The 226,394-nt window shown below is 67.7% G+C and carries 216 protein-coding genes, 1 pseudogene and 1 riboswitch (2 of these 218 only partly in view); of the genes and pseudogenes, 111 read left to right on the top strand and 106 right to left on the bottom strand.

Annotated features, from left to right (window positions below):
• Positions 1-1,445, bottom strand: partial view of a GMC oxidoreductase gene (locus ACWF99_RS02730; protein ID WP_452534243.1) — the 5' portion only. It extends 211 nt beyond the left edge of the window; only the first 1,445 of its 1,656 coding nucleotides appear in the window; the start codon lies at positions 1,443-1,445; the stop codon falls past the left edge of the window.
• 193 nt (positions 1,446-1,638) lie between these two features.
• On the opposite strand from ACWF99_RS02730, the gene ACWF99_RS02725 reads away from it, so the two are divergent.
• The 7 genes from ACWF99_RS02725 to ACWF99_RS02695 all read left to right on the top strand — a co-directional run bounded on the left by ACWF99_RS02725 (position 1,639) and on the right by ACWF99_RS02695 (position 7,443).
• A complete protein-coding gene (locus ACWF99_RS02725) occupies positions 1,639-2,352 on the top strand; it encodes an SDR family oxidoreductase (RefSeq protein ID WP_379227101.1) in 714 nt (237 codons plus the stop codon).
• A gap of 32 nt (positions 2,353-2,384) precedes the next feature.
• Positions 2,385-3,080, top strand: a complete 696-nt coding sequence (locus ACWF99_RS02720; protein WP_452534241.1) for an enoyl-CoA hydratase/isomerase family protein — start codon at positions 2,385-2,387, stop codon at positions 3,078-3,080.
• A gap of 53 nt (positions 3,081-3,133) precedes the next feature.
• Positions 3,134-3,367, top strand: coding sequence for a hypothetical protein (locus ACWF99_RS02715; RefSeq protein WP_452534239.1), 234 nt, complete (start codon positions 3,134-3,136; stop codon positions 3,365-3,367).
• Positions 3,367-4,266, top strand: a complete 900-nt coding sequence (locus ACWF99_RS02710; RefSeq protein ID WP_452534237.1) for an alpha/beta hydrolase — start codon at positions 3,367-3,369, stop codon at positions 4,264-4,266. The genes ACWF99_RS02715 and ACWF99_RS02710 overlap by 1 nt, the downstream gene beginning before the upstream one ends.
• Before the next feature lie 3 nt (positions 4,267-4,269).
• Positions 4,270-5,724 carry a class I adenylate-forming enzyme family protein gene (locus tag ACWF99_RS02705; RefSeq protein WP_452534235.1) on the top strand — a complete coding sequence of 485 codons (1,455 nt, stop codon included), beginning with the start codon at positions 4,270-4,272 and terminating at the stop codon, positions 5,722-5,724.
• A gap of 35 nt (positions 5,725-5,759) precedes the next feature.
• Complete coding sequence (locus tag ACWF99_RS02700; protein WP_452534234.1) at positions 5,760-6,518, top strand: alpha/beta fold hydrolase; 759 nt, start codon at positions 5,760-5,762, stop codon at positions 6,516-6,518.
• Between the two features lie 61 nt (positions 6,519-6,579).
• Positions 6,580-7,443, top strand: a complete 864-nt coding sequence (locus ACWF99_RS02695; protein WP_452534232.1) for an alpha/beta fold hydrolase — start codon at positions 6,580-6,582, stop codon at positions 7,441-7,443.
• Between the two features lie 313 nt (positions 7,444-7,756).
• Here the strand turns inward: ACWF99_RS02695 and ACWF99_RS02690 are convergent, their stop codons facing one another.
• The 7 genes from ACWF99_RS02690 to ACWF99_RS02660 form a co-directional block, all read right to left on the bottom strand.
• Positions 7,757-7,915 (bottom strand): hypothetical protein, encoded by a 159-nt coding sequence (locus ACWF99_RS02690; RefSeq protein WP_452534230.1) that lies wholly within the window; start codon positions 7,913-7,915, stop codon positions 7,757-7,759.
• Between the two features lie 407 nt (positions 7,916-8,322).
• Positions 8,323-9,261, bottom strand: coding sequence for a PDR/VanB family oxidoreductase (locus ACWF99_RS02685; protein ID WP_452534229.1), 939 nt, complete (start codon positions 9,259-9,261; stop codon positions 8,323-8,325).
• A 12-nt stretch (positions 9,262-9,273) separates the two neighbouring features.
• Entirely contained in the window at positions 9,274-10,566 is a 1,293-nt protein-coding gene (locus tag ACWF99_RS02680) for a Rieske 2Fe-2S domain-containing protein (protein ID WP_452534227.1), read from the bottom strand.
• Between the two features lie 40 nt (positions 10,567-10,606).
• Positions 10,607-11,494, bottom strand: a complete 888-nt coding sequence (locus tag ACWF99_RS02675) for a TIGR03621 family F420-dependent LLM class oxidoreductase (protein ID WP_452534225.1) — start codon at positions 11,492-11,494, stop codon at positions 10,607-10,609.
• A 16-nt stretch (positions 11,495-11,510) separates the two neighbouring features.
• Positions 11,511-11,936 carry a MarR family winged helix-turn-helix transcriptional regulator gene (locus tag ACWF99_RS02670; RefSeq protein WP_452534223.1) on the bottom strand — a complete coding sequence of 142 codons (426 nt, stop codon included), beginning with the start codon at positions 11,934-11,936 and terminating at the stop codon, positions 11,511-11,513.
• Between the two features lie 29 nt (positions 11,937-11,965).
• A complete protein-coding gene (locus tag ACWF99_RS02665) occupies positions 11,966-12,457 on the bottom strand; it encodes a nuclear transport factor 2 family protein (protein WP_452534221.1) in 492 nt (163 codons plus the stop codon).
• 405 nt (positions 12,458-12,862) lie between these two features.
• Positions 12,863-13,345: a nuclear transport factor 2 family protein gene (locus ACWF99_RS02660; protein WP_301907190.1), complete on the bottom strand. Its 483-nt coding sequence runs from the start codon at positions 13,343-13,345 to the stop codon at positions 12,863-12,865.
• 244 nt (positions 13,346-13,589) lie between these two features.
• Between ACWF99_RS02660 and ACWF99_RS02655 the strand changes: the two genes are divergently transcribed.
• From ACWF99_RS02655 to ACWF99_RS02640, 4 genes are all read left to right on the top strand, one after another.
• Positions 13,590-15,206, top strand: coding sequence for an ABC transporter substrate-binding protein (locus ACWF99_RS02655; protein ID WP_452534219.1), 1,617 nt, complete (start codon positions 13,590-13,592; stop codon positions 15,204-15,206).
• A gap of 6 nt (positions 15,207-15,212) precedes the next feature.
• Positions 15,213-16,166: an ABC transporter permease gene (locus ACWF99_RS02650; RefSeq protein WP_378629452.1), complete on the top strand. Its 954-nt coding sequence runs from the start codon at positions 15,213-15,215 to the stop codon at positions 16,164-16,166.
• A gap of 89 nt (positions 16,167-16,255) precedes the next feature.
• Complete coding sequence (locus ACWF99_RS02645) at positions 16,256-17,071, top strand: ABC transporter permease (RefSeq protein WP_378630023.1); 816 nt, start codon at positions 16,256-16,258, stop codon at positions 17,069-17,071.
• The gene (locus ACWF99_RS02640) at positions 17,068-18,693 is read left to right on the top strand and encodes a dipeptide ABC transporter ATP-binding protein (RefSeq protein WP_452534217.1); all 1,626 of its coding nucleotides are present in this window, start codon (positions 17,068-17,070) and stop codon (positions 18,691-18,693) included. Before ACWF99_RS02645 ends, ACWF99_RS02640 begins: the two co-directional genes overlap by 4 nt.
• Here ACWF99_RS02640 and ACWF99_RS02635 read toward each other — a convergent pair.
• Together ACWF99_RS02635 and ACWF99_RS02630 are read right to left on the bottom strand one after the other, a co-directional pair.
• Positions 18,682-19,524: an LLM class flavin-dependent oxidoreductase gene (locus ACWF99_RS02635; RefSeq protein WP_452534215.1), complete on the bottom strand. Its 843-nt coding sequence runs from the start codon at positions 19,522-19,524 to the stop codon at positions 18,682-18,684. The genes ACWF99_RS02640 and ACWF99_RS02635 overlap by 12 nt on opposite strands.
• Positions 19,521-20,177, bottom strand: coding sequence for a TetR/AcrR family transcriptional regulator (locus ACWF99_RS02630; RefSeq protein WP_378629448.1), 657 nt, complete (start codon positions 20,175-20,177; stop codon positions 19,521-19,523). The genes ACWF99_RS02635 and ACWF99_RS02630 overlap by 4 nt, the downstream gene beginning before the upstream one ends.
• A gap of 134 nt (positions 20,178-20,311) precedes the next feature.
• Between ACWF99_RS02630 and ACWF99_RS02625 the strand changes: the two genes are divergently transcribed.
• Together ACWF99_RS02625 and ACWF99_RS02620 are read left to right on the top strand one after the other, a co-directional pair.
• Positions 20,312-20,848, top strand: a complete 537-nt coding sequence (locus ACWF99_RS02625) for a helix-turn-helix domain-containing protein (protein ID WP_452534213.1) — start codon at positions 20,312-20,314, stop codon at positions 20,846-20,848.
• Positions 20,848-22,290 (top strand): MFS transporter, encoded by a 1,443-nt coding sequence (locus ACWF99_RS02620; RefSeq protein WP_378629445.1) that lies wholly within the window; start codon positions 20,848-20,850, stop codon positions 22,288-22,290. Before ACWF99_RS02625 ends, ACWF99_RS02620 begins: the two co-directional genes overlap by 1 nt.
• Before the next feature lie 22 nt (positions 22,291-22,312).
• On the opposite strand, the gene ACWF99_RS02615 is transcribed toward ACWF99_RS02620, so the two are convergent.
• Positions 22,313-23,281 carry a LysR family transcriptional regulator gene (locus ACWF99_RS02615; protein ID WP_378629444.1) on the bottom strand — a complete coding sequence of 323 codons (969 nt, stop codon included), beginning with the start codon at positions 23,279-23,281 and terminating at the stop codon, positions 22,313-22,315.
• Positions 23,282-23,380: 99 nt separating this feature from the next.
• Between ACWF99_RS02615 and ACWF99_RS02610 the strand changes: the two genes are divergently transcribed.
• The 4 genes from ACWF99_RS02610 (at position 23,381) to ACWF99_RS02595 (ending at position 27,869) form a co-directional block, all read left to right on the top strand.
• Complete coding sequence (locus tag ACWF99_RS02610; RefSeq protein ID WP_378629443.1) at positions 23,381-24,754, top strand: MFS transporter; 1,374 nt, start codon at positions 23,381-23,383, stop codon at positions 24,752-24,754.
• Positions 24,751-25,497 (top strand): 3-hydroxybutyrate dehydrogenase, encoded by a 747-nt coding sequence (locus ACWF99_RS02605; protein ID WP_452534210.1) that lies wholly within the window; start codon positions 24,751-24,753, stop codon positions 25,495-25,497. Before ACWF99_RS02610 ends, ACWF99_RS02605 begins: the two co-directional genes overlap by 4 nt.
• Positions 25,494-27,437 (top strand): acetoacetate--CoA ligase, encoded by a 1,944-nt coding sequence (locus ACWF99_RS02600; RefSeq protein WP_452534208.1) that lies wholly within the window; start codon positions 25,494-25,496, stop codon positions 27,435-27,437. The genes ACWF99_RS02605 and ACWF99_RS02600 overlap by 4 nt, the downstream gene beginning before the upstream one ends.
• A gap of 195 nt (positions 27,438-27,632) precedes the next feature.
• Entirely contained in the window at positions 27,633-27,869 is a 237-nt protein-coding gene (locus tag ACWF99_RS02595) for a hypothetical protein (RefSeq protein WP_378629440.1), read from the top strand.
• 71 nt (positions 27,870-27,940) lie between these two features.
• Here the strand turns inward: ACWF99_RS02595 and ACWF99_RS02590 are convergent, their stop codons facing one another.
• A complete protein-coding gene (locus tag ACWF99_RS02590) occupies positions 27,941-29,071 on the bottom strand; it encodes a GDSL-type esterase/lipase family protein (protein ID WP_452534207.1) in 1,131 nt (376 codons plus the stop codon).
• Between the two features lie 106 nt (positions 29,072-29,177).
• On the opposite strand from ACWF99_RS02590, the gene ACWF99_RS02585 reads away from it, so the two are divergent.
• Positions 29,178-29,657, top strand: coding sequence for a MarR family winged helix-turn-helix transcriptional regulator (locus tag ACWF99_RS02585; protein ID WP_452534205.1), 480 nt, complete (start codon positions 29,178-29,180; stop codon positions 29,655-29,657).
• 52 nt (positions 29,658-29,709) lie between these two features.
• Here ACWF99_RS02585 and ACWF99_RS02580 read toward each other — a convergent pair whose 3' ends face one another.
• Together ACWF99_RS02580 and ACWF99_RS02575 are read right to left on the bottom strand one after the other, a co-directional pair.
• The gene (locus ACWF99_RS02580) at positions 29,710-30,477 is read right to left on the bottom strand and encodes a helix-turn-helix domain-containing protein (RefSeq protein WP_452534203.1); all 768 of its coding nucleotides are present in this window, start codon (positions 30,475-30,477) and stop codon (positions 29,710-29,712) included.
• A 265-nt stretch (positions 30,478-30,742) separates the two neighbouring features.
• Entirely contained in the window at positions 30,743-30,967 is a 225-nt protein-coding gene (locus ACWF99_RS02575; RefSeq protein ID WP_378629430.1) for a hypothetical protein, read from the bottom strand.
• Positions 30,968-31,158: 191 nt separating this feature from the next.
• Positions 31,159-31,350: riboswitch (cobalamin riboswitch) on the top strand.
• Positions 31,351-31,379: 29 nt separating this feature from the next.
• Between ACWF99_RS02575 and ACWF99_RS02570 the strand changes: the two genes are divergently transcribed.
• The 8 genes from ACWF99_RS02570 to ACWF99_RS02535 all read left to right on the top strand — a co-directional run bounded on the left by ACWF99_RS02570 (position 31,380) and on the right by ACWF99_RS02535 (position 39,948).
• A complete protein-coding gene (locus ACWF99_RS02570) occupies positions 31,380-32,417 on the top strand; it encodes an ABC transporter substrate-binding protein (RefSeq protein WP_452534201.1) in 1,038 nt (345 codons plus the stop codon).
• Positions 32,414-33,412: a FecCD family ABC transporter permease gene (locus ACWF99_RS02565; RefSeq protein WP_452534199.1), complete on the top strand. Its 999-nt coding sequence runs from the start codon at positions 32,414-32,416 to the stop codon at positions 33,410-33,412. Before ACWF99_RS02570 ends, ACWF99_RS02565 begins: the two co-directional genes overlap by 4 nt.
• On the top strand, positions 33,409-34,476 hold the full coding sequence (locus tag ACWF99_RS02560) for a FecCD family ABC transporter permease (protein WP_452534197.1): 1,068 nt from the start codon (positions 33,409-33,411) through the stop codon (positions 34,474-34,476). The genes ACWF99_RS02565 and ACWF99_RS02560 overlap by 4 nt, the downstream gene beginning before the upstream one ends.
• Positions 34,473-35,261, top strand: a complete 789-nt coding sequence (locus ACWF99_RS02555) for an ABC transporter ATP-binding protein (protein WP_452534195.1) — start codon at positions 34,473-34,475, stop codon at positions 35,259-35,261. The genes ACWF99_RS02560 and ACWF99_RS02555 overlap by 4 nt, the downstream gene beginning before the upstream one ends.
• Complete coding sequence (locus ACWF99_RS02550; RefSeq protein ID WP_452534194.1) at positions 35,258-35,893, top strand: (2Fe-2S) ferredoxin domain-containing protein; 636 nt, start codon at positions 35,258-35,260, stop codon at positions 35,891-35,893. Before ACWF99_RS02555 ends, ACWF99_RS02550 begins: the two co-directional genes overlap by 4 nt.
• A gap of 58 nt (positions 35,894-35,951) precedes the next feature.
• A complete protein-coding gene (locus tag ACWF99_RS02545; RefSeq protein WP_378629419.1) occupies positions 35,952-36,545 on the top strand; it encodes a hypothetical protein in 594 nt (197 codons plus the stop codon).
• 223 nt (positions 36,546-36,768) lie between these two features.
• Positions 36,769-37,989 (top strand): serine hydrolase domain-containing protein, encoded by a 1,221-nt coding sequence (locus ACWF99_RS02540; protein ID WP_452534193.1) that lies wholly within the window; start codon positions 36,769-36,771, stop codon positions 37,987-37,989.
• A 150-nt stretch (positions 37,990-38,139) separates the two neighbouring features.
• Positions 38,140-39,948, top strand: a complete 1,809-nt coding sequence (locus ACWF99_RS02535) for an exonuclease domain-containing protein (protein WP_452534191.1) — start codon at positions 38,140-38,142, stop codon at positions 39,946-39,948.
• A 116-nt stretch (positions 39,949-40,064) separates the two neighbouring features.
• On the opposite strand, the gene ACWF99_RS02530 is transcribed toward ACWF99_RS02535, so the two are convergent.
• Genes ACWF99_RS02530 through cysD form a run of 5 tightly spaced genes read right to left on the bottom strand, consistent with a single transcriptional unit; the run spans position 40,065 to position 45,987 of the window.
• Complete coding sequence (locus ACWF99_RS02530) at positions 40,065-41,198, bottom strand: sulfotransferase family protein (protein WP_452534189.1); 1,134 nt, start codon at positions 41,196-41,198, stop codon at positions 40,065-40,067.
• Positions 41,199-41,211: 13 nt separating this feature from the next.
• Positions 41,212-41,997: an SDR family oxidoreductase gene (locus ACWF99_RS02525; RefSeq protein WP_378629410.1), complete on the bottom strand. Its 786-nt coding sequence runs from the start codon at positions 41,995-41,997 to the stop codon at positions 41,212-41,214.
• A complete protein-coding gene (locus ACWF99_RS02520; protein ID WP_452534187.1) occupies positions 41,994-43,211 on the bottom strand; it encodes a hypothetical protein in 1,218 nt (405 codons plus the stop codon). The genes ACWF99_RS02525 and ACWF99_RS02520 overlap by 4 nt, the downstream gene beginning before the upstream one ends.
• On the bottom strand, positions 43,208-45,082 hold the full coding sequence (gene cysC / locus ACWF99_RS02515; RefSeq protein WP_452534185.1) for an adenylyl-sulfate kinase: 1,875 nt from the start codon (positions 45,080-45,082) through the stop codon (positions 43,208-43,210). Before cysC ends, ACWF99_RS02520 begins: the two co-directional genes overlap by 4 nt.
• Positions 45,082-45,987: a sulfate adenylyltransferase subunit CysD gene (cysD, locus tag ACWF99_RS02510; protein ID WP_378629403.1), complete on the bottom strand. Its 906-nt coding sequence runs from the start codon at positions 45,985-45,987 to the stop codon at positions 45,082-45,084. Before cysD ends, cysC begins: the two co-directional genes overlap by 1 nt.
• Before the next feature lie 87 nt (positions 45,988-46,074).
• On the opposite strand from cysD, the gene ACWF99_RS02505 reads away from it, so the two are divergent.
• From ACWF99_RS02505 to ACWF99_RS02480, 6 genes are all read left to right on the top strand, one after another.
• A complete protein-coding gene (locus tag ACWF99_RS02505; RefSeq protein WP_452534183.1) occupies positions 46,075-47,004 on the top strand; it encodes an IclR family transcriptional regulator in 930 nt (309 codons plus the stop codon).
• Between the two features lie 153 nt (positions 47,005-47,157).
• The gene (locus ACWF99_RS02500) at positions 47,158-48,516 is read left to right on the top strand and encodes a hypothetical protein (protein ID WP_452534182.1); all 1,359 of its coding nucleotides are present in this window, start codon (positions 47,158-47,160) and stop codon (positions 48,514-48,516) included.
• 43 nt (positions 48,517-48,559) lie between these two features.
• Complete coding sequence (locus ACWF99_RS02495) at positions 48,560-49,225, top strand: GntR family transcriptional regulator (protein WP_378663731.1); 666 nt, start codon at positions 48,560-48,562, stop codon at positions 49,223-49,225.
• Between the two features lie 57 nt (positions 49,226-49,282).
• On the top strand, positions 49,283-50,668 hold the full coding sequence (locus ACWF99_RS02490; protein WP_452534180.1) for an allophanate hydrolase: 1,386 nt from the start codon (positions 49,283-49,285) through the stop codon (positions 50,666-50,668).
• Complete coding sequence (locus ACWF99_RS02485) at positions 50,665-51,348, top strand: cysteine hydrolase family protein (RefSeq protein ID WP_452534178.1); 684 nt, start codon at positions 50,665-50,667, stop codon at positions 51,346-51,348. The genes ACWF99_RS02490 and ACWF99_RS02485 overlap by 4 nt, the downstream gene beginning before the upstream one ends.
• 15 nt (positions 51,349-51,363) lie before the next feature.
• Positions 51,364-52,938 (top strand): regulator, encoded by a 1,575-nt coding sequence (locus ACWF99_RS02480; RefSeq protein ID WP_378629390.1) that lies wholly within the window; start codon positions 51,364-51,366, stop codon positions 52,936-52,938.
• 25 nt (positions 52,939-52,963) lie between these two features.
• Here the strand turns inward: ACWF99_RS02480 and ACWF99_RS02475 are convergent, their stop codons facing one another.
• Entirely contained in the window at positions 52,964-53,812 is an 849-nt protein-coding gene (locus ACWF99_RS02475; protein WP_452534175.1) for an SDR family oxidoreductase, read from the bottom strand.
• Between the two features lie 108 nt (positions 53,813-53,920).
• Here ACWF99_RS02475 and ACWF99_RS02470 point away from each other — a divergent pair, with 108 nt between their 5' ends.
• A complete protein-coding gene (locus ACWF99_RS02470; protein WP_452534173.1) occupies positions 53,921-54,802 on the top strand; it encodes a DUF5995 family protein in 882 nt (293 codons plus the stop codon).
• A gap of 78 nt (positions 54,803-54,880) precedes the next feature.
• Here the strand turns inward: ACWF99_RS02470 and ACWF99_RS02465 are convergent, their stop codons facing one another.
• Positions 54,881-56,608, bottom strand: a complete 1,728-nt coding sequence (locus ACWF99_RS02465; RefSeq protein ID WP_452534171.1) for a GMC oxidoreductase — start codon at positions 56,606-56,608, stop codon at positions 54,881-54,883.
• Between the two features lie 78 nt (positions 56,609-56,686).
• Between ACWF99_RS02465 and ACWF99_RS02460 the strand changes: the two genes are divergently transcribed.
• The 4 genes from ACWF99_RS02460 (at position 56,687) to ACWF99_RS02445 (ending at position 59,967) form a co-directional block, all read left to right on the top strand.
• Positions 56,687-57,421, top strand: a complete 735-nt coding sequence (locus ACWF99_RS02460) for a MerR family transcriptional regulator (protein WP_378629381.1) — start codon at positions 56,687-56,689, stop codon at positions 57,419-57,421.
• A gap of 7 nt (positions 57,422-57,428) precedes the next feature.
• Positions 57,429-58,169: a TetR/AcrR family transcriptional regulator gene (locus tag ACWF99_RS02455; RefSeq protein WP_452534169.1), complete on the top strand. Its 741-nt coding sequence runs from the start codon at positions 57,429-57,431 to the stop codon at positions 58,167-58,169.
• Between the two features lie 84 nt (positions 58,170-58,253).
• Positions 58,254-58,847: a hypothetical protein gene (locus tag ACWF99_RS02450; protein WP_378629376.1), complete on the top strand. Its 594-nt coding sequence runs from the start codon at positions 58,254-58,256 to the stop codon at positions 58,845-58,847.
• A gap of 121 nt (positions 58,848-58,968) precedes the next feature.
• Positions 58,969-59,967: an AurF N-oxygenase family protein gene (locus tag ACWF99_RS02445; RefSeq protein ID WP_378629374.1), complete on the top strand. Its 999-nt coding sequence runs from the start codon at positions 58,969-58,971 to the stop codon at positions 59,965-59,967.
• Positions 59,968-59,985: 18 nt separating this feature from the next.
• Here ACWF99_RS02445 and ACWF99_RS02440 read toward each other — a convergent pair whose 3' ends face one another.
• The 3 genes from ACWF99_RS02440 to ACWF99_RS02430 all read right to left on the bottom strand — a co-directional run bounded on the left by ACWF99_RS02440 (position 59,986) and on the right by ACWF99_RS02430 (position 62,851).
• A complete protein-coding gene (locus tag ACWF99_RS02440; RefSeq protein ID WP_378652493.1) occupies positions 59,986-60,708 on the bottom strand; it encodes a TetR/AcrR family transcriptional regulator in 723 nt (240 codons plus the stop codon).
• Positions 60,709-60,746: 38 nt separating this feature from the next.
• Positions 60,747-62,069: a family 1 glycosylhydrolase gene (locus ACWF99_RS02435; protein ID WP_452534166.1), complete on the bottom strand. Its 1,323-nt coding sequence runs from the start codon at positions 62,067-62,069 to the stop codon at positions 60,747-60,749.
• A gap of 236 nt (positions 62,070-62,305) precedes the next feature.
• Entirely contained in the window at positions 62,306-62,851 is a 546-nt protein-coding gene (locus ACWF99_RS02430; RefSeq protein ID WP_452534165.1) for a nitroreductase/quinone reductase family protein, read from the bottom strand.
• Between the two features lie 110 nt (positions 62,852-62,961).
• Here ACWF99_RS02430 and ACWF99_RS02425 point away from each other — a divergent pair, with 110 nt between their 5' ends.
• Positions 62,962-63,444 carry a nitroreductase family deazaflavin-dependent oxidoreductase gene (locus ACWF99_RS02425; protein WP_378629363.1) on the top strand — a complete coding sequence of 161 codons (483 nt, stop codon included), beginning with the start codon at positions 62,962-62,964 and terminating at the stop codon, positions 63,442-63,444.
• A gap of 69 nt (positions 63,445-63,513) precedes the next feature.
• Here ACWF99_RS02425 and ACWF99_RS02420 read toward each other — a convergent pair whose 3' ends face one another.
• Positions 63,514-64,716 carry a site-specific integrase gene (locus tag ACWF99_RS02420; protein ID WP_378629360.1) on the bottom strand — a complete coding sequence of 401 codons (1,203 nt, stop codon included), beginning with the start codon at positions 64,714-64,716 and terminating at the stop codon, positions 63,514-63,516.
• Between the two features lie 76 nt (positions 64,717-64,792).
• Positions 64,793-65,032 carry a hypothetical protein gene (locus tag ACWF99_RS02415; protein ID WP_378629358.1) on the bottom strand — a complete coding sequence of 80 codons (240 nt, stop codon included), beginning with the start codon at positions 65,030-65,032 and terminating at the stop codon, positions 64,793-64,795.
• Positions 65,033-65,161: 129 nt separating this feature from the next.
• Here ACWF99_RS02415 and ACWF99_RS02410 point away from each other — a divergent pair, with 129 nt between their 5' ends.
• Positions 65,162-65,713 carry a hypothetical protein gene (locus ACWF99_RS02410; protein ID WP_452534162.1) on the top strand — a complete coding sequence of 184 codons (552 nt, stop codon included), beginning with the start codon at positions 65,162-65,164 and terminating at the stop codon, positions 65,711-65,713.
• 18 nt (positions 65,714-65,731) lie between these two features.
• On the opposite strand, the gene ACWF99_RS02405 is transcribed toward ACWF99_RS02410, so the two are convergent.
• Positions 65,732-66,430 (bottom strand): winged helix-turn-helix transcriptional regulator, encoded by a 699-nt coding sequence (locus ACWF99_RS02405; protein ID WP_378629354.1) that lies wholly within the window; start codon positions 66,428-66,430, stop codon positions 65,732-65,734.
• A 117-nt stretch (positions 66,431-66,547) separates the two neighbouring features.
• Between ACWF99_RS02405 and ACWF99_RS02400 the strand changes: the two genes are divergently transcribed.
• Positions 66,548-67,669 (top strand): acyl-CoA dehydrogenase family protein, encoded by a 1,122-nt coding sequence (locus ACWF99_RS02400; RefSeq protein WP_378652515.1) that lies wholly within the window; start codon positions 66,548-66,550, stop codon positions 67,667-67,669.
• A gap of 36 nt (positions 67,670-67,705) precedes the next feature.
• On the opposite strand, the gene ACWF99_RS02395 is transcribed toward ACWF99_RS02400, so the two are convergent.
• Complete coding sequence (locus ACWF99_RS02395) at positions 67,706-68,146, bottom strand: hypothetical protein (RefSeq protein WP_378652518.1); 441 nt, start codon at positions 68,144-68,146, stop codon at positions 67,706-67,708.
• A 230-nt stretch (positions 68,147-68,376) separates the two neighbouring features.
• Between ACWF99_RS02395 and ACWF99_RS02390 the strand changes: the two genes are divergently transcribed.
• On the top strand, positions 68,377-69,090 hold the full coding sequence (locus ACWF99_RS02390; protein WP_452534159.1) for a hypothetical protein: 714 nt from the start codon (positions 68,377-68,379) through the stop codon (positions 69,088-69,090).
• 27 nt (positions 69,091-69,117) lie between these two features.
• Here the strand turns inward: ACWF99_RS02390 and ACWF99_RS02385 are convergent, their stop codons facing one another.
• Positions 69,118-69,708 (bottom strand): TetR/AcrR family transcriptional regulator, encoded by a 591-nt coding sequence (locus ACWF99_RS02385; RefSeq protein WP_452534157.1) that lies wholly within the window; start codon positions 69,706-69,708, stop codon positions 69,118-69,120.
• 57 nt (positions 69,709-69,765) lie between these two features.
• On the opposite strand from ACWF99_RS02385, the gene ACWF99_RS02380 reads away from it, so the two are divergent.
• Entirely contained in the window at positions 69,766-71,487 is a 1,722-nt protein-coding gene (locus tag ACWF99_RS02380; RefSeq protein ID WP_452534155.1) for an N-acyl-D-amino-acid deacylase family protein, read from the top strand.
• Positions 71,488-71,576: 89 nt separating this feature from the next.
• Here ACWF99_RS02380 and ACWF99_RS02375 read toward each other — a convergent pair whose 3' ends face one another.
• On the bottom strand, positions 71,577-72,056 hold the full coding sequence (locus ACWF99_RS02375) for a MarR family winged helix-turn-helix transcriptional regulator (RefSeq protein ID WP_452534153.1): 480 nt from the start codon (positions 72,054-72,056) through the stop codon (positions 71,577-71,579).
• Positions 72,057-72,158: 102 nt separating this feature from the next.
• Here ACWF99_RS02375 and ACWF99_RS02370 point away from each other — a divergent pair, with 102 nt between their 5' ends.
• Entirely contained in the window at positions 72,159-73,241 is a 1,083-nt protein-coding gene (locus ACWF99_RS02370; RefSeq protein ID WP_452534151.1) for an epoxide hydrolase family protein, read from the top strand.
• 6 nt (positions 73,242-73,247) lie between these two features.
• Here the strand turns inward: ACWF99_RS02370 and ACWF99_RS02365 are convergent, their stop codons facing one another.
• From ACWF99_RS02365 to ACWF99_RS02355, 3 genes are all read right to left on the bottom strand, one after another.
• On the bottom strand, positions 73,248-73,757 hold the full coding sequence (locus ACWF99_RS02365) for a DoxX family protein (RefSeq protein WP_452534149.1): 510 nt from the start codon (positions 73,755-73,757) through the stop codon (positions 73,248-73,250).
• Positions 73,754-74,650 carry a sterol desaturase family protein gene (locus ACWF99_RS02360; protein WP_452534147.1) on the bottom strand — a complete coding sequence of 299 codons (897 nt, stop codon included), beginning with the start codon at positions 74,648-74,650 and terminating at the stop codon, positions 73,754-73,756. The genes ACWF99_RS02365 and ACWF99_RS02360 overlap by 4 nt, the downstream gene beginning before the upstream one ends.
• A gap of 94 nt (positions 74,651-74,744) precedes the next feature.
• On the bottom strand, positions 74,745-75,401 hold the full coding sequence (locus ACWF99_RS02355) for an MBL fold metallo-hydrolase (protein WP_452534145.1): 657 nt from the start codon (positions 75,399-75,401) through the stop codon (positions 74,745-74,747).
• A 257-nt stretch (positions 75,402-75,658) separates the two neighbouring features.
• Here ACWF99_RS02355 and ACWF99_RS02350 point away from each other — a divergent pair, with 257 nt between their 5' ends.
• On the top strand, positions 75,659-76,177 hold the full coding sequence (locus ACWF99_RS02350; protein ID WP_378629329.1) for a pyridoxamine 5'-phosphate oxidase family protein: 519 nt from the start codon (positions 75,659-75,661) through the stop codon (positions 76,175-76,177).
• A gap of 116 nt (positions 76,178-76,293) precedes the next feature.
• Entirely contained in the window at positions 76,294-76,938 is a 645-nt protein-coding gene (locus ACWF99_RS02345; RefSeq protein WP_452534142.1) for a DUF4097 family beta strand repeat-containing protein, read from the top strand.
• 91 nt (positions 76,939-77,029) lie between these two features.
• Here the strand turns inward: ACWF99_RS02345 and ACWF99_RS02340 are convergent, their stop codons facing one another.
• The gene (locus ACWF99_RS02340) at positions 77,030-77,650 is read right to left on the bottom strand and encodes a TetR/AcrR family transcriptional regulator (RefSeq protein ID WP_452534140.1); all 621 of its coding nucleotides are present in this window, start codon (positions 77,648-77,650) and stop codon (positions 77,030-77,032) included.
• 181 nt (positions 77,651-77,831) lie between these two features.
• Between ACWF99_RS02340 and ACWF99_RS02335 the strand changes: the two genes are divergently transcribed.
• From ACWF99_RS02335 to ACWF99_RS02325, 3 genes are read left to right on the top strand one after another with little or no spacing between them, the layout of a single operon-like run.
• Complete coding sequence (locus ACWF99_RS02335; protein WP_452535294.1) at positions 77,832-78,440, top strand: CatB-related O-acetyltransferase; 609 nt, start codon at positions 77,832-77,834, stop codon at positions 78,438-78,440.
• A 5-nt stretch (positions 78,441-78,445) separates the two neighbouring features.
• Positions 78,446-78,847, top strand: a complete 402-nt coding sequence (locus ACWF99_RS02330; protein ID WP_452535327.1) for a hypothetical protein — start codon at positions 78,446-78,448, stop codon at positions 78,845-78,847.
• Positions 78,739-79,080 (top strand): nucleotide disphospho-sugar-binding domain-containing protein, encoded by a 342-nt coding sequence (locus tag ACWF99_RS02325; RefSeq protein WP_452534138.1) that lies wholly within the window; start codon positions 78,739-78,741, stop codon positions 79,078-79,080. Before ACWF99_RS02330 ends, ACWF99_RS02325 begins: the two co-directional genes overlap by 109 nt.
• A gap of 1 nt (position 79,081) precedes the next feature.
• Here the strand turns inward: ACWF99_RS02325 and ACWF99_RS02320 are convergent, their stop codons facing one another.
• Together ACWF99_RS02320 and ACWF99_RS02315 are read right to left on the bottom strand one after the other, a co-directional pair.
• Positions 79,082-79,750 carry a ferritin-like domain-containing protein gene (locus tag ACWF99_RS02320; protein ID WP_452534137.1) on the bottom strand — a complete coding sequence of 223 codons (669 nt, stop codon included), beginning with the start codon at positions 79,748-79,750 and terminating at the stop codon, positions 79,082-79,084.
• A gap of 253 nt (positions 79,751-80,003) precedes the next feature.
• Positions 80,004-80,285: a hypothetical protein gene (locus ACWF99_RS02315; RefSeq protein WP_378629317.1), complete on the bottom strand. Its 282-nt coding sequence runs from the start codon at positions 80,283-80,285 to the stop codon at positions 80,004-80,006.
• A 375-nt stretch (positions 80,286-80,660) separates the two neighbouring features.
• On the opposite strand from ACWF99_RS02315, the gene ACWF99_RS02310 reads away from it, so the two are divergent.
• Complete coding sequence (locus tag ACWF99_RS02310) at positions 80,661-82,112, top strand: amidase (RefSeq protein ID WP_452534135.1); 1,452 nt, start codon at positions 80,661-80,663, stop codon at positions 82,110-82,112.
• Between the two features lie 121 nt (positions 82,113-82,233).
• A complete protein-coding gene (locus ACWF99_RS02305) occupies positions 82,234-82,578 on the top strand; it encodes a DUF1330 domain-containing protein (RefSeq protein WP_378629313.1) in 345 nt (114 codons plus the stop codon).
• A 70-nt stretch (positions 82,579-82,648) separates the two neighbouring features.
• Here ACWF99_RS02305 and ACWF99_RS02300 read toward each other — a convergent pair whose 3' ends face one another.
• Positions 82,649-83,167: a MarR family winged helix-turn-helix transcriptional regulator gene (locus tag ACWF99_RS02300; protein ID WP_452534133.1), complete on the bottom strand. Its 519-nt coding sequence runs from the start codon at positions 83,165-83,167 to the stop codon at positions 82,649-82,651.
• Positions 83,168-83,240: 73 nt separating this feature from the next.
• Between ACWF99_RS02300 and ACWF99_RS02295 the strand changes: the two genes are divergently transcribed.
• Positions 83,241-84,710, top strand: a complete 1,470-nt coding sequence (locus tag ACWF99_RS02295; protein ID WP_452534131.1) for an FUSC family protein — start codon at positions 83,241-83,243, stop codon at positions 84,708-84,710.
• Positions 84,711-84,861: 151 nt separating this feature from the next.
• On the opposite strand, the gene ACWF99_RS02290 is transcribed toward ACWF99_RS02295, so the two are convergent.
• Positions 84,862-85,089, bottom strand: coding sequence for a hypothetical protein (locus ACWF99_RS02290; protein ID WP_452534129.1), 228 nt, complete (start codon positions 85,087-85,089; stop codon positions 84,862-84,864).
• Positions 85,090-85,800: 711 nt separating this feature from the next.
• Between ACWF99_RS02290 and ACWF99_RS02285 the strand changes: the two genes are divergently transcribed.
• On the top strand, positions 85,801-86,733 hold the full coding sequence (locus tag ACWF99_RS02285; protein WP_452534128.1) for a hypothetical protein: 933 nt from the start codon (positions 85,801-85,803) through the stop codon (positions 86,731-86,733).
• Positions 86,734-86,782: 49 nt separating this feature from the next.
• Positions 86,783-86,968 carry a hypothetical protein gene (locus ACWF99_RS02280; RefSeq protein ID WP_378629239.1) on the top strand — a complete coding sequence of 62 codons (186 nt, stop codon included), beginning with the start codon at positions 86,783-86,785 and terminating at the stop codon, positions 86,966-86,968.
• Between the two features lie 4 nt (positions 86,969-86,972).
• On the opposite strand, the gene ACWF99_RS02275 is transcribed toward ACWF99_RS02280, so the two are convergent.
• Positions 86,973-87,539 (bottom strand): LGFP repeat-containing protein, encoded by a 567-nt coding sequence (locus tag ACWF99_RS02275; RefSeq protein WP_452535292.1) that lies wholly within the window; start codon positions 87,537-87,539, stop codon positions 86,973-86,975.
• Between the two features lie 492 nt (positions 87,540-88,031).
• Positions 88,032-88,685, bottom strand: a pseudogene (locus tag ACWF99_RS02270) (DUF1906 domain-containing protein); the annotation flags it as partial.
• 232 nt (positions 88,686-88,917) lie between these two features.
• On the opposite strand from ACWF99_RS02270, the gene ACWF99_RS02265 reads away from it, so the two are divergent.
• From ACWF99_RS02265 to ACWF99_RS02190, 16 genes are all read left to right on the top strand, one after another.
• The gene (locus ACWF99_RS02265; protein WP_378629236.1) at positions 88,918-89,673 is read left to right on the top strand and encodes a prolipoprotein diacylglyceryl transferase; all 756 of its coding nucleotides are present in this window, start codon (positions 88,918-88,920) and stop codon (positions 89,671-89,673) included.
• Positions 89,670-90,068, top strand: a complete 399-nt coding sequence (locus ACWF99_RS02260) for a hypothetical protein (protein WP_378629234.1) — start codon at positions 89,670-89,672, stop codon at positions 90,066-90,068. The genes ACWF99_RS02265 and ACWF99_RS02260 overlap by 4 nt, the downstream gene beginning before the upstream one ends.
• A 5-nt stretch (positions 90,069-90,073) precedes the next feature.
• Entirely contained in the window at positions 90,074-91,624 is a 1,551-nt protein-coding gene (locus ACWF99_RS02255) for a radical SAM protein (protein WP_452534126.1), read from the top strand.
• Positions 91,621-91,893: a hypothetical protein gene (locus ACWF99_RS02250; RefSeq protein WP_452534124.1), complete on the top strand. Its 273-nt coding sequence runs from the start codon at positions 91,621-91,623 to the stop codon at positions 91,891-91,893. The genes ACWF99_RS02255 and ACWF99_RS02250 overlap by 4 nt, the downstream gene beginning before the upstream one ends.
• Before the next feature lie 69 nt (positions 91,894-91,962).
• Positions 91,963-93,411, top strand: a complete 1,449-nt coding sequence (locus tag ACWF99_RS02245; RefSeq protein WP_452534122.1) for a S8 family serine peptidase — start codon at positions 91,963-91,965, stop codon at positions 93,409-93,411.
• Positions 93,412-93,419: 8 nt separating this feature from the next.
• Positions 93,420-94,031 (top strand): maltokinase N-terminal cap-like domain-containing protein, encoded by a 612-nt coding sequence (locus ACWF99_RS02240; protein WP_378629224.1) that lies wholly within the window; start codon positions 93,420-93,422, stop codon positions 94,029-94,031.
• A gap of 51 nt (positions 94,032-94,082) precedes the next feature.
• On the top strand, positions 94,083-95,324 hold the full coding sequence (locus ACWF99_RS02235; RefSeq protein WP_452534119.1) for a GNAT family N-acetyltransferase: 1,242 nt from the start codon (positions 94,083-94,085) through the stop codon (positions 95,322-95,324).
• Positions 95,325-95,463: 139 nt separating this feature from the next.
• Complete coding sequence (locus ACWF99_RS02230; protein WP_452535290.1) at positions 95,464-97,773, top strand: ATP-binding cassette domain-containing protein; 2,310 nt, start codon at positions 95,464-95,466, stop codon at positions 97,771-97,773.
• Positions 97,770-98,357 (top strand): DUF308 domain-containing protein, encoded by a 588-nt coding sequence (locus tag ACWF99_RS02225; RefSeq protein WP_452534117.1) that lies wholly within the window; start codon positions 97,770-97,772, stop codon positions 98,355-98,357. The genes ACWF99_RS02230 and ACWF99_RS02225 overlap by 4 nt, the downstream gene beginning before the upstream one ends.
• 222 nt (positions 98,358-98,579) lie before the next feature.
• The gene (locus ACWF99_RS02220) at positions 98,580-100,001 is read left to right on the top strand and encodes a three-helix bundle dimerization domain-containing protein (protein WP_452534115.1); all 1,422 of its coding nucleotides are present in this window, start codon (positions 98,580-98,582) and stop codon (positions 99,999-100,001) included.
• A 223-nt stretch (positions 100,002-100,224) separates the two neighbouring features.
• Positions 100,225-100,425, top strand: a complete 201-nt coding sequence (locus ACWF99_RS02215) for a hypothetical protein (protein ID WP_378629218.1) — start codon at positions 100,225-100,227, stop codon at positions 100,423-100,425.
• Positions 100,426-100,515: 90 nt separating this feature from the next.
• On the top strand, positions 100,516-100,851 hold the full coding sequence (locus ACWF99_RS02210; protein WP_452534113.1) for a hypothetical protein: 336 nt from the start codon (positions 100,516-100,518) through the stop codon (positions 100,849-100,851).
• 308 nt (positions 100,852-101,159) lie between these two features.
• Positions 101,160-102,524, top strand: a complete 1,365-nt coding sequence (locus ACWF99_RS02205) for an MFS transporter (RefSeq protein WP_452534111.1) — start codon at positions 101,160-101,162, stop codon at positions 102,522-102,524.
• Positions 102,525-102,631: 107 nt separating this feature from the next.
• On the top strand, positions 102,632-103,459 hold the full coding sequence (locus ACWF99_RS02200; protein WP_452534109.1) for an alpha/beta fold hydrolase: 828 nt from the start codon (positions 102,632-102,634) through the stop codon (positions 103,457-103,459).
• A gap of 46 nt (positions 103,460-103,505) precedes the next feature.
• Complete coding sequence (locus ACWF99_RS02195) at positions 103,506-103,934, top strand: nitroreductase/quinone reductase family protein (protein ID WP_378629210.1); 429 nt, start codon at positions 103,506-103,508, stop codon at positions 103,932-103,934.
• Between the two features lie 116 nt (positions 103,935-104,050).
• Entirely contained in the window at positions 104,051-105,166 is a 1,116-nt protein-coding gene (locus ACWF99_RS02190; protein WP_452534107.1) for a serine hydrolase domain-containing protein, read from the top strand.
• Positions 105,167-105,213: 47 nt separating this feature from the next.
• On the opposite strand, the gene ACWF99_RS02185 is transcribed toward ACWF99_RS02190, so the two are convergent.
• A complete protein-coding gene (locus ACWF99_RS02185; RefSeq protein WP_452534105.1) occupies positions 105,214-106,206 on the bottom strand; it encodes a helix-turn-helix transcriptional regulator in 993 nt (330 codons plus the stop codon).
• Between the two features lie 62 nt (positions 106,207-106,268).
• On the opposite strand from ACWF99_RS02185, the gene ACWF99_RS02180 reads away from it, so the two are divergent.
• Positions 106,269-107,405 carry an epoxide hydrolase family protein gene (locus tag ACWF99_RS02180; RefSeq protein ID WP_452534103.1) on the top strand — a complete coding sequence of 379 codons (1,137 nt, stop codon included), beginning with the start codon at positions 106,269-106,271 and terminating at the stop codon, positions 107,403-107,405.
• 18 nt (positions 107,406-107,423) lie between these two features.
• Here ACWF99_RS02180 and ACWF99_RS02175 read toward each other — a convergent pair whose 3' ends face one another.
• A complete protein-coding gene (locus ACWF99_RS02175; protein ID WP_452534101.1) occupies positions 107,424-108,434 on the bottom strand; it encodes a saccharopine dehydrogenase in 1,011 nt (336 codons plus the stop codon).
• A 78-nt stretch (positions 108,435-108,512) separates the two neighbouring features.
• Here ACWF99_RS02175 and ACWF99_RS02170 point away from each other — a divergent pair, with 78 nt between their 5' ends.
• Positions 108,513-109,103 (top strand): TetR/AcrR family transcriptional regulator, encoded by a 591-nt coding sequence (locus tag ACWF99_RS02170; protein WP_378629196.1) that lies wholly within the window; start codon positions 108,513-108,515, stop codon positions 109,101-109,103.
• Between the two features lie 192 nt (positions 109,104-109,295).
• On the opposite strand, the gene ACWF99_RS02165 is transcribed toward ACWF99_RS02170, so the two are convergent.
• Complete coding sequence (locus tag ACWF99_RS02165) at positions 109,296-109,688, bottom strand: VOC family protein (RefSeq protein ID WP_452534099.1); 393 nt, start codon at positions 109,686-109,688, stop codon at positions 109,296-109,298.
• A 69-nt stretch (positions 109,689-109,757) separates the two neighbouring features.
• Here ACWF99_RS02165 and ACWF99_RS02160 point away from each other — a divergent pair, with 69 nt between their 5' ends.
• A complete protein-coding gene (locus ACWF99_RS02160; protein WP_452534098.1) occupies positions 109,758-110,312 on the top strand; it encodes a GNAT family N-acetyltransferase in 555 nt (184 codons plus the stop codon).
• Between the two features lie 44 nt (positions 110,313-110,356).
• On the opposite strand, the gene ACWF99_RS02155 is transcribed toward ACWF99_RS02160, so the two are convergent.
• From ACWF99_RS02155 to ACWF99_RS02065, 19 genes are all read right to left on the bottom strand, one after another.
• Positions 110,357-111,244, bottom strand: a complete 888-nt coding sequence (locus ACWF99_RS02155; RefSeq protein ID WP_378652619.1) for an NAD(P)-dependent oxidoreductase — start codon at positions 111,242-111,244, stop codon at positions 110,357-110,359.
• A gap of 60 nt (positions 111,245-111,304) precedes the next feature.
• Entirely contained in the window at positions 111,305-111,943 is a 639-nt protein-coding gene (locus tag ACWF99_RS02150) for a class I SAM-dependent methyltransferase (RefSeq protein ID WP_378629184.1), read from the bottom strand.
• Positions 111,943-113,565: an NADH-quinone oxidoreductase subunit NuoN gene (gene nuoN, locus ACWF99_RS02145; protein ID WP_378629181.1), complete on the bottom strand. Its 1,623-nt coding sequence runs from the start codon at positions 113,563-113,565 to the stop codon at positions 111,943-111,945. Before nuoN ends, ACWF99_RS02150 begins: the two co-directional genes overlap by 1 nt.
• Complete coding sequence (locus ACWF99_RS02140) at positions 113,562-115,184, bottom strand: NADH-quinone oxidoreductase subunit M (RefSeq protein WP_378629179.1); 1,623 nt, start codon at positions 115,182-115,184, stop codon at positions 113,562-113,564. The genes nuoN and ACWF99_RS02140 overlap by 4 nt, the downstream gene beginning before the upstream one ends.
• On the bottom strand, positions 115,181-117,067 hold the full coding sequence (gene nuoL, locus ACWF99_RS02135) for an NADH-quinone oxidoreductase subunit L (protein WP_378652627.1): 1,887 nt from the start codon (positions 117,065-117,067) through the stop codon (positions 115,181-115,183). Before nuoL ends, ACWF99_RS02140 begins: the two co-directional genes overlap by 4 nt.
• Before the next feature lies 1 nt (position 117,068).
• A complete protein-coding gene (gene nuoK / locus ACWF99_RS02130; protein ID WP_452534094.1) occupies positions 117,069-117,368 on the bottom strand; it encodes an NADH-quinone oxidoreductase subunit NuoK in 300 nt (99 codons plus the stop codon).
• Complete coding sequence (locus tag ACWF99_RS02125) at positions 117,365-118,186, bottom strand: NADH-quinone oxidoreductase subunit J (RefSeq protein WP_378629175.1); 822 nt, start codon at positions 118,184-118,186, stop codon at positions 117,365-117,367. Before ACWF99_RS02125 ends, nuoK begins: the two co-directional genes overlap by 4 nt.
• Positions 118,183-119,973 carry an NADH-quinone oxidoreductase subunit NuoH gene (gene nuoH / locus ACWF99_RS02120; protein ID WP_378652633.1) on the bottom strand — a complete coding sequence of 597 codons (1,791 nt, stop codon included), beginning with the start codon at positions 119,971-119,973 and terminating at the stop codon, positions 118,183-118,185. Before nuoH ends, ACWF99_RS02125 begins: the two co-directional genes overlap by 4 nt.
• Complete coding sequence (locus ACWF99_RS02115; RefSeq protein ID WP_452534092.1) at positions 119,966-122,425, bottom strand: NADH-quinone oxidoreductase subunit G; 2,460 nt, start codon at positions 122,423-122,425, stop codon at positions 119,966-119,968. The genes nuoH and ACWF99_RS02115 overlap by 8 nt, the downstream gene beginning before the upstream one ends.
• Positions 122,422-123,741, bottom strand: coding sequence for an NADH-quinone oxidoreductase subunit NuoF (gene nuoF, locus ACWF99_RS02110; RefSeq protein WP_378630006.1), 1,320 nt, complete (start codon positions 123,739-123,741; stop codon positions 122,422-122,424). Before nuoF ends, ACWF99_RS02115 begins: the two co-directional genes overlap by 4 nt.
• Positions 123,741-124,457 carry an NADH-quinone oxidoreductase subunit NuoE gene (gene nuoE / locus ACWF99_RS02105; RefSeq protein WP_452534091.1) on the bottom strand — a complete coding sequence of 239 codons (717 nt, stop codon included), beginning with the start codon at positions 124,455-124,457 and terminating at the stop codon, positions 123,741-123,743. The genes nuoF and nuoE overlap by 1 nt, the downstream gene beginning before the upstream one ends.
• A complete protein-coding gene (gene nuoD, locus ACWF99_RS02100) occupies positions 124,454-125,767 on the bottom strand; it encodes an NADH dehydrogenase (quinone) subunit D (protein ID WP_378629165.1) in 1,314 nt (437 codons plus the stop codon). Before nuoD ends, nuoE begins: the two co-directional genes overlap by 4 nt.
• Positions 125,767-126,519, bottom strand: coding sequence for an NADH-quinone oxidoreductase subunit C (locus ACWF99_RS02095; RefSeq protein WP_378629163.1), 753 nt, complete (start codon positions 126,517-126,519; stop codon positions 125,767-125,769). The genes nuoD and ACWF99_RS02095 overlap by 1 nt, the downstream gene beginning before the upstream one ends.
• Positions 126,516-127,070, bottom strand: a complete 555-nt coding sequence (locus tag ACWF99_RS02090) for a NuoB/complex I 20 kDa subunit family protein (RefSeq protein ID WP_019047013.1) — start codon at positions 127,068-127,070, stop codon at positions 126,516-126,518. Before ACWF99_RS02090 ends, ACWF99_RS02095 begins: the two co-directional genes overlap by 4 nt.
• A 10-nt stretch (positions 127,071-127,080) precedes the next feature.
• Positions 127,081-127,461: an NADH-quinone oxidoreductase subunit A gene (locus tag ACWF99_RS02085; RefSeq protein WP_056819816.1), complete on the bottom strand. Its 381-nt coding sequence runs from the start codon at positions 127,459-127,461 to the stop codon at positions 127,081-127,083.
• Positions 127,462-127,833: 372 nt separating this feature from the next.
• Complete coding sequence (locus ACWF99_RS02080) at positions 127,834-128,235, bottom strand: Rv3143 family two-component system response regulator (protein ID WP_378629161.1); 402 nt, start codon at positions 128,233-128,235, stop codon at positions 127,834-127,836.
• A gap of 102 nt (positions 128,236-128,337) precedes the next feature.
• Entirely contained in the window at positions 128,338-129,549 is a 1,212-nt protein-coding gene (locus ACWF99_RS02075) for a hypothetical protein (protein WP_452534089.1), read from the bottom strand.
• Positions 129,550-129,565: 16 nt separating this feature from the next.
• A complete protein-coding gene (locus ACWF99_RS02070) occupies positions 129,566-129,901 on the bottom strand; it encodes a thioredoxin family protein (RefSeq protein ID WP_378629157.1) in 336 nt (111 codons plus the stop codon).
• The gene (locus tag ACWF99_RS02065) at positions 129,898-130,383 is read right to left on the bottom strand and encodes a MerR family transcriptional regulator (protein WP_452534087.1); all 486 of its coding nucleotides are present in this window, start codon (positions 130,381-130,383) and stop codon (positions 129,898-129,900) included. Before ACWF99_RS02065 ends, ACWF99_RS02070 begins: the two co-directional genes overlap by 4 nt.
• 126 nt (positions 130,384-130,509) lie before the next feature.
• Here ACWF99_RS02065 and ACWF99_RS02060 point away from each other — a divergent pair, with 126 nt between their 5' ends.
• On the top strand, positions 130,510-131,589 hold the full coding sequence (locus ACWF99_RS02060; RefSeq protein WP_452534085.1) for a class 1 fructose-bisphosphatase: 1,080 nt from the start codon (positions 130,510-130,512) through the stop codon (positions 131,587-131,589).
• 31 nt (positions 131,590-131,620) lie between these two features.
• Here the strand turns inward: ACWF99_RS02060 and ACWF99_RS02055 are convergent, their stop codons facing one another.
• From ACWF99_RS02055 to rox, 5 genes are all read right to left on the bottom strand, one after another.
• Positions 131,621-131,974 carry a PLD nuclease N-terminal domain-containing protein gene (locus ACWF99_RS02055; protein ID WP_452534083.1) on the bottom strand — a complete coding sequence of 118 codons (354 nt, stop codon included), beginning with the start codon at positions 131,972-131,974 and terminating at the stop codon, positions 131,621-131,623.
• A gap of 71 nt (positions 131,975-132,045) precedes the next feature.
• Entirely contained in the window at positions 132,046-133,281 is a 1,236-nt protein-coding gene (dinB, locus tag ACWF99_RS02050) for a DNA polymerase IV (RefSeq protein WP_452534081.1), read from the bottom strand.
• 33 nt (positions 133,282-133,314) lie between these two features.
• Positions 133,315-133,788 (bottom strand): flavodoxin family protein, encoded by a 474-nt coding sequence (locus tag ACWF99_RS02045; RefSeq protein WP_452534079.1) that lies wholly within the window; start codon positions 133,786-133,788, stop codon positions 133,315-133,317.
• Positions 133,789-133,879: 91 nt separating this feature from the next.
• On the bottom strand, positions 133,880-134,770 hold the full coding sequence (locus ACWF99_RS02040; protein ID WP_452534078.1) for an RNA polymerase sigma-70 factor: 891 nt from the start codon (positions 134,768-134,770) through the stop codon (positions 133,880-133,882).
• 105 nt (positions 134,771-134,875) lie between these two features.
• Positions 134,876-136,315: a rifampin monooxygenase gene (rox, locus tag ACWF99_RS02035; protein WP_452534077.1), complete on the bottom strand. Its 1,440-nt coding sequence runs from the start codon at positions 136,313-136,315 to the stop codon at positions 134,876-134,878.
• Positions 136,316-136,530: 215 nt separating this feature from the next.
• Between rox and ACWF99_RS02030 the strand changes: the two genes are divergently transcribed.
• The 6 genes from ACWF99_RS02030 (at position 136,531) to ACWF99_RS02005 (ending at position 140,689) form a co-directional block, all read left to right on the top strand.
• A complete protein-coding gene (locus ACWF99_RS02030) occupies positions 136,531-136,908 on the top strand; it encodes a BlaI/MecI/CopY family transcriptional regulator (protein WP_255284061.1) in 378 nt (125 codons plus the stop codon).
• 66 nt (positions 136,909-136,974) lie between these two features.
• Positions 136,975-138,087, top strand: coding sequence for a winged helix DNA-binding domain-containing protein (locus ACWF99_RS02025; RefSeq protein ID WP_378629150.1), 1,113 nt, complete (start codon positions 136,975-136,977; stop codon positions 138,085-138,087).
• 49 nt (positions 138,088-138,136) lie between these two features.
• Positions 138,137-139,216: an NAD(P)H-dependent amine dehydrogenase family protein gene (locus tag ACWF99_RS02020; RefSeq protein WP_378629148.1), complete on the top strand. Its 1,080-nt coding sequence runs from the start codon at positions 138,137-138,139 to the stop codon at positions 139,214-139,216.
• Positions 139,213-139,692 carry a carboxymuconolactone decarboxylase family protein gene (locus tag ACWF99_RS02015; RefSeq protein WP_378629147.1) on the top strand — a complete coding sequence of 160 codons (480 nt, stop codon included), beginning with the start codon at positions 139,213-139,215 and terminating at the stop codon, positions 139,690-139,692. The genes ACWF99_RS02020 and ACWF99_RS02015 overlap by 4 nt, the downstream gene beginning before the upstream one ends.
• 98 nt (positions 139,693-139,790) lie before the next feature.
• Positions 139,791-140,201, top strand: a complete 411-nt coding sequence (locus tag ACWF99_RS02010) for an NUDIX hydrolase (RefSeq protein WP_378630003.1) — start codon at positions 139,791-139,793, stop codon at positions 140,199-140,201.
• Positions 140,198-140,689, top strand: coding sequence for a hypothetical protein (locus ACWF99_RS02005; protein ID WP_378629146.1), 492 nt, complete (start codon positions 140,198-140,200; stop codon positions 140,687-140,689). Before ACWF99_RS02010 ends, ACWF99_RS02005 begins: the two co-directional genes overlap by 4 nt.
• A gap of 9 nt (positions 140,690-140,698) precedes the next feature.
• On the opposite strand, the gene ACWF99_RS02000 is transcribed toward ACWF99_RS02005, so the two are convergent.
• The 3 genes from ACWF99_RS02000 to ACWF99_RS01990 all read right to left on the bottom strand — a co-directional run bounded on the left by ACWF99_RS02000 (position 140,699) and on the right by ACWF99_RS01990 (position 159,303).
• Positions 140,699-141,478: a MerR family transcriptional regulator gene (locus ACWF99_RS02000; RefSeq protein ID WP_452534074.1), complete on the bottom strand. Its 780-nt coding sequence runs from the start codon at positions 141,476-141,478 to the stop codon at positions 140,699-140,701.
• A 111-nt stretch (positions 141,479-141,589) separates the two neighbouring features.
• Entirely contained in the window at positions 141,590-142,711 is a 1,122-nt protein-coding gene (locus tag ACWF99_RS01995; protein WP_452534072.1) for a serine hydrolase domain-containing protein, read from the bottom strand.
• Positions 142,712-142,824: 113 nt separating this feature from the next.
• Positions 142,825-159,303, bottom strand: a complete 16,479-nt coding sequence (locus ACWF99_RS01990; protein WP_452534071.1) for an amino acid adenylation domain-containing protein — start codon at positions 159,301-159,303, stop codon at positions 142,825-142,827.
• 263 nt (positions 159,304-159,566) lie between these two features.
• On the opposite strand from ACWF99_RS01990, the gene ACWF99_RS01985 reads away from it, so the two are divergent.
• From ACWF99_RS01985 to ACWF99_RS01960, 6 genes are all read left to right on the top strand, one after another.
• Positions 159,567-160,793, top strand: a complete 1,227-nt coding sequence (locus tag ACWF99_RS01985; RefSeq protein ID WP_378629139.1) for a PucR family transcriptional regulator — start codon at positions 159,567-159,569, stop codon at positions 160,791-160,793.
• A gap of 13 nt (positions 160,794-160,806) precedes the next feature.
• On the top strand, positions 160,807-161,226 hold the full coding sequence (locus ACWF99_RS01980; RefSeq protein WP_452534070.1) for a beta-sandwich lipoprotein: 420 nt from the start codon (positions 160,807-160,809) through the stop codon (positions 161,224-161,226).
• A 167-nt stretch (positions 161,227-161,393) separates the two neighbouring features.
• A complete protein-coding gene (locus ACWF99_RS01975; protein ID WP_378629135.1) occupies positions 161,394-161,888 on the top strand; it encodes a nuclear transport factor 2 family protein in 495 nt (164 codons plus the stop codon).
• 8 nt (positions 161,889-161,896) lie between these two features.
• The gene (locus tag ACWF99_RS01970; RefSeq protein ID WP_452534068.1) at positions 161,897-162,727 is read left to right on the top strand and encodes an SDR family NAD(P)-dependent oxidoreductase; all 831 of its coding nucleotides are present in this window, start codon (positions 161,897-161,899) and stop codon (positions 162,725-162,727) included.
• A gap of 73 nt (positions 162,728-162,800) precedes the next feature.
• Positions 162,801-163,574, top strand: a complete 774-nt coding sequence (locus ACWF99_RS01965; RefSeq protein WP_452534066.1) for an SDR family NAD(P)-dependent oxidoreductase — start codon at positions 162,801-162,803, stop codon at positions 163,572-163,574.
• A 151-nt stretch (positions 163,575-163,725) separates the two neighbouring features.
• The gene (locus tag ACWF99_RS01960; protein ID WP_452534064.1) at positions 163,726-163,866 is read left to right on the top strand and encodes a hypothetical protein; all 141 of its coding nucleotides are present in this window, start codon (positions 163,726-163,728) and stop codon (positions 163,864-163,866) included.
• Between the two features lie 20 nt (positions 163,867-163,886).
• Here the strand turns inward: ACWF99_RS01960 and ACWF99_RS01955 are convergent, their stop codons facing one another.
• The 3 genes from ACWF99_RS01955 to ACWF99_RS01945 form a co-directional block, all read right to left on the bottom strand.
• Positions 163,887-165,542, bottom strand: coding sequence for an AMP-binding protein (locus tag ACWF99_RS01955; protein ID WP_452534063.1), 1,656 nt, complete (start codon positions 165,540-165,542; stop codon positions 163,887-163,889).
• Positions 165,543-165,673: 131 nt separating this feature from the next.
• Positions 165,674-167,158, bottom strand: a complete 1,485-nt coding sequence (locus tag ACWF99_RS01950) for an FAD-dependent oxidoreductase (protein ID WP_452534061.1) — start codon at positions 167,156-167,158, stop codon at positions 165,674-165,676.
• Between the two features lie 91 nt (positions 167,159-167,249).
• Entirely contained in the window at positions 167,250-167,825 is a 576-nt protein-coding gene (locus tag ACWF99_RS01945) for a CGNR zinc finger domain-containing protein (protein ID WP_452534059.1), read from the bottom strand.
• A gap of 81 nt (positions 167,826-167,906) precedes the next feature.
• Here ACWF99_RS01945 and ACWF99_RS01940 point away from each other — a divergent pair, with 81 nt between their 5' ends.
• Positions 167,907-169,088 (top strand): epoxide hydrolase family protein, encoded by a 1,182-nt coding sequence (locus ACWF99_RS01940; protein ID WP_452534057.1) that lies wholly within the window; start codon positions 167,907-167,909, stop codon positions 169,086-169,088.
• 421 nt (positions 169,089-169,509) lie between these two features.
• Here ACWF99_RS01940 and ACWF99_RS01935 read toward each other — a convergent pair whose 3' ends face one another.
• The 3 genes from ACWF99_RS01935 to ACWF99_RS01925 all read right to left on the bottom strand — a co-directional run bounded on the left by ACWF99_RS01935 (position 169,510) and on the right by ACWF99_RS01925 (position 173,937).
• Positions 169,510-170,667 (bottom strand): fatty acid desaturase family protein, encoded by a 1,158-nt coding sequence (locus ACWF99_RS01935; RefSeq protein WP_452534055.1) that lies wholly within the window; start codon positions 170,665-170,667, stop codon positions 169,510-169,512.
• Positions 170,668-170,800: 133 nt separating this feature from the next.
• Positions 170,801-172,612 carry an AMP-dependent synthetase/ligase gene (locus ACWF99_RS01930; RefSeq protein WP_452534053.1) on the bottom strand — a complete coding sequence of 604 codons (1,812 nt, stop codon included), beginning with the start codon at positions 172,610-172,612 and terminating at the stop codon, positions 170,801-170,803.
• A gap of 29 nt (positions 172,613-172,641) precedes the next feature.
• Complete coding sequence (locus tag ACWF99_RS01925; RefSeq protein WP_452534051.1) at positions 172,642-173,937, bottom strand: DUF3533 domain-containing protein; 1,296 nt, start codon at positions 173,935-173,937, stop codon at positions 172,642-172,644.
• Between the two features lie 78 nt (positions 173,938-174,015).
• Here ACWF99_RS01925 and ACWF99_RS01920 point away from each other — a divergent pair, with 78 nt between their 5' ends.
• Complete coding sequence (locus tag ACWF99_RS01920; RefSeq protein WP_378629114.1) at positions 174,016-174,615, top strand: TetR/AcrR family transcriptional regulator; 600 nt, start codon at positions 174,016-174,018, stop codon at positions 174,613-174,615.
• Positions 174,616-174,647: 32 nt separating this feature from the next.
• Here ACWF99_RS01920 and ACWF99_RS01915 read toward each other — a convergent pair whose 3' ends face one another.
• Positions 174,648-175,448 (bottom strand): carbonic anhydrase, encoded by an 801-nt coding sequence (locus ACWF99_RS01915; RefSeq protein WP_452534049.1) that lies wholly within the window; start codon positions 175,446-175,448, stop codon positions 174,648-174,650.
• Positions 175,449-175,711: 263 nt separating this feature from the next.
• Between ACWF99_RS01915 and ACWF99_RS01910 the strand changes: the two genes are divergently transcribed.
• Positions 175,712-176,614 carry an aminoglycoside phosphotransferase family protein gene (locus ACWF99_RS01910; RefSeq protein ID WP_452534047.1) on the top strand — a complete coding sequence of 301 codons (903 nt, stop codon included), beginning with the start codon at positions 175,712-175,714 and terminating at the stop codon, positions 176,612-176,614.
• Between the two features lie 13 nt (positions 176,615-176,627).
• On the opposite strand, the gene ACWF99_RS01905 is transcribed toward ACWF99_RS01910, so the two are convergent.
• The 8 genes from ACWF99_RS01905 to ACWF99_RS01870 all read right to left on the bottom strand — a co-directional run bounded on the left by ACWF99_RS01905 (position 176,628) and on the right by ACWF99_RS01870 (position 182,890).
• Positions 176,628-177,044, bottom strand: coding sequence for a GNAT family N-acetyltransferase (locus ACWF99_RS01905; RefSeq protein ID WP_378629107.1), 417 nt, complete (start codon positions 177,042-177,044; stop codon positions 176,628-176,630).
• A 157-nt stretch (positions 177,045-177,201) separates the two neighbouring features.
• Positions 177,202-179,583 carry an ATP-binding cassette domain-containing protein gene (locus ACWF99_RS01900; protein WP_452534045.1) on the bottom strand — a complete coding sequence of 794 codons (2,382 nt, stop codon included), beginning with the start codon at positions 179,581-179,583 and terminating at the stop codon, positions 177,202-177,204.
• Between the two features lie 55 nt (positions 179,584-179,638).
• Positions 179,639-180,049 carry a VOC family protein gene (locus ACWF99_RS01895; RefSeq protein WP_378629104.1) on the bottom strand — a complete coding sequence of 137 codons (411 nt, stop codon included), beginning with the start codon at positions 180,047-180,049 and terminating at the stop codon, positions 179,639-179,641.
• Between the two features lie 10 nt (positions 180,050-180,059).
• Positions 180,060-180,503 (bottom strand): helix-turn-helix transcriptional regulator, encoded by a 444-nt coding sequence (locus ACWF99_RS01890; protein ID WP_378629103.1) that lies wholly within the window; start codon positions 180,501-180,503, stop codon positions 180,060-180,062.
• Positions 180,500-180,952, bottom strand: coding sequence for a MerR family transcriptional regulator (locus ACWF99_RS01885; RefSeq protein ID WP_378629101.1), 453 nt, complete (start codon positions 180,950-180,952; stop codon positions 180,500-180,502). The genes ACWF99_RS01890 and ACWF99_RS01885 overlap by 4 nt, the downstream gene beginning before the upstream one ends.
• Before the next feature lie 9 nt (positions 180,953-180,961).
• Positions 180,962-181,507 carry a class I SAM-dependent methyltransferase gene (locus tag ACWF99_RS01880; RefSeq protein ID WP_452534044.1) on the bottom strand — a complete coding sequence of 182 codons (546 nt, stop codon included), beginning with the start codon at positions 181,505-181,507 and terminating at the stop codon, positions 180,962-180,964.
• Between the two features lie 17 nt (positions 181,508-181,524).
• Positions 181,525-182,082 carry an isochorismatase family protein gene (locus ACWF99_RS01875; RefSeq protein WP_378652715.1) on the bottom strand — a complete coding sequence of 186 codons (558 nt, stop codon included), beginning with the start codon at positions 182,080-182,082 and terminating at the stop codon, positions 181,525-181,527.
• A gap of 19 nt (positions 182,083-182,101) precedes the next feature.
• Positions 182,102-182,890 (bottom strand): DUF1460 domain-containing protein, encoded by a 789-nt coding sequence (locus tag ACWF99_RS01870; protein WP_452534043.1) that lies wholly within the window; start codon positions 182,888-182,890, stop codon positions 182,102-182,104.
• 329 nt (positions 182,891-183,219) lie between these two features.
• Between ACWF99_RS01870 and ACWF99_RS01865 the strand changes: the two genes are divergently transcribed.
• Positions 183,220-184,245, top strand: coding sequence for a glucose 1-dehydrogenase (locus tag ACWF99_RS01865; RefSeq protein ID WP_452534041.1), 1,026 nt, complete (start codon positions 183,220-183,222; stop codon positions 184,243-184,245).
• A gap of 26 nt (positions 184,246-184,271) precedes the next feature.
• On the opposite strand, the gene ACWF99_RS01860 is transcribed toward ACWF99_RS01865, so the two are convergent.
• The gene (locus ACWF99_RS01860) at positions 184,272-185,003 is read right to left on the bottom strand and encodes a DsbA family oxidoreductase (protein ID WP_378629096.1); all 732 of its coding nucleotides are present in this window, start codon (positions 185,001-185,003) and stop codon (positions 184,272-184,274) included.
• A gap of 182 nt (positions 185,004-185,185) precedes the next feature.
• Here ACWF99_RS01860 and ACWF99_RS01855 point away from each other — a divergent pair, with 182 nt between their 5' ends.
• Together ACWF99_RS01855 and ACWF99_RS01850 are read left to right on the top strand one after the other, a co-directional pair.
• A complete protein-coding gene (locus ACWF99_RS01855; protein WP_452534039.1) occupies positions 185,186-185,908 on the top strand; it encodes a histidine phosphatase family protein in 723 nt (240 codons plus the stop codon).
• 116 nt (positions 185,909-186,024) lie between these two features.
• Positions 186,025-187,884 (top strand): Na+/H+ antiporter, encoded by a 1,860-nt coding sequence (locus ACWF99_RS01850; protein ID WP_452534037.1) that lies wholly within the window; start codon positions 186,025-186,027, stop codon positions 187,882-187,884.
• Positions 187,885-187,914: 30 nt separating this feature from the next.
• Here ACWF99_RS01850 and ACWF99_RS01845 read toward each other — a convergent pair whose 3' ends face one another.
• Positions 187,915-188,460: a TetR/AcrR family transcriptional regulator gene (locus ACWF99_RS01845; RefSeq protein ID WP_378629092.1), complete on the bottom strand. Its 546-nt coding sequence runs from the start codon at positions 188,458-188,460 to the stop codon at positions 187,915-187,917.
• A gap of 213 nt (positions 188,461-188,673) precedes the next feature.
• Here ACWF99_RS01845 and ACWF99_RS01840 point away from each other — a divergent pair, with 213 nt between their 5' ends.
• Positions 188,674-189,282 carry a TetR family transcriptional regulator gene (locus ACWF99_RS01840; protein ID WP_378629091.1) on the top strand — a complete coding sequence of 203 codons (609 nt, stop codon included), beginning with the start codon at positions 188,674-188,676 and terminating at the stop codon, positions 189,280-189,282.
• A gap of 15 nt (positions 189,283-189,297) precedes the next feature.
• A complete protein-coding gene (locus tag ACWF99_RS01835) occupies positions 189,298-189,954 on the top strand; it encodes an enoyl-CoA hydratase-related protein (RefSeq protein WP_378629090.1) in 657 nt (218 codons plus the stop codon).
• A 5-nt stretch (positions 189,955-189,959) separates the two neighbouring features.
• Here the strand turns inward: ACWF99_RS01835 and ACWF99_RS01830 are convergent, their stop codons facing one another.
• From ACWF99_RS01830 to mshC, 5 genes are all read right to left on the bottom strand, one after another.
• On the bottom strand, positions 189,960-190,787 hold the full coding sequence (locus ACWF99_RS01830) for an Abi-alpha family protein (protein ID WP_378629089.1): 828 nt from the start codon (positions 190,785-190,787) through the stop codon (positions 189,960-189,962).
• A 3-nt stretch (positions 190,788-190,790) separates the two neighbouring features.
• Entirely contained in the window at positions 190,791-192,209 is a 1,419-nt protein-coding gene (locus ACWF99_RS01825) for a hypothetical protein (RefSeq protein ID WP_378629088.1), read from the bottom strand.
• Positions 192,210-192,444: 235 nt separating this feature from the next.
• Positions 192,445-193,230: a universal stress protein gene (locus ACWF99_RS01820; protein ID WP_378629087.1), complete on the bottom strand. Its 786-nt coding sequence runs from the start codon at positions 193,228-193,230 to the stop codon at positions 192,445-192,447.
• Positions 193,231-193,338: 108 nt separating this feature from the next.
• On the bottom strand, positions 193,339-195,792 hold the full coding sequence (locus ACWF99_RS01815) for a heavy metal translocating P-type ATPase (protein WP_452534035.1): 2,454 nt from the start codon (positions 195,790-195,792) through the stop codon (positions 193,339-193,341).
• Between the two features lie 153 nt (positions 195,793-195,945).
• Positions 195,946-197,184, bottom strand: coding sequence for a cysteine--1-D-myo-inosityl 2-amino-2-deoxy-alpha-D-glucopyranoside ligase (mshC, locus tag ACWF99_RS01810; RefSeq protein WP_452534034.1), 1,239 nt, complete (start codon positions 197,182-197,184; stop codon positions 195,946-195,948).
• A 295-nt stretch (positions 197,185-197,479) separates the two neighbouring features.
• On the opposite strand from mshC, the gene ACWF99_RS01805 reads away from it, so the two are divergent.
• Both ACWF99_RS01805 and ACWF99_RS01800 read left to right on the top strand, forming a co-directional pair.
• The gene (locus ACWF99_RS01805) at positions 197,480-197,902 is read left to right on the top strand and encodes a helix-turn-helix domain-containing protein (RefSeq protein ID WP_452534032.1); all 423 of its coding nucleotides are present in this window, start codon (positions 197,480-197,482) and stop codon (positions 197,900-197,902) included.
• Complete coding sequence (locus ACWF99_RS01800) at positions 197,899-198,738, top strand: alpha/beta fold hydrolase (protein WP_452534030.1); 840 nt, start codon at positions 197,899-197,901, stop codon at positions 198,736-198,738. Before ACWF99_RS01805 ends, ACWF99_RS01800 begins: the two co-directional genes overlap by 4 nt.
• Positions 198,739-198,789: 51 nt before the next feature.
• On the opposite strand, the gene ACWF99_RS01795 is transcribed toward ACWF99_RS01800, so the two are convergent.
• From ACWF99_RS01795 to ACWF99_RS01765, 7 genes are all read right to left on the bottom strand, one after another.
• A complete protein-coding gene (locus ACWF99_RS01795; RefSeq protein ID WP_194828263.1) occupies positions 198,790-199,047 on the bottom strand; it encodes a hypothetical protein in 258 nt (85 codons plus the stop codon).
• A gap of 122 nt (positions 199,048-199,169) precedes the next feature.
• Positions 199,170-199,721: a dihydrofolate reductase family protein gene (locus ACWF99_RS01790; protein WP_452534028.1), complete on the bottom strand. Its 552-nt coding sequence runs from the start codon at positions 199,719-199,721 to the stop codon at positions 199,170-199,172.
• A 119-nt stretch (positions 199,722-199,840) separates the two neighbouring features.
• Entirely contained in the window at positions 199,841-201,025 is a 1,185-nt protein-coding gene (locus tag ACWF99_RS01785) for an alanine--tRNA ligase-related protein (protein ID WP_452534027.1), read from the bottom strand.
• Positions 201,026-201,266: 241 nt separating this feature from the next.
• Positions 201,267-202,064: an SCO1664 family protein gene (locus tag ACWF99_RS01780; RefSeq protein WP_378629078.1), complete on the bottom strand. Its 798-nt coding sequence runs from the start codon at positions 202,062-202,064 to the stop codon at positions 201,267-201,269.
• 6 nt (positions 202,065-202,070) lie between these two features.
• Complete coding sequence (locus ACWF99_RS01775; protein ID WP_056820470.1) at positions 202,071-202,658, bottom strand: DUF3090 domain-containing protein; 588 nt, start codon at positions 202,656-202,658, stop codon at positions 202,071-202,073.
• Between the two features lie 49 nt (positions 202,659-202,707).
• Positions 202,708-203,424, bottom strand: a complete 717-nt coding sequence (locus ACWF99_RS01770; protein WP_452534025.1) for a histidine phosphatase family protein — start codon at positions 203,422-203,424, stop codon at positions 202,708-202,710.
• A 32-nt stretch (positions 203,425-203,456) separates the two neighbouring features.
• Positions 203,457-204,398 (bottom strand): undecaprenyl-diphosphate phosphatase, encoded by a 942-nt coding sequence (locus ACWF99_RS01765; RefSeq protein WP_378629074.1) that lies wholly within the window; start codon positions 204,396-204,398, stop codon positions 203,457-203,459.
• 228 nt (positions 204,399-204,626) lie between these two features.
• Between ACWF99_RS01765 and ACWF99_RS01760 the strand changes: the two genes are divergently transcribed.
• From ACWF99_RS01760 to ACWF99_RS01725, 8 genes are all read left to right on the top strand, one after another.
• On the top strand, positions 204,627-205,604 hold the full coding sequence (locus ACWF99_RS01760; protein ID WP_378629072.1) for an aldo/keto reductase: 978 nt from the start codon (positions 204,627-204,629) through the stop codon (positions 205,602-205,604).
• A 17-nt stretch (positions 205,605-205,621) separates the two neighbouring features.
• A complete protein-coding gene (locus ACWF99_RS01755; protein WP_378629071.1) occupies positions 205,622-206,635 on the top strand; it encodes a heme/hemin ABC transporter substrate-binding protein in 1,014 nt (337 codons plus the stop codon).
• 31 nt (positions 206,636-206,666) lie between these two features.
• Positions 206,667-207,788 carry a FecCD family ABC transporter permease gene (locus ACWF99_RS01750; protein ID WP_452534022.1) on the top strand — a complete coding sequence of 374 codons (1,122 nt, stop codon included), beginning with the start codon at positions 206,667-206,669 and terminating at the stop codon, positions 207,786-207,788.
• Positions 207,785-208,648: a heme ABC transporter ATP-binding protein gene (locus ACWF99_RS01745; RefSeq protein WP_452534020.1), complete on the top strand. Its 864-nt coding sequence runs from the start codon at positions 207,785-207,787 to the stop codon at positions 208,646-208,648. Before ACWF99_RS01750 ends, ACWF99_RS01745 begins: the two co-directional genes overlap by 4 nt.
• A 200-nt stretch (positions 208,649-208,848) precedes the next feature.
• Entirely contained in the window at positions 208,849-209,181 is a 333-nt protein-coding gene (locus tag ACWF99_RS01740) for a VOC family protein (protein ID WP_378629065.1), read from the top strand.
• Positions 209,182-209,262: 81 nt separating this feature from the next.
• On the top strand, positions 209,263-209,838 hold the full coding sequence (locus ACWF99_RS01735) for a TetR/AcrR family transcriptional regulator (RefSeq protein ID WP_452534019.1): 576 nt from the start codon (positions 209,263-209,265) through the stop codon (positions 209,836-209,838).
• 68 nt (positions 209,839-209,906) lie between these two features.
• Positions 209,907-210,695, top strand: coding sequence for an SDR family oxidoreductase (locus ACWF99_RS01730; protein ID WP_452534017.1), 789 nt, complete (start codon positions 209,907-209,909; stop codon positions 210,693-210,695).
• Positions 210,696-210,782: 87 nt separating this feature from the next.
• Positions 210,783-211,877, top strand: coding sequence for an asparaginase (locus tag ACWF99_RS01725; protein WP_452534015.1), 1,095 nt, complete (start codon positions 210,783-210,785; stop codon positions 211,875-211,877).
• Between the two features lie 5 nt (positions 211,878-211,882).
• Here ACWF99_RS01725 and ACWF99_RS01720 read toward each other — a convergent pair whose 3' ends face one another.
• The 3 genes from ACWF99_RS01720 to ACWF99_RS01710 are packed head-to-tail and all read right to left on the bottom strand — an operon-like array spanning position 211,883 to position 214,877.
• Positions 211,883-213,961: an MMPL family transporter gene (locus tag ACWF99_RS01720; protein WP_378629057.1), complete on the bottom strand. Its 2,079-nt coding sequence runs from the start codon at positions 213,959-213,961 to the stop codon at positions 211,883-211,885.
• Between the two features lie 19 nt (positions 213,962-213,980).
• Positions 213,981-214,514: a hypothetical protein gene (locus ACWF99_RS01715; protein WP_378629055.1), complete on the bottom strand. Its 534-nt coding sequence runs from the start codon at positions 214,512-214,514 to the stop codon at positions 213,981-213,983.
• Between the two features lie 6 nt (positions 214,515-214,520).
• On the bottom strand, positions 214,521-214,877 hold the full coding sequence (locus tag ACWF99_RS01710) for a hypothetical protein (protein ID WP_452534014.1): 357 nt from the start codon (positions 214,875-214,877) through the stop codon (positions 214,521-214,523).
• 168 nt (positions 214,878-215,045) lie between these two features.
• On the opposite strand from ACWF99_RS01710, the gene ACWF99_RS01705 reads away from it, so the two are divergent.
• From ACWF99_RS01705 to ACWF99_RS01695, 3 genes are read left to right on the top strand one after another with little or no spacing between them, the layout of a single operon-like run.
• Positions 215,046-216,053, top strand: a complete 1,008-nt coding sequence (locus ACWF99_RS01705) for a YncE family protein (protein WP_378629051.1) — start codon at positions 215,046-215,048, stop codon at positions 216,051-216,053.
• Positions 216,053-216,304, top strand: coding sequence for a DUF5703 family protein (locus ACWF99_RS01700; protein ID WP_378652767.1), 252 nt, complete (start codon positions 216,053-216,055; stop codon positions 216,302-216,304). Before ACWF99_RS01705 ends, ACWF99_RS01700 begins: the two co-directional genes overlap by 1 nt.
• Before the next feature lie 7 nt (positions 216,305-216,311).
• Positions 216,312-217,391 (top strand): quinone-dependent dihydroorotate dehydrogenase, encoded by a 1,080-nt coding sequence (locus ACWF99_RS01695; RefSeq protein WP_378652769.1) that lies wholly within the window; start codon positions 216,312-216,314, stop codon positions 217,389-217,391.
• A 4-nt stretch (positions 217,392-217,395) separates the two neighbouring features.
• Here the strand turns inward: ACWF99_RS01695 and ACWF99_RS01690 are convergent, their stop codons facing one another.
• Entirely contained in the window at positions 217,396-217,791 is a 396-nt protein-coding gene (locus tag ACWF99_RS01690) for a hypothetical protein (protein WP_452534012.1), read from the bottom strand.
• 227 nt (positions 217,792-218,018) lie between these two features.
• Here ACWF99_RS01690 and ACWF99_RS01685 point away from each other — a divergent pair, with 227 nt between their 5' ends.
• The 3 genes from ACWF99_RS01685 to ACWF99_RS01675 all read left to right on the top strand — a co-directional run bounded on the left by ACWF99_RS01685 (position 218,019) and on the right by ACWF99_RS01675 (position 222,219).
• Positions 218,019-219,497 carry a PfkB family carbohydrate kinase gene (locus ACWF99_RS01685; protein WP_452534011.1) on the top strand — a complete coding sequence of 493 codons (1,479 nt, stop codon included), beginning with the start codon at positions 218,019-218,021 and terminating at the stop codon, positions 219,495-219,497.
• 80 nt (positions 219,498-219,577) lie between these two features.
• The gene (ribA, locus tag ACWF99_RS01680) at positions 219,578-220,264 is read left to right on the top strand and encodes a GTP cyclohydrolase II RibA (protein WP_452534009.1); all 687 of its coding nucleotides are present in this window, start codon (positions 219,578-219,580) and stop codon (positions 220,262-220,264) included.
• A gap of 131 nt (positions 220,265-220,395) precedes the next feature.
• The gene (locus ACWF99_RS01675; RefSeq protein ID WP_378652778.1) at positions 220,396-222,219 is read left to right on the top strand and encodes an AMP-dependent synthetase/ligase; all 1,824 of its coding nucleotides are present in this window, start codon (positions 220,396-220,398) and stop codon (positions 222,217-222,219) included.
• A gap of 54 nt (positions 222,220-222,273) precedes the next feature.
• On the opposite strand, the gene ACWF99_RS01670 is transcribed toward ACWF99_RS01675, so the two are convergent.
• Complete coding sequence (locus ACWF99_RS01670; protein WP_378629035.1) at positions 222,274-222,801, bottom strand: YbhB/YbcL family Raf kinase inhibitor-like protein; 528 nt, start codon at positions 222,799-222,801, stop codon at positions 222,274-222,276.
• Positions 222,802-222,822: 21 nt separating this feature from the next.
• Positions 222,823-224,184, bottom strand: coding sequence for a M20/M25/M40 family metallo-hydrolase (locus ACWF99_RS01665; RefSeq protein WP_378629033.1), 1,362 nt, complete (start codon positions 224,182-224,184; stop codon positions 222,823-222,825).
• A 141-nt stretch (positions 224,185-224,325) separates the two neighbouring features.
• On the opposite strand from ACWF99_RS01665, the gene ACWF99_RS01660 reads away from it, so the two are divergent.
• Entirely contained in the window at positions 224,326-225,282 is a 957-nt protein-coding gene (locus ACWF99_RS01660; protein WP_378629030.1) for an endonuclease/exonuclease/phosphatase family protein, read from the top strand.
• Between the two features lie 88 nt (positions 225,283-225,370).
• Here ACWF99_RS01660 and ACWF99_RS01655 read toward each other — a convergent pair whose 3' ends face one another.
• Positions 225,371-226,096 carry a GbsR/MarR family transcriptional regulator gene (locus ACWF99_RS01655; protein ID WP_378629027.1) on the bottom strand — a complete coding sequence of 242 codons (726 nt, stop codon included), beginning with the start codon at positions 226,094-226,096 and terminating at the stop codon, positions 225,371-225,373.
• Positions 226,097-226,350: 254 nt separating this feature from the next.
• Between ACWF99_RS01655 and ACWF99_RS01650 the strand changes: the two genes are divergently transcribed.
• A protein-coding gene (locus ACWF99_RS01650; protein ID WP_452534007.1) for an alpha/beta fold hydrolase crosses the window boundary here: on the top strand, positions 226,351-226,394 show its 5' portion. Its footprint extends 775 nt past the window's final position; 44 of the gene's 819 nt are visible here — the first part of the coding sequence; its start codon is at positions 226,351-226,353; its stop codon lies beyond the right edge, outside the window.

Here is a 226,394-nt window from a genome sequence, read left to right as displayed (position 1 = left end):
ACGTGGGCGGTCATGGGGCGGTTGCCGAGAACCTCGAAAACACTGGCTTGCGCGATACCACCGGTCTGTTCGGCGAGCCAGGCCGCCACCTGGTGGCCGATAGCGAGATGGGTTGGCGCGGGCCGCTTCGCGTCGATCCGCGTGGTGAGCCGGTAGCCGCGACCGAAGCGGCGTCTGACCGGGGTGAACGCGATCGCATTGTCGCGTGCCTGCATGACGAGCATCATGAGCGTGCGTCGGCTCCACCCGCGACGCAGTGTCGCTGCCCATCGTCTCGGGTGGCTCAGCACTTCTCCGGCCCACTCGATGATTCGGCGGCGGCCGTCGCCGTGCCCGCTCAGTACGGTGAAGAGCAGTCGCATGAAGTCACCATTGGGCCCGTAGGTGAGCAACTCGATCTGGGTGTCCCCGTCGATGAGGACCCGACTACTGGCAGTGACATCGCGCCAGGTCTGCGTGTCTTCGGGCAGCAGAACAGTCAGGACGGCTTCGCTGTTGGTGCGCACCAACTCGCCGAGTCGGTCGCTGATCCGTGGTAGCGAACCGCGGTGTTTACAGTCCGCCAGCAGCTCGTTGGTCCCGACTGCCCCTGCCGCGAAAACGACGCCGCGGGCGGTGAGTGTGCGTTGATCGCGACGCGGCCCGATTCCTGGTCGCCGGGTCGTGATTCGGTATCCGTCGCGACCGTCGCTACTGCTGGCAGGCCCGAGCGGGGCGACGTCGACGACGTTTCGCTCGGCGAGGATCTGCGCGCCGCGTTTTTCCGCGAACCACAAGTAGTTCTTCGTCAGTCGATTGGCGGCACCTACGCGACACCCGATCATGCACTCGCCGCATCGCGTGCACCCGGTGCGCGCAGGCCCTTCGCCGCCGAAGTACGGGTCGGGCACAGTCTTGCCGGGCTCGCCGAAAAACACCCCGACAGGGGCGGGGGCGAAGTCGTCCGGGCTCGCGAAGCGCGCTGCCACCGCACGGGTCAGGTCCATCGTCACCGACTCCCAGGGGGTCTGCTGCACGCCGAGCATGCGCTCGGCAGTCTCGTAGTGAGGTGCGAGCGCGCGATCCCAGTCTCCGAGGTCTCGCCATTGCGGGTCCGCGAAGAACCCGGGCTGGGCACGAAACAGCACACCCCCATACACCAGGCTGCCGCCGCCCACGCCGGTCTGGCTCGAGCTGAACACGTGTGGCAGAAGGATGTTGCGCATGATGCCGCGCAATCCGATGGCCGGTGCCCACAGGAACCGCCGCCAGTCGGAGGCTGACGTCGGCAGATCGGCGTCGGCGTACCGACGGCCGCGCTCGATGACCGCGACGCGGTATCCCTTCTCGGTTAGGCGTAGCGCTGCCACGCTGCCACCGAAGCCGGAACCGACCACCACCCAGTCGAAATCGAACTCCTGCCCTCGGCGTTCGGTATCGCTCTCGACCGGTGCCGACGTATCCATGGACTGCCTCCTGTGAGTGCTTGCGCCTCCACAATAACTTCGTTATTGTCGAGTGGCAAGCCATCCGTATGCGCCAAGACGCAGGACGCGGAAGGCGGTCCACAGTGCGGAGTCGAACGCATGTGCTCGGCCATCCGAGCCCATGTACGCGACCGACGCACTTCACGACTCGATAGATGGAGCGCGCACAACCATGACCTCACTCAAAGGCGCCGTTGTCCTCGTCACCGGTGCGAACGGCGGCATCGGTACCCACTTCGTCCGCGAATCCCTTGCTCGCGGTGCTGCGAAGGTGTACGCCACGGCGCGAACTCCGCGCGACTGGGACGACGATCGCATCGTCGCGTTGGCGCTGGACATCACCGATCAGAAATCCATCGATGCGGCGGTCCAGGCAGCACCGGATGTGACCATCCTGATCAACAACGCGGGCGCATCGGTATCCACGCCGGGGATCCTCACCCACACCGGAGAGGAGATCCGGCGCAACGTCGAGACCAACTTTCTCGGCCCGCTGTTCCTCGCTCGCGGATTCGCGCCGATTCTCTCCGCCCACGGCGGCAACACGGCGATCATCAACATTCACTCGGTGCTGTCGTGGTGGGCAGTCGCCGGTATCTACTCCGCCACCAAGGCGGCCCTGTGGTCATCGACTAATTCCCTGCGCTTGGAGTTGCAACCGGCCGGGGTCCAGGTCGTCGGAGTCCACGTCGGCTATGTCGATACGCCCATGGCCGCGCACGCCACCGGCCCCAAACTCGACCCCGCGGACCTGGTGAACCAGGTCTTCGACGCCACCGAAGCCGGCGAGTACGAGGTGCTGGCAGACGAAGGCTCCCGGCAGCTCAAACAAGGCCTCAGCGCCCCGCTCGAGGTCGTCTACCCCCAGCTCGCCGGCCAGCAGTGAAGTCGGCACGCCAAGGAAGCAGGGATGGTGCGATGACAGAAGAAGTACGAGGACGCCTCGACATCGAGCACCGTGGTTCGGCGCTGCTGGTACACGTCGATGGCGGACCACTGGGACTGTTCGGCAACGACATCGCCGATCAACTCGATCAACTCGTCGACCGCGCTGACGCGGACCCCGACATCAACGCGGTTGTATTCACGGGCACCCATCCCGGTCGCTTCGTCAGCCACGCCGAAGTTCGGTGGCTACAGGAGGGCGGCGCCGCGGTGCCACCCGTGGGGTTGCGTGGCGCCGCGACATTGGCACGTGCGGCCAGGGGAGTGAACAACGTCGGCGGGATGCGGGCAGTGCTCGGCAAGAGTCCGCTGTGGCCGGCCGTCCAGCTCGAACGAGTTCATCAGACATTCTTGAAGATGAACCGCAGCGGGGTGATCTTCATCGCCGCACTCAATGGTTCCGCACTGGGGCTCGGCGCAGAGTTCTGTTGGGCCAACGACCTACGCATCATGGCGGACGGCGACTACTTCATCGGGCAGCCGGAGATCCTGCTCGGCATCATGCCCGGGGGCGGTGGCAGCCAGCGCCTGCCCCGGCTGGTCGGCAACCACCGGGCACTCACGGCGATCCTGTCCGGCAAACCCTTCACCCCCACAGAGGCGTTGGAGATCGGCGCCGTTGACGATGTCACGCCCCTGAGAAACTGCTCGATCGAGCATTCGAGCTAGCCGGATACTTCGGGGCACGGCCCAAGTCGTCACGCGCGGCGATCAAACGCGCGGTGTATTTCGGCGGTTCGTCGAATCTCGAAGACGGGCTGCACATCGAACGGGTGGAATTCCTCGCGACCGCGCTGTCGAAAATCGGCCAAGAACTGATGCTCGACTACATCGCCAACACCGACGCCAGCGGCGAACTCCCGCTATACCAGCCCGGCGTCTACGAACAGGTGCTCGAGCACGGCAACACCCGCGGTGCCGGCGCACCCACCACAACCACCACGCGGGAGCAGTAATGACGTCCCATACCGTCACCCGCCACGACATCACCTTCGGGTCGGGCGGCGACACCTGCGCGGCCTGGCTGTTTCTGCCTGACGGTGTAGAGAACCCGCCCGTCGTCATTCTCGGCCACGGTCTCGGCGCTACCCGGGAAATGCGCCTCGACGCCTTTGCCGAACGATTCGCTCAGGCGGGCATTGCCGCACTGGCATTCACCTACCGGCATTTCGGGGACTCCACCGGCCGACCTCGTCAGCTGTTGTCGATCAAACGCCAGCTCGCAGACTGGGACGCCGCGATCGCCCACGTCAAGACCCGCCCCGACGTCGACAACACCCGAGTTGCCGTGTGGGGCAGTTCGTTCGGTGGAGGTCACGCCGTCATCGTCGCCGCCCGCCATCCCGAGCTGCTCGCCGCGATCGCCCAGTGCCCCTTCACCGACGGCCTCGCATCAGCACGCGCGCTCGGCCCGAAGGGCACGATGCGGGTGCTTCCCGCCGTCGCGGCCGACCTTGTCTCCCATGTCAGAGGCAAGGCTCCGGTCCTGCTCACCCTCGCCGGTGCGCCAGGGGAGAAGGCGCTGATGAACGCGCCCGATGCGCTGCCCGGCTACCTCGCACTCGTGCCTGAGGGCGGCACGTTCGTCAACGAGGTCGCGGCTCGGGTCGCGCCGACCATCACCTGGCACCGCCCGGGTAAGGCGGCAAAAGATGTCCAGATGCCGATCTTGTTCTGCATCTGCGACCACGACTCGGTCACACCGCCCGACGAGACGATCGCCTACGCCCGCACCGCACCCAAGAACGAGATCAAGCGCTACGACGCCGGCCACTTCGACATCTACCTCGGCGAGCCGTTCGAGGCTGTGGTCGCAGACCAGACCGAATTCCTCACCCGACACCTGAAGGCCTGAACAATGACGTTCTCCACCTTGCCCGATCAGCGCAGCACCTCCGCGCCCGGAGCCCTCGCGGTCACCGATTCCAGGCAGTCGTTGACCAACGCTGAACTGCACCGCCGCGTGAAATCGGTCGCCATCCAACTCACCGAACACGGCGTCGCTAGCGGTGACGTCGTCGCCCTGCGCCTGATCAACCGTGTCGAGTTCATCGTCCTGCTGTTCGCGGCATGGCGCATAGGCGCCACGATTACACCGGTCAACCCGGCGCTGACGACGGTAGAGGTCGATCGGCAGCTCAGCGATTGCAGTGCCCGAATCCTGGTCACGGAGGACGGCGCCGACACCGTTCCCGGGTTCCGGTCACTGGCCGTGTCCGATTTGCGCTACGACCTCCTCGTGGAGCACGAGCCCGTCGACGATCCGGATGCCCTCGCTCTCCTGATCTACACCTCGGGCACCACCGGGGTCCCCAAGGGCGTCATGCTCGATCACGCCAACCTCGATGCGATGACCGGAATGGGTCGCGGCGCACTGCAACTCGGCTCCACCGACCGGTGCCTTCTGCTCCTGCCACTGTTCCACGTCAATGCAATCATCGTCAGTGTCCTCTGCCCGCTCCTGGTCGGAGCGAGTGTCACCATCGCCGACCGATTCGATCCACGGACCTTCTTCGAAGCCGTCGAGCAGGTGCGACCCACCTACTTCTCCGCAGTGCCCACGATCTACAGCATGCTCGCAGCCCTGTCCGAGGAACTGAGCCAAGACACTTCATCGATCAGATTCGCCGTCTGTGGTGCGGCTCCCGCCCCGGCCGAATTGCTCACCAGGTTCGAGCGCCGGTACGGATTCCCGATCATCGAGGCATATGGGCTGTCCGAGGGCACCTGCGGCTCGACCATCAACCCCATCGACGGTCCGCGGAAGGCAGGGACCGTCGGCGTCCCGTTCCCGGGCCAGGAGCTCCGTGTCATCGGCACTGATGATCAACCCTTGCCGCAGGGAGCCGACGGGGAAATCGTCGTCCGCGGGCCGAACGTGATGCGCGGCTACCTCGGTCGTCCCGCAGAGACCGCCGCCACCATCGTCGACGGTTGGCTACACACCGGGGACATAGGCCACCTCGACGCCGATGGCTACCTCACGATCGTCGGTCGTAGCAAAGAGATGATTATCCGCGGAGGCGAGAACATCTACCCGAAAGAGATCGAAGACGTTCTCACATCAGCACCGAATGTGCTCGAAGCCGCCGTCGTCGGGGTCCCCGACGCGAAGTGGGGTGAGATCGTGATCGCCTACGTCCAACCTCGCCCCGGCCAAACTGTCGACCTCGAAGCGCTCACTGCCCACTGCAAGGACAATCTCAGCAGTTACAAACGGCCGAAGACCATTCGCTCGATGGAGACGCTGCCCAAAAACGCGGTAGGCAAGCTCGACAAGGCCGCACTCCGGACCAACGCCTCGACGCCATGAATCCCGAACCACAGGCCAGCGCGGAAAGGCCCACAATGCACACCTGGAAAGACACGCCGACCAAGACGATCGATGTCGACTCGGTGCCGTTCGCGTACCGAGAACTCGGTGCCGGGTCCGACGTGCCTGTCGTGTTCCTGCACCACCTCACCGCTGTGCTCGACGACTGGGATCCCAGGGTGATCGACAGTATCGCGGCACACCACCGTGTGATCACATTCGACAACCGCGGTGTCGGAGCGTCCGGATCGGCCGTCCCGGGCACGATCGAGCGGATGGCCGACGACGCGATCGCGTTCATCCGCGCGCTCGGGTTGGAGAAGGTGGACCTTGTCGGATTCTCCCTCGGCGGCGGCGTCGCCCAGTTGATTGCGCTCAAAGCGCCGGATCTGGTCCGGCGAATGATCCTGGCCGGTACCGGACCACGCGGTGGCGGCGGTATCGCCAAGATGCGCACCACCGAAGGCAAGCACGCCGCAACCAACTACCTCGCCCGACTTCAGGAGCGAGACTTCGATCGCGACAAGAAGATCTCGACGCAGGCCCGGCTGGCCCAGCTCGAGGCGATCGTCAACGGCGGCAAGTCTGCACCCGGCGATCTGTCACAGATCACAGTGCCGGTTCTAGTCGCCAACGGCGAGGACGACCTTATGGTGGCGACCAGCCTATCGGCGGACATGGCGCGCCGACTGCCCAACGCGGAACTGAAGATCTACCCTCGCTCCGGACACGGCGGGATATTTCAGCATCACTCGAGCTTCGTTCCCGACGCACTTCGGTTCTTCGCCGACTGAGCCACTGCCCGGCGGTATCGAATCTGTTCCCCCACAACCGCTTCGAAGAAACGAGGACCTAATGAGTACTAACGGCGGCGACCCCATCATCACGTCCTACGCCGACGCGCCCACTCGCACCGTGACCGCCGACGGCACCACCTACGCCTACCGTGAGCTGGGCCCCACAGGCGGCATCCCAGTGGTGTTCTTCGTGCATCTCGCGGCGACCCTGGACAATTGGGATCCGCGAATCATCGACCCGATCGCCATGACCCGCCACGTGATCGCCTTCGACAACAAGGGGGTCGGAGCGTCCACCGGCAAGGTGCCCGCCACCATCGAGGAGGCCGCCGATGATGCCTACACGTTCATCACAGCGTTGGGGTTCGGCAAGATCGATGTGTTCTCGTTCTCGATGGGCGCCATGATCGCCCAGGATCTGGTGCTCCAGCATCCCGCGCTGGTGCGCAAGCTCGTCCTGACCGGGACCGGACCGCGTGGCGGCAAGGACATGGACAAGGTCGCCGGCGTCACTTACTGGGACATGTTGCGGGCCACGGTGACCCGTTCGGACCCCAAGGAGTTCCTGTTCTTCAACCGTGACGCAGTGGGTAAGCGTGCCGGGAAGGAGTTCGTGCGCCGCCTCGAAGAACGCACCACCGACCGTGACAAGGACATCAAGATCAGTGCCTTCCGATCCCAACTCGCGGCGATCAAGGCTTTCGGTCGGTCCACGCCATCGGATCTGTCGAAGATCACCCAACCCACGCTGATCGCCAACGGCGATGACGACCGCATGGTGCCCTCTGTACTGTCCCAAGACTTACATCGGCGCATCGCGGGATCGGAACTGATCATCTACCCCAACTCCGGCCACGGCGGAATCTTCCAGTACCACGAGCAGTTCGCGCCGATCGCCGCAGAATTCCTCGCGGAGAGCTAGGCAACTGGTGCGCTGTTTGACCTGAGCATTTCACCTCACGCGCCGCCTCGGCGGCGTAGACGGCATCCAACATTGGAGGTCACACCCGTTCTTGCCACCATCAAAGCCGCAGGCCGCGTGACCGCGGAGCTTCCCACTCGGTACACAGCACCACCCGCCTGTCTGCGACGAGACTGGACCTAAGCCTGGATGCCGACGCCGAAGTCGTCGGCCGGGACATCGCGTCACGGGAATCGAGCTGCTGCTTGTTCTTCACCTTCGACTTCGACACCACAGGCACAGGCATTCTGATGGAGGTCGGTGTCCCGGCGGTCTACATCGAGGTACTCGACGCGTTCGCCGCCCGGGTCGACGGGGCATCGACACCCTGGAAGATAAGATAGACCTCCGGGTCTCCCACCGACTCGATGTGCACGAATCGAGCGCCTGCGGTCACGTAGAACGCGGACCACTCGTCGGTGATGGCGTCCACCCGAACAAATATGCGCTGCAGTGACATTGGCTTCCCTTCGCTAGAGGTCGCGAGCGTCGGTGATCGCGTCGATGCCGCGCTGCGGTAGTCGGCCGCCGGGAAGACGACCGTGTTGCCCTCGAAGAACGCGGTGATGCGGCGTCGGCGAGCAGCTCGCGGCCCGATTGTCCTTGCATGTCGGAGAACCGCGCTGTTGGGTGAAGCCGAACCCACAGCTCGACAGCCGCCGGGTGCAAGTCAGCGTGTCGATCATGTGCGCGGACAGCTGTCCACCCACTTCGACACCTGCTCGATCAACGGAATCGCGACGCGGCCGTTGCCCGCTCACCACACAGGCGACCTTGCCCTCGGGAACCGTTTGCCGCCAATCATTTTCGAGCTTCGTGCCCAGACTCGGCTGACTGCACTCAGAGATCCACCTCGAGGACAGGGGAGTGCGATCGAGACGAGCACGTGGTGAACAAGCCCCCGGCGCGTTCGGCGTCGGTGAGGACGTCGTCGCGATGGTCGGGTTCGCCGGCGAGTACCCGGACCACGCATTCCCCGCAGATGCCCTGCTGGCACGAGAAGGGCGCGTCGACACCGTGGTCCAAGAGGGCATCGAGCACGCTCTGGTCGTCGGCGACACCGTATTCGGCGCCGGTGGAGGCCACGCGGACGACGAATCCGGCCGGGGCAGGCCCGGTCGGTGCGGGGCGGTCGGTGCCGAATCGTTCGGTGTGCAGGGCTTGGCGCGGCCAGCCGAGCGCCTCGGCCTTGCCCAGGACGTAGTCCATGAACCCGTCCGGCCCGCAGACGTAGACCGCCGTTTCCGGCCGCGGATCGCCCAGATCGCGGGCCACATCGAGCCCGATGTGCTGGTCGTCGAAGTGGAAGCTGACGCGGAAGTTGGCCGTCAGCTCGTCCAGGAAGGCAGCGTGCGAGCGGCTCCGGGCGCTGTAGTGCAGCGTGTACTCGGCGCCCGCCCGGTCGAGCTCGGTCAGCATGGCGAGCAAGGGCGTTATCCCGATCCCGCCCGCGATCAGTACATGACGGTGCGCCGTGACCAGCGGGAAGTGGTTGCGCGGGGCGGAGATCCGCACCCGATCGCCCACGGTGAGCGCGTGCATCGCCCGGGATCCGCCGCGCGAGTTCGTCACGTTCAGCACGGCCAGCCGATACCGGCCCGGCCCGGGCGTTCCGCACAGCGAGTACTGGCGGACCATCCCGGAACCGAGCTGGATGTCGATATGGGACCCTGCTGTGTAGGGCGGGAATTCGGTGCCGTCGACCGGGGCGAGGTCGAGAACCACGATGTCGGCGGTCGCGAGGGTGCGGGCACGGACTTCCGCGTCGATCCAGGTCATGGTCTGCCCCGGTCAGCCACCGGCTACCGGCAGCGCCGCCGCGGTCTCGTCCGCCGTGGCCCCGGCGAGGGTGAACAGACCGGCCTGGGTACGCCGCACCGGTTCCTCGTCCAGACTCACCCCCTGCGGATCGCGGCCCGCTTCCACGTCGTCGATCATCGTCCGCAGCAACCGGCGCAGCAGCACCACGCCCCGATCCGTCGTCGCCAGGGTCTCCTCGGAATGCAGCGCGACCGGACCCTGCGAAGTCATCACCTCGCCGTCACCGGGGAAGCGCTGACGTTCCTGGTCGGTCAGCTCCCACGCGTTCTTGCCGTCCTGGGTGATGCCGAACAGGAACCGTTGCACGCGTGCGGGATCGCTCGCCCGGATGGAGAAGAACGCGCGATGGCGGGTGTCGTCCATCGGGACAGCCCAGATCACCATGTCGGCCTTGGTATCCGGGGTGAGCTCGACCCAGTCCGGCAGCACCGTGGCATTGGGCAGGTGCAGCTCGGCTCCCCAGACCCGCTCGGTCCGCTCCCCGTCGCGCTCCTTGTCCAGGAACCGGACGCCGTACTTCGCCCCGTAGTCGGTGCGGTCGTAGCTGACCCGTCCCGGCAGGGTGTAGGGATCGAAGAAGTCCTCGGGGAAGCCGGTGGTGCCGGTGCCGAGGAATTGGTAGCCGCTGTGCTGGGAGTGCAGCCAGTTGATGTGCACCGGGTCGATCGTGTTCTCGTAGATCAGCAGCCAGTGGAAATCCTGCTCGGCGCCGGTCACCGACAGTCCGGGGAACGGCCATTCGGCGAAGTACTGCTCGCCCTCGGCGAGGTCCTCGAGCACGTCGTAGCGCGGCAGCACGGGCTTGCGGTCGGGCGGGCCCATGTAGACGAACACCAGCCCGTAGCGTTCCTCCACCGGGTACCACGGCTGGCGCGCGGCGTCGCGGCGTTTGCCACGATCGGGCTCGCAGGCCTGCTCGAGGCATCGTCCCTGCACGTCGTATTTCCAGCCGTGATAGCCACAGCGTAGCCCGTCGTCCTCGATCCGGCCGAAGAACAGACTGGCGCCGCGGTGCGCGCAACGCTCGAAAACCACTCCCGCGCGGCCGTTTCCGTCCCGGAAGACGACCAGGTCCTCGCCGAGGACGCGGGTGCGATGCGGTGCTTCGGCGGTGAGGGTGGCCGAGGTAGCGATCGGGTGCCAGTATCGCCGCAGCGCCTCGCCCATCGGTGTGCCGGGTCCCACCTCGGTCAGGCGTGCGTCGTAGGACGGGGCCTTGCGGCCGTATCCGGTACCGGTGTCCACCGTGGTTCGTTCGGTCATGTCGGTCTCCTCCGCGTGCGAAAGATGTTGTGCTGCCCTGTTATCGGAGCGCCTGGATGATCGGGGCGAAGGCCTCCATCTCGGGTTCGAGCACGGTGTAGTAGGTCAGGCCGAGGGTCTTGCGCCGTTCGCGCAGGGTGTCGGCGTTCTCCTCGGGTGTGCCGAACAGCAGTGACGGCAGTTCGGCGAGTTCGTCGGGCGTGAGGTCGAGCCGGTTCTGCCAGACATCGGTCACGCCGTCGGTCGCGCCCTTGGGCAGCACCTTGTGGATGGGAATGTTGAACTCCACCTTGTCGATCCGGTCGCCGAGCAGTCCACGTACGTAGTCGATCCGGTCGGTGACCTCGGTGATTCCACCCAGCTTCAGCCCGTCGCCGTCGCGCACCTCGGTGGTGCCGGTGAAGGCGATGATGTCGGCGTGGGCGGCAGCCAGCCGCAGGACCCGTGCGCCGCGACCGGCAATCAGGATCGGCGGGCCGCCGGGCTGTTCGAACCGGGCGTACTGGTCGAGCTCGGACTTCGGCTTGCGGAACTCCGCGACGGTGCGCTCCAGCTGGGAAACCCGTTCGCCCGCAGTGGGAAACGGGATTCCGGCCGCGTCGAACTGCGCGCGGTCGTAGCCGGCGCCGAGCCCGAGTTCCACCCGGCCGCCGGAGTAGCGGTCGACGGTGGCGAGGTCGCGGGCCAGCACCGTCGGGTGGTAGAAGGCCGTGTTGAACACGAGCGTGCCGATCCGGATGCGCTCGGTCGCCTCGGCGGCCAGCAGCAGGGTCGGGATCGGTGCCGGCATGCCGAGGTGGTCCGACACCGAGATGACGTCGTAGCCCAGTTCCTCGGCCCTGCGTACCTTGGCGATCCATTCCGCCCTGGTGGACGGGGTGAACAGGCAGAGGCCGAAGCGGAACGGCCGGTCGTACAGGGAAGTCATGACGCTCCTCGCGAGCTCATTCGGTGGCGATGTTGTCGGCGATCTTGGCCAGCACCGCGTTCGCGGCGAGGAATTCCTCCTCGGTGATGCCACGCAGCGATTCGTCGGCGTGGGCGTTCACCAGAGCTTCGGCGCGCTCGTGCGCCGCCTCGCCCGCGGCGGTGAGCCGCAGCGCCGCGCCGGAAACCTCGACCCAGCCGCGGCCGACGAAGTCGTCGACGATCGGCTGATAGGTCCGCGCGCCGTCGGCGACCAGGAACGGCGCGAACGCCGCGTCGAGTTCGGCGACGCTGCCCAGACCGATCTGCAGGGCGTGCAGGATCTGCCAGTCCCGGCGGGTGAGCTTCTGCTCGTGCAGCAGCGCGCCGGTGGCGACGTCGAACTGCTGGTGCAGGTGCAGCAGCCAGTACCCGATGCGCTTGGTCGTGTTCTTCTGGAGCATGACGAGCCTCTCTGTGGTCGAAGGGCCGGCTACTGCTGCCAGCCGCGCGAGTACGGGATGACCCAGTACAGGTCGAGGGCGATTCGCGCGAACCGCCACCGGCCGCCCTCGCGGACGTACTCGTCGGTGAACTTGCCTGCCACGAACGAGCTTTCGGTGTCGAAGACGACCTTCTCCTCGAAGAACGACACTCCGGTGGCTCGATCGCCGAGGATCTCCACGTCGTGCCCGTGCAGGAACTGCTTGACCAGCACCTGCCCCGCCGGGCTGTTGTCTTCGATGAGCTGTGGCAGCCCGGCGAAGTACGCCTGGATGGCAGCCCGCCCCTCGGCCTGGCCCAGATGGCGGTAGTCGAGATAGGCGTCGGCACTGAACAGTTCGCCGACCTGGTCCCACCTGCCCTCGTTGATGCAGCGGGGTAGGTCGTGGCGCAAGGTGTTCAGCGCGCGGACGGCCTCGAGCGTCTCGAGTCGTTCGGTGAGCTGCTCGACCTGCCCGACCAGGTCCAGGACTTCTGACATCGCTGTGACACCTCTCGTTCCGTACACGTACCGGAGCGGACTCCGGGAAAACCGCGGCCACCGTGTTTCTCCGGCCGGGCTGCAATCACCTTTGCACGCGATATTCAGAGGTCACAAGATCGCGTGGGAAACCCTGCGGTTCGACCGTAGGTTTCGACTGTCACGCCCGCAGGGTTCGAATATCGCCTGGACGGTCGCGTAAGTGTTGCCGGAACATCGGTGACAGTTCGATCATGGCGTCGGAAATCGACGGAGTGAATTGTTTCCCAAGTCACCGGAACACATTGTCACCGATGTCTCCGAACAATTTGTCGAACCATTGCTAGGGATGTCCTGTGTACGCAAGATCGGGCCGGACTCGGCGACGAGTCCGGCCCGATCGCCGGCGGTGGTGAACCGTGATGTTCAGCCCGGACCGTGGCCGGCGGCGACCCGGCCCGCGACATGTCGCACATCCCGGTGCGAGATGAGCCACTCACCCTCGTACTGCTCGAACTCGTCCTGAACCAGCCCGATGACCACCCAGTCGGCCGGTCGTCCCACGTCGGTGGCCGCGGTGCTGGAGAACCAGTGCCACACCGTCGCATAGGCTGTGAGCAGGGGTTTATCGCCATTCCACTCGATGGTGGCCTGCCCGATGACATGGGCGACCAGGGAGCGTTGCGACTTGGGCACCCGGCTCATGTGATCGGTGAACTCGTCACGGCCGTGGAACAGCACCGGCGGGCCGGGCATGATCCGGTACTCGATCAGCGCGTCGGGGGTGAAGCACTCGCTGAACCGCTCGCTCTCCTGGGTGTCGGCGATCCGGAAGAATTTGTAGAACGTTCGGAAGATCGCCCGCTCCGCTTCGATCGTCGCGAGCAGGTTGTCATGTACAGCGGTCACGTCGGTCCTTTCTCCTGCCGGACGACAACACATCGCTCGGCGCGTCGTTCGATTATCGACACGGTGCGAAGCTAGCACGATGCCGGGCACCGCCCGATGGCGTACCGCACTATTCGGTGCGACGATGTATTCCGAGCGAGGTGATCCGAATTGTTGACCGGGTATTTCGAGATGTGAAATGTTTCGTCGTGTCGCCCGCCGTGAGTCCCACGTGAATCCGGGCAGTAGACAGAGGAATTCTGGCGTGAGCAGTGTTGTGCGTTCGAAGTCGATTCGCTGTGCCGTGGTGTCGGCGGCGGCGGTCACCCTGTTCACCGGTGCCTGTGGCGCCGGTGGCGAGCAGGGCGGCGATGCCGGTCCACCGAGATCCGGCGGCACGCTGCGGTTCTCGGTCGCCTCCGACGCGGGCTGCGTCGATCCCCAGCAGGTCGGTAGTAGCGACACCCTGTATTCGCTGCGCGAGACGGTCGACTCGCTGACCGACCAGGATCCCACCACCGGTCAGCCGGTGCCGTGGCTGGCACAGAGCTGGGAGGTGAGTCCCGACGCCAGGTCGTTCACGTTCCGGCTGCGGTCCGATGTGACCTTCAGTGACGGCACCCCGCTGAACGCGCAAGTGGTGAAGGCGAACTTCGACGCGATCCCCAAGCTGGGCGCTCTCGCCATCCTGTCCAAGGGCTATGTCACCGGGTACGTCGGCACCGAGGTGGTCGACGAGCACACCGCCAAGATCACCTTCGAACAGCCCAATGCACAGTTCCTGCAGGCGACCTCGACCGCCGCACTCGGCCTGATCTCGACGGCCGACGCGGCCAAGACGCCCCAGCAACGCTGCAGCGACGGTGTGACCGGCTCCGGTCCCTTCGTCCTTTCGAAATACGTTCCCAACCAATCGATCACGATCACCAAGCGGGTCGGCTACGGGTGGGGCTCGCCGTTGTGGACCAAGCAGGGTGAGGCCTACCTCGACTCCATCGAGTTCACCGTCATCCCCGAATCCGGGGTGCGTGCGGGCAGTGTGCAGTCCGGGCAGCTCGATGTCGCCACCGGTCTCGGCCGAGCCGACGAAGCCGGGCTGAAGGCGTCGGGGATCTCCCTGCTCACCCGATCGCACCCGGGGGCGGTGTTCAACCTCGGCCTCAACAACTCCCGGCCTATCCTGCGAGATGTTCAGGTGCGCAAGGCGATTCAGGCCGCAGTGGACCGTCGTCAGATCGTGGAGGCGGTCTTCGCCAGCGGCACCGTGCCCGCCACCGGCATTCTCTCGCACACGACCCCCGGCTACACCGATCTGTCGGCGGATCTTGCTCTGGACACCGCTCGGTCCACATCGCTGCTGGACGCGGCGGGCTGGCAGGTGGGCGGCGACGGCATCCGGCGCAAGGACGGCACCCGGCTGAGCCTGAACGTCGTGTGGTTCAACAACTCCCAGAACACCCGGGCGGCACTGGAACTGGTCCAGCAGCAGCTCAAGGTGGTCGGGGTGGAGTTGCAGCTCCAGGAGCTCCAGGTGACCCAGTTCCCGCAGCTGATCGGGTCCGGTGACTTCGACGGTCTGTGGGGCGGCGACCTGAGCCGCGCCGACCCCGACTGCCTGCGCACGCTGTACTCGACCCAGCAGGTCAATGCCTACCGGCTGCCGCCGAGCGAGCTCGACGGACTGCTCACCGCCCAGGCGGCCGAGGCCGATCCGGCCAAGCGCCGCCCGCTCGTGGAGCAGGCCCAGCAGTTGGTGGTGCGCAATGCGTACGTGATCCCGGTGGTGGAACTCGAGACGGTGCTCGCGGCGGCGCCGACCGTGCACGGCCTGAACTTCGAGTCGTCGAGCCGGACCCGGCTGCACGACACCTGGCGGAGCTGAACCGGCATGGGCCGGTACGTGTTACGCCGCCTCGCACAGGCGGTAGGGGTGCTGTGGGCGGCGTACACGGTGTCGTTCTTCGTGCTGGAATTCTTGCCGGGCGACCCGGTGTCGGCGATGGCGGGCGGCGGACTGACCTCCTCGCCGGTGGACCCCGCCGAGCTCGCCGCACTGCGAGCGCAGTACGGCTTCGACAAGCCGATCGTGGTGCAGTATCTGGACTATCTGGGCCGGGCGCTGGTCGGCGACTTCGGGGATTCGGTGGCTACGGGCCGGTCGGTGACCGGCACGATCGCCGCGGCGCTGCCGCCGACCCTGCAGCTCACGGCGGCGGCGCTGGTGCTCGCGGTGCTGTTCGGCGGCGGGCTCGCCGTGGCGGCCACCTACACCTCGCGGCGCTGGCTGCGGCAGGTACTGCTGGCGCTGCCGCCGCTGGCGATCTCGATCCCGTCCTTCTGGGCGGGCCTGATGCTGGTGCAGCTGCTGTCGTTTCGGATCCGGCTGTTTCCCGCGTTCGGCAACGCCGGGCTGGCCGGGTTGGTGCTGCCCGCGGTGACGCTGGCCATCCCGACCGGCGCGCTGATCGCACAGGTGCTGGCGAAGAGTCTGCTGTCCACCCTGGACGCGCCGTTCGTACACACTGCGCGGGCCAAGGGCGCCAGCCGGATCCGGGTCCACCTGCGGCACGCGCTGCGCAGTGCGTCGCTGCCCGCGCTCACCATCGTCGGCCTGCTCGTCGGGCAGTTGGTGGCCAGCGCGGTGGTGATCGAGACGGTGTTCTCGCGCAACGGACTCGGACGGGTCATGGCGAGCGCGGTGAGCGTGCAGGACATTCCGCTCGTGCAAGGAGTTGTGGTGTTCGGCGCGTTCGTCTTCGTCGTGGTGAACCTCATCGTCGACCTGATCTACCCGGTGCTCGACCCACGGATCGTGGTCGCGCCCCCGAGGAGCTACGCGTGACCGATATCGTGCTGACCGAGGCGGCCGTCACCCGAACCGTCATCGACGAGTTCGACGACGAACACCGCACGGGTTTCGACTGGCGTCGGCTGCCAGGGTTCCTGCTGTACCGACCCGGCCTGGTCCTGTCGGTGGTCACGCTCGTGCTCGTCGTCCTGGCGGCGTTGTGGCCGACGCTGTTCACCTCCCGGGATCCGCTGTTCGGCGTCCCGTCGGAGATCTTCGCGCCGCCCAGCGGGCAGCACTGGTTCGGCACCGACGAACTCGGCCGCGACCTGTTCACCCGCGTCGTGCACGGCACTGCACTGTCGTTGCAGGCCACGGTGATCGCGGTGGCTGTCGCGTTCGTCGTCGGGGGCGCGATGGGCTTGATCGCGGGGTTCGTCGGTCGCTGGGTCGACGACGTGTTGATGCGCTTCGCCGATGTGCTGCTGTCGATTCCGTCGCTGTTCCTGTCCTTGGCCCTGGTGACCGCGCTGGGCTACGGCACCGTGAAGGTCGCGATCGCGGTGGGTGTGGCCAGCGTGGCCGGCTTCGCCCGGGTGATGCGTGCCGAGGTGCTGCGGTTACGGCAAGCGGTGTTCGTCGAGGCCGCGTGGTCGTCGGGGGCACGCTGGTACACGGTGCTCGGCCGGCACGTCCTGCCGAACGCGATCGGCCCCGTGGTCGTGCTGGCCACCTTGGACCTCGGCACCGCCGTGCTGGCGGTGTCGTCGCTGAGCTTCCTCGGCTACGGCGCGGTGCCCCCGGCGCCGGAGTGGGGCTCACTCATCTCGAGTGGGCGTAACTATCTCGCCAACGCGTGGTGGATCTCGACGATGTCGGGCCTCATGGTGGCGTTCGTCGTGCTCGCGACCAACCGGATCGCACGAGCACTCGATGGAGAGTGGGCGAATCGGCGATGACCGCGAATCTGCTGGAAGTGCGTGGCCTGTCGATCTCCTACCGCACCAGCACCGGCCGGGTGCGTGCGGTGGGCGCGCTCGATCTGGACATCGCGCCGGGTGAGATCGTGGCTCTGGTCGGCGAATCCGGCTCGGGCAAGAGCTCGACCGCGCACGCCGTCACCGGGTTGCTGCCTGCCGCAGGGCACATCGACGCGGGCCGGATCCAGTTCGCGGGCCGGGACCTGGCGAGGGCGGGAGACCGGGAGTTGCGCGCGATTCGTGGGGCGCAGATCGGATTGATTCCCCAAGACCCCGGTGTCTCGCTGAATCCGGTGCAGCGCATCGGCACCCAGGTTGCCGAGGTCTTGCTCATCCACGGCCTGGCGACCCGGCGATCGGCGCCCGAGGCAGTGGTGGACCTGCTCGAGCGGGCCGGGATGCCCGACCCGAAAACCCGGGCCGACCAGTATCCGCACGAACTGTCCGGTGGCATGCGCCAGCGGGCACTGATCGCGATCGCCATCGCCGCGAACCCGGCGCTGATCATCGCCGACGAGCCGACCAGCGCGCTGGATGTCACCGTGCAGCGCCGCATCCTCGACCACATCACGAGTTTGACCGAAACCCTCGGCACAGCGGTACTTCTCGTCACCCATGACCTCGGAGTCGCCGCCGATCGTGCGCAGCGGATCGCGGTGATGACGCGAGGCCGGATCGTGGAGAGCGGGCCGACCCGCGAGATACTCGACGACCCGCGCGATCCGTACACCCAGCAGCTGTTGCGCAGCGTGCCCGGACGTACCGGTGTGCGGGCCCGGTCGCGTCGGGTCGGCACCGAGCCGTTGCTCACGGTCGAGAACCTGGTGAAGGAGTTCCCGCTGCCGCGCGCGAACGGCCGAGCGAAGACGGTGCGCGCCGTCGACGGCGTGAGCTTCTCGCTGCACCGAGGGGAGACGCTGGCACTGGTAGGGGAGTCCGGGTCGGGCAAATCCACCACGGCCAGAATGATTCTGCGCCTGGCCCCGCCGACCTCCGGGCGCATCGTGTTCGACGACGACGATGTGACGGCCATCAAGGGCGCGCGGTTGCGGGCACTGCGTCGCCGCGCCCAGGTGATCTACCAGAATCCATACGAGTCGCTGGATCCGCGGTTCTCGATCCAGGACGTGATCAGCGAACCACTGCGGGTTTTCGGCATCGGTGACCGCGCGTCACGCGCGGTGCGGGCGCGCGAACTGCTCGACCGGGTCGCCCTACCCGCGTCGACGCTGGGGCGCAGGCCCGCGGAGCTCTCCGGTGGACAGCGTCAGCGGGTCGCGATCGCCAGGGCGCTGGCCCTGTCGCCGGAGCTGGTGGTCTGTGACGAACCGGTCTCGGCGCTGGACGTCTCCGTGCAGGCGCAGATCCTCGACCTGTTCGCCGAACTGCAGGCCGAGACCGGCGTGGCGTACCTGTTCATCTCGCACGACCTGGCGGTGGTGCGTCAGATCGCCCATCGGGTCGCGGTCATGCGGCAGGGCCGCATCGTCGAGATCGGCACCACCGAAGAGCTTTTCGAGGAGCCGACCCACGAGTACACCCGTCAGCTGCTGGCCGCCATCCCCGGTGCCGACCTGGTCGACGGCGGCTCAGGTGCCTGAGAGCAGACTCACCACGGGCGCGAGTTCGCGTGCCGCGTCGTCGTCGAGAACGATGTAGGAGATCCCGAACTCGTCGCGGAGCCGGCGCAGCTGATCGGCTGCCTGCGCGGGCGATCCGGTGAGCAGTGTCGGGGCACCATCGGGCATCGGCGGACCGATGGTGCTCGTCGGGGTGCTGAAGCGCAGCGCCCGTTCGATGCCGGAAAGCCGTGGGCCCGCGGCACTGTCGAGCCATTCGACCTGGCGGGTCAGCTGGTGACGGGAGAAGGTGCTGAACGCGATGGTGTCGGCTTCGGCCGCGGCGAGTTCGGTGGCTCGTCGTCCGCCCGCGGCGAGCAGTAGCGGCACCTTGCGTGGCGGGGTGGGCACCAGTGTGGTTCCGGTGTTCGCGTAGTGGGCCCCGGTGGCCTCGACCCGCTCACCGCGCAACAGTGCGTTGATGATGCCCACCGACTCGGCGAGGCGCTCGAACCGAACCCGGTCGGAGTCGGCGGCGATCCCGAGTTCGCCGTAGCCGATGGCGGTCTGACCGGCGCCGAGGCCGAGCTGGAAGCGGCCGCCGGAGACCAGGTCCAGGGTGGCGGCTTCCCGCGCGAGAACGAACGGATTGCGGAAGTCGTTGGCCAGCACCCATGTTCCGACCTGGAGCGTGGTTGTCGTCGCGGCGGCGTAGCTCAACGCTGTCAGTGGCGCGGGCACCGGTGCGGGCAGGTCGGGCAGCAGCAACGTGGAGATCCCGGCGTCTTCGGCCCATCGTGCGGTCGATATCCACGACTTCGGGTCGGCGGGCGAAACGGTAACGAGTCCGAAGCGAAAAGGGTGGTGGCTCAAGGGTTCTCCGGTGTCCCGTAGGCGCGTAGGAAGGTGTCGACGGCGGCGGTGGCGACCGCGTGCATCTCGGCGGTGGAGACCTTGCGGGTGCCCAGCCGGGTGCGGCCTTCCATCGGGCCGGTGATCAGGACGAGGAACTGCTCGGCGGCGATCGCCGGATCGCTCGCGCGCAGGTGGCCCGACAGCGACAAGCGTGCCAGCCGATCCGCGAGCGCGTCGCCGAGCTGATCAGAGGTCCGGCTCACCACGACATCCATCAGGTCGGGGAACTGCGCGACCTGACCGTAGGTGAGCCAGCGCAGCGACCGGGACTGCTCGGTACAGCAGGACCGGATCAGTCGGTAGGCCACGTCTTCCAGGGTGGCGCGCAGATCCTCACCGGGATTGCGCAACCGCTCGACCACCGCCAGGTTCTCGGCGAGCACCGCGTCGCTCACGGCGGCCAGCGTGTGCCGGAACAGCGTTTCCTTGTCGTTGAGATGGTTGTAGATGGTCGGTTTGGCGACACCGGCGACCTCGGCGATCTCCTGCACGCCCGCCTGCGCGTACCCGCGGCGAGCGAAGACGACGAACGCCGCGTCCAGGATCGCCTGCCGCTTGTCGATCCGTCCACGCGAGGCCGACTGTCCGGTCGGCGGTGTTGCTACAGCCATCCATGAACCATAGCGCAATCGGACCCCAAGTTGCCTCGCGGGTTCATTCTTATATACCGAGTTGCGAGGTGTATGCGAGGACATTAAAGTGAACCAGCAAGTTCAATTGCACTGTTCCACGTCGGGAGATATCTATGATGCAACCCCCAGGAGACAGGCTCGATCCGCTTGCCCGCCAGCATGTTCGGCGCGGCGGCACCCGCCCGCCGAACGAACGCGGCGCGGTGATCGGTCTCGGGGCCGAGCCGTGGCTGGAGATCCTGCAGGCACCCGACCGCAACGGGTTGACGGTGACCGAGGTGTGCCGGCGATACAACATCTCGCGCAAGAGCTACTACAGCTATCTCGCGCGTTACCGGGAACACGGCGTGGCGGGATTGGCGCCGCGGTCGCGCCGCCCGAAGAGTTTCCCCGCTCGCACGTCGGCCGACATCGAGGCCGTTGTGGTGCGGGTCCGGCTGGACCGTCCGCAGTGGGGCGCACGCAGAATCCGCGCGCACCTCCAGCGAGCCGGGTCGACTCGTGTCCCGGCTGTGTCGACAGTGCACGCGATTCTGCGCCGCCACGGTCTGGTCGGTACCCGGTCGGACCACGGGGCGCCGAGCGCCGCGATGCCGGAGCAATCGACGACCACACACCGGACACTTAGCTACGCAGGGAGCTACATCTGATGAGCACATCGACTTCCACCCGAGACGACACGGCCGAAGCGCTGTACCCGCGGCGCTGGGCCGCGATGGTCGTGCTCGTCCTGGGATTCACCCTGGACCTGCTCAACGTCACCATCGTCAACGTCGGCCTCCCGGCGATCCAGGCCGACCTCGGGGGAACTCCGTCCCAGGTCGGCTGGATCGCGACGGCCTATCTGCTGGCATTCGCGGCAGCGCTGATCACCGCGGCCCGGTTGGGCGACCTGTGGGGCCGCAAACGAGTGTTCCTCGTCGGTTTGGCGCTGTTCGCTCTCTCCGGAGCCTGGTCGGCACTCGCGAACAGCCCGACCGAACTGATCGCCAGTCGCGCCGCCCAAGGAGCGGCCGCGGCGATCCTGGCGCCGCAAGTTCTGTCCAGCCTGTTCGTCCTGTTCCGTGGACCCGAACGTGCCACTGTCCTGGGCATATTCGGTGTGGTCGCCGGACTCGCGCAGGCCGGCGGGCTGCTGCTGGGTGGCGTACTCGTCACCGCGGACGTCGCCGGTCTCGGTTGGCGCGCGATCTTCTGGATCAGTGTCCCGGCGGCCGTCATCCTGCTCGGCCTCGGCGCCTGGCTGGTCCCGGAGAACCGTGCCGAAGGTGCGCTGCGGCCACGATGGCTCGCCGCGGTCGGCCTGACCGTCGGATTGGTCGCCATCGTGTTCCCGCTGTTGGAAGGCCGTACCTACGACTGGGCGCCGTGGATCTGGCTGTTGCTGGTGGCGGGCATCGCCGCGGTGGCACTTGTCGCCATCGTCGAGAATCGCGATGCCGTCGGTCGGGCCGGCGCGCTCCTGCCGCTGGAGCTGCTCCGCGCGCGGATCAGCAGTGTCGCCCTGGTCGTCCAGTTGGTCGCCTTCGCCGCCTTCAGCGGATTCCTGCTCGTCTTCGTTCTCTGGCTGCAAGAGGGCCAGGGCTACACCGCGCTGCGCGCAGGCGTCGTGACCGTCGCGTTCTCCGTCGGCGGACTGGCGGTCGCCCCGCTGGTGGGACGGCTCACCATGCAGTTCGGCCGCTACGCCGTCGTCGCCGGTACCCTGTTCGGCGCTGTGGGCACCTTGGCGGTGCTGGGCGCGGCGCTGACCGCGACCACGGATGTGAACCCGTGGCTGCTCGCGCCTGGGCTGTTCGTCGTCGGTGTCGGCATCAACCTGGTCCAGCCGCCGTTGACGACCTTGTTCCTGTCGACGGTGCCGACGCGATACGCGGGGTCGGCGTCGGGGATCTGGACCACCGGCCAACAGTTCGGTGGCGCGGTGGGTGTCGCGTCCCTGAGCGCGATCTTCTTCGGGGTCGCCGCCAGTGACGGCTACCGCAGCGCTCTGACGGCGTGCGCCCTGACGATCATCGCGGCGCTGGTGGTGAGTGCGGCGCTGTGCTTCGCGTTGCCTTCGCCGGAGCCCGCACCAGAAGCAGCCGGCTGAGACCTGCGGAACGGCAACCTGTCTACTCGGCGCCGTGGTCGCCGAGTAGCTCCGCACGGCGTTCGCGGACCGTAGCCCGCAGTGCCTCGACGACCGCCGCGACTTCGGGGCGCCGCAGGGTTTCGGGCCGGGCGACGAGCCAGTAGGTGAGCTGGACGCGGACCTCGTCGGGCAGGACCCGGACGAGGTCGGCGTGGCGGTCGGCCATGAAGCAGGGGAGTAGCCCGATCCCCGCGGCGGCCCTGGTGGCTTCCACGTGGACGAAGACATTGGTCGAGGAGACGGATCGGCGCAGGGTGGGGGCGAAAGCGAGAGCCAGGTCGAGGTCGTCGACCTGGAGGATGGATTCGATGAAGTAGACCAGTGGGTGGCGGGTGAGTGCGGCGACGGTGGTCGGGACGCCGTGTTCGGCGAGGTAGTCGCGGGAGGCGTAGAGGCGAAGGCAGTAGTCGCCGAGTTCGATCGCTTCGGCGCGGTGAACCTGCGGTTTGCCGACCACCACTTCGATATCGAGGCCGGTTCGCTGAGTGGACGCTCGCCGGGTCGCGGCGATGATGTCGACGGCGACGCCCGGATGTCTGCGCTGCACGCGTACCGCGGACGGTGGCGCGAGGTAGGCGCTGAAACCGTCGGTGGCCGAAATCCGCACCACGCCTTCGAGTGTGCGTTCGCCCGCGCTCGAGCCGAGCGATCGGACGGCGGCCTCGACGGCTTCGGCCGCCGTCAGTGCCTCGCGGCCCAGGTCGGTGAGCTCCCAGCCGCCGGTGACCCGGGTCAGCACCCGTCCGCCCATGGCATGTTCGAGGGCGGCGATGCGACGCGAGATCGTCGTGTGGTTGATGCCGAGCTCTTCCGCGGCGGTGATATAGCGCCCCGACCGGCCGACCGCGAGGAGCACCAGCAAATCATCAGCGCTCGGCCTGCGTCCCGACGTCGACGAAGAATGACTCACATGTGCAGTTTCGCAGATTGCTGCTGCGAAACTGGCCATTGTCACCGAGATGGATCTGCACGAATACTCTCCTCACGGCTTGTGGGCCGCATCACATCGACAGCGTGATGTGACCTGGAACATCGAAGGAGTAGTGCGATGAGCGTGCGGAACGCGATACGACCGACCGGCGACGACCCGGACGAAGCCCCCAGCGGACTGCGGCGGGTCGTGGCCGCCTCGATGGCCGGCACCGTCGTCGAATGGTACGAATTCTTCCTCTACGGAACCGCCGCGACCCTGGTGTTCAGCAAGGTGTTCTTCTCCAAGGACACCAGCGACCTCGACGCGATCCTGGCCGCTTTCGTCACCTACGCCGTCGGTTTCGCGGCGCGCCCGCTCGGCGGCATCGTCTTCGGCTACTTCGGTGACCGATACGGCCGCAAGCAGTTGTTGCAGGTGAGTTTGGTGCTCGTCGGTGCGGCGACCTTCCTGATGGGCTGTCTGCCGACCTTCGCCCAGATCGGCTATTGGGCACCGGCGATGCTGGTGATCCTGCGCTTCGTCCAGGGCTTCGCGATCGGCGGCGAATGGGGCGGCGCGGTGCTGCTGGTGGCCGAGCACAGCCCGAGTCGCAGTCGCGGCTTCTGGTCCAGCTGGCCGCAGGCCGGCGTGCCCGCCGGCAATCTGCTCGCCACGATCGTGCTGCTGGTGCTGACCTCGACCCTGTCGGACGCGGCGTTTTTGAGCTGGGGCTGGCGCGTGGCGTTCTGGCTGTCGGCGGTGGTCGTGCTGGTCGGCTACTACGTGCGGACCAAGGTGACCGACGCCCCGATCTTCGTGGCCGCGCAGCAGTCGATGGACCAGGCCAAGGCCGCCTCGTTCAGCCCGTTCGAGGTGCTGCGCAAGTACCCGCGTGGTGTGTTCACCGCGATGGGTCTGCGCTTCGGCGAGAACATCATGTACTACCTGGTCGTCACGTTCTCGATCACCTATCTCAAGGTTCACGTGCATGCCGACACCACGACGATTCTGTGGTGGCTGCTCATCGCCCACGCCGTGCACATGGTGGTGATTCCGGTGGCGGGTCGACTCGGTGACCGTGTCGGGCGCCGCCCGGTCTACCTGGCCGGCGCGGTCGCCGCGGCCACCTGGGGCTTCTTCGCCTTCCCGATGATGGACAGCGGCAACAGCGTGATCATCCTGTCCGCCATCATCATCGGACTGGTGTTCCATGGATTCATGTACGCCGGTCAGCCGGCGATCATGGCCGAGATGTTCCCGACCCGGATGCGCTACTCCGGTGTGTCGCTGGGCTACCAGGTCACCTCGATCGTGGCGGGCTCGCTGGCGCCGATCATCGCGGTCAAGCTGCTCGACGAGTTCGGTTCGTCGGTCCCGATCGCCTGGTACCTGGCGTTCGCGGCGGCGGTCACCGTGATCGCGGTGGTGTGCGCGAAGGAGACCCGCGGCATCGACCTCGAATCTGTCGATCTCGCCGACGCCTCCGCCGCGAAAGGTGTTGCCGCATGATCGAGCTCACCGGACGTAGGGCACTGGTCACCGGTGGGGCGAGCGGTATCGGCGCCGCGTGTGCGCGGGAGCTGGCCGCGCGCGGCGCCGAGGTCACCGTCGCCGACATCGACGGAGTCGCCGCGAAGGCGGTGGCGCACGAAATCGGCGGGCACGCTTGGAGCGTCGATCTGCTCGAAGTCGAGGCGCTGGCCGACTTGCGGCTCGAGACCGACATTCTCGTCAACAACGCGGGCGTGCAAAGCGTGAGCCCCATCGAGGATTTCGCGCCCCACCGGTTCCGCGCCATGCAGACCCTGATGGTCGAAGCGCCGTTCCTGCTCATCCGCGCTGCCCTCCCACACATGTACGCGCGAGGTTTCGGCCGGATCGTGAACATCTCCTCGGTGCACGGGATCCGCGCCTCCCAGTTCAAGGTCGCGTATGTGACGGCCAAACACGGGCTGGAGGGGTTGTCGAAGGTGACCGCGCTCGAAGGCGGCCCGCACGGGGTCACCAGCAACTGCGTCAACCCCGGATATGTGCGAACACCCCTGGTGGACAAGCAGATCACCGAGCAGGCGGCCGCGCACGGGATCCCGGAGCAGGAGGTGCTCGAGCGGGTGCTGCTCACCGAGAGCGCGATCAAACGGCTGATCGAGCCGCAGGAGGTCGCGGCGCTGGTCGGTTGGCTCGCCTCCGACACCGCGGGCATGGTCACCGGCTCGTCCTACGTCATGGACGGAGGGTGGAGCGCCCGATGACCGCAGTGGCAGCGGCACCGCAGTGGGTGCCGGACGACAACGACATCGCCAGTGCCCGGATCACCGACTTCGCGCGCTTCGTCGCCGAGCGGCACACCGTCGCGGTGCCCGACTACCCCGCGTTGTGGCAGTGGTCGGTCGACGATCTGGACGGATTCTGGGGTTCGGTGTGGGACTACTTCGAACTCGGCGAGCGCCCCGGTGCGGTGCTGGCCTCCGCGGAAATGCCAGGGGCGCGATGGTTTCCCGAGGTTCGGCTGAACTATGTCGACCAGGTGATCCGGCAGGCCCGCACCGATCGTCCCGCGATCGTGTCGGTGACGGAGGACGGGTCGGTCAGTGAGTTGTCGTGGCAGGACCTGCTGAACCAGGTGGCGGCGTTCGCACAGACGCTGCGCGGCTTCGGTGTTCGGTCAGGAGATCGGGTCGCGGGTTACCTGCCGAACATCCCCGAGGCGGTGATCGCCTTCCTGGCGACCGCGAGCATCGGCGCGGTGTGGAGTGCGTGCGGACAGGACTACTCGGCGAAGGCGGCGCTGGACCGGCTCGGGCAGCTCGAGCCGGTGGTGCTGGTGACGTGCGCGGGTTACCGCTACGCGGGCAAGCAACACCGGCGATTCGACGAGATCACCGAACTGCGCGCCGGTCTGCCGACGGTGGTGGCGACGATCGTGGTGTCGCCGGAGCACCTTTCGGGCACGCTGAACTGGTCGGATGTCACCGCTGGAGGTGATCGATCCACGCTCTCGACGGCCGAGGTGGGTTTCGATCATCCGCTGTGGGTGCTGTACTCGTCGGGTACGACAGGTCTGCCCAAAGGTATCGTCCACGGTCACGGCGGGGTGCTCCTCGAGCACCTGAAAGCGATGGCGCTGCAGTCGGACCTCGGTGCCGACGACACGTTCCTCTGGTACACCAGCCCGAGCTGGATGATGTGGAACTTCCAGGTCGCCGGTCTCCTGGTCGGCGCGAGCATCGTCTGCTACGCCGGTAGTCCGAGCTATCCGGCCCCGGACGCGTTGTGGGACATCGCTGCTCGGGTGGGCGCGACAGTTCTCGGCACCAGTCCCGGCTACGTGCTGGCCTGCGCGAAGGCAGGTGTGGTGCCGCGGCGCGAACACGACCTGACGGCCCTGCGTCTGATCGGTGTCACCGGGGCCGCGCTTCCCCCGTCGTCGTCGATCTGGTTGCGCGACAACATCGGCGCGCACATCCCGGTCGCGTCGATCAGCGGCGGCACCGACGTGGTCTCCGCCTTCGCGGGCGGCGCGCGAACCGTCCCGGTCCGGCCCGGCGAGCTGTCCGCGCCCTACCTGGGTGTGGCCCTCGAAGCCTGGGACGAACAGGGCAACCCGGTGCACGGCGAAGTCGGCGAACTCGTCATCACCGAGCCGATGCCCTCCATGCCCGTCGGCTTCTGGAACGACCCGGACGGAACTCGGTACCACGCAGCCTATTTCGACACCTTTCCCGGCGTGTGGCGCCACGGCGACTGGATCACCCGTACCGAGCACGGCAGCGTCATCGTCCATGGCCGCTCCGATTCCACCCTCAACCGCCACGGCATCCGCATGGGCAGCGCCGACATCTATCAAGCAGTGGAACAGCTCCCGGAAATCGCCGACTCACTGGTCATCGGCGCGGAGCAACACGACGGCGGCTACTGGATGCCCCTGTTCGTCGTTCTCGCCGAGGGTGCCACCCTCACCGACGACCTGATCGCCCGGATCCGTGCGGTCATCCGAACCCGGACGTCGCCGCGCCATGTCCCGGACGACATCATCACCGCCCCCGGCATCCCCCGAACCCGCACCGGCAAGAAGCTGGAAGTCCCCATCAAGAAGCTCCTCCAGGGGGCCGATCCCACGACAGTCGTGGATCCCAGCGCCGTCGACGACCCCGCACTACTCGGTTGGTACGCCCGGTTCGCCCGAACATAGCTTCCTGGCGACGAGCGCGGAAACCGTGGTGTCGATCGGGGCGCGACGGCACGATCTACACAATATTCGCCGAGAAGAACGCTTGTTGTGGACGCTTGGTCATGTTGTAATCCAGATGTTTGCTGATGACTGTCGGCGGCGCTGGTTGCTGTGTCCGGGCGCCCGCCGAGACCGTTCGGAAGGTTGGGGGCCGAGATGGCGCGACGCACGGAAAACGGGTCGGAGGCGATCGCAAGGGATGCCGGCGATCTGCCCGCGGTCGAGATCGCGGACAGTCCGCTGACCTCCGATCGGGTCGAACGGCTGAGTTCGGCGGCCCGTCATCGGATCGCGGCCTTCGTGCACACCACCCTCGCCGATCTGGACGAGCTACCCGAACCCTGGGTCCCACCCATCGAGGTGACCCTGCGGTTGACCGACCGCGAGCACTAGGCACCGATTGCCGAACTGCACGCTCGCACCGAAGCGGACACGGTCCGAGCGTGCTGATCTCGATCGCGGCGTCAGCGGAACAGGGCGGTGAGATCGACGGTGGCTGCCATCGCCGCAGCGCCCGCGTCGTTGAGATGCATGCCGTCGCCGCTGTCGAACTCGGGGCGGATGTAGTCGCGACGCTGCGGGTCGGCCACGGCGCGATCGACGTCGAAGATCGAGTCGAAGACGTCGGTGGTGCGCAGCCAGTCATTGACGGCGTGACGAGTCGGCTGGGTTTCCAGCAGGGGCATGCCGGGGTAGACGCAGCCGGCGTAGGGGCCGATGGTGGCGGCGTGGATGCGCAGTCCGGCGGCGTGGGCGCGCTCGGCCAGGTCGGTGAAACCGGCGATCAATTCCTCGGTGGTCGCGGAGGGCTGGCCGCCCATCGCACCGAGGATGAGGTCGTTGATCCCGAAATTGATCAGGATGTCGGTGACGCCGGGTACCTGCAACGCGTCGGAGTCGAACCGACGCGAGCCGGATTCGCCGATCTGCTCGGCCGTGAGGCGGTTGCCGGAGATCCCGTTGTTGACCACCCAGCCCTGAGTGAGACGGGCGTTGAGAGCATCGACCGAGCGGCGATTGGCGCTCTGCGTCGTACCGAAGCCCTCGAACCAGGAGTCGCCGAACGCGACGGCGATCGGTGGCGGGTCGGTGACCAGGACGTCGATCCCGGTGATGAAGAAGCGGAACGGAACCTCCTGCGCACCACTGAGTTCCACGTCCGCGGTGTGGTCGCCGGTGACGATGTAGGCGATCTCGCCGGGCTGGTGGGAGAAGGTGGCAAGGCCGGTCGGTGCCGGGACGTACAGACTGAGCAACAGGTCTTCGCCCGCGGCGACCGGCAAGGCGACCGGATCGCTCACGAGCTCGGCCCCCGCGTCGATGGTGACCTGTGCGGCGCCGCCGAACGTGATCTCGCGATCGGCGATGATCGCCGACCCGGTCTTACGCGCTGCGATGCGCGCGGCGCCGATCCGCAGCGGCGCGAGACCGTAGCGGTTGGTCAGCCGCACGCGTACCGCGTCGCCGCCACCCGCCATGCGTACGACGTGGCGCACAGTTTCGTCGGCGAACTCCCGTGACTCGGCGAGCTTGATCTGTCCCTTCGGGTCGATGACACCGGTCCGGAACCCGGCGACCCACATGTTGTGCTGCATGATTTCTCCGATATTTGCTGTGCGGAATAATGCCTACGCATAGGTTTACGGGAAGGTATTCCTCGTGTCAACTATCCGCATAGCAAGTATCGGCTAAGCTGGTCTCATGTCCGTCCACGAGCTGTTCGACGACCCCCGCTTCACCATCTCCGGCTTGCTCTTCGAGGCGCACAGCGGTCTGATCGCCAAGCTCGAGCCGACCTGGAAAGCACACGGCCTTTCCGGTCTGGACCTCAATGCCCTGCTGAGACTGAGTCGCTCCCCGAATCGCCGCCTGCGGATGTCGGATCTCGCCACCCAAACCGAGCTCTCGACCAGCGGCGTCACCCGTGTTGTCGACCGCCTGGCCGCCGCGGGACTGATAGAACGCCAGCTCGACCCGACCGACCGCCGCAGTGCCTACGCGGCCTTGACCGACGCCGGCATCCGCCGCCTCGAACAGGTCCTTCCCGACTACCTGGCCGCCCTCGAGCAATGGCTCACCGGCCTGCTGACCCCCACTCAACTCGACGGCTTGATCACCGGCCTGCGCGTGATCCGCGATGCCACGAACCCGGCGGCTATCGCTGTGTCCGACCAGTCGTGAGGCTGTCTCTTTGTCCGAATGGCGAGCCGGGTAGCTGATCGGCCCCCAGCTGTCAGGGTGCAGGTGTGGTTTCGAGGTCGAATCGGAACCCCGAGCGCAGGGCCGCCGTGGCGGACATCCCGAACATGCGGTGGAAGGTTTCGCTGAAATGGGAGGGTGTGGCGAACCCCGCGTCCGTCGCCGATCGGGTCAGATCGTGGCCGGCGGCGACGTCGCGCATCGCGTGCAGGACGCGGGCCCACTGCTGGTATCGGCGGAAAGTGGTCCCGTACTGCTGGACGAACAATCGCAGGAAGTGCGAGGTGGACAGGCCGAGATTCGCGGCGATCGGTTCGGCCCGGAACGCCCGATCCGGGTGTTGTCGGATCGCGGCCGCGACGCGCTCGATGCGCGGATCGATCTCGGCAGGGGGACCGGCGCCGGCCAGCGCCACGATCCGACCCGGGTCCGTGTCCGGTAGACGGCACTGCTCGACCAGTTCGCGCTCGCGAAGGTGGTCGAATCCGTAGGGGCCCTCGGTGGTCGCCATCTGTCCTTCGATGGCCGAGGCATGCGACCACAGGAGCAGGATCGGTTTATCGAGGGTGTTCACCCGGTGCACCGCGCGAGCCGGGGCGTACGCGCTACGAGTGAGGATCTCACCGTGGGTGGCGGTCTCGAGGACGAACGGCCCGTCGAGCCCGACGCTGAGTACCGCGACAGAGGTGGAATGCAGGTCGACGCCGAGTTCGGGCCCGATATACCCGGCATGACCCGGCCGGATCCAGACCACCGGTGACCGCGCCGGACCACGCGGTTTCGCAGGCGCACTGTCGGTCACACCTGCCAGCGTATCGGTGCGCCGCCCGTAACCGCGCCGGCTGATGTCGACCAGCATCGATGGCCGGACAGGAGCTGGTGAAAAGCAGGCGGGTCGGCTTCAGGGGAGTGAATGGTACCGGTTATACGGTGCCGACCCGCCTGCAATCCATTCGTCACCGGCAGGAGCACGGATGGGGTTCGTGAGCTGGATAGCCAAGTCCCGCAGCGCAACTCGTAGCAACGAGCACCGCAGGCCCGGCGGGCACCGGGTCTGCGGTGGGGGTTCAGGGCAGGGGGACCCAGGTGCCGAAGAACCAGAAACCGTGCTGCGGCGCGTCGTTTCGGTGATGCTCCGGCTGTTGCTGCGGCCGGTGCTCCTGACTCTGCTCGGGCCGCTGCTGGTCGTGCCCACCCGGATCCGCGCTCGCCACGCTCGCTGTCGCGCCGAGCACCCCGAGTGCCAGCGTGCTCGCCACCGCGGTCTTGGCCAGTGTCGATTTCATCCTCATGCGCGTTCCTCCTGATCTTCGATCTCACCGCCGAGATCGTCGGCCGGCCGAAGTGCTCGGCCGATAGCTGAATCTTCGCGGCGCAACCGTCGAGCCCGGTGGGACCCGGCTGGGAGTCGGCTGTGGATCGGATCCGGAGACCGCGCTCGAGCACAGGCCCCGGCGCCGACCCCTCGCTGAGGTCGACGTTGCTACAGTTCACCAGCCGTGGTGTTCGGGAAACCGGTGTAGAACCGGTGCGGCCCTCGCCACTGTGATCGGGAGTTGTGAATCGATTCGGACGACGTCTGTCATCCGGAGCCACTGGGGTCCTGCCCTGGGAAGGTGGATTCACCGCGCACTATCCCGTCAGCCAGGAGACCGGCCACGGCTACGCAGTACCCCATTCCACGAGGACCTGGAAGGCCGACTCTTGACCCGCTCTGTTTTCGCGCGCCTACGTTCCGGCGCGTTGCTCGCCTGCACGATTGTTGTCACCGGTTGTGGTGTGCAACCCCTCTCCGACGCGGGCGGCGCAGCTGCCGTCACCCGCGTGAACTGTGGGATCGACGTCGCCGTCGACGGCCCACCGCAGCGGATCTACGCGGCGTATCAGCCCTCGATCGAGATCGCGCACGCGCTCGGTGTCACCGATCGGCTGGTGGGGACAGCATTCCTGGACTCCGCCGTGCTCGCGGAATATGCCGGCGCGCAGGCGCGCTCGCCATACGTCGAGAAGCTGCCCAGTCGCGACGAACTGCTCGCCCAGCGACCCGACTTCGTCATGTCGGGTTTCAACGGGGTGTTCGCCTCCTCGGCGCAGAACAGCGTCGGTACCAGGGCAAGCCTGCACGAATTGGGTGTGCGCACCTGGGTGCTGAGTCCGCTGTGCCCGAGCGCCGACGGGCTCGCCGATGAGGCGATCGACCCCGATACCGTGCGCTTCGACAACGTGTACGCCGACCTGCGCGACCTCGGTGCCCTGTGGGGCACCTCCGAGCGCGCCGAAGAAGTTGTCACGCAGCTGAGTTCACGAATCGACGCGATCCGGGCCAAGGTCGGCAACGCCGGGAAGCCGCGGGTCGCGGTCGTCACCCCCAAAGACGACGGCTCCTACACCGTGGCAGGCGGCATCGACTTCATCACCCAGATCATCGAGGCCGCCGGTGGCGTGAATGCCTTCGCCGATCTCACCACGAAACGCAACGTGCCCGTCGGCGCGGAAGAGCTCATCGCCCGTGACCCCGACATCATCCTGACCAGTCTGTGCTGCAAGGCGACCTACACGCGCGCCGACGGTCAGCCCCAGGTCGACAAGATCGTCGCAAACCCGGCGTTCGCGAATCTGGCGGCCGTGCGGAATGCGACTGTGCACCCGTTCCTGTTCGCCGACCGGGCGGCAGGGGTGCGGATCGCGCACTCGACCGAACTGGTCGCCGCCCTGATTCATCCCGAGCTGTTCCGGCGGTGACGCGCACCGCTCGCGGCGCCGGTCCGATGGTGGCCGGTGCCGCGCTGGTGGCTGTCTGCGTCGCGTCCATCCTGATCGGCTCGCACCCGCTCACCCTCGACCAGGCCGTGGTCGCGTTCACCGATTTCCAGGGGACCGACACCGACCGGGTCGTGCGCTACATCAGGCTGCCCAGAACTGTCGCGGGACTCCTCGCCGGTGTCGCGTTGGCGCTGGCGGGCGCGGTGATGCAGGGGCTCACCCGCAACCCGCTTGCCGGGCCCAGCCTGCTCGGCGTCAACGCTGGTGCGTCCCTGGCGATCGTGATCGCGATGGGTGCGTTCGGCCTCACGGCGACGGGCGGATTCATCTGGTTCGGCTTCCTCGGTGCCGCGGTCGCCGCGGCGTTCGTCTACACGCTGGGATCGTTGGGATTCGGTGGCGCGACACCGGTGAAGCTGGCGCTCGCGGGCGCTGCTTGCACCGCGCTGTGTGGGTCGATCACCACGGCGATCACCCTGCTGGACCGCACCCTGTTCGACAACTTCCGTTTCTGGGTGGTCGGCTCGCTGGCTCGTGCCGACATCGAATCCGTGTGGCAGACAGCACCGTTCATCGCTGTCGGGTTGTTGCTCGCGGTAGTGGTGGCCCGGCCGTTGAACGCCGTCGCCATCGGTGACGAGATGGCGCGCACGCTCGGCACGCGGCTGGTCGCGACGCGCGCGACCGGTGCGTTGAGCGTGGTGCTGCTCGCGGGCTCGGCGGTGGCCATCGCCGGACCGATCGCCTTCATCGGTCTGGTGATCCCGCACATCGCCCGATTCTTCGCCGGACACGACTACCGGTGGATCCTGCTCTGGTGTGCACTGCTGGGCCCGACGCTGCTGTTGGTGGCCGACATCCTCGGCCGGATGCTGGCGCGGCCACAGGAAATCCAGGTCGGCATCATCACCGCCTTCGCGGGCTCGCCGTTCTTTCTCTATCTCGTGCGCAATCGAAAGGTGGCCACACTGTGACGGGCACCGAGCGCGGCGTTCTGCCCAGCGGGACGTTGCTGCTGCGAACACCCGACCGGCGCATCGTCTTTCGCGTCGGGAAACGCTCCACGGTCGTCACCGTGCTGGTGACGGCGACCGCGCTGGCGGTGGCGGCGTGGTCACTCACGATCGGCTACTACCCGCTCACGGTCGCTGACGTGGTGCGGGTCCTCGGTGGCGGTGGCACGCTCATCGAGTACGACGTGGTGGTGGCCGATCGGTTGCCGCGCGTGCTCACCGGGCTGTGTGTCGGCGCGGCCTTCGCGATCTCGGGGGCGATCCTGCAACGAATCGCGACCAACCCGCTGGTGAGTCCCGAGATCATCGGGATCAACGCGGGCGCCTCCCTGGGCGCGTTGGTGGTGAGTGTGTTGCTCGGTGGCGCCGGGCTGGGGCTGGTCGGCGGCGCGATGATCGGTGCCGGGGTGGCCATGGCGCTGATCGTGGCCGTGGCCACCAAGGACGGGCTCGACGGCTATCGACTCGTGCTCGTCGGTATCGGTGTCACAGCGATGCTGTCCTCGGCTATCGCGTTCATCTTGACCATCGCCGACAACTACCAGGCGCACACGGCCGCCATGTGGCTCACCGGCAGCTTGGCCAACCGTGAGTGGACCCACGTCGGGTTCGCCGCGGCGGCGCTGGTGGTGGTCGTGCCGCCGCTGATCGTTCTCGCTCGCTCGTTGCCGCTGCTGGAAATGGGCGACGAACTGGCGAATTCGCTGGCCGGGCGGCGCGGCCCACACCGCATCACGCTGATCGTCGTCGCGGCCGCCGCCGCGACCCTGGCGACGGCTGCGGCCGGGCCGATCAGTTTCGTCGCCCTGGTGGCGCCGCAGATCGCGCGACGGCTGCTGGCCGAACTCGGTGCGGGGCTCGCGCCCGCGGCTGCCACCGGGGCATTGCTGGTGGTCGCCGCCGACCTGGCCGCCCGGCGGCTGTTCCCGGCGGAACTACCTGTCGGGGTGGTGACCGCCATCCTCGGCGCTCCCGTTCTCGTCTACCTCCTCGCCCGTGCAACCCGGATCGGACACGCTGGATGACCGCACACCTGACCACCGAGGGACTCACCCTCGGCTACGGCGACACCTCGATCGTCACCGACGCCACCGTCGACTTCCCGACCGGTGCGATCACTGTCATCGTCGGCCGCAACGGTTGCGGCAAATCGACCCTGCTGCGGGGACTGGCCCGGCTGATCGCGCCCACGGCGGGCGCGGTCCTGCTCGACGGCGCCGATATCGCACCGCAGCCCGCGCGCACGGTCGCCCGTCGGCTCGGTATGTTGCCGCAACAGCCCGTCGCCCCCGACAGCATCACCGTGGGCGAACTCGTCGGCCGTGGCCGTCATCCGCACCAACGCTGGTTTCGTCAGTGGTCGGCGCAGGACGGCGAGGCCGTGCGAAAAGCGCTGGTGGCCACCGACACTCTCGAGCTGATCGACCGATCGGTGGATCAACTCTCGGGCGGGCAGAAGCAACGGGTGTGGATCGCGCTCGCGCTGGCGCAGGACCCCGAGGTGATGCTGCTCGACGAACCGACGACCTTTCTCGACCTGGCACACCAACTCGACGTGCTCGACGTCCTGCGAAATCTGTTGCCGCGCACGATCATCGTCGTCCTGCACGACCTCAACCTCGCCGCCCGCTACGCCGACCATCTCGTCGCCGTGCAGGACGGCCGGGTGGTCGCTCAGGGTCCACCCGCCGAGATCGTGCGCCCCGAGCTGGTATCGGAAGTCTTCGGTATCGACTGCACGGTGATCGAGGACCCGATGACGGGCACACCGCTGGTGATTCCGGCCCCGCGAACGGTGCGTACCGCATGACGCGCCGGTATGTCCTCATCGCCCGGCCGACTCCGTCGGGCGTCGACCTGCCGTCCGTCGAAGCTCTGGCGAAGGCCTGCGGGGTCGGCTACGCGCTACTCGACCAGGAGGAGCCGACCATCCACACCGTCCTGGATACCGCCGCCCGCGACCGATCGCCGGTCACACTGATCCCGCTGGCCGTGCCACGCGACCGCTACCTCGAGACCTGGATCGCGCGAGCGGTAGCGAACTGGAAGGAAACGCGCGGGAGCGAACTCGACGTGCGCATCACCGACGGCATCGACACCGCCGCGGGATTCGCCGATGTGGTGCGTTCCAGGATGTCCGAGGACGGTGCACCGGTGACGGCGAGCCCGCGGGCCTTCCGCAGTCCGGCCTGGTCCGAAATCCCCGACCACACCTCCCACATCCTGGTGTGCCGAGGCCCCCGTTGCACCGTGTACGGCGCGGGCGAGCTGCACCGGACTCTGCGCCGCGACCACCCCGGTGCCCTGATCACACCGACCGGATGCCTCAACCCGTGCAATCTGGGCCCGCTCTACATCACCTACCGGGACGGCGAATGGCATACCGACGGCATCCGCGGGGGTGACTCCGTCGGCGCTGCGCACGATAGCCTGACGGAATGATCGAGGACGAACCGACCACGATCCACCCGGACCGGGCCGCGCGGCGGTCGGCCTTGGCATGCTGATCGAGAAGCAGCGCTGGGCCGGGATCCGCAGCGGGGCGGTGACGGTGCTGTTTCGCCGGTGGCGTCACCGGCAGGCCACCGAGGGCAAGGTCTACCGCACCGGCGCGGGGCGGATCGCCGTCGACCAGCTGTCGACGGTCACCGCCGATCAGATCAGCATCGAGGACGCGCGCGCCGCCGGATACGACGCACCCGCCGAGGTGATCGCCGATCTCCGTGGCGCGCCGGAGGACCCGATCTATCTGCTCCGGATCCGCTGTCTCACCGACGAAGATCCGCGCGACGCGCTGGCCGCCGACGACCGGATCGACGATGCCGCGGCCTTGGCCGCCCGCCTCGCCCGCATGGACCGGACCGATGCCGAGGGCCCGTGGACCCACGACACGCTCCGAATCATCCAGCGGCGCCCAGCCACCCGGGCTCCCGACCTGGCCGAGGAACTCGGGCGTGACCCGCACCGCTTCAAACTCAACGTACGCAAGCTGAAAAACCTCGGCCTGACCATCAGCCTGGGCACCGGCTACCGGATCTCACCCCGCGGCGCGGCCTTGCTGGCAGCCCTGGATTCGGCGCAGACCGGCGAGTGAACGCGGCGAGTGAACCTCGGCGCCGCCTTGCCTATCAGGCGGGCGGCGCCCGCGGTCGACGCGGAGGTCGGGGCCCGAAATACCAGGCATGACCCGGCCGGTTCCAGACCACCGGCTACCGTGCCGGACCACACGATTTCGAAAGCGCCCCATCGGTCACACCTGCCACGGTAACGGTGCGCCGCTTCGAACCACAGCGGCCGACCACGAGAGGACAGAAATCGTGAAGATCCCACTGACAATGCTGGTAGGCGTCGCCGTCCTGACCGTCAGCGCATGCGCGATGCGGCCGACGGCCGGCGAAACAGACACTGCGCAACCAGGTTCCGGACTCGATCCGGCTGCGCTGCAATCCGCGCTGGATGCGGTCCGCGACGCGGGAATGACCGGTGTGTACATGGAGGTACGTGACGGCGACCGGGTGTGGAGTGGCACGGCGGGGGTCGCCGACGTCGCCTCCGGCGAACCCATCGGCCCGGACATGGTCCACCGAGTAGGCAGCATCACCAAGACGTTCATCGCGGCCGCGATCATGCAGCAGGTCGAGCAGGGGCGGATCGGGCTCGACACACCGATCGGAGATTACCTGCCGCACTTGGTCCCTGGTGAGCGCGGCGCGCAGATCACGGTCCGGATGCTGCTCAACAACACCAGCGGTCTGGCCGAGCACCTGCCGTACTCATTTCCTTCCCTCGCAGCCTTTTTCGGCGGGACGCAGCTGTCATCGGAGAGCTTGGACAAGCATCGGTTCACCCAGTTCGACCCGGTCGAGTTGATCGGAATGGGTGTCAGCGCGCCGCCCGCCACCCGGGCGCCCGGAGCGACCCCCGGCGTGTACTCCAACACCAACTACTTCCTGCTGGGCGAACTGCTGGAGCAGGTGACCGGAACTGCATTCGAGACCTATGTCGCCGAGAAGGTGATCGGACGCGCCGGGCTCGAGCACACCGCGTTTCCGGACGGGCCGACCCTGTCGGTTCCGCACCCGCGAATGTACGAGCGGCTGTTCGGAATGATCGATCCGCCGCGCGACTACAGCGTCTACAACATGTCGTGGGCGATGCCCGGCGCCGGACTCGTCTCGACCATGGCGGACCTGAATCGCTTCTACCGCATGCTGTTCGGTGGGCACATCGTCAGCCGCGAGTCGTTGGCGCAGATGCAGCGTACGGTGCCCGTCATCGCACTGGACGGTACGCGGATCGAGTACGGTCTCGGCCTGCACCGGGTGCGGACTCCCGGCGGCGAAACATTCTGGGGCCACGACGGCAGTGTCTTCGGTGCCCAAGCGCTATCTCTGACCAGCGCCGACGGCACCCGCCAGATGTCGGTCGCGACAAACCTCGTGCGGTGGAACGAGATCGGCTCCGACGGAAAGCCGAAGCCACACCCCATCGACGACGCCCTCGCCACCCTCTACCACACCGCGATGGGCGGCGAGTGATCCTTCGGCGGTGCTATGTGCCCCCGGCAGTCGTCGGCCCGGATCAAGTGCCCCGACTCGGTGCCGAAGTCTCGCACCGCAACTCGCGCGTCACCGAGCGTCGAGTGCAACGTTCCGGGCCCGGCGAACGATGCGATGCTCATGCAGGGGATGACGCAGGTCGATGAGCAGCAGCAAACAGCCGGGTTCGGTGCGTTCACCGTGGTGGATGTCGAGACCTCCGGGCTACGGCCGCACCAGCACCGGGTGCTGTCCGTCGCGGCGGTCACGCTGGACGGCACCGGCCGGGTGACGCGAGAGTTCCACAGCCTGATCGACCCGGGTTGCGATCCGGGTCCCGTGCACATCCACGGGCTCACTGCCGCGGTGCTGCAGGGCTCGCCCGAGTTCGGTCAGGTGCGCGACCAACTGACGGCCATGCTGGACGGCCGGGTGATGGTGGCGCACAACGCGCTGTTCGACTACGGGTTCCTGCTGCAGGAGTTCGCCCGGGCCGGGGGAGCTCTGCCGGTGCAGCGCCGACTGTGCACGTTGGCACTGGCCCGCCGCATCGCGCTGCCGACACCCGACTACCGGTTGGGCACGCTGGCGACGTATTACGGTGTGCCGCAGCAGAAGGCGCACGATGCGCTCGACGACACCCGTGTTCTCGCGAATGTTCTTCGAGCGTTGGTCGCCGACGCGGCCCATCTCGGTATCGCACCCCCTTTGCTCGACTGCACACCTGATTCGGCCAGGCCGACGCAGTCCAGGTGGCCGGTCGAACGTCGCGGCCCGAAGCAGCCGTGTGACTTCGCCTATCCCGGGAAGCTGGCGGTGGCCGGCCGCCTGCGCCAGGGGATGAAGGTAGCGCTGACCGGGGAGACCCGGATCGAACGCGAAGAGCTCGTCGCCCGTGCCGAGGCTGCGGGGCTCGACGTCACGAGCACGGTGAGCAACCGAACCAGTGTGCTGGTCACCAACAATGCCCATGCGGAAACGGGCAAGGCGCGCAAGGCGTTCGAGTTCGGAACGCCGGTGATCGATGAGGCTCGGTTCGCCGCGCTGCTCGAGTCGGTAGAACCGGGGCACCGGAAAGGGACGGCGGTACCCGATGTTGCGGCGCCACGTCGGTCGACGGCACCCGCACGGGCGATATCGGGTCCGCTGGCCGGTCGGCGGATTCTGGTGCTGGGCGGAACCCACGGCGAGGCTGCGGTGGCGCGCTCGCGGATCGTCGAGCTCGGTGGTTCGGCCGCGGTCAATCTTTCCGCGACAGTGACAGATCTGCTCCTTCTCGCAGGTGGGGAATCCGACCGGCGCGCGCGAAAGGCCGATGAACTCGCACTGGCGGTCCACGGGCCAGACCTGCTCGAGCAGGGTGCGATCGCGCCCGCGGCTATCCCTGCGGCATCGACCGCACCTGGTCGTGCTGAAATCCGGCCCGCGGAGCCGACGGTGCTGTCGCGAGGTCAGGTGATCGACGTGCCGATCGCCGAGGGCGGCAATACGTGGACTCTGCGGGCAACGTGGAGCCAGCTCAGTGCGCCGACCGTGGATCTCGTCGCGTTCCTGCTCGGCAGCGATGAGCGAGTCGAGGACTCCGACGACTTCCTGTTCTACAACCAGCCAGAATCGCAGGGCGCCAAGCTTTCCGAGGATGGGCCGAACGAGCAGTCGATCACCCTGGTCCTCGATGACCTGCCCGAGCACTGCACTCGCATCGTCCTCGCCGCTTCGCTCGACGGCGCCGGTCTCACCTTCGGCGACGTCGGCGCCATCGAGCTGGATTTCGCCGCAGGCACGGAATCGAGCACCGCGATACGTGCCACGCTCGATGCCGCAACCGTGGAACGCACCCTGCTGCTCGCCGAGCTGTATCTGCGCGGTGACGATTGGCGGCTGCGCGCGGTCGGCCAGGGCTACGAGACCGATCTCGCCGAACTGGCCAGGCGGTACGGGGTCGACGTCGACGAATGAAGTCGCACGAGGTGGCGGCCGGTCGATGCCGGCCTCGCTGACAAGCACGACATCGCATCGCTCGCCGGCATCCGGTCGGAGATGCCGGCGAGCGTCGATAGCCTGACCGTTCGAGATCAGCTGCCGAAGCTTTCGGCGACCATGTTCTCGGTGAGGCCGTAGTCGGCGAGGGAGTAGTGGTGGGTGGCTTTGCGGTCGCCCGTGCGGCTTTCGTGATCGAGTGCGGTGATGGCTGTTCTGGCCTCGGGCGTGAGGGTGGTGCCGGTGCGGGTGTAGATCCGGTCGACGACGCCGAGGGGATCGGCGCGCAGGTCGTCGAAGTCGACGTCGATGAAGGTGGCCTCGGGGTGGCGGGTGCGGGCGGCGGTGAATTCCGCGAGGCCGCGGGCCCAGAGGTCGAGTTGCGTGCGGCCGATCGTGTCGCCGGTGAAGACCGTGGACCAGCCTCGGGTGGCGTGTTCGTTGAGGCTGCAGACCGAGGGGATGATGGTCGCGGGGTCGCGGTGGGTTTGGATGACGATGGCGTCGGGGTAGGTCGCCAGGAGGGCATCGAGGCAGAACAGATGACTGGGATTCTTGAGGACCCAGCGGCGGGTGTCGTTCATGCCGATCAGCTGCAGGTTGCGGCGGTGCCGTGCGTAGGCGGGGGTCCAGTCCTGACCGGCGAGCCATTGCGAGTAGCCCGGCACGTAGGCGAGGCATTCGTAGGAATGCGACATGCCCGACTGGCGCAGTAGCTGCCAGCATTCCTCCACGTCGGAAGCGCTCATGTAGTGCAGGCCCATGAACTCGGGGTTCTGCACCTGATGCTGTCGCAAGCCCGCGTCGATCTGCTGGTAGGCGGGATTGTCGCCCCAGGTCTCGCGCGGTGGTCGCGGCTGCGGGAAGTCGGTCAGCCACATCTCCAGCCCCTGGTTGGCCGGATCGGCGGCCAGCAGCCGGTGCAGCGCGGTGGTGCCGGTGCGGGGGAGGCCGGTGACGAAAATCGGCCGGGTGACCGGTGTTTCGACATAGCCGGGATTCGCCGCCCACGCCGCTTCGCTCAGCGCGCGGGCGACCAGCGTGCCGCGCAGGAAGAAGCGCGACATCTTGGAGCCGAGCTCGGTAAGTCCGGCCTCGTCGCGATACGAGTCGAGCAGAACCTGCAACGCCTCGGTGTAGTCGTCGGCCCCGAAATTGGTGAGACCGGTGAGTTTGGTGGCTGAGGCGTGCAGGTCGGCCACGGTGCCGACATCGGTGCGCACAGTCATCTTCTACAAGCTCCTAGTTGTGGTATTCGCCGCAGTTGACGTCGAGGGTCTGTCCGGTGATCGCCGACGACCAGTCGGAGGCGAGAAACACCACGGCACGGGCGATCTCGTCGGGCTCGGGCAATCGCTTCAGATCGGATTTCGACGCGGTCTGCTCGTAGACCTGCTCGACGGTGATGCCGTACTTCTCGGCGACCTGACCGAAGTACCACTTCAGCTGATCGGTCCAGATGTAGCCGGGCAGCACGCTGTTGACCCGCACGCCCTTGCCGCCGAGTTCGGTGGCCAGGGTCTGCGACATGGCCAGCAGCGCGGCCTTGGTGAGTTTGTAGCTGCCGTAGCGGGGCTCGGAGTGACGTACCACCATCGAATTGATCATCACCACAGCGCCTTTGGCCTCGGCGAGAGCGGGCGCGAACGCCTGCGTCATCCGCAGACCGCCGAGCACCGTCATATCCAGGCTCGACCGGATGTGGTCGAAATCGGTGCGGTCCAGAGGTTTCATCGACGGCACCGAGAACGCGTTGTTCACGAGTGCGTCGACCCGGCCGAAGGTGTCGACCGTGCGCGCCACGAGATTCCGCACCGCGGCCTCGTCGGTGATGTCGGTGGGCACGCTCAGCGTGGCGCCCCCCGCGGCCTCGATTTCGGCGGCCACCTCGAGCAGGCGGGACTCGGTGCGCGCCGCGAGCACGACCGTCGCCCCTGCCGCGGCCGCCTCCAGACAGATCGACCGGCCCAGACCCGGTCCGACCCCGGAAACGACGACGACCTTGCCGTCCAACAGTGCCCCGCTCATCCGAGCATCCTTTCGGCGAAAGCCCGCTGCCGGGCCGAGATCCGGTCGCGCCAGCCGGCGGCGTCGATCCGGTTGTGTTCGAAATACGGAAGGTGTTGTGCGACTGCGTCGATCGGTACGACCTCGACCGTCGGCCCATCGGCCTCGGTCATCGGCCGATCGGTGCGCTGCCACCGGAACTGCAGAATGCCGCGCGTGCGGCCGGTGGTCTCGATCCAGTTCGCGATGCCCGGGTCCTGCTTGCTCACCACCATCCGGATCAGACCATCCGAATCCACCTGGGCCTGGGCATGATTGAGGCTGGTCTGGTGGTTGACGTAGTCCAGGGAGATGTACCAGAGACTGCCCAGCTGGAAACCCTGATACGGCGCGTCGGATTTCGGGACGGTGATCACCAGTGCCTGATCGTCGGCGAGATCGAAATGGCCCACCGAGGAGTACTGGGTGCTCAGTCCACCGGGTGTCAGCCGGGGCGCGGTGAGGGTGTTCACCGGCAGGTCGAGGTAGAACCACTTCGGGAAGTTGAACCAGGTGTGCACGCGGGTGAGCAGCATCTTCGCCGCCGCGCCGTACCGTTTGCGCAGACGGGCCAGATCCGGTTCGACCGGTGCGGTGCCGATGGTGTCGACCCGCTCGATCCGGATCGAGCCCTTGCGCTCGGTCCAGTCGCTGTAGACCTCGCGCACGGCCAGCATGGACGCGCCTTCCCCGAGTGGGAAGTAGTCCGGCCCGGCATCGGCCTTCGGCGGTCCGAAGCGCAGCGAGAAGCTGCCGTCGGTGGCGATCGGAATGCGCCGGTCGTCGAAGGCGTCGGCGCCACCGGGCACGTCGGTCGCGGTGTAGTCACCTTTGAGTACCTGGAAACTCAGATCGACGGTGCTGCCGCGCACCCCGCTCACCAGGTACTCGGCGGTCGGCTCGATGGTGGCGTGGTAGTAGAGGGTGTCCGGGTTGTCCAGGCCCATTTTGGCGTACGGGCCGGTCGAGGACACGAAGTAGGGATGCGAGGTGCCGTGGGCGCCCGAAAGGCGCAGGCAGGCGGCGACGCTGGCGGCGAGATAGTCGTAGCCCTCGGCGAGGTCCTGATCGCTGCGGACGAAGTCCGCTCCGGCGATGAGCGTTTCGGCCTGGGCCACCGCGGCCAGGAACGGCGCGGTGAGCGGTTCCGGTGGCGCGCTGCTACCGGATTCGGTGGCGGTACTGGAGTGGGTCAACGGTCTGCGATTCCTAGCTCTCGGAGGATGTGGGCGGCGATCTCGGCAGGGGAGCCGAGCTCGGGAGTGATGACCAGGTCAGCATGGTCGGGTCGTTCGTACGGGGAGCCGATTCCGGTGAAGCCGGGCAGTTCTCCCGCACGGGCCTTCGCGTAGAGGCCCTTGGAGTCGCGGCGCTCGCACTCCGCGAGCGGGGTGTCGACGAAGACTTCGTGGAACGGCAGTTCGCGGTCGGCGTGGACGGTCCGCGCGGCGGTGCGCTGCGCGGCGAACGGGCTGATCACCGACACGATCGCCACCGCACCCGAATCGGCGAACAGCGCGGCCACTTCGGCGACCCGGCGGACGTTCTCGTCCCGGTCGGCGGGGGAGAAGCCGAGACCGGCGTTGAGACCGTGTCGCAGATTGTCACCGTCGAGCAGGTAGGCGGGACGGCCTGCCGCGACCAGCAGTCGCTCGAGCTCGACCGCCAGGGTGGACTTGCCCGACCCGGACAGGCCGGTCAACCACACCGTCGCGCCCGCATGCCCGCGCTCGGCGCGACTGACCGCCGATCGATGCCAGACCACGGCCGGGGCCGCGCGTTCGCTGCCGACGTTCGCGGCATCGATCCCGGATTCCCGGCCGGTCACCATTCCCGCGGCGACCGTTTGATCGGTCACCGGATCGATCAGGATGAAGCTGCCCGTGCGCCGATTCTCCCGATAAGGGTCCGACAGCAGCGGGCGACGGCTGCGCAACCGGATGCGCGCGATGTCGTTGAGCGACAACGTGGTGACGTCCTCTACCCGGTGCAGCGTGTTCACATCGAGGCGGTAGTCGATGGCCGTGACCTCGGCGGACGAGGTCTGCGCCGCGGTGCGCACCAAGTACTGGGCACCCTCGCGCAACTGAGCACTCTCGGAGAACCAGCACACCATCGCGTCCAGGTCGGTGCCGATGTGTGGACGGTTACCCCGCCGGGCGAGCAGATCCCCGCGCCCGACATCGATGTCGTCGTCCAGAGTCAGCGAGACCGCCATGCCGGTGAACGCCTCGTCGACCTTCGTGCCGCCCGGGCCCCAGATCTCCTTGACGTGGGAGGACCGCCCGCCGGGCAGCACTACCACTTCGTCGCCGGGCTTGAAGATGCCGCCCGCGATGGTGCCCGCGTAACTGCGGTGGTCGAGTCCTTCCTGCGCCCGGATGACGTACTGGATCGGCAGCCGGGCATCGATGAGGTTGCGGTCCGAGGCGATGTGCACGTCCTCGAGGTGGCGCAGCAACGGCGGTCCCGGATACCAGTCCATGTGCTCCGAGCCGTCGACCACGTTGTCGCCGAGCAGCGCCGACACCGGCACGAAGCTCAGATCGCCCACCGTCAACTTGGCGGCGAACGCGGCGAACTCGGTGCGGATCTCCTCGAATCGCTCCTGCGACCAGTCGACCAGGTCCATCTTGTTCACGCACACCACCAGGTGCGGCACGCCGAGCAGCGTCGCGAGGAACGCGTGCCTGCGGGTCTGTTCGGAAACGCCGGTGCGGGCGTCGACCAGGATCAGCGCGAGGTCCGCGGTGGAGGCGCCGGTCACCATGTTGCGGGTGTACTGCACGTGCCCGGGGGTATCGGCGATGACGAACTTGCGGCGTGGTGTCGTCACGTAGCGGTAGGCGACGTCGATGGTGATGCCCTGCTCGCGTTCGGCGCGCAGTCCATCGGTGACCAGCGCCAGATCCGCCGCCGCCCCGCCGCGTTCGGTGCTGACTCGTTCGATGGCGGCGAGTTGATCGTCGAACAGGGACTTGGAGTCGTAGAGCAGCCGGCCGATGAGGGTGGACTTGCCGTCGTCGACGCTGCCCGCGGTCGCCAGTCGTAACAGATTGCGGCGCATCAGAAATAGCCCTCTCGCTTGCGGTCTTCCATGCCGGTCTCGGAGATCCGGTCGTCGGCACGGGTGGCCCCGCGTTCGGTGAGTCGGGTGGCGGCGGTCTCGGCGATCACCTTCGCCGCGGTGTCGGCGCTGCTCTCGACGCACCCGGTGCAGGTGGCGTCGCCGACCGTGCGGAATCGGACGGTCGCTTCGAACGTGCGCTCACCGGCCTTCGGCGTGATGAATCGGCCGGCCGACAACAGCATTCCGTCGCGTTCGATGACCTGACGCCGGTGCGCGTAGTACAGCGACGGCAGCTCGACGGCCTCGCGGTCGATGTACTCCCAGATATCGAGCTCGGTCCAGTTCGACAGCGGGAACACCCGGATGTGCTCGCCGGGCTGATGGCGGCCGTTGTAGAGGTTCCACACCTCGGGCCGCTGTGCTCGCGGGTCCCATTCGCCGAAGCTGTTGCGGAAGCTGAACACTCGCTCCTTGGCGCGCGCCTTCTCCTCGTCACGGCGTGCGCCGCCGAATGCCGCGTCGAATCGGTGCTCACCGATCGCGCGCAGCAAGGTAGTGGTCTGCAGGGGGTTGCGGGTGCCGCCGGGGCGTTCCACCGCGCGACCCGTGTCGATGTCGTCCTGGACCCGGGCGATCTCGAGGCGCGCACCGGTGCGTTCGGCGGTGCGGTCGCGGAACTCGATCACCTCGTCGAAGTTGTGGCCGGTGTCCACGTGCAGCAGCGGAAACGGCAGCGGCGCGGGCCAGAACGCGCGTCGCGCCAGGTGCAGCAGCACGGCGGAATCCTTGCCGCCGGAAAAGAGCAGGGCCGGTCGCGCGAGTGTGGCCGCGACCTCCCGGAAGATGTGCACCGACTCGGCCTCCAAGGCCGCCAGATGCGATAACTCGTACCCCGCCTGCACTGTTCACCCACTTCGTTCGTGCGGTTCGCCGGGGAACTTTCCCCGACGGGTTGCGATGTCGAATATTCGACGCTATTGTTCGGTATTGTGACACCGACGATAAGCCGGGCCGAGCGCGCCGGTCAAGAGGTGAACCCTGATTCGATGGGTGATGCCGAGATTCCGGGCGCCGCGTCGCCGCCGACACAGCGCGTGGTGAAAGTGCTCGAGCTGCTGTCACGACATGCCACCGACCGTTTGTCGCTGGCTCGGATCGTGCGCGAAGCGGGGCTGTCGCGCGCCACCGCGCATGCCGTACTCACCCAGCTCACCGCCGATGGCTGGACCGTGCGCGACGACGACGGCTGCTACGGCATCGGGCTGCGGCTGCTGACCGTCGCCCGGCGTGCCGAAGCGGCGTTTCCGCTGCGTCGCACCGCGGTGCCGCACCTGCGAGACCTGTCCGAGAAGGTGGGTGTGCCGGTGTTCCTCGCCGAGCGTGCCGGGGACAGCATCGTGGTCACCGAGGTCGTCGGGCATCCCTCGGCCGGCTGGATCCGTCCGGGCAGGCGCCTGCCGCTCGCGCCCCCCGTCTGCCGCGAATTCATCGCCTGGGCGCCCGAACCCGTCCAGCAGGCCTGGCTGGCCACCGCCGACCCGGCCCACCGCGACCGCCTCGCGCGCGTGCTCGCCGAGATCCACACCCGTGGCTACTCGGTCGAACGGCTGGTCGACGATTCGACACCGATGCTGGAAGTGCTGGCGGGCCTGCGTGATTCACCGATCACGGCCGCCCTGCGAGCCCAACTCGGTTCCGTCATCACCGAACTGATCACCATCGACTACCTGCCCGACGAACTCGGCCCCGAGAACGCCGTCGTCACGCTGTCCGCCCCGATCCGCGATCGCACCGGTGCGGTCGTCGCCGCGGTCGTGAGCTGCCCCGATAGTCGGCTGTCGGCCCTTGCCTTGAGCGAGCTCGGCGCGGCGACGGTGAACGCCGCCGACCGAATCACCTCCGGCGGCATCGGGGACTGACCCCGCGTTCGGTTTCCGGTGACACCCGGGCTACCCGCGAACGCACCATTTCGAGTTCTCGGCGACGATGGTTCGCCATTACTCTGAGAGGGGATCTGACCGAACGCGACCCGCTCGACGGTCGTGGAGGCAGATGGCGAGGAAGGACGGGCCGTGGCAAACGACAGTGATCGGTGGTGGGAGGCGCCCGGAATGTCAGGCCCCACCCCTGACCCCGCCGCACAACCCCCCGCCGACCCCACCATCCTGCGCTCGCCCGGCAACCCGGCCGAGCAGTCGGCCCCCCGACCGCAAGACAGCCGGCAATCCGCTGCCGACCCGCAGCCGGGAGCGAATCACCCTGGGAGCGGGCAGCATCCGATCGCGCCGCCCACCGTGTTCGGGCAGCAATTCGCACCACCGGGGACGGGTGAGCAGCCGTACGGGCCGCAACCCGGAACCGGGCAGCCTTGGCAGCAGTCCGGAGCGGGACAGCCGGGCAGCGGGCAGCACCCATTCGCGCCGCCGACAGTGGTCGGACAACCGTGGACCGGGCAGCAGGCCTACGGGCCGCAACCCGGGGCGGGCCACGATCCGTATGCGGCCCAGCCGGGGAGCGGTCAGCAGGCGTACGGGCCGCAACCCGGAGCGGGTAACAACCCGTATGCAGCGCAGTCCGGTGGCGGACAGTCTTACGCGTCTCAGCCCGGGATCGGTCAGCAGCCGTACGGGTCCCAATTCGGATCGGGTCAGTTCGCCCAGCAGCCGGCGTACGGCCAGCAGCCGTACGGCTATGCGCCACAGCAGTATTCGCCTCCACCGCGGCGCAGTGGCGGTTCGGGCGCGATCATCGCGGCGATCGCGGTGGTCGTCGTGCTGGTGATCGGGGTCGCCGTCGCCGTCGGGTTCGCTGCCAGCTCCTCGGACGAGTCCACCACCTCGGCGAGCACGTCCACCACCACGACGAAATCAGGACCACTGTCGGGCACCAGTACCGCACCGCTCGCGCCCGGCTCGAAGGGCGTGCTCATCGCCTCCTATCGCGTCGCCTACGACGTGCCCTCGGCGTGGACGGTCCACTCCGAAAGCGACACCATGTCGTTCTCCAACGCGACGGGCGCGATCGACGGTCGCGGCCAGGCGACCGAGGGAGCCGACTACTGCCCCGGCTCGGTGTATCGCGCGATGGCCGCGGTGACCTCGACCACCGAGACCGAGGTGGCGGCCGCCGCGAAGAGTGTCGCGAAAATAGCCGCGGCAGGGGGATATTCGGACCCGACCGGCGGAAAGATCAGCGCGCCGACGTCGTTGAAGACCCAGAGCGGAATCAGCGGCCAATTCGTCGAGACCTCGGGCCCGTGGACCCCGCAGATCCCGGGCTGCACCGCGAATGCCTACTCGGTCTACACCTTCGGCTTTCGCAACGCCGCCAATACAACCCTCGTCCTGACCATCCTCGTCGACCGCGGCACCACCGGCGAACTCACCGCCGATCAGGCCAAGAAGATGATCGACAGCCTGCGCCTGGTCTAAGCGGCGTCGGCGCCACCCGGTTCGCTGTTCGTAGACTCGACTCATGACGGCAGCCGCATCGAATTCGACCGATCTCCCGGCGAGTCTGGTGGAGATGACCGCTGAGCACGTGCGCGCGCAGGTTCTCAGCGGCGCGTTGGCGCCGGGGGAGCGGGTAGGCGAGGAAGCCCTGTGCGCGCGGCTCGGGATCAGCCGGGCGCCGGTGCGGGAGGCGCTGCGGCGCCTGGCCGAGCAGGGTCTCGTCGAGCATCTGCCGCGGCGTGGGTATCGGGTCGTGGTGTGGTCGGCGCGCGACATCGTCGAGTTGTTCGAGGTGCGGCGGGCGCTGGAACAGCACGCGGTGACCGTCGCCCTCCCGAGTACGGACCTGCGGCTGGGGCGGGTGCGCGCGGCGCTCGCGGAACTGACCGCGGCGGACCGGCGCAAGGACTGGGTCGCCCGCGACGACGCCCACCGCCGCTTTCACGCCGAAATCGTCGCGCTGGCGGGCAATCGGCAACTGGACCTCGTGTACGAGCAGATCCTGGTGAAACTACAGCTCGCGATGGCACGCAATCTCCGTGAGGAAACCGAGGTGGGCGCCCGTCGCGAAGGTGTGCGCCGACATCAGGAACTGCTCGCCGCGCTGGAGACCAACGACCCGCTGCGGGCGGAGACCGCGCTCCGTCAGCACGGCGAGCAAACATACCTGAAACTCGGTATCTGCTAACACATCCGATACAGACCGATCCTCCCGCCGTCACACTTTCTGTCGACAATCGACAACATGACAGGCTCTACGGTCACCGAGATCCTCGCCCAGCACCAGGGCGGCAACGGCTCCCCGACCAGAACCGCGGCGCGAGTGGCCGACGCGATCGCCGCGCGCGGCGACGACGGCACCTGGATCACCCCGGTACCCCGTGACGAATTGCTCGCTGCCGCAGCGGCTATCGAACGCATGCCCGGTGCACGGACGCTGCCGCTGTACGGCGTTCCCTTCGGGGTGAAGGACAGTATCGACGTCGCCGGCTATCCGACAACGCTGGCCTGCCCCGACTACGCCTACCTCGCCACCCGCACCGCACCCGCCGTGCAGCGCCTGCTCGACGCGGGCGCGCTGTTCGTCGGCAAGACCAATCTCGACCAGTTCGCGACCGGCCTCAACGGCACCCGAACTCCGTACCCGGTGCCGCGCAGCGTCTTCGGCGGCGATCTGATCTCCGGCGGTTCCAGTTCTGGATCGGCGCTCGCGGTCGCCCTCGGCCAGGTGCCGTTCTGTGTGGCCACCGATACGGCGGGTTCGGGCCGCGTACCCGCCGCACTCAACGGCATCGTCGGCTGGAAGCCGTCGCGCGGCCTGATCAGCACCGTCGGGCTGGTGCCCGCGTGTAAGTCGCTGGACTGCCTCACCCTCATGGCGACCACTGTCGAGGACCTGGACCTGGTCGCCGAGGTGATCATGGCGGTCGATCACGAGGATCCGTGGACCCGCGCCAGAGGAGGACGATTCCCCGGTGGCCCGATCCGGCTCGGCCTACCGGCACCGCAGGAGCTCGAGTTCTTCGGCGACGACGCCATGCGCGCGGCACACCTCGGTACGCGAGACAGGTTGCCGGGTATGGGGTTCAGCTGCGTCGGCACGACACTCGCACCCTTCCTCGCCGCGGGCGCGCTGCTCTACCAAGGTCCGTGGGTCGCGGAACGTCTGGTCGAGTTCGACGGGTTCCTGACCGATAGGCCCGCCTCGATCCTGCCCGTGATCCGGGAAATCCTGGACAGTGGACGGCAATTCAGCGCCGTGGACGTGTTCCGCGCACAGCAACGTTTGCAGGAACTGCGCGCTGAGGTCGCCCGGATATGGGACGAGGTCGACGCGGTGGTGGTGCCGACCATCGGCACCACCTTCACGGTCCCCGAGGTGCTGGCCGACCCCATCGCGACCAACACCGTGCTCGGCCACTACACCCATTTCGGCAATCTCCTCGACCTGACCGCGATCGCGGTTCCCGGCGGCACCACCCGCGACGGCAGGCCGGTCTCGCTCATGGTGTTCGGCCCGGCACTCGCCGACGACCTCGTTCTCGCCGCCGCCGCACGGCTGCTGGACGAACCGCGCACCACCGCACTGCCCCACCACCTTGGCCCGGTATCCCTGCAGGAGCGACGATGACCGAAATCCCCGCCACCCCGAGCCCGTTCACCTTCGATCCCACCACGACCGCGCTCGTCATCATCGACATGCAGCGAGACTTCCTGCTCCCCGGTGGCTTCGGCGAAAGCCTCGGCAACGACGTGGCGCTGTTGCGCACCGTCATCGAACCTCTCACCGGTGTGCTCGCCTCGGCCAGGGCCGCGGGGATCACAGTGATCCACACCCGAGAGGGCCACCTGCCGGACCTGTCCGATTGCCCACCGTCGAAACTTCGGCGCGGCAACCCCTCGCAGCGCATCGGTGATCCGGGGCGATTCGGGCGCATCCTGATCCGCGGTGAGTACGGCCACGACATCATCGACGAACTGGCGCCGCTCGACGGCGAGACCGTCATCGACAAGCCGGGCAAAGGCGCGTTCTACGCGACCGAACTGGCCGCTGTGCTGCAACAGCATTCGATCACCACCCTGCTCGTCGCCGGCGTCACCACCGAGGTCTGCGTCCACACCACCGTCCGCGAGGCCAATGACCGCGGCTACGAATGCCTCGTGGTCGCGGACTGCGTCGGCTCCTATTTCCCCGAATTCCAGCGCGTCGGACTGGCGATGATCGCGGCTCAGGGCGCGATCTTCGGCTGGGTCGCCGGCTCCGCGGATGTCATCGCCGCACTCGGCACCACCGCCCCCGTCACGGCCTAGCGAACAGGATCCACCATGTCCGTCGACACCTCGAAAACAACAGTCACACCGGAACAACCTGCGCCACTAGCACTTCCGTGGTGGACCAGGGGAGATACCAACGCCTTCTTCGGGCTGGCGTTCAACATCCTGGTCAACGTCCTCACCCTGACCACACTCACCATCGCGGTGGTGAAGATTCCCAGCACCGATGTGCTCGGCACGGTGCTGCCCGCCCTCGGCGTCGCGCTCGTGCTGGGCAACTTGTACTACATGGTGCTGGCGAGGCGCCTGGCCCGCCGCGAAGGACGCGCCGATGTCACCGCACTGCCCTACGGGCCGAGCGTTCCGCACATGTTCATCGTCGTGTTCGTGGTGATGCTGCCGATCTACCTGGCCACCGGAGATCCCTTGCAGGCGTGGGCAGCCGGGCTGGCCTGGGCGTTCATGATCGGCGTGATCGTGATGATCGGCGCCTTCGTCGGCCCCTACATCCGCAAGGTCACCCCGCGTGCGGCGATGCTCGGCACCCTGGCCGGCATCTCGATCACCTTCATCGCCATGCGCCCCGCCGCGCAGATGTGGGAGGTGGCCTGGATCGGACTGCCGGTGCTGGCCATCATCCTGATCGGTTTCTTCACCGACATCAAGCTGCCGGGCAACATCCCGGTCGGGCTGGTCGCGCTGCTGGTCGGCACGGCGATCGGCTGGATCGGTGGGTACATGTCGGCACCCGATGTCGCCCAGGCCGCGCACGACATCGCGCTCGGGCTGCCCGACCTGCGCCTCGACCTGCTCTTCGACGGACTCGGCAACCTCGCTCCGCTGCTGGCCACCGCCATCCCGCTGGGCATCTACAACTTCACCGAAGCCATGAGCAACGTGGAAAGCGCCGCCGCCGCGGGCGACAACTACAACCTGCGCAGCGTGCTGCTGGCCGACGGTTTCGGTGCGGTGATCGGCGCGGGCTTCGGCTCGCCCTTCCCACCCGCCGTCTACATCGGTCACCCGGGTTGGAAGGACGCGGGCGGGCGCACGGGTTATTCCCTCGCCAGTGGCCTGACCATCGGCATCATGTGCCTGCTGGGGCTTTTCGGCATCCTCGCCACGCTGCTGCCCATCCCGGCGATCGTTCCGATCCTGCTCTACATCGGCCTGCTGATCGGCGCGCAAGCATTCCAGGCGGTGCCGCGGATCCACGCGGTGGCGGTCGTGGCCGCGCTGCTACCCAACCTGGCGGAGTGGGCCGTCACCCAGATCGACAACGCGCTGTCCGCAGCGGGAACATCGGCGGCGAAGGTCGGCTCGGACGCGCTCGGTCAAGCGGGCGTGGTCTATGACGGGCTGAAAGTGTTCGGGTCCGGTGCGGTACTGGCCGGTCTCGTGCTCGGTGCGATCGTCACGTTCATCCTCGACAAACGTTTCCGTGCGGCGGGAGTGGCGGCGATCATCGGCGCCGGATTGAGCTGGATCGGACTGATTCACGCGCACGCGGTCGAATGGGCCGCCGCGCCCGGTGTGGCACTCGGTTACTTGTTCTTCGCGCTCGTCTGCCTGGCGTACTCGCTGCTGCCGGCGACAACACCCGCTACCGAGGAGACGACCGGGTAAGCCGGTCGGCGCGACTCCCCAGAGTTCAGGAGTTCTTCGGCAGTGTCGCGAGGAAATCGCGGAAGTCGATGGCCAGGTGGCCCGTCAGGTGCGGGACCGCGTCGGTGACCTGCGCGAGGTCGCCCTGGGCGATCGCGGTGTAGGTGCTGACCCAGCCGTCGACTTCCCATTTCGGCGCGTTGTACTTCGCGCGGGAGGCGTAAGCCTCGTCGACGGTCTGCTCGACGTAGCGGAACGGTCGGTCGAGGACTTCGGTCATCTCGGCGGTGGCGGTGGTCAGGCTGAAAGCTCGCGGGCCGGTGAGGTCGAAGGTCGTGCCGTCGTGCGCGTCCGAACCGAGCACTACCGCAGCGCAATCCGCCACATCGGCGCGGGTGACCGCGGCGACTTCGCCGTCACCGGCCGGACCTTCGATCACCCCGTCGGCGTCGGCGAAATGCGGGATGATGTCCTGGTACTGGTTGTCGCGCAGGAAGGTGAACGCGAGGCCGGAGGCGCGGATGGCCTGTTCGGTGTACCAGTGGTCACGGCCGAACGTGAACGTGGCATCGGGCGCGGCCCCCACGAACGACAGATACACGATCCGTTGCACGCCCACGTCTTTCGCGGCGTTCACCACCGCCGTCTGCTGAGCCGCGCGGTCGGCGCTCTCGGTGGCTGAGACGAAGAAGAAGGTCTGCACGCCGTCGAGCGCGGCCGCCACGGTGGTCGGATCGCCGAAGTCGATGGTGGCCGTGGTGGCGCCGTCGATCGGCGCGATGTGCTCGACGTGGCGTCCCAGCAGTCGCAGGCGGGCGCCCGAGGGGGCGAGCAGACGGGCAACGCGGCCGCCGATTTGTCCGCTGGCCCCTGAAATCGCAATCGTCTCCGGCATCGGTCCAGGCTATGGGCCCCTCGCGGCGCGGTGGGCCGACACGCCCATCGGGTGGGTCGATGTGCGCGTCGATGCGCGAATCGCGCCGAGAGATGGTGGAATCGGCGCGTGCGCGTATCGAGTGCAATAGCCGCCTGTGTCGCCGTCGCGGCACTGATTCTGCCCGCGGGCCCGGCCGCGGGCGCGGCCGGGGACACGGCCTGTGGGTCCACCCTGTCCCAGACCGACATCGACGAGATCGTGCGGTTGTCGGACACGTCGGCGATCTCCGGCGCCGACAGCCTGGGCCGGCTCGAGGACGCGGTGGCCCGCCATCACCGGATCACCGAGATCCTCGTCGAGCATCGCGACCTACGCGGACTGTTCGCGATCGGGCTCGACGGCGTCGAATACGCCGCGGTGATGCCGATGCAGCGCGACCCGGCCGCGTTCGCGAACCGCGAGTACGCGCACGCCATCAGCTCGGAACTGCTGCGCCGATTTCTCGACAATCTGCATGCCGAATTCACCGGTGGCATCGCGGAACCACAATGGGCACACTATTTCGCACTCGCCCGCGACTGCGGGGCGTCGCGCGCCCGCACCGCCATGGCCGGCTACAACGCGCACCTCACCGTCGACCTGACCTACTCGGTGGCAGCCGTGGGCAGCAGGCCGGAGAACGCGCCGGACTACTTCAAGATCGTGGCCGGCATCGCCTCGGTCGGCGACGTGATCATCGACCGCACCAAGGCGGCCTACGGCGCCGACCTCGGCCCGCTGTGGCGGTTCTATTTCGTCGGTGAGGGATTGGACCAGCTGTTCGGCGCCGGCGTCGCCACCGAGCAGATGCTCATCGCCGCCGACCTCGGCGCGAACACGGTGATCTTCACCAACGGCCTCGCCCTGCAAGACCCCGCTCTCGCACCGGCCATCCGCACCGAGGTCACGGCCCTGTGGCAGGCCGCCGATCTGGCTTTCGAAGCACTGGCCCGAATCAACGCACTCTGAGCACGTCTGCGAAGCCGATTCGAGACGGCCCCGGCCTCGCGGTGGGTGACCGCGAGGCCGGGGCCGGGTTCGTTCTGATCAGCCTGCGGTCTTCTCCGAGCTGCGGATCTCGACGATCGGCAGGACCAGGGCGGCGGGTGCGCCCGCGGGCACGACCGGCTGGTTCGGGCGGACCGGGGCGATCTTGGTGTAGCCGGCGTTCTGGTCGGGGCGGGTGTCGAGTTCGCCCTTGTTCGGCCAGTAGGCGGCTGCGCGCTCGGCCTGGGCGGTGATGGTGAGCGACGGGTTCACGCCGAGGTTGGCCGACACCGCGGCGCCGTCGACGACGCTGAGCGTCGGGTAGCCGTACACGCGGTGGTAGGCGTCGATCACGCCGTGCTCACGGTCGGCGCCGATCGCCGCGCCGCCGAGGAAGTGCGCGGTCATCGGCACATTGAACACATCACCCCAGGTACCACCGGCGACGCCACCGATCTTCTCCGCGACCCGGCGGGTCACATCATTGCCCGCCGGGATCCAGGTCGGGTTCGGTTGTCCGTGGCCCTGTTTGGAGGTCAGCTTGTGGCCGCCGAACAGGCCGCGCTTGGTGTAGGTGGTGATCGAGTTGTCCAGGTGCTGCATGACGAGGGAGATGATCGTGCGCTCGCTCCAGTTCTTCACACTCATGAAGCGCAGGAAGATCAGGGGATTGGACAGCACGAGGCCCAGGAACCGCAGCCACCGCGGCACCCGCCCGCCGCCGTCGACCATGAGGGTTTGCAGCATGCCCATCGAGTTCGAGCCCTTGCCGTAGCGCACCGGCTCGACGTGGGTGTCGGGGGTGGGGTGGATCGACGAGGTGATCGCGACGCCCTTGGTGAAGTCCTGGTCGGGCCCGAGCGTCTTGGTCGCGGCACCGACGATCGACTCGGAGTTCGTACGGGTGAGCAGGCCGAGCTTGTCCGACAGGTTCGGCAGCGCACCTTCGTCGCGCATCGCGTGCAGCAACTTCTGAGTGCCGAGCGTGCCCGCCGCGAGCACGACATGCTTGGCGGTCAAGGTCTTGGGCGCCTTGCGCACCCAGGCGCCGGTGCGCTCGGTGGCCACATCCCAGGTGCCGTCGGGCAGCGGCCGCAGCGACGACACCGTGGTCATCGGAATGACCTGTGCACCGGCCTGTTCCGCGAGGTAGAGGTAGTTCTTCACCAGGGTGTTCTTGGCGCCGAACTTACAGCCGACCATGCAGTCGCCGCACTCCACGCAGCCGGTGCGCTCGGGGCCGACACCACCGAAGTAGGGGTCGGCCTCGGTCTTGCCGGGCGTACCGAAGAACACCCCGACGGGTGTCTGCACGAACGTCTCGCCCACACCCATGTCCTCGGCGACGGCCTTGAAGATCTCGTCGGCGGGAGTCATGTGGGGATTTGTCACCACACCGAGCATCTTCTTCGCTTGCTCGTAATAAGGGGTGAGCTCGCTGCGCCAGTCGGTGATCTCGCGCCACTGCGGGTCCTGGAAGAACGGCTCCGGCGGCACGTACAGGGTGTTGGCGTAGTTCAGCGAGCCACCGCCGACGCCGGCGCCGCCCAGGATCAGGACGTCGCGCAGCGGGTGGATGCGCTGGATGCCGTAGCAGCCGAGCTTGGGCGCCCACACGAATTTGCGCAGGTCCCAGCTGGTCTTGGGCAGTTCGTCATCGGCGAAGCGGCGACCGGCTTCGATGACGCCGACCTTGTAGCCCTTCTCCACCAGCCGCAGTGCGGTGACACTGCCACCGAAGCCGGAACCGACGATCAGAACGTCGAAATCGGTGGTGCGCTCGGGCATGGGGGAGCTCCTCGATCGGTGTCGACAGTGACGCGGGTAACGCTAATGGCGACAGCCAGAGCTGTCAACGTAGGCTCCGTGCCCACCTATGCTGGTCGGGTGGCCCGATACACCCGAGCGGAACTCGCCGACGTCAGCGGCGTGGCGTCGCGCACCATCCGCTATTACCACTCGCTCGGCGTGCTGCCGAAACCCGGCCGAGCGGGCAAGGAAGTCGTCTACACCGACGAGCACTTGGACCGGCTGCGCGACATCGTCGCCATGCAGGCACGCGGGCTGCGGCTGGACGCCATCCGCGAGGTGTTCGACACCGAGCCGCAGGCGGGCGACTGGCGCACGCTGTTCGATCCACGGGCGGGACAGTCCATCGAACGCTCGTCCTACCTCGACGATGCCGAACTCGCCGCGATGCTGGGGGAGCGTGGCACCGATGTGCTCACCGAACTCGCCGCGGCGGGGTATCTGGAACGCCGCGGCCACCGGTGGTTCGTCGCGGACCGCACGATGCTCAAGGCCGCACTCGTGCTCTACGACGTGGGTTTCGACGTCACGCTCAGCGGGGTCTTGCGGACGCTGATCCAGTCGCGCATCGCCGATCTCGCCGACGAGGTGGTCGGTACGGTGCGCGACGCGGCGGGCACCGGTTACGGCGGTGAAGGGGTGGCCGTGGATCTGAGCCGCTTCCGCGACCGATTGCTGGCGACGGCCTGGGCGGTCGGCGGCGCGACCCTGGCCGCCGAGATCGAACGCGCCGCCGCCGAGGACGACACGGCCGGACGCCGGGATCCGGCCCGTGCCGCGAGTGGGCGATGATCGGACGATGAGCTCCGATCAGCTGGGTCCGCGCGCACTGGCCCGCGCGCAGACGATCGCCGACATCAAACGCATCGGCCGCGAGCATTTGGCCACGCAGGGTGCGGCGGCGTTGTCGTTGCGCGCGGTTGCCCGCGATCTGGGCGTGGTGTCGTCGGCGGTGTACCGGTATGTCCGCAGCCGCGACGAACTGCTGACCATGCTGGTGGTCGACGGCTACAACGCGCTGGGCGACGCGGTCGACGCGGCCCTGCTCGACGCACCCGACGATCCCGCGACCCGCTTCCGGGTCGCTGCGCGAGCGGTGCGGGAGTGGGGGTTGGCCGAACCCGCCTGGTACGGCCTGCTCTTCGGCACCCCAGTCCCGGGCTATGCCGCACCGGCCGCCGACACGGAAGCGCCGGGCGTGCGCGTGATCGCGATTCTGCTGAACATCGTCGACAGCGCCTTCCGGCGGGGCCAGCTCGACGGCCCCGTGCTCGACCCCGCGATCTCCCCGCGTACGGCCGCCGATTTCGCGACGATCCGCGAGCAGTTCGGCCTCGCCGCCCCCGATCGGGTGATCGCGTCCGCCCTCACCGCGTGGACCACGCTCTTCGGTGCCGTGAACTTCGACGTGTTCGACATGTACGGGCGCGATACCTTCGCTGACCGGGCGGAGATCTTCGACCTGAACATCGACCAGCTCTTGCAACTGCTGGGCTTCGTCGTGCCGCGCCCGGATCAAGTGGACCGGTCGGTACGGTAGCGAATTGAAGAGTTCCCGCGGTATGTGGGGAGAGGGAATGTGTGAACGGCGACATCGGCGTCGCCAACGAAGGAGAGTGCCCGAGTGAATTCTCGCGAGGAGATCTTGCGCCGAGTCCGTGACGGGCTGCTCGACCTGCCCGAGGACGAGCGCCGGGTACCCATGCGTCGATCCGCGGGCAGGCACGCGATCGTGGATCCGACCGAACGGGCCGAGGTGCTCGAACGGTTCGTCGACCGATTGCGCGAGCACGGTTCGCTGGTGCGCACCGTCGATGTCGCGGGCCTGCCCGCCGCGGTCGCCGACGTCCTCTACGGCATGAGCGTGCAGACAGTGCTCGCCGCGGTCGAGCCGGGCCCGGCGTGGCTGGATCACTGGGCCGGCGCACCGGGCCATCAGGTCGTGCACAGCGGTTCGGATTCGGTCGAGTCCGGCGACGCGGTGGTTCGCGATGCGGTAGCGGGCGACGCGTCGACCGGTTCGCTGGCACTCGATGTCGATGGTGGACCCGCCGTCTCCGAGTCCGTACCCCAGGTCTGCGTCGTGCGCGCCGATCGTGTTTTCGTGTCTCTGCCCGAAGCGCTGGACCATCTCGATCAACGTCGCCCACTGATCTGGCTCGGTGGTCCCGGTGATGTCGAGCTGGCTCGTCAGTTGGTGGTGCTGCTCGTCGAATAGGCGGGGAGAAAACGTTATCGCGTCAGGGTTGTGTGGGACTGACAGTCTCAGTTATTCTCGGGTAACGGTGTGACGGCGATAACAGTGCCGTGCGCGCCGGACGCGAACCGAGGAGGCACCGATGACGCTGACCGAATCGAGCCGTGGCGGACCCATCACCGAGGAGTACCGAGAGGCGCTGGCAACCCTGTCACAGGGGTCTGTCGACCGTCATTTCGATCCCTACCTCGATATCGACTGGGATTCGCCCGAGCTCGCCCTTGACCCGAACGACGTGCGGTGGGTCCTCTCGCCGGAGATCGACCCGCTCGGCGCTACGCAGTGGTACCGCGATCAACCGCTGGACCGGCGCATCGCGATCGGCAAATGGCGCACAGCCAATTCGATCAAGGTCGGCGCCGCCTTCGAGAGCATCCTGATCCGCGGAATGATGCAATACATCATGAAGCTGCCGAACGGGTCGCCCGAGTTCCGGTACTGCCTGCACGAGATGACCGAAGAGTGCAACCACATCCAGATGTTCCAGGAGCTGGTCAACCGCATCGACGTCGACGTGCCCGGCATGCGGCCGCTGTTTCGCGCGTTGTCGCCGCTGATCGGTGTGGCTGGCGGCTACGCCCACACGATCCTGTTCATCGGCATCCTCGGCGGCGAGGAACCGATCGATCACTATCAGAAGGCCGTGATCCGCGCGGGCGCGACGATGCCGCCGATGGTGTTGCGCACCATGGAGATCCATATCGCCGAGGAAGCGCGTCACATCTCCTTCGCCGGTGACTTCCTCACCGCGCACATCGGGCGGATGGGCAAGTTCAATCGTGGCGTCTGCTCGGTGGCCTTCCCGATCGCGATGCGCTGGCTGGCCAACGAGATCATGGCGCCGCCGCGGTCGTTCGAGCGCGAGTTCGACATTCCACGCGAGGTCATCGAGCAGGCGTTCTGGAAGTCGGAGCATTCCCAGCAGATCCTGTCGGGCTACTTCGGCGATATGCGCAAACTGGCCAATGACCTCGGTCTGATGAACCCGACCGCGAAGTGGCTGTGGCGCAAGTTCGGTATCGACGGGCCGGCATCGCGCTACCGCAGCGAGCCGGAGCGAAGCGCGCGCCGCGTCGCGTGAGCGGATCCCGGCGGTGACTCAGTTGCCGGCGACCAGCTGGGTGATGATCTCGGTGAGCTGCTGATCGGGATCGAGGTTCAGGCCGTGGCGGCGGGCGACGCCGTCGACCACGTGCCAGGCGTAGGAGGCGACTTCCTCGATGAGCTGATCCCTGGTGAGGGCGGGCTCGGGGTCGTTGGCCCAGCGGGTGACGGTGGCCTCGGTCATCGACACGATGGCGAAGGTCATCGTGTCGGCCGAGGCCTCGTCGGTCACGCCGACCACCCCGGCCAGACCGGTGACCAGAGCCCGGGTCGATCCCGCGATGGTGGCGATCAGGGCGCTCATCGCGTCGATATCGGGATCGGCCTCCGACGGCCCGGTCCGCAGGAACTCGTGTAATCGGGGATGGTCCTGGATCCAGGTGACTACGCCGCCGATCGTGCGCACCAGGATTTCGTGGATGGAGCCCTCGGCGATGTCGAGCGCGTCCTCGATGTCGGCCACGAAACGGTCGGCGATCTCGCTCCTGATCCGGCGATCCAGCTCGTCGCGGCCGGCGAACTGCCGGTAGACCACCGATTTCGCGAGCCCCGCGTGCTCGGCGATCTGGATGATCGGCACCTCGACACCGGCGGGCGCCTGTTCGATCAGCTCGACCGCGGCCAGCACGATCCGCTCCCGGCGGCTGTCGTTGTGCGGCTGCCATCGGGCTTGCCTGCCGCTCACGGCGCTGGAGGGGCGTGACGCTGTGCTCGACACCCGCCCGAGTGTAGAGCAAACGTTGACGCTTCAAACCCTCACCGGGGGACCGACACCGGATCGGTGCAACTGGCGAGCCCGTCGACGAGCGAGCACGGAGCGACGGGGCGCGTCGGCCGGTAGTCGGGGCCGACGCCACCCGCCGTGGTGATCGCCCGGTAGGCCGCGACCGCGTCGGTCGGTGTGCGGGTCAGCGTCGGGTCGGTGAGCACGTCGACGGTGTAGAGGCCGAAACGGGGTGTGTAGGAGCCCCATTCGTAGTTGTCGGTCAGGCTCCAGTAGTTGTAGCCCATCAGCGGGATGCCGTCGGCGACGGCGCGCTGCAGCCAGTAGACGGTGTCGCGGAGCGAATCCGCGCGGGTGTAGCCGTCGGCGCGTGGCCGGCCGTTCTCGGTGGGGATGCCGTTCTCGACGATGTAGAGCGGGCGGCCGGGAAACTTCCGGGCATAGTGGTCGAGCGCGTAGTAGATGCCTTCGGGTTGCAGCGGAATCGTCCAGAGGCGGTCGGGATCGGGGACTTGCAGCTGCGTGGGGGAGAGGCCGTAGTAATAGTCGATGCCGATGTAGTCCAGGCGCGCGGAGATCCGGTCGAGCAGGGGCCCACTGACCGCGTCGTCGACAGCGGGGATGTAGGCGACGTTGCTGGTCACCTGTGCGCCGGGGTGTACGGCGTGGATGTAGTCGTAGATGCTGTTGTGGGCCTGGGTGATTCGTTCACCCATCGTCAGGACGTCGGCCGCGCCGATGCCGCCGTGGCGCAGATCGTTGACCAGATAGAACGTGGGCTCGTTGAAGGTCACCCACAGCGGATCGGCGCCGGCGTACCGGTCGACGACGCGGCGGGCGCTGGACAGCCAGTTCGTCACGATCTCGGGATCGCGCCAGCCGCCGCGGTCGGCCACCCAGCCCGGATACACCCAGTGGTCGAGGGTCAGCATCGGCCGCATTCCGGCCTCGGTGATCGCCGCGATGACGTCGTCGTAGAACGCGAGCGCCGCGTCGTCCCAGATTCCGGGTTGCGGTTGAACCCGGGCCCACTCGATACCGATGCGGTACACCCGCACACCGAGTTTCGCGGCAAGGTCGATGTCGGAGCGGTATCGAGCGCGAAAGTCCACCGAGTTCAGGTAGGGGTCGACCGTGCTCCCCGATTCGACATAGCGGCGCCAATTGCTGTCCGGCGCATCACCTTCGGCCTGAAAACCGGAAGCTGCCACGCCCCACAGGAATTCGGGTCCGAGGGGCGCCAAGTGGGCAGGTGCGGGTGGTCGAGCGAGAGCGGGGGAGGGGCCGGTCGCGAGCAGGGCCGAAGCGGCCACAGCGAATGTAGCGAGAATGCGTCGACCACTGGGGGAGGGCATGGCACTCCTGGCGGCTAGGGGAGGGGAGTGAGATCCAGTGTGCGACATCGAGGGGACTGTGCGGGGGAATTGAGGCGGAGCGGCGGGGCTGGAACTTGTCACAAGTACAACATGTAATTACGTAGATATGCGCATCTAAATATGTATTGCTCTCTTGGTTCCCGAACACCTACTCAACCCACGACATGTCCGTACCAAACGACGAACTCACCAGCAAGGACGGGGGAGGGCCTCCGCTAAATCGCCAGATCGACGGCTACGGCACGACCGGTGTCGAACCAGTACTCGTGCAGCCGCCGGATCTTCGCCCGTGAGGGCATACCGCGCAGGTGAAGCGCGCATTCGCCGAAGTCGACCAGCACCACGGTGTCGCACAGCAGAGCGCGCGCGGTGGCGAGTTCGGCCGGGTCGGTGATCTCCCTGGCAATCCCACTGTAGGTGCCGCCGGGCAGCTTCACGGTGACATGCGGATCGGCGCGGACATTGAGCAGCCAGGCATTGACCGCGCCGGGCTGCTGAACTGTCACGTGCGGCGGCATCAACTGGACCAGGTACGCGCGATCACCGTCGCGGAAGATCCGGACGCATTTCGGGCGCGGATGACCGGTCTTGCGCCCCGTGGTGGTCAGAATTCCGTACCCACGGGGTGTGCGGAGGCGGAAGAACGGCAGCATGCCCGCGCTGAGCAGCTTGCCGTCGCGAGGGCCGCGCACGAGCCGGCCGTGTTTGCTGATTTCGGCCTCCGCCGCGGTGCGCCGAGCGTCGTTTCGGGCCTCGTCCATGCCCCTATGGTCCGCTTGCGGCGATCGATCGTCCAGCACGCCGAGTGAGTTGGCTCTCAGCACACCGTCGTGAGTGGGCGAACCAGGTTCGCTCGAGCCAGGATTCGGGGATGGTTTGGAATCCCTTGCCGGGCTTTGCGCGCGTGTTCGCGTCGCAGCCCTGGGTGATGCGTGGCGCCGGCGTCGTTCTGCCGACCGAGCGGCTGTTGCGCAGGCTCAGCGGCGGTCGGTGGGGTGTGCTCGATCTGGCCGGGCTCCCGTCGATCGAGATCACGGTGGTCGGGCGCAAGTCGGGACAGCCGCGCACCACCTCGCTGCTGTGTGTGCCCGACGGCGACGGCTTCTATCTGGTGGGCTCGAACTGGGGTAAGCCGGAGCATCCGGCCTGGTCGGCGAACCTGCGTGCGGCCCGCACGGCATCGGCGCGCTTCGACGGCAGCTCCGCGTTCCCGGTGTCGGTCACCGAGATCACCGGTGTCGAGCGTAAGCGGGTGTGGGACCAGGCCGTGGAATTCTGGCCGGGCTACGAGATGGAGTTCCAGCGCTCGGGAGGTCGCGAGTTCCGCATCTTCCGGCTCGACCGGATCGCCTGATCAGCGGGCCTTGTCGGTAGATCGCGAAGTTCTCTTCCTCGGGAATCGGTGAGTAGCGTTTGCGGCGATTCAGAGGCCGAGTTTGGTGACAGCGTTGTCTTCGAGCGGATTCGCGGTGCGGATGTAGCCGTGGACGGTGCGGGGGTTGGCCCAGCGGCCCTGGCGCATGATCTCGCGGTCGCTGGCGCCGCCGAGGGCGGCCTGGGTGGCGAAGCCGGCGCGCAGGGAGTGCCCGGAGAACAGGTCGGGGTCGAGGCCCGCGCGGGCCGCGTAGCGCTTGACGAGTTCGGCGACGGCCCGGCCGGACAGCGCGGTGGCACCGATCGAGCCGTGCCGGTTGATGGTGGGGAACAGCGGGCGGTCCGTGTCGGTGCTGAGCCGGGTTCCGGTGAAGCCGTGGCAGCGGTGGATCGCGGTGTCGGCGGCGAGGTTGTTCGCCGTCCAGGATCGTGCGCCCTCGTCGCCGGCGTCGGCGTGGACTTCCAGCAGGCGGACCCAGTCGGCGAACGCGCAGATCGGGCAGGTGCGTGGGTGTTTGCCGCGAGGCAGGGCGATGCGCTGTTCGGCGATGCCGGTCGGGTCGGTCTTGGTTGTCGGCAGGTGCACGACGAGCAGCGGTTCGCCGGTGGTGTGGTCGGTGCGTACGTGCACGTCGCTGATGCGCAGGCCCGCCAGTTCGCTGCGGCGCAGCGCGCCGGCGAACCCGACCAGTAACGCCAGACCGTCTCGGCGGCGCGCGGGTTCGGTGGGCCAGGCGGGTGCGGGGAGTTCGGCGAGCAGCTGGTCGAGGGTGTGCAGCAACACCGGTCGTTTCCGGGTCGGCGGGGTGCGGCGGGTGCGGCGGATGCCGCGCAGGGTGAGTCGCACGACGTCGGAGCGGGTCGGTGAGGGGAGTCCGTTGGCGGCGTGGACTGCGGCGATGGCGGCGGACTTGCGATCCAGGGTGGCCGGGCTGAACGCCCACGTGCCGTTCTCTCGTCGGGCGTCGGCGGAGGCGGCCAGGTACACGGCTACGTCGAGTGGGTCGGCGGGCAGGGCCTGTCGGTGTTCGGCCGCGCACCAGCCCGCCCAGGCGATCCAGTCGGTCCGGTAGGCGCGCAGGGTGTTCGCCGATTGGGACGCTTCGAGGTAGCGGCGCAGTGCGCCTGCCTGGGTGTCGTCGAAGCGTTCGCGAACCAGGCGTAGAGCTGCGGTGTCGACGAGGACGCTGCGCACTCCGCGGCGCAGCTCGGTGCGGACTTGCTCGGGAAGTACGACCGATGCGTCGCTCAAGCTCGCCACTCCTCCGCGTGAATCGCCTCTGCCGCCGATGGTTGCCGGCGTCGCAGCTTATGTCATCGGCGTGCGGTCACGGCATCTCTTCGAGTTCGGCGAGCTGGGTGTGGATGAAGGCCGCGAGGCGGTGGCGGGCAGCGCCGGTGAGGAAGCTGGTGTCGCCCAGGCGCGGGAAGTGGTCGTCGACTGCTCCGGTCGGCGCCGCGGCCGTGTCAGGAGCTTCGCTGACCAGTTCGAGACGGGCCGGATGCTGTTGGGGCAGAGGAACATTCGGTTCGTACGGCTCTGAGGTTACTGCTCCGGTACGCACCATGGTCGAATCCTAACGTTTTGATTACGGCGGCCGCCAACATGACGTGGCATGTAGTGATTACCGCCACGTTTTGTTCCATATAGTTCATGACACCCGGCCCGGGCCTGCTCGAGCCGACATCATGGACCGATGCAGGTGGTCATCGCCGACACGGAAATCCGGTTCGCCGACTACCCTTTCGCGGGCGCGTCGGTGTATCCCGACGGTGTGATCGCGGCATCCGCGATCAGCGAAGCCGATCCGGGCGCGACACCTCCACACGTGCGTACCGCTGCCGGTGAGACGCTGTTCGTGCGCGCCGAGCACCGCCTCGCGCTCGACGATTTCTGCCGACGCAACGCGATTGCGGTGCATCGACGTCTCGATATCTGGGCTGATCTGCTCGAGCCGTTCCTCGACACCTGGTTCGATGCCGAGGACCAGCAGGCGACCGAAGCACGGTTGCACGGGGTGGGACTGGGGTCGAAGGAGATCGCCGAGATCCGCGGGCATGTCGAACGGGCCATGATGTCCTACAACTTCGACAGCATGCTGTGGGAGTGGGTCTATCTGGGCCTGTACGACCTGTTGTCCGCGGCGAACGGCGTTCTCGTGCGACCTGAATCGCAGGCGACGCTGGGAGATCCGGTAGAGCTGTACCACTGGGCGATGGGCATCGCCGGGCGAGCCCAATCCGCCTGAACGGCAAAAGTTGTCGGATCACGAGGCGCGTGCTTGCTGATCCGGGCGCGCGGTTGCCGCTACATATCCAGCCACCGGACTCAACCGCAACACCGAGGGCATGCGGCGGGTCAGCGCGGGCGGGCCGGTGAAGGTGATCCGCCCGGTGCGTTGCGCGTGGGTGAGCGGCATGCGCCCCAACCACACCTCGTAGAGTCCGGCGACGTCCGCGCTGATCGTGACGTCGACGGGATAGCCGGGATCGGTCTCACACACCGAGGGCACCGCGCCTTCGACCACGATCCAGAAGCGACGAACGTCGTCGGTGAACCGGACGTGCAGCACCTGCCGCCGCCCCGGCAGCATGGAGGTGTCGACGCGGGTGTGCATCCACCACACGAGCAGGGCGGCGTCGAGTTCTTCCTCCTGTGGCGCGCCGAAGGTCCAGCGTGCGCCCCATTCGCCGAGGCCGAACAGGATGGGCTCGAGCTGGCTGCCCGCTTCGGTGAGCAGGTGTTCGGTGCCGAGTTTCTCGATGAGTCCGGCGCGTTCGAACTGGCGCAGCCGTTTGGCGAGCAGGCTGCGCGACAGACCCGGTAGCCCGCGGGCGAGGTCGTTGAAGCGGGTGGTGCCGAGGAACAGGTCGCGCAGGATGAGCAACGACCACCGTTCGCCGAGCACGTCGAGAGCGCGCGAGATCGGGCAGTACTGGCCGTAGCCTGCGGTCGTGATGGTCATGGGCACCTCAGCGGTCGGCAATTGCTCCTCCGTCACACCGACGGGGTCCAGTTTCTGGACCGGGAGAGTCCACTTTCTGGACTATCTGGTTATCGCGGCGCTTCCTACCTTCGAAACATGACTTCCACAATTTCTGACACCACGTCCAGCACCGACCGGGTTTCGGTTGCCCGCGAGATCGGTGAAACCTTGCGTCTCGAGGTCCCTGAGCGGGACCGCACCGGCGAAATCTCGGTCGCCGCGTTCGATCGATTGCGGGCGAGCGGTCTGTCCGCGGCGCTCGTGCCGGTCGAGTTCGGCGGTGGGGGCGCCTCCCATCGGGAGATGGGGGAGATCCTGCGTGAACTCGGCAGGCACGATCCGTCGACGGCGGTCGCGTTCGCGATGCATTCGCACCTGGTGGCTGCGCAAGTGTGGCGGCACAACCATGGGGTGGACGCTTCGGCGGTGTTCGCGAAGGTGGCGGGCGGGGCGATTCTGGTCAGCACCGGTGCCTCGGATTGGGTCGATTCCAACGGTCAGGCCGTGCGCGTCGAGGGTGGGTACAGGGTGAGTGCGCGGAAGGCGCCCGCGAGTGGTTGTGAGGTGGGGGACGTGCTCGTCACCAGTGTCCGCTGCGACGGTGAGGTGCTGCATTTCGCGATCCCGTTGGCCGCCGAGGGCGTGAGCATCGACAAGACCTGGGATTCGTTCGGTTTGCGGGCGAGCGGGTCGCACACGGTCGTGCTCGACGAGGTGTTCGTGCCCGATGCCGCGATCTCGATGACCCGCCCGGCGGGTCCGTGGCCGCCGGTGCTGAATGTAGTGATCGGCGCGGCTCTTCCCTTGGTGCTGGCCGCCTATCTCGGTGTCGCGGACGCGGCTGTCGAGCTCACCGCGCGTCTGCTGGAAGGCCGTTCCGACGCCCACACTGTCCAGTCGGCCGGCGAAATGCTCAACGCCTACACCACCGCCGAGGACCTCGTGGCCGCCATGTTCACCGCTTCGGAGAACCTGAGTTTCCCCAACACCGACGCCTACGCCGCCCGCACCCTCAGCCGCAAAACCGTGGCGGCCGACGCGCTCATCACCACTGTCCGCCTGGCGATCGAAACCACCGGCGGCGCAGGCTATTCCCGTGCCTGCGACCTCGAGCGCCTCTACCGCGACATCCACGGCTGCCAATTCCACCCGCTGCCTCGCGCCAAGCAGACCCGCTTCAGCGGCCGAGTGCTGTTGGGGCACAGTCCACTCGACTGAGCGGCAGGGGGTCATCCACGCCGGGTGACCCCTTGTCTACTGGTACAGGTGGGCGGTGACGGTCGGGTCGTTGGCCAAGACGAAGTCGACGACATCCCAGAACTCCGGGAGGCGGGGGTGGGCCAAGCCGTCCGCGCGCGAGAGCACCACTCCGTGGACGTCGTCGGCGGATCCGTCCAGACAGGCTTGGACCAGGGTCGCCGCCGGGTACGGATTGTTCTGGACCGGGCCGACACGGCAACCGAAAGTCACATGATCGTCGGCGGATTCGGTGTCCCAGGTTCCCAGGATGACGTCGATCCAGGTGTCATGGGCTTGGTCGGTGTGGTGGTAGCTGTTGGCGAAGTACGCCGCGTAGGCGATTCCGTCGCGGGTGACCATGTTCCAGGTGCGCTCGATCGGCTCTTCGCAGCAGGGGCATTCGTACCGGGCGAACTGTCGTTCATCCAGATCCGCCGCGAGTTCGGTCGGATTCATGTCAGACCGCAGATCACCACGACCGGACGCCACTCCAGCATCCGGACCTCGGGTGTGCCGGCGAATTCTGTCGCCCTGACCCTCAATCGATCTTGGTTCACCGCCACATGATCCGCTACAGCGGTGAAAATCTCCTACTCGAGCGAACTTTCACGTGGTTCAATCACCGGCTGATGTCGTGACGACGTCTGTTCCAACCCGACGGGCGGTTCCGGAACGGAAGGACGACCATGATCGACAACGACCCGTCTACGGGGACCGGAGGGTTCGGCGAGATCCTCGTCAGCTCGCGCTCCCTGCACGAGTACCGGGCGATGTTCGCGCTCACCGACGACGATCTCGAGCGCCGAATTCTGGACTGCCCGGGCGGTGCGGCCGGATTCGCCGCCGAGGTCAGCCGACGCGGCGGTGATGTAACCGCCTGCGACGTAGCCTATTTCGACGGTGGCATCGACCGGGTGGCCGCGACTGCGGTCGCCGAAGCCGACCGCGGCAACAGATACGTCCGCGAGCACGCCGACGCCTACCGCTGGACCTTCTTCGCCGACCCCGACGAACACCACCGTGCCCGCCGCGAGTCAGCAGAACACTTCGCCACCCACTCCCGCACCTCGCCCCACCGCTACATCCCAGGCCGCCTGCCCACACTCCCGTTCGCCGACAACACCTTCGACCTGGCCCTGAGCTCCCATCTTCTCTTCAGCTACGCCGACGACCTCGACTACACCTTCCACCACCGATCCATCATCGAATTCGCACGCGTCGCCACCACCGAGATCCGCCTGTTTCCCTTGACGCCCATCGGTTCGTCGGAGCGGTACCCGCAGCTCGACCAGTTGCTCGCCGATCTGTCCGAATCGGGTATCAGCAGCCGGATCGCGGAGGTCGACTACGAATTTCAGGCGGGCGCCAACGAGATGCTGGTCTGCCAGGTGCCGAGGTAGTCGGCGGGCTCGTCGACGGCTGCGGAGTCATCGCTGTGTTGTGATGGCTTGCAGGACCGTGCCGAACAGGTCTGCGGGTACGACGCCGGGTTCGGTGAATTCCTCGATCGACAGCCCGCTGTTGAGTGCCAGCACCAGGACCGCGGTCGTGGCGGGGTCGACCTCGGTTCCGAGGTCCAGTCGCTGGACCGCCGCCGCGATCGCGGCGCGGACGGTACGGCGGTGCTGCACGAATCGCTCGCGGACCGACTCGTCTCGGAGAGCGCGCAGCCAGTATTCGGTGAACAGCAGCTGCCAGTCGCGGTTGTCGAGCATGCCCTGCATCAGCAGATCGCCGATCGCTGTGATCGTGGGTCGGGTGGCGGCGGCGTCGGCCAGCGCGGTGACCGCCTCGATCCGTCGACTGATCTGCTGGTCGAGCAGCGCGAAGAACAAGTCGTCTTTGGAACCGAAGTTGGAGTAGACGGCGCCTTTGGTGAATCCGGCGACGTCGGCGATCGCGTCGATCGTGGTGCCGACGAACCCTTTGCCTGCGAACTCGGACAGGGCCGCGGCCAGGACTCTCTCCCGTACTTCAGCGCGCGGGGTGCGGATTCGGGGGTTGACTGTGGTCACCATGCTGACGATACTCGCCAGTATCCAAATTTCAATACTCGCCAGTATCGAAGGGTTCTGATGTCGCACTATTCGCTCGTCATCCGCAACGGCACCGTGTTCGACGGTGCGGGGTCGGCACCCGTTCGCACTGATATCGGCGTGCGTGAAGGCAAGATCGTCGCGCTCGGGACCATCGAGTCGGGAACCGCCGAGCGCGAGATCGACGCCACCGGCAAATGGGTGATCCCCGGCATGCTCGATGTACACACCCACTACGACGCCGAGGTCCTGGGATCGCCGGGCCTGGGTGAGAGCGTGCGGCACGGGGTCACCTCGGTCGTGCTCGGCAATTGCTCGCTCTCGACGGTCTACGCCGGCGCCGACGACTGCGCCGACCTGTTCGCCCGCGTCGAGGCGTTGCCCTGGGACGCGGTGCATTCCGCGGTCAAGGAGCACAAGACCTGGACCGATCCCCAGTCCTACGTCGATGCCATCAACGCGCTGCCGCTCGGCTGCAATGTCGCCGGATTTCTCGGGCACTCCGATATCCGTGCCGCGGTCATGGGTTTGGATCGCGCGACTTCCCCCAGCGTCGTACCCACCGACGCCGAGCTGGCACGGATGAAATCAATGCTGACCGCCGCCCTCGATGCCGGATTCGTCGGTCTTTCCACGATCCGCAGCTCGTTCTCCAAGCTGGAGGGGACCCGATGGCCCGCACGGTTGCTGCCCTCGACCTATGCCAGCTGGCGCGAATTCGGTGCGCTCAACGCGCTGCTGCGCGCGCGTGGCCGAATCCATCAGAGCACACCCAATCTCGCCAAACGCTCGGAGATGGCACGCTACTTCGCCCAGAGCATGGGCCGAAAGCGCAAGCCGCTCAAGACCACCATCATCAGCGCCGCCGACGTCAAGGCCGACCGCACCGTGGTGCGCATGGCGATCGCCGCGGCGAAGATCGTCAACAAACTCGGCGGTGACGGGTTCCGCTGGCAGCACCTACCGGTCCCGTTCGAGGTCTACGCCGACGGTATCGACGTGGTCGTGTTCGAGGAATTCGGTGCCGGTGCAGCGGCTTTGAACATTCGTGATGTCATCGCCCGCGGCGAACTGCTGGACGATGAAACCTTCCGAGAGCGCTTCCGCAAGGAGATGACGGCGAGCGGCTTCAAGGTGTGGCATCGCGACCTGCACGATGCCGAGATCGTGGCCTGCCCCGACGTCTCGGTAGTGGGAAAGTCGTTCGGCTCGGTCGCGGTCGAGCGGGGCCTCTCCCCGGTCGACGCGCTGCTGGATCTGGCGGTGGCGTACGGCACGGACCTGCGCTGGCGCACCACCATCGCCAATGACCGCGACGACGTTCTCGATCGACTCCAGCAATCGGCCCAAGTGCAGGTCGGGTTCGCCGATTCCGGCGCCCACCTGCGCAATATGGCCTTCTACAACTTCGGGGTCCGGATGCTCGAGCGGGTACACACCCGCAAATTCATGCCTCTCGAGACCGCGGTGCATCGCCTCACCGGCGAGTTGGCCGACTGGTACGGGCTCGACGCCGGACACCTCGACCTCGGGTCGCGCGCTGATATCGCGATCATCGACCCCGCCGGCTTCGACGGTTCCAGTGCCGCCTACGCCGAATCGCCCATGCCCGGCCTCGACGGGGTCGACCGCATGGTCAACCGCAACGACCGCGCCGTCGCGGCCACGATCGTGGCCGGACACGTGCTCTACGAATACGGTGTTTTCGCCGAAGGATTCGGCACCACAGTGCACGCCGGGCAGTTCCTGCCGGCCGAGTAACAGCCCAAGCCCGGCCGCCTCTCCACCGGACGAGCCGCAACCAGCGCTGTTACTCGACGGCCACCATGTACGAGCCCATCATTCGTGCTTCAGCGCAGCGGCTCGTCCGGGTACCCGGTTCGCTGATTGTGGTGCTCCAGCAGCTTCGACAGCAGGCCGGTCAACTGCTGCCGTTCCGCGGGGGAGAGTGGGTCGAGGAGTTCTTCTTGGCTATGGGCGAGTTGCTTTTCCAGGCGGCGGAGTTGGCGTTTGCCCGGGGTGGTGAGGGTGATGACGTTGCGGCGGCGGTCGGTGGGGTCGGGGTCGCGGTCGACGAGGTCGTGGTCGGCGAGTTCGTTGATGGTGGCGACCATGTCGCTGACGTGGATGCCACTGCGGCGACCCAGGGTGGCTTGGCTGGCTGGGCCGAATTCGTCGAGGGTGGCCAGGATCCGGTAGTGGTAACCGCGGGCGTCGGCGGCCGCGAAACCATCGCTGACCAGGCGGTGGGCGTGGTTCGCTGTTTGGGTGAGTAGCCAGGTGGGCAGGTTTTTCCACCTGGCTGGGGACGGCTCGGGTGGGTGTTCCATGTGACAACTCTAACAAATCGTTTGTGCGACCAACGATCGTTATATCGTTGGTCGCACAAACATTAGTCGCCCGAACATTGGGCAGACGAAGGAGTTGAGAGCATGATCGAGCCGTTCCGCGTCGACATCCCCCAGGCCGATATCGACGACCTCAACGACCGCCTCGCCCGCACCCGCTGGCCCAACGAGCTCGCTGACGCCGGCTGGGACTACGGCTTCCCGCTGGCGCGGCTGAAGGCGCTCGCCGAATACTGGCGCACCGGCTACGACTGGCGAGCGCATGAGACGAAACTCAACGAACTCGCGCACTTCACCACCGAAATCGACGGCCAGAACATCCATTTCGTCCATGTCCGCTCGCCGAAGCCGGACGCGCTCGCCCTGATCCTCACCCACGGCTGGCCCGGCTCGTTTCTGGAATTCCTCGACGTGATCGAACCGCTGTCGCGCGACTTCCACCTGGTGATCCCGTCCATTCCGGGCTACGGCTTCTCCGGGCCGACCCACGAGCGCGGCTGGGACATCGTCCGAGTGGCACGCGCGTGGGCCGAGTTGATGCGGCGGCTGGGCTACGCGCGTTACGGCGCCCAAGGGGGTGACTTCGGCTCGGGCATCTCCCAGTCACTCGCAGCAGTGGCACCGGGCAACGTTGTCGGCGTCCACGTCAACTACCTGCCGACCCGCCCGAACCCGGACGTCGAACTCTCCGACGCCGACGAAGCACGACTCGACAAGATCAAACACTTGATGGCGAATCGACCGCCCTACCAGGCGCTCCAGGCCGTCACCCCGCAGACCATCGGCTACGCGCTCACCGACTCGCCCGTCGGCCAGCTCGCCTGGATCGCCGAACGTTTCGCGCAATGGACAGACCCACGCTCACCGATCAGCGACGACCGGATGCTCACCGACGTCTCCCTGTACTGGCTCACCGCCACCGCGGCGTCCTCGGCACGCCTGCACCGGGAATCGGCGCGGGGGAGCGAGCCGTGCCCGGTGCCTCTCGGCGTCGCCGTCTTCGCCCATGACATCACCCAGTCGGTGCGCCCGCTGGCCGAGCAGGTCTACGACATCAGGCACTGGTCGGAATTCGACCGGGGCGGTCACTTCGCCGCGATGGAGGTTCCCGACCTGCTCGCCGCCGATATCCGAGAGTTCTTCCTGAACGGCATCAAGGAGGGCTGACCTCGCTCAGCGGCTGTCGCGCGGTGTGGGCCGCCAGAACACACCGAGCAGCAGCGTCGCAGAGACGACGCCGAGCACAACCGAGATCGTCAGCGGCGCTGCGCCGTCCATCGCGATGCCGGCCAGATGATCAACCGACCAGCGACCCGGCCCGAGAGTGGCGACGGCGACGGCCATCGCGGCGAGAACAGCGGTGTACTCCCAGCCCTGGCCGGGCCGGAAGATGAAGAACCCGTTGCCCCGGTGTGCGGTGACCAAGGCGACCGTCATGGTCGAAACGACCGCGGCTGCGGCGAAAGGAGTGAGCAGCCCGACGATGAGCAGCAGGCCGGCCGCGATCTCGGTCACCGTGGCGAGCACCGCGTGCACCATCCCCGGACGAAGACCCATCGAGGCGAACCAGCCCGCCGTGCCGGTGAGCTTGCCGTCACCCCAAGCGTGATTGATGCCGTGAGCGAGGACCACGGCACCGAGGGTGAGTCGGAGAACGAGGGCCGCGGCGTCGACGGAGTTCATGCCGCCTGCTTCTTCGCGACACTCACCGCGGGTTCCCGCACAGCCGGTTGCCACCCGGGCGGGGCGAAGACGTAGCCGAGCCGGTCACGCCAGCGGCTCGCACGGCGAACGTCGCGGACGATGTTGGCGTACTCGTGATACTGCAGGCGCAGCACGTTGTAGGTGCCGACCGGGGTGGTGAGACCGTAAGTGGGAGTGTGCAGTTCCGCCTGGAAGGTGCCGAACATGCGGTCCCAGATGATCAGGATGCCGCCGTAGTTGCGGTCCAGGTATTCCGGGTCGCTGCCGTGATGGACGCGATGGTGGGACGGGGTGTTGAACACGAATTCGAGCGGGCGCCACATCTTGTCGATCGTCTCGGTGTGGGTGAAGAACTGGTAGATCAGATTGAAGGCGAAGGCCACATAGATCGTCCACGGTGCGAAGCCCAGCAGGGGTAGCGGCGCCCAGAAGATGGCCTCCGACCAGGGGTTCCACTTCTGTCGCAGCGCGGTGCCGAGGTTGAAGTACTCACTCGAGTGATGCGCCTGATGCGCGGCCCAGCCGATGCGGACACGGTGGGAGAACCGGTGATTGCAGTACCAGGCGATATCGACGACCACCATCAACAACGGCCAGTACCACCAGGAGCCGGTGGGCAACTTCCAGGGCGCCAGCTCGGCGTAGAGGATCACGAACACGAACAGCGTCGCCAGCTTGAACAGTGCCATCGCGCCCATCGCACCGAAACCCATCGTGATGCTGGTGCGCGAGTCGATGGGCGAGTAGGCCCGCGGTGTGTCCTCGGCGTCCGCGTGGCGCAGACTCAGCGCTTCGATGGCGGTGAAGACGAGGAAGAACGGAACTGCGTAGATCAAAGGGTTGTTGATGTGGTCCCAGAACGCGGACAGCAAGCCGACTCCTCTTATTGACGTATGAGTAATTTACAAAATAGTAAATTCACTGTCAACGTCTGTCCATCGGTCGCCTCGCCATTGCTGTCCGGAGCTAGAGCTCGACCGGCTCCCCGACGCGAAGACGGTGATACACGCCCTCGCCGGGCAGAATCGCGCTCATCTGATCGGTCAGCGTCAGCCCCACATCGTTGAGGTCGCCGTCGTGGATCGGGACGATCACCCGCGGGCGCAGTGCGGCGACGTAGTCGACGGCGTCGGCGAACCGCATCCACGGTCCGCTCACCGGCAGGAACAACACCTCGATATCGATGCCGTCGGGCAGCGCCGGGAACGCGTCACCGGGATGGAGCATGCGTCCGTCGATCACGTAGGCGAGGTTCACCGGCGAGGGCAGTGTGTCGTGCACCTCGGCGTGCACGCCGGCGATCGCCTCGACAGCCATCCCCGCAGCCTCGAAAGCGCGACTGTCTGTCACGACGTCGATCTGGTCGGCCGAAGTTCCGGCCGCGGCCAGACCGTCGGCGACATCCCTGGGAGCCCAGACGCGACTGCGCGGGTCGGCGGCCAGGGCTGACGCCACCAGCGCGGTATTCACGTGGTCGGGGTGGTCGTGTGTGATCAGGAATGCGGCGACATCGTCGAAGGCGGCGGCGGGGGCGAGCACCCCGGGGTCGATGACCAGCGACAGGCCGTCACGTTCGAGTCGCAGAGCGGAGTGTCCGAAGGAAGTGACCGCCATCTGTGGCATGCGCTTCTCCTGATCTGTCGGTGATCGTAGGAAGAACTTCTGTGCGCGGCAGTCGCTGCGCTGTGGCCACCCGCTCGTGCTTCCATTCGCCGGGCCCGCTCCCGGCGATATTACCTCGAAGTAATATCGCCGCGGCGTAGCGCGCCTTGCCTGTCGGGCAGCGAAGATCCAGGCGAAAACATGACACCCGTTGTCAAGGTTGTGGTCGACGATGGGAATCGCCGATCGACACATCGCCCCACAGATAAGGGATCGCCTTGCGTGAAACTCCAGAAGACCTCGCAGCACTTCAGGCGCTTCTCGACGCCTCGCTCACCAGCGCCACATCACACTTGCGATCGATCATCGACGCCGAGAACACAATGACCGCAGCCGAACTCACCCAGACCCTCACCGGTATGTGCACCCTCGCGCTGTCCACCGTGACGGCGAAGGGCGAACCGCGGATCAGCGCGGTAGACGGACATTTCCTGCACGGACAATGGCACTTCGGCACGGCGCGCACTGCCGCGAAGGCGCGCCACCTCGCGGCCAGGCCCGCAGCCAGCGTCGCGCACTTGCGCGGTGAGAACTTGGGCGTGTTCACCCACGGCACGGTCGAGATCCTCAACCCGCTGGGCGGCGCGCCCGGCGCGGGCTGGCCGGAGCTACTGGCGTACTTCCAGGACTTCTACGGCGGCGACGCCTTCGACTGGGACAACGAGGTGGTCTACTACCGCCTGCGTCCACACTGGATGACGGTCTACGCGCCCGATGTCGCGAGGCTCGCTCCCTGATCGTCTGTGCACGGCCGAAAACTCCCTCTTGCGCTATACGTATACATCTACTTATAGTGAGAGCACGCAATGTACGTATACATCTACGTACAACCCTTCGTAGCCTAGGAGTACAGATGCCTACTTTCCAGACGCCGCAGCCGGTCGCCGTCGCCGTCGACGTGCCCTGTGGTGACGTCACCGTGGTCGCCTCCGATCGCACCGACACTGTTGTCGAGGTCCGCCCGGTCGACACCTCCAGCAAGGCCGATGTCCGTGCCGCCGAACAGATTCGGGTCGAGTTCGCCGCCGGCAAGCTCACGGTCGAGGCTCCGAAGAAGTGGAAGTCCTTCACCCCGTTCGGTGGCAACCCGTCGGTCTCGGTGACCATCGAGGTGCCGAGCGGCTCCGCACTCGATGCGACTCTCGCGATGGGTCGACTGGTGAGTGTCGGCGAATTCGACCAGTGCGATCTCGAAGTGTCCGCCGGTGACATCGTGGTCGAGCGCCCGAGCGGTTCGGTCAGCGCGAAGACCGCCAAGGGCAACATCCGCGTCGACGAGGCCGCGCGGGGGGTGCTGCGACTGGACACTTCGATGGGCGACCTCGAGGTCGGCATCCGCCCGGGCAGTGCGGCGCGGCTGGAGGTCAACGCGCTGCACGGCAGTGTGCAGAACCGGATGGAACCCGTCGACCAGTCGAAGACGAGCGGGGAGGCCGTTCAGGTTTTCGCGCGCAACCTCTACGGCAACGTCATCGTCGGCCACGGAACCCTCGTATAGACCGAGGGTTTCGACGCTGGTGTGCCCGAAGCCGTTCGCGTGCCACCTCGCCGTCCTCGCAGCGCCCGCATCCCCGATCGGTGGGAGTGGGTCATCGGGTGAAAGCGCCCGCGTCTGCCGCGAGGGTGGCGCTGGTGGCCGCGAGGTCGGGCAGGTGGGGATCGTGTGGGCTGCGTAACAGGACCAGGTGGTGGTAGATCGGTGCGGTCGCGGCGATCAGGAGGGCTCGTGCGTCGACGCCGGATGCCAGCTCGCCGCGACCGATCGCACGCTCGACGATGATCTCGGACTTGGTGTAGCGGTCATCCCAGAGGCGCCGCAGCGCTCGGGCCGCGTCCTCGGATCGGAACGACGCGGCGATCAGTGCCATCGCGAGCGAGGGCTCCGCGGTGAACGAATCCTGGATCTCGTGGTTGAGCGCGGCGAGGTCACCGCGCAGGGAGCCGGTGTCGCGGGGGTGCCACTCCTGGCCGCTCGCCGCGTCGAAGAGGTCGGCGAGCAGGCCTCCGACGTCTTGCCAGCGGCGATACACCGTCGCGCGGTGCACGCCCGCGCGAGCCGCGACCGCGTCCATGCTCAGTGCGTCGTAACCATGTTCGGCCAGCTCGGCGGTGACGGCGTCGAGCACCTGGGTTCGGATGCGCGCGGTGCGGCCACCCGGGCGGGGGCGCGTCGGGGGAGCGGGCTCGGAAGCATTCGATGCGGATCTCATTGTCGGCAAACCGATCGCTTGACGGGACAGTGCTACCGTCGTAGCTTAGTGCGACAGATGTCGTATTAGAAAGCCTTGGTGTTCGACGTCCACCGCCACCGGACAGCCCACGCGCCGAAGGAGTTCCGCTGTGCCGCACGATCGCACGCCTGTTCCCGCCGACCCGACCGTGCTGCACCCCATGCCCGAGCAGCCCCGGGTTGTGCTGTTGAAGCCGCTGATCGCCTCACCGCTCATCGAGGTCGGCGAGTACTCCTACTACGACGATCCCGACGACCCGACCGCCTTCGAAACCCGCAACGTCCTCTACCACTACGGTCCGGAGAAACTGATCATCGGGAAGTTCTGCGCCCTGGGCACCGGAACGCGGTTCATCATGAACGGCGCCAACCACCGCATGGACGGCCCGTCGACTTTCCCGTTCCCCACCATGGGCGGTTCCTGGTCGGACCACTTCGACCTGCTCACCGGCCTGCCGGGCCGAGGCGACACCGTCGTGGGCAACGACGTCTGGTTCGGCAACGGCGCGACGGTGATGCCCGGCGTGCGGATCGGCCACGGCGCCATCATCAGCACAGGCTCGGTCGTCACCGGCGATGTCCCCGACTACGGCATCGTCGGCGGAAATCCCGCCCGCCTCATCCGAACCCGCTTCGACGACCGCGACATCGCCCGCCTGCTGGCAGTCGCGTGGTGGGACTGGCCGGCCGAGCACATCACCGCACACGTGCCGGCGATCATGTCCGGCAGCATCGACGACCTCGAAGCCGCCGCCGAATCCTCGAAGTGAGTGAAATGCCCTCTCACCCTGCCCATATCGCGATGATCGGCACCCCCATCGTCAGCCACGTCCTGCCGAGCCTGGAGCTGATCCGTGAGCTGGTGACTCGCGGCCACCGCGTCACCTACGCCAACGACCCGGCCGTCGCGGACCTGATCACCGAAGCCGGCGCCGAGCTGATCGCGTGCACCTCGATGCTGCCGGTGGCCGACAACACCTGGCCCGAAGACCCTGTCGCGGTGATGAATCTGTTCCTCGACAATGCCCAGCTCGCAGCGAGCTCGGCGACATCGCCCCCAATGTCGAAGTGCACTCCTGGGTTCCCCAGCGGGCGATCCTGCAACGCGCCGACGCCTTCGTCACCCACGTCGGCATGGGCGGCTGCGGCGAGGGACTGCTGGCGGGTGTCCCGATGATCGCTGTGCCCCAGGGCGCCGAGCAGTTCATGAACGCGGACCGGCTCGTCGAACTGGGCGTTGCCCGCCGCATCGACACCGCGGACGCCACCGCCGCGAACCTCCGCCAGGCTCTGCACGACGTGATCACAGACCCGCGAGTCGCTCGCCGCTGCGCTCGACTGCGTGCCGACGCACACGCCGAAGGCGGGACGATGCGCGCGGCCGACCTCATCGAAAAGCTGCTGGGCTGAATCAGGTCCAGACGTAGCGTTGCGGATCCATGCGGTGCCATGCGCGGTTCATTGTGGCGTAGGCGGCCCGGCGGTAGTGCGTCCATGTGTACCCGCCGGCGCGCAGCGCGCGGTGGTGGCCGACCCACACCAGGAGCATCACGGCGAGGAACAGGACACGGTGGACGAGCATGGTGCAGCGGTAGCGGGTGCGGGATCGGTTGTGGAGCAGCACCGCGAGTCGCTCACATTGCAACCGCACATGGGGCACCTCGTCGGCGAGGATCTGGGCGCAGACCGCGCGCAGGACCGGTGAGCCGGTAGCCCGACGGATCGCGTTGTAATAGACCATCGCCAGAACTTCGACCATGACCACGGGGGTGGTCCAGACTTCGATGTCGGTGATGCTGTACCGAAGTCTGCGAAAGAGCGTGTCGCCCCAATCAGCTTGTCGCCGTGGAATTCCCGCATCGTCCAAGATCCTACCCAGCAGCGCGCCATGGCGCTGTTCCTCCCGGATGAACAGGTCGATGACATCGCGATACGCGGGATCGTCGGTGGCAGTGGCAAATCGGTCAGCGGACGCCGCCAGGTGCCGCCCATCCGACGTTTCGCCGAGCTGCCAGGCCTGCAGCGACCGGCGAAGGGGTGCCATCTCGGCGGGAGATGCCCCGACCCGTTCGATTGCCACGGAATCTCGCGCTGCCGGAGCGCATTCTGCTGGAAATAGGCGAGCCATTCCTCGGTGGAACGCACTCTTCGGCCACCTGCCCCGTGACCGATCGCTGATGTCGCGTTTTTCGATTCCCGCACAGCGTCCCCCTCTGCTCGCCTCCAGTCGTACCCGAAGCGGGAGTCGGCCGCCAGCGGACCCGGCGCGCGACCGACGCCGAGTCACCAGGAAGGTCAACTTCCAGTGACTCGGCGCCGGGTGTCCGCCTGGGCTACTTCCAGGACGGCAAGCAGCCGGCCGCGCGCAGGCGGGAGGCGAAGCCGGTGTCGACGCTGCTGCTCGATCCGGTGGCGGAGCCCGTCGTGGCTCCGGTGAACGCGGCGGCGAGTTCGCCACCGAGCCCGGCACCGATGGAGCACCCGAGCAGATTGAGGTCGATGGTGATGATCTCGTTGGGCTCCGCGGGGTTGTCGGCAGCGTTGGCCGGTCCGGCGAGGCAGGCGATGGTGGCGGCGACGGCTACCGCGACGGCACCGGCTGTGACAGAACGCATTTTTCTCCTGGCAGTTGATTCGGCGAAATTCCGGCGCCGATCAGCCAGTGGACGACAGTCGGCACCGCGGCAGTACGGCCCGACCGGTCACGGCGGGGCGACTCCCCTGACCGAACTACCCATCACATCCACTGTCGAAAACCCCGATCGTCGACAGGCGCAGTGAGACATCCCTCGCGTTGTGCGCAGCGGAATTTCGTGGCCGACGCGCACCTGTGCCCCGTGGTGTCGACCCTGTGAACTGGGATGATTCACCGTCGACGGCGTAACGAGAACGCGATTTCCTCAGTGCGGGTGCGCCGTTGGCCGTACATGGTCGGCATGGGCACGCGCAGCGCGAGCGAGAGCCCGCGACAGCTCGGTACGGTCGCATTCATGGAGTGGAGCTTTCAATCGGCCGAACAACTCGCCTCCGCGCTGCGGGCGCGTGCGGTGTCATCAGTGGAACTGACCGACGAGGCGATCGGCCGTATCGAACGTGACGACAAGGCGATCAACGCGATCTGTGTGCGCGACTTCGACCGTGCGAGAGAAGCCGCACACCGTGCCGACCAGGCACGGGCCCGCGGTGCCGACAGCGCACTGCTCGGAATTCCGGTGACGGTCAAAGAGTCCTACAACATCGCCGGGCTTCCCACGACCTGGGGCATGCCGCAATTCGCGAACTACTCTCCGCCCGAGGACGCGGTGCAGGTGTCGCGGCTCGCCGCTGCGGGCGCGGTGATGCTCGGCAAGACCAATGTGCCGTTGGGGCTGCAAGATGTGCAGAGCTTCAACGAGATCTACGGCACCACCAACAACCCGTGGGATCACGCGCGCACCCCCGGTGGATCCTCCGGCGGGTCCGCGGCGGCACTGGCGTCCGGATTCGGTGCACTGTCCATCGGGTCCGACATCGGTGGTTCGCTGCGCACCCCTGCGCATTTCTGCGGGATCTACGCGCACAAGCCGACACTCGGGCTGGCCGCGACTCGCGGCATGGTCGCACCGCCCGCGACGGCGTTGCCGGTCGATCTCGACCTCGCGGTCGTCGGTCCGATGGCGCGTACGGCTCGTGACCTCACCCTGCTCCTCGACGTCATGGCCGGACCGGACCCGCTGACGAACGGTGTGGCATACGACCTGGCACTACCACCTTCGCGCCACGAGCGGCTCGCCGACTTCCGTGTCCTGGTCCTCGACGAGCATCCGCTCATCCCGACCGGGTCCGCGGTGCGCGCAGGTGTGAACCGGGTAGCCGACGCACTGGTCGAGGGTGGCGCCCAGGTGCGACGACACAGCTCACTGCTACCCGATCTCGCCGAAGCCGCGGCGGTCTACATGCAGTTGCTGTTCGCCGGCGCGGGCGCACGTTTTCCCGCCGATGCCTACGAGCAACTTCGGACCCGAGTCGCACAGCTGAGCGCCGACGATCGCAGTCTCGTCGCGGTGCGCCAACGCGCGCTGGTGTTCAGCCACCGCGACTGGCTCGAAGCGAACAACAGCCGCGAACTCCACCGCGCCGGTTGGCGGCTACTGTTCACCGAATTCGATGCCGTCGTGTGCCCGATCACGCCCACTCCCGCGTTCGCCCACGATCACGACCCCGACCTGCTGGGCCGCCGGCTCGACATCGACGGTGTGGATCACCCGTACCTCGACCAGCTCGTCTGGGCCGGTGTTGCCACGATGCCCGGCCTGCCCGCCACCGCCATCCCGGCGGGACGCTCACCCGAGGGCCTACCGGTCGGGGTGCAGCTGATCGGCCCGCAGTTCGAGGACCGCACCCCCCTGCGGCTTGCCGCTCTGCTCGAACAGAAGATCGGCGGCTTCCAGGCACCGCGGTAGAGCCGTGGTGGCTGTCTCCTCAGTACCTATAGACGACAGATTCCGGATCGCTGTCGGCCACCTAACTTGGTGAACACAACGCGATTACGAGCATCGAGCCGCTACTGAACCGAGGAGAATCATGACCGCCTACGCCATTGCCAGATTGCAGGACGCCCCGCTGCACGAGGACATCGCCGACTACATCGAGCGCATTCCCGCCACCTTCGAGCCGTATGGGGGCCGCTTTCTCGTGCACGTGACACCGCACGAAGTGAAGGAAGGCAGCTGGAGCGGGGGCATTGTGATGATCGGCTTCCCGGGGATCGACCAGGCGCGCGCCTGGTGGGACTCACCGGCGTACCAGGAGATCGCGCCGTTGCGCTCGCGGCACATCGAGGGCGACATCATCCTGGTCGGCGGGGTCGCCGAGGACTACGACCCTGCCGCCACCGCCGAGGCCATGCGTGCCGCGCTGAGTGCCTGAGGTCCGAGCAGGCCCGCTGTGATCACCCTCCGGCGCGTGGAGCTGCGACGGTCAAGCCAGCCTGGAAGGCTCAGGATCTCGGGGCCGGCCAGGCGGCCGCGTCGGTGTTGCGCGATACCCGGCGGAGCAGAGTCGCGAGCGTCTGGCGCTCCTGCTCGTCGAGTCCCTCCAGCAGCCGATGGTCGCGTGCTACGCGGCTGGGCAGTTCGGTGTCGACGAGATCGCGCCCGGCGGCGGTCAGCTGCAGCAGCACCACGCGGCCGTCACGCTCGAACGGCAGCCGTTCGACCAGTCCGATCTTGGTCAGCCGGTCGGCGTGTTTGGTGGTCGAAGCGCCGCTGGTCATGGTCCTCGCGGTCACCTCGCTGGCGCGCAGTGGGCGGCCGGCGCGGGCCAGGGCGCACAGGATGTCGAATTCGCCGCGGTTGACGCCCCTCGGTGCGAGCGCCCGGTCGAGCTGGTGCAGCGCCAGTGAACTGATCCGGTTGATCCGCCCGATCACCTCGATCGTGGAGGTGTCCACCTCGGGATAAGTCTCGGCCCATTCGGCTCGAACGCCGTCGACGAAGTCGGGGGAGGTGTCGGCCATGTGTTCATCCTAGCGATCGGTCTCACACTATTTCAGATATACTTTACTAGTAAAATACATTTAGGATGGCAGCGTGCCTGCCGCGACTTCCGACCTACACAACCCGCCCACCGCCACCCGGCTGCGGCACTCCCGTGGCGCGTTGGCGCACTCGGTCTCGGCATCCACCTGGCGGCGCGCGCTCGAAGTGCGGCCCGCCGACGCGACCGTGGCGGCCTCGTTACGCGTCGGGGCCGCCGCCGCGCTGGTCTTCGCCGGCTGTGGCCTGTTCGATCTGCGGCAGTACGTCGGCTTCGCGGTACTCGGTGCACTGGCCTCCGCGTTCGCGCGGCACGAGCCGATGGTCCGGGTCGCTGCCAAGGTGACGCTCGTCGGCGTGCTGGTTGTCGCTTTCGTCGCAGGTGGTGGTCTGCTCGCCCTCGCGCACGTGCCGATGTGGGCCGAGGTCGCGTTGATGTCGGTCGGTGCCGCGGTCGCGGCGATGTCGGTATCGGCATTCCGGATCACCGGTCCAGGTCCGGTGATCCTCGTCTTCGCGGCCACCGCGGCGATTGGATACGTCAGCGCCCCCGGCGATCTCGTCCACGTGTGCTCGGCCGCGGCGATCGGCGCCGCGGTGGGACTGCTCGCGCAGACGGCGCCCCTGCTGGTGCTGCCTCTGGGGCCCGCCCGGCTGGCCGTCGCGCGGGCGCTCTCGGCTGTCGCCGCGCTCGATCACGGTGGGTCCGTCCAACCGGCCCGCGTCGCGATCGCGCACGCTCGGGAGAAGGTGGCGCTCAGCGGCGTTCGGGGCGGGGATGCCAGGCACCGCCGTGACCTGATCGCCCTGCTCGATGAGGCGGAGACCGCGGTCGACGATTGGACAGCGGGGGACCGAACGCGACTGCTCGACGTGGTCGGGCACGAGGCAGAACTGCGCAAGATCAAGCGGCGCAGCATCATTTTCGACCGTGGCGCCGAAGTCGGGGTGTCCGCGTTGCCGCGGCCCGAGGGGTTTCTGGCGGCGGGCCTGTCCGGACTGCGCTCACGCGCGGTCCTCGGCAACGCGGCGCGCATCGCGCTCGCCTCGGCCTGCGCGGGGTGGTTCGCGGCGGCGGCCGGGCTCGCCAGTCCGCTGTGGGCCTCGATGGGTGCGATGGCCGCGATGCAGGGCGTCTCGTACGCGATGACCGTGCAGCGCGGCATCCAGCGACTGCTCGGCAATGTCGGCGGCGCGGTCATCGGGGCGCTGTTGATCGCGGCAGGCCTGGGGTACTGGGCGACGGCCGTGGTGATCGTGGTGTTCCAGGTGAGCGCCGAAGTGATGGCCGCCCGCAACTACGCGCTCACCTCGCTGGCGGTCACACCGATGGCGTTGCTGATGGTCGGCCTCGGGGTGCACCTCTCGCCCGAGATCGGCGTCAGCCGGATCGTGGACACCCTGATCGGCGTCACGATCGGCGTCGTCATCGCGGCCGTGACGATCAGCCGCTCGGATCTGCAGCATCTCCCTACCTCCTCGGCCATCGACACGAGGCAAGGCGCCACACGCGTTCGTCCCTGAGATCGGGGTGGCGAGCACAGCGCGGGCGACCGTCTGAGCGCGCCGTTGCGGCAACGTGGATCGGAGTCGAGCAGCGCTGCCAGACACCGAATCCGATCAACCAACCGCTCGATCGTGATCATCCCGCGTCGCCGCGATGTAGGCGCAAGCATCAAGAGGCAGCCGAACAGCTGAAGCTGCGTGGGGTTTTCATCGAGGAAGGGCGCCGCCGACCCAGCGCGCCGACCGGGACCAGCATGAGGACGGCGGCATTCACTGTGCTGCTCAGCGCGTCAGCGGCGAGCAGTACCCCGGCCATCGCCGCGACCATGACCGGCCGCCGAGACAGTGGACCGTCCCGACGACGTTCCCTGCGCGCGAGCAGCCACAGTGCGGGCACAGCCAGCGCACATCGGAAGAAGGTGGCAGTCGCGGGGGGAGACCGCTGCCAGTGCGATGAACACGCCCGAGGTGGCGATCCCGAGCGAACCCACCACCATCAACAGGCGCGGTCGTTTCCCGCCCAGGGGCGTCCTGAGCTTCGAAACCGTGTGATGCCTTGGGCCGCGGACCATCGGGTGACGCTATGTCGGCTGGCAAGGGTGAGCATCTGATTTTCCGGGGCGCGGGTTTCGTGCAGCCGCTGAATCGGCCGTGAGCTCACAGTGAATCGGTCATTGGTACGCCCGTACAGGCGAGCACAGTTTTCATGAGTTCCGTAGCTATTATGTTTCGTTGGCTGCGACCAAACGTAAACGTAAATCATTCAAGGTCATTCGAAACCATCTCGGATCCTGACCCCCGATAATGTTCACTTATCGGGGGTCAGGATCGGATGGGCCGGATCTGACTCGCGAAGGGGCGACACGGTTTTCGTTTCGTGCAATACGTAACGTATTGACGAAACCAACGCTACGATTCACCCGTGTCGAGCGTATGCAACTACCCGGGCTGTGCCCGTCCCATTACCCGCGCCGGTGGGCCGGGTCGCCCCTCCGAGTACTGCGATCACCCCGACCACACGCGGTGGCGGGCGTGGCGGGAAAGGCAACGGCAGCAACAGGAGTCCGAGAGTGCAACCCCTGCCGTCACTGTGACGGCTCAGGGCCCGGTGACAGTGGCGCGTCTGCGGGCCGACGAGCTGCTCGGGCAATTCCGGGGACTGGCCGAGCAGCTGGGGACCACGCTGAACGCAGCGGTCGCCGAGCTACAGACAATCGGGGATCCGTCGGTGGCCGAGGCGCAGGTCCAGGCCGTCCAAGCCGACGCTGCTCGCCGGATCGCCGAGGCGGAGATGGCGACGGTGGCGGCCGAACAAGCGCGGCGCGAGGCCGAAGAGGCACGCGCACTGGCGGAATCGGTGGCCGAAGAGGCGGTGGCGGCCGCCGAACACGCCGAACAGGCGGTGGGGGAAGCGCTCGCGGCCAGGGACGAAGTCGTGGCCTCGGTCGACGCGCTCACCCGACAGGCCTCCGAAGACGTGTTCGCGGCCCGCAGCGACGCCGAGGCACAAGTACGTGCGGCACAACAACAAGCAAGCGACGACATCGACGCGGCGCGACAAGAAGCCGACGACACCGTGGCCCGTGCCCAACAGCGCGCCGACACCGAGATCGCGCACCAGCGCCGCGACGCCGAGGCCCGGATCGCGGCCGCGAACGCCGAACGCGACCTGGCGATCCAGCGGGCCGCCGACGCCGACCGTGCCACCGAACGCGCCGAACAAGCCACCGCCGAACGGGTGGAGGCCGCCGCCGAAGCACGCGAGGAGTGGCGCCGGGCCCGCACCGAACTCGACACGGCCCGCGGCGAACTCGACCGCACCCGTACCGAACTCGCCGAGCTGCGCCGCACCACCACCGCCGAAACCCAGCAACGCCGCGACGAAGCGGCGGCCGCACTCGAGCAGGTGCGCACCGAAGCCGCCGAACGGTGGGCCGCGCTCGACGACGCCCGCAAACAAACGCTGGCCCGTGCCGAACGCGCCGAAGCGCAGCTCGACGAACTCCTCGCCACCACCCGCACCCCGCTACCACAAACATGAGCGGGGGTATCGGGGGCGGCGAGCAGCGACCTGGACTAGCGTCACGCACATGACCGAGCAGCCCGGCCCTCTCGAATCGACGCGTGAGTTCGCCGCCATCGACATCGACGACATGCTGAACGCCGACGAAACCTACACCGGACCGACCTCACGGACGCGATTGATCGCGATCCTGGTGGTGGCGGCGCTGCTACTGGGCGCCGGTGCCACCACCCTCGCGATCCTGCTGGCCTGACCTCTCACGCGGGCCGGGCCAGCGGAGTGTCGGGCTCGCCGGAATTGCGCAGCGCGACGATCTGTTCGGGCACCCAGTAGATCCGGCCGAACTCGAACGCCTGATAGACCCCGTCGTCGTGGGCGGTCTCGTCGGAGGCCGGCCAGCCGAGCTCGCCGTTCTCGTACCCGGCCGCCGCCCACCGCGCGCCGATCGCACCGTGCACCCAGTACGCGGGTTGGCCGGCGCGCCGGTAGACCATGCCGCCCTGAAACGCTTGTGCCAACCCGGGGCCGGACCCGCGCGGATCGGGCAGTTCGGTGTGCTCGGCCGTCGGATAACCCAGCGGTCCTGTCTCCCACTCCAGCTCCGCGTACTTGTCCATGATCGCGGTGGGGACGGCGTGGGCATCGGTGCTCGGATGCCAGTACACGTAGCCGTGCTCGAATTCGGCGAAACGTCCCACCCCGTCCGGTGTGCTGAGTTCGCCGTCGGTGCGGCGCGCGCCCAACCACGGCGATGCGGCGGCACGGGCATCGATCGCGTTCGGTCCGGTCCCGTCGGCGAACGAGGCGACGTGGTCGGCGAACACATCCCACGGGAAGTTCGGGCCCACATCGGTATGCGAGCCGATGCCCAGTGCCCTCGTGACGTACTGATGGTCGGAGATCCCGTCGCCGACGTGGTAATCCGGTTCGATCACCTCGGTGGAGTACCCGTGCCGGTGCGCGCTGCGGACAGCGAGGAACGCCGCGATCCGCAGATCGCCGTCGATGGCCAGCCACTGTTGCCGCGACCACGCGATCCGGCTGCCCGCGAAGCACAGATTCACCGTGAAAGGGTTCGCCGAGAGCACCGACCAGGACGCGAGCTCCTCGGGCACCACCCGCACCACCACCGCGTCGCGCAGCGTGTAGTGGTAGGACACACCGTTGGCGGGGTTGTTGAGGTAGGCGGCAAGGGATTCGGCGGTGCCGTTGCCTTCCTGGGTGTGCAACAGGAAATTGGTGATGCGGGCCCCTTCGCGCGGGGAGTGCGATGGTCCGAGCCGGTCGATCTCGGTGAACTGCGGCACCGATACCGAACGATCGAGCGCCCACTGCCCGAAGTCGGGGGCGAGGATGTCGTTGACGTCGACGCGGGTGCCGTCGATGATCGGTCCGGGGTTGCTCGGGGTGTCGATCACCCGCTGGTAGAGCACCGCGCGTGGTTCCCGTTCGGTACCCGACCAGGCCCGCGTCTGCCACGCCCAGCTGAATTCCCCGCGCGCGCCGACCACCCCGTCCTCGATCGCCCACGCACACACTCGCGAATGCCCGTAGATCCCGGTCCAGGCGGTGCCCAGCACCGAGTTCACGCCCCGGAAGAACTCAACGGCCGTGCTGTTCCACTGCGACAGCGAGATGTCCTCGTCGACGGCGAAGAAGATCGGTGCGCGTCGGGGCGCGCCCACGCTCAGGTGGGTGGCCAGCGCCTGTTCGGCCATCCGGCGACCGCCGTCGAAACCGGTAGTCCAGTCCGAGGGGGTCGCGTCGCCGGGTTTGCCGTACTGCCAGATGGAGACGATGTCGAGCCCGGCGGCGGTGAGCGCGCGAGCGTAGTCGGCGGTGATCGGTTTGGCGCCGAAGTTCGCGCCCGGCCTGCTCGGTGAGATGTAGGCGAGAACCGCCGAATGGCCCGCGGCGACGATCGCCCGCGGTTCGATGAGCCTGGCCGCGAAATCGACAGCTGTAGACATGATTGACCCCCTGTATGGCTGCGTATCCGATGGAATTCCCGAGATGGTGGAACTATCGCGATGATTGACGCTGGTACCCGAGGATCGGTACCGGGGTGAGGATCTCAGCGTGCACAATTCTAAACGAAACACATACTCCCGCACCGGCGTTCACCAACGAACAGGGTAGTACCCGAATTCGGGAGTAGTTTCACTCACGCGTGCCTGCCCGTGGGCCCGCTAACCTTTCGCCATGGTGGCACAGCTGATGTGGGGGATCCCGACGCACGGGTTCTTCGTCGCGCTCGGTGTCGCCGTGGCCGCGGTGGTGTTCGTGGCCGAGTGCAGGCGCCGCGACGCACTGCGCGAAGAGTCCCTGGTCGCGGTCACCGGTGCACTGGTCGGTGGGGCGATCGGCATGCGGTTGTCGAGTCTGGTCGAGACTCTCGATCCGTACGAGAGCTGGATGTTCGGTGCGCGCAGCGTGCTGGGCGGATTGTTCGGCGCGTATGTGGGCGTGTTGATCGCGAAAAGGATCATCGGATATCGGGAACGCACCGGTGACCTGTTCGCCCCCGCGGTGGCGCTGGGCATGGCGGTGGGGCGCATCGGCTGCTTGCTCACCGAGGCGCCGGGACGACCGACGAGCCTGCCGTGGGCAATCCACGCCCCCGCCACGGTGCCGCAGTGCCCCGGGTGTGTGGCCGGTGTCGCGATGCATCCGAGCTATCTCTACGAAATCGTGTTCCAGCTGGCCGCTTTCGGCGCACTGTGGTGGTTGCGCGACCGGATCAGCACGCCGGGTGAGCTGTTCACCCTCTACGTCGGGGCGTACGCGATCTTCCGGTTCCTGGTCGAGTTCACCCGCGCCAACGACACGGTATGGCTGGATCTGACCCGCCCGCAATGGTTCCTGCTGCCGGGACTGGCCCTGGTCGCGGTGCGCTGGAGCATCGGCTACCGGCGCGGGAACTACGACGGTGTACTTCGACGAAAGGTCGTGGCATGAACTTTCCGCCCGGACCACCACCGAACATGCCGCCCCCACCGCCGCAGCAAGGCGGGAAACCGCCGGGCCAGGGCGGTCAGGTCGCGGCGATGGCGTTGGCGGGGGCGATGGCGTTCATCGTGGCGAACGCGATGGCGGGATTCTTCGTGTTCATGGTCGTCGCCTCCATCAATGACGACGCCGCAACCAAAGCGCTGTTCGGGCTGACCGCGGTGGTCAGCGCGGCAGCGGCTTTCGGGGGTGGCTGGCTGTTGATCCGGCGCAAACGGCCCGCGCCCAAAGGGTTCGGGATGGGGTTGATGATCGGGTGGTCGCTGGTCACGGTGTGCACGGCGGGGTTGTGCACGGCCATCAACCCGGAGCTGTACACGGGCATGTTCGGGATGGCACCGTGACCGGGATGCCGTTGCGGGGCGATCGGATCCTGCGCTATGTCACCGCGTTCTGTCCCCGCTGCCACGACGAACACCCCGAGACCGCGCTACCCGACGTTGCGAGACTGTCGGGGTGGCTCGCCGAACGGGACGGGAAAGTCTTCCTCGAACGAGGATGTCGAACGCACGGCATGGTGCGGACCCTCTACGACGAGGACCCGGAAATCCTGGCCTACCTCGAAGAATGGACCGCTCCGACCAAGGCGCACCTGCCCGACACCGTGGGCAATTTCGACCCGGTGCCCTCGGCGTATCTGCGGGGACTGCCCGAGATGCAGACCCAGCACACCTGCATCCTGCTCGAAGACATCATCGACAGCTGTAACCTACGCTGTCCCACCTGTTTCGCCGACTCCTCACCCGAACTGCGCGGGGTGGTGCCGGTCGAGGACGTGCTGTCCAATGTCGATCAGCGTCTTGCTCGCGAGAACGGGCGCCTGGACGTGCTGATGCTCAGCGGCGGCGAACCGACTCTGCATCCACAGTTGGCGCGGCTGCTGACCGAACTGACCGCACGGCCGATCACCCGGATCCTGCTCAACACCAACGGTCTGCGCATCGCCGTCGACGACGAACTGCTGGCGCTGCTGCGCGCGCATCGCGACCGGGTCGAGGTGTATCTGCAATACGACGGGGAAACCGCACAGGCCTCACGCCATCACCGTGGCGGTGACCTGCGTGTCCGTAAACAGCAGGCGCTGCAACGGCTGTCGTCGAACGCCGTCTTCACCACTTTGGTGATGACCGTGGCCCTGGGTGTGAACGACGACGAGATCGGCGCGGTCCTGCGCACCGCCATGGACACACCGTTCGTCGGCGGGGTCTCGATCCAACCGCAATTCGGTTCCGGGCGTTCGGGAGCGATCGACCCGATGAACCGGCTCACCCACACCGGTGTGCTGGCCCGACTCGGCCCCCAGACCGACGGATTGGTGACCTGGCGTGACCTCACCGCGCTGCCGTGCTCGCATCCACACTGCTGCTCGGTGGGCTACCTGCTGCGCGACGACGCGGGCCGATGGCGGTCGCTGGTCTCGCTGATCGGGCACGAGAGGCTGAAGCAGCAGCTGGGACTGGTGTCCAACCGGATCGCGGACTCGGCACTGCCCGCCGAACTGCGGGTAGCGGTCCAGGAATCGTTGCTGGGATTGCTCTCGGAGCAGTCGTCGCTGTCGCATCCGGAGATCGGGCGGGTGTGGCGCAACATCTGCGAGAACTGCGATCTGGGGATGTCGACCCTGCTCACGCTGGCGTCGTCGGCGTTGCCGGGGCGGCGTCAACGGTTGCGCACACTGCTCGGGGAACGCGTTGTGCGGATCACGGTGAAACCGTTCATGGATATGTCGACGATGATCGAGGAACGGCTCACCCAGTGCTGCGTGCACGTGGGGACCCGTGCCGATGCCGATCAGTGCGCGCCGTTCTGCGCGGTGCAGGCCTGGCCCGCGCTGTCGCGGCAGCGATTGTCGGCGGCGGCACCGGCAGGGCGGGCGTTGTTGCCGGTGGAGGTGCGGTGAGCGAGCGCGGGGTCTACTACGAGGAGGCGATGCGCGGGCAGCAACCGCACGACCCGTTGACCTTGTGTGTGGTCGCGACGGTGGCGTTGCTGACGTGGTTGGTGGGGCCGTGGGCGGTGGTCGGGTTCGGTGCGCTCGCGTTCGTCGGATACTGGCGGGCGTGGCGGGCGGGGTTGAAGCGCAGTCGATGCTGGTTGCGCGATACCCGGCTGGTGCTGGGGTATGTCGGGGCGATCGCCGTGGTCGGGGCCATCGCCGCGGTGTGGTAGCGGCGTGTCGCCAAAGCCGGTGTGGCAGAACGGTAGCGGGCGGGCGCGGGGCACGGTTGACTGATAGCCATGGCCTCCACACGCTCCAGCAGGCAGCGCCGCCCCGGGGTGCCCGCACCCTCGGTCCCGCCGGGCGAACTGATCGTCGTCACCACGCCGACCGGCCCGGAGATCACGCCGATCGCGCTGCGCGAGAACCGGTCCGTGCGCACCAGGGTCGATGAGCTCCTGCCCGCCACCGCGCGTCTGGTACCGATCTTCGGTCCGGACGACCGGCTCGCGGCCCGCCTGGCCGGCACACCGCAGGCGCCGGTCGCGGGGGAGTACCTCAGTTACTACTCGGTGCACGGTGAACTGGGCGATCTTGGAGAGCTCGCGCACCGGCTGCGTGAGGACGACACCGTCGCCGCCGCCTACGTCAAGCCGGCGGCCGAACCGCCGCTGGCTCCTCTCGCGGAGAGCATCGTCGCACCACGAGCGCCGGCGGTGACACCCGATTTCCGGGTCAGACAGGCCTATCTCGACGCCGCACCGCACGGCATCGACGCGGTGTGGGCCCATGGTCGGCCCGGCGGGCTCGGCACCGGCGTGCGGGTGATCGACGTCGAGGGCGCGTGGCGGTTCACCCACGAGGATCTGCGACAGAACCAGGGCGGAGTCATCGGCGGTACCGCCTCCGCCGATCTGGGATGGCGCAACCACGGCACCGCCGTCGCCGGCGAGATCAGTGGCGACCTCAACGAATTCGGCGTCACCGGAATCGCACCCGACGCCCACATCAGGGCCATCTCGATCTTCGGCATCGGCTCGGCCGCCGCGATCCGCTCCGCGGCCGACGCTCTGCATCCCGGCGACATCGTGCTCATCGAACTGCACCGCCCCGGACCACGATTCGACTACCAGGCCACCCCCGATCAGCGCGGCTACATCGCCGTGGAATGGTGGCCCGACGACTTGGCCGCCATCCGCTACGCGGTGAGCCGGGGCATCGTCGTCGTGGAAGCGGCGGGCAACGGCGGCGAGAACCTCGATGACGCCGTCTACGACACCCGCCCCGGTGACTTCCCCGCCACCTGGCACAACCCGTTTCGCGCGGGCCCCGCCGATTCCGGTGCCATCCTGGTCGGCGCGGGCGCCCCACCGCCGGGCCTGCACGGCCGCGACCACGGACCCGCCCGCTCGCGCCTGGACTTCTCCAACCACGGCGCCCGCCTCGACGCCCAGGGCTGGGGCCGCGAGGTCACCACCACCGGCTACGGCGACCTGCAAGGCGGTCCCGACGAAGACCTCTGGTACACCGACGAATTCAGCGGCACCTCGAGCGCGTCCCCGATCGTCGTCGGCGCCATCGCCGCCTACCAGGGCATCCGCACCGCCGGCCCCGGCCGCGCGACCCCCGAGCAGATCCGGACCCTGCTCCGCACCACCGGCTCGCCCCAAACCGCCGCCCCCGGCCGTCCGACCACCCAGCGCATCGGCACCCTGCCCGACCTGCGCGCCATGACCGCGAAAGGCTGAGGCACCCGATGGCAGTGATTCATCAGACCACCGTCACCCCGTCCAAGCGCGATCTCGTCGCGGCCTGGTTGCCCAGTCGGCAGTGGTACCTGGGCGCGACCCCGTGCCTGGACAGAGTCGGTGGCTTCCGCCTCGACGACCCGGCCGGTGAGGTCGGGATCGAGTTCGTGCTGTTCGTCGACGGTTCCGGTGCCGACCAGGTGCTGTATCAGGTGCCGATGACCTATCGCGGGGCACCGCTGCACGGCGGCGACTCGGCGCTGATCGGCACTGCTGAGCACGGGGTGCTGGGCCGGCGCTGGATCTACGACGCGACCCGCGATCCGGTCGCGATCGCCGCCGTCATCGATCTGCTGACCGGCCGCGCGACCGCTCAGGCCCAGAGTCTGAGCGACACGTCCGACCCGACGGTCGTTGTGACACCGGCCGGGTCGGCCGAGGGCAGCCTCGGCGTGGCTGTGGACGGCGTCGCCCACACCGATGTTCCCTGGGGGTCCGCTGCCGTACGATTCCATCGTGTGCCGGTGTCGTTGTGGGTCGGCGGAGCCGGTTCGGTCGCCGCACCCTCGGCGCTGGGCCCGGTGGTCGAGTTGATCAGCGTGTTGACCGACTGGGCATAGCGCAGCCCGTGCGCGCCGGACCGACACGGGCTCTGCCGGGGAGAAAACCGGATGTGCCGGGGCGGGGTGGCGTGGCAGGGTACGAGCATGGCATCGGCGAAGAGCGTGTGCGTTCGGGCGGCGACTCCTGCGGACTCGGCGGCGATCGTGGGGTTGCAGGAGGCCGGGTTCGGGATGCGGTACGGGAGTGATGAGAACGAATACCGGGGAGCGGTCTTTCCGGTCGAACGGTCACTGGTCGCGGTGGAGGGTGACCGGATCGTAGGGCACACGGTGGATCGGACGATGACGATCACGGTGCCGGGGGAGCGGACGGTGCGCGCGTGTGGGGTGTCGGGGGTCGCGGTGGCGCCGACGCATCGGCGGCGGGGAATCCTGCGCGAGCTGTATCGGGCCCAGCATGCTCGGACCGAGGCCGACCGGTTGCCGTTGACGATCTTCACGGCCAGTGAGGGCACGATCTACGGGCGGTTCGGCTACGAGGTGGCCGTCATCGACACCGCGATCTCCATCGATACGCGGCGTGCCGAATTCCGCTCCACCACACCGGATCCCGGTGGCGTCACCTTGGAGACGCTGCACGAGGCCGCCCCGCGGATCCGCGAGATCTACGAGCGCTGGCAGCAGGTGACGGCGGGAGCGCAGGTTCGGCCGGATGCCAAGTGGGACCTGTTCTTCGCCGACGTAGAACGCCACCGCCACGGTGCGACGACGCTGTTCGTGCTGCTGCACGCCGACGGCTATGCCCTGTATCGGCGCTCGCGGCGCGAGAACCGTGACATCGCCTCGGTGTGGGAATTGCGTGCGGTCACCCCCGACGCGCACGCCGCGCTGTGGCGGGTGCTGCTCGGTATGGACCTCGTCGACACCGTGGAAGCCGAGATCGCCGACGACGATCCGCTCGCCTACATGCTCACCGACCCGCGCACCGTGCAGATGACCCGCCGCGGTGACGCACTGTGGGCGCGGGTCATGGATGTCCCCGCCGCCTTGACCGCCCGCACCTACCGCGCCGACCTCGATACCGTCGTGGCGGTGCGCGATCCGTTCCGCGACGCGGGCGGGAATTTCGCCCTGCGGATCCGCGACGGCCTCGCCGAATGCGAGCCGACCACCCGGACAGCGACTCTCGGCTTCGACATCAATATTCTCGGCGCCCTGTACTTCGGTGCCCATCGCGCGAACACGTTCGCCGCCGCGCACCGGATCGCCGTCGAGGATCCGAAGGCACTGCGCGCGTTCGACGAAGCGTTCACCACCGACCGTGCGCCGCAATTGGGGTGGTTCTTCTAATACCTCGGCAACGGGCGCGTTCACCCCGAAGGTCGCTCCCTCGCGAGTACGGTAGGTAGCTGTGGATTCGCACGAGGTCGATTCTTCGGTTCGGGTGCGTGGCGCCCGGGTCCACAACCTGCGTGATGTCGACGCGGACATGCCACGAAATGCCCTGGTCGCCTTCACCGGAGTGTCGGGTTCGGGCAAGTCTTCGTTGGCGTTCGGCACGCTCTACGCGGAATCGCAACGCCGCTACCTGGAGTCGGTGGCACCGTATGCCCGCAGGTTGCTGAACCAGGTGGAAGCACCCGATGTCGACACCGTCACCGGCCTGCCGCCGACTGTGGCCCTGGCCCAGCGCCGGTCCTCGCCGTCGTCACGCTCGACGGTCGGCACCGTCACCGCGATCTCGAACACGCTGCGCATGCTCATGTCCCGCGAAGGCGACTATCCCGACACCCCGGCCAGGACCGGCCCCGGGCACTACCCGGAGGGCACCAACCGTCTCTACTCCGACGCGTTCTCCCCGAACACCGTCGAAGGCGCGTGCCCTCGCTGCCACGGACAGGGCGTCGTCCACGAGGCCACCGAGGCGTCGATGGTCCCCGATCCGTCGCTGAGCATCCGAGAGGGCGCGATCGCGTCGTGGCCCGGCGCCTGGCAGGGCAAGAATCTGCGCGACGTGCTCGCCGCGCTGGGCTACGACATCGACCGCCCGTGGCGTGAACTCTCACCCGCCGCCCGCGAATGGATCCTGTTCACCGAGGAGAAGCCGGTGGTCACAGTGGAACCCGTGCGAGAACCGCATCGCATCCACCGCCCCTATCAGGGCACCTACACCGGTGCCAAGCAATTGCTGTTGCGCTCGCACGCCGAATCCAAGAGCGCGGCGACCAGGGCCCGCGCGGCCGAATACCTGCACACCGCCGTCTGCGGGCTGTGTGCGGGGCGACGGCTCAAACCCGAAGCGCTCGCGGTGACCTTCGCCGGGTACAACATCACCGAGCTCGCCGACCTGCCGCTCGTCGAGCTCGTCGAGGTACTGCGCCCCTACACCCCGGGCACGGAAGCCGTCGCGGTACTCACCCAGGACCTCACCTCCCGCATCGATGTGCTCATCGAGCTCGGGCTCGGCTATCTGAGCGTCGACCGGGAGAGCCCGACACTGTCCGGCGGTGAGCTGCAACGATTACGGTTGGCCGGACAGTTGCGGTCGGGCCTGTTCGGTGTCGTCTACATTCTCGACGAACCCTCGGCGGGACTGCACCCGGCCGACACCGCGGCACTGACGACAGTGCTGGACCGGCTCAAGCGCTCGGGCAACAGCGTGTTCCTGGTCGAACACGATCTCGACGTCGTCCGCCACGCCGACTGGCTCATCGACATCGGTCCCGGCGCCGGTGTGAACGGCGGCACGGTGCTCTACGCCGGTGAGGTCGAGGGGTTGCGGAAGGTGGCCGACTCGGTCACCCGGCCCTACCTGTTCGACGAGATCGTCCGCCCACCGCGCACGGCCCGCGCCCCGACCGGCGAGCTCCGATTACGCGCCGTCACCAGCCACAACCTGCACGACCTCGACGCCGACATCCCCCTCGGGGTGTTCACCGCGATCACCGGCGTCTCCGGTTCGGGCAAATCCACTCTGCTGCACGCTGTGTCGACGACCGCCGGCGTCGATCCGGACATCGTGCGTGTCGTCGAAGTCGATCAGGCGCCGATCGGGCGCACCCCACGGTCGAACCTGGCCACCTACACCGGCCTGTTCGACACGGTCCGCAAACTCTTCGCCGCGACCGGCGCCGCCGAAGCCCGCGGGTACGGCGTCGGCCGGTTCTCGTTCAATGTGGCCGAGGGGCGCTGCCCGACCTGCCAGGGCGAGGGATACATCACCGTGGAACTGCTGTTCCTGCCCAGCACCTACAGTCCGTGCCCGGCCTGCCACGGCGCGCGCTACAACCCCGAAACCCTCGATATCACCTACGGCGACAAAACCATCGCCGAGGTACTCGACCTGACCGTCGACCAGGCCGCCGACTTCCTCGGCGACGTCGACGTCGTCGCTCGTGCCCTGCGCACGCTGCGCGATGTCGGCCTCGGCTACCTGAGGCTCGGTCAACCCGCCACCGAACTGTCCGGCGGTGAAGCCCAACGGGTGAAACTGGCCACCGAGTTGCAGCGGGCCCGGCGCGCGGGCACCGTCTATCTGCTCGACGAACCGACTACCGGGCTGCATCCGGCCGACACCGATATCCTGATGACACAACTGAATTCGCTCGTCGACAGCGGCGCCAGTGTGGTGGTGGTCGAACACGACATGACCGTTGTCGCCGGGGCCGACCACGTGATCGACATGGGACCGGGCGGCGGCGGGCAGGGAGGCCGGATCGTGGCGCAGGGGACACCGAAACAGGTGGCGGACAGTACGGTCAGCCGGACTGCGCCCTACCTGCTGGAGCGGCTGACATGACCGGCAGCGCGGATCGGACCCGCACGGCGATGCTGGTCGCGGGCGGGTGTTCGTTTTTGCTCGGTGTAGCGCTGCTGCTGTGGCCCGGGCGCGATGAATCCACGCTGGCGACGCTGTTCGGGATCTCGCTGATCCTGAGCACCGTGGTGCAGGTGTATCTGACGTTCATGGCGCGGATCGCGTTTCCGCTGCGGGTGCTGGTACTGATCAGCGCCGCACTGACGGGGATCTTGGCGGGCCTGGTCTTCCAGGGCGGCAATATCGAACTGCTGGCCCTGTGGATCGGCATCGGCTGGTCGGTGCGCGGTGTAGTGCACGCGCTGGTCGCCGCGTGGGACGACAGCGTCGAGGACGGCTGGGCGCACGAACTGTGCGGGCTCGCCACCACCGCGATCGGCATCGCCATCATCGCGATCACCTTCCAGACGGTCACCGGGCTGGCCACGATGGCCGGTGCCGGGCTGGTGGTGATCGCGGTGATGGAACTGCTCGCCGGTGGGCTCGGGCGGGCGGCGATGGCGGCGGCGCGCGGGTCCGCGACCGAGGAGCAGACCCCGCCGGTTCGGGCCGCTACCGAGCTGTAGTAGCGAATCACACACTGCCACTTCGGGATTCGAGGTTTACGCGAACTCACGGACAACGCGACATTGCGGGCAGTCGAGCGAGCGCTGAACTCTGCGTGCACCCTCGCTCACGGCTGGGGTATCTGCGCTGCGCGACGGTAGCGTGGCCCGCGGCGTGCGCACGGGGAGGGTCCTGTTCGGCGCGCCGCGTCCGCAGCCCGATTGTGAGCCCAGGAGAATGTGGTGTCGCGCGTAGTCCCCGGCGTAGCTGCCGATGCCGTCCAGCGTGAAGAGCTGGCTATGCGGCGCATGACCGAGAGTTTGGTCGAAGACCTGTCCGAGAACGTCCCCGTCGACCAGGTGACGTCGGCGGTCGGCGCCGCGCACCACCGGTTCACCGGTAAACCGATCCGGGAGTTCGTGCCGATCCTGGTCGAGCGGATCGTGCGCCGCGAACTCGCCGATCCCGACCCGACGGTACGAGTTCCGGCCCCCACCGCCAGCGTGCGCGCCGCGGAACTGATCGCACGCGAGTCGAACACCACCGAGGAACCGCCGAAGCGGGCGGTGAGCAGGCGTGCGGTGGTGCCGTTGTCGATCGGCGCGGCCGTGGTCGTGGCCGGTGTCGTCGCCGGAGTCGTGCTCCTGCCCGGCGGTGCCGATGCACCGGCCGCCGCTCCCGCCGCCGGCGTGACGGTGGTGCGCGGGGTGGTGGGGTCGGAGAAGATGTCGTTCTTCGCCGATGAGCGCGTGGCGAAGGTGCTCGCCGACAACGGCCTGCGGGTCGAGGTCGAACCGGCCGGTTCGCGCCAGATCGCGACCACCGTCGACCTCGGTGCGTTCGATTTCGCGTTCCCGTCGAGCATTCCGGCCGCGGAACGAATCCAGCGTCAGCGCAACATCACCACGAAGTACACGCCGTTCTCGTCACCGATCGCCATCGCCACCTACCGGCCGATCGCGGACCTGCTCACGGCGGCCGGGGTGATCAAGCCCGGCCCGGTCGCGACATTCGATATGAACAAGTACCTGGAACTGGCCGGGACCGGTGTGCAGTGGGACGACCTGCCCGACAACACCACCTACCCGGTCGCCAAGAACATCCTGGTCTCGACGACCGACCCGCGCAGCTCGAACTCCGCGGCCATGTACCTCTCGATCGCCAGCTATGTCGCCAACGACCACACCATCGTGCGCGGCGCCACCGCCGAACAGCACGTGTTGCCGGTGTTGTCGAAACTGTTCCTCGCCCAGGGTTACACCGACAACAGCAGCGACGGACCGTTCAACCAGTACCTCACCAACGGCATGGGCCCGACCCCGCTGGTCTGCATCTACGAGGCACAGTTCGTCGAAGCCGCGGGCAAGGGCCGGATCAAGCCGGACATGGTGCTGACCTACCCGACCCCGACGGTCCTGTCGAGCCACACCCTCGTTCCGCTCGACGCCTCCGGCGACAAGATCGGCAAACTGCTCACCGACAACGCCGAACTGCGTCGCCTGGCCGCCGAACACGGCTTCCGTACCGGTGACACCGCCCAGTTCACCTCGGTCGCCGCCGAACGTTCGGTGCCGGTGGCCGCCGATCTGATCGACGTCGTCGACGTGCCGGCCTACGAGACCCTCGAGCACCTGCTCGACGGGGTTGCCAACTCCTACAACTGAACTCGCCTCCCCGGTGCCGCGCAGCTCCTGGCTGCGCGGCACTCGTGTTCCTGCGGCCAGGAGGACGCGTTCAGGGCATGTGGCCTCGCGCCGATTCGTGTCCAGGTGACGCGCAGGCTGTAGTGCCGGATTCGGGGGTTGACACGAGTTCGGCGCACGACTGTACACTGATGTGTTGCCAGGCATCCGAGCTGGCCCGCACCGCGAATGGAGTTCCACCGAGATGGACAAATTCGAACCCGGCCGAGAACTGATCCACGAGCTGTCCATCGCGGCACGCCGCACCGGCACCGCACTTGCCGCCATCCTGGGCGACGCGGGCCGCAAGAGCGCGCGCGAGGTGGTCGATCTGGCACACGAGGGACGTGAACTGGTCGCCGGAACGCTACGGGCCAGCGCTGACGAGCTTCGCCGCCGCCGTTGAGTGCGCGCTCGGCGGATTCGTCGATGCCGCTGCGGCGTTCGCGGGAAGTCGCCGCGGCGGCGGGTAGCGGGTCTCGGTAGGATTCGCCGGGTGCCAGATTCTTCCGAGATAGCCCGGCTCTTCGATCGGCGACCGCGTCACTGGGTGTCGCCCGCGGACCCGGTGGCGTGGAATGCGGTGCGGGACAAGGTGTGCGCGGAGGTCGCGCCGGAAACCGCGACAGAGTTCGTGGCGCTGCTGCGGCGCGAGATCGTCGAGGTGGTCGGGGTCGACGTCGATGACACCGACGCGACGGCAGAGCCTTGCGTGCTCGTCGAGGGGCGCCCGGAAGCTGTGGACCTGCCGACCTGGCGCACCATCGTGCTGCCCCTGCTGACCGCTCGCGCGCGTCAGCTGTACGGCGAACTGCCCACCGAGCGCCCCTGACGCAGGGTCCGGCGAGGGCCACAAGCATCGCGTGTCGTGTCCTCGGCCGCCCTCGGCCCGAGGGGCTTGACACCAGTTCAGTGCACGTCTGTACACTCGGGCGTGTCAGATGAGTGAGCTGGCCCGCACCGCGAATGGAGTCTCACGAGACGGATCATGTCGGTCACGGTCGAGAATCGGCCGACCGTCGCCACCCCGGACTGGACAAACTTGCCGAAAAGGCAAGTGATTTGCTGTTTCGGCAATAACTCTGGGTGATCCGGCCGACTGCTGGTGATACTCCGGTCCTCGATCCGAGGAGGACCGCCATGCTGGACAACCCTGTTCGCACCCACACCGCAGCCGTTCGCCCATGGGCCGTGCTGGCCGTGTGCTCGCTGAGCCTGTTCGTCGTCGGGCTCGACGCGACGATCGTCACCGTGGCATTGCCCACGATCGGTGGCGGTCTGCACGTCGGCACCCAGGGCCTGGAGTGGATCGTCGACTCCTACACCCTGGCGCTGGCGAGCTTTCTCATCACCTCGGGAGCGATCGCGGATCGCATCGGCCGGCGACGGGTATTCCGGCTCGGGCTCGTCGTTTTCGGCACCGCTACCGCCGTGTGCGCGCTGGCTCCGACAATCGAGGTGCTCATCGCGGCGCGGGTCGCCCAGGGCATCGGAGGGTCGATGCTGAGTCCGGTGGCCTTGGCGATCGTGGTCTCGGCGATCACCGACGCACGGCAGCGAGCCCGCGCGATCGGGGTGTGGGCGGCGGTGTTCGGGTTGAGCATGGCGGTCGGGCCGACCCTCGGTGGGGCACTGGTCGACTGGTTCGGGTGGCGGTCGGTGTTCTGGGTCGCGGTTCCGGTCGTGGCGGTCGCACTCGTACTGAGTGCGGTGTTCGTGCCCGAATCGCGAGCCGAGCAACCGCGTCGAATCGACGGCGCGGGGCAAGTGCTGCTCGTCCTGTTGGTCGGCGGGGTGATCGCCTTGCTCATCGAAGGACCTCGGATCGGATGGGGCTCGGCCACAGCGCTGGCCGGGTACTGCGGTGTCATCGCGGCAGCTGCCGGATTCGTGTGGGTGGAGCGACGGGTGGCCGAGCCGTTGATCGATCCGGCACTGTTCCGGCGCGCGCCGTTCACGGCCGCGGTGGTCGGCGCGGTGCTGGTGTTCGTGGCGCTGACCACCACCTTGCTGCTCAGTACCTGGCATCTGCAGCACGAGCGGGGAATGAGCGCGGTCACGGCAGGAGCGATCACATTGCCCCTCGCGGTCGCGGCAACCGTGTGCGCACCGCTGTCAGGGATTCTCGTCGGGCGCGTCGGTGCCCGTCGGCCGTTGTTGCTCGCGGGCGGATTCCTCACCGCCGGTGGGGTCGTGCTCGTCGGCGCGGGCGGCGATCCGGATCTGATGACGATGCTGGGCGCGTTCGCGCTGATCGGGATCGGGTTCGGATTCGCGAATGCGCCGATCACCAATACCGCGGTGAGCGGGTTGCCCGCGGCCAGGGCGGGAGTGGCAGGTGGAATCACCTCCACGGCTCGACAAGTCGGCGCCGCGGTCGGTATCGCGATCGCCGGCGGGGTGATCGCCGGTCACGGGTCTTTGCGGATCGGGTGGCTTGTCGTGGCCGGATGCGGTGTCGTGGTGCTGGCCCTGACCGGACTTTCGCCACAGAAAAGTGCCTGACCTGCGGAAGAGATTGCCGGAAAAGTATTTTCGTGGCGAGCGATGAGTTCTTTCGGCACGCACCGTCTGAATAAGTGCTACCTGTAGCCGAGATCCGGGAGAGCCTCATGACCGCCAGTTCCGCCGTCACCACCGGCACCCTCGTGGTGCCGGACGCCCGCCTGTATTACGAGGTCCGTGGTGCGGGACCGCTGCTCGTCCTCGTCGGCGCCCCGATGAACGCCGCCTCGTTCGCCGCGGCCGCCGAACAACTCGCCACCACCAATACCGTCCTCACCACCGATCCGCGCGGGCATTTCGGCAGCCCCCTCGACAACCCGAATCAGGATTCGACGGTGCTCGCCCGCGCCGGGGACCTCGCCCAGCTCATCACCCATCTCGGCGCGGGCCCGGCCGTGGTGTTCGGATCCAGCGGTGGTGCGGTCACCGCGTTGGCCCTGGCCCAGACCAACCCCGACCTGGTCACCACCGTCGTGGCCCACGAACCGCCGCTGCGCGAACTGCTCCCCGACGCCGAAGCCCAGCGCCCACTCACCGAGGACATCGTCGCCACCTACGCCACCGGCGAGGTGATCGGCGCCTGGCGAAAGTTCTTCGCCCAAGCCGCTATCGCCATCCCGGAACCGATGCTCGAACAGATCTTCGGCGGCGACCGTGATCCCCGACAGGTCGCCAGCGAACGTTTCTGGTTCGCCCACGAACTGCGCCCGACCACCTCCTGGGTACCGGACCCGCCGTTGCTGCGTTCGATCCCCACCCGGGTGATCGTCGGGATCGGTGCCGAGTCCACCGGTCAGTTCTGCGATCGCACCTCGCGGGAACTGGCATCGGCGCTGAGCGTCGACCCGGTCCTGTTCCCCGGCGACCACATCGGATTCGTCAACGATGCCGTCACCTTCGCCGCCCGCCTGCAAGAAGTACTCGACGAGCCGTGAGCGTGGTTGCTCGCGCACGAGCGGGCCGGGGGAGAAGATGCCAGGCATGAGCGAATCACAGGACTGGAACAGCAAGATCATCGCCGAGTTCCGAGCCAACGAAGGCCGCGTCGGCGGGCCCTTCGAGGGTGCGCCGATGGTGCTGGTGCATCACCGAGGGCGGCGCACCGACCGGCAACTGGTGTCGCCGATGATGTATTTGGCCGACGAGAACGACCCGAAGCTCATGTACGTCTTCGCGTCCAAAGCCGGTGCCCCCACCAATCCCGACTGGTACTACAACCTCACCTCGGCGGGCGCGGCCGACGCCGAGGTCGGCACCGAGACCTTTCCGGTCACCGTCACCGAAGTGACCGGCGACGAACGCGACCGCCTCTACGCCGAGCAGGCGCGACGGTACCCCGGTTTCGCCGGATACGAGGAGAAGACGAAGGGTATCCGCACCATCCCGGTGCTGGCGTTGCGCCGGAACTGATCGGATGAGGTCGCGGGCAGGGCGACCGGACCGCCCTGCCCCGCTACCGGAGACCGAGGCGGAGGTAGTACCGCAGTCCAATGTGCGTGTGGGCCTCGGCTTCCTACCGTTCGATCATGCGTTTTCGAACCCTCACCGTGCCGATTCTCGCCGTCGCGCTGGGCTTGTCCGCCTGCACGATCAGCGCGGCCGAGCCCCACGCCTCGGCTCGCGTGGACAGTGTGCGCGGCGATCTCGACGCTCTGGTCGGCTCAGGTGCCATCGGAGCCGTTGCCACGCTCACCGAGCACGGGGCAGGCACTGTTGTCAGTGCCGGGCTGGCCGACGCGGGCGCGGCGACCCCGATCGGTACCGATGTTCCCCAACACATCCGGGTCGGCAGTGTCACCAAGTCCTTCACCGCCGCGATCGTGCTGCAGCTGGTGGCCGAACATCGCGTCGACCTCGACCGCTCCGTCGACACGTATCTGCCCGGGCTGCTCACCGGTGCGGGCGTGGACGGTCGCGCGATCACCGTCCGCCAGATCCTGGGCCATCGAAGCGGCCTGCCCGAGCCGGCCCGCTCCCCGGAGCTCGACGAACACGAAGCGGCGAAGAACGGCCGCACCTTCACCCCGGCTCAGGAGGTCGCCCTGGCCCTGGAGCAGCCGGCGAAGTTCGCGCCCGGCAGCCGATTCGAGTACACCAACATCAACTACATCGTCGCGGGCATGCTGATCGAAGCAGTGACCGGGCATCGCTACACCGACGAACTGCGCGACCGCATCCTGACACCGCTCGGCCTGTCGAATACCTACTTGCCCGCCACCGGTGAAACCGGTCTGCGCCAACCGCATCCGACCGGCTACGCCACCGTTGACGGGACACTCACCGACACGACCCTGATGGAGCCGTCGGTGCCGTGGGCATCGGGCGCGCTGGTGAGCACCGGCGCCGATGTGAATCGGTTCTTCCTCGCGCTGCTGGCCGGTCGGGTCGTGCCCCAATCCCAACTCGCGCAGATGCTCGACGGCATCGACATGGGCAACGGTGACGGCATGTCCTACGGTCTCGGCCTCGGATACACCCAACTGCCGTGCGGTGCGCGGTATGTCGGTCACATCGGCGGCGTCCCCGGCTTCTCCACTGTCGCCGGTGCCACGGGGTCCGGCCTCGCGGTCACCATCGCCTATACCGGCACATCGTCGTCTGTCGATCTCGGCGAGATGCTCACCCACGCGCTGTGCGACTGAATCTCCCCTCTCGTCGACACACCGGCCGACGTGCGAGAACACCGCTGTCAACGCGGTGATGGCACACGATGCAAATCGGCATCGGGTGCATCGACTATCGCGTCACGACATCGCTCACTCACCGTCCGCAGCGCCGCGACGAGCTCCGGTGGGTCGGCGACCGTGAACCCGATGTCCAGGGCGGTGATCATCCAGGCCAGTGCGGCAGGGGAGTCGGCGCCCAGATGCAACAGACAGCTCACATCGTCGACCGCTTCGAGGACGCCCATGCCGGGCCAGACACGATCGGCCACCTCGGTGGCCGATCCGTGCAGGGTGACGACGGTGCGCCACGGCCACGACGTGACCGACAGCCTGCGGGACAGATAGGTCGCCGCGTCACCGTCGGGCAACGGTCGCGGGGTGAATCGTGGGCCCGTCGGTACCCGGGGCTCGAGCCGGTCGACGCGGAACGACCGCCAATCCGCCCGGTCGACATCCCACCCGACCAGATACCAATGCCTGCTCACATTGACCAGCGAATCGGGTTCGACATCGCGGCGCGACGTCCGACCTGCGTGATCGGTGTAGTCGAAGCGCAGACGCTCCCGGCGTCGGCACGCCTGCGCGATCGTCAGCAGCGTCTCGGGTGACACCCGCGGCGCTTCGGCGGCGACCCGCACCATCGACTGTTGCAGGGTCGTGAGCCGGTGCCGAAGTCGCGAGGGAAGTACCTGTTCCAGCTTGGCGAGCGCACGCAGCGAGGCGTCCTCGATACCGGTGACCGTGCCGCCCGAGGTCGTACGCAAGCCGACCGCGACGGCCACGGCTTCCTCGTCGTCGAGCAGCAGCGGCGGCATCGACGCACCCGCGCCCAACCGATACCCCGCGCTGCCCTGCAATGCCTGCACCGGATAGCCCAATCCTCGCAACCGTTCCACATCGCGGCGCACGGTGCGTGCGGTGACACCGAGCTTGGTCGCTAGTTCGGACCCCGACCACGCGCGGCGAGTCTGCAACAGCGACAGCAGCCGGAGCAGCCGAGCGGATGTTTCGGACATCGCTCCATCATGCCGCGAACTTAGGAACGATTCTGACCTAAGCGATCCATAGCGTTGCCGGTATGAGCGACATCGACAGCTTCCGGATCGACATCCCGCAGTCCGACCTCGACGACCTGCGTGAGCGGCTCGCCCGCACCCGCTGGGCCGACGACCTGCCCGGCACCGGCTGGACCTACGGCCTGCCCACCGCCTACCTGCGCGAGCTCGCCGACTACTGGCGGACCGGGTTCGACTGGCGCGCCGCGGAAACCGCACGCAACGCCCACCCTCAGTTCGTCACCGAGATCGATGGGCAGCGCCTGCACTTCACCCACGTGCGCTCACCCGAATCCGGCGCACTGCCGCTGGTCTTGGTGCACGGCTGGCCGTTCACCGACTTCGGTGCGACGATCGGACCGCTGACCGACCCCCGCGCGCACGGCGGTGACCCGCGTGACGCCTTCGACCTCATCATCCCGACGCTGCCCGGATTCGGCTTCTCCGGACCCACGCACCAGCCCGGCCAGGCGGCCACCGAGCGATCCGCGGAACTGATCGCCCGCCTGATGAGCGAATTGGGCTACCAACGCTACGGCGTGCAAGGCAGTGACGCGGGCTCGTTCATCGCCCCGCAGGTGGGTCGTGTCGACACCGAGCGGGTCGCCGGCGTGCACCTCAACGCGGCGATCACCATCCCCGCCTGGAACGACGACGGCGCGGGCTACACCGAGCAGGATCGGGAAAAGCTTGCCGCGCTCCAGGATTGGAGCAGCAACGAAACCTCCGCCTACGCGGGTGTGCACAGCACCCGCCCGCACACCCTGGCCCATGCCCTGGCCGATTCACCGGCAGGTCTGCTCGCGTGGGTCGTCGATGTCGTCAACACCTACAAGGATCCCGCCGCCGCGCTGCCCGAGGATTCCCTCGACCGCGACGCCATGCTCGCCGAAACAGCGATCCTGTGGTTCACCGGGACCGCGGGCTCCTCGATGCGGCTGTACAAGGAATCCCAGCAGTGGGGCGCGGACCTGCCCAGCTCTGGTGTCCCGACAGCGGTCGCGGTCTTCCCCGGTGACACCACGATTCGCGGCATCGCCGAGAAGCAGAACAATCTCGTCCGGTGGACCGAATACGACCGTGGGGGGCACTTCGCCGCGATGGAAGCGCCCGAGCTGCTGATCGAGGATGTGCGCGAGTTCTTCCGGTCGGTGCGGTAGGGGTCGGTGGCCCCCGGGTTACGTCCGGGGGCCACCGCCGGCTCGATGCCACACGGCACCGATCTCGCTCAACCGCTCCACGGCGTAGGCGGGGTCGACCAAAGCCTCCGGGGTGTGGATGCCCGGTGCGGGACGGTCGCCGCGCAAGCCGACCAGCCGTTCGACGCCGAGTGCGATCCCGAGCGCGGTCAGCGGTCGCTGACCGTCCCGATGGACGAGGTGCTGTGTTCTGTCGAGCGGTGCGCCGCCGCGGCCGGTTCCGGCGAGATCGATCCGAACCTCGACGGAGGCGGGCTCGCCGCGCCGCCTGCTCGGGGTCGCGCCGACCGCGAAGTCGACCCGGACGTTCGGTGCGCCGGTCGCCAGGGCCAGGCTCGGCACGTCGAGAACCGGGATGCTCTGGCCGGGTAGCGCGGTGCCGTCGACGGTGTGGACGTCTGCTTGCGCCTCGGCCTCGGAGAGCCAGGTGAAGACGCCGTCGCGGCGCACGAGACCTGCTGTCGTGACGGCCGACCAGCGTTCCAGATCGGCGATTCCCGCGGGCCCGCCGGTGTCGGTGTCATCGAGCGCGACGCCGACTCGGACCGTGTCGATCCGGTCGAACTCGCGCGCGGAATCCAGCGTGGCGAGCACGACGGTTCCCGCCATCAAATGGCTGGCTACCAGAACCGGTGCCGCACTGGACCTTTGCGCGCCCGCGACGATCTCCGGGCCGATGTCGAGCAGGCCGCTGGAGATGCTGAGGTAGGGCAGGCCGCGCTCCTGCGCGTAGTGCAGGCCGTTGAGCCGGTCGTCCCACAGGGTTGCGACGACCGCGGAGTAGTCGGCGTCGGCGAGACCGAGGCCGCGGCGCGACAGATCGATCGTCACTGCCGTGGCCGTGCCGAGGGCGTCGGCCACCCGTTGCGCACGACCGAGATCACGGCCCGCGATGGTCAACGGCAGGGCCGGATGCCATCGACGCAACAGGGCCGCGGTGTCCGACCCCGCCTGTCCCGACCCGCCCAAGATCAGTACCGGTTGCTCCATGATGAATTCCTCTCACTAAGCTACAAGGTGTAACTTACTCTTTGTAGCTAAGCTGTGGGCATGGCGCAAGGGAGGACGATGACCACACGATCGGGCAGATTAGCGAAGCCGGCCCGTCGCGAGCAGCTGCTCGACACCGCCTTGACGCTGGTGCGGGAGCAAGGCACCGACGGTCTGACCTTGGCCACTCTCGCCGAAGCCGCCGGCGTGAGCAGGCCGATCGTCTACGACCACTTCGGCACCCGCCCCGAACTGCTCCTCGCGCTCTACCGCCAACTCGATGAACGCCACCGCCTGGCCTCGGAACAAGCCGCCCGCGACGCCACCCCCACCGTCGACGAGATCGCCCGCGTCATGAGCACCGCCTACTTCGCCTGCGCCACCGACATGCCCGAATTCGACGCCATTTCCGCCGCCCTGAAAGGCAACCCGGACGTCCAGGCGATCCAGCACGACATGCTCGACAGCTACCGCGACTGGATGGCCGCCACCTTGCAACCGTTCTCGTCACTCACCGCCACAGCACTGCGACTGCGCTGCGTCGGCGTGCTCGGCGCGGCCGAAACACTGGCCGCGGAACTGAACCTGGGTACGACCACGCCCGACGAAGCGATCTCGGCGCTGACCGATCTGATCGTCGGCAGCATCGGTGCGGGCGAGCGGCGCTGACGGGGCGAGAGCATCGTCAGCGAACCTGAAATCCGCACGGCCGCCGGTGTTGTACGCGGTCGGCGGGAAGGCGATAGCGGTTCTGTGATGTCGTCGGTGTCGGGCTCGGCCAGTTCGACGCGCTGGACCTCCCGAGCTGAATCAACTGGGTCTTGTCCCGGCATGTACGGCCGCATCTTTGGAGAAGCTCTGTCAGAGGTCGGTGGGCGGTGATGTGGTCGGGCTCGATACGTCGACGAGGAAACGGTTGGGATCGGTTACCAGCAAGCGTCTTTGGCCGTAGAACAGATCCCGGGGCTCCTCGACGATGGGAATGCCGAGGTCCTTGGCCCGGGCGTAGATAGTCTCCACATCGTCGACAACGATGGTGATGTAGGAGCCGCCGAACCCGCCACGAACATGGTCGGGCACCAGCTCGTGATCGCGCGCCATGATGCCGATGATGGTCCCCGAGTCCGAGTCGATGAGTTGCACGAACCAATCGCTGTCGTAGGCAACCTGGAAACCCAAGAGGTCGACGTAGAAGTCACGCGTCGTAGCGAGTTGGTCGCTGCAGATGTTCACAAAGCTTCGCGCAATGGCCACATCGGCGAGACTAGCAAGCTGGCTCGAATTCCCGGCGGTTCACTTCGGCTCGCCGATTAGATTGAAAGAGTGTTCACCTCCAGTGGAATTCCGGCAGGGTTCGGGCACAGATTGATCGCGCCCAGTGTCGACATGTACGGAGAATGGCGCGACGCGCATGTCGAGTGGGGGCCCGGTCCCCACGAGGACGGTTTCGGCTTGTTGCCGAGTGACGACGTCGACTCGATCCCGGGATTCGAGCTCTGGGTTGCGCGGCTCATCGCCGCGTCGGGAGAGGGGCGCGACGGGCGTTGCTCGTATCGCTGGATAGTCGAGGGTGATCGCGTGGTCGGCGGGATCGCGTTGCGACAAGGGGACGGTGACCTCGTGCGGAACCTCGGGCATGTCGGGTACGGGATCCGGCCGTCCGCGCGCCGTCGAGGGCTGGCTACGTGGGCATTGGGAGAGATCATGGCTGAGGCGCGAGTGGCTGGGATGGACCGAGTGCTGGTTGTTTGCGCGGCCGGGAATACCGGGTCGGTGAAGACGATCGAGCGCTGTGGTGGTGTTCTCGAGAGCATCCAGGACACCGAACTCGGTCCGGCGCGGCGGTATTGGATCACGGTCGTGAAGTCGCGCGCCTAAGTGCGCCATTGGGAGGGGCGGGTTTCGCCCCTCCCACGAGGTGACTATCGACGGCCGAAGTGCTCGACGAGTCGGGAGTAGCTGTCGTGGCCGTGGCCCGCGGTGATGGCGTCGGCGACCAGGCTTCTCGTGTAGGTGGGTAGGTCGGTGTCGATTCCTCGGGTCCGGCTCTCGGCGAGCAGGTCGTCGAGGGAGGGGAGATGGTGCTGCAGGGCGCCGTACGGGATGGCGAAATCGGTGCTGTCGATCTCTTTCGCCAGCATCGGGATCAGTGATGACAGGGCTGCGAGGGAGGGATCGGCCTGCTGGGTGAAGTCGCCGACGGGGAGACCGGCGTTGCCGAGAAGTGCCGAGGCGTGCAGGAACCCGTTCAGCAGGCCCCACATGATGTCGTGGACGGCCATGCCGTACAGCACCGGCACAGCAGGGTCGGGGGAGACGAAGGTCGCGCGGCCGCCGAGAGCTCGGAGGAGGGCTTCGTGTCGATCGAAGGCAGCGCGGGCGCCGCCGTAGAACACCACCGCGTCCGGGGAGCCGATGGCCGGAGCGATGGTCATGATCTGGCCGTGCAGGTAATCCGCTCCGGACTCACGCGCCAACTGTCCAGTGGCGGTGGCCTGTTCGGAAGTGCCGTCGGTCAGGTCGACCACGGTCCGTCCCGCCAGCTCCGCACCCGACGCACGCAACAGATCCGCCGCCACCGCACCACCCTTGACATTGACGATCACCACATCGGCCGCACCCACAGCCTCTGTCGGGGTCGCGGCCGACCGTGCTCCCTTGGCTACCAGCGGATGTGCCCTGTCTTGCGACCGGTTCCACACCGTGACCGGATAGCCTCCATCCAGCAGGGCAGCGGCCAGCGCCGACCCCATCTCACCCAACCCCAGAACTGCGACTGCCGTTGCCTGTGCGTTCTCATGTCCACTCATGAAACGGACATTAAGAGCTCAACCACTCTTCAGGTCAAGGCCCGGGAATCAGGCGAGCTGCTATCGCCGTTCGATGGTGGCGAGCCACGCTGAGGTTGCGTCGGAGAATCGTGTTCGCAGATGCTCGGGGGCGATGGTGGCGATATGCCAGGCGGGGTTGTGATCGAAGGGCGCGGTGAGGGCGTGCCGGGTGACCGGGTGCGGTCCGAGGTCGGGACCGGTATCGCTGAAGCACAACACGTACAGGGTGCCGCCGGAGTCGGTGACCGACGCCAGGCTTGCCACGTACTCGGTGCGTTCGGACGCGTCGAAGGTGTGGAACAGGCCGCAGTCGAGGACTGTTTCGAAGCGGCGATACAGCCGCTGGAGATGTAGGGCGTCCGCCATAGCGAAGGCCACATCGATCCCACGATCGTCGGCTGTCTGCCTGGCGGTGGCCAACGCTGTTTCGGCCACGTCGACACCCAGCACAGGCAACCCGCGGGCGGCGATGAACAGGGCGTTGTCGCCGGTGCCGCACCCGACATCGAGGACCGGTCCGCAGAACCCCCCTGATTCGGCCAGTCGCACGACAGCGGGCTGCGGGGTACCGATGTCCCACGGTGCGGGGCCGTCGAGATAGGACGCGTTCCACGGCTGACCGGCTTGGCGCTCGTGACTGGTCGGCGGGCGGGGGTCGGACTGAGGAGTCGGCGGCATCAGCGGATGAACAGGTTGGAGCGGTCGGCGAGGTCGAGAACCGGCTGGGGGAACAGGCCGAGCAGGACGGTGGCGCCCGCGCTGAACGCCACGACCAAGGTGGTGGCGAACGGGGCGGTCACGATGGGCGCGTCGGCCGGAGGGTCGGTGAAGAACATCAGCACGATGACCCGGACGTAGAAGAAGGCGGCGATGGCGCTGCAGAGGACACCGACGATCACCAAGGCGGTATAGCCCGCACCGGAGGCAGCGGCGAAAACCGCGAACTTGCTGACGAATCCGCTGGTGAGCGGCAGACCGGCGAAAGACAGCAGCAACAGGGCGAATGCCGAAGCGAGCCACGGGGATCGGCGACCGAGGCCCGCCCACTGCGACAGTGCGGTCGCTTCGTCACCGGAGGCGTCACGCACCAGACTGACCACCGCGAACGCACCGACGGTGCCGAGACCATAGGCCAGCAGGTAGAACAGCACGGCGGCCACACCGGCGTTGTCGGCGGCGACGATACCGACGAGCAGGAAACCGGCGTGCGCGATCGAAGAGTAGGCCAGCATGCGCTTCACATCGGTCTGGGTGATCGCCATGATCGCACCGACGACCATCGTCGCCACCGCGACCGCGGCGAGCACCGGGCGCCAATCCGAGCCCAGCGCACCGACTCCCACCATCAGCACCCGCATGGTCGCCCCGACGGCGGCGATCTTGGTGGCGGCGGCCATGAACGCGGTGATCGGGGTCGGCGCGCCTTGATAGACATCGGGCACCCAGGCCTGGAACGGCACCGCGCCGATCTTGAACAGCAGCCCGACGGCGAGCATGCCGATACCGAGCAGGGCCAGAGTCGCGTTCTCGGGCTGCTTGTCCAGTGCCGCACCGATTCCCGGCAGCGACACCGTGCCGGTCTGCCCGTAGAGCAGCGCGACACCGTAGAGGAAGAACGCCGAGGAGAACGCACCGAGCAGGAAGTACTTCATCGCCGCCTCTTGCGAGAGCAACCGCCTGCGGCGAGCCAGCCCACACAGCAGATACAGCGGTAGCGACAACACTTCGAGCGCGACGAACATCGTGAGCAGATCGTTCGACGCGGGAAACAGCAGCAGACCGCCGACCGCGATCATCGTCAGCGGGAACACCTCGGTGGTCGAAACCCCCGAGCGCACCGCCGCCAGCTCGTGCGCGCTTCCGGGCACCGCGGAGGCCTGCGGTGTGAACGCGTCGACCCCTCGATCCAACGCGGCCGCCGCCCGACTCCACGTGCCCGGCCCGCTGCGCGCCCGCGGCACCGCGCCACGCTCGGCGATCAGCAGCAGGCCCAGCAGCGAGACCAGCAGGATCGTGCCCTGCAGGAACAGCGTGACTCCGTCGATGGCGACCGCGCCCACCACCGCGGTGCCCTCGGATCCGGCGAGCAGCACCACGGCCACCAGAGCGCCGACCACACCGGCCAGCCCGAGCACCAACTGCGTCGGATACCGGTAGGGCCGCGACACGAACGCTTCGACGAGTACACCCACCACGCCGACCCCGAACACGATCAGCATCGGGGCGAGCAGGTGGTATTCGATGCTCGGTGCGGGCGCGATGGCCGCGAGCTCGGTGATGGTCACGGAGTCCGTCCTCATTTGTGGCCGCCTGCGGGCGGGGTGGCCGCACCAGCTTCGGGAGCGGGGACTGTCGGAGCGGGATCGTGCTTACCGATCGTCGAGAGGGTGTGTCCCACCGCGGGGTCCACCAGATCCAGGATCGGTTTCGGATAGAACCCGAGCACCAGCAGCGCGACCAGCAGCGGCACCACCACCGCCAGCTCACGCGGCACGAGATCACGCAGGTGTTCGTTGCCCTTCTTCAGCGGGCCGGTCATCAACCGCTGATACAGCCACAGCACATAGATCGCGGCCAGGACCAGCGCACCGGTCGCGATCACCGCCGCCACCTGGTACTTCGGGAAGGTGCCGATCAGGACCAGGAATTCGCTGACGAACGGTGCGAGACCGGGCAGCGAGAGCGTGGCCAGGCCGGCGATGAAGAACGTGCCGGCCAGCACCGGTGCGACCTTCTGCACGCCGCCGTACTCGGCGATCATCCTGGTGCCGCGCCGGGAGACGAGGAACCCGGCGATGAGAAACAGTGCGGCCGTGGACAGTCCGTGGTTGACCATGTACAGCGTCGCCCCGGATTGGGACTGACTGGTCATGGCGAAGATGCCGAGGATGATGAACCCGAAGTGCGAGATCGAGGTGTAGGCGATCAGTCGCATCACATCGGTCTGTCCGATGGCGAGCAGCGCTCCGTAGAGGATGCCGATCACGGCCAGGGTGATCACCAAGGGCGCGAAGGTGTCCGATGCCAGTGGGAACAGCAGCAGGCAGTAGCGCAGCATGCCGAAGGTGCCGACCTTGTCGACCACCGCCATCATCAGCACCGCGCTGGACGGGGTGGCCGAGACCGCCGCGTCGGGCAGCCACGTGTGCAGTGGCCACAGCGGCGCCTTCACGGCGAAGGCGAACATGAACCCGAGGAACAGGGCGTTGAGCACCGCTGTACTGCCCCCGAGTTCACCGTTGTTGGCCGCGGCGACCACGACGCGCAGATCGAAGGTCCCCGCCGATCCCTCGCCGAGGCCCGCCTGGGCGGTCAGCACGTACAACCCGATGACCGCGGCGAGCATGATCAACCCACCGAAGAGGTTGTAGAGCAAGAACTTCACCGCCGCACGCGACCGTTGGGCGCGCACCGCGGCGTCGGTGGTGCGAGTGCCGAAGCCGCCGATGAGGAAGTACATCGGGATCAGCATCGCTTCGAAGAACACGTAGAACAGCAGGATGTCGAGGGCGAGGAAGGAGATCAGCACCATCGACTCGACCAGCAGCATCAACGCCATGTAGATGTGGATGGTCTTGGGTCCGTCGCCGGTGGGGGTGTCGTCGTTCCAGCCTGCCAGGATCAGCAGCGGCACCAGCACCGCTGTCAGCAGGACCAAGGCGGTGGCGATGCCGTCGAGGCCGAGTGTGTAGCCCACACCGAATGTCGGGATCCATTCGTGGGATTCGACGAATTGGTACTGGGCACCGCCGGGCTTGAACCGCACCGCGAGGACAACGGCTAGTGCGAGCACACCGATCGACACCGCGAACGCCACGCCACGCGCCACCGTGCGGCGGGCGGCGGGCAGGACGAGCACCACACCCGCCCCGATCGCGGGGGCGAGCCAGAGCGTCGTCAGCCAGGGAAACGAGTTCACCAGAACCTCACCGCCAGCAGGGCAGCGGCCACCAGGGCCGCGCCGGTGAACATGGACAGGGCGTAGGAGCGCACGAAACCCGTCTGCACCTTGCGGATTCGCGCCGACAGTCCGCCGATCGAGGCGGCGGTTCCGTTGACGATCCCGTCGACGCCCTTCGCGTCGAGGAACACCAGCGCCCTCGTGAGGTGGCGGCCGGGGCGTTCGAACACGGCTTCGTTGATCTTGTCGCCGTAGAGATCGGCACGGGCGGCCCCGGTCAGCACGCTGACCGGCTCCGGCGCTGCCTCGGGGATCGGGCTCTCGGCGTACTTGCGGTAGGCGATGGCCACACCGACGGCGACCGCGGTCAATGCCAGACCGGTGACGACCGCCGCGGGGATCACCGGCTCCGCGTGATGGGAACCGACGACGGGTTCGAGCCAGTTCACCAGCGACGAGCCCCAGACGAACAGGCCACCGGCGAAGACCGATCCGAACGCGAGCAGGATCATCGGCCCGGTCATCACCGCGGGTGACTCGTGCGGGTGGGTGTCGGGCTTCCAGCGGCGCTCACCGAAGAAGGTCATCAGCATGACGCGGGTCATGTAGAACGCGGTGAGCGCGGCACCGACGAGAGTGACCACGCCGAGCAGGATTCCGGTGGATCCGCCGTGGTCGAAGGCCGCCTCGATGATCTTGTCCTTGGAGAAGAACCCGGACAACGGTGGCACTCCGATGATGGCGAGATAGCCCAGGCCGAAGGTGATGAACGTGATCGGCATCAGTGTGCGCAGGCCGCCGTAGCGGCGCATATCTGTTTCGTCGTTCATCGCGTGCATCACCGAGCCGGCGCCGAGGAACAGTCCGGCTTTGAAGAAGCCGTGGGTGAGCAGGTGCATGATCGCGAACGCGTACCCGGCCGGGCCGAGGCCGACGGCCAGGATCATGTACCCGATCTGGCTCATCGTCGAGGCCGCGAGGGCCTTCTTGATGTCGTCCTTGGCGCAGCCGATGACGGCGCCGAACAGCAACGTCACCGCACCGACGGCGAGCACCGCCGTGCGCGCGTTCGGCGCGAGGTCGTAGATCGGGTTGGCGCGGGCGATCAGGTACACACCGGCGGTGACCATGGTGGCGGCGTGGATGAGCGCCGAGACCGGGGTGGGGCCCTCCATCGCGTCGCCGAGCCACGACTGCAACGGCACCTGCGCGGATTTTCCGCAGGCGGCCAGCAACAACAGCAGACCGATGGCGGTGAGGGTGCCTTCGCTCGCGCCCGGGGTCGCCGCGAACACGGTGCGGAAATCGAAGGACCCGAATGCCGCGAACATGACCATCATGGCGATGGCCAAGCCCATGTCACCGACCCGGTTCACCACGAACGCCTTCTTGGCCGCCGTTGCGGCCGAGGGCTTCTCGTACCAGAATCCGATCAGCAGATAGGACGCCAGGCCCACGCCTTCCCAGCCCAGATAGAGCACGAGGAAGTTGTCGGCCAGCACCAGCACGAGCATCGCGGCCAGGAACAGGTTGAGATAGCCGAAGAACCGGCGCTTGCCGGGATCGTGGCTCATGTAGCCGATCGAGTAGAGGTGGATCAGCGACCCGACCCCGGTGATCAGTAGCGCGAAGCAGATCGACAACTGGTCCAGTTGCAGGCTGAACCCGACCTGTAGATCACCGACGGGCACCCAGTTGAACAGTTCCTTGTGCACGGCGCGGTCGGCGTCGGCGCGGCCGAGCATTCCGAAGAACGCGACAGCGGCGACGACGAACGAGGACAGCGCGGCCGTCGTGGCCAGGTAGGGGCCCCAGCGATCGGTGAGGTGGCCGAACAGGAGCAGGACGATCGCGCCTGCGAGCGGGAGGGCGGGCAGCAGCCACAGCGTTGCGGTACCCATGTCAGAACTTCAGCAGGTTGGCGTCGTCGACCGAGGTCGACCGGCGGGCACGGAAGATCGTCATGATGGTGGCCAGGCCGACGACGACCTCGGCGGCGGCGACCACCATGGTGAAGAACGCGATCACCTGACCGTCGAGGTTGCCGTGCAACCGGGCGAAGGTCACGAACGCCAGATTCACCGCGTTGAGCATCAGCTCCACGCACATGAACACCACGATCGCGTTGCGGCGCAACAACACTCCCGCGGCGCCGATGGTGAACAGCAGCGCAGACAGGAACAGGTAGTTCTGGGGGTTCACCGCTTGCCTTCCTCGTCGGCCGTCGGATTGTCGTCGCGGACCGTGCCGACCGAGAGCACAGCGGCTTCGGTGTGGGCGCGGTTGCGGCGGTGACGCAGGATCGTGCTCACCGAGAGTTCGGCGAAGGAGCCGTCGGGAAGCTGGGCGGGGCTGTCGACGGCGTTGTGCCGTGCGTAGACACCCGGTGTCGGCAGCGGGGTGGCCCGTTCGCCGGCTGTGCGGAAGCGATCGCGTGACATTTCCCGCTGTCCGCGTTTCGGGGTGAACTGCTCGCGGTGGGCCAGCACCATCGCACCGATCGTGGCGGTGATCAGCAGTGCGCCGGTGAGTTCGAACGCCCACACATAGCGCAGGAAGATCAACTCGGCGAGTTCGGCGATCACGTCGCGGTCGCCGAAACCCCGGCCGGGGAAGCTGGTTCCGCTGTCGCGCAGGGCCGCGCCGATGCCGCCGATGAACAGCAATCCGAATCCGAGCCCGACGATCGCGGCGGCGATGCGCTGGCCGCGCAACGTTTCCCGCAGCGATTCCGCGGAGTCGACGCCGACGAGCATCAGCACGAACAGGAACAGCATCATCACCGCGCCCGTGTACACCACGATCTGCACGACGCCGAGGAACAGCGCGCCCTGCGCGATGTAGAACACGGCGAGCGCGATCATGGTGGCGGCCAGGCACATCGCCGAATGCACGGCCTTGGCCGCGGTCACCATGCCGAGGGCGCCGAGCACCGCGATCGGGGCCAGTACCCAGAACAGCACGCCCTCACCCGTGGAGGTGTTGGTGACCTCGGCGGCCAGCACGTGTGCGGTGCTCATCGCAGTACCTCCTGCTCCGACGGTGCGGGACCGACCCGGCCCAGGTAGTAGTCGGCCGCGTCGGTGCCCGGTGCCATCGGGTGTGGCGCGGGCGTCATGCCAGGCTCCATGGGGGCCAGCAGCTGGTCCTTCTCGTAGATGAGGTCGGCGCGGTTGTCGTCGGTGAGTTCGTATTCGTTGGTCATCGTCAGCGCACGCGTCGGGCAGGCCTCGATGCACAGGCCGCAGCCGATGCAGCGCAGGTAGTTGATCTGGTAGACGCGGCCGTACCGCTCACCCGGGGAGAAGCGCTCGTCCTCGGTGTTGTCGGCGCCTTCGACGAAGATCGCGTCGGCCGGGCACGCCCATGCGCACAGTTCACAGCCGATGCACTTCTCGAGTCCGTCGTCGTAGCGATTGAGCTGGTGGCGACCGTGATAGCGCGGCGCGGTCGGCACCTTCTGCTCCGGGTAGGACTCGGTATTGGGCTTCTTGAACATCGTGGCCGCGGTGACCGCGAAACCCGCGAGCGGGTCGAACAACCCGAACTCGGGCTGGTCGTTCGCGGGCCGTGCCGGCATCGGCGGCACCGGGAAACCCAGGAACACCGACGAGGTCGAGGGCTCCTGTGGCGGCAACGGCGGCAGCCCCTTGCTGCGACCCGCGCGCAGGAACATCGCGATCATGGCCGCGGTGATCACCAGCCCTACACCGACCAGGATGAAGTTCTGTCCGGGGATCCCCTCGAGGTCCAGGACCCGTGCGGCGGCCACGACCATCACCCACACCAGCGAGGTGGGGATGAGCAGCTTCCAGCCGAGGTTCATGAACTGGTCGTAGCGCAGGCGAGGCAGGGTGCCGCGCAGCCAGACGAACACGAACAGGAACGTCCACACCTTGAGGGTGAACCACAGCAGCGGCCACCATCCGGAGTTGGCGCCCTCCCACAGGCTGATCGGGAACGGCGCCCGCCAGCCGCCGAGGAACAGCGTCGTCGCCAAGGCGGACACCGTGGCCATGTTCACGTATTCGGCGAGCATGAACATCGCGAACTTCAGCGACGAGTACTCGGTGTGGAAACCGCCGACCAGTTCACCTTCGGCTTCGGGCAGGTCGAAGGGCGCCCGGTTGGTCTCGCCGACCATCGACACGCAGTAGATGAGGAACGAGGGCAGCAGCAGGAACACATACCAGGTGCCCTCCTGCGCGCTCACGATCTCGGAGGTCGCCATGGTGCCCGACAGCAGGAACACGGTGGCGAAGGTCAGTGCCATCGCGATCTCGTAAGAGATGACCTGCGCGGTCGAGCGCAGGCCGCCGAGCAGCGGATAGGTCGAACCCGAGGACCAGCCGGCGAGCACGATGCCGTACACGCCGATGGAGGTGATGGCGAGGATGTAGAGCACCGCGACGGGCATGTCGGTGAGCTGCAACGCGGTGTGGGTGCCGAAGATCGAGACCTCCGGGCCCATCGGGATCACCGCGAAGGCCATGAACGCCGGGATCACCGAGATGATCGGGGCGAGCACGAAGATCGGCTTGTCCACGATCGCCGGGATGATGTCTTCCTTGAGCGCCATCTTCACGCCGTCGGCGATCGACTGGAGCATGCCGCCGGGGCCGATCCGGTTGGGCCCGATCCGCATCTGCATCCACGCCACGACTTTGCGTTCGGCGTAGACCGCGATCAACGGCACCAGCATCAGGTAGATGAACACGCCGAGCGCCTTGACCACCACCAGCCACAGCGGATCGGTGCCGAAGACAGGCCCGGTGTCGGCCGCGAGGAGTAGGACTCGATCACTCATGACGGTGTTCCTTCATCCTGTCGTCGGCGCGACGCAGGCGCACCACGGCGCCGGGTGTCACACCGAGTTCGGCGGCGACCGTCGAACCGGGCGAGTGCAGCGGCAGCCACACCACCCGGTCGGGCAGGTCCGTGATCATCAACGGCACCGAGATCTCGCCGCGCTCGGTGGAGACGATGACGTGATCGGCATCGTCGGCTTCGATCTCGGCGGCGGTCGCGGCCGAGAGCCGTGCGACCGGCGGGCGGGCGACACCGGCGAGATTGGGTTCACCGTCTTGCATGCGGCCGGCGTCGAGCAGCATCCGCCATCCGGCGAGGACGGCCGTTCCTGGCCCGGGTGCGGGGCGAGTCTGGCTGGTCAGCTCCGGGGCGGGGATGGGCTCACCTGTCCAGGCGCCGAGTCCGTCGAGTTCGGTGCGTGCGGCGGCGGGGTCGGGCAGGTTGATCGGGACGCCCATCTGCGCGGCCAGCGAGTGCAGCACCCGCAGGTCCGACAGGGGAGCGGCGACGCGGCGGGTGGTGTCGAGCGAGGCCGCGGTGAAGGGACGCGGGCGACCTTCCCAGGTGCGGAAGGTGCCGGACTTCTCCATCGCGGTCGCCACCGGGAAGACGACGTCGGCGCGTTCGGTGACGGCGCTGTGCCGCATTTCGAGGCTGACGACGAACCGGGCCGCGTCGATCGCGGCCAGGGCGGCGGCCGGGTCGGGCAGGTCAGCCGGATCGACGCCGCCGATGACCAGCGCACCCAGCTGGGCGGCGCTCGCCAGGATGGCGTTGGCGTCGCGGCCGACGGTGACGGGGAGTTCACCGGCTTGCCAGCGGTGTCGAACCTGTTGGCGTGCTGAAGGATCCACGACGGGTCTGCCGCCGGGCAACAGGCTGGGCAGTGCGCCTGCTTCCAGCGCGCCGCGTTCGCCCGCACGGCGGGGCACCCAGGCCAGTGCCGCGCCGGTGGCATCGGCCAGGCGGGTCACCGCCGACAGGGCGCCGGGGCTGCCCGCGAGACGTTCACCCGCCATGATGACCGCGCCGGGCGTGTTCAGCATCGTCATGAGTTCGGCGGCATCGGCGGACGTTTCGGCCATGATCGAGGTGATGACGTCGGCTTCCCCGCACGGCGGGGTTTGGATGAGCGCGCCCGACATGCGTTCGAGGCCGCGGGAGGCGAACGGCGCCAGCGACACCACCCGTTGCCCGCGGGTCCGTGCGGCCTTGCGCAGCCGCAGATAGACGATCGGCGATTCCTCTTCCGGTTCGAACCCGACCAGCAGCACGACCGGGGCTCGGTCGAGCGCGGCGAAGTCGACCCGCACACCGCGTCCGGCGATGCGGGCGGCGAGGAATCGTTCTTCCTCCTCCGAATGCACCCGGCTGCGGAAATCGATGTCGTTGGTGGCGAGGACCATGCGCGCGAACTTGCTGTACGCGTACGCCTCTTCCTCGGTGACGCGGCCGCCGACGAGCACACCGGCATTGCCGATCGCCGCACTCAGGCCCGCAGCGGCGGCGGCGAGAGCTTCGGGCCAGGAGGCCGGGGCCAGGACGCCGTCCCAGCCGCGCACCATCGGCGTGGTGAGGCGGTCGCGCTCGGTGGCGTAGGCGAAGGCCCAGCGGCCCTTGTCGCAGTTCCATTCCTCGTTGACCTGCGGGTCGTCGCCGGCCAAGCGGCGCAACACTTTTCCGCGACGGTGATCGGTGCGTTGTGCGCATCCGGAGGCGCAGTGCTCGCACACGCTCGGGGTGGAGACCAGGTCGAACGGGCGGGCCCGGAAACGGTAGGAGGTACCGGTGAGCGCGCCCACGGGACAGATCTGAACGGTGTTGCCGGAGAAGTAGGAGTCGAGGGGTTCGGCTTGGGCGATGCCGACCTGCTGGAGCGCACCACGATCCATCAGTTCGATGAAGGGGTCGCCGGCGACCTGCTGGGAGAACCGGGTACAGCGTGCGCACAGCACGCACCGCTCCCGATCGAGCAGCACCGCGGTGGACAGCGGGATCGGCTTCGGATATGTCCGCTTCTCGCCGTCGAAGCGGGATTCGGCGCTGCCGGTGGACATCGCCTGGTTCTGTAGCGGGCACTCGCCGCCCTTGTCGCACACCGGGCAGTCCAGCGGATGGTTGATGAGCAGCAGTTCCATCACCCCGCGCTGGGCCTTTTCGGCGACCGGGGAACTGATCTGGGTGCGCACGATCATGCCGTCGGTGACCGGGATCGTGCAGGAAGCGACCGGCTTTCGCTGCCCTTCGACCTCGACGAGGCACTGACGGCACGCGCCGACCGGGTCGAGCAGGGGGTGATCGCAGAAGCGCGGGATCTGCACGCCGATCAGTTCGGCGGCACGGATCAGCAAGGTGCCCACGGGAACTTCGATCGTGGTGTCGTCGATGGTGACGCTCACCATGTCGGTGGGCACCACATCGCTGCTGTTTCCTGGTGCGATGGCTGTCATCGGTCCTCTTTCGCTGGTGCCCACACGGTCGAGGCGGCCGGGTCGAACGGGCAGCCGCCGAGTCGCTGATGCGCGAGGTATTCGTCGCGGAAGTACTTCAGCGAGGAGAAGATCGGGCTGGCCGCGCCGTCACCGAGCGCGCAGAACGATTTGCCGTTGATGTTGTCGGCGATGTCGGCGAGCTTGTCCAGGTCGGCTTCGGTGCCGTCGCCGGCTTCGAGTCGGCGCAGCAACTGCACGAGCCAATAGGTGCCTTCGCGGCACGGTGTGCATTTGCCGCAGGATTCGTGGGCGTAGAACTCGGTCCAGCGCAGGACCGCGCGCACCACGCAGGTGGTGTCGTCGAAGATCTGTAAGGCCTTGGTGCCCAACATGGATCCGGCGGCGGCGACACCTTCGTAATCGAGGGCGACGTCGAGGTGTTCGTCGGTGAACATCGGGGTCGAGGAACCGCCGGGAGTCCAGAACTTGAGGGTGTGCCCGGCTCGCACACCGCCCGCGTAATCGAGCAGCTCGCGCAAGGTGATGCCCAGCGGGGCCTCGTACTGGCCGGGGCGGGCCACATGCCCCGACAGGGAGTACAGGGTGAAGCCGGGTGACTTCTCGCTGCCCATCGAACGGAACCACTCGGTGCCGTTGCGCAGGATCGAGGGCACGCTGGCAATGGATTCCACGTTGTTCACCACCGTCGGGCACGCGTACAGGCCCGCGACGGCGGGGAACGGTGGGCGCAGACGGGGCTGTCCGCGCCTGCCTTCGAGGGAATCGAGCAGTGCGGTTTCCTCACCGCAGATGTAGGCGCCCGCGCCGGCGTGCACGATCAGGTCCAGGTCGAAACCCGAGCCCAGGATGTCGTGGCCGAGCAGACCCGCCGCGTAGGCCTCGGCGACGGCGGCTTGCAGTCGGCGCAATACCGGCACCACCTCGCCGCGCACGTAGATGAACGCGGTCGCGGCCCGGATCGCGTAGGCGGCGATCACGATGCCTTCGATGAGGGTGTGCGGGGTGGCCAGCATCAACGGGATGTCTTTGCAGGTGCCGGGTTCGGATTCGTCGGCGTTGACGACGAGGTAGTGCGGCTTCGTGGTGCCGTCGGGACCAGGGCCCTGCGGGATGAACGACCACTTCATCCCGGTGGGGAAGCCGGCCCCACCGCGACCGCGCAGACCCGCGTCCTTGACGGTGTGGATCACCTCGTCGGGTGTCTTGCCCAAGGCGGCGCGGAGACCGTCGTAGCCACCGGTCGCGCGATAGCTTTCCAGGGTCCAGGACCGTGGAGCGGCCCAGTGTTCGCTGAGTACCGGGGTGAGGGCCATCATCGCGAACCCCCTGCCGAATCCTGTTCTGCGGCAGCGATGTCGAGCCCTGCCAAGGTGGGTGCGCCCGGTGTTCCTTCGAGCGCGCCGGGACGCTCGTCGGGGAATCCGGCGAGGATGCGGGCGGTCTCGCGGAATGTGCACAGCGGTGCGCCGCGGGTCGGGCGGACCTGGTGGCCCGCTCGGAGGGCGTCGGTGATCGCGACTGCCGATTCGGGAGTCTGGTTGTCGAAGAATTCCCAGTTCACCATCATGACCGGGGCGTAGTCGCAGGCGGCGTTGCATTCGATGTGTTCGAGAGTGATGGATCCGTCGGGGGTGGTTTCGCCGTGCTCGACGTCCAGATGTTGGTGCAGCGCTTCGTAGATGGCGTCGCCGCCGAGGATCGCGCAGAGGGTGTTGGTGCAGACCCCGACGTGGTAGTCGCCGGTGGGGGTGCGCCGGTACATCGAATAGAACGTGGCGACCGCGGTCACCTCGGCGCCGGTGAGGTTCAGGTGATCGGCGCAGAAGTCGATGCCGGTGCCCGTCACGTACCCCTCCTCGGCCTGCACCAGGTGCAGCAGGGGGAGCAGGGCCGAGCGGGGGTGCGGGTAGCGGGTGATGATCTCCTTGGCGTCCAGTTCGAGACGCTCGCGCACATGCGGCGGATACGGTTCGGGACGCGTGCTCAGGCTCAGGAGAATCGGTGTGCTGGTGGGGTTGTCGATTGTCATCTGTCCACTCCGCCCATGACCGGGTCGATGCTGGCGACCGAGGCGATCACGTCGGCGACCATGCCGCCCTCGCACATCGCGGCCACCGCTTGCAGGTTGGTGAACGAGGGGTCGCGGTAGTGCACCCGGTAGGGCTGGGTGCTGCCGTCGCTGACCATGTGCACACCCAGTTCCCCGCGCGGGGACTCCACCGCCGAGTACACCTGTCCCGCAGGCACTCTGATGCCTTCGGTGACGAGCTTGAAGTGGTGGATCAGCGATTCCATGGAGGTGCCCATGATCTTGCCGATGTGCTTGGGTGAGTTGCCCAGACCGTCGGGGCCCAGTTCCAGGTCGGCGGGCCAGGCGATCTTCTTGTCGTCGATCATCACCGGGCCCGGACGCAACTTGTCCAGGCACTGTTCGACGATCTTGATCGACTCGGTCATCTCGGCGATCCGGATGATGTAGCGGCCGTAGCAGTCACAGCCGGTGGTCGTCGGGATATCGAATTCGTAGTTCTCGTACCCGCAGTACGGATCTGATTTGCGCAGATCGTGCGGCAGACCCGTGGCGCGAAGGACCGGCCCAGTGATGCCGAGGGCCATGCAGCCGGTGAGATCGAGGTAGCCGATGTCCTGGGTGCGCTTCTTCCAGATCGGGTTCGCGCTGAGCAGGTGCTCCATGTCGCGCAGGCGCCCGGGCAGCAGGTCGAGCAGTTCCCTGACCTTGGTGACCCCGTCGGCGGGCAGATCCTGCGCCAAGCCGCCGGGACGGATGTAGGCATGGTTCATCCGCAGGCCGGTGATGTTCTCGAAGACGTCGAGGATGAGTTCGCGTTCACGGAAGCCGAACAGCATCGGGGTGAGCGCGCCCAGTTCCATGCCGCCGGTCGCGAGGGCGACCAGGTGCGAGGAGATGCGGTTGAGCTCCATCAGCAGCACTCGCACCACGGTGGCGCGTTCGGGGATCTGGTCGGTGATGTCGAGGAGTTTCTCCACGCCGAGGCAGTAGGCGGTTTCGTTGAAGAACGGGGACAGGTAGTCCATTCGGGTCACGAAGGTGACGCCCTGGGTCCAGTTGCGGAATTCCAGGTTCTTCTCGATGCCGGTGTGGAGGTAGCCGATGCCGCAGCGGGCCTCGGTGACGGTTTCGCCTTCGATTTCGAGGATCAGGCGCAGCACCCCGTGCGTGGACGGATGCTGGGGGCCCATGTTCACCACGATGCGTTCTTCGGCGCCGCCGTCGATCACTTCGCTGACCTGGTCCCAGTCCTGGCCTGCGACGGTCACTACCGGTGGTTCGTCGCGGCGGAAGTCGGTGTCGGTCATCAGCTGTAGGTCCTCCGCTCGTCGGGCGGCGGTATGCGCGCGCCCTTGTACTCCACCGGGATCCCGCCGAGCGGGTAGTCCTTGCGCTGCGGATGCCCGCGCCAGTCGTCGGGCATGGTGATGCGGGTCAGGGAGGGGTGCCCGTCGAAGAGGATGCCGAAGAAGTCGTAGGTTTCGCGTTCGTGCCAGTCGGTCGTCGGATAGACCGAGAACAGGGACGGAATGTGCGGATCGGCATCGGGCGCGGACACTTCCAGCCGCACGCGGCGTCCGTGTGTGATCGACTTCAGGTGATAGACCGCGTGCAGTTCGCGGCCGTCGTCGTCGGGATAGTGCACGCCGTTGACACCCAGGCACAGTTCGAACCGCAGTGTGCTGTCATCGCGCAACGTGCTCGCGACCGCGACGAGGTGTTCGCGCTTCACGTGCAGGGTGAGTTCGTCGCGGAAGACCACGATCCGCTCGATCACGGTGTCGAAGGCGATGACCCGGCCCACGAGTGCGGCGCGCAAGGTGCCGACAAAGGCGTCGAACCAGCTGCCGTACGGGGGAGGTGTTCCCGCGGGCAGGGCGACTGGGGTGACCAGGCCGCCGTAGCCGGAGGTGTCACCGGTGCCGCTGACGCCGAACATGCCGCGCCGGGTGCCGATCACCTCGTCCTGTGGCGGTTTGGGTTGGGCCTGCGCGGGTGATTCCTCCGGAACCTGGTGTCCCGCAGGGTTGTCGGTGTTGTCGGGCGAGTCGAACGTCATCGCAGCAGGCCCTCCATCCGGATGGTCGGCGTGCTGGCCAGTGCGGCCTGCTCGGCGGCGCGGATCGCTTCCTCGCGGTTGACGCCCATCGGCATCTCGGCGATTTTCGCGTGCAGCGCCAGAATCGCGTTGAGCAGCATCTCCGGGCGGGGTGGGCAGCCGGGCAGGTAGATGTCGACCGGGACGATGTGGTCGACGCCCTGCACGATGGCGTAATTGTTGAACATGCCCCCCGAGGACGCGCAGACCCCCATGGCCAGCACCCATTTCGGTTCGGTCATCTGGTCGTAGACCTGGCGCAGCACCGGCGCCATCTTCTGGCTCACCCGGCCCGCCACGATCATCAGGTCGGCCTGGCGTGGGGAGGCGCGGAACGCTTCCATGCCGAAGCGGGCGATGTCGAATCGTCCGGCGCCGGTGGCCATCATCTCGATCGCGCAGCACGCCAACCCGAACGTGGCGGGCCAGACGGAGCCCTTACGCAGGTAGCCGGCGAAATCCTCGACCGTGCTCAGCAGGAACCCGCTGGGCAGTTTCTCTTCGAGACCCATTATTTCCCACTCATTCCCAGCTGAGGCCGCCGCGACGCCACTCGTAGGCGTAGGCGACAGACACGTTGACGATGAACAGCGCCATCGCGGCGAGACCGAACAGCCCGAGGGTGTCGAAATGCACGGCCCACGGGTACAGAAACACGATCTCGATGTCGAAGATGATGAACAGCATCGCCGTGAGGTAGTACTTCACCGGAAAGCGCTGTCCCGCTGCATTTCCCGGGCCACCGGCGATGGCGTGCGGGGTCGGCTCGATGCCGCATTCATAGGGTTCGAGTTTGGCCCGGTTGTAGCGTTTCGGGCCGATCAGCGACGCCATGATGACGGAGAACACCGCGAACGCCGCGGCGATGGCGCCGAGTACGAGTGCGGGCACCTCGATATTCACGACTGCACTTCCCCTCCTCGCTGGAGCAGGCCGAGCCGTGTGGCCCGGCCGCGGACGGCAGCTTTCGGCGAGACGGGGCCGACAACGTTGTCCGCCGAACCGGGGCTCGCGCAAGGCTGTGCAGCGATGGCGGAGCGTTATACAAGAGCCCGTGCTCGTGTGAGCTAGAGCACAGACTACCGCCGTTTCAGGGGTCCGCCGCACGTTTCCGGGGTGGGGTTTGATCGATATCGGTACCGCGATTCATGAGCGATACGGGGGTAATCGTCTGCGGGCATGCAGCAGCGAACCACTGGCGTTACCAGTGGTGATAGATAGAAAGGTGCCAAGCGGACTATCCGACAGGTCGGGACGATGCCCGGATGGTCCTGTTCAGCGAGCGAGCAGGATGCCCGCGACCGCGTTGGTGAGCTGCATGGCGTCGATCGGGTGCGAGACGGCGGCCTCGGCGCGCGACCAGTTGGCCAACCAGGCATCATCGGGTCGGCCGGTGAGCACGACCACCGGCGGGCACTGATCGATCTCGTCTTTCAGCTGTTTGGCGATACCGAGGCCACCCGTCGGGGCGGATTCACCGTCCAGGATCGCCAGATCGATCCCACCGGCATCCATCTGCTCGATGACCACCGGTGCGGTAGCGACCTCGAAGAAGTCGAGCTCCGGTAGGTCGGCGCGCGGCTTACGGCCCAGCGCCAGGATCACCTGTTGGCGGGTATCGGCATCGTTGCTGTAGACCAGCACACGCAGCGGGGTGGAACCATGGGATTCGGCCACGCTCGGATCGTACGTCCGCGGGTGGCGCCACCGTGGCAGGTTCGCCGGATCGACCAGTCGCGCAGTGGTATCGGCGGCGATCAGCACCGGCGGGGCTTGCGCTCACGACCGCGGGGATAGATCGAACTCGCCGCGGATGCCGGTGAACAGGCTCTCGACGTCTGGGCCGAAGGTGATCGCGGCTTCGGTGATCGCGGAGAGCGCGCCCTGCAACGGATCGGTATGCCGCGCATGGAAAACCGTGTTGAGGGCGAAGTGGGGGCGACTGATGTTGCCGCGGTCGTAAGGGTTCGGTGTCGGGGTACTGGCCTCTGACACTTCCCGCATGACGCTGCTCTGGAAGCTCGCCTCGTCGGGTCCGTACTGGTCTCTGTCCAGCCGCGCGAACGCGGCGTCGTTGTCGTGGAAGGGTTCGGGCAGCGGTGCGCCGGATGCTAGCGCGTCCAGCGCGGGGCGCACCCAGGCGCGATCGCTGAGACCGGCGAGATCGTAGGCGCGCTGTGCGCAGTACTCGGCCAGTCGACGCAATCGCGTGGCGCTCATGGCGGCTATCGACTCCGCCATCGCACGGTCGTAGCCTGCGAGTTCGCGTCCGTGATAGGTGTTGGCGAAGGCTGGTATCGGCTCGCCGCCCCATTCGGCGCGCACTCTGGCCTCGGCTTCTGTGCGGATCTCTCGTTGTCGGCCCGATTCGGGCTCGGGCAGATCCGGGGCAGGCTCGGTCGGCGGTACTGCGCTGTTGGCGGGAATGCCGTAGCCGGGCATATCCCACTGCCGGGCGGGTCGAGGAGCGGTGCCGTCGTCGGGCCAGAGCCGGATTCGCCAGTGGTCGCCGGGGGTGGTGTCGCCGGGCCAGCCGTAGTTCGCGAAACCCGTTCCGGCGATCTCGGCAAGGTAGTCGCCCGGCGGCACGGGTGCGTCGGCCCAGCCGTCGACGGGTGAGCTGATGGTGAGCCCGTGCTCGCCGATGTGCAGCCGGGCTTCGCTGACCTGCTGCCATTCGCCCTCGTCGACCGGTCGCCGATCCCACACCTGTATGTGAATCGGCATCTCGAAGTTGTTCTGGTGCGGGCTGAGCACCACCACGGTGTGGCCGTCGCCCGCCGACGGCCTGTCCGCATGCGCGGCGTCGAGCAACGCGAGCTCGATACCCTCCTCACCCTCCCCTCCGTGCAGGATGAACTGGCCGTAATCGAGCATCAGTTCCAGGCGATGCTCGGCAAGGAGGTGCGAGGGTTCGGTCACGCACGAGATCGTGGCACAGCCCACCGACAGCGATCCGCCGTCGATGGCGTTGTCGCCCAGTGCAATCACCGAGATCAGTGATCCACTACTCGTCCAACTCGGCGAGAAGCCGGGCCTTGGAGCGGGCGCCGACCAGGGTGCGCAGCAGTTGGCCGTCGCGGAAAAGCAGCAGCGTGGGAGCGGCCATGACCTGGTACGCGCGGGCAGTGAGTGGGTTCTCATCGGCATTGAGCGTGCGAACGGCGAGCGTGTCCGCACGCTCGCGGGCGACTTCGGCCAGCACCGGCGCGATCATTTTGCATGACGGGCACCACGTGGCCCAGACGTCCACGAGAACGAGGCCGGGGTGGGCGAGCACATCGCGGTCGAATGTCTCATCGGTCACCGCCACGGTGCCGACGATCGCAGAACTCAGGGTCATCGGGAATCCTTCTGTTCGGTGGGGTTGTCGTGTGTTCGATCGGCCTGTGGCTGGGGCGTCCCATCGCGACCTGATGAGGGCTGCAGCGCGGAGACCGCTGTCGGCCACGGGAGCGTTCGTGTGGTCCTGTGGCGGTGTGTGGCCTCGCGGAGGCGATCGGTGAGGGCGTCTCTGCGGGCGGTGAGGGCGTCGATTTCCGCGGTCAGTGCGTCGATGGTTCGCTGGTATTCGGCCAGGGAGGCCGGACAGTCGTCGACGTGTTCGCTGCCTGTCGCCAGGCAGTCCAGAAACGGGCGAGTCTCCTCTACCGGGATGCCCAGACGGTTCAGGGATCGGATTTCGCGCACCAGGCGGACGGTGTGGTCGTCGTATTCGCGGAAGCCGTTGGGGTGCCGTTCCGGTGCGACCAGCCCGAGCGCCTCGTACCGCCTGATGGCCTTGGGGCTGAGCTGAGCCAGCCGCGCAAGCTCTCCGATCCTCATGCAGCGAATGTAAACGCTGCCCCCAGGGGCAAGGTCAAGTGAGAGTTCACATTGCCTATCGGCGGGCGGTGAGCCATTCTGAAAAGGGCAAGGGACGCACCGGATTTCGCAGGGGGTCGTGACCGAATGCCGAATGGATTGAAAACGCTGACGCGGTACACGATCGAGGAAGAGCATCGGCATCCCGGTTCGTCGGGGGAATTCTCCGCGCTGGTGAATGTGGTGGCGACGGCGGCGAAGATCATTGCCAATCAGGTGACGCGCGGGGCGATCATCGGGTCGGGGGTCGAGGACGAGACGTCGGTGAGTGGGCGGCTCGATGTGTTGACCGATGAGATCATGGTGGGGCAGACGCAGTGGTCGGGGCATCTGTCCGGGTTGTTGTCCGAGCAGCATGCGACGGTGCTGCCCGCGACGCAGCGCCGGGGCAAGTATCTCCTGGCCTATGACGCGTTGGACGGGTCGAGCAATATCGACGTGAATCTGCCCGTCGGTTCGATTTTCAGTATTCTGCGGGCGCCGGAAGCGGTGGTCGCCGGCGACGCGGACCCTGTCGAAACCGACTTCCTGCAGCCGGGAGTGGCGCAGGTGTGTGCGGGGTTCACCCTGTACGGGCCCGCCACGATGTTGGTCCTCACCACGGGCAGCGGCGTCGACGGGTTCACCCTCGATCGGGAGATCGGTGCGTTCGTGCTGACTCATCCGCAGATGCGAATCCCGCAGGACACCTCGGGTTTCGCGATCAATGCCGCGAACGAGCGGTTCTGGGAGCGGCCGGTGCGCCGGTATGTGCTCGAGTGTTTGGAGGGAGTCGAAGGGCCACGCGGGCGAGATTTCAATATGCGGTGGGTGGCGTCACTGGTGGCCGACACCTTCCATATCCTGACCAGGGGCGGGCTGTATCTGTACCCGCGCGATACGCGCAATCCCGCACAGCCGGGCCGAGTCTCGCTGCTGTACGGGGCGAACCCGATCGCGTTCATCGTCGAGCAGGCGGGCGGGGCGGCGACCACCGGGCACGAGCGCATGATGGAGGTTCCCCCGGCCCAGGTGCATCAGCGGGTGCCGTTCATCTTCGGTTCCCGCAACGAGGTGCTGCGCATCGAGCGGTATCACCGGGAACCGGACGCGGGCAAGCGATTCGACAGTTCGCTGTTCGGGACGCGGTCGTTGTTCCGGCCCGCCAAACACGATCAGCGCACGTAGATGCGCGATCGGCACCGTGCTTCCCGGGCGATCAGGCCGGGTCCTGGTCGCGTTCTTGCTGTTGCCTGCGGGCCTCGCGACGTTGCTGTTCGGCACGCTCGCGCAGGCCGCGGAGGAAGGCCTCGTCGTCGTCGGGATTCGACGCGACCCGGCGACCGGGGCGATCGTATTCGCCGAACCGGGTATTGGAGACAGGCCCTGACTCGCCGACCGGCTTGCCCGCGAACAACCACAGCAGCGCACCGATCGTCGGGATCAGCACGACGACGATGATCCACCCCATCTTCGGTAGGTGCCGGATGCCCGCGTCGGGGCTGGTGATGATGTCGACCAGGCAATACACCCACAGGGCGAGAGTCAGAAAGCCGATGACGGCGTATGGCATTCGGCGATTATTCCACGACGGCTCGCACGGTGGATCCGCAGTGGCCGGCGACGACCGACATGCCGGCGCGGTCAGTCGGGCAGGAGCGGAACCGAGAGGCCTTCGCCGCTGCGCAGGAGTGCGGCGCGGGTGACGGCGGTGGAGCCGAAGCGGCGGCGCAGGTCGTCGAGGGTGGCGTCGAGGGTGTTCTCGGCACGCGCTTCCAGCGGCAGGGTGAGTTGCCTGGTGTCGGCGTCGTCGAGGTTGGTCAGCGACAGGCCGATCAGGGTGATGCCGCGTTCGGTGATCAGTGGTTGGGCGGTGTGCAGCAGCAGGCGGGCGGCGTGGCGGATCGCGGTGGAGGCGTCGGTGGCTTCGACGAGGGTGTGTGATCGGGTGGCTCGGGTGAAGTCGTCGAAACGTAAGCGCAGCACCACCGTTCGGCAGACGCGGTCGGCGGCGCGCAGGCGGCGGCCGAGGCGGTCGGTGAGACCGTCGAGGTAGGCGGCGATCTCGTCGGGGTCGCGAGGGCGGCGGCCGAGGGCGCGTTGGGCGCCGATCGAGCGCCGGCGTTTGCCGGTTTCCACGCGGCGTGGATCCTGAGCCCAGGACAGGGCGAACAGGTGACGGGCCGCGGCGGGGCCGAGAATGGCACGCAGGTGGGGTTCGCCGAGTTCGGCGAGCTGGCCGATGCGGGTGATGCCGTTGGCGTGCAACGTCGCCGAGGTGACTTTGCCGACGCCCCATAATCGCTCTACCGGCAGCGGATGCAGGAAGTCGAGCTCTTTGCCGGGTTCGACAAGGCGTAACCCGTCGGGTTTGGCGACGGCGGAGGCGACCTTGGCGAGGAATTTGTTGCGTGCGATGCCCACGGAGATGGGCAGGCCCACCCGGGCGGCCACCTGCGTGCGCAGCCGGTGGCCGATGTCGATCGGTTCGCCGCTGATCCGGCGTAGCCCGCTGACGTCGAGGAACGCCTCATCGATCGAGATCCCCTCCACCACCGGGGTGGTGTCGTGGAATACCGCGAACACCGCTTTGCTCGCCTCGGCATAGGCCGACATCCGCGGCGGCACCACGATCGCGTGCGGACACAGGCGCAGCGCCTGGGCCGCGTTCATCGGCGTGCGGATACCGAACGCCTTGGCCTCGTAGCTGGCCGCCAACACCACCCCGCCACCCACGATGACCGGTTTGCCACGCAGCCACGGCTGGTCACGCTGCTCGACCGAGGCGTAGAACGAGTCGAGGTCGGCGTGCAGGATCGAGGCCTCGGCACGTGACTGGATACGCGGGCGACGCGGGACGGCGGAATCGGACACGAACATATGTTCGCATCGGGGTCCGACGAGTTCGGCCTGTCAGGGTGTGGAGATAATCCTGGCCTGCAGGTTTTCGGCGAACTCGCGCGCGGCGGTGAGGTCGGAGGCGTCGGGGTGGCCCTTGCGGACACCACCGACCACGCGCAGCGGCAGCGAGGTGTCGAAGCCCCGGCAGTCGAAGGCGTCGACCACGTCGAAGCCCTTCTTCTCGATGTCGCGGGTCAAGGTGGTGACATAGCGGCGAAACGGCGTTTCCGGGAATCCACTGGTGCGGAACACGAACGCCTTGCCCTGGTGTCGGGCCGGCAGCGAGGCGATGAACCGGCGCAGTTCCGGATGGAAAGCCATGTTGTAGATGCCCGAGCCGAAGCCGACGAGGTCGTAGGCGGCGAGCTCGGCCGGATCGATGTCGGCGGGAGCGACGACCCGGCCGCCGAGCACCTGGCTGATGGCTTCGGCGACGCGCTGGGTATTGCCGTGCGACACCGACTTGCACACGAGGATGACCTTCATAGGGGTGGTCCTTTCGTTCCGCTGCGTTGCTGGACACTCTCGGAGACACCGCTCGAGTTCCCCGCGTGACACGCAGGTGTTGTGCCCTCCGTCACAGCGTGTCTTCGGCTGCGATGTCGAGATCGCGCACGACATCGATGGACTGCAGCTTGTCGGGGTTGCGGACCGCGTAGAGCCCGGTGATGAGGTCGTCGGCCAGCTCGACCACCAGCACCGTATCCAGGTCGCCGTTCTTCGATCGGGCGATCACCGTGGGCTGCGCGTTGAAACTGCCGAATTCGACCGTCGCGCCCGCCATCGAGTTCTGGGTCAGCCCGATCAGGAACCGGGCGACGGGCTCGGCGCCGATGATCGGGCGGCGCGCGGCACTCACGCGGCCACCGCCGTCGGAGATCTGCAGGACGTCGGGCGCGAGTACCGCCATGAGGGCGCTGACATCGCCGGTGTTGGCGGCCAGCAGGAATCGGCCGATCACCGCGCGGCTGGTGTCGGAGTCCGGTTGGAAGCGCCGGCGCCGTGACGCGACATGCGCGCGGGCCCGGTGGGCGATCTGCCGCACGGCGGTGTCGGATTTATCGATCATCCGCGCGATCTCGCGATGGCTGTGCCCGAACACCTCCGACAGCACGAACACCGCGCGCTCGGTGGGACCGAGAGTTTCCAGCACGAGCAGCATCGCCATCGACACCGATTCGGCCAGCAACACATCCTCTCCCGCGTCGGGCGCGGTCCGGATCGGTTCGGGCAGCCAGGTGCCGACGTAATCCTCGCGGCGACGCCGGACCGTGCGGAGATGATTGATCGCCTGACGGGTGACGATCTGCACCAGGTACGCGCGCGGATGCGTCACTTCCGTCGCGTCGCGCCAGCGAAGGTAGCTGTCCTGCAACACATCCTCGGCATCGGCGGCACAGCCGAGGATTTCGTAGGCGATCGTGAACAGCAGTGGCCGGAATGTGGCGAATGTGTCGGACTCGGTCATCGGGCCACCCCGGCGCGCCTCATACGCCGATGATTCCCGGCGACAGCGAGTCAGCGCAACCACGCTGTCGCGCAGATGATCCCGGTGGATGCTGCGGACGACACCTCATATCGCCGCGGTGCCCTCGCGCCGACCGAACCAGACAGGCAGGTGGTCGAGGAGATCCTGCTGATCTCGACCGGCCCATGCCACATGCCCGTCGGGGCGAAGCAGTACCGCGGGGACGTCGAGTTCTTCGCTGACATCGACGATGTGGTCGACCCGGTCCGCCCATCCCCGCACGGAGAGGTGGCCGGTCTGGTCGAGCAGGAGTCCACGGCCCGCGTGCATGTGCGCGTAGAGGCGACCGCGTTTCAAGGCGATATCGCGCAATCTCCGGCCGAGCAGTGGGCCGCCCTCGCCGAAGTCGTAGCGGATTGCGACGGCGATGATCTTCTCGGTGAGATAGCGGCTGACCTCGTCGAATTCCATCAGCTGGGATACCAGTCTGCGTACCGCCTGTGGTCCCGCGTCCAGCGACATCAGTTCCATCTGGGCGCGGGTGTTGTCGAGCACGTCGGCGGCCACGGGGTGGCGTTCGGTCTGGTAGGTGTCGAGCAAGCCCGGTGGCGCCCAGCCGTTGATCTCGGCGGCCAGTTTCCAGCCGAGGTTGAACGCGTCCTGCACGCCCAGGTTCAGGCCCTGTCCGCCGGTGGGCGGGTGGATATGGGCGGCGTCGCCTGCCAGCAGCACGCGGCCGACGCGGTAGTGCTCGGCTTGGCGGGTGCCGTCGCCGAAACGCGACAGCCAGCGCGGCGAGTGCGCGCCGAAGTCGGTGCCCGCGGTGGCGATGAGCTGTTGTTTCATTTCCTCGAGGGTGGGCGCGACAGCCCGGTCCTCGGCGACTCCGGCCGCGGGGGCGAGGACGCGGTAGACCCCGTCTGCCAGGGGCATCGCGCCGAATCGCAGCTGAGTCTTGCGGACTTCGGTCATCACCTCGGTGATCGTCTCCGGTGACGCGGTCAATGCCATTTCGCCGAGCAGGGTCTCGACCCGGCTCGGCTCACCGGGGAACGCGACACCGAGCAGCCTGCGCACGGTACTGCGGCCACCGTCGCAGCCGACGACATAGCGCGCACGCAGCCGGGTACCGTCGGCCAGTTCGACGGTGACCGCGTCGTCGCGCTGGTTCACGCCGACCACTTCGGAGCCGCGCCGGATCTCGGCACCGAGCTCGGTGGCGTGCTCGCTCAGCAGCTGATCGGTGCGGGGTTGCGGGATGGCCAGGACATAGGGGTGGGCGGTGTCGAGTCGTTCGGGCGCCGGTTTGGGAATGCCGGCGAAGTACCCGCCGAGCGGATGGCGGCGTCCGAGCGCGAGGAACCGGTCGAGCAGGCCGCGCTGATCCATGATCTCGATACTGCGCGCGTGCAGGCCGAGCGAGCGGACGATCGTCGTCGGCTCCGCGTCCTTCTCCAGCACGACCACCCGCACCGCGTGCAGCCTCAATTCGGCGGCCAGCATCATGCCCGTCGGCCCACCGCCGACCACGATCACGTCGATCATCGAATACTCCCCTTCGACAAGATTCCCGCAGGTTGCGGGCTCGCCGAGAGATTGTGCGGCATCACCGGGGTCTTGCCGCAAGCCCCGGGGTGCGCTATATGTTAGAGGTGGCAAGGAGTGGTTTTCCCTCCTTGCCATTGCCATGCTCGCGACTCTCACCGAGGCGGTGCCGGTACTGTGAAGCGGTTCGGGCAAGGTGAAGGAGTCGGTCGGCGGTGCGTGGTTTCGGGGATCTCGAGGCAGTGCTGATGGATCGGCTGTGGGACCGCGATGTGGACACGACCACGGTGCGCGAACTGTTCGACGAGTTGGCGACCGAACGCGACATCGCCTACACCACCGTGATGTCGACGATGGACAATCTGCACCGCAAAGGCTGGCTGGCCCGCGAGCGTGCGGGGCGCGCGTACCGGTACTGGCCGACGGTGACCCGCGAGGAACACAGCGCCCGGCTCATGCACGAGGCGCTCGGTGTGGGCGGGCGCTCCGACCTCGTGCTCAACTACTTCGTCGACCGGATCAGTGACGACGAATTCGCGGGATTGCGAGCCGCGTTGCGCCGTGTCGCCACCCGGCGGACCGAGGCGAGTTAGCCCGTTCGTGTCGGAGCGATCTGATCTGATGGGACTCCGATCGGATCGTCACGGGGATGGGGACACATGCTGAGTGTGGGATGGAATCAGGTGTTCGCCTGGCGGCTGGGCCGTCAGTTCGTCGCGGCACCGACCGCGGGTTCTGCCGAGGAGGTCGCGGCCCGGTTGGCCGGGGTGCAGGCGCAGGTGGCGTCGGCGGCGGAGATGGCTGTGGCGGTACGCAGTTCCGATTCCCGCGGGCTCGGTGTCGGTGAGGCGTTGGCCGCGGGCACGTTGATCAAGACCTGGGCGATGCGCGGCACTCTGCACGCGATGGTGCCCGAGCAGGCCGCGGCCGCGCTGTCGCTGATCGGATCGGCGCGGACCTGGGAGAAACCGTCGTGGCAGAAGACGTTCGGCGCGACCCCGGAGCAGGTGGCCGGTCTGGTGGAGGTGGTGTCGGGAGTCCTGGCCGGTCAGGTCCTGACCCGGGACGAACTGGTCGAGGCGGTACTCGCCGAACCCGGCTTCGCCCACCTCGGCGAGCAGTTGCGCTCCGGCTGGGGTGCGGTGCTCAAGCCGTTGGCCTGGCAGGGCGCGCTGTGTCACGGTCCCGCGCGCGGGACCAAGGTCACCTTCACCGCGCCGGCCGACCTGACTCCCGGGTGGAAGGGCATCCCGGAACCCGATATCGCCGCACCGGCGCTGATCCGCGCGTATCTCGGCGCGTACGGTCCCGCGACCCCGGAGGCCTTCGACGCGTGGCTCAGTCGCAACAGCGTGCGCAAAACCGTGCTGCGCGGGTGGTTCGCGGCGATGGGTGACGCGCTGACCGAGGTCGACGTCGAAGGACGGATCGGCTGGATTCCGAGCGAGTTCGCCGACGATCTCGCCGCGGCGACTCTCGACGGCGGTGTCCATCTGCTCGGTCCGTTCGACCAGTACGTGCTGGGACCCGGTACTGCCGACACCGTGCTGCTGCCCGCCGAGCACCGGTCGAAGGTGAGCAGGACGGCGGGCTGGATCTCGCCGCTGGTGCTGGTCGACGGTCGCATCGTGGGCACCTGGGAACAGGTCGACGATGAGGTCGTGGTGTCGATGTTCGACGCGCGCAAGGTGGCGAAGCGCGACCTGACCGCAGCGGTGAACCGGCTGGCAGAGGCTACCGGCGCATCGGGGCTCGGCGTCCGCGCGAGCTGAGATTTCGGATACGCCAGACGACGAACCAAGCGCTTGCTACGGTGGCTCGATGATCCCCACGATCGTCTGGGGCACCGGAAACGTCGGCCGCGCGGCCATCCGTGCCGTGGCTGCCCATCCGGCGCTGGTTCTCTCCGGGGTGCTCGTGCACAACCCCGACAAAGTCGGCCGAGACGCGGGCACGCTCGCGGGCCTGGACACCGAATTGGGGGTGGCCGCCGTCGACGACGTCGACGCGCTACTCGCCACCGGACCCCAGGCGGTGGTGTACGCGGCGTCCGGAGACATCCGGCCCGACGACGCGCTCGCCGACATCGTGCGGGCGATCCGGGCAGGCGCCGTCGTCGTCACCCCGGCGCTCTACGCCCTCTACGACCCGCGCAACGCACCGGCCGAAATGCGCGAGCCGGTGCTGGAAGCCATTGCCGCAGGCGGTGGTTCGCTGTTCGTCTCCGGGGTGGATCCCGGCTGGGGCAACGATGTGCTGCCGCTGTTGATCAGTGGGCTCGCCGCCACCGTCGACGTGGTGCGCTGCCAGGAGATCTTCGACTACTCCACCTACGACCAACCCGACTCGGTGCGCTACCTCGTCGGGATGGGACAGCCGATGGACTACCAGCCACCGATGCTGATGGCGAGCGTGCCGACGATGGTGTGGGGCGGCCAGATTCGGCTGATGGCCAGAGCGCTGGGTGTCGAACTCGACGAGATCCGCGAAACCGTCGACCGGCGCGCCCTCGACGCGACAGTGCAGACCACCCAGATGGGGGCGTTCGACGCCGGCACGCAGGGGGCGGTGCGGTTCGAGGTGCAAGGCATCGTCGACGGGCAGGCGCGCATCGTGATCGAGCACGTCACCCGCATCCATCCCAGCTGCGCACCGGACTGGCCGACACCACCCGACGGGGACGGTGCCCACCGGGTGATCATCGAGGGTTCGCCACGCATCGAGGTGAGCGTCGAAGCGACCGATGAAGGCGGCAATCGCGCGGCGGGCGGAAACGCCACGGCGGTGGGACGTTTGGTCAATGCCATCGACTGGCTGGTCGAGGCGCCGCCCGGTCTCTATGACGCACTCGATGTGCCGCTGCGCGCCGCGGTCGGCAAACTCGGAAGGACACCACGATGATCATCGATATTCCCGAGGGCAAAGATCCCATCGGCTACGTGTGGGGCGAGATGGTGCCCGGCATCGGCGTCGCCGCGGCGGCGTTCTCGCTGTCGGTCTACGAGCACTCCACCCTCGGCCTGCGTGAATTCGAAGCGGCCCGGCTGCGGATCGCCCAGATCAACGGCTGCCTGTTCTGTCAGGACTGGCGCACCGAACGCGACGGGCAGAAGGTCGAAGCGGAATTCGCCGAAGCCGTCACCCACTGGCGTGACACCGACCGGTTCGACGAACGGACCCGCCTCGCCGCCGAATACGCCGAGCGCTACGCCACCGATCATCACGGCCTCGACGACGAATTCTGGACCAGGATGTTCGCCGAGTACTCCCAGGCCGAGGTGGTGGAGCTGAGCATGAGCATCGGTTCCTGGCTGGCGTTCGGCCGCCTCAACCGTGTCCTCGGGCTGGACACCGTGTGCGTGCTGCCCGGCCACTGACCGCCGGGTGCGCCGGACGGAGCACCACCGCGCCGGCGGCCGGGCGGCAGGGACTGGGCAACACTGTCGCGCCCGCGCCGATTAAGCTGCGGGCCGTGATGGAACCTGCGAGACAGCAGCTCATCGATACGGTGGCCTGGGTGCTGATCGAGAACGGTCGCATCCTGTGTGCCCGCCCGCGCGGCAAGGACGTGTTCTTCATCCCGGGCGGTAAACGGGAAGGCGTCGAGACCGACCTGCAGACCCTGGTCCGTGAGGTCGCCGAAGAACTGACCGTCGAGCTCACGCCCGAGAGCGCCACCCACGTCGGCACCTACGAGGCCGCGATCGCCGACGGGCACGACACCGTCGTCCGGATGGCGTGCTACACCGCCGACTACCGCGGGGTGCTCACGGCCAGCAGCGAGATCGAGGCGCTGGCCTGGTTCGGATTCGGGGACCGCGATCTGGTTCCCCCGGTCGACCAGTTGTTGTTCGACGACCTCGCGGCGGCCGGATCGCTGCGGTGATCGGCGCGGTGGCACGGTCGGCGTTCTACGAACTGCTGGCACTGCCACTGGCCTTCACCCGGGTGCGGACCCGGCTGCGGGTGCCGCGACTGCTCCTGCGCGAACCTGTCAGCGCTCACAATATTTCGCTGCGACGCTGCCTGATCCAATCGGTGCTCTCCGGTGGTGTCGGGCTGCTCGGCTGGTTCCTCGCGATGCTCAGCGTGCTGGTTGTGGTGCGTGGGTTCGCCTATCCGTGGGTCGCCGCCGACAGTTATGAGACCTCGTGGGGCGGGCCGACGCTGGCGGGCGCGTGGCTGGTGCACGCGGTGTTGGGTGGGTTGATCGCGCCGGCATTCGTCGCGGTGATCGCCCTGTTCGGCCGGTTGCAGCTGCGGGTGACGCGGACTGTGCTCGGCGGTGACCGGTCGTGGTGGGCGATTCCAGTCGCCCTGGTTCTCGTGGCGGCGGGCGGGTTGTTCTTCGTCGCGTGGGTGCGGCAGATCTGAGCGTGCGGGTCAGCGGGATCCGGGGATGTAGACGCCGGCGGCCCGCAGTTTCGCCTCGACGAGGGCAGAGAGCCGGGCCGGGGCCGATTCCTGCTCTTCACCGTGGTGGCGGATCAATTTGTAGCGTGTCGCGGCTTCTGTGCGGGCTTGCAGACCCGTCACGATCTTCAGCTGTTCGGGGTGGGCGAGATAGTGCTCGGCCAGTGCGGTGGCCACTTCCTCGATACGCGGGTCGTCCGGTTCCCAGGCGGCCGATTCCGAGGCGCGCCTGCTCAGGGTGAGGAACTCGGTGTCTTCGAGGGCGTTCTCGACATTGGTGAGGTAATCGTCGAAGCCCTCCGGAACCAGCGCTCTGGCCAGCACCCACCCTTCCCTGGCCGCCGCCACCTCCGCCGGGGGAAAGCCGAGGCCGGGCAGGCGCGCGAGCAGCTCCACCGCGCGGTCGGGCAGCAGCGTGCGGTCGCCGTCGGCCAGCCGGTGCAGCGTATCTCGGCGCACGATCAGTTCCTCGATCCGCTCGGTGAGACGCCGTTCGACGTCGGCGAGCTCGGTGGCGAACGCGTCGGCGTCGGCGTCGAGCAGCGATCCGATCTCGGCCAGCGGAACTCCGGCGGCGGCGAGGGTTCTGACCTGCACCAACCGCAACAGCTCGGCGGAACCGTAGCGCCGGTAGCCGGAGCTGTCGCGGGCCGGTTCGGCGAGCAGACCGTTCTTCTCGTAGTGCCGCACGGTCTTGATCGTGACACCGGCGAAAACCGCGGCCTGGCCGATCGTGACGCCGTTCATCATCTGCTCAGCCCGCCTTGTTCGAGGTAGTCCTACTCAGAAAGTTGACCTTGATGGTGCGTCGAGGTCAAGCATCCGGGCCGCGCCCGACTCGGCACGGCCTGGACGGTGCGTTCAGGCCGTCGCGGTACCGAACACTTCGTCGAGCAGTCGCTGCGTCGCGGCCTGGAACGTCGCCGACATCGACAGGTCGGCGTCGTCGATGTAGTTGAGTGCGGCGGTCATGGTCTTGGCGCCGTCGAGCGTGCTGTACATCAGCGCCGCATGGCCACCGTGGCCGCCGTTGTGGGTGATGACGGTGCCGGTCTCGGTCTGCTGGACGAACACCCCCAAGCCGTAGCCGACCTTGGCTTCGGGCGTGAGCATCTCGGCCAGCAGCGGGGCGGGCAGCAACGTGCCGCCCACCAGTGCGGAGAGGAAGGTGTGCAGGTCCTTGCTGGTCGAGATCATGTCGCCGCCGCTGGAAATCCAGGACGGGTTCTGGGAGGTGACGTCGACCGTCTTCTCCACCCCGGCGTCGTCGTAGCGGTAGTAGGCGTGGGCGTGCGGTCCGCCGATCTCGGTCGAGGTCTCCGGCACGACGGTGTCGCAGAGCCCGAGCGGACCCAGGATCAGTCGCTGCATCTCCTCGGCCAGTGAGTGACCGGTGACCGCTTCGATCAACAGCTTGGCGAGCGCGTAATTGGTGTTGGCGTAGCTCCAGTCCGTGCCCGGCTCGAACCGCGCGGGCTTTGCCAATGCCAGCCGCACCAGCTCGTCGGTGTGGTGGGTCTGGAAACGGTTGTCCACCCAGTCTTTGCCGCCCCAGGCGACGACTCCCGGCGCGCTCGTCCCGTCTTCGTAGAACTCGCCGGTGAAGTTGAAGATCCCGCTGGTGTGCTGCAACAGCATGCGGACGGTGATGCGCGGATCCAACTCGAACCGGGGCAGGTAGTCGACGGCGGGAGTGTCGAGGGCGATCTTGCCCTCGGCGACCAGTTGCAGGACCACGGTCGCGACGAAAGTCTTGGTGTTGCTGCCGATCCGGACGCGTCCGTTGACCGGCGGTGGTGCACTGTGGCCCAGCTCGCTGCGCCCGGCGGTGCCGACCCACGTGCCCTGCTCGTCGTCGACTCGCACGTGCAGGCCGACGAATCCGGTGGCGACGATCTCCTCGATGGTCTGCTGCAGGGTCGGGTAGTGCTGTGCGGCAGCGGGTGTGGTGGTGTTCGCTGTGGTGTTCGCGTTCGAAGTCATGAGATGAGCGTCCGGGTTGACCCAAGGTCAACCGCAAGAGTGATCTGCGTCACCCGGTGTGCTCGGGTCCGATCGTGTCGGACCCGAGCATCGGGTTGTGGAATCGGTGTCGGCTAGCCGAGTTCCTTGCGCAACGTGTCGGCGATGACGGTGAGGGCGTGGTCTTCGGTCATGCGCCAGTGGGTTACGGCCACCGCGTGATTGTCGACGGTGCCGGTCACCGCCTCGGACCAGGACGACGCACCGGTGGTTCCGGTCGGATCACTGTGGGCCGCGGTGAAATAGGTGAGGGTGCCGTCGAAACGGCGGGGGTGGTAGGCGGCGTCGAGGGCGACCGAGGCTGTCGCCGCGTCGACGATCCGGTCGATGCGGGACGGGTCGGCTGCGGCTTGTGGTGCGGAGAGCTCGAACAGTGTCCGGGCGAGCTGGTGGATGTCGACCGGGTCGGCGAGGTCCACCTGGTCGGTGCCGGCGAATCCGCCGAGCAGGTCGGCGGCGGTCACCGTCGTCGCGACAGCCGTCGAAGCCGACGACAGGGTGCTGTCCAGCATGGCCAGCACCGCGACTTCCTCGCCGTCCTCCTGCAGTTGCACCGCCATGGCGTGCGCGATGACACCGCCCAGGGACCAGCCGAGCAGGTGGTACGGACCTTCGGCCTGCACCGCGCGAATCTCCTTGAGGTAGCGCAGTGCCCATTCCTCGATCGAATCCGGCAGCGGCTCGCTCGAACTCAGCGCCGGTGACTGCAGACCGTACAGCGGGCGGTCGAGGTGGGCTGCGAGGCCGCTGAACGACCAGGCGATACCGCTGATGGGGTGGACGCAGAACAGCGGTGCGCCGGTGCCTTCGGCGCGCAAGGGCAGCAGGACATCGAAAGCCGCATCGATGCCCGCGCTGTCGGCGCCCTCGGCGCGCAATGCCGCCACGATGCCCGCCGGGGTGGGGGTGGTGAAGATCCAGGTGACGGGGACGGTCGCGGCCGTCGCGGCACCCAGCTGGGTCGACAGGCGGGTGGCGCTCAGTGATGTGCCGCCGAGTTCGAAGAAGTGATCGTCCATGCCGACGCGGTCCAGGCGCAAGACGTCGGCGAAGATTGCGGCGACCGTGTGTTCGATGGCCGTGGCCGGGGCCCGATAGGCGCGGGTGGCGAGTTCGGGCGCGGGCAGCGCGGCGCGGTCGAGTTTGCCGGTGTGGGACAGGGGGACTTCGTCGAGCACCATGATCGTGGCCGGGATCATGTGGGTGGGCAGTGCCTGGGCCGCCCATCGCGCGAGGCCGTCCACGTCGACCTCGTGGCCGTGCGAGGCCACCACGTAGGACACCAGAACTGTTTCCCCGGCCTGGTTCTCGCGACCGACGGTGACGGCGAAACCGACGTCGGGATGGGAAGCCAGCACCGCGTCGATCTCTGGGAGTTCGATGCGGAAGCCGCGGATCTTGAGCTGGAAGTCGGTGCGGCCGCGGTATTCGAGTTCGCCGTCGGCGCGCCAGGCGGCCAGGTCGCCGGTGCGGTACAGGCGGGTGCCGACGTGGAAAGGATCGGCGACGAAGCGTTCGGCGGTGAGGTCGGGACGGCCCATGTAACCGGTGGCCAGCTGAGCACCCGCCAGATACAGCTCGCCCGGGACGCCGACGGGGACCGGGCGTAGCCGTGCGTCCAGGACGTAGACCTGGCTGTTCCAGACCGGTGTGCCGATCGCGACGGTGGTCGTGTCGGCGGCGCTCACCCGGTGGCTGGTGATCGAGACCGCGGCCTCGGTCGGCCCGTAGACGTTGAACAGGGCGGTGTTCGGCGCCGCGGTGGCGAATCGGCGCGTCAATGCGACCGGCAGGGTTTCACCGATGGCCAGGACGCGGCGCAGCGACGATGGGAGTTGCTCGGTGACCAGGGTGTCGAGCATCGACGGCACGACGTGCAGAGTTGTCACTTCTTCGCGGCGCATCAGGTCGGCGAGGTAGGCCGGATCCCGGTGGCCGTCGGGCGCGGCGAGGACCAGTCGACCGCCGCAGATCGCCGCGGACCAGAACTCCCAGACCGACAGGTCGAAGGTGGCCGCGGTCTTGAGCAGCACGCTGTCCTGTGCTGTGAGGCCGAATTCGGCTGTCTTCCAGCGCAACTGGTTGACGATCGCGGCGTGGGAGACGGCGACACCCTTCGGGCGCCCCGTCGATCCCGACGTGAAGATCACGTAGGCGGTGTTCGCGGAACGCAAGGGCGCGCGGCGATCACGGTCGGTGATCGAGGCGGGACTGTGTGCGGCGAGGTCCACCTGCTCGACACATCGAACACGGGTTGTCGCGAGGTCGTCGGCCGCGCCGAGCCAGGTGCCGGCATTGGTGAGGACGAGCAGCGGGGCGGCCGTGTCCAGGATGTAGCCGGTGCGCGATCGGGGGTGGTCGGGGTCGATCGGCACGTACACGCCGCCCGCGGCGCTGACCGCGTACATCGCCACGACCAGGTCGATCGATCGCCGCATCGCCAGCGCCACCCGCGTTTCCGGGCCGACGCCCGCGGCGATGAGGTAACGGGCCAGGCGGTTGACCCGGTCGTCGAGGTCGGCGTAGGTCAGCCGGGTGTCGTCGGCGACGAGGGCGAGGGCGTCCGGGGTGCGCGAGACGGTCGCGTCGAACAGCGAGGCGAGGGTCGCGGTCGGATCTGTTCGGCGCGCTGTGTGATTCCAGGTGTCGAGGATCCGGGCTCGTTCGGCGGGGGCGAGCAGGTCGATGGTGTGCAGCGGTGCGCCCGGGTCGGTGACCACCGCGGTGATCAGGCGGGTGAGCCGGGCCAGGAAACCTGCGACTGTGGCCGCGTCGAACAGGTCGGCGGCGTAGGTGCAGTAGCCGGTGATGCCCGCTGGCGCGCCCTCGGCGGTGTAGCGGTCGGCCACGATCAGGTGCAGGTCGAACTGGGACAGCTCCCGATCGAGCTCCACCGACGACACGCTCGTGCCGGGCAGGTCCATGCGCACCTCGGCCAGGTTCTGGAACGACAGACCGACCTGGAACAGGGGGTGGCGGGCGGTGGAGCGGGCCGGGTTGAGGACTTCCACCAGCCGTTCGAACGGGATGTCGGCGTGGGCGAAGGCGGCCAGGTCGGTGTCGCGCTGGCGGGTGAGCTGTTCGGCGAAGCTCGCATCCGCGTCGACGCGGGTGCGGAAGACCAGGGTGTTGACGAACATCCCGATCAGGTCGTCGAGGGCGGCCTCGCCGCGGCCGGCGACCGGCGTGCCGATGGCGATGTCGGTGGTGCCCGACAGCTCGCCGAGTACCACCGCGAAGGCGGTGTGCACGGCCATGAACAGGGTCGCGCCGTGGGTACGCGACAGTTCGGCGAGGGCGGCGTGGGTGGCGGTGTCGACGGTGAACGGGACCCGGCCGCCCGCATAGGACTGGATCGCCGGTCGGGGCCGGTCGCGGGGTAGTTCGAGCTGGTCGGGTAGCCCGGCCAGGGCGTGCTGCCAGTAGGCGAGCTGGGTGGCCGACACCGAGGTGGGATCGGTTTCGTCGCCGAGCAGGGTTTGCTGCCAGATCGCGTAGTCGGCGTACTGCACGGGCAGCGGTGCCCAGGTGGGGCCCTGTCCTTGTGCGCGTGCGGTGTAGGCGATGACGAGGTCGCGGGTGAGGGGTCCGCCGGAGAAGCCGTCACCGGCGATGTGGTGCACGGCCATGGCCAGGACGTAGTCGTCCGGGCCGAGCTCGAACAGGGTGGCACGCAAGGGCACTTCTCGGGTGACATCGAAAACGGTCGAAACCAGTGCTGTCACTGCGGGGGTCAGGCTTTCGTCGACGTCCGGGGCGATCGTGGTGATGTGCAGGCGCGGTACATCCGGGTGGTCCGACGGCAAAACGATCTGGGCTGGTGCCTGGTCGACAGTCGGGTAGACGGTGCGCAGGATCTCGTGGCGTGCGACGAGATCGGTGAAGGCCTGCCGCATCGCGGTGGTGTCGAGTTCGCCGGTCAGGCGGAGCACGACCGGGATGTTGTAGGCGGCGGTCGCGGTATCGAAGCGGTTGAGGAACCACATGCGCTGCTGGGCGGGCGAGAGGGGAATGTGATCAGGTCGTGGGCGCGCCCGCAGGGCGGGTCGGCGGGCCGCGCGGGCCAATCCGGCGATCTCGTGCGCGCACGCGGCGACGGTGGGTGCGGCGAACAGCACGCGCACCGGCACCCGGATGTCGAGTGCGGCACCGATTCGAGCGGTCAGGCGGGTGGCGAGCAGTGAGTTGCCGCCCAGATCGAAGAAATTGTCGTCGGCGCCGACGCGTTCGGCACCGAGCACCTCGGCGAACGCCTCGGCGACGGTTCGTTCCAGCCCGGCCGCGGGCGCACGGTAGGCGCGCGTCGCGAACTCCGGTGCGGGCAGCGCAGTTCGGTCGATCTTTCCGGCGGCCGAGAGCGGGATCCGGTCCAGGACGACGACGGCGGCCGGGACCATGTGCGCGGGCAGCATCGACGCCGACCACCGTGTGATGGCGCCGGGGTCGACCTCGCGGCCTGTCACATACGAGACCAGCACGGTGTCCCCGGCGGGGTTCTGCGTGCCGAGCGTGAGAGCGAAACTCACCTGCGGGTGCCGCAGCAGGACGGCGTCGATCTCACCGGGCTCGATGCGGAAGCCGCGGATCTTGATCTGGAAGTCGGTGCGGCCCAGGTATTCCAGCTCGTAGGTGTCGCCGTGCACCCAGCGGACGAGGTCGCCGGTGCGGTACATGCGTGCGCCGGGTCCGGCCCAGGGGCAGGCGACGAAACGATCCGCGGTGGCGGCGGCGCGGCCACGGTACCCGCGTGCGAGTGCGGGACCCGCGAGATAGAGCTCACCGGTGGCGCCCACCGGCACCGGGTGCAGACGGGCGTCGAGGACCACGGCCCGCATGCCCGGCACGGGGCGACCGATCGTGACGCGGTCCCCGGCACGCAGCGCCGAGTAGGTCGCGCCGATGGTCGCCTCGGTGGGGCCGTAGCCGTTGAGGAAGCTGCGGCCCGGTTGCCACGTGGCCAGCAGTTCGGGGGCGGTGGCTTCGCCGCCGGCGGACACGCACTGCAGGTCGGGCAGGGTGGTCGGGTTCAGCGTGCTCAGCAGGGCGGGGGTGATGATCGTGTGCGTCACCTGTTCGGTGCGCAGCAGGTCGTCGAGGTCGGCGCCACCCAGGGTGTCCGGCGGGGCGATGACCAGGGTGGCGCCGTGGTGGAAGGCCGTGCCGAGTTCCTCGATCGACTGGTCGAAGCTGGGCGAGCAGACGTGCAGCATGCGGTGGTCGTGGCGCAGGCGCATCAGGGCCGCCGAGTGGGTCACGAGGGCGCCGAGTCCCGCATGGGTGACCGAGACGCCCTTGGGTGTGCCGGTGGAGCCGGAGGTGTAGATCACGTAGGCGATGTTGTCGCGGCGCAGGGGTGCTCGGCGGTCGCGGTCGCGTACCGGGGTCGACGAGCGGGCGGCGATACGGGCCCGGGCGGCCGGTTCGTCCAGCGCCAGCCAGCGCAGCGAGCCGGGCAGGCTGTTCGCCCTGGCGGCGACGGTGAGGCCGATGGTGGCGCCGGAGTCGGCGATCATGTGACGGACACGGTCTTCGGGGTAGTTCGGGTCGACGGGGAGGTACACGCCACCCGCTTTGGCGATCGCCCAGAACGCGAGGACCGACTCGTAGGAGCGCGGGATCGCCGAGGCGACGACCGTTTCCGGGCCGATTCCCTCGTCGATGAGGACTCTGGCCAGGCGTGAGGAATCGGCGTCGAGGGTGCCGTAGGTGTAGGTGTTCGCGGTGTCGCGCACGGCGATTCGATGCTGGCCGTAGCCGGTGCCGCGTACGAGCAGCTCGGGCAGGGTGGGGGTGGCAGCCGGGGTCTGGCCGTCGCCGAGGTGCGTCAAGAAGGTGTACTCGGCATGATCGGACAGCGGTAGATCGCCGGCCGGAATTCGTGGATCGGCGGCGACCGCGGTGAGCAGCCGGGCCAGACGCCGCACGAACGTGTCCGCTTCGTGGTCATCGAAAACGGTGCGGGCGAAAGACATCTCGATCGCCGTGCCCGACGCCGTCTCGACCACCGTCACGGTGAGTTCACCGGCTGTCACGGCGTCGTCCCCGGGCAGGGTGTGCCGCGCATCCGAACCGGCTTCGCTCGTCGCCGCCCCGGGGACGGGCAACGAGTTGTCCGATGAGCCGGTGGACCGTACTTCCAGCGACACCTGTCCCAGTGCACGGGGCTCCACGCCGAGCAGCTCGGCGAAGTCCGCGAGCGGAATTCCGGCATGAGCCAGCGCCGACGTCTCGGCCTCGTGCGCCCGCGTGAGCAGATCGAGGAAGGACTCCGCGAGATCGACGACGGTGCGCAGCACCAGATCAGGAGTGCGGGTTCGGATCACAACGTCGTCGGACGCGGTGAGCCGCGCGAGGAGTACGGCCAAGGCTGTGCGGACCAGCGATTGCCGGCTCACGTTCGCGGTGTCGGCGAGTTCACGGAGGGCTCGGTGCACCGTCGTCGGGACGGTCGTCCGGGCACAACCGTGCTCGGCATCGAGGCGACGCTCCGCGTGCCCACTCTGCGCGCGCGAGCGGTCGGGGCGTGCGCCGGCGGCGACCACGTGGTCGGTGGGTAGAGCCAGGCGAGCCGGCAGGTCGGCCAAGGTCTGGCGCCAGTAGCGGGATCGGGTGATCGGGTCGGCGGGGTCGGTGGTGAGCTGCTGGGCGATGCGGACGACAGGCGTGGTCACGGTGGCGACGAGCTTGTCGATCGCCGTGCGGAGACGGTCGGTGAGCGCGCGGGCCGCAGGATCCGAGACGACGTCGCGGCGGTACTTGATCTGCACCTGGGTGCGGGCACCGAGGAAGACCAGGACCGTGATCGGGTAGTGGGTGTGGTCGGCGCCGTGCAGGTCGTCGATACTCAGGTCGTCGAGCGCGCCGCCTGCCTGTTGGAGGCCTTCGACGTCGACGGGGTAGGACTCGAAAGCGAGCATGGTGTCGAAGAGTTCGCCCAGTCCCGCGACGCGCTGGATCGCGCCGAGGCCGAGATGGTGGTGATCGAGCAGCGAGGCCTGCTCGGCTTGGACGGCGCGGATCAGGTCACCGACGGTGGCGGTGGGGTCGATGCGCACCCGCACCGGGACCGCGTCGACGAACAGCCCGATCATGTCGCCGACGCCGTCGAGCTGGGGCGGGCGCCCGGACACGGTCGCGCCGAACACGACATCCTCGCGCGCGGTGCTCGCGGCGACGACCAGGCCCCAGGCTGTTTGGAACACGGTGTTCGCGGTGACCTCGGCGGCCGCGGCGAAGGCGGTCAGTGCGGAAGTCCGCGCGGCGTCGAGTTCGAACTCGCACAGGCCGTAGTCGTGGCCGGTCGCCGGTGGCCAGGTCAGCTCGGGGGCGATCATCGTCGTCGACACCCCGTCGAGGACCTCCGACCACGCGCGCTCGGCGGCGGTGCGGTCCTGGCGGGTGAGCCAGGCGAGGTAGTCGCGGTAGGGGCGCACCGGAGGCAGCGGGGTCGCGTCGCCGTGGGTGGCGTAGAGGACGAGCAGTTCCTTCATCAGCAGCGGCATGGACCAGCCGTCGAGGAGGATGTGGTGGCCGGTCAGGACGAGGTGGCTGCGCCCGGAACCGGTGGTGTACACCGTGAATCGCAGCAGCGGCGCGATCGTGGGGTCGAACCCTGCCTGTTGATCGGCGGCGAGGAGGGCGGGCAGCTCGGTGTCGGTGGTTGCGACGATCCGCAACGGTGCCTCGACGGCGTCGGCGACGAGCTGAACGGGGGTGCCGTCGGGGGTGGTGACGAAGGCCGAGCGCAGGTTGGCGTGCCGGTTCAGCACCGTCGCGGCCGCGTGGCGAAGCCGGTCGGTGTCGAGCTCGCCGGTCAATTCGGCCATGAGCTGGATGACGTAGGCGTGGACCGACTCATCGAGCATGTCGCCCAGTGCGAGCAACGAGTGCTGCAACGGTGACAGTGGAAGCACATCCGACAGGCCCGGGTGGGTGGTGCGCCAGGTGTCGAGGTCGTTTTGCGAAACCTGTACCAGGGCAACATCGGAGGGGGTCAGCCCACCCGCGCACGGGTGGAGGGTGTGGTCGGCCAGTGCGGTGAGCCAGCTCGTCCAGTCGTCGGCCAGCTCCTGGACCTCGGACTCGGACAGGATGCCGGTGGCGTAGCGGAAGTCCGCCCGCAGCCGCGGCCCGGTGTCGGTGGTGACGGCGATCGCGTTGATGTCGAGAACGGTGTGCGCGGGCAGGGTGGGGTCGTAGTCGACGTCGATGTCACCGAGGTCGGCGGTGGGCAGCCACGCGGTGTCGTCGGTGGGCTGGGCCGCGGTGCTCGCGCGACCCAGGTAGTTGAAGCTGATCTGGCCGACGGTGCCGGACAACCGGTTTCGGGTCCGCGGGTTCCGGCGCAGCACACCGAAGCCGATGCCGTTGTCCGGCACGGCCAGCAGCTGTTCTTTGACGGTGCGCACCGTCGCGGCGAGGGCTTCGTCGTCGAAGACCGTCGGTGTGATCGCCGACAGGTCGAGGGCGACGGGGTAGACGGTGGTGAACCAGCCGACGGTGCGGGTCAGATCCGCGCCGGGGACGGCGTCCTCCTGGCGGCCGTGGCCTTCGAGCCGCAATCGCAGTGTGGGAGCGTCGACACCGCGACGGGCACGCCAGACCCGCACGGCCAAGGCCAAGGCGGCGAGCAGGGGGTGATCGGCGCCTGCCCGGTATTGCGCGGGCAACGTCGTGAGCAGGGGTTCGGTGATCTCGGCGGGGATCTGCACGGTGATCGACCGCATCGTCGCCTCGGTATCGAGGCTGCTGTCGACCGCGCGGGCGCCGAGCAGCGGGTCAGGGGTGGACAGGACCTGTTGCCAGTGGTCGAGTTCGGCGGTGCGGTCGGCGGTGGCCAGGCCGTGCGCCCATCGGCGGAACGACGTTCCGACCGGCGGCAGGGCGATCCGCTGACCTGCGGTGTACTGGGCCCAGGCCACGACCAGGTCGGGGAGCAGGATCCGCCAGGAGACGCCGTCGATGACGTAGTGGTGGGCGGCGACCGCGAGGACATCGCGGCTGTCGTGCCTGCGGATCCAGGTGAAGGCGATCATGCGGGCGGTGGCGGGGTCCAGCGCCGAGAGCGCCGAATCCATGGCGGCCGTGCCGATTCGGGTCAGCTCGTCCGGGGTGATCGCGGTGAACGCGTCGACCTCGGTGATCAGGGCGTCCACGTCGACGGCGTGGGGTGGCAGGACTTCGAACTGCCAATCGTCGCTGTCTCGTCGCAGGCGCGAGCGCAGCATGTCGTGGTGGCGCAGGACCGCGGCGATGACGGCGACCAGAGCCGGGCGGTCGATGTTCTCGGGGAGCGCCAGGACCATGGTCTGGGCGAAACGGTCGCTGGAACCGGTGGTCAGGAACTCGGCAAGGACCGGCGTCAACGCGACATCGCCGATGCCCCCGCCGGGCAGTTCCGCCAGCACGGGCGACTGTGGGCTGTCGAGCGCGGCGATGTCGGACAGCTTTGCCACAGTGCGGTGTTCGAACACGTCACGGGTGGTGAAGACGATGCCCGCGGCGCGGGCCAGTGATACCAGCTGGATCGACAGGATGCTGTCGCCCCCGAGCGCGAAGAACGAATCGTGCACGCCGACGCGCGCTATGCCGAGGACGCGGGCGAACAGCTCGGCCAGCAGAGTTTGTCTCGCACCGATGGGTGCCGCGGTGGGCACGGTCGCGACGACCGGTTCGGGCAGGGCGTTGCGGTCGAGTTTGCCGTTGGAGGTCAGGGGCAGCGCGTCGAGAACCACGATCGCCGACGGCACCGCGTGCGCGGCCAGGCGGTCGGTGGCGTACGCGGTGAGGACGTGGGGGTCGGCGCAACGATCCGGTGCCGCGAGCACATAGGACACCAGCGTGGTCGATCCGGCGGGGCTCCGACGCCCGACGGTCACCGCGAATTCGACATCGGGGTGGCTGACGAGCACGGCATCGATCTCGCCCGGTTCGATCCGGAAACCGCGCACCTTCACCTGGGCATCGGCACGGCCGAGATAGTCGATGTCGCCGGTGTCGCGCAGACGTACCAGGTCGCCGGTGCGGTACATGCGGGTGCCGGGCGCACCCCACGGGTCGGGGACGAATCGGGCCGAGGTCGTCGTCGGCTGATTGCGGTAGCCGCGCGCCAACGCGCGCCCGCTCAGATAGAGCTCGCCGGTGACACCGCGCGGGACCGGGTTCAGGCGGGCGTCCAGGATCATCGCGTGCGTGCCGTGCACCGGGGTGCCGATCGAGATCGGTTGTCCGGCAGCGAGTTCGGCGTAGGACGAGATGATCGTGGTCTCGGTGGGGCCGTAACCGTTGAGGTAGCGGCGGCCGGGCTGCCATTTCGCGAGAAGTTCCGGGGTGGTCACGTCACCGCCGACGGACAACGATTCCAGTGCGTGCAGACCGGCCGGGTCGAGGGTGCCCAGGACCGCGGGGGTGATGATGGCGTGGGTGACGGACTCGGCGGCCAGCAGATCCGCGAGTTCGATCCCACCCGCGATGTCGGACCCGACGACGACCAGCGTCGCGCCGGTGGTGAACGCGCACAGCCATTCGAGCACGGAGGGGTCGAACCAGGGGGCACAGATGTGCAGGAAGCGGTGCTCGGACTCGAGGCGGTAGCGGCGGACCGCCTCCTCGACCAGCGGTGCCAGACCGGCGTGGGTCACGGTGACGCCCTTGGGCAGACCGGTGGAGCCGGAGGTGTAGATGAGGTAGGCGGGGTGGTCGACGCGCAGGGGTGCGCGGCGGTCGGCGTCGGTGATCGGTGTCGTCGGGTGGGTGGCGGTGACCCGGTCGAGGTCGTCGAGGGTGAGCCAGGTCAGGTCGTCGGGCAGGTCTTCCAGATGCGCGGCGGCGGTGATGCCGAGTATCGCGCCGGAGTCGGTGACCAGGTGCTGGAGGCGATGCGCGGGATTGCGCGGGTCCATCGGCACATACACCCCACCCGCGGCGGCGATGGCGAGCGCGGCCGCGACCATGTCGTAGGACCGGGGAAGAGCAACGGCGACAGCGACTTCGGGGCCGACGCCTTGGGCGATCAGTTCGCGGGCCCACCGGGAGGTCCGCTCGGACAGCTCGCCGTAGGTGATCGAACGGCTCTCGTGCCGGACGGCGATCCGGTCGGGACCCAGCGCGTGGCCACGTGCGATCAGGTCGGGCAACAGTGCGGTGCGGGTGTCGGTGTCGGTGTTGCGCGCGGTGAGAGTCGCTTCCTCCACGGTACTGAGGATCGTGAGGTCACCGACCGCGGTGTGGGGGTGCTCGATCGCGTCGGTGAGCAGCCGAATCAGCCGTTGCGCGAACACTTCGACTGTTGCCTCGTCGAACAGTGCGCTCGCGTAGACGAATTCGGCATTGATGCCGCCGGTCAGGCGGTCGTCGTCGGCACAGCCTGCCGCGACGGCACCTAGCCCGTGGTCATCCTCGGCTCCCGATCGCCGGTGGTCGTCGACGCGGGCGGGACTCTGGGTGCGCAGGGACAGTACGAGGTCGCGTTCCCCGGCGGCCGTCGCGCATTCGTCCGGCACCAGCATGACCCGGACCATTGGCTGCGCGGCGTCAGTGAGAGCCTTAATGCTCTTGTGTGACAATGCGTTTCGCGTGAATGCCCGACGGTGAGCCGTGGTCGCCTCGGCCAGCAGCTCGTCGACGGAAATGGCACCGCGTACCGGTAGTCGCAACACCAGGCGGGCGTCCGGAAACTGTGGGCACAGGGTGTCGATCGCGATGTCGTCGGTGTTGGACAGTCGGGCCAGCAGCACCGCGAAGGCCGTGTGCACGAGGCTGAAGACGGTCGTGTCGCGAGAATCGGCGAAATGCCGCACGCGGTCATGAAGTTCGGCGGGGATCTCGAAGCCGACGCGGGCATCGGCTTGCACGAGGCTCGCGGGGCGGGGGCGATCTGTCGGGAGGTCCAGTTCCGCAGGCAGGTCCGCGAGGACGCGACGCCAGTAGCTCGCCTCCGTGATCGCATCATTGTGCTGGTCGAAAGTGTCCAGGAGCTGCGCGGCGGTCTGGTCGGGTGTGTGGAGGAAGGCGTCGAGGGTGGCGCGGAGGCGGTGCGCGAGAGCGTGCGCGATGCCGGTATCGATCAGGTCCAGGCGGTACTGGAGGCCGACGCGGATCCCCTCGCCCACCTCGACGCCCACGGCCACCGGGTAGTGCGTGGCGTTGGCGGCTCGGACATCGACGATCTCGAGGCCGTCGATGGAGCCCTGCGCGCGTCGCATTCCCTCGGTGTCGACGGGGTAGGACTCGTAAGCCATGAGCGTGTCGAACAGCTCGCCCGAGCCCGCGGCCCGCTGGATCTCGGCGAGACCGAGGTGGTGGCCGTCCAGCACGGCGATCTGCTCGGACTGTAGCTGCGACAACATGTTTCGCAGCGGCTCGGACTCGGTGAAACGGACGCGAACGGGGATCGTGTCGGCGAAGAGTCCGACCATGGTGTCGACACCGTCCAGCTGTGGCGGGCGGCCCGAGACCACCGCACCGAACACGACGTCGTCACGGCCGACCGCACCGGCCAGCACCACACCCCATGCCGCTTGGAACAGGGTGTTGACCGTGACGTCGTTGGCCGCGGCGCAGGCCGCCAGGTCCTCGGCCTCGGCCGGTGACAGCTCGACCGTGCACATCCCGTGGCCCTCGCACGGCTCGGTCGGCGGCGCGACCGCGGTGGTCAGCAGGGTCGGGGTGTGCCCGGTCAACGCCTCGCGCCAGCCGCGCAACGCGGCGGAGCGGTCTCGGCCCGCGAGCCAGGCGAGGTAGTCACGGTAGGGGCGTACCCGCGGCAGCGCCGCCGGGGCGCCGTCGGTGGCGTAGCAGAGCAGTAGTTCCTGCATCAGCAACGGCATCGACCAGCCGTCGACGAGGAGGTGGTGCGCGGTCAACACCAGGTGCATGCCGTCGGCACGGCGGTACAGCGTGAAGCGCAGCAGCGGCGCGGTGGAGAGTTCGAAACCGATCCGCGCCTCGGCGGCCAGGAACTCGTCGGCGTCGGTGAGTTCGGTGTCGATGATCTGCCACGGCACCGCGACACCCTCGGCCACGAAACCGACCGGTGTGCCCGCTGCCGACGATCCGAAGGCCGTGCGCAGAATCGCGTGGCGGTCGAGGACGGTTCGGGCGGCTCGCCGCAGGCGGTCGGTGTCGACCTCGCCGGTCAGCTCGACCGCGAGCTGGACCAGATACGGGTCGGCCGGCGACACCTGGGCGAGGAAGAACAGACCGAGCTGCAGCGGCGCCAAGGGCAGCACATCGGTCAGGTGCGGGCGTTCGCGATGCCAGGTGTCGAGTTCTGCCTGGGTGACCTGGACCAGCGGCACGTCGGCGGGTGAGAGGCCACCGGCCGCCGGATCGCGCAGGTGTTCGGCGAGGATCGTCAGGGCCTCGGTCCAGCAGTCGGCCAGTTCGCGCACCGAGGCCTCGTCGATGATGCCGGAGGCGAAGGAGAACGACGCGCGCAGTGTCAGGACGGCGTCGGTACCGGTGGCGAGGGCGTTGATGTCGATGACGGCGGCAGCGGGCAGATCGGGGTCTTGTTCGGCGACGGGCTCGCCCCACGCGTCGGTGGGTAGCCAGCTGTGGTCGGAATCGCCGAGGTCGCCCGTGGTGATACGTCCCAGATAGTTGAAGCCGACCTGGCCCAGGGGGCCGTCGAGCTGCGGTGCCGATTCCGGGTCCAGATGGCGGAGCATGCCGAAACCGATGCCCTTGTGCGGCACCGCGCGCAGCTGTTCCTTGATGGCCTTGACGACGGCGGCCGTGGCGTCGCCACCGTGCCACGCGGCGTCGGCCTCGACCTCGCTCAGGTCGAGGGCGATCGGAGACATGCTGGTGAACCAGCCGACCGTGCGGGTCAGATCGGCGCCGTCGACCGCGGACTGTTCGCGGCCGTGGCCTTCCAGGCGGACGCGGGTCGCGGGTGCGTCGACACCGCGCCGGGCCCGCCACCTGCGCACAGCCATGGCCAGGGCGGCGAGCAGGCCGTCCTCGGCGCCCGCGCGGTACCGGGTTGGTAGGTCGGTCAGGATCGCCTGGGTGATGTCGGCGCGAACTTCGACGTTGATGGTTCGCACCGTCGACGCGGTATCGCGAGAGTCGAGCCGACGATCGCCGAGCAGCGGGTCGGGTACCGACAGGGTCTGGCGCCAGTGGTCGAGTTCCTCGCGCCTGCTCGGCGCCGTCTCGGTCAGGCCGTGCGCCCAGCGACGAAACGACGTGCCGACCGGGGGCAGGACGACACGTCGACCGAACTGGGCCCATGCGGCGACCAGGTCCGACAACAGGATTCGCCACGACACACCGTCGATCGCCGCGTGGTTGGCCGCGACGACCAAACCGTCGGGGCCGTCCGGACGGGCGAGCCACGCGAAGCCGATCATCCGGTACGCCTGCGGGTCCAGCGCCGCGAGCACGGAATCCATCGCGGCGTCGGCGATCTCACCGAGCTGGTCGGTGCCCGCCGGGACATCGACGCGCAGGAGCAGCTCGCGCACATCCACCGCGCCCGGCGGCAGGGTGTGCAGCTCCCACTGCCCGTCGACCTGCCGCAGACCGGCCCGCAGCATGTCGTGGTGATCGATCACGGCGGTGAGGGTGTCCACCAGGGCGTTTCGGTCGATACCTGCAGGCAGGGCCAGGACCATCTGCTGGGTGAACCGGCCGAACACCCGTCCCGAGGCCAGCGAGGCGGCCAGCACCGGCGTCAACGGCATCACGCCCACACCGCCGCCGGGCAGTTCGGTCAACGTGGGCGCGGACTCGGCACCCAGCACCGCCACCCGTGCCAATCCGGCGACAGTGCGGTGCTCGAACACCGCCTGCGGGGTGAACGAGATGCCGGCATTGCGCGCTCGCGACACGAGCTGGATGGACAGAATGCTGTCACCGCCGGCGGCGAAGAACGAATCCTCGGCACCGATCTGCTCCAGACCCAGGATCTGGGTGAACAGTTCGGCGATGGCGGTCTCGACCGGGCCTTCGGGCGCGCGCGACCCCACAGCACCGAAAACCGGTGCGGGCAGGGCGTTGCGGTCGAGTTTGCCGTTGGGGGTCAACGGGATCTCGTCGAGGGTCATCAGGACGGTCGGCACCATATGGGCGGGCAAGGAAGTGCCGACGAAACGGGCTACGTCGTCGGTGTCGATCGTCGTGCCGTGCCGGGCGAGCACATACGACACCAGCACGGTCGCGCCGGAGTCGGCTTTCGTGCCGAGGGTGACCGCGTACTCGATGTCGGGGTGGGCGGTGAGTGCGGCGTCGATCTCGCCGAGCTCGACCCGGAAACCGCGGATCTTGACCTGGAAATCGGAGCGGCCGAGGTATTCGATATCGCCGTCGGCGGTGCGCCGGACCAGGTCGCCGGTCCGGTACATGCGGGAATCGGTGAAAGGTGAGGCGACGAATCGTTCGGCGGTGAGCGCGGGCCTGCCCCGATAACTCTGGGCCAGCGCGGGCCCGAACAGATACAGCTCACCCGCCACGCCCGCGGGAACCGGGCGCAGGCGCGAATCCAGCACTGTCGCACCGACTCCGGCGAATGCCGTGCCGATCGTGATGGGCTGCCCGGGCCGTAGTGCGGTGGTGCCGGTGGCGAGGATGGTGGCCTCGGTCGGGCCGTAGCCGTTGAAGAAGGCACGCTCGTCGGCCCAGCGGTCGACCAGGGTCGGGCCGAAAGCGTCGCCCGCGACGACGACGACACGCAGGGCATCCAGATCGTGGGCGTCGACAGATTCCAGCGCTGCCGGGGTGATCAGCAGGTGGGTCACGCGTTCGCGGCGCAGCAGCTCGGCGAGTTCGGGGCCGCCGAAGACCGTCGATGGTGAGACCACCAGCGTGGCACCGGAGTTGAAGGCCACCAGCAGCTCGAGTACCGAGACGTCGAAGTTCGGCGAGCACACGTGCAGCACGCGGTCGCCTTCGTCGATCGAATAGCGTTCCCGGGCGGCCGCGACCAAGGCACCGAGACCGGTGTGGGTGACGACCACGCCTTTGGGACGGCCGGTCGAACCGGAGGTGTAGATGACATAGGCCGGGTGCTGATCGATCAGCGGACGAACTCGGTCGAGGTAGGAGATCGGGTGGGCGGGGTAGGTGGCGATGCGGTTGTGCTGGGCCGGGTCGTCGATGTCGAGCCAGTCGACCGAATCGCCCAGCATTTGTCGGTGTGCAGTGCCGGTGAGACCGAGGACGGCGCCGGAGTCTTCGAGAAGATAGGCGATCCGCTCGGCGGGTAGCGCCGGATCGACAGGGACATAGGCAGCGCCGGTCTTGGCCACCGCCCACACCGCCGCCACCGACTCGATCGACCGGGTGAATCCGAGCGCGACGACATCGCCGGGTCCGATGCCGCGTGCGATCAGGTCTCTGGCCAGTTGGGACGAGTACTCGTCGAGTTGGGTGTAGGTGAGTTCGCGGCGTGCACCGTCGACGGGGGTATAGGACACGGCGACGGCATCACCGGCGGTATCGACCGCCGCGGTCAGCAGCTGAGGGAAGAGGGGAGTACTCGACTTTCGGTTGCCTCGACCGCGCGGCGCACGACGAACTTCACGTGGAGAGGTGCGCGCTTCACGCATTCGAGTACAACATCCTTCAGCTAACCGGCCCACAGCTCTGCGATGACCCACGAACCCTGTCGGATTCGGCCTACCGGGGCGGACCAGTGTCGAACAAGCAAGAAGGAGTCGATATCGGGGCGTTCGGCGACCATGACACCACATGTCACGCTGTCACGACCACATGACCGGTTTGTTTATCGACGCCGAGACCGAATCGACCAGAAATTTGTGCGGATGGCACAATGCCGTCGACGGTTTTTGTTCAACGGGCGGAAGCGCGCATGGCGGCATACGGATCCCTGGTGTGGGTGGGACAGGCACTGGGCCCGCGCGTCGACGCCATCACCGCCGACCTCATCCGGGTGACCGAGCAGATGATCCCGCTCAACGACGTCGCCGCCGATCTGGCCGAGATGCGCGCCGCCAGCATCGCCGAGAACATCGCCGCCGTGCAGTACGTGCTGGCGAACGGTATCGACCCGGCCACCGCCGGCCCGCCCCCCGGGGCCGCCGCCTATGCCCAACGGCTGGCCCGGCGCGGTGTGCCGCTGACGATCCTGCTGCGCGCCTACGGGCTCGGGCAGTACCGGATCCTCGATGCCGCGATCGGGCTCGTCCTGGCCGTTCCCGGCCCTGACCAGCCCGCCCGGATCGCCGAACTGCTCAAGTTCGCGGGCACCTACCTGGATCGGCTCAATTCGTCGATGGGTCGGATCTACGAGGCGGAACGGGACCGCTGGCTCAGCAGCCGCCAAGCCGCACGCCAGCAATGGATCGCGCGGCTGCTCGACAACGACGACGTCGATGTCGGGGCCGCCCAGGAAGCGCTGGGCTACCGACTCGATCAGTGGCACCACGCGGCCGAAGTGTGGTCGACGGTCACCGGCGCGGAGGCGGTGCGCGCGCTCGAGCAGGCCCGACAGCTGCTGGCCGCGGCGATGGGCACCGGTGGCGCCGAATTGGTCGCCGCGTCGGGAGACCGCGCCATGTGCCTGTGGTTCCCGACCGGGCAACCGTGCGCGGTCGAGGAACTCACCGCCCAGCTCGAGGCTTCCGGCTTGCCGATACGGGTGGCGCTCGGGCCGGTCGGCGAGGGACTGCCGGGCTTTCGGCGCTCGGCCCGCGGCGCGGCACGAGCCAAGGCGCTCGTCGTCTCGGCCGGGGAGACCGCGCCCACCGTCGTCGACTACGACACGATCGCACCCTTCGCGCTGCTGTCCGACGATCCCGACGAGCTGACCGGCCTCGTCCACCGCGTTCTCGGATCGCTGGCAGGCGACAGCGCCAAAGTGGAACTGCTGCGCCACACCCTCGAGGTGTTTCTCGCCGAAGGCGCCAGCTACTCGCGCACCGCCCGCGTCCTCGACGTCCACCGCAACACCGTGCAGTACCGCATCCAACAGGTCACCGGTCGCTACGGCATCGCTGTCGACACCGACACCTTCGAACTACGCTTCGCCCTGGGCATCTGCCGCTGGTATCCCCATGTCCTGACTCGGACAATCTGAGCCCAGCTGGTTTGTGCGGGACGCACAGCAGGCCGGGCGCGACCATCGGGTCGGTGACCAGCTCGTCGCTGTCGCGGCGCTGTTCGCGGGTGCCATCGCGGTGACCGGGTGCTCGAGCGACGCCGACGTGGTGTCCAAGAACCTGTCCAAGGAATCGGACCAGTTCAAGATCAACCGTCGCGTGGTGTTCTTCAACGGGATCACCGACAAGTACCTGCTGTCCATCGAGGGCAAATGCTCGATCAAGGACGAGAACAACCAGCTCGAGGTGACGTGCAAGACCGGCGACGAGGAATACAAGAAGCACTTTCTCGGGCTCTCGGACAACGTGAGCTACTTCGTCGAACAGCTCGAGGCCGCCGAGGTGAGTCCCTACCACTACAAGGTCATCTTCAAGCCCGAGGTCATCATTCCCGACGTCGACCGCCCCTGATGGTGGTACACAGACCCGCGGGCGTTCCCGATGAGCGGGAACGCAGGCACCCGGTGACCGAGTTCGGGTCATACGGTGGCGGCCGCGAGACGTAGGAGAGAAAGCGGACGCTCACGGCCATTTCGAGCTCCTTCACGTCTGATCTGTCGATTCGACCGAGGAGCTCGATGTCTGCAACACCGCCGCCCGACGACCTGGCCCGCCACCTCGCACGGTTGGCGGCGATCGAGTCGATCACCGCGCTCAAGCACCGCTATTTCCGTGCCTGCGACGCCAAAGACCCGGTCGGGTTCCGTGACTGTTTCGTCGCGACCGGCTCGGTGCTGGACTACGGCACGCTCGGTACGACCGACGCCGACGGCATGGCCGCGGTCTTCGCCTCGATCGCGCTGCAGCAGGTGGACGGCAAGAACGCGATCCTCGACATGCACCACGGCGTGCACCCCGACATCACCGTGCGCGAGGACGGCACAGCCAGCGGCCGGTGGACGCTGCGCTTTCGCCAGGTCAACCTGATCGAGCGCACCGAAACCGTCGCCACCGGTGAGTACGCCGACGAATACCGGGTGCAGGACGGGCACTGGAAGATCGCGACGTGCACGTTCCACCAGTTGTGGGCGATCACCCGCCCCCTCGATGACGCCACCCGGATCGCGCAGTAGGAGCGGACATGTCGAAGATCGCTCTGGTGACCGGCGCCAGCCGTGGCGTCGGCAAGGGAATCGCGCTGGCACTGGGCGCAGCGGGCTGGACGGTGTATCTGACCGGGCGCGGCACCGAAGGTGACGGCGGCCCCCTGGAGGTCACGGCCGCCGAGGTGAGCGCTCGCGGCGGCGCCGGCATCGCCGTGCGCTGCGACCATCGCGACGACGCACAGATCGCCGCGGTGTTCACCCGCATCGCCGCCGAACAGGGCGGGCTCGACCTGCTGGTCAACAACGTCTGGGCCAATCCCGACGGTTTCGCCGGATTCAGTGATCCGTTCTGGCGACGGCCCGTCGCCGACTGGGACACCCTGATCGGTGTCGGGCTGCGGGCGCACTACGTGGCCTCGGTCGAAGCGGCACGGCTCATGGTGCCTCGCGGTAGCGGCGTCATCGCCAACATCTCCTCGTTCGGCACCCGCGGCTACCTGCACTCGGTGCTGTACGGAATGTCGAAGGCCGGCCTGGACAAGATGGCGGCCGACATGGCCGTGGAACTGCGCGACACCGGCGTGAGCACGCTGTCGCTGTGGCCCGGCATCGTGCGCACCGAGCAGGTACTGGCGATGGGTGTCGAAGACATCGAGGGGTTCCCGATCGCCGGCGCGGAGACACCGGAATTCGTCGGCCGGGTCGTTCTGGCCCTGGCCACCGATCCACAGGTCGGCACGCGCAGCGGTAGCACGGTGATCACAGCCGAGGCCGCCGTCGACTACGGGATCACCGATCTCGATGGCGGACAACCGGTCTCACATCGCGCGGCGTTCGGTGGCGGCGCGCTCTTCGGCGTCCGTTGAGGCAGGAGCCGTGGCTCCCGCTGTGCGGGAGACCCGCATGTGGCGAAAGACGCGGCGCCGCTAGCTTTCCCCCATGATGCAACTGACTCTTCTCGACGGTGTCACGCTGATCTTCGGTGGCAGTGGCGGCCTCGGCCGAACCGTCGCCGCGGACTTCGCACGGGCGGGTGGTGACGTGGCGATCTGCTACCGCAGCAAACAATCCGTCGCCGAGACCACCGTGGCCGAATTGCGTGAGCTCGGCGTGCGGGCCAGCGCCCATCAGGCCGATGTCCGCGACGCGGCCGCCGTCGACCGGGTGATCGCGGAGGTGATCGCCGAGCACGGACGGATCCGCACGCTCGTGTGGGGTGCCGGCCCGGTCGTCGACCAGATCACCCTCGCCGACACCGAACCCGACCGCTACCGGCAGTCGATCGAGGTGGAAGCGCTCGGCATGTTCACCGCCGTGCACGCCGTGTTACCGCATCTGCGCGAACACGGCGGCGGCTCGGTGATCCACCTCGGCTCCGCCGGTGATCGGTGGTGGCCCCGGCTCGACGGTCTGTCCGTGCTGCCCAAGGCCGCCAACGAGGCGCTGGTCCGCGGGATCGCGAAAGAGGAAGGCAGGCACAATATCCGCGCCAACTCGGTGCTGGTCGGAGTCATCGAGGCAGGCATGTTCCTCGAACTGAAGGCCGCGGGTGTGGTCGACGCGGCCTGGGAGGCCGAAGCCCGCCGCTTCGTGCCGATGAAGCGATGGGGCACGGCGGCCGACATCGGCGCCGCCTGCGTGTTCCTGGCCTCCGAACAGGCCGGGTACATCACCGGCCAGCAACTGTCGGTCTCCGGCGGTTTCGGCATCTGAACGGGATGCGGGCAGACCCGGTCTGCCCGCATCCGGTGGGAGTCAGTCCGCGGAAAGACCGGGCTCCGCTCGGCCGGATCGACGACGATATCGGCGCATCTTTCCCGACATCGACCCGATCCGGCTCGAACAGCGCTGGACCACCGCGCTCATGGTCTTCCTCCAGGCACTGAGCCGAGCCGAGGAATGGAACCACCGCCGCGGCGCGATCCCCAGCGCCGACGACCTGATCCACTTCTTCGACGACCAGGTGACCTACCTGGCAGGCGGTCTGATCCGGCTACTCACCTGAGGCCTCGCAGGCAGAGCTGATCACAGCATGCGCTGCCTGCCGTGCGCGGCGAACTCCGACTCGACCGCCTGCCGGTCCGCCTCGATCATGCGCTCGTAGACCGGCCGGCCACGCCCCACCCACCGATACACCGGTTCATCGGTGCGCCACGCCTGTTGTTGCAGGTCGCGTTTGAGCACCTTGTTCGACCCCGTCACCGGCAGATTCGCCGAGACGCGCAGCAGCCGGGGGAGACCTTTGCCGCCGAGATCGGACTGCGCACAGAGGAATTCGGTGAACGCGTCGACATCGAAACCGCCAGGATCGGCGACCTCGACGGCGGCCATCACCTGATCGCCCGAACGCGGATCGGGCACCCCGAACACCGCGGCGGCGATGACAGCGGGATAGCGGCGCAGAACCTGCTCGATCATCAGCGCCGAGGTGTTCTCGCCGTCCACCCGGATCCAATCGCCCTTGCGGCCGGCGAAGTACAGGAATCCGCCGGTGTCGATATAGCCGAGATCCCCGGTCCAATACCAGCCGTTGCGGAGGCGGTCGGCATCAGCGACCTCGTTCTTGTAGTAGCCCTCGAACGCGAGCGCACCGGCCTTGTCGATCATCTCCCCGATGGCCTCATCAGGATTGCGTACCCGGCCGTACTCGTCGAGCTCGGCCCGCGCGCACTCCCGCAACGAATCCGGATTCACCACCGCCACACCGGGATGCGCCGGCCTGCCGAGCGCAGCGGGCGGTGCGGCCGGATCCAGGGCGGCCAGGCTCGGGCCCTCGCTGGAGCCGTATCCCTCGAACAGCTTCGCGTCGAAGCGGCGGCGGAACTCGTCCTGATCGGCCACCGACGCCTCGGTACCGAATCCGCGCACCAGCGAATTGTCGGAATCCGTTGCGGTTTCGGGCGTGGCCAGCAGATACCCCAGCGCCTTGCCGACATAGGTGAAATAGGTCGCCCCGAAGTACCGAACATCCGGAAGGAACTGCGACGCAGAGAATTTCGGCGTCAGGCAGACCGTCGCACCGACCGACAACGCAGGCGCCCACAACGCCATGATCGCATTGCCGTGAAAAAGCGGCATACAGCAATAGTCCACGTCCTCGCGCACATGCCCGAACTTCGCCGTCGCCGCGTACGCGACCACCGACAGTCGGCGCTGGGTGCACCGCACCGCCTTCGACGCACCGGTGGTGCCGGACGTGAACAGCAACAGCAGCAACGAGTCCGGCCCACCCACCGCCGCAGGCTCCACCTGGCAGGCATCGATCCGGGCGCCATAGCCGGGATCATCGACCAGCAGGAACCGATCCTCGGCCAGATCGAGCTCCAACTGCCGCAACCGCGCCATCCCCACGGCATCGGTGACGATCAGCTGACAGTCGACATACCGAACATCGGCAGCCAACTGGGCATCACCCCGGGTCGGATTGAGACCCGCCACCGTCGCACCCGCCAAAGCCGCCGCGCCCAGCCAGAAGACGAAATCGGGCACATTGTCCAACAGCACCCCGATATGGAACGGGCCGTCACGGCGCAGGGTGCGGGCAAGCTCCGCACGGGCAGCCGACTCCCGGACCACCGCATCCCGGCTCCACTCGGTATCGCGGGTGCGCAGGCCGAGTCGCTGGTCGCCGACCCGGTCGAGCAGCATGGACGCGATATCCGCCCGGCGCACGCCCGTCATTCCGACCCCGGGTAGATCTGTTTCAGGAAACCCTCGTTCACCACACAATGATCATCGACGACAAGCCGATCCAACCCGGATTCGAGGATCGCCATGCTGAGACTCCCTGTTTCGGTAGCCGCCGACTCGGTTCAGGACGACGCGGCAGGCGCGGCCGCGGCGACACCGGCGCGGCGACCGAAGAAGGTGCCGTCACCGAGCGACGTGCCGCTGATGTAGCCCCACGAATGCAAGCCCGACGTTGCTCTGCCCGCGGCGAACAGACCCGGGATCGGTGCGCCGTCCAAGTCGAGAACCTGGCCGTCGACCGTCGTGTGCAGACCACCGATGGTGAACACCTCAGCGCCGCCACGGCCCGCTTCGCCGTACTCGGGCGGAGCGATGCCGCGCTGGACGTCGATCGCGGCGAACGGTGACCGCAGCGGCCGCAACCAGTGCGCCGCCTTGTGGAAGTAGGGGTCCTGCCCGTCAGCCGCGTGCCGGTTGTATTCGGCGACCGTCGTCGCCAGCGCGCCGGGCGGCATCCCGATCTGCTGTTCGAGATCGTCGAGAGTCTCGGCCACGAAATGCGGTTGCACGCCCCACCGCTCGTTCTCCGGCACTTCCTCGTAGGCCTGTTCGTCCAGGATCACCCACACCTTCAGGCCGTGCTTGAACAGCGCGGCCTGGCCGACGAGCCCGGGATAGACATCCTCGTTGATGAAGCGCCTGCCGAGGTCGTCGACGATCATGCCGCGCACCATCATCCCCGGAATCAGGGAGATCCCGACCTGTGCGGCGGACATGTGCCGCACCGCCGCACCCGCGGCCTGTGCCATGACGATGCCGCGCCCGTCGTCACCGCCGTCACTGTTGACGCCGAGCCCGACCAGCTGCGGTGCGTGCTGAGCCACCATCGCGGCATTGTCGGCGAACCCGCCCGTCGTCAACACGACGCCACGTCGAGCACGGTAGGTGTAGTACCGGCCGTACTGCTTCGCCACGACACCGACCACACGTCCGGCTTCGGTGACGAGCCGGATCGCGTTGGTATCGGTGTGCACCGTCACCGCGGTCGCGGCGACGGCCTCGAACAGCTTCTGCATCAACACCTTGCCACCGAAACCGTCGGAGGTGACCCGGTGTCCGCGCGGCGACGGCTTCGCGAGATCGGCGAAGGGCCAGGCCTTTTCGCCCATCCACATGAGACCGTCGTCGGTGGGCGGCACCCACGTGGGGGAGTCCCACAGGGAAGGTTTGAACGGGACGCCGTGGTCGACGAGCCACTGGTAGTGCCGCGCGCTCTCACGGCTGTAGAGGCCGACCTTGTCCCGGTCGGCGTCGGGCCCCAGCGCGGCCAGCAGGAACGCTTCCATGTCCTGTGCGGTGTCGTCGAACCCGCAGGCCCGCTGGACCTCGGTGCCGCCGCCCAGATACATCTCTCCACCGGACAGCGCGGAGGACCCGCCGCCGCCACCCAGCTTCTCCAGCACGATGACATCAGCGCCCGCGGCGGACGACTCGAGCGCCGCTGCCGCACCCGCGCACCCGTAGCCAACGATCAGAACATCGGTTTCGCAGTCGACCTGCTCGACATCGCCCGCATCGACGGGTGCCACCGAATTGTGTGTGCTCATTACAACTCCCATCCGCTGTGCTGCGCACGCTAAGGAGTTCTCGCGCACGCCGGGCGGGGGAGTGTCCATCCACCGGGAGACCGTCTGCTGATCACCTGCTCGCTACGGGCAACCCTGCTTTTCGATCATTGAATCGTGCCTTCTTCTGACGATTCCCGCACGTGTTCATGTCACACCATTTGCGGGTGCGGCTCTGGCTGGTGTCGAAGAAGGCGGCTCGACAGGTCGGCGATGCGCACAAAGCCAGTTTTCCGTCGCGCTCGCCGGCGAGGATGCTGATCGCATCGGCGGCGATCACGCCCAGTGCGTCTTCGACGCAGGAATCCGAGTTGAGTAGCCAGTGCCGATTGCCCTCTGGCGTCAGGACCGCTGACGCGCGGCCCTGAATGCTGCGGTCGTTGATGACTCGGACTGCGGCGGCCGGGGGAGTGTCGTGCACCGCAGTGGCTGTCGCGGCGAGGTGAATCGCCTCCCTCAATTCCCGCGCGAGCTCGAGCTGGGCGGTGGTGCAGGAGTTCACGGCCAGGCCGCTCACCGCGAGCCAGTCGACGAGCCGCTGCGGCGTGGGGATGCGCTCCACAGGGTCGCCGGAGCGCTCCGTCAGCGTCGCGGTGAAGCTGGTCGCCAGCACGGTGCCGAGGCGGAAGTCAGGGAACTCAGCATGCATGGAACCACCTTAGCCGGTTGCACGCTGACGTCCGGTCATGTTAGAACCGTCTAAGCCGGTTCATCAAGTGCAGGAGGTCTCGTGCCCAGTCCCACCCGCGACGTGCAAGCATTCGACGCCCACGCAACCGACGCCGACCTCGACGATCTGCGCGCCAGACTGGCCGCGGCACGACTACCGGAGCCCGAGACGGTCTATCGCGCCGCACCCGACCCGCGCCGATGGGAGCAGGGGGTCCCGCTCGCCGATCTCGCCGAGGTCGTGAACTACTGGCGCACCGAATACAACTGGCGGTCGTTCGAAGAGCGCCTCAACCGGATCGGCCAGTTCCGCACAACCATCGACGATCTGGGAATCCAGTTCCTGCACCGCCGATCCACGCGAGCCGACGCGACGCCGCTGATCATGACGCACGGCTGGCCGGGCAGCATTGCCGAGTTCACCGATGTAGTAGACGAACTGGCAGATCCGAACGACGCGAACGCGCCGGCGTTCCACGTCGTCGTTCCCTCGCTACCCGGCTTCGGTTACAGCGACAAGCCGGCCACCACCGGGTGGGGGACCGAGAAGATCGCGGCAGCCTGGGTGGAACTCATGGGAAGGCTCGGCTACCGCGAGTTCGTGGCCCACGGCGGCGACTGGGGCGGCAATATCACCACGGTTCTCGGTGGCAGATTCCCGGAGCATGTTCTCGGTATCCACTCCACGTTCGCGGAGGCACCGCCCGGGTTGACGACAGACGGGCTCACAGACCTCGAGCGCGCGTGGATCGAGGAGACTCGCGATTTCTGGCGCCACCGCGCGGCATACGCGAAGCAGCAGGCGACCCGGCCACAGACCATCGGTTACTCGCTCGTCGACTCACCGGTCGGGCTCCTGGCCTGGATCCTCGACAAGTTCGCCGAATGGACAGATACCGAGGACAGCCCGTTCGAGACGCTTTCCATCGACCGCGTTCTCGACGACGTCACCCTGTACTGGCTGACGCGGACCGGCGCATCGGCAGCCCGCATCTACTACGAAAGCCACAATTCGCTCGATCCCGAACTTCGCGTCGACGTCCCGTCGGCGATCACCATGTATCCACGTGACATCGAGAAGTGTCCACGGGTCTGGGCACAGGAGCGGTATCGACAGATCGTCCACTGGGGATCGCCCGACAGTGGGGGACATTTCCCGTCGCTCGAGGCTCCCGAGTCCTTCGTCGAGGATCTGCGGGAAGGTCTCGCAGCTGTATTGGCCGCCAGCAGAGGGACTACTTGACATAATGTGCATTATCGGCGTTTGAAGGCGGCCTGTCGGAAGGGGTTTTTGCAGTTGTTTGCGGTGCATGCCTAGTTGCATCACATGCTGACAGGCGCTCACTGTCGCTTCTCGGCATTGCCGCGCGTGTGTGTGCCGACGCTTCGGTACTTGCAAGCTCGACTAGCCAAATTTTGGGACACCGAAGGAACGCTGACGAATCCGGATAATTCTCGGTTCGGCGGATTCATGACCGTTCGCCCTGAATGTGCTTATCGGCGAATCTGGGCCCGTATCCTCGGCAAACCGGGCCGGCTGCCCGAAACCCGGCACTCCCCCTCCCACTTTCCCGACCCCATTTCGTCACAGTGACGAAACTACTGAGGGTACCTGGATGGCGCACCGCATCGCCTTTTCGCCGTGATGCGGTGCGCCATGGAGATCAGACCAGAACCGGGGTCAGTCGGCGCGATTCGGTGGCCTTTTCGGAGCTGGTTTCCGGCGCGTTGTCGGCGTCGGCGGTGAGGTACTTATCGGGCAACGACAGTTTGGCGATCGTGCGCAAGGTCAGCGCGTACTGACGGACCAGGCTGCCGGTGGTGTACGGCAGGCGATATTCGGCCGCGAGCTTGCGCACTTCACGCTGGATTTCGGGCAGCCGGTTGCTCGGCAGGTCCGGGAACAGGTGATGTTCGATTTGATGACTGAGTGTGCCGGAAAGGATGCGCATCAGGGGACCGACGTCGATATTCGCGCTGCCCAGGTATTGGCGCAGATACCATTCGCCACGGGTCTCGCCCTCGATATCGCGCTTGGTGAATTTCTCCGCGCCGTCGGGGAAATGTCCGCAGAAGGTGATGATCTGCTCCCACACATTCTTGGTGAGGTTGGCGGTGACGTTCGCGCGGATCGTCGATTTCCAGTTCCGACCGGTCATCGCCGGGAAGATCACGTAGTCCTTGAGCAGCTGCTTACCGGCCTTCTGAGCGATTTCGTCGCGCGCCTGCCGGAACTTCTTCTTGTCCTTCTTGCCCGCCAGCACGCGCGGGATCTCCAGGTGGTACACGCACATACCCAGCTCGTACAGCAGTGACACGGGGACCAGGTAGACGAAGTTGCCCAGGTGGTACGGACGCCAGCGCCGGTCACGGGTGATCCGGAGCAGCCCGTACCCTTCGTCGGGGTCGAGCCCGAGCACATTGGTGAAAACGTGGTGGCGGTAGTTGTGCGCTTCCTTCCAATGGGCGGCGGGCATGGAATGGTCCCATTCCCAGGTGCTGGAGTGGATTTCCGGGTCGTTCATCCAGTCCCACTGGCCGTGCATGACGTTGTGCCCGATCTCCATGTTCTCGAGCACCTTCGACAAGGTGAGCAGGCCTGTCCCCCACCACCAACTGCTTTTCCGGCCCGAGTCGATCAGCACGAGCCGGGCGGCTATCTCGCACGCTCGCTGAACGCGGATGACTGTCTTGATGTATTTCGCGTCGCGTTCACCCAGGCTGGATTCGATCTGCCTGCGCAACGCGTCCAGGCGTTGCCCGAACTCTTCGATGTCGGTCGGCGAGAGATGTGTGTACGCCTCGACGTCAGATATTGCCATCTGCTGTGTTCAACCCCTGTTCCGGTGCCGCGCGCCGGGCGCGGTCCAGGTGAGAATACGAACTCGAGGGGTTGGTTCGGTGGTGTGCGCGGTATTTAGTTAGACGTAACAGCCGGGAGTCACCGATTGGGTGTCAGTGACTACTGGCGGCGGGTTCGTAGATCTTGTCCACCTCGGTGGCGTACTTCTTCATGACCTCTGCTCGCTTGAGCGACATCTTCGGTGTCAGTTCGCCGGTGGCCTCGGTCCAGTCGACGGGCAGGATTCGGACCTTCTTGATCGCCTCGGCATGGGACACCTTCTTGTTGGTGTCGGCGAGGGCCGCATCGATCTCCGCGACGAGATCCGGGTTGTCGATCAGAGCCTCGTTCGTGGTGTCGGCGGGCAGGTTGTGGCTTTGCTTCCACGCCGGGAGCGCTTCGGGGTCGAGGGTGATCAGCGCACCGACGAACGGACGGCCGTCACCGACCACCATCGCCTGGCTGATCAGCGGGTGGGCGCGCAGCGAGTCTTCCATCAGGCCCGGGGAGACGTTCTTTCCGCCCGCGGTGACGATGATTTCCTTCTTGCGGCCGGTGATGGTGAGGTAGCCGTCGCGGTCGATGCTGCCGAGATCGCCGGTCTGGAACCAGCCGTCGGCGAAGGCGTCGTCGGTGGCCTGTGGGTTGCCCCAGTATTCGTGGAACACGACAGGGCCGCGGAGCAGCAATTCGCCGTCGTCGGCGATCTTGGCGGCGTGGCCTTCGGTCGGGCGTCCGACGGTGCCGACCCGGGTATCGGCCGGGGTGTTCACGGTGATCGCCGCGGTGGTCTCGGTGAGTCCGTAGCCCTCGTAGACGGGGATGCCGACGCCGCGGAAGAAGTGACCGAGCCGGGCGCCGAGTGGTCCACCACCGGATACCGCCGCCTCGCATCGTCCGCCGAGCGCGAGACGCAGTGTGCGGTAGACGAGTTTGTCGAACAGGGCGTGACGCAGTCCGAGGACGATTCCGGGGCCGCCGGTGTCCTGGGCTTCGCTCCAGGCGATGGCGGTCTCGGTGGCCAGGTCGAAGATCTTTCCCTTGCCGCCGGCGTGTGCCTTCTGCTTGGCGCCGTTGAAGACCTTTTCGAACACTCGCGGCACCGCCAGGATGAAATGCGGCCGGAAGCTGCCGAACTGGTCGACCAGCGTGGACCAGTCGGAGCTGAACGCGACGACCACCTTGGCGTCGAGCGCGGCCAGTGTCACCGCGCGCGCGAAGACGTGGGCGAGTGGCAGGAACATCAGTGTCTTGTTGCCCTCGGTGACGAACTCCCCCAGCGCGATTCGGTCGGATTTCGACTCGGCGTAGAGGTTCCCGTGGGTGAGGATCACGCCTTTGGGGCGGCCGGTGGTGCCCGAGGTGTAGATCAGGGTGGCCGGGGAGCTCGCGCCGACCTCGGCTCGGCGGGTGTGCACGGCCGCGTCGTCGAGGTCGGCGCCGCGCGTGATCAATTCCTCGACGGCACTTTTGTCGATCTGCAGGATTTCTCGCAGGTCGGGCAGGGCGCGGTCGTCGATCTCCTCGATGATCCGGCGGTGCTGGTCGCTGTCGACGATGAGCAGTTTCGTCGCGGAGTCCTGCAGGATCCATTTGGCCTGCTCGGCGGCGGAGCTGTCGTAGATGGCCACGGTGCAGCCGCCGGTGGCCCAGATCGCGTGGTCGAGCACGACCCACTCGTAGCGGGTGGGTGCCATGATCGCTACGCGGTCACCGGGTTCGATGCCCGAGGAGATGAGACCCTTCGCCACGTCGGTGACCGTGCGGGCGAACTCGGCCGCGGTGACGTCGGTGAGTTCGCCGCTGCCGTTGGAGACGTTGAACAACACCGTGTGGGGCGAGTGCTCGGCGTGCAGGAACACACTGTCGGAATTGTTCGCGTGCTCGGGAATCGTGTAGGAAGCCGGGGCTTCGAACTCATGCATCACAGGGCCCTTCCACATGGAGTGATCAGTTACTGCGCGGGCGCGTGCTCGATGCCGAGTCGCAGCATGCCGCGCAGGTCGTAGGTGTTGGTGGCGACCGCGCCGACGATCAGGCCGATCGCCAGTCCCGCGCAGGTCATCCAGAGACCCTGTGCCATGCCGGCTTCGAGGTGTCCGTCGAAGAACAGGATGGCGCGCACGGCCAGGTAGATCTGGTGCATGGGTTCGAACGTGGCCATGTCGGCGATCCAGCGCGGTGTCGCCTCGAGCGGGATGGTGCCCGACGATGACGGGATTCCGAGCACCACGAACACGATGAGGTTGATCATCAGGCCTGCCGTGCCGAAGGCGGCCATCACCGACAGGGCGGTGACCGCGATGGCGGCGATGGCCAGTGTGCCATAGAGGAACAGCATCAGTGGCCGCTCGATCGCCATGTTCAGCAGGGTGCCGACGCCGAGGAACACGCCGGAGGCCAGCGGGGCGCTGATCGCGGCGATCCCCCATTTGATGAGCAGCGTGCGCCACCGGCTGATCGGGGCCGGGGTGGTGGCCTTGTGCCATGGGCCGTATTCGGCGGGGATATAGCCCAGTGAGGCGTCGGCGAGTGAATTGATCATCATCGCGCCGCTGAATCCGACGATCAGCAGGACCAGGGTGTAGAAGAAGGCCGCCAAGCCCTGGCCGGTGCCTTCGGGGAGCGGGTGGTAGGCGGTGACGACGACGTCGATCGGCTCGGCGAGTTGTAGCTGTGCGGCGCCGCTGAGTGGTGTGGCCCCGGTCGCGGTGCGGACCTGTTCGGCGAGTTGGGTGCCGACAGTGCGGTTGACCTGTGTCATGGCCTGGTCGGCGACGGTGTTCATGATCTGTGCGGCGAGGGTGCCTGCCCGCGGGTTGGTGAGCACGGAGATGATGGGCTGCTCGACCTGGCCGGGGACGATCGAGGCGGCGCCGAGGATGGCGACGCGTTTGGTGAAGTCGCCGGGGATGACGATGGCGCCGTAGACCTCGCCGTTCTGCAGCTGTTGCTGGGCTTCGTTGATGCCGAGTGGGCGCAGGTCGATCTTGTCGGCGGGGATGTTGTCGCTCAGCGCCGAGGTGATCTGTGCGCCGATGTTGGCGGGTTTGCCACCGACGGTGTCGCCGACGTCCTGGTTGACCAGGGCGATCGGGAAGTCGTGCAGGTGCTTTTCGGGGTCGGCGGTGTAGCCGAGGTACATGGTGCCCAGCAGCGCCGCCAGGATGGTGACCAGGGTGATCGGGGCCAGCCATTCGCGGATCGGCATGTTGCGCTGTGTGCGGGTGGGCGCGGTGTTGTCAGTCATGGCAATCGTCAATGTAGTCAGCGACAACAAAGTAGTCAACGCAAACATTGGGTGTCCGTCGGATATCCTGCTCGTACCATGTCCCTGCACACCCCGTACCACCACGGAGACCTCCGCGCCGCGCTGCTGACGCGCGCCGAGGCGACACTGCGCGAGGCCGGCGTGGACGGGCTGTCGCTGCGTCAACTGGCCCGCGACACCGGCGTCAGCCATGCGGCGCCGAGTCGTCATTTCCGTGACAAGCAGGCGCTCCTGGACGCACTCGCCGTCACCGGGCTCGAACGCCTCGGCGCCTGCTTCGAACAAGCCGTGATCGAAGGACCCATCACGGCACGCCTGCAAACGGTCGCCTATGCCTACCTGCGATTCGCCGTCGACAACCTCGAGCTCTTGCCGCTGATGTTCGCGCGCCGAAACAACTCCACCTCGGCTGATATCCAGCAGGCCGCCGACCGGGCGTTCGCGGTGCCGATCACCCTCATCGCCGACGGTCAGGCCGCCGGCGAGATCGTGGCAGGTGACCCGAAACGGCTCGGCGTCACCGCCCTGGCCGCCCTCCAGGGCTTGGCCACCTTCGTCGGCTCCGGCTACACCGCCGACTACGACTCCGAACAGCTACTCGACGACCTGGTCCGCCACCTCACCCTGGGCCTGCTCCCCCGGTCCTCCCCCAGCTGACGATCGCAGAACGCGCTGTGCGCGCCCAACGCTCAATTGGATCCGGCCAGGACTACCGGCCGACCGTTGCGCGGCTGGGTGGGTCGGTTGCTGTGCGGGAACAGCGCGCGGTAATTGTCGACATCAGGGGCGGTGACCGGCGCAGGGTGGCGCAGCACGATCCACTCGACGCCTTCGGTGCACGGGGGCGTGGTCAGAGAGCCCTGGTAGCGGAACTGGGCGCGGTCGGCCGGGAGGAATTCACGCGGATCGACCGTGGTCACCGCGCGGGTGAGCCCTGAGCGGTTCGGGGCGGCGGTGAGTATTCGACTCAGCGGGGTGGGGTCGGTGTGGGCGTTCAGCAGGACGGCGAGAACGGCCAGTCGGCCCGATTGGGCGGTGTGGACGAAATGCAGTTCCATGGCGGTCTCGGCGCCGTCGACTGTGTGCTCGCTGGGGAGATGGAAGTGAAACTGGGTCAGGGTGAACGGCGTTCCGTCGACGACGATGCGGTTGCCGGAGTCCGCCGGGGCGCTCACCTGCACGGTGTGTCCGTTGTTGAGCAGGTTCACGGACGGAATGGGGCGGTAGTCGATCTCGATGTGATCGGACGGGTGTAGTTCGGTGGGGCTGTCCAGGTCGATCGGCGATTGGGCGTGGCCGACCCGGCAGGCCGAGTAGCCGCGGTCGAGGTCGGCCCAGTGCTCGGGACCCTCGGCGTCGTAATCCCAGTGCGGCTTGCCCGTGGTGGCCGCGACCGAACCGCCGCAACCGGCGGCAGCGAGCAGTGCCAGTGCGGCGAGGGCGCCGCGGCGGGTGAGGACGGGGCTGAGGTCATTGTGACGAACCGGCACCGGTGTAGCTCCTTGCCATGATTCTGCCGTCGGCCCGGAGGTACACGTCCCGGGACGGCAGTGTGCGCGTGTCGAAATCAGCGAGTCGTCCACCGACCGATAATGTCCGGTTTGCACCGAATATCCTTCTAGTACAGTAGATTTCGCCCCTGCGCGGGGTCTCAGGCTATGCCGGTCGTCACCGCGCAGGCCAGACTCGAGGGCGGCGAGATACGTCACATCGGCGGTGGCCGCGGCTCGAGCTAGGCGCCTAGGGTCGGATCATGATCGAGATTCCACAGGTCTTCGCCCGCGCAACGATCAGTCGCGAAGGCGAACCCGCGCGGGCATGGATCGCGGGACTGCCCCTCCTGGCGGAGGAGTTACTGCAACGGTGGTCGTGCACGCCTGACGGGCCGCTCATGCACGGCCATGTCGGCGTCGTCATTCCGGTGTCGCGTCCGGATCTGGCGCCCGCGGTCGTCAAGATCTCGTTTCCGCACCCGGGCAACGTGTTCGAGCCGGACGCGTTCGCCACCTGGAACGGACGGGGTGCGGTGCAATTGTTCGACCGTGATGACGCACGGTTCGCGATGCTGCTCGAGCGCACCGGCCACCGAACTCTGGCCGACATCACCGACTTCGACGAGGCAGTCGGCATACTCGGGCAGCTGTCCCGTCGCTTGGCTGTCGACGCCCCTGTCGGGCTGCCGCGCTTGAGCGACCTGGTCGCCGACTGGACGGACGAGATCCGCACGACGGCCGCCGAACTGGGCGATCCACTCCCCCGCCGCGTTCTGGATGCCGCGTTCGAAACCTTGCGCGACCTCGGTCCAGGTCAGCCTGAGACCCTCGTCCACGGTGACCTCCATGATGCGAATGTGCTGGCGGGTGAACGTGAGCCTTGGCTGGCGATCGACCCCAAGGGATACGTCGGTGATCCTGCCTACGACACGATCACCGTTCTTCGCAGTTACCGGTTCGCGCCGCTGTTGTTCGCCGCCGATCCTGGTGCCGGTGTTCGTCGCGGGCTGGACTTGTATTGCGAGGCAGCGGGGATCGACTGTGCTCGCGCCCGCCGGTGGGCGCAGGTGCGTGCGGTCAAAGCGGCGCTGTGGGGTCGGTGTCACGGTGATCCCGACTGGTTGATCGCAGCGACCGACCGGTTGGCCGAAGTCCTGATGTGAGAACCCGAACGGTTCAGGCGGGGTTGGACGGCCAGTTCTTTTCCATCCACTGATCCGGTTTCGGGTGCGGGGTGAAGCCGTAGGCCCGGTACAGGTCGTGGGCGTCGCCGGTCGCGAGGGCCATGCGACGTAGTCCCCAGTCGTCCGCGTCGGCCATGATGCGATCGAGCAGGTGCTTGCCGACACCTTGTCCGCGCTGGGAACGGTCGACGTAGACGTCGGAGAGCCAGGCGAAGGTGGTGCGGTCGGTGACCAGGCGGGCGAAGGCGATCTGGGAACCGTCGCGGAACACGCTGTAGGGCAGGGAGTTCTCGACGAGGCGCTGCACCCGCTCACGGCTACGACCGAGTGCCCAGTACGCGTCGGTGGACAGCCGGTGGTGGAGCCAATCGAGGTCGACGGCGGCGGGATCGGTGGAGAAATCGAGCATCGGTCCAGGATAGGACTGTTCGCCGGTACCGCCATTGCGTATCAGTCACCAGGCGCCGCGTCGGGCATGGCAGTGATCTTGCGGGTGCTCACCGCGTGGCGGGTTCTGTCCCGATGTGCTTCCCCGGAAAGTGGCCCGGGGAAGCACATCGGGGTGTTCAGGCGCCGACGTAGGTGGCCAGGTGTTCGCCGGTGAGCGTGGAGCGGGCTTCGACGAGGTCGGCGGGGGTGCCTTCGAAGACGATATGGCCGCCGTCGTGGCCCGCGCCGGGGCCGAGGTCGATGATCCAGTCGGCGTGGGCCATCACCGCCTGGTGGTGTTCGACGACGATGACGGACTTGCCGGATTCGACGAGGCGGTCGAGCAGGCCGAGGAGTTGTTCGACGTCGGCCAGGTGCAGGCCGGTGGTCGGTTCGTCGAGGATGTAGACCCCGCCCTTGTCGGACATGTGGGTGGCGAGCTTGAGGCGCTGGCGTTCGCCGCCGGACAGGGTGGTCAGTGGCTGGCCGATGGTGAGGTAGCCCAGGCCCACTTCGGTGAGGTGGGTGAGGATCTTGTGGGCTGCGGGGGTGCGGGCTTCGCCTTCGCCGAAGAACTCGCGTGCTTCGTCGACGGGCATCGAGAGCACTTCGCTGATGTTCTTGCCCGCGAAGGTGTATTCGAGGACTTCGGCCATGAAGCGTTTGCCTTCGCACACCTCACACATCGTCGACACGCCGGCCATCATCGCCAGGTCGGTGTAGACCACGCCCGCGCCGTTGCAGTTGGGGCAGGCACCTTCGGAATTGGCACTGAACAGGGCCGGTTTGGCTCCGGTGGCCTTGGCGAACGCTTTGCGGATGTGGTCGAGCAGACCGGTGTAGGTGGCGGGATTGCTGCGGCGCGAGCCCTTGATCGGGGTCTGGTCGATGGAGATGACGCCTTCGTCGATCGGGATCGAGCCGTGCACGAGCGAGCTCTTGCCCGAGCCCGCGACGCCGGTGATCGCCACCAGAATGCCGAGGGGGATGTCGACGTCGACTTTGTCGAGGTTGTTGGCGGTGGCGCCGCGAATCTGCAAGGCGCTGGTCGACTTTCGCACCGAGTCCTTGACCGAGGCGCGGTCGTCGAAGTGGCGGCCGGTGACGGTGTCGCTGGCGCGCAGCCCGTCGACGGTGCCTTCGAAGCAGATGGTGCCGCCCTTGGAGCCGGCGGCGGGGCCGAGGTCGACGATGTGGTCGGCGATGACGATCGTTTCGGGCTTGTGCTCGACGACGAGCACAGTGTTGCCCTTGTCGCGCAGGCGCAGCAGCAGGTCGTTCATCCGCTGGATGTCGTGCGGGTGCAGGCCCGCGGTGGGCTCGTCGAAGACATAGGTGACGTCGGTGAGCGAGGACCCGAGGTGGCGAATCATCTTCACGCGCTGGGCTTCACCGCCCGACAGGGTGCCCGAGGGGCGTGACAGCGACAGGTAGCCGAGGCCGATCTCGACGAACGAGTCCAGAGTCTGGCGCAGCGACTCCAGCAGCGGCGCCACCGACGGGTCGTCGACCTGCTTGACCCAGTCGGCGAGATCGGTGATCTGCATGGCGCAGGCGTCGGCGATGCTGATGCCGTCGATCTTGGACGAGCGGGCCGCGGCGGACAGCCGGGTGCCCGCACAGTCGGGGCAGGTGCCGAAGGTGACGGCGCGTTCGACGAAGGCGCGCACATGCGGTTGCAGCGAATCGATGTCCTTGGACAGCATCGACTTGCGCAGTTTGGGGATGAGTCCTTCGTAGGTGAGGTTGATGCCCTCGACCTTGACCTTCGTCGGCTCTTTGTACAGCAGGTCGGCGAGCTGCTTCTTGGTGTACTTCTTGATCGGTTTGGCCGGGTCGAAGAAGCCGGAACCCTTGAAGATGCGGCCCATCCAGCCGTCCATGCTGTAGCCGGGAATCTTGAACGGGCCCTCGTCGAGGGAGAGGTTCTCGTCGTAGAGCTCGGTGAGGTCGATGTCGTTGATCTGACCTTTGCCCTCACAGGTGGGACACATGCCGCCGGTGATGGCGAAGCTGCGGCGTTCCTTGACGGTGACCCCGTTCTTCTCGACCTCGACCGCGCCGGCGCCGCTGATCGAGGCGACATTGAACGAGAACGCCTGCGACGACCCGATGTGCGGGTCGCCGAGGCGGCTGAACAGGATCCGCAGCATCGCGTTGGCGTCGGTGACGGTGCCGACAGTGGATCGCGGGTCGGCGCCCAGCCGGGACTGGTCGACGAGGATGGCGGTGGTCAGACCCTCCAGGACGTCGACGTCGGGGCGGGCCTGGCTGGGCATGAAGCCCTGCACGAACGCGCTGTAGGTCTCGTTGATCAGGCGCTGCGATTCGGCGGCGATGGTGCCGAAGACCAGCGAGCTCTTACCGGACCCGGACACTCCTGTGAAGACCGTCAGCCTGCGCTTGGGGATCTCGATGCTCACATCGCGCAGATTGTTGACCCGCGCGCCGTGCACGCGGATCAAATCGTGGCTGTCGGCCGGCTCTATGGTGGTGCCGGTCTTCTTGGCCGTGCTCATGGGTCTCCCTCGATCAGTCGACATCGCCGGATATCGAATCTACCGGCGCGATGGCTTACTTGGTCTGCTGGATGCGGACCATATTTCCGGCGGGGTCGCGGAAGGCGCAGTCGCGCACGCCGTAGGGCTGATCGGTGGGTTCCTGAACGATCTCGATGTCTCCGGCCTGCAGCTTCTCGAACAGGCCGTCGAGGTCGTCGGTGGCGAGGTTGACCCCCGCGTAGGTGCCCTTGGCCATCATCTCGCTGATGACGCGGCGTTCGTCGTCGGTGAGGCCGGGGTCGGCGGCCGGTGGGTGCAGCACGATGGAGGTGTCGGGCTGGCCGGTGGGGCCCACGGTGATCCAGCGCAGCCCGTTGTAGCCCACATCGTTGCGTACCTCGAAGCCGAGCGTGTCGCGGTAGAAGGCGAGCGCGGCGTCGGGATCGTCCTGCGGCAGGTAGCTCGAGTGAATGGTGAGGTTCATGCCGACCACGCTAATTGTCGGCCGGAGCGGAAGCTTCTCGATTCCTGATCGGTCTGGTCACCTTCTTGACCACGCACGACGGCATGCCCGCGGTCTGTTCGTCCTGCAGCTGTTTGTAGGTGCTGGGCGGCACACCGACGAGTTCGGTGAAGCGGGTACTGAAGGTGCCCAGCGAGGACGAGCCGACCGCGAAACACACCTCGGTGACACTCAGGTCGCCGCGGCGCAGCAGCGCCATGGCCCGTTCGATGCGGCGGGTCATCAGGTAGGAGTACGGCGATTCCCCGTAGGCGAGACGGAATTGCCGGCTGAGGTGCCCGGCCGACATGTGGACGCCGCGGGCGAGCGCTTCGACGTCGAGTGGCTGGGCGTATTCACGGTCGATGCGGTCGCGCACACGACGCAGCAGCGCGAGGTCGCGCAAGTGCTGTGGTTTCGCGGGTGGGCCGGTCACATAGCCGATCGTCCCACGTCGGACGGTGTTGCCGACACGGGCGGGTCGGTGTGTGTGTCGAGGACCCCGGCGAGTTCGGCGCGGAAGTGAGGGCAGGTGCGGAAGTCCTCGGCGTCGCAGTCCAGGACGTGGGTGACGGCGTCGAGGGCGGCGCGCGTGCGGGCGATCTGGTCGGCGAGGCGGTCGCGATGGGCTTCGAGTACTTCTCGGCGGGTGCGCCGATCGGGGGAACGGATGAACAGGATGGCGAGATCGTCGAGGGACAAGCCTGCCTTCTTGCCCAGGACGATCATCGCGATCGTGTCGATGTCGGTGCTGCGGTAGTGGCGGCGTCCGGCCGAGTCACGGGCTGGAGTGAGCAGTCCGCGGTCTTCCCAGTGGCGCAGCACGTGGGTCGCGAGCCCGAACTGTGCCGCCACCGCACCGATCGTGGTGTGTTCCTCGGCCATCCGCCGAGCCTATGCGGTGACGCGGTAGCAGGTGATCACGGCGACGGGATGCCAAGGCAGACGGACTGTTTCGGTGTCGACCGAGCCGAATTCGGTGCTGAGTGCGCGCCGGATCTCGCGGGTTCGGGTGAAGCGGAAGTCGAAGATCGCGGCGCCGCCGCCGGGGCGGAGCACTCGACGCAGTTCGGTGACGGCGGCGGGCAGGTCCGGCCATTCGTGCATGCTCAGGCTCGACACGGCGAAGTCGATGCTGTCGTGCGGGTGGGGCAGCTCGGCGACGTCGGCGACGGCCAAATCGATCGGCTGTCCAGCGAGGGTACGCCGGGCGATCTCGATCATGTGCGGGGACAGGTCGATGCCGTGCAGGCGCAGGTCGGGGCGACGAGTTGCCACGTGGGACAACAGCTTTCCCGGACCGGTGCCGAGGTCGAGGACCGTGGCCGAATCGGTGGTGTGGGCGTCGATGTCGGTGGCGATCCGCCGGTACAGGCCGGTGAGGAGCCGGGTGGCGCGCCGGTCGTAGCCGAGGCTCTGTTCGTATCCGAAAGTGGTCATGAGACCACCGTGGTTGTTCAGGTCGACCTGAAGTCAAGCTCGTCGGTCGGGCGCACGGCCGCGGTGCGACCGGGGGCCTGCTGGAATTGCCAGTACAGGTTCGTGTGGGCGATGACGTCTTCGGGTTTCGGTGCGCCCCACCGGGTCTTGTCACCGGTGGTGTGGGCGTCGGCGACGAGGGTGACGTCGTAACCGCGCACGAACGCGCCGTGGATGGTCGAGCGGACGCAGGCGTCGGATTCCGCGCCCGTGACAACCAGGTGGCCGGCGCCCACCGCCGCGAGCAGTCCCTCGAGCTCGGTGTCTTCGAAGGAGTCGCCGTAGTGCTTGTGCACCAGCGGTTCGGTGTCGGTGCGGGTGAGTTCGGGAACGTAGTGCCAGGGATCGCTGTGTTCGACCAAATCCTCGGAGGAGTGCTGGATCCAGATGATCGGGACATCGGCGATGCGAGCCCGGTCGACAAGGGCGTTGATGTTCGCGACGACCTCGTCGCGGCGGGGTGCTTCGTCGACGACGCCGTTCTGCACGTCGACGACGAGCAGTGCGGTGTTCGGGCGGTCGGGCAGCGTGGTCATGGCGATTCCTCTGCGGCGGTCAGAGCGGGCGAAGGACGACGACGCCCGGGACGGTCTGGAGATACTCGGTCAAGGGGGTGTCGACGACCTGGTTGTTCGCCGCGAGCGAGGAGGCGTTGCGGAAGACCGGGCCGGTGGGGGTCGCGACGATGATGCCGACGTGGGTCACGTCGAGACCGGTGTCGGGGGTGTAAGCGCCGAGGAAGTCGCCGGTGCGAAGGGCGGCCAGGACTGTCCCGTCGACGGCGGCTGCGGGAATGTGGGTGACGGCACGGTCGACCACGGCAACGCCGGGCAGGTAGGTGCTGCCGTCCGCTTTCGCGTTGAGGTGCTTGGTGGTGGTCACCGCGGCGGGGCTCAGGCTCGCGGTGATGTCGGTGGCGGCGAGCCGTTCGCGGGTGGCCCAGTCGGTGAAGAAGTGCTTGCGCTGGGCGAATTCGACGCGACCGTCGATGTAGCGAGTGGCGACCAGGTTGGTGAAGAACTCGTCGCGGGTGCTGGAGCGGGAGGCGGCATCGATGTAGTCGAGGTAGGTGAAGCAGTCGACCCGGCGCAGATCCGCGACGAGCTGTTCGGGCTCGGTGGCCGAACCGATCAGCATGTTCGCGCCGTACGGGGTGCCGAGCAGCCGCGCGGAGAGTCGTTCGAGGAGTTCGCCACGGCCCAGACCGCCCGATTCGGCGCGCACGGTGAGGAGTTCGTCGATCTTGCGTGCGGAAGCGTCATCGACCGACGGTGCGGCCGAGGCCGGTGCCAGCGCGCACACGAGCGCGGCGAGCACGAGCATGATCCGGACGATGATGCGCAAGACGCCTCCAGCTGGCCACGGGTCGATCGGTGCGAGCGCTGTCCACCGTAGCCGAGGCAGCGGACAAGATCGGTGACTCTGGTTCCCTGTGCCGCGATGATGGAAGAGTGTGCCGTTCTGCCATCGGCGATGCCGATTGTTCGCGAATGGTCTCGTATCGACCGGGCGATGGGTTGTTCGCGTACCGTTGTCGCAGGTAGTCCGTGTTCGCGGCGAGTTCGCGATGGGGTTGCTCCCCCGGGTGTCGTGGATGTGGTTCGTGCAGACGTCGACCGTTGGCCCGTCCGGGCGGAAGGGATGCCGAAATGCGTGCGTTGACAGTGGTTCCCATGCAGAAGCAATCGTTGCGGGTGGAGGATGTGCCCGACCCGGTCGTCGGTCCCGGCGAACTGCTCGTCGACGGGATCTCGCTGGGCATCTGCGGCACCGACCGCGATATCGCGCAGGGCAACTACGGCTGGCTGCCACCGGGCAAGTCACAGATGGTGCTCGGGCACGAATCTCTGGGCCGGGTGAAGACCGCGCCCGCGGGCAGCGCATTCGCCCCCGGCGACCTCGTCGTCGGGATCGTGCGCAGGCCGGATCCGGTGCCGTGCGGGGCGTGCGCGCGCGGCCAATGGGACATGTGCCGCAACGGGATGTACGTCGAGCGCGGGATCAAGGAGATCGACGGGTACGGGTCGACATCCTGGGTGGTGCGCGAGGACTTCGCGGTGCGACTCGATCCGGCCCTGGAGAAGGTCGGGGTACTGCTGGAACCGACGACCGTGGTCGCCAAGGCCTGGGATCAGATCGAGAAGATCAACAACCGCGCCTGGTTCGATCCGCGCACCGTCCTGGTCACCGGCGCCGGGCCGATCGGTCTGCTGGCGGCACTGCTCGGGCAGCAACGCGGCCTGGACGTGCACGTCCTCGACCGGACCAGCGGCGGGACGAAAGAAGAGCTGGTCCAAGCGTTGGGCGGCACGTTCCACACGGGGACGGCGGCCGCCGCCGCGAAAGAGATCAGCCCCGACATCGTGATCGAGGCGACCGGTGCGCCCGCGGTGGCGTTGCAGGCGATGGAGATCGACAACCCCGGCGTGATCGTCTGCCTGACCGGGGTGTCGACCCCCGGTGTCGACACCGATGTCGATGTCGGCGGTTTGAACCGCAACATCGTGCTCGACAACGCGGTGGTGTTCGGTTCGGTGAACGCGAACCGCCACCACTACGAACAGGGCGCCGAGGCGCTGGCCAAAGCGGACGAGTCGTGGCTCGAACGCCTCATCACCCGGCGGCTGCCGCTGGAGAGGGCGCTCGAGGCGTTCGACCCGGGCGGGTCCGATATCAAGGTCGTCATCGACCTGGCCTGATTCGCCGAAACGCGGGGCCGCGGTGGTCAGTCGGCCGCCGCGGACTCGGTCGTGGGGACCGCGCAGCCGTCAGGTCCGCAGCTGTCGCCGTCGGCGATGAGCTGGGGAGCAGGTCGATCGTTCCAGGCGGTGTTCAGTGCCCGGGTGAACGTTTCGGGGGGCTGGGCGCCGGAGACCGCGTACTTGCCGTCGAAGACGAAGAACGGGACGCCGGTGGCACCGAGGGCGGCGGCCTCGGCTTCGTCGCGGCGGACCGCGTCGGCGTAGGCGTCGGGGTCGGCCAGCAGCGCACGCACCGAGTTCTCGTCCAGGCCCGCGCGCACAGCCAAGGCCACGAGGCGTTCGGTGTCGCCGAAGACGGGCTCGGGTTCGGCGAAATTGCCTGCGTAGAGAGCATCGAGCATGGCTTCCTGCTTGCCCTGGTCGAGGGCGTAGTGCAGGAGCCGGTGCATATCGAAGCTGTTGCCCGAGTCGCGGCCTGCGGTTCGGTAGGGCAGACCCATCGCCGCGGCCTGGGCGCCGATGCCGCGTTCGTTGGCGGCGGCCTGGTCGACGGTGATGCCGTATTTCTCGGCGATCGCCGGGATGACCGGGCGCGTGGAACCGGCGGGCAGCGTTGGATCGAGCTCGAAGGACCGGTGCACCACCTCGACGTCGTCCCGGTGCGCGAAGCCGGCCAGCGCTTCTTCGAAGCGGGCTTTACCCAGGTAGCAGAACGGGCAATTGATGTCGGTCCAGATCTCTACTCTGGTGGACAAGCGGGCCTCCTGCGGCGCATCGAGGGGTGCGGCGGTGGTCCGCCGGACAGTTCTGGACAGGCGTTCGAATTCGGGGAATGTAACGCCGGCAACGAGGCCGCTATTCCCTGGCGCGTCCGGGCACGACGGGACGAGCACGAGGGGTATCGATGGGGTTCGAGCAGCGGAGGGGGTGGGTGCAGGTGCCCGAAGGATTGGTGGTGCCGCGCGCGCTGGGTGGATTGTGGGCGGTGCGCCACGCGCAGAGTGAGGCCAATGTGTGGTTCTCCGACCCGGCGACCGAGCAGCGGCCGATGCAGGGCACCGATTCCGGGGTGGAACTGACCGCACACGGGCAGTGGCAGGCGCACTGTCTCGGCGATTGGCTGGCCGGGTTGGCGGGCACGCAGCGACCCACGCTGGTGGTCTGCTCCCCCTACCTGCGCACCAGAGTCACCTGGGCGGTGATGGCCGAGGCCGCCGCCACCCGCAACCGGCACCTGCACCCGATCCGCACCCTGGTCGACGAACGGTTGCGCGACCGGGAGATGGGGGTGTTCGAACTGCACCCGTATCGGGCGATCCGGCGACGCGCACCCGAGGAGGGACTGCGTCGTGAACTGGTCGGCAACTGGGTGTATCGGCCGCCGGGCGGGGAGTCGCTGGCCGATGTGGCGTTGCGGGTGCGCAGTTTCCTCGACGAGCTCGATGTGGTGGCCGCGGGCGAGCAGGTGCTGGTGGTGACCCACGACGCGGTGGTGGTGTCGTTGCGCTACATCCTCGACGGACTCGGTGCGCCGGTACCGGATTCGCTCGAGCCGGTGCCCAACGCGTCGGTGTCGCAGTGGCGGCGTGAGGGCCCACGACTGGCATTGCGCGTGTGGGGCTCGGTCGACCACCTCGCGAAGGACGCGGAAACGGGATAGGGGTCGGCGCGACAGACCGATGTCGTCCGCAACTGTTTTCGTGGTGGTCGGTACCGGCGCGGCTGTCGTGGGCGGCGTCGACGGACTGATGGGTCCGTGGGTGGGAGAATGCGCGAGTGGATGTCGCGATCGGTCTGGTTGTCCTCATCGGCTCGGCGACCGCGCTGGCGGCGCTGGCGCGGCGATTCGGGGTGTCGGAACCTCTGGTGCTGACGTTGGCCGGGGTGGCCGCGTCGTATCTGCCGATGGTGCCGCAGGTGCACCTCGAGCCGGAGGTGGTGCTGCTGGGGTTGCTGCCGCCGCTGCTCTACACCGCCGCGCTGCGCACCTCGCTGGTCGATTTCAAGGACAACCTGCGCACCATCGCGTCGCTGTCGGTCGGTCTGGTGCTGTTCAGCACGTTCGCGGTGGCGCTGGTGGTGTGGTGGTTGCTGCCGGTGCCGTTCGCGGCAGCGGTCGCGTTGGGTGCGGTGGTCGCTCCCCCGGACGCGGTGGCAGCGACCGCGGTGGCCCGACGCACGGGGATGCCGCGCAGCATCGTGACGGTGCTCGAGGACGAGTCGCTGTTCAACGACGCGACCGCGCTGGTGGCGTTGCGTTCGGCGATCGCGGCGATGGCCGGTGCGGTGACCGCGTGGCAGATCGGCGGCGATTTCCTGCTCGCGGCCGTCGGTGGTGGTGTCATCGGGGCCGTGGTGGCGGCGGCATTGGCGATGTTGCGCCGGCGGATCACCGACCCGGTGCTCGATACCTCGGTGTCGCTGCTGGCCCCGTTCGTGGCGTATCTGCCCGCCGAGCACTTCCATGCCTCGGGCGTGATCGCGGTCGTGACGTGCGGAATGATCCTGGGCCACGGCGCGCAACGGTGGCAGGGCGCGGCCTCGCGGGTCGCCGAGACCACCAATTGGCGCACCATCCAGTTCATTCTGGAGAGCGCGGTGTTCTTGATCATCGGGTTGCAGGTGCGCTGGATCGTCGACGCCGCCTGGCACAGCGGGTTGGATCACGCCACGCTGGTCGTCGCGGCGGTGGGCGTACTGGCCGCGGTGATGCTGGCGCGCCCGGTGTGGGTGTTCACGCCCGTGCTGGTGGCCAGGCTGTTCGGGCGCGCGACCGAACCGTTGAGTCATGCGGCGGTGGTGTCGTGGGCGGGCATGCGCGGGGTGGTGACTTTGGCGGCGGTGTTGTTGCTGCCCGAATCGACACCGCAGTTGCCGGTGCTGGAACTGCTCGCCCTGGTGGTGGTCGGCGGCACGCTGCTGGTGCAGGGCAGTTCGCTGCCGTGGCTGGTGCGGTTGCTGCGGTTGCGCGGCCCCAGTCGCGAGGAAGACGCACTGGCCAAAGCTGATCTGCTGCAACAGGCTTCGACCGCCGGTCTGGCCGAACTCGACCGCAGCATCGGACCCGACACTCCCGAACCGGTGATCGAATCGCTGCGACAGCGACTGATCTGGCGCTCCAACGCCGCCTGGGAACGGTTGGGCCGCCCGGAGGCCGAACTGGTGACACCGACCGCGGAGTACCGGCGGCTACGGCTGGCGATGCTGGCCGCCGAACGCGATGCGGTGCTGGAGGTTCGCGACGCGGGGGCGGTGGATTACGAAGTCCTCCAACATGTGCTGGCCCGGCTCGACCTCGAGGAGTCGATGATCGACCGTTTCGACGAGAGCGATGACGATCGCCGCGCCGAACCGCTGTCCACTGCCGCCGGTGCGGTGGGGTGCGCCCATCTGGACGCCGCGCCGCTACTGGCGGAGCCGCCCGCCGGCGAGCTGGTGTGTCAGACGTGTCTGGACGAGGGTCTGCGCTGGGTGCATCTGCGAATGTGCACCGCCTGCGGGAACATCGGCTGCTGCGAGTCCTCGATCGGCGACCACGCGAGCGCGCATTTCCGGGACTCGGCGCATCCGGTGATGCGCAGTGTGGAGCCTGGGGAGGCTTGGCGATGGTGCTACGTGGACCAACTGCTCGGCTAGCTCACCGACGAGGTCTCACCGACGTGGTCGTCAGCCGCGGTGGGAGTAGATCAGACGCGCGTATTCGGCGAGCAGGTGGTCGAGTTCGGTGGATTCGCCCGCGGCGGCGAGCTGTTGGTAGCCGATGATCATCGCCATGCCGAATTCGGTGACGACGGTGGCGGTGGCCGTGTCGTCGACGACACCGTCGATGACACGGTGCACGGTGCGCCGACGCGACTCGTCGACCCGCTTGACGGTGACGTGTACCGATTCGTCGTTGGCCGCCCAGGCTCGCAGCGCGGCTTCGGCGCCGTGTTCGAGTCCGCTGGCGAGCACCGACATCGCCCGTACGTCGGCGTCGGCGTCACCGTGGCCGACGTCGAGCGCGCGTAGCTCGACCATCTGACGGTTCTCCCAGTGTTCGAGCAGGGTGTCGACGAAGCCCTGCCAGGAGCCGAAGTGGTGATAGAACGAGCCGCTGGTGACGCCGAGGCGACGGCACAGCACCCCGATGTTGAGACCTTTGAAACCGAACTCTGCGAGCACCGCCACCGCGGTGTCGAAGTACTGCTCCTTGGTGACCACTCGGGACATCGCGATGCCGTTCTGTTCGTGCGGGCAGGGCCGAAGAATCCGAACAGTACCCCATCGTATCGAGCCCTCGCGCGTACATAACGTTGTCTACGCTGTGCTCCAACGGGCCGACCGAACAACGAAATACCAAGTGGCGGAACGAAATACGTGCACAAAGGCCCAAAAGCCCATCCGAATGGAATAGCAGAGCGGACGCTCTGTAAACTTTTGTTCATGCCGAGACCGCGTACCCACGACCCGGAGACCGTGCTGGACGCCGCCGAGAAGCTGGCAGCCGGCGCCGGACCCGCCGCTGTCACGGTGCGCGCGGTCGCCGCCGCAACCGGAGTATCCAATGGCGCGCTCTATCACACATTTCAGTCCCGCCAGGTTGTCCTGGCGCGCACGTGGTTACGCGCCGCGCACCGATTCCTCGCCCTCCAGTCGGCCGATATCGACCGCGCCGTCGCCGCGCCCGACCCCGAGACCCGCATCGACGCGGTCCTCGACGCCGCCGAGGCACCGGCGCGACTGGCCGAAAACCATCCCGACTCCGCGCGTCTGCTGCTGATCGTCGACCGCGCCGAACTGCTCGCCGGCGACATCGCGCCCGCACTGGCACAGGAGATCGCCGACACCGAGAAGGCTCTCGTCGCCGCGCTCAACCGGCTCGCGCGCGCCCTGTGGGGTCGCGCCGACCGGCGCGGCGTCGCCACCGCCACCACCTGCCTGGTAGACCTGCCCACCGCGTTGCTGCTGCGCCGCGACCGGCTCACCGACCCCCTGGCCCGCGCTCAGCTGCGTGCTGCCGTGCGTGCCGTCCTCGACCTCGGTCCCCACTGAAAAGGAAACAGTTCCATGCCCACACTGCGCCACCACGATTCGATCGCCGTGCTCGACCTCGGTGACGGCGAGAACCGCTTCTCCCCCGACTTCCTCGACGAGATGAACACCCACCTCGACGCGGTCGTCGCCGAGGGCGCGTCCGCGCTGGTGACCACCGCGACCGGCAAGATCTACTCCAACGGTCTCGACCTGGACTGGCTCTCGGCCAACGGTGACCGAGCCGCCGAATACGTCGCGGCGGTGCACACCCTGTTCGCCCGGGTCCTCACCCTGCCCATGCCGACGGTCGCCGCGATCGGCGGACACGCCTTCGGTGCGGGTGCGATGGTGGCGATGGCGCACGACTACCGGGTGATGCGCGCCGACCGTGGTTACTTCTGTTTCCCCGAGGCCGACATCCGCATCCCGTTCACCAACGGCATGGCCGCGCTCATCCAGGCCAAGACGACCCCCAAGACCGCCGTGGCCAGCATGACCACGGCCCGCCGCTTCGGCGGCCCCGACGCGCTGGCATTGGACCTCGTCGATGCCACCGCCGCGGAAAGCGAAGTCCTCGACACCGCACTGGCTTTGGTGGCGCCGCTGGGCGGCAAGGACCAGACCACGATGACAGCGATCAAATCCGTGATGTTCGCCGAAGTCCTCGACGCGCTGCGCAACCGGGACTGAACGGATCAGGGCAGCCGGGGGCCCTTGCCCAGGTAGATGTCGCCACGGTCATCGCCTGCCCAACCGCCCCCGGTGTAGTCGCCCAGCACGAAACACGCGTCGCAGAACTGCTTTCCGAACACCGTCAGGTAGATGCTGCGGTAGGAGCTGATGGCCCGCATCTTCACCGACTTGTAGGCCGCCTGCGCCGGTGGTTGCGCTTCCAGGAACGCGTAGCGTCGAAAGTCGGCGACCGGTTCGGTGGAGAAGCGGACCAGTCCGAGGCGACTGAGGTTGCCCAGGTAGTGGTGGTCGCGGTCGGGTAGGGCGCACCCGGCCATGGCGGCGATCATGTTGATGCCGTCGGCCAGCCGTTGCGAGCCGATCCCGAACGGCGCCTTGGTGCGGATGTCGATCGCGGGCTGCGGCCCGGCGACGGCCAAAAAGCGCAGGATCCGGGCTTCGTCGGGTGTCAGGTCGTGCAGGATCGGCACGAACGAGGGGTGCAGCTCACGCGGTTGCTGCGCGGAGTCCCAGCCCTCGGTGATCATCGCGTCGCCCATCGCCTTGAGATCCTCGGCGTCGACCTTGGTCTCGACCGGGCCGTAGACGCCGGTGGCGGTGCTGGTCAGACCGAGCGCGCTCAACGCCGCCCGACGAAACAGATCCACGCGCTCGTCGAAGATCTGCGATATCGGTTCGCCGGAACGGAGGTCGTCGACGAGATCGGTGGCGGTGTGCACGGCGCCCTTGGTCACCGCGCCGACGATGTGGCGCAACGACAATCCCGCGATCCGCGCCAAACCGAGCAGATCGGTCGGGATCCGGGGTTCGCGATCAGGGTTGGGCTCCATTGCTCACGCTCCGAAGATCAGCAGGTGCAGCGCACCGATGAAGGCACCGAGCACGCCACCGTGCAGATACAGCAGCCAGGCATCCTGTTCGATGGCGGTGTAGAGCATTTCGACGAACTCGTCGGGTGGAAGTTCGCGCAGTTTCTCGGTGGCGAGCCGGTCGACGCTGGCCGCGGTGGTCTGAGAGAACTCCACGTCCTCGACCAACCACGGCTTCATCTCGGTGGCCAGGCTCGCGCCCGCGGTGGCCTGGATGGCGTCGAAATGGCGGGGTCCGATCGCGAGCCGGGTCACCGACCGCAGCGGGCCCAGGATCCGGTCGATCTCGGCCTCGAGGAAATGGGCGATGACCGCACGCGTCTTGTCACCACTGGGCCCGTCGAGCAATTGCTCGGTGACGACATCGAGGGTGACGATCTGATACCCGATCGCATGCCCCAGATCCGCTGCCGCCTGGTACTGCCGTTTCGCGAATTTCGCGACCCCCCATGGATATCGGTAGCGCGGCTGCGGCACGGCGGGCTCGAACACCACCTTGATCGCGATGATGTTGACCAGCACACCCACCGTCGCGCCACCGGCGAGCACCCATGCCCACGCGGGCAGGAAATGCAGGATCTCGTAGAGCCAGCCGGGCAGCGAGATCACCGCGGGGGTGTCACCGTGGGGGGTGCTGTAGTGCAGCAACGACAACCACAGCGCCACGATCACCCCGAACGGGAATCCCAGCACCCCACTGCGGATCATGAACCGCAATTCCGGGGCGCCGAGCCCGTAGATCACGTCCTTGAGCAGTTCGGGCCTGCGCCGCAGGTAGCCCACGACCATCAGCTTCACGTCGAGGAGCTGGTCGATGTTCTCGCCGATGAAATCGAAGGCGCGATCGGTGATCGCGGGCAGCTCGGCCTCGACCCGCGTGTAGATGGCTTCGCGTGCACGCGGCGGCATGTCGGCCCACAGGCGCGGATGCTCGGTGACCATGATCGAGTCGACCATCGAGCGCACGTTCGGCATCGCCACCAGCGCGACCTGCGCGGAGATCTTGCGCGGATCCATCTGGTCGAAGAAGTCCTTGGCGGTGCCGATCTTGGCGACCGCGTTGTCGACCATCAGGCTCGCCATCTTCTCCGAGCGGGCCGGAATGAAGCCTTGGAAGCCGAGGATGCCGCCGGGGGCGAAGGTCGGCAGGATCTGCACCTTGCGCGGCAGCAGCGGGAAGATCGTTTTCAGGCCCGGCACGTAGAAGCCGGTGAACCGCACCGGCGCGAACAGCATGATCACCCCGGTCCAGTTGGTGATCAGACCGGCCATGGCACTGAAAATCGGGATGGTGATCATGTCGACCCAGAACTTGCTCAGACCGGTCGTCTTCTCCCAGTCCAGCAGGCCGAAGAAACCCGCCGCCTCGATCCCAGCATTCATCCGGCGTCCACTCCGTTGTGTGGCGAACATCGCGCGTACGGTCATCATAGGCGACCGAACTCCCCGGTCCGGGCAAGTTCGGCGGTTACCCGCTAAACCGGAGCAACACCCGATCAAGACCAATCTCGGCACTCTCACCACGCCCGTTCGAACGGCGATCGCCACGAACGTGGTGTCCACCAGCTGATTGGCGGCCGACACCTTACCGAGGCTCCAGCGCGCGACGGCCGGAGACTCAGTGCGTGGTGTTGACCAGCAGCAAGTTGGTGTCGATGTCGTGGGTCACCTTGTTGGCCACCGAGCCCAGAAGACGTGCGGGACCGCTCATTCCACGGTTGCCGATCACGACGAGGTCGTATTTCCAGGCCGAGTTGCAGATTGCCTCCGCCGGGGGGACCCCGGTGAGGATGTCGCGTCCGAACAGTTCCGGGTCCTCGACCGCGATCTGACCTTCGACGTCGATCAGGATGTCGGCACCGTCGTCGTCGGTCTTGGCGGAAGTCACCAGGAACGGGCGCGCGCTCAGGGCCAGGGCGAGCTCGTAGCCGCGACGGACCGCGGTCAGCGAACTCGCCGATCCGTCGGTGGTGAGCCCGATGGTGGTCCAGCGTTTGGGGACCTTGTTGGTGAACACGACATCGGTCTGACTGTGGTGGGAGACGTAATTGGCTGTCGAGCCGAGCAGTCGCGCCTTGGAACTGCCCAGGCTGCCGCCACCGATCACGAGCAACGTGCCGGGTTCGCGTTCGGCGATCTCGAGCAGCAACGCCCCTGCCGTGCCGTCGAGTTCGGTGCGGGCGACCTCGGCCACACCGGCTTCGAGCAGGGCTTCGGCGGCCGCCCGAGTGTTGGCTTCGGCCCAGTCGGCGTCGGTGGCCGACTTGCGCCCCGCGTCCTTCCACACACTCACCGCGGTGACCGCGACACCGAGGCGCACCGCGAACTCCCCCGCCACCGCTACCGCCGTCTGCGCGGCCTCCGAGCCGTTGGTTCCCACGACGATGCGCTGATAGCACCCCATGTGACGCTCTCCGATCGACGGCAGGTCAGCTGCGCTGTGGCCCACAGTATAAGCGCAGCACACTGCGGGCAACCGGCGCGGCCGTGCCCGTCCGCGAGGTTGCGGCCCTCACTTGCGCTGGGGCGCGGAGGGCAGCGACAGGCGTTTGAGGTGCAAAGCGTTGAGAGCGACGATCAGGCTCGACCCCGACATCGCCATCGCGGCGATCTCCGGGCGCATGGTCAGACCCCACGGGGCGAAGACACCGGCCGCGATGGGCAGGGCGATGCCGTTGTAACCGACTGCCCAACCCAGGTTCTGGCGTTCCTTGTGGACGGTGCCGCGGCCGATACGCAGGGCCGTCGACACCGCGTACGGGTCCGAGCGCATGAGCACCACGTCGGCGGTTTGGATGGCCACATCGGTGCCGGCGCCGATGGCGATACCGAGATCGGCGCGGGCCAGGGCGGGCGCGTCGTTCACCCCGTCGCCGACCATCGCGACCTTCTTGCCGGTGCGTTGCAGATCGGCGATCCGGTCGGCCTTGTCCTCGGGTAGGACATCGGCGATCACCGTGTCGATGCCGAGGTCGTGGGCGATGCGTTCGGCGGTGCCCGTGTTGTCACCGGTGAGCATGACCACGCCGACACCGAGGTCGTGCAGTGCCCGCACGGCGTCGGCCGAGGTCGGGCGTGGAGCGTCGGCCAGCGCGATCACCGCGTGCGCGTGACCGTCGACGGCGACCAGGACGGCGGTGTGGCCCGAAGCCGCCAGCTCGTCACGGTGTTTCGCCAACTCGCCCAGCTCGATGTGGTCGGCGTCGAGCAGTCCGCGGTTGCCCACGATCACGTGCTGCCCGTCGACCGTGGCCGTCGCGCCGCGGCCGGCCACATTCTGGAACTCGGTGGCCGAAAGGGTGTCCGCACCATGGGCTTTCGCGTAGTCGACGATGGCCTCCGCGAGGGGATGCTCGGATTCGAGTTCCACCGCCGCGGCCAGTGCCAGCACCCGGTCGGTGTCCACGCCGGGCGCGGTGATCACGTCGGTGACTTCGGGTGCGCCCTTGGTGAGGGTGCCGGTCTTGTCCATCACCACCACGTCGATGCGCGCCGCGTCCTCCAGCGCCGTCGCGTTCTTGAACAGCACACCACGTGTGGCGCCGAGACCGGTACCGACCATGATCGCCGTGGGTGTCGCCAACCCGAGCGCGTCCGGACAGGTCACCACCACCACGGTGATCGCGAACAACAGCGCTGTGCTCAGCGAAGCCCCGACGAGCAACCACACCGCCAGGGTGGTCAGGCTGCCCAGCAGCGCGACCAGGGTGAGCCAGAACGCGGCCCGATCGGCCAGCCGCTGACCCGGAGCTTTCGAATTCTGCGCCTGCTGCACCAATTCGACGATCTGAGCCAGAGCGGTGTCGGACCCGACTTTGGTGGCCCGCACTCGCAGGCTGCCGGTGGTGTTGATGGTCGCGCCGATCACCGCCGAACCCGGCTGTTTGGGCACCGGCATGCTCTCACCGGTCACCATCGACTCGTCGACCTCGCTCGACCCGTCCACCACGATGCCGTCGACGGCGATCTTCGCGCCGGGCCGCACCAGCAGCACCTCACCCACCCGCACGTCGGCGGTCGGCACCCGCACTTCCTGACCGCCGCGCAGCACAACGGCTTTCGGCGGCGACAGATCCAGCAGACTCGTCACCGCGTCCCCGGCACCGCTGCGCGCCCGCATCTCGAACCAGTGACCCAGCAGCACGAACGTCGCCAGCATCGTGGAGGCTTCGTAGAACACCTCACCGCCGCCGGTGAACGTCACATACAGCGAATACAGCCATCCCGTCCCGATACCCACCGAGACCAGCACCATCATGTCGAGGGTGTGGGCCTTCAATGCCGCCCACGCCCCGGTGAAGAAGATCGTCGAGGAGTAGAAGATCACCGGCAAGCTCAGGACGAGCATCCAGAGGTCGGCGCGCATCCCGAACGGGACGGGCAGGTGCAGGCCGAGCATGTGGGTGGCCATCGGCGACCAGAGCATCACCAGGGTGGAGAAGACCAGCGCGACGAGGAACCGGTTCCGCATGTCGCGAGCCATGTCGTCCATCGACATCGACGCGTGCCCGCCGTGTGTGTGCCCACCCCCGTGCTCGGCTCGGGGCTGATCCCGCGTCGGCGCGCGATGACTCGGGGACTCGCCATGCGGTGGCATCGCAGGCGGCGCGTGGCCGACCACGGAATCGGTGGACTGCTCGGGTGCGGTGGCGGATTCGGCACCGTACGTGGTGGGCCGTGTGCGGGTGGTCGGCTCGCTCGCCGGGTCGCAGACGTGGGTCGGGACCGAGCGCCCCGCGCAGTGATAGCCACAGTCGCGGACCCAGGTGCGCAGGTCGGCGACCGATGTTCGGGTGGGGTCGTAGGTGACAGTGGCGGTTTGGGCGACCGGATTGGGGTCGACAGCGATGACGCCTGGCCGGTGGCGCAAACCGTTGGTCAGTATCCCGTGGGAGCTGGCGCGCAGTTGCCCGCCCACGTGCAGGACGGTTGTGGCGGAGGCCGGTTGATCCTGCGGGTCGGGCATCGCCGCTCCTGTCGCCGGTCGTGCACACGACGCGACAGCGCCCCGCGCTTCACTTCTCGGCGACTCTACCGGCAGCGGGTCACAGGTCGGCGCGGGTCAGCGCGGGTCAGCGCGGCATCAGGAAGGCCCTCGCCGCGCTGACCCGCGATCGTGTCAGAGATCGACGCCAAGGAGCGCGTCGACGGCGGCGCGGATCAGGGCGGGGGCTTCGGTGTCGGCGCCGCCGTAGGCGATGGCCTGTTCGGCCCAGTTGTCGATCGCGTCGAGTGCCTTCGGGGTGTCGAGGTCGTCGGCCAGGTGCTGCCGCAGCCGGGCGACGGTGTCGGTGGCCGAGGGGCCCGAGGCCAGCGACACGGCTTCACGCCAGCGGTCGAGGCGGTGCTGCGCGGCCGTGAGCACCTCGTCGGTCCACATGCGATCGGCGCGGTAGTGACCGGCGAGCAGGCCGAGGCGGATCGCGGCAGGGTCGACACCGGCGCGGCGCAGCTTCGACACGAGAACGAGGTTGCCCCGGGACTTCGACATCTTCTCGCCGTCCAGGCCGATCAGGCCGGCGTGCACGTAGTGGCGGGCGAAGCGGCGGGCGCCGGTGATGGCCTCGGCGTGCGCGGCGGAGTACTCGTGGTGGGGGTACATCAGGTCCGAGCCGCCACCCTGGATGTCGAACTCGGCGCCGATGCGGTTGAGCGCGATCGCCGCACACTCGATATGCCAGCCGGGCCTGCCCGCGCCGAAAGGCGCCTCCCACGACGGTTCACCGGGGCGTTCGGCCCGCCAGAGCAGCGCGTCGATGGTGTCGCGTTTGCCCGGCCGGTCCGGGTCGCCGCCACGTTCGGCGAACAGCGTCTCCATGGTGGCGCGGTCGTAGCCGGATTCGTAGCCGAACTGCTCGGTGGCGTCGGTGCGGAAGTAGATGTCGGGGTATTCGGCATCGTCGACGATGTAGGCGGCGCCGGCGGCGAGCAACTTCTGCACCAGCTCCACCACCTCTTCCACCGATTCGATGGCGCCGATGTAGTGGCGCGGGGGCAGCACCTGGAGTGCGGCCATGTCTTCGCGGAACAGGTCGATCTCGCGGCTGCCGAGGTCGCGCCAGTCGATACCGTCGCGCTCGGCGCGCTCGAACAGCGGGTCGTCGACGTCGGTGACGTTCTGCACGTAGTGCACGTCGTGGCCCGCATCGCGCCAGATCCGGTTGACCAGGTCGAACGTCAGGTAGGTGGCGGCGTGACCGAGGTGGGTGGCGTCATAGGGCGTGATGCCGCAGACGTACATCTTCGCGGTCTCTTCGGGGGTGACCGGTCGGATCTGACGGTCGGCGGTGTCGTACAAACGCAACGGCGGCCCTGTTCCGGGGACTGTCGGCAGGGCGATATCGGACCAGGACTGCATGTCTTCGAGGGTAGAGCCCCTGTCGAGGTGCTCGGCTCGCGGCCCGGCCCATGGGGTTGCTCGCGGCGTCGCGGCACGGCCCGCTACCTGCACACAAACGTGTCACGGCGGCCGCGTCAAGGTTTGCGCTCGAGCAGATCCGCTGGTCACGGGGGTAGCGGGGCGAATCGTGCGTGTCGTGCCCAGTGTGCGGTCCCACCTGGGCGAACGGTTGCCATCGCGATCATTGTCACAGTCCACAATTCACAAAAAATCCCTATTGATCCCTATAGGTACCTCCGTTTACGGTCGTTTCATGACAGATCGTCTCTATTCGGTGGAGCAGGTCGCCGAACTGCTCGGACTGCATGTCCGCACCGTGCGCAGTTATGTGCGCGACGGCAAACTGCCCGCCGCGCGCATCGGCAAGCAGTACCGCATCACCCACGAAAACCTCGAGACGTTCACCGGACTGCCGATCACCACACCGCAGACGACACCGCGTCGGCATGCCGAGTCCTCCTGCATCGTCGAGATCGACGACATCGACCGCGCCACCGTCGACCGGATCACCACCCTGCTCACCGCCACCGCCGGGACCCGAGGCGGCGGCGGTCAGCGGATGCGCGTGGAAACCAGCTACGACCCGGCCCGGCACCGCCTCAAAGTGATCCTGCTCGGCAGCCTCGCCGACAGCTCCCGCCTGCTCGACTACCTGGACGGAATCCTGCGCTCATGATCTACAAATCCGACGAAGGCCGACGGCTCGTCGAGCAGCGCTACCGCGAACACCTCGACGCCTGGCCGGTTCCACGCGAGGAACTGCGGATCGACACCGGCATCGGCGAAACGTTCGTCGTGGCCTCCGGGCCGGTGCACGCACCGCCGCTGGTCGTACTGCACGGCTCAGGAGCCAACGCGAGCACCTGGCGCGCCGACATCGCGGACTGGTCGAGAAGTTTCCGCGTGTACGCGGTGGATCTGCCCGGCGAACCCGGCTTCAGCGCCCCCACCCGGCTGGCCTTGGACAGCGATGCGACCGCGAACTGGCTCGACGAGGTCGTCGACGGACTCGGCCTCGACACCGTGGCGCTGGTCGGCATGTCACTGGGTGGGTGGACCGCACTCGATTACGTCCTGCGCAGACCGGGCCGGGTCACGACGTTGGTTCTGCTGTGCCCGGGAGGACTGGGCAAGCACCGCTACGGCTGGCTCGTGAAGGCGATCGGGCTGCGGATGATCGGCAGGCACAGCGTGCGCGACATGGCACGCCTCGGCCTCGGCCTCGATGGGGCGCAAGCGGATCCGATCCTCGACGACATCGAATTGACGTTCACCCATTTCTCGCCCCGACCCGGGAAACTGCCCATGTTCCGCGACGAACAACTACGCGAAGTGGACATCCCGGTCCTGATAATCGTCGGCGAACGCGACGCCCTGTTCGACTCCGCACACACCGCCGAACGCGCCCGTGCCTTCACCCGAGGCGAGGTGCGGCTCTTGTCCGGAGCCGGGCACGCGCTGGTGAATCAGACTGCTGCGATCAGCGAATTCGTGCTCTCGCACGCGGGATGAGACTTCGGTGCCACCGCTCCCCGACGTGCGGCGACACCGAACATGATCACATCACAGTTCGCGGCACTGCATCTGCGCCGCGTCCGGGCCGAGCTGCTGGGTCGCGTAGTACGCCGCGCCAACCTCGTTGCCGGCCTTCACCGTAACGTCGGGCAGCGGCGCACCGGCCTGGTTGGTGGACGAACACACGTAGGTCTTCTCAGCCCACCAGCCGGCGGGGAACGCCTGCGCGGGCGCGGCCACAGCAGCGGCAGCACCGGTGAGCAGCAACGCGGCTGCGGAGGCGGTGACGATAGAACGGGTCGACATAGGTTTCCTCAGATCTCACGGGGATAACGAAAGTGCTTGGAGCACACTAGCACCGGCGCTGACCAGGCAACAGAGCCTCGGACACCGTGAGAAACACCAGCTACAGCCGCGGTGAGCGGACCTCAGTCGACCTGATAGCGCAGCAGCATCACCGTTTCGAAGCGCCGCGTCTCGACCAATCGCAGCCCGATCCGCTGGTCCAGTGCCGGGAACATCGGTGTGCCACCGCCGAGCACTATCGGCGAGACGTACAGGTGGTACTCGTCGATGAGCCCGTGTGGCATCAGCGCGGACGCGAGGCTCGCACCACCGACCTCCATGACGCCGTCGCCTTCGGCCTTGATCCTGCGGACCTCCTCGACCGCGTTCTCGCTGACCAGGGTGCTGTTCCAGTGGACCTCGGTGAGCGTGCGGGAGAAGACGACCTTGGGTGTGCGGGTCCAGAGTTCGCCGAACTCGCGCTGGATGGGCGGGGCGTCCTCGGGCACGTGCGGCCAGTACTCGGCCATCAGCTCGTAGAGCCTGCGACCGTTCACCGCGATCTCGAGCCCGCGGAATCTGTCGTTGTGGTACTGGTGCAGCTCGTCGTCGGGTTCGGTCCAGTCGATTCTGCCGTCGCGGTCGTTGACGTAACCGTCGACCGACACGCCGAACCCGTAGATCAGTTTCCTCATGACCGTGTAGACCTCCTTCGCGCTCGAAACTCATCGGCCTCACCTCGACGTTTCGGACACTACGGGAAGGTGTCCGACCGGATCCGTCAGGCGACACCGAGCACGAGCGCGGCACCCTCTCATCCGACTGAGGCTTCGGTGGTCAGATACACCACGAGATCGCGGGGCAGACCGTGGGTGTCGTGCAGGTAGTGGTAGTCGCTGTCGGTCAAGGGTCCGCTGAAACGACGGTGGGACAAGACCTTTCGCCCACGCTGGAGTAGCAGACCGAATTTGTGTTCCTCCTCGACCAGCAGGGTTCGCACGTCCTGGGAGCGCACGGATTGCCGGAAGTGCCCGAGGGTGTGGTCCACCAGCTCGATCGGCAGGTCGGTCAGGCTGCGGGTCGGATCGTCGCGCCACACCGTGGTGAGGGTGCGGCGGATCAAACGCCGCAGGATGTGACCACGCCCCGAGGGGGACGGGGTGACCCCGTCGCCGAGGACGACGATGCTCGATCGCAGATGGTCCGACAGCACGCGCAGCGACCGATCATCGAGCGGACCCCAGATTCGGGGCAGGGTGGTCAGCCAGGGCTCGAACAGGTCGATCTCGAAGACAGACCGCGTGTTCCGCAGGATTCGCACCAGCCGTTCCAGCCCCAGCCCGGTGTCGACGCAGGGTCGTCGCATCGGTTCGAGGCTGCCGTCAGGATGGCGCAGGTAGCGCATCATGACGTGATTCCACACCTCCACCCACCGGTCATCGGTCATCGGTGTGCCCTGCGGCATGTCGTCGCCGGTCCAGACGAAGATCTCGGAGTCGGGCCCGCACAGGCCGGTCGGGCCGTTGGACCACCAGTTCTCGTCGACGGTCGGTTCGACCGGCAGACCCAGCTCGTCCCAGGTGCGCCAGGACTCGTGGTCGGGCCCGACATGGTCGTCACCGCCGAACACCGTGACGTGCATCCGGTTCGGGTCGATACCGAAGCCGTCACGCAGCAGTTCCACTCCCCACCGCAGGCTCTGCGGGCCGCTGTAGTCGCCGAGTGACCACGATCCGAGCATCTCGAACACGGTGAGATGGGTGTCGTCACCGACCTCGTCGAGATCGGTGGTGCGCAAGCATCGCTGCAACCCGGTGAGTCGCCGGCCCAGCGGGTGGGGCCGGCCGCTCAGATACGGGGTCAACGGGTGCATCCCGGAGCTGGTGAACAGCACCGGATCCCCCGGCGAGGGGATGAGCGATCCGCCCGGTGTGAGTTCGTGCCCGCGTTCGCGGAAATAGTCGAGGAAGGTCTGAACGGTCTGGTCTGTGGTGATCATGGTGGTTGCTCCATCGAGGTGACATCGACCGGAAGCGGCCACCATGACGAACAGCGACAAGACCGACGCACGCCAGCGGACCGTTTCCGGTCGCCGGCGTGGGAGAGAAGGTCAGGCGGCAGCGACCGGCGAGCTGAGAGCTCGTGCGGTCGCGGCAGCGATTCGTGAATCGACCTTCATGGCTGCAATGTAGCAACCGGGCCGGGCGGAGCACGACCGATTATCGGCTCCGGACCTGCTGTCAGAAAGCGGGCCAGGGGATCGGACGCGAAGAGTTCGGGATCGGCATCACCGGGTGATCCAGCAGGGCCTTCGCCCGTTCGGCCAGGGCGGTGATCTCGGCGTCGGTGATGTGGATGGCCAGCGAATCGGCCACGGCGCCGGGCAGATTCGCGGCGAAGGTGGTGATGTCGGGGATCAGCGACTCGTGCACCGGCCGCCCCGCCCAGCCCCACAGCACGGTGCGCAGCTTCGGTTCGGCGTGTAAGCAGATGCCGTGGTCGACGCCGTAGACCTGCCCGTCGACACCTTCGAGCGCGTGCCCGCCTTTGCGATCGGCGTTGTTGAGTAACAGATCCAGCACCGCCATCCGCTGCAGGCGCGGATCGTCGGCGTGGATGAGCGAGACCTCGTTGCCCTGCTCGTCGAGCGCGCGCAGCACTTCGCAGAATCCCTCGGGCACTGTTCCCGGCGTGCACAGGTCGACCAGGTCGAGGCGCTGACGGGCGTCGGTGCGGTTGTCGACCGAGGTGACCCAGCGCTGCACCATGCCCGGCCCAAGCGGCCCGTCGCGCAGCACCGTTTCCGGGATCACACCCCAGCCGAGGTGTTCGGAGATCAGATACGACGCGACTTCGCGGCCCGCGAGGGTGCCGTCGGGAAAGTCCCACAGCGGCCGTTCACCACGCACCGGCTTGTACACCACCCGCAGCGGGGCACCGTCGGGTTCGGGTGCGGCGATCTCACACACCAGCGTGAGGTTGCTGGCGACGCCGATCCGGCCGACGATGTCGAGGTCACCTTCGGTGAGTACCGGCACAGGAGATCACTCCTCTTCGAGCTCGGCAGCGCCGAAGATCTCGCCGCGCTTGTACCCGTTGGTGCGCACACACATGTGCCCCCGCGAGGACAGCGGTTCCCCGCACAGCGGGCACGGTGGGCGGCCCGCCGCGATCACCCGCGCCGACCGCAACGCGAACTCGCGCGCCTGGATGGGGGTCAGGAAAACCCGCACCGCGTCGGGGCCTTCGTCGGTGTCGTCGAGCACCACCGATTCGTCGACCTCGGTCTCGGTGATCGCGAGCAACTCGACCACCACGGCGTTGGCGTCGGAATCCCAGCCCAGACCCATGGTGCCGACCCGGAATTCGGTGTCGATGGGGGTGACCAGCGGCGCGACATCGCGCACGTCCTCACCTTCGGGTGGCACCTCGGCGCCGAAGCGGCGCGCTACCTCGTCGAGCAGCAGACCCATCCGGTCGGCGAGCACCTTCACCTGCTGCTTCTCGAGCAGCACGCTCACCACCAGCGGCTCCTGCACAGCCTGCAGGTAGAACGAACGATCGCCCGGTTCACCGACGGTCCCGGCGACGAAACGATCGGGGGTGCGAAATACATGGATTGCGCGTGACACATGCACCTCCTGATACGTGACCCTGATCGACACTCACGAACACACTCCTCTAAGGAGAATCGCGGTGCCCCGCATTCCCATTATCCGCGTTCGCGGCCGCAGGTACCTCTCCACCGGGTGTCGGTGTCGTCGGTGCGGGCGCGGCCAGCGCGGAAAGATCGGCGCCGGTGTCGTTGAACTTCCACACCGACGGCCCGTGTGGGCTGTAGCGGACGACGCTGATCGAGGCCGGTTCCACCGCGATCCGCTGAAAGCTGTCCAGGTGCAGGCCGAGAGCGTCGGCCAGGATCGATTTGATGACGTCGCCGTGCGCGCACGCCACCCACAGCACATCCCGGCCCGCTTTCTCGGCCAGGGTGCGTTCGATGTCGCGGATCGCGGCGACCGCGCGCTGCTGGACCTGGGCCAGCCCTTCCCCACCGGGGAACACCGCACCCGAGGCGTGACCCTGCACGATCCGCCACAGCGGTTCGGTGACCAGTTCGGCGATCGGGCGCCCGGTCCAGTCGCCGTAGTCGACCTCGATGAGGCGTTCGTCGTGGTCGGGTTCGAGACCGAGTTTCTCGGCCAGCGGCGCCACGGTGCGCTGGCAGCGCAGCAGCGGTGAGCTGGCGATGTGTTCGATCGGCAGCATCGCGAGCCGGTCGGCCACCGCGGCGGCCTGTTCGGTGCCGCGCTCGGTGAGTTCGACACCGGGGGCGCGGCCCGCGAGGGTGCGCGCGGTGTTGGAGGTGGACACTCCGTGCCGGAGCAGGATCACCGTCATGGGACCAGCCTAACCATGGGTCGGGGTCGGGATCAGGTGGCGGAGACGACGCCGGCGGCCAGCAGGCCCAGCATCGTGATACCGAGGATGATCCGGTAGCCGACGAACCAGTAGAACGAATGCTTGCCGACGAACTTCAGCAACCACGCCACCGAGGCGTACCCGACGACGAACGCCACCACGGTGGCGACCAGCAACTGCGGCCCACTGGCATTGAGGCCCTCACCTGCCGGTTCGAACGCGTCGGGCAGGCTGAACAGGCCCGATGCCGTCACCGCGGGGATGGCCAGCAGGAACGAGAACCGCACGGCCGCTTCGCGCTTCAGGCCCAGGAACAGACCCGCGGTGGAGGTGGCGCCGGAGCGGGACACGCCGGGAATCAGCGCGAGGCATTGGGCCAGGCCCATGAGGATGCCGTCGCGGGTCGTGAGCTGTTCGATCGGACGTTCCTTCTTGCCGAAGTACTCACCCGCGGCGATCACCAGCGCGAATGCGACCAGCATGAACGAGACCAACCACAAGTTGCGGGCACCGGTGCGGATCTCGTCCTTGAACAGGTAGCCCAACACCCCGATCGGGATGGTGGCGATGATCACGTACCAGCCGATGCGGTAGTCGAGTTCGCGCTGGGTGTCGCGTTCGTGCGCGTCACGGGCACTGCGGTCCATCACCGGCAGCTTCGTGGTGACCCGGTCGCCCACCGCGACCTCGCGCTGGGACCGTTCGCGCCAGCGCATCCCGAGCGTGGTGAACCAGGCGACGAGGATGCGCCAGATGTCCTTGGCGAAGTACACCAGCACCGCTGCCTCGGTTCCGAGCTGGGTGACCGCGGTGAACGACGCACCCGCGTCGTCACCGAAGAACACGCCCGACACGATGCGCAGGTGCGCCGAGGACGAGATCGGCAGGAACTCGGTGAGTCCCTGCACCAATCCGAGTACCAATGCCTGGAACCAGGTCATCGACTCGCCCAACACGTCCTCCTGCTGACTCGCGCCCGAAAGACGGCGTCCTCCTGGGCTTTTCCTTCACCTGTGGCTGTGACCGCCACGATCTCGCAGCGACCCTACCCGTCGTCGCGGTCGGTCGTCGCCCGCCCGTCACCGAGATCGCGTTCTGCCGCGCCGTGGCACGGGTCGCCGAGCGAGGCAGCGGTGGTGCGCGCATTAGGCTGTCGCCGTGACGAATGCGCGGGCGCGGTGATGGAACAGCGAACGGTGGGACGCAGCGGACTTCGGGTGTCGCGAATCGGGTTGGCGACCCATACCTGGGGGACACATACCGATGCCGACGAGGCATCGGTGCAGTTGGCGGCGTTCACCGAGGCCGGTGGCACGCTCGTCGACCTCTCGCCCGTCTACGGCGAGGGAGCGGCGCAGCGGATCCTGGCGGACCTGCTCGGCGACCTGGTGTCGCGTGACGAATTGGTGCTCAGCGGCAGCGCGGGTGTGGTGATGCACGCGCCCGGCGCCGGGGTCGGCGACTCGGTGCCCGCGCCCGCGGCGATGGGCCCGGTGGTCGACGCGTCGCGACGCACGCTGCTCAAACAACTCGATCGGACCCTGCTCGAACTGGGCACCGACCATCTCGACATCTGGAGCATCGCCGCCTGGGATCCGTACACCCCGCTCGATGAGGTCGCGGCGACCCTCGAGACCGCGGTGCGGACCGGCCGCACCCGGTACGCGGGGGTGCGTGGCTTCGCGGCGTGGCAGTTGGCGAGTCTGGCCGCGATCGCGCCGATCAGCGCCGCGCAGACGCCGTATTCGCTGCTCGCGCGTGGTACCGAGAGCGATGTGATTCCCGCCGCCCGCCACCACGGGGTGGGCGTCATCGCGTCGGCGCCGCTGGCGGGTGGAATCCTGACCGGCAAGTATCGCGACGGTGTCCCCGCGGATTCGCGGGGTGCCGACGAGGCGACCGCGGCCGAGATCCGGCGCAGGCTCGACGACGATCGCGCGACCAGAGTGGTCGACGCGCTGGTCACCGCCGCCGACGGGCTGGGCACGTCACCGTTGGCGGTGGCGCTGGCCTGGATCCGGGATCGGCCGGGCATCGCGAGCATGATCGTCGGTGCCCGCGATATCGGTCAGCTCACCGGTGTGCTGGCCGCCGAAACCCTCGAGTTGCCGCGGGCGATCGCGGCGGCACTGGACGATGTGAGCGCCCGTTCCGAATGATGGCTAGCCTTACCTACATGAAACTGCGTGGTGTGCTGACGGCGATGCTCGCGGCGACGGTACTGACCGGCGCCGTCGCTTGCACCGGAAGCAATCCTGCATCGACTGCCAATTCCGGTGGGCCGGTGACAGCCCAGCTCGCCGACCTCGACCCCGTGCCGATCGGACCCGCGCCGAGTCCACGGTTGCCGGTGACGGTGAAGTCCCATGACGGCACCGAGGTGACGATCGCCGACACCTCGCGGATCATCGCCGTCGACCGGTACGGCACCCTCGCCCAAACCGTGTGGGCCCTCGGACTGGGCGCGAACCTCGTCGGTCGCAGTACCTCGGCGTCGTTCCCCGCCGTCGCGTCCGTGCCCAATGTGGCCGGCGGCAACGGCAGCCTCAGCGTCGAAGCGGTCCTGAACCTGCGCCCGTCGGTGTTCCTCACCGACACCACCAGCGCGGCCCCCGCCGTACGCGAGCAGCTACGCGCGGCCGGGGTGACCGTCGTCTACTTCGACCCCGATCGCAGCATGGACGGTGTCGTCCCGCAGATCGAGGCGGTGGCCACCGCGCTGGGCGTTCCCGAGGCGGGCAAGCAGCTCGGCGCGCGTACCCACGACGAGATCGCCGCCGCGACCGCCCGCGTGCCCGAGCAGGATCCACAGCCCAAGATCGCCTTCCTGTACCTGCGCAGCGCCGCGATCACCATGATCGCCGGGCGCGGCTCGGGCGCTGATTCGCTGATCACCGCGATCGGTGGCGTGGACGCGGGCACCGCCTCCGGGGTGAACGAACCGTTCGTGTCCATCACCAGCGAGGCGATGATCGCCGCCGCCCCCGATGTGTTGCTGGTGATGTCGGACGGGCTGAAATCGGTGGGCGGGGTCGAGGGACTGGAGAAGGTGCCCGGCATCGCCCAGACTCCGGCGGGCCGCAATCGACGCGTGGTCGACATGTCCGACGCGGTGATCCTCAGCTTCGGTCCCAACACCGGCCGCGTCGTCTCCGCACTGTCCGACGCCGTCTACGGCAAATCGGCATGAGCGCTCAGCAGTCGTGCCGGGCGGACCCCGCATGAGCGAAGTTCCCGACCTGACCAAAGCCGCGGACACCCCGCGGATCACCGACGCCACCCCCGATCCCCTGCCGCCCACGGGGCACCGGGGCACGCGCGTGACCGTTGTGTTCGCGGCGGCGTTGCTCGCCCTGCTCGTGCTGGCGCTGGTCTCAGCGGTGCTCGGGCAGGTCCCCACGACCGCCGCCGAGGTGCTCGGCAGTGTGGCGCACCGGATCGGCCTGGACATCGGGCCCGCGCCCGCGCATCCGGCCGGTGAGGTGACGCTGTGGGAGGTGCGGTTTCCTCGGGTAGCCCTCGCCATCCTGGTCGGGGCTTGCCTGGCGACAGCGGGTGCGTTGTTGCAGGGGGTGTTCGCCAATCCGCTCGCCGAACCCGGCGTCATCGGGGTCTCGGCCGGTGCGGCGGTCGGAGCGGGCACGGTGATCGTCGTCGGCGGCGCGTTCGTCGCCGCGTGGTCGGTGGCGGCGGCCGCCTTCGTCGCCGGGTTGATCACCACCGCCCTGGTCTATGTGCTGTCGAGGTCGAACGGACGCACCGAAGTGGTGACGCTGATCCTCACCGGTGTCGCGATCAACGCCTTCGCCGGCGGGTTGATCGCGCTGCTGCTGTTCGTCGCCAGCCCCGCCGCGCGGGATCAGATCGTGTTCTGGCAGCTCGGCAGCCTCAACGGCGCCACCTGGCAGTCGGTGGCGGTGGTGGCGGCGCTGGCCTCGGTCGGCATCCTGGCCGCGATCCTCATCGCACCACGCCTGGATCTGCTCGCGCTCGGCGATTCCGCGGCCCGCCACCTCGGTGTCGACGTGGAGCGGCTGCGCAGGCAGGTGATCGTGGTGGTCGCCGTGCTCACCGCCGCGGGCGTGGCGTTCAGCGGCATCATCTTGTTCGTCGGCCTGATCGTGCCGCACCTGGTGCGCATGATGGTCGGCCCCGGACACCGGGTGCTCGTCCCACTCAGCGCGATCGTGGGCGCGGTGGTGCTGCTGGGCGCCGACGTCGTCGCCCGCACGCTGGTCCACAACGCGGACCTGCCACTGGGCATGCTCACCTCCCTGATCGGCGGCCCGTTCTTCTTCTGGCTGCTGCGCCGCACCCGCGCCCGTGCAGGAGGCTGGGGATGACCGACACCACCCGCGAGCGCCGCGCCTGCTGGCGTTCGCTGTTCGCACGGACCCCTGACGTGCCCACGCGCCCGGAGCTCGGCACCGTCACCCTGCGCGCCACCGGGCTCACCGTCGAGCGGGGCGCCCGTACCGTCCTCGACGAGGTCGACTTCCAGGTCGCGGCCGGCGAGATCGTCGCGCTCGTCGGCCCGAACGGCGCGGGCAAGTCCAGCCTGCTCGCCGCCCTCGCCGGTGAACTCGAGCCCAGCGCCGGCGCGGTGAAACTCGAAGGCCACGCGCTCTCGCACTGGACCCCCGCCGACATGGCCCGCCGCCGCGCGGTGCTGCCCCAATCGCACGCCGTGGGCTTCCCGTTCACCGCGCGTGAGGTCGTCGCCATGGGCCGTGCCCCGTGGCTGCACACTCCCGCCGCCGGCGACGACGACGCCCTCGTCACCGCGGCACTGGCCGCCACCGACGTCACCCACCTCGCCACGCGCGTGTTCCCGTCGCTGTCGGGCGGCGAGCGTGCCCGGGTGGCCCTGGCTCGCGTTCTGGCTCAGGACACCGCCACCCTGCTGCTGGACGAACCGACCGCCGCCCTCGACCTCGGGCACCAGGAAGCCGTCCTGCGCTTGGCCGCCACCCGCGCTGCCGAGGGCGCCGCTGTGGTCGTCGTGGTCCACGACCTGGGGGTCGCCGCCGCCTACGCCGACCGGGTCACCGTCTTGGACGCGGGACGCGTCGCCGCCGACGGACCCCCGCGCGAGATCCTCACCCGCGAATTGCTCACCACCGTTTACCACCACCCCGTCGACGTCTTCGATCACCCGACCACCGGCGCCCAGCTCGTCTTGCCCGAACGCGGTCACCCCTGACGCGACGGGTTCGTCCTGATCGACCGCGACCGTGCTGCGGAAGCGTCGACACGCGGGCTTCGGCAGGGGCGGTGGGCTGAGCGGGGCTGAGTAGGCTGGGCGCCGAGGTCATTCGTCCACCGCGGTCACCATCGCACACGACGATCGGTCCCACTCGTCGCTCGCGAACGTGGCTCGCTCCTATCGCAAGAGGAGATCCGATGAGCCCCACCATCGCCAGCGTCGTCATCCCCGTATCCGATCTGGCCGCGACGAAAGCCGTCTACACCACCCTCTACGGCGAACCCCACACCGACGAGCCGTACTACGTCGGCTGGGCGGTCGGAGACGTCCAGATCGGCCTCGATCCCAGCGGTGACGTCGCGGCGGGTCCGGTCGCCTTCGCCGGAGTCGACGATGTGGACAAGGCCAGAGCAGCGGCGATCGCCGCGGGCGCGACCGAACGGACCGCCCCGCGCGAAGTCAGCCCCGGCGCCCGTATCTGTGTCCTGGAAGACACCGACGGCAACGCTTTCGGCATCATCGGCAAGTAGCGCACGAGATCGTGGCACGCACGGCCGCGATCTTTCGCCCGAATTATTGACCTACAGGTATAGAACGTCTACCGTCGAGATATGGCCCGGCCCCAGAACTTCGACACCGACACGGTCCTCGACCGTGCGATGGACCAGTTCTGGACCTACGGCTACGCCAACACCTCCCCCGCACAGCTCGCCGAAGCCACCGGCATCGGAAAAGGCAGCCTGTACAACACCTTCGGCAGCAAACGCGCCCTGTTCGACGTCGTTCTCGACCGCTACGGCCGACTCGGCGTGGCCATGGCCGAGGACTACATGTCCCGGCCCGGAACCACCCGCGAGTGTCTGCGCGAATACCTGCGCGCCGCGGTCGATCTCGACATGGCCTCGCCGACCCGGCGTGGCTGCCTCGCCGTCAACACCGCGGCAGAACTCGGCGGTCACGACGCGGCAGCCACCGCGGTGTTGCGCGGCATCGAACAGCGCATCGTCGCCACCCTGGCCGCTCGTATCGACCAGGGCCGCCGCGACGGCGACGTCGACCGTGAGGTGGACCCGAATTCGATTGCGGCCCTGTTGTTCACCACCAGCGCGGGCCTGCGTCTCATGGCGAAGACCAACGATGCCGCCCAGCTCTACCGCCTCATCGACGTAGCACTGACCACCCTCTGAAACTCTCGTCCCGCCAGCACTTTCCGCATGCCCTAATTATTGACCTGTAGTTCAAGAAAGGTACGAGCATGGATCTCGAACTCACCGGCAAGACCGCCGTCGTCACCGGAGCCTCGCGCGGCATCGGTCTGGCCGTCGCCGAAACACTCGCCGCGGAGGGCGTGCGCGTCGTCGGCGCCGCACGCACGATCACTGCCGAGCTCGACAAGGTCGCGGCCGCGACGGTCGCCGCCGATCTGGGGACCGCGCAGGGCGTCACCATGGTCATCGACACCGCGCTGGAGGAACTCGGGGGCATCGACATCCTGGTCAACAATGTCGGCGGCGGCGACCCGGATCGGCTCACGCTGGCCGGGTTCCTCGACACCACCGACGACCAGTGGCACCACTTCCTCGACATCAACCTGTTCAGCGCGATCCGGGCCACCCGCGCGGCGCTGCCGAGTCTGCTCGACCGCCGCGGCACCATCATCAACGTCTCGTCCATCAACGCCCACCTGCCCGCGGTGGGCCCCACCGGCTACAGCGAAGCCAAAGCCGCCCTCACCTCCCTCGGCAAACGACTCAGTGAGGAGTTCGGCCCGCAGGGCGTGCGGGTCAACACCGTCTCCCCCGGCCCCGTCGGCACCAGGATCTGGCGCGACGAACACCGCATCGGCGCCAAACTGGCTGCCGCCCAGGGCATCTCCCACCAGCAACTGCTCGAGGCGCTGCCCGAACAGTTCGACATCGCCTCGCGCCGGATCTCCGAAGCCGACGAGGTCGCCGCGCTGATCGCCTTCCTTGCCTCGGCCAAGTCCGCCAACATCCTCGGCGCCGACGTGGTGATCGACGGCGGCATCATCAAGACGATCTGATCTCACTCGCGCAGTACCTCGGTATCGGATCGAGGTACCGCGCGGGAGGGATGTGGTCGGGCATGTGGCGTTCCTAGCGTGAGTGACATGCCCACAGTCTCGAAAATCGCCGCCACGATCGCTCTCGCCGGAACCGTCGCCGGTGCCGGAATCGGTGTCAGCTCAGCCGACTCCGCACCGGCCGGTGCCGCGCAGCGAGTCGCGGTGATCGGCCTCGGCGGCACCATCGCGGGCACCTCCGACCGGCGCACCGACCTCGAAACCTATCGGCCGGGCACCCGCCCGATCGCCGAACTCGTCGACTCGCTGCGCCCCGAAATCGGTGATGTCGCCGCCGTGACGACCGAGGACTTCGGGCAGAAGGGATCCGGCGAATACACCGTCGCCGACCTCTACGACCTGGCGCAGCTGGTCGAACGTCGCCTCCGCGACCATGATTCGGTCGTGGTCAGCACCGGCTCGGCCACCATGGAAGAACTGAGCTACTTCCTCGACCTCACCGTGCGCAGCACGAAACCCGTGGTCGTGACCGGGGCGATGCGACCGTGGACCGCGATCGGCAGCGACGGACCGATCAACCTGTACAACGCGATCCGCCTCGCGGCGAGCAACCGCACCACCTGCTTCGGCACCGTCATCGCCCTCAACGAGCAGATCCTGCCCGCCCGCGACGCCACCAAGACCGACTCGACCCGCGTACACACCTTCACCACCCACGAATACGGCGACCTCGGCACCATCGACCAGGCGGGCATCCGTGTGCAACGCGCCCCCGCCCGCGTCCAACGCTGCGACGACCCCGCCCGCTGGACGACCCCGTTCGACCTCACCACGATCCCCCGCGACACCCTCCCGCGTGTCGACATCGCCCACAGCTACCTCGACGCCCCCGCCGAGGCGATCACCGCCGCCGTCGCCGCGGGTGCCAAGGGCATCGTGTTCGCGGGCACGCCGTCTCCGAGCCAGGCCAACGCCGCGATGGCGACCAAGGGCATCGCCCTGGTCGCCACCAACGGCTACGGCTCGGGCGCGATCACCGTGGACCCGAAGACGGGCGTCGTCAGCGGCGGCGACCTCGCACCGAAGAAGGCGCGCCTGCTGCTCCTGCTGGCCCTGGCCGCAACCGCCGACCACGACCAGATCGTGGCCTGGTTCCGCGATTACGGCAATCAGCAGTTCTGAGCGGGCTATTTCCAGATGATCTTCAGCAGGGCCGGGGTGAGTACCATCCGGATGATCGTGGCGTCGATGATCAGGGCCACGATCATCCCGTAGGCGATGTATTTCATCAGCACCAGATCCGAGAACCCGAACGCCCCGGTCACCACGATCAGGATCGCGGCCGCCGAGGTGATCACCCCACCGGTGTGGGCCACGCCGTAGCGGATGGACTCCGCGGCATCGGCGCCCGCGGCCCGTTTCTCGGCGATCCGCGACAGCAGGAACACCTCGTAGTCGGTGGACAATCCGAAGATCACCGTCACGATCAACGCGACCACCGCGAACATCAGTGGTCCCGGCGTGAACTGGAATGCCCCGGACCCGTGCCCTTCCACGAAGATCCAGGTCAGCACACCCAGGGTCGAGACCAGGCTGAGCGCGCTCATGGCGACGGCCTTCACCGCCAGGACCACCGACCGGAACGCCACGATCATCAATGCCAGCGCCGCCGCGATCAGGATCGCCAACAGCAGCGGCAACCCGTCGATCAACCCGTTGATGCTGTCGCGTTCGAGCGCGGGGATGCCGGCGACCATCACCTGCACGCCCGGCGGGGCGGGCAGCGCACGCAGTGCGTCGATCACGCGGTCGGCGTCGCGTTTGTCGCCGAGCCCGGCGGAGAGCACGTTGACGTTGTCCTTGGTCGCCGCCGCGGGTTCGAACCGCCCGGTGAGTCCGGGAACCTGGTTGGCCTCGAACCGGATATCGCTCAACTGCTGGGGTGAGGCACCGACCACGATCAGTTTCAGCGGTTCGGTGCGAAAACCGGGAAACAGGTGATCGAAGTCTTCCTGGGCCACCCGCGCGGGGTTGTCGGCAGCCAGGTACTTCTCGCTGATCCCACCGAACTCGATGTGGCGCAACGGAATACTCAGCGCCAGCAGTCCGAGCACGATCGGGATCACCACCGCCCACGGCCGTCGCATCGCCCACTGCGCCAGCCGGGAGAAGAACCCGGCATCGATCTCGGCTTCGGTCTTGCTGCGCGAGAAACGTTTCCAGCCCAGCCAGTCGATCCGGTGGCCGGCGATACTCAAGGCGGCGGGCAGCGCGGTGACCGACAACAGCGCCGCCAGCATCACCGCGGAGATGCCGCCGTAGGGCACCGAGCGCAGCACCCCGTTCGGGAAGATGAACAGCGCACCGAGGCTCAGAGCGATGATCGCCGCGGAGAACAGCACCGTGCGCCCCGCCGTGGCGACGGTCCGCGCGGTCGCGTCCTCGACCGATCGCCCGGCCGAGAGTTCCTCCCGGAACCGGGTCACCGTGAACAGTCCGTAGTCGATCGCCAACCCGAGCGCGACCAACGTCATCACCGCGCTGGCGAACACGTTGACCTCGATATGGGCGGTGAGCACCCGCAAGATCCCGGAGGTGCCGAGGATGGTGAGCCCACCGATCAGCACCGGCAGCAGTGCGCCGATCACCCCACCGAACACGAAGTACAGCAGAATCGCCACGATCGGCAGGGCGATGATCTCGGCGCGCTTGATGTCGTGCTGCATTCCGATGTTGATGCCCTCGACCACCGGCTGTAGCCCTGCCAGCTGCACTGTCGTCCCGCCGGGCCCGGCGCCGGGGACATCGGCGTGCAGGTGGGGCTTCAGCGCGAGGTAGTTGTTGACCGTCGCGGTTCCGCCGCCCCCGGCCAGCCCGATGCTGGCGAAGGCGTGCTGTTTGGTCGGGTCGGAGGCATTGGCGGAGAAGGGGCTGTCCCAGTAGCTGTCGATCTTGTGGATGCGCTCACCGTGTTGTTTGCGCAGGTCGGCCAGGGCGGCCGTCACCGGTCCGCGGACGGCGGGATCGTCGACAGTGGTGCCGGGTGGGGCGGTGTAGATGACGATCAGATCGCCGTCGGTGTCGCGGCCGAAAGTGTCATCGGCCAGTTTGGACGCCGCCACCGACTGACTCGACTCGTCGAACCAGCCCTCCTGGGTGTAGCGGTCGGCGAGGTCGCGACCGAACCACCCCGAGATCAGCACGGTCAGCACGAAGAAGCCGAGCACGAGGAATCGGTGGCGGTAGACGAACCTGCCCCACCGCACGGATCGAGATTCGCGCATCTCAGCCGCAGGCGGCGGTGCGGTAGTCGGCCGAGCGCAGGATGCCACACAGGTCGGTGCGCGAGATCTTCCACTTACCGTCGAGCAACACGAAATGCACGATGGTGGTGCGCACGTTGGTACCCGAACCGTCCTTGTCCAGGCGCATGGTGGCGGTGAGTGTGCCGTCACGGTTGTCGAAGACCGGGTCGACGACGCCGTACACCGCGTGGGGGTTGTCGCGCAGCGCCTTGTACATGTCGGGGATGGCGTCGGAGAACGCGGCGCCGTCTTCGATCAGTTCAGTGCGTTCGACATCGGGCAGGCCCGGGTCGAGCGCGCGTTTGATTTGCGCGTCGAGCTGTTGGGCGGTCGGCAGCGGCACATTGGCCTTGCTGGCCGAGGTCGCGACGGAGGAAGCGAGGGAGGCGTTGGCCGAAGACCGTGCGGCGTCGACCGAGGCCTCGTCGGTGGTTCCCGCGCACGCGGCGAGGGCGACGAGGGCCGTGAGGCAGGCGGTGGCCGCAGCGGCCCTGGCGGAAAGTGTGGAAGACATCACCATCTACATACCATCAATGACGGCACTGATCCGTCCCAGGATGGCGCGAACTGTGGAGATGTCACTGGTTGCGGGCGCCTCGACAGGGTCGGCGTCGAGGAGCAGATCGCGCACGAAGGCGCTGACGCTGCGTTCGTCGCCGAGGTCGATGTCGGTCACCTGAGCGTGGGCTTGGGCCACCACATCATCGGATCTGGGCACCGCGTCGCCCAGGTCGGCGCGATAGATCTGCACTGTGAGGGTGGCGCGGTGGGTGCGGAAGGCGAAGGGGTGACCGTCGTCGGTGGTGCCGAAGCCGTGGGCGAACGGTCCCACGGAGATGTCATCGATGCCGAAACCCGCTGGTGTCCGGTCGGTCATCGTGGGGATCTCCTGCCGTTGCATGGCAATCAATTGCTCGACACGTCAACAGTAACGCGCGTCACCGACAGCTCCGACGCCAGATACCCGGTCGGAGCTACTGGTGAGTCATCATGGTCAGATGGTGATCAAGGCAGTCACCTCGTGCGGATTGAAGGAGTTCGGTGCATGCGCCCTCGTGGCTCGGTCGCCTCTGCGTTGGTCGGCGCGGCGGTTTTGGTGGTACTGACGGGGTGCAGCGGTGAAGACGGCGGTGCCGACGTGCCGACCAGGGCGCCGGCGACCGCGGCGGTCTCGCCCGCCGCGGTCGATCCCGCGGGGCAGGTCTTCGCCGCGGTCGCGACCAAAGCACTGCTCGCCGAGCGCTCGACCGGTCTGCTCGCCGCCCTCGATACCGCGGGCACCACGCTGTCGCTGATCGACCCCGCCGCTCCGGCAACCTCACGCGCGGTCGCCCTCCCCGCCGCCGGCGCGTCGCTGGCTCAGGGCAAGCCGGGAGAGGTCCTCGTCGCCGCCCCCGACCGGGTTCTGCGGGTAGACGCGGGCACGGGCGCGCTCACCGAGACCGCTGTCGCCGGTGACGTGCACAGCGTGCACACTCGCACCGACGGCACACTCGTCGTCGGCACCGCCGACGGCACCGTGCGCGAACTGAACGCCGACGGCACCGTCACCCGCACGATCACCGGCCTCGTCTCGGCCGACGCGATCGCGGTGACCGGCGAGAACATCACTGTGCTCGACCGCAAGCAGACCGCCGTCGTCGCGGTGGGCGAGGACGCGCTCGGCTTGATGCTGCGCGCCGGCGACGGTGCCACCAACGCCATCACCGACCCGCACGGCCGCATCATCGTGGCCGACACCGCGGGCGGTGAACTGCTGGTCTACACGGCCGGTCCGCTCGTGCTGCGCCAGCGTTTCCCGGTATCATCATCGCCTTACGCGCTCGCTTACGACTCGCGGTCGGAGCTGGTGTGGGTGAGCGCCACGCTGAGCAACGAGGTCGTCGGCTACGACCTGTCGACCGGCATCGGTGTCGAGGTGGCCAGGCTGGCGACACTGCGCCAGCCCGACGCGATCACCGTCGACGAACGCACCGGCGACCTGTTCGTCGCCTCGGCCGCGGGCGATGGCCTGCAGCGGATCGGCGTGCAAGAGCAAAAGAGAGGGCAGTGATGGCCACACCTCGCAATGCGCGCTCGGCGTTACCGCCGAGCTGGGAAACCAGCAACGACGACTACGAATACGTACCCCTGCGGCTGCCACCCGAGGTCAACCGGGTCACCGCCTCGATGCGACTGGCCATCCAGGCCGAATTCGGTGGCTGGGAGTTGTCCCGGGTACGCGCCTACACCGACGGCAGTCGCCGGGTGCTGTTGCGCCGCCGCAAGAATGCCGTCCTGCCTGTGCCCGAACCCGGATTGTGAGCCGACCATGTACGCCCTCCTGTTACGCCTGATGTTCCTGATCCCGCCGGAGCGGGTGCATCACCTGGTGTTCGCCGCGCTGCGTTTCGCCACCTGGTTCCCGCCGACGCGCTGGCTGGCCCGCAAGCTCACCGTGGTGCAGGATCCGATCCTGGCCACCACCGCGTTCGGTGTCGACTTCCCCGCGCCGCTGGGTCTGGCCGCCGGTTTCGACAAGAACGCCGACGGCGCGAATGCCTGGGGCACACTGGGTTTCGGTTTCGCCGAGATCGGCACGGTCACCGCGCACGCCCAGCCCGGCAACCCCGCGCCGCGACTGTTCCGGCTACCGGCCGACCACGCCCTGATCAACCGGATGGGTTTCAACAACCACGGTGCCGCCGCCGCGGCCGCTCGCCTGCACGGCGCCCGCCCCACTGTCCCGATCGGCGCGAACATCGGCAAGACCAAGGTCACCGAACCCGATGCCGCGGCCGGCGATTACGCGACCAGTGCCCGATTACTCGGTCCGCTCGCGGACTTCGTCGTGGTCAACGTGTCCTCCCCCAACACCCCCGGCCTGCGTGACCTGCAGGCCGTGGAGTCGCTGCGCCCGATCCTGCAGGCCGTGCTCGACAGTGTGTCGGTGCCGGTCCTGGTGAAGATCGCCCCCGACCTGTCCGACGACGACATCGACGCCGTCGCCGACCTCGCGGTCGAGCTGGGTCTGGCGGGCATCGTCGCCACCAACACCACCATCCGACGCGACGGCCTGGCCACCCCGACAGCCGAGGTCGAAGCCATGGGCGCGGGCGGGCTGTCGGGCGCCCCCGTGGCCGAACGCGCCCTGGAGGTCCTGCGCCGCCTCTACGCCCGCGTCGGCGATCGGGTGGTCCTGATCTCGGTGGGTGGCATCGAAACCCCCGAGCAGGCCTGGGCCCGCATCCTGGCCGGGGCCACCCTGCTGCAGGGCTACACCGGGTTCATCTACGGTGGCCCCTTCTGGACCACGCGTATCCACCGCGGCATCGCCGCCAACCTGCGCGCGGGTGGTTACGCCCGCCTGTCCGACGCTGTCGGCGCCGAGCACCGCGCCCACTCGGCCTGAGTTCTCAGCCGTAGTTAGCCTGGGGCGCCCGGTCGTCGTGCATCGGTCGCGCCGGGCGTAGCCGGGACAGTTGCGCCGGTGGATCGTGCAACGACTCCCCCGCTGCCGCGTTGTCGCCGTCCCGGCGAGCATCGATGCGCTTGGCGAGCTTGATCAGAGCCTGCTGCCAGATGATGCCGAGCAGGTCGGCGCGGGCACTGATCTCGGCGTGCGCGAGCCGGTCGTGCACGGCGGCGAGATCGCTGACGAGTTCGTCGAGCTCCATGCCCGCCCAGGCCTGCTCACGGGTCAGGGTGTACTCGGGCAACCAGCTCAATCGCCAACCGCCGGTGTCGGTTCGCTGGGCGAATTCCGGCGTGCGGTCGCTGCGTAACGTGTCGTCGGTGCCTTGAATAACCATCGCGGACCTGCCTTCCCCGGCGGGGCGCTGCGCCCTCCCCGAGCGTCTGGCGGGGCATCCACTCCCCGTAATCCAGTGTGGCATTTGCCAATTGTCTTGGTCAATTGCCATTGTTAGGAGGTAATTGCCGGATTTCGGGCGTGGCAAACCCGGCATTGTGGCGATCGCAGTGCGGCGTCCGCCCCGATCGGGTGCGCGCCGGCCTCGACAAGTGGACGGGAGGCAGCATGCCGATGGTTCCCCAGGACGCCCGTGTCGCCGCGATCCGCAGCATCCTGGCCAGGCTGGGCAAGTACGCGGGCTTGAACGCAGAACGCCTGCGCCACACCGAGATCGACGCTGCGCCGCTGCTAGAGCTGCTGTCGGTGCGCCGGCACGCCCGGCGTACCGGGGCCAGTGTCGAGGCCTCGATCCTGCCCGTGGTGCGCGAGGTCACGCAGTGGCTGGCGCCGACGGACCGGCTGATCGTGGACGCGGCACTCTCGCTCGGGCTGTTCCGCGACCGCTCCGGCGTGGGTGTCGATGTCGAACGCCTGTATGCAGACAACCTCGGGGAACGTCGAGAGGCCTTGACCGAGCAGTGGATCGCGCTGCACACCCTGCTCGACGTCGACCCCGTACCCGAGGCACCCACCGTCAAACGGTTGCGTACGGTCTCCGAACACAACGCCTTCACCGCGCTCGCCGGGCTGCTCGCCACCGATTCCGGCTATCCCATGGCCGGACCCTCCGTCACCCAACCCACCGCCGTGCCCGCGCAACGCGGTGTCGTCACGGTCTTCGGTGACGCCGTCATCGATCACCTCTACCGGGTCGACTCCTTCCCCGCCGCCGACAACGCGGCCAGCGGCAGCTTTACCGGCCACCCCGGCGGCAAAGGGCTGAACCGGGCGGTCGCGGCAGCCCGTCTCGGCATCGGCGTGCATCTGGTCTGTGCTGTCGGCGGCGACGAATACGGCCGTCGCATCCTCGAATTCATCGAATCCGAACGCGTCCACCTCGACCTGGTCAAGGTCGTCCCGTTCGCGACGTCGCTGGTCACCGCCGTGGTGATCACCCCCAACGGGGAGAGCCGCATCATCGGCTGCCGTGACAATCGCGTCCAGCTCCAGGACGAAGACCTCCACCGTCCCGAACTCCGCGCCGCCCTGAAAGCCTCGGATGCGGTGATCCTGAGTTTCGAACCGCCACCTTCGGTGATCGAGCAGGTGCTGTCGATGGTGTCGCAGATGCGACCCAAACCACCTGTTATCGTGTGCCCGACACCGGCCATGCCGGTGCCGCAGAGCCTGTATCGACATCTGGGCGCGGTCGACTATCTCGTCGGCGCCGCCGCGGATCTCGACGCGCTGCTGCCCGATGTATCTGCCGAGTCCGCCGCCGATATCGCCCGGCTCTTGCGTGGCCTCGGAGTCGGTACCGTGTGCACGGTCGAGAACTTCCGGTGTGTGGTCGCCTCCGACACGATCGAGACAGTCATCGACCATTTCCCGCAGGTACTCAAAGCCTCGGTCGGCGCCGCCGCCGCCTTCACCGGTGCGCTGGCCTATCGTCTCGTCAATTCCGGAACTCCGCTCACCGCAGCTGATTTCGTGTGGGCGACCGCGGCGATGATTCCGACCCAGAATCTGGGCGCGGTGGCGGTGTCGATGCCGAGTGCCGAGGAGATCGACCGCATCGTGCGCCTGTACGCGCCCCCGGCCTGATCCGGGGGTAAGGTCGCGACATTCAGCTCACGCCTGTCCGGCATCGGCGCCTTGTCGCCCTGTCCACGCACGGAGGATCGTTGACCATTCTGTCGTTCGGCGGTGCCAGAACCGGGGAACCCGGTGCCGATACCGCACACCGACTGGGTCGCCAGGGCAAGCAGCTACCGATTCGGGTGATCGAGATCCCGGGCCGCGACGACGGCGGTCACCTTTTCCTCTTCGGCGAGCCCCGCGACGGCTGCCTCGTGCGGGTGCACTCGCGCTGCCTCTACGGCGAGGGCCTCGGCTCCGACGACTGCGACTGCGGTGGGGAGCTCACCGAGTCGATGGACCGCATCCAGGCCGAGGGCGCCGGTGTGCTCGTCTACCTCGAACAGGAAGGTCGCGGTGCTGGCCTGATCTGGAAGGCCCGCGGCTATCGGGAGAGCGAACAGTCCGGTACCGACACCTTCGACAGCTATCGGCGCCTCGGCCTCGACGCCGACACCCGCCGCTACGACGCCGCCGCGCACGCTCTGCGCGACCTCGAACTCACCCGGGTCCGGCTGCTCACCAACAACCCCGACAAGTGCCGGGCGTTGACCGAGGCCGGGATCGCCGTCGAGCCCATCGCCCTCACCATCGCCCTGCACTCCCCGCGTGGCAGGCAGTACCTGCAGGCCAAACGACGCCACCGTCAGCACACCATCCCCGCCGATCCACTCGCCGACGAGCAGCGATCGGAGCGGGCGCGGTCGTGGTGGCGACCACGAGGTCGCCGGTAACCCCCCTCGCAATCCCGTATGTCCGGTTACGATAAGTGAGCCACGCCACTGTTGCCGCCCCTGTCTCGAGACAACGAGGCAGTTTCGCTCGCATTGGCTCGGCGTCCAGCTCGGCCTATGGGAACAGGGATATGACAGACATCGGTTTCGCGCACGCATCCGGGGTCACGGTGCACACCGTGCCCGCCGCCTTCCAGCAGACCGCCGCGTTGCGGCCCGACCAGATCGCCTTGCGCACGGTCGGTGGCACCCAGGAGATCACCTGGGCCGAATATGCGACGAGGGTGCGCGCACTGGCCGCCGGGTTGGCGAAACTCGGTGTGCGTCACGGTGACGCGGTCGGCATCATGCTCACCAACCGGCCCGAGTTCAACCTGATCGACACTGCCGCCCTGCACCTGGGCGCCATCCCGTTCTCGGTGTACAACACCAGCTCCACCGAACAGATCGCGCACGTGTTCGCCAACGCGGGCAACAAGGTCGTCATCACCGAGCAGGCGTTCCTCGACACCATCCGCGCCTCGGGCGCCGAGATCGAGCACACCGTCATCGTCGACGGCACCGCCGAGGGCACCGTCACGTTGGCCGAGCTCGAATCCGATCCCGCACCGGACTTCGATTTCGACGCGGCCTGGCAAGCGGTCCAGCCCGGCGACCTGGCCACCCTGATCTACACCTCCGGCACCACCGGCCCGTCCAAGGGCGTCGAGCTCACCCAGAGCAATGTGATCGCCCAGGTCGTCGGCCTGGTCTCGGGACCGCTGCCGGTCGGTTTCGACGACCGCGCGGTGTCGTATCTGCCCGCCGCGCACGTCGCCGACCGCATCTCCGCGCATGCGATGAGCCTGCTCACCGGCATCCAGATCACCACCGTCACCGATCCGCGCGAGATCGCCGCCGCCCTGCCCGATGCCCGCCCCACGGTGTTCTTCGGTGTGCCCCGGGTGTGGCAGAAGATCAAGGCCGGCATCGAGAACAAACTCGCGGTCGAGCCGAGCCCGGTCAAGAAGGCACTGGCCAACTGGGCGATCGGTGTCGGCGTCGCACAGGCCAGGGCGAAACTGGCCGGTGAGAACTCGCTGGTGCTGGGCGTGCAGCACAAGATCGCCGACACCCTCGTGCTGTCGAAGCTGCGCGAAGCGCTCGGATTCGCCGAGCTGAAGGTCGCCGCGTCCGGTGCCGCGCCGGTGCCGCCGGAGACCCTCGAATACTTCCTCGGCCTGGGCTTCGCGGTCAGCGAAGTGTGGGGGATGTCGGAAACCGCGGGCGTGGGCACCTACACCGAGATCGACAAGCCGCGCCCCGGCTCGGTCGGACGCGTCATGGACGGTGTGGAGCTGCGCCTCGACGCCGACGGTGAGGTCCTCATCCGTGGCCCGATCATCACCCCCGGCTACCGCAACATGCCCGACAAAACCGCCGAGGCGATCGACGACGCGGGCTGGCTGCACACCGGCGACATCGGCACCCTCGACGCCGACGGCTACCTGCGCATCGTGGATCGCAAGAAGGAACTGATCATCAGCGAAGCGGGCAAGAACATCGCCCCCTCCAATATCGAGAACGCGATGAAGGCGGCCTCGTCGATGATCGGCCAGGCCGTCGCGATCGGCGAGGCCCGCGCCTACATCACCGCCCTGATCATGCTCGACCCCGACGTCGCGGCGTTGCGCGCCAAGGACTTCGGCGCCACCGACGCCACCCACGCGGAACTGGCCCGGCGCAAGGAGATCGTCGACGAGGTCAGGGAAGCGGTACTCGCGGGCAACCGCAAGCTCTCGCGGGTGGAGCAGATCAAGCGTTTCGTGATCGTCGAGAACCTGTGGGAGCCCGGTGGTGACGAGCTGACCCCGAAGATGTCGCTCAAGCGGACCCCGATCTCGAACAAGTACGCCGAGACCATCGCCGAGCTCTACGCCGCGACCCCGCCCGAGTATGTCGTCAACGTGAAGTAGTTGCGAAAACGGCGGTGGCCCTGGAAGTCTCAGGGCCACCGCCGTTGTACGTTCTCAGTTCTGTTCGTAGGTCCCGATCAGGGTTGCCCTGGCCAGGGTGTGGAAGAACAGGTTGAACCCCAGGTAGGCGGGCGTGGCGTCGGGCCCGACCTCGAGTTCGGGCACGTCGACGGCATGCACGACCACGAAATACCGGTGTGGACCATGGCCTTTCGGCGGTCCCGCACCGACGAAGCCGGGAAAACCACCGTCGTTGCGCAAGCTCACCGCACCGGCGGGCAGGCTCCCGCCTTCGCTGCCCGCACCGGCATCGAGGGTGGTGACCGATGCCGGAATGTTGGCCACGGCCCAGTGCCAGAACCCCGACGCGGTCGGTGCGTCGGGGTCGTACACCGTCACCGCGAAACTCTGCGTGCCCTCGGGGAATCCGGACCAGCTCAGCTGCGGCGAGATGTCCTTGCCGCCGGCACCGAACACTCCCGACACCTGATCGTTGGCCAAGGGCTGACCATCGGTGATGTCGGCGGAGGTAACGGTGAACGAGGGCACCTGCGGCAACGCGTCATACGGGTTGTAAGTCATCGAGGACCTTTCGGGTCGAGGTCAGCTGTGCAGAAGGAAGTGTTCCAGCACCCGGGTGCCGAATTCCAGTGATGCCACCGGTACCCGCTCGTCCACCCCGTGGAACAGGGCGGTGAAGTCCAGCTCGGGAGGCAGCTGCAACGGGGCGAAACCGAAGCAGCGAATCCCCAAGCGGGCGAACGCTTTCGCGTCGGTGCCGCCCGAGAGCATGTAGGGCACGGTGCGGCCCTGGGCGTCGTGGGCCAGGACCGCGTCGTTCATGGCGTCGACGAGGTGGCCGTCGAAGGTGGTCTCGTAGGAGTCGAGTTTGGTGATCCATTCCCGCTCCACGTCGGGTCCGATCAGCTCGTCGACCTCGCGTTCGAACGCCGCCTGCCGTCCCGGCACCACCCGGCAGTCGACCACGGCCTCCGCGGTCTGGGGGATGACGTTGGCTTTGTACCCGGCCTGCAGCATTGTCGGATTCGCGGTATCGCGCAGGGTGGCGCCGATGATGCGCGAGATGGTGCCCAGCTTGGCCAGCTGACCTTCGATATCGGGCCCGTGCGGGTCGAAGGCCAGCCCGCTCTCCTCGCTGACCGCGGCGAGGAACTCGGCCACCGAGTCCGACAGCACCACCGGGAAGGTATGGCGGCCCAGGCGCGCGACGGCTTCGGCGAGGATGGTGACGGCGTTGTCCTCGTGCAGGAACGAGCCGTGCCCGGCGCGGGCCTTGGCACGCAACCGCATCCAGCCCAGGCCCTTCTCCGCGGTCTCCACCAGGTAGAGCCTGCGTTCGGTGCCGTCGGGGCGGGGCACGGTCAGCGAGAACCCGCCGACCTCACCGACGGCCTCGGTGACACCGTCGAACAGGTCGGGCCGGTGCTCCACCAGCCACTGCGAGCCCCATTTGCCGCCGTTCTCCTCGTCGGCCAGGAACGCGAACACCAGATCGCGCGGCGGTACCGTGCCCTCGGCTTTGAACTGGCGGGCCAGCGCCAGCGTCATCCCGACCATGTCCTTCATGTCGATCGCGCCGCGCCCCCACACGTAGCCGTCGCGCACCGCGCCCGAGAACGGGTGCACGCTCCAGTCGGCGGCCTCGGCGGGCACCACGTCGAGGTGCCCGTGGATCATCAGCGCCCCGCGGCTGGAATCGGCGCCCTTCAACCGCGCGAACACGTTCCCGCGCCCGGGCGCACCGGATTCGACGTATTCGGTCTCGTAGCCGACCTCGTGCAACTGCGTTGCCACCCACTCGGCGCATTGCCGCTCGCCCTTGGTGGTGGACAGCTCGCCGGTATTGGAGGTGTCGAACTGGATCAGCTTGCTGACCAGCTCCACCACCTCGTCTTCCGCGCGGGACCGCTTGTTCGAACCAGAATTCTCGCCAGATGCCGACACGTCCCCTTTCCTACCACCATTCGCGCACCCGTCGCGCCATCTGCCGCCCTCAGCACCGTTGCGCCGCTGCTCGCGCCCCGGACTCGGCGTGAGCAGAACTACGAATTCGCCTGTGTCCCGGTGGCATGCTTGGCTGATGTGATGAGAGCGCAGGTTGTCCGAGTCGGTGTCCGCGTGCTGGCCGGTGCCGCGACGACGATCGGCGCCGCCGGGGTCGCCTTGCATTTCACCCGCTGGCCGCTGGAGCCGCTCGTGCTCGCGGCTTCGGGGGCGCCCTATCTGATGGCCGGTGCGGTGCTCGGCGTCGCCGGTTTCGCGGCGACCAGGCAGTGGATCGCGACCGGTGTGGCGGTGGTGGTGGCGGGTGCGGGGATCGCGACCCAGGCGCCGCTGTATGTCGCGCACAACGGTGGTCCAGGGCAGCCGATCGTGGCGATGCAGGCCAATCTGCTCTTCGACGGTGCCGATCCGCGGGCACTCGTCGACCAGGTGCGTGCGCACGACATCGCCGTTCTGACCGTCAACGAACTCACCCGCGCGGCCGTGGCCAGCTTGTCGCAGGCCGGCCTCGACGAGCTGCTGCCCCACCGTTACCTCGCACCGGGCCAGACTGCCAGCGGTACCGGTATCTGGAGCCGGTTCCCGTTGTCGGACACTGTCGAATACGACGGCTACGTCCTCAATCAGATCTCGGCCACCGCAGCGGTCCCCGACCTCGGCCCGGTCGCGATCTATGCCTTCCACCCCGTCCCGCCCGTTTACGACACCGGTGTCTGGGCCGACGAGCTCGCCCGCTTGCACGAGATCCTGCGCCGATCCCCCACCGATCGGCCTGTGATCGCCGGCGGCGATTTCAACGCCACCTACGACCATGCCCGCTTCCGCGCCCTGGCGTCGGGGCGTTTCGCCGACGCGGCGGTTCAAGCCGGCGCGGGTCACCTGGTCACCTACCCGACCGACAAGGCCGTCCCGCCGCTGGTGGGCATCGACCATTTCCTGCTCGCGAACGCCCGCGCAACCAGCGTCGAAACCGTCGCCGTTCCCGGCGCCGATCACCGCGCGCTGGTGGCGCGGATAGTCCTCACAGCCCAGGGTTAGACCCCGGTATTCGGCTGTTGCAGAACGTATTTCGGCGAACCGGAGATGACCCGGCGGCCGGCAGGCGATGCACGGGGTCGCGCGATCGCTACTCGCGTTCGGCGCTGCGTTCGGCCAGGCGCACTCGCCACTGCTCCATGGCCTGGCGCAGTGCCGCGCCGACGATGGCGACGAACTCGGCGGATTGTTCGAAGCGGGCGCCGGCCGGGGTGTCGGGGCCGAGGATCTCGACGCCACGCCGGGTCATGGCCGACAACGAGTTCTGCATCTGCACCGAGGCGACGAGGTTACGCAGCCAGATGTCGTCGTCGACGAAGTAGCGTTCGCGCCGTTCGCCGGGGACCAGTTCTCGGCGCAGCATGCCCTGCTGTTCGAGGAAAGCGACCGCGTTGGAGATCGAGGCCGGGCTCACGCGCAGGCGCGCGACCAGCTCGGCGGCGGTGAGCGCCCCGGAGTCGGTGATCTGCAGGCAGGCAAGCACTCTGGCTTCCATCCGGGGCAGACCCTGTTCGATGAGCAGAGCGGTGAACGATTCGGTGAAGTCGGCGACCGCGCGAGGATCGCGCCCGTAGCCACCGTCGGGAATCGGTGGCGGGGCGGGGTCGGCCTGCTTGTGACGGCGCGCGCGCTGCTGGGTGGCGGCCTGCGCGCGTTCGGCCCGGTAGTCGTCGGGGCCGCCGTTGCGGGTGACTTCGCGCATGATCGTCGAGGCGGGCCGTCCGAGCGTGCGCCCGATCTCGGCGTAGCCGAGTCCGTCCGCGAGCCCCGCGGCGATGTGCTGACGGTCCGTGTCGGTGAGTCTGCCTCCGGGCATCGCTGCTGGTCACCTCTCTGTCGACCGGTACGAAGCGGGTGGCCCGCACCACGCCCAGTATGCATTCACCTTCATTCCATTGCAAAGCGCAACGCAAGAACCCATTGCATTCACGCTCATTGTCATTGCACTATCGACGACTAATCGTTATCTACCACGCATTTTCACCACAATTGACCGTTGACAGATGAGTGAACGCAATCTATCTTTTAGTAATCAGTAAATATCGAACGCAGCAACGCAAGGATATGACAATGACTTCCTCGAACCCCACCAGCGTCGTCACCCCCTGGACCGG

This window comes from Nocardia sp. NPDC055002, assembly GCF_053608825.1.
The sequence above is the reverse complement of the archived record's forward strand: the minus strand, read 5'-3'. Positions and strand labels throughout refer to the sequence as shown.

What these genes read in the sequence shown, in the direction of transcription:
- nuoL (WP_378652627.1), bottom strand. Translation starts at nt 117,067, where the DNA reads ATGGGTACCGCAACGCTGTGGCTGCTGCCCGCCCTCCCGCTCGCAGGC.
- ACWF99_RS01935 (WP_452534055.1), bottom strand. Translation starts at nt 170,667, where the DNA reads ATGGCAATATCTGACGTCGAGGCGTACACACATCTCTCGCCGACCGAC.
- ACWF99_RS01800 (WP_452534030.1), top strand. Translation starts at nt 197,899, where the DNA reads ATGATCTACAAATCCGACGAAGGCCGACGGCTCGTCGAGCAGCGCTAC.
- ACWF99_RS01685 (WP_452534011.1), top strand. Translation starts at nt 218,019, where the DNA reads ATGCCGATGGTTCCCCAGGACGCCCGTGTCGCCGCGATCCGCAGCATC.
- ACWF99_RS02010 (WP_378630003.1), top strand. Translation starts at nt 139,791, where the DNA reads ATGGAACCTGCGAGACAGCAGCTCATCGATACGGTGGCCTGGGTGCTG.
- ACWF99_RS01690 (WP_452534012.1), bottom strand. Translation starts at nt 217,791, where the DNA reads ATGGTTATTCAAGGCACCGACGACACGTTACGCAGCGACCGCACGCCG.
- ACWF99_RS02345 (WP_452534142.1), top strand. Translation starts at nt 76,294, where the DNA reads ATGCCTACTTTCCAGACGCCGCAGCCGGTCGCCGTCGCCGTCGACGTG.
- ACWF99_RS01900 (WP_452534045.1), bottom strand. Translation starts at nt 179,583, where the DNA reads ATGAGCACGGCCAAGAAGACCGGCACCACCATAGAGCCGGCCGACAGC.
- ACWF99_RS01895 (WP_378629104.1), bottom strand. Translation starts at nt 180,049, where the DNA reads ATGAACCTCACCATTCACTCGAGCTACCTGCCGCAGGACGATCCCGAC.
- ACWF99_RS02175 (WP_452534101.1), bottom strand. Translation starts at nt 108,434, where the DNA reads ATGGAGCAACCGGTACTGATCTTGGGCGGGTCGGGACAGGCGGGGTCG.
- ACWF99_RS02205 (WP_452534111.1), top strand. Translation starts at nt 101,160, where the DNA reads ATGCTGGACAACCCTGTTCGCACCCACACCGCAGCCGTTCGCCCATGG.
- ACWF99_RS01825 (WP_378629088.1), bottom strand. Translation starts at nt 192,209, where the DNA reads ATGAATGCTGGGATCGAGGCGGCGGGTTTCTTCGGCCTGCTGGACTGG.
- ACWF99_RS02180 (WP_452534103.1), top strand. Translation starts at nt 106,269, where the DNA reads ATGAGCGACATCGACAGCTTCCGGATCGACATCCCGCAGTCCGACCTC.
- ACWF99_RS01925 (WP_452534051.1), bottom strand. Translation starts at nt 173,937, where the DNA reads ATGACTGACAACACCGCGCCCACCCGCACACAGCGCAACATGCCGATC.
- ACWF99_RS02125 (WP_378629175.1), bottom strand. Translation starts at nt 118,186, where the DNA reads ATGAGCACCGCACACGTGCTGGCCGCCGAGGTCACCAACACCTCCACG.
- ACWF99_RS01740 (WP_378629065.1), top strand. Translation starts at nt 208,849, where the DNA reads ATGAGCCCCACCATCGCCAGCGTCGTCATCCCCGTATCCGATCTGGCC.
- ACWF99_RS01700 (WP_378652767.1), top strand. Translation starts at nt 216,053, where the DNA reads ATGGCCACACCTCGCAATGCGCGCTCGGCGTTACCGCCGAGCTGGGAA.
- ACWF99_RS02090 (WP_019047013.1), bottom strand. Translation starts at nt 127,070, where the DNA reads ATGGGTCTCGAAGAGAAACTGCCCAGCGGGTTCCTGCTGAGCACGGTC.
- ACWF99_RS02535 (WP_452534191.1), top strand. Translation starts at nt 38,140, where the DNA reads ATGACGCAGGTCGATGAGCAGCAGCAAACAGCCGGGTTCGGTGCGTTC.
- ACWF99_RS01735 (WP_452534019.1), top strand. Translation starts at nt 209,263, where the DNA reads ATGGCCCGGCCCCAGAACTTCGACACCGACACGGTCCTCGACCGTGCG.
- ACWF99_RS02405 (WP_378629354.1), bottom strand. Translation starts at nt 66,430, where the DNA reads ATGACCATCACGACCGCAGGCTACGGCCAGTACTGCCCGATCTCGCGC.
- ACWF99_RS02410 (WP_452534162.1), top strand. Translation starts at nt 65,162, where the DNA reads ATGCAGGTGGTCATCGCCGACACGGAAATCCGGTTCGCCGACTACCCT.
- ACWF99_RS01830 (WP_378629089.1), bottom strand. Translation starts at nt 190,787, where the DNA reads ATGGAGCCCAACCCTGATCGCGAACCCCGGATCCCGACCGATCTGCTC.
- ACWF99_RS02230 (WP_452535290.1), top strand. Translation starts at nt 95,464, where the DNA reads ATGCCACGAAATGCCCTGGTCGCCTTCACCGGAGTGTCGGGTTCGGGC.
- ACWF99_RS02605 (WP_452534210.1), top strand. Translation starts at nt 24,751, where the DNA reads ATGATCGAGCTCACCGGACGTAGGGCACTGGTCACCGGTGGGGCGAGC.
- ACWF99_RS01905 (WP_378629107.1), bottom strand. Translation starts at nt 177,044, where the DNA reads ATGCTCGATTTCTCCACCGATCCCGCCGCCGTCGACCTCGATTGGCTC.
- ACWF99_RS02530 (WP_452534189.1), bottom strand. Translation starts at nt 41,198, where the DNA reads ATGACTGTGCGCACCGATGTCGGCACCGTGGCCGACCTGCACGCCTCA.
- ACWF99_RS02630 (WP_378629448.1), bottom strand. Translation starts at nt 20,177, where the DNA reads ATGGCTGTAGCAACACCGCCGACCGGACAGTCGGCCTCGCGTGGACGG.
- dinB (WP_452534081.1), bottom strand. Translation starts at nt 133,281, where the DNA reads ATGTTCGTGTCCGATTCCGCCGTCCCGCGTCGCCCGCGTATCCAGTCA.
- ACWF99_RS02055 (WP_452534083.1), bottom strand. Translation starts at nt 131,974, where the DNA reads ATGCCATACGCCGTCATCGGCTTTCTGACTCTCGCCCTGTGGGTGTAT.
- ACWF99_RS01795 (WP_194828263.1), bottom strand. Translation starts at nt 199,047, where the DNA reads ATGTCGACCCGTTCTATCGTCACCGCCTCCGCAGCCGCGTTGCTGCTC.
- ACWF99_RS02065 (WP_452534087.1), bottom strand. Translation starts at nt 130,383, where the DNA reads ATGAGGATCGGAGAGCTTGCGCGGCTGGCTCAGCTCAGCCCCAAGGCC.
- ACWF99_RS01835 (WP_378629090.1), top strand. Translation starts at nt 189,298, where the DNA reads ATGCCCACACTGCGCCACCACGATTCGATCGCCGTGCTCGACCTCGGT.
- ACWF99_RS02300 (WP_452534133.1), bottom strand. Translation starts at nt 83,167, where the DNA reads ATGGCCGACACCTCCCCCGACTTCGTCGACGGCGTTCGAGCCGAATGG.
- ACWF99_RS02015 (WP_378629147.1), top strand. Translation starts at nt 139,213, where the DNA reads ATGATCATCGATATTCCCGAGGGCAAAGATCCCATCGGCTACGTGTGG.
- ACWF99_RS02495 (WP_378663731.1), top strand. Translation starts at nt 48,560, where the DNA reads ATGACGGCAGCCGCATCGAATTCGACCGATCTCCCGGCGAGTCTGGTG.
- ACWF99_RS01885 (WP_378629101.1), bottom strand. Translation starts at nt 180,952, where the DNA reads ATGGCCGAGGAACACACCACGATCGGTGCGGTGGCGGCACAGTTCGGG.
- ACWF99_RS02195 (WP_378629210.1), top strand. Translation starts at nt 103,506, where the DNA reads ATGAGCGAATCACAGGACTGGAACAGCAAGATCATCGCCGAGTTCCGA.
- ACWF99_RS02640 (WP_452534217.1), top strand. Translation starts at nt 17,068, where the DNA reads ATGACCGCGAATCTGCTGGAAGTGCGTGGCCTGTCGATCTCCTACCGC.
- ACWF99_RS01815 (WP_452534035.1), bottom strand. Translation starts at nt 195,792, where the DNA reads ATGCCCGACCCGCAGGATCAACCGGCCTCCGCCACAACCGTCCTGCAC.
- ACWF99_RS02000 (WP_452534074.1), bottom strand. Translation starts at nt 141,478, where the DNA reads ATGATGAACGGCGTCACGATCGGCCAGGCCGCGGTTTTCGCCGGTGTC.
- ACWF99_RS01880 (WP_452534044.1), bottom strand. Translation starts at nt 181,507, where the DNA reads ATGACCACTTTCGGATACGAACAGAGCCTCGGCTACGACCGGCGCGCC.
- ACWF99_RS02260 (WP_378629234.1), top strand. Translation starts at nt 89,670, where the DNA reads ATGAACTTTCCGCCCGGACCACCACCGAACATGCCGCCCCCACCGCCG.
- nuoN (WP_378629181.1), bottom strand. Translation starts at nt 113,565, where the DNA reads ATGAGGACGGACTCCGTGACCATCACCGAGCTCGCGGCCATCGCGCCC.
- ACWF99_RS02415 (WP_378629358.1), bottom strand. Translation starts at nt 65,032, where the DNA reads ATGGTGCGTACCGGAGCAGTAACCTCAGAGCCGTACGAACCGAATGTT.
- ACWF99_RS01840 (WP_378629091.1), top strand. Translation starts at nt 188,674, where the DNA reads ATGCCGAGACCGCGTACCCACGACCCGGAGACCGTGCTGGACGCCGCC.
- ACWF99_RS02235 (WP_452534119.1), top strand. Translation starts at nt 94,083, where the DNA reads ATGTGCCGGGGCGGGGTGGCGTGGCAGGGTACGAGCATGGCATCGGCG.
- ACWF99_RS01920 (WP_378629114.1), top strand. Translation starts at nt 174,016, where the DNA reads ATGTCCCTGCACACCCCGTACCACCACGGAGACCTCCGCGCCGCGCTG.
- ACWF99_RS01970 (WP_452534068.1), top strand. Translation starts at nt 161,897, where the DNA reads ATGTCGAAGATCGCTCTGGTGACCGGCGCCAGCCGTGGCGTCGGCAAG.
- ACWF99_RS02225 (WP_452534117.1), top strand. Translation starts at nt 97,770, where the DNA reads ATGACCGGCAGCGCGGATCGGACCCGCACGGCGATGCTGGTCGCGGGC.
- ACWF99_RS02265 (WP_378629236.1), top strand. Translation starts at nt 88,918, where the DNA reads ATGGTGGCACAGCTGATGTGGGGGATCCCGACGCACGGGTTCTTCGTC.
- ACWF99_RS01875 (WP_378652715.1), bottom strand. Translation starts at nt 182,082, where the DNA reads ATGACCACGCTGCCCGACCGCCCGAACACCGCACTGCTCGTCGTCGAC.
- ACWF99_RS02095 (WP_378629163.1), bottom strand. Translation starts at nt 126,519, where the DNA reads ATGACGTTCGACTCGCCCGACAACACCGACAACCCTGCGGGACACCAG.
- ACWF99_RS02315 (WP_378629317.1), bottom strand. Translation starts at nt 80,285, where the DNA reads ATGCGTTCTGTCACAGCCGGTGCCGTCGCGGTAGCCGTCGCCGCCACC.
- ACWF99_RS02480 (WP_378629390.1), top strand. Translation starts at nt 51,364, where the DNA reads ATGTCCGTCGACACCTCGAAAACAACAGTCACACCGGAACAACCTGCG.
- ACWF99_RS01785 (WP_452534027.1), bottom strand. Translation starts at nt 201,025, where the DNA reads ATGATCACCACAGACCAGACCGTTCAGACCTTCCTCGACTATTTCCGC.
- ACWF99_RS02245 (WP_452534122.1), top strand. Translation starts at nt 91,963, where the DNA reads ATGGCCTCCACACGCTCCAGCAGGCAGCGCCGCCCCGGGGTGCCCGCA.
- ACWF99_RS02720 (WP_452534241.1), top strand. Translation starts at nt 2,385, where the DNA reads ATGACAGAAGAAGTACGAGGACGCCTCGACATCGAGCACCGTGGTTCG.
- ACWF99_RS02025 (WP_378629150.1), top strand. Translation starts at nt 136,975, where the DNA reads ATGCTGAGTGTGGGATGGAATCAGGTGTTCGCCTGGCGGCTGGGCCGT.
- ACWF99_RS02490 (WP_452534180.1), top strand. Translation starts at nt 49,283, where the DNA reads ATGACAGGCTCTACGGTCACCGAGATCCTCGCCCAGCACCAGGGCGGC.
- ACWF99_RS02340 (WP_452534140.1), bottom strand. Translation starts at nt 77,650, where the DNA reads ATGAGATCCGCATCGAATGCTTCCGAGCCCGCTCCCCCGACGCGCCCC.
- ACWF99_RS01745 (WP_452534020.1), top strand. Translation starts at nt 207,785, where the DNA reads ATGACCGACACCACCCGCGAGCGCCGCGCCTGCTGGCGTTCGCTGTTC.
- nuoH (WP_378652633.1), bottom strand. Translation starts at nt 119,973, where the DNA reads ATGAGTGATCGAGTCCTACTCCTCGCGGCCGACACCGGGCCTGTCTTC.
- ACWF99_RS01930 (WP_452534053.1), bottom strand. Translation starts at nt 172,612, where the DNA reads ATGCATGAGTTCGAAGCCCCGGCTTCCTACACGATTCCCGAGCACGCG.
- ACWF99_RS02595 (WP_378629440.1), top strand. Translation starts at nt 27,633, where the DNA reads ATGGCGCGACGCACGGAAAACGGGTCGGAGGCGATCGCAAGGGATGCC.
- ACWF99_RS02355 (WP_452534145.1), bottom strand. Translation starts at nt 75,401, where the DNA reads ATGCCACAGATGGCGGTCACTTCCTTCGGACACTCCGCTCTGCGACTC.
- ACWF99_RS02455 (WP_452534169.1), top strand. Translation starts at nt 57,429, where the DNA reads ATGAGCTCCGATCAGCTGGGTCCGCGCGCACTGGCCCGCGCGCAGACG.
- ACWF99_RS01865 (WP_452534041.1), top strand. Translation starts at nt 183,220, where the DNA reads ATGCAGAAGCAATCGTTGCGGGTGGAGGATGTGCCCGACCCGGTCGTC.
- ACWF99_RS02575 (WP_378629430.1), bottom strand. Translation starts at nt 30,967, where the DNA reads ATGAGGATGAAATCGACACTGGCCAAGACCGCGGTGGCGAGCACGCTG.
- ACWF99_RS01725 (WP_452534015.1), top strand. Translation starts at nt 210,783, where the DNA reads ATGCCCACAGTCTCGAAAATCGCCGCCACGATCGCTCTCGCCGGAACC.
- ACWF99_RS02365 (WP_452534149.1), bottom strand. Translation starts at nt 73,757, where the DNA reads ATGAACTCCGTCGACGCCGCGGCCCTCGTTCTCCGACTCACCCTCGGT.
- ACWF99_RS01750 (WP_452534022.1), top strand. Translation starts at nt 206,667, where the DNA reads ATGAGCGAAGTTCCCGACCTGACCAAAGCCGCGGACACCCCGCGGATC.
- ACWF99_RS02370 (WP_452534151.1), top strand. Translation starts at nt 72,159, where the DNA reads ATGATCGAGCCGTTCCGCGTCGACATCCCCCAGGCCGATATCGACGAC.
- ACWF99_RS02545 (WP_378629419.1), top strand. Translation starts at nt 35,952, where the DNA reads ATGCTGATCGAGAAGCAGCGCTGGGCCGGGATCCGCAGCGGGGCGGTG.
- rox (WP_452534077.1), bottom strand. Translation starts at nt 136,315, where the DNA reads ATGATCGACGTGATCGTGGTCGGCGGTGGGCCGACGGGCATGATGCTG.
- ACWF99_RS02330 (WP_452535327.1), top strand. Translation starts at nt 78,446, where the DNA reads ATGCCCTCTCACCCTGCCCATATCGCGATGATCGGCACCCCCATCGTC.
- ACWF99_RS02590 (WP_452534207.1), bottom strand. Translation starts at nt 29,071, where the DNA reads ATGCAGCACAACATGTGGGTCGCCGGGTTCCGGACCGGTGTCATCGAC.
- ACWF99_RS02525 (WP_378629410.1), bottom strand. Translation starts at nt 41,997, where the DNA reads ATGAGCGGGGCACTGTTGGACGGCAAGGTCGTCGTCGTTTCCGGGGTC.
- ACWF99_RS02115 (WP_452534092.1), bottom strand. Translation starts at nt 122,425, where the DNA reads ATGACAGCCATCGCACCAGGAAACAGCAGCGATGTGGTGCCCACCGAC.
- ACWF99_RS02625 (WP_452534213.1), top strand. Translation starts at nt 20,312, where the DNA reads ATGATGCAACCCCCAGGAGACAGGCTCGATCCGCTTGCCCGCCAGCAT.
- ACWF99_RS02185 (WP_452534105.1), bottom strand. Translation starts at nt 106,206, where the DNA reads ATGTCCGAAACATCCGCTCGGCTGCTCCGGCTGCTGTCGCTGTTGCAG.
- ACWF99_RS02675 (WP_452534225.1), bottom strand. Translation starts at nt 11,494, where the DNA reads ATGACTTCCCTGTACGACCGGCCGTTCCGCTTCGGCCTCTGCCTGTTC.
- ACWF99_RS02445 (WP_378629374.1), top strand. Translation starts at nt 58,969, where the DNA reads ATGACGCTGACCGAATCGAGCCGTGGCGGACCCATCACCGAGGAGTAC.
- ACWF99_RS02240 (WP_378629224.1), top strand. Translation starts at nt 93,420, where the DNA reads ATGGCAGTGATTCATCAGACCACCGTCACCCCGTCCAAGCGCGATCTC.
- ACWF99_RS02070 (WP_378629157.1), bottom strand. Translation starts at nt 129,901, where the DNA reads ATGACCCTGAGTTCTGCGATCGTCGGCACCGTGGCGGTGACCGATGAG.
- ACWF99_RS01670 (WP_378629035.1), bottom strand. Translation starts at nt 222,801, where the DNA reads ATGACTTACAACCCGTATGACGCGTTGCCGCAGGTGCCCTCGTTCACC.
- ACWF99_RS01910 (WP_452534047.1), top strand. Translation starts at nt 175,712, where the DNA reads ATGATCGAGATTCCACAGGTCTTCGCCCGCGCAACGATCAGTCGCGAA.
- ACWF99_RS01705 (WP_378629051.1), top strand. Translation starts at nt 215,046, where the DNA reads ATGCGCCCTCGTGGCTCGGTCGCCTCTGCGTTGGTCGGCGCGGCGGTT.
- ACWF99_RS02400 (WP_378652515.1), top strand. Translation starts at nt 66,548, where the DNA reads ATGACTTCCACAATTTCTGACACCACGTCCAGCACCGACCGGGTTTCG.
- ACWF99_RS02380 (WP_452534155.1), top strand. Translation starts at nt 69,766, where the DNA reads ATGTCGCACTATTCGCTCGTCATCCGCAACGGCACCGTGTTCGACGGT.
- ACWF99_RS01845 (WP_378629092.1), bottom strand. Translation starts at nt 188,460, where the DNA reads ATGTCCCGAGTGGTCACCAAGGAGCAGTACTTCGACACCGCGGTGGCG.
- ACWF99_RS02430 (WP_452534165.1), bottom strand. Translation starts at nt 62,851, where the DNA reads ATGGACGAGGCCCGAAACGACGCTCGGCGCACCGCGGCGGAGGCCGAA.
- ACWF99_RS02305 (WP_378629313.1), top strand. Translation starts at nt 82,234, where the DNA reads ATGACCGCCTACGCCATTGCCAGATTGCAGGACGCCCCGCTGCACGAG.
- ACWF99_RS01730 (WP_452534017.1), top strand. Translation starts at nt 209,907, where the DNA reads ATGGATCTCGAACTCACCGGCAAGACCGCCGTCGTCACCGGAGCCTCG.
- ACWF99_RS01770 (WP_452534025.1), bottom strand. Translation starts at nt 203,424, where the DNA reads ATGACGGTGATCCTGCTCCGGCACGGAGTGTCCACCTCCAACACCGCG.
- ACWF99_RS02700 (WP_452534234.1), top strand. Translation starts at nt 5,760, where the DNA reads ATGCACACCTGGAAAGACACGCCGACCAAGACGATCGATGTCGACTCG.
- ACWF99_RS02585 (WP_452534205.1), top strand. Translation starts at nt 29,178, where the DNA reads ATGTCCGTCCACGAGCTGTTCGACGACCCCCGCTTCACCATCTCCGGC.
- ACWF99_RS02615 (WP_378629444.1), bottom strand. Translation starts at nt 23,281, where the DNA reads ATGGCCAGTTTCGCAGCAGCAATCTGCGAAACTGCACATGTGAGTCAT.
- ACWF99_RS02475 (WP_452534175.1), bottom strand. Translation starts at nt 53,812, where the DNA reads ATGCCGGAGACGATTGCGATTTCAGGGGCCAGCGGACAAATCGGCGGC.
- ACWF99_RS02395 (WP_378652518.1), bottom strand. Translation starts at nt 68,146, where the DNA reads ATGAATCCGACCGAACTCGCGGCGGATCTGGATGAACGACAGTTCGCC.
- ACWF99_RS02550 (WP_452534194.1), top strand. Translation starts at nt 35,258, where the DNA reads ATGACGCGCCGGTATGTCCTCATCGCCCGGCCGACTCCGTCGGGCGTC.
- ACWF99_RS02335 (WP_452535294.1), top strand. Translation starts at nt 77,832, where the DNA reads ATGCCCGAGCAGCCCCGGGTTGTGCTGTTGAAGCCGCTGATCGCCTCA.
- ACWF99_RS01790 (WP_452534028.1), bottom strand. Translation starts at nt 199,721, where the DNA reads ATGAGGAAACTGATCTACGGGTTCGGCGTGTCGGTCGACGGTTACGTC.
- ACWF99_RS02485 (WP_452534178.1), top strand. Translation starts at nt 50,665, where the DNA reads ATGACCGAAATCCCCGCCACCCCGAGCCCGTTCACCTTCGATCCCACC.
- ACWF99_RS02155 (WP_378652619.1), bottom strand. Translation starts at nt 111,244, where the DNA reads ATGAGTGGACATGAGAACGCACAGGCAACGGCAGTCGCAGTTCTGGGG.
- ACWF99_RS02725 (WP_379227101.1), top strand. Translation starts at nt 1,639, where the DNA reads ATGACCTCACTCAAAGGCGCCGTTGTCCTCGTCACCGGTGCGAACGGC.
- ACWF99_RS02385 (WP_452534157.1), bottom strand. Translation starts at nt 69,708, where the DNA reads ATGGTGACCACAGTCAACCCCCGAATCCGCACCCCGCGCGCTGAAGTA.
- ACWF99_RS02215 (WP_378629218.1), top strand. Translation starts at nt 100,225, where the DNA reads ATGGACAAATTCGAACCCGGCCGAGAACTGATCCACGAGCTGTCCATC.
- ACWF99_RS01695 (WP_378652769.1), top strand. Translation starts at nt 216,312, where the DNA reads ATGTACGCCCTCCTGTTACGCCTGATGTTCCTGATCCCGCCGGAGCGG.
- ACWF99_RS01805 (WP_452534032.1), top strand. Translation starts at nt 197,480, where the DNA reads ATGACAGATCGTCTCTATTCGGTGGAGCAGGTCGCCGAACTGCTCGGA.
- ACWF99_RS02650 (WP_378629452.1), top strand. Translation starts at nt 15,213, where the DNA reads ATGGGCCGGTACGTGTTACGCCGCCTCGCACAGGCGGTAGGGGTGCTG.
- ACWF99_RS01945 (WP_452534059.1), bottom strand. Translation starts at nt 167,825, where the DNA reads ATGCATGCTGAGTTCCCTGACTTCCGCCTCGGCACCGTGCTGGCGACC.
- ACWF99_RS02020 (WP_378629148.1), top strand. Translation starts at nt 138,137, where the DNA reads ATGATCCCCACGATCGTCTGGGGCACCGGAAACGTCGGCCGCGCGGCC.
- ACWF99_RS02600 (WP_452534208.1), top strand. Translation starts at nt 25,494, where the DNA reads ATGACCGCAGTGGCAGCGGCACCGCAGTGGGTGCCGGACGACAACGAC.
- ACWF99_RS01710 (WP_452534014.1), bottom strand. Translation starts at nt 214,877, where the DNA reads ATGACCGACCGGACACCAGCGGGTTTCGGCATCGATGACATCTCCGTG.
- ACWF99_RS01660 (WP_378629030.1), top strand. Translation starts at nt 224,326, where the DNA reads ATGAGAGCGCAGGTTGTCCGAGTCGGTGTCCGCGTGCTGGCCGGTGCC.
- ACWF99_RS02710 (WP_452534237.1), top strand. Translation starts at nt 3,367, where the DNA reads ATGACGTCCCATACCGTCACCCGCCACGACATCACCTTCGGGTCGGGC.
- ACWF99_RS01760 (WP_378629072.1), top strand. Translation starts at nt 204,627, where the DNA reads ATGGAACAGCGAACGGTGGGACGCAGCGGACTTCGGGTGTCGCGAATC.
- ACWF99_RS01995 (WP_452534072.1), bottom strand. Translation starts at nt 142,711, where the DNA reads ATGACTTCGAACGCGAACACCACAGCGAACACCACCACACCCGCTGCC.
- ACWF99_RS01655 (WP_378629027.1), bottom strand. Translation starts at nt 226,096, where the DNA reads ATGCCCGGAGGCAGACTCACCGACACGGACCGTCAGCACATCGCCGCG.
- ACWF99_RS02610 (WP_378629443.1), top strand. Translation starts at nt 23,381, where the DNA reads ATGAGCGTGCGGAACGCGATACGACCGACCGGCGACGACCCGGACGAA.
- nuoF (WP_378630006.1), bottom strand. Translation starts at nt 123,741, where the DNA reads ATGGCCCTCACCCCGGTACTCAGCGAACACTGGGCCGCTCCACGGTCC.
- ACWF99_RS01950 (WP_452534061.1), bottom strand. Translation starts at nt 167,158, where the DNA reads ATGAGCACACACAATTCGGTGGCACCCGTCGATGCGGGCGATGTCGAG.
- ACWF99_RS01990 (WP_452534071.1), bottom strand. Translation starts at nt 159,303, where the DNA reads ATGCGTGAAGCGCGCACCTCTCCACGTGAAGTTCGTCGTGCGCCGCGC.
- ACWF99_RS02200 (WP_452534109.1), top strand. Translation starts at nt 102,632, where the DNA reads ATGACCGCCAGTTCCGCCGTCACCACCGGCACCCTCGTGGTGCCGGAC.
- ACWF99_RS01965 (WP_452534066.1), top strand. Translation starts at nt 162,801, where the DNA reads ATGATGCAACTGACTCTTCTCGACGGTGTCACGCTGATCTTCGGTGGC.
- nuoE (WP_452534091.1), bottom strand. Translation starts at nt 124,457, where the DNA reads ATGACAATCGACAACCCCACCAGCACACCGATTCTCCTGAGCCTGAGC.
- ACWF99_RS02670 (WP_452534223.1), bottom strand. Translation starts at nt 11,936, where the DNA reads ATGCTCCAGAAGAACACGACCAAGCGCATCGGGTACTGGCTGCTGCAC.
- ACWF99_RS02695 (WP_452534232.1), top strand. Translation starts at nt 6,580, where the DNA reads ATGAGTACTAACGGCGGCGACCCCATCATCACGTCCTACGCCGACGCG.
- ACWF99_RS01960 (WP_452534064.1), top strand. Translation starts at nt 163,726, where the DNA reads ATGGTCTTCCTCCAGGCACTGAGCCGAGCCGAGGAATGGAACCACCGC.
- ACWF99_RS02465 (WP_452534171.1), bottom strand. Translation starts at nt 56,608, where the DNA reads ATGCCCGAGCGCACCACCGATTTCGACGTTCTGATCGTCGGTTCCGGC.
- ACWF99_RS02680 (WP_452534227.1), bottom strand. Translation starts at nt 10,566, where the DNA reads ATGACCGAACGAACCACGGTGGACACCGGTACCGGATACGGCCGCAAG.
- ACWF99_RS02310 (WP_452534135.1), top strand. Translation starts at nt 80,661, where the DNA reads ATGGAGTGGAGCTTTCAATCGGCCGAACAACTCGCCTCCGCGCTGCGG.
- ACWF99_RS02150 (WP_378629184.1), bottom strand. Translation starts at nt 111,943, where the DNA reads ATGCCGCCGACTCCTCAGTCCGACCCCCGCCCGCCGACCAGTCACGAG.
- ACWF99_RS02255 (WP_452534126.1), top strand. Translation starts at nt 90,074, where the DNA reads ATGCCGTTGCGGGGCGATCGGATCCTGCGCTATGTCACCGCGTTCTGT.
- ACWF99_RS01675 (WP_378652778.1), top strand. Translation starts at nt 220,396, where the DNA reads ATGACAGACATCGGTTTCGCGCACGCATCCGGGGTCACGGTGCACACC.
- ACWF99_RS01975 (WP_378629135.1), top strand. Translation starts at nt 161,394, where the DNA reads ATGTCTGCAACACCGCCGCCCGACGACCTGGCCCGCCACCTCGCACGG.
- ACWF99_RS02620 (WP_378629445.1), top strand. Translation starts at nt 20,848, where the DNA reads ATGAGCACATCGACTTCCACCCGAGACGACACGGCCGAAGCGCTGTAC.
- ACWF99_RS02060 (WP_452534085.1), top strand. Translation starts at nt 130,510, where the DNA reads ATGCCGAATGGATTGAAAACGCTGACGCGGTACACGATCGAGGAAGAG.
- ACWF99_RS02170 (WP_378629196.1), top strand. Translation starts at nt 108,513, where the DNA reads ATGACCACACGATCGGGCAGATTAGCGAAGCCGGCCCGTCGCGAGCAG.
- ACWF99_RS02665 (WP_452534221.1), bottom strand. Translation starts at nt 12,457, where the DNA reads ATGTCAGAAGTCCTGGACCTGGTCGGGCAGGTCGAGCAGCTCACCGAA.
- ACWF99_RS01985 (WP_378629139.1), top strand. Translation starts at nt 159,567, where the DNA reads ATGGCGGCATACGGATCCCTGGTGTGGGTGGGACAGGCACTGGGCCCG.
- ACWF99_RS02375 (WP_452534153.1), bottom strand. Translation starts at nt 72,056, where the DNA reads ATGGAACACCCACCCGAGCCGTCCCCAGCCAGGTGGAAAAACCTGCCC.
- ACWF99_RS02390 (WP_452534159.1), top strand. Translation starts at nt 68,377, where the DNA reads ATGATCGACAACGACCCGTCTACGGGGACCGGAGGGTTCGGCGAGATC.
- mshC (WP_452534034.1), bottom strand. Translation starts at nt 197,184, where the DNA reads ATGCAGTCCTGGTCCGATATCGCCCTGCCGACAGTCCCCGGAACAGGG.
- ACWF99_RS02280 (WP_378629239.1), top strand. Translation starts at nt 86,783, where the DNA reads ATGACCGAGCAGCCCGGCCCTCTCGAATCGACGCGTGAGTTCGCCGCC.
- ACWF99_RS02190 (WP_452534107.1), top strand. Translation starts at nt 104,051, where the DNA reads ATGCGTTTTCGAACCCTCACCGTGCCGATTCTCGCCGTCGCGCTGGGC.
- ACWF99_RS02045 (WP_452534079.1), bottom strand. Translation starts at nt 133,788, where the DNA reads ATGAAGGTCATCCTCGTGTGCAAGTCGGTGTCGCACGGCAATACCCAG.
- ACWF99_RS02435 (WP_452534166.1), bottom strand. Translation starts at nt 62,069, where the DNA reads ATGCCCTCCCCCAGTGGTCGACGCATTCTCGCTACATTCGCTGTGGCC.
- ACWF99_RS02555 (WP_452534195.1), top strand. Translation starts at nt 34,473, where the DNA reads ATGACCGCACACCTGACCACCGAGGGACTCACCCTCGGCTACGGCGAC.
- ACWF99_RS01755 (WP_378629071.1), top strand. Translation starts at nt 205,622, where the DNA reads ATGAAACTGCGTGGTGTGCTGACGGCGATGCTCGCGGCGACGGTACTG.
- ACWF99_RS02705 (WP_452534235.1), top strand. Translation starts at nt 4,270, where the DNA reads ATGACGTTCTCCACCTTGCCCGATCAGCGCAGCACCTCCGCGCCCGGA.
- ACWF99_RS02425 (WP_378629363.1), top strand. Translation starts at nt 62,962, where the DNA reads ATGGTTTGGAATCCCTTGCCGGGCTTTGCGCGCGTGTTCGCGTCGCAG.
- ACWF99_RS01820 (WP_378629087.1), bottom strand. Translation starts at nt 193,230, where the DNA reads ATGGGGTGCTATCAGCGCATCGTCGTGGGAACCAACGGCTCGGAGGCC.
- ACWF99_RS02040 (WP_452534078.1), bottom strand. Translation starts at nt 134,770, where the DNA reads ATGACCGAGTCCGACACATTCGCCACATTCCGGCCACTGCTGTTCACG.
- ACWF99_RS01715 (WP_378629055.1), bottom strand. Translation starts at nt 214,514, where the DNA reads ATGTCTTCCACACTTTCCGCCAGGGCCGCTGCGGCCACCGCCTGCCTC.
- ACWF99_RS01955 (WP_452534063.1), bottom strand. Translation starts at nt 165,542, where the DNA reads ATGACGGGCGTGCGCCGGGCGGATATCGCGTCCATGCTGCTCGACCGG.
- nuoD (WP_378629165.1), bottom strand. Translation starts at nt 125,767, where the DNA reads ATGACCGACACCGACTTCCGCCGCGACGAACCACCGGTAGTGACCGTC.
- cysC (WP_452534185.1), bottom strand. Translation starts at nt 45,082, where the DNA reads ATGCGCCGCAATCTGTTACGACTGGCGACCGCGGGCAGCGTCGACGAC.
- ACWF99_RS02685 (WP_452534229.1), bottom strand. Translation starts at nt 9,261, where the DNA reads ATGACCTGGATCGACGCGGAAGTCCGTGCCCGCACCCTCGCGACCGCC.